Annotated in this window: 232 protein-coding genes, 3 tRNA genes and 1 other RNA gene (2 of these 236 only partly in view); 104 read left to right on the top strand and 132 right to left on the bottom strand. The window is 61.3% G+C overall.

The genetic code is table 11. The features are described from left to right. Both TR36_RS04015 and TR36_RS04010 read left to right on the top strand, forming a co-directional pair. Positions 1-78 carry the end of an accessory factor UbiK family protein gene (locus TR36_RS04015; RefSeq protein WP_045387018.1) on the top strand. It extends 213 nt beyond the left edge of the window, so the window shows 78 of its 291 coding nt (coding positions 214-291); its start codon lies off the left edge, out of view; the stop codon is at positions 76-78. After that, complete coding sequence (locus TR36_RS04010) at positions 75-518, top strand: NUDIX hydrolase (RefSeq protein WP_045387021.1); 444 nt, start codon at positions 75-77, stop codon at positions 516-518. The genes TR36_RS04015 and TR36_RS04010 overlap by 4 nt, the downstream gene beginning before the upstream one ends. Here the strand turns inward: TR36_RS04010 and TR36_RS04005 are convergent. The 4 genes from TR36_RS04005 to TR36_RS03990 form a co-directional block, all read right to left on the bottom strand. Further along, positions 488-1,204: a hypothetical protein gene (locus tag TR36_RS04005; protein ID WP_062762427.1), complete on the bottom strand. Its 717-nt coding sequence runs from the start codon at positions 1,202-1,204 to the stop codon at positions 488-490. The two genes, TR36_RS04010 and TR36_RS04005, sit on opposite strands and share 31 nt — an antisense overlap. Positions 1,205-1,257: 53 nt before the next feature. Then, positions 1,258-1,719 (bottom strand): lytic transglycosylase domain-containing protein, encoded by a 462-nt coding sequence (locus tag TR36_RS04000; protein WP_045387026.1) that lies wholly within the window; start codon positions 1,717-1,719, stop codon positions 1,258-1,260. A 162-nt stretch (positions 1,720-1,881) separates the two neighbouring features. Beyond that, positions 1,882-3,519 carry a chaperonin GroEL gene (groL, locus tag TR36_RS03995; RefSeq protein WP_045387029.1) on the bottom strand — a complete coding sequence of 546 codons (1,638 nt, stop codon included), beginning with the start codon at positions 3,517-3,519 and terminating at the stop codon, positions 1,882-1,884. A gap of 47 nt (positions 3,520-3,566) precedes the next feature. Further along, a complete protein-coding gene (locus TR36_RS03990) occupies positions 3,567-3,854 on the bottom strand; it encodes a co-chaperone GroES (RefSeq protein ID WP_062762425.1) in 288 nt (95 codons plus the stop codon). A 162-nt stretch (positions 3,855-4,016) separates the two neighbouring features. On the opposite strand from TR36_RS03990, the gene TR36_RS03985 reads away from it, so the two are divergent. The 7 genes from TR36_RS03985 (at position 4,017) to TR36_RS03955 (ending at position 10,598) form a co-directional block, all read left to right on the top strand. Continuing rightward, positions 4,017-4,994 carry a TraB/GumN family protein gene (locus tag TR36_RS03985; protein WP_045387034.1) on the top strand — a complete coding sequence of 326 codons (978 nt, stop codon included), beginning with the start codon at positions 4,017-4,019 and terminating at the stop codon, positions 4,992-4,994. A 198-nt stretch (positions 4,995-5,192) separates the two neighbouring features. Further along, complete coding sequence (locus TR36_RS03980) at positions 5,193-6,110, top strand: manganese-dependent inorganic pyrophosphatase (protein WP_045388659.1); 918 nt, start codon at positions 5,193-5,195, stop codon at positions 6,108-6,110. Then, on the top strand, positions 6,110-7,000 hold the full coding sequence (locus TR36_RS03975) for a TIGR01459 family HAD-type hydrolase (RefSeq protein WP_045387036.1): 891 nt from the start codon (positions 6,110-6,112) through the stop codon (positions 6,998-7,000). Before TR36_RS03980 ends, TR36_RS03975 begins: the two co-directional genes overlap by 1 nt. A gap of 63 nt (positions 7,001-7,063) precedes the next feature. Then, a complete protein-coding gene (locus tag TR36_RS03970) occupies positions 7,064-7,987 on the top strand; it encodes a bifunctional riboflavin kinase/FAD synthetase (RefSeq protein ID WP_045387038.1) in 924 nt (307 codons plus the stop codon). Between the two features lie 30 nt (positions 7,988-8,017). Further along, positions 8,018-8,461 (top strand): YcgN family cysteine cluster protein, encoded by a 444-nt coding sequence (locus tag TR36_RS03965; RefSeq protein WP_062762423.1) that lies wholly within the window; start codon positions 8,018-8,020, stop codon positions 8,459-8,461. A 1-nt stretch (position 8,462) separates the two neighbouring features. Continuing rightward, a complete protein-coding gene (locus tag TR36_RS03960; protein WP_062762421.1) occupies positions 8,463-9,485 on the top strand; it encodes a low specificity L-threonine aldolase in 1,023 nt (340 codons plus the stop codon). Positions 9,486-9,581: 96 nt separating this feature from the next. Further along, positions 9,582-10,598, top strand: a complete 1,017-nt coding sequence (locus TR36_RS03955) for a ribose-phosphate pyrophosphokinase (protein ID WP_045387044.1) — start codon at positions 9,582-9,584, stop codon at positions 10,596-10,598. 2 nt (positions 10,599-10,600) lie between these two features. Here the strand turns inward: TR36_RS03955 and TR36_RS03950 are convergent, their stop codons facing one another. From TR36_RS03950 to TR36_RS03920, 7 genes are all read right to left on the bottom strand, one after another. Continuing rightward, a complete protein-coding gene (locus tag TR36_RS03950) occupies positions 10,601-10,870 on the bottom strand; it encodes an H-type lectin domain-containing protein (protein ID WP_370553311.1) in 270 nt (89 codons plus the stop codon). Between the two features lie 189 nt (positions 10,871-11,059). Beyond that, entirely contained in the window at positions 11,060-11,458 is a 399-nt protein-coding gene (locus TR36_RS03945) for a F0F1 ATP synthase subunit epsilon (protein ID WP_045387050.1), read from the bottom strand. 9 nt (positions 11,459-11,467) lie between these two features. Further along, positions 11,468-12,895 (bottom strand): F0F1 ATP synthase subunit beta, encoded by a 1,428-nt coding sequence (atpD, locus tag TR36_RS03940; protein ID WP_045387053.1) that lies wholly within the window; start codon positions 12,893-12,895, stop codon positions 11,468-11,470. Between the two features lie 19 nt (positions 12,896-12,914). Then, positions 12,915-13,790 carry a F0F1 ATP synthase subunit gamma gene (locus TR36_RS03935; RefSeq protein ID WP_045387056.1) on the bottom strand — a complete coding sequence of 292 codons (876 nt, stop codon included), beginning with the start codon at positions 13,788-13,790 and terminating at the stop codon, positions 12,915-12,917. A 22-nt stretch (positions 13,791-13,812) separates the two neighbouring features. Further along, positions 13,813-15,351 carry a F0F1 ATP synthase subunit alpha gene (atpA, locus tag TR36_RS03930; RefSeq protein ID WP_045387059.1) on the bottom strand — a complete coding sequence of 513 codons (1,539 nt, stop codon included), beginning with the start codon at positions 15,349-15,351 and terminating at the stop codon, positions 13,813-13,815. Beyond that, positions 15,351-15,911: a F0F1 ATP synthase subunit delta gene (locus TR36_RS03925; RefSeq protein WP_045387062.1), complete on the bottom strand. Its 561-nt coding sequence runs from the start codon at positions 15,909-15,911 to the stop codon at positions 15,351-15,353. The genes atpA and TR36_RS03925 overlap by 1 nt, the downstream gene beginning before the upstream one ends. 193 nt (positions 15,912-16,104) lie before the next feature. Then, positions 16,105-16,875 carry a hypothetical protein gene (locus TR36_RS03920; protein ID WP_062762419.1) on the bottom strand — a complete coding sequence of 257 codons (771 nt, stop codon included), beginning with the start codon at positions 16,873-16,875 and terminating at the stop codon, positions 16,105-16,107. Between the two features lie 63 nt (positions 16,876-16,938). Between TR36_RS03920 and gloB the strand changes: the two genes are divergently transcribed. Together gloB and clpA are read left to right on the top strand one after the other, a co-directional pair. Further along, a complete protein-coding gene (gene gloB / locus TR36_RS03915; RefSeq protein ID WP_045387067.1) occupies positions 16,939-17,706 on the top strand; it encodes a hydroxyacylglutathione hydrolase in 768 nt (255 codons plus the stop codon). Positions 17,707-17,872: 166 nt separating this feature from the next. Next, positions 17,873-20,191 (top strand): ATP-dependent Clp protease ATP-binding subunit ClpA, encoded by a 2,319-nt coding sequence (gene clpA / locus TR36_RS03910; RefSeq protein WP_045387069.1) that lies wholly within the window; start codon positions 17,873-17,875, stop codon positions 20,189-20,191. A gap of 127 nt (positions 20,192-20,318) precedes the next feature. Here clpA and TR36_RS03905 read toward each other — a convergent pair whose 3' ends face one another. After that, complete coding sequence (locus tag TR36_RS03905) at positions 20,319-21,260, bottom strand: DUF2125 domain-containing protein (protein ID WP_052362417.1); 942 nt, start codon at positions 21,258-21,260, stop codon at positions 20,319-20,321. A 64-nt stretch (positions 21,261-21,324) separates the two neighbouring features. Here TR36_RS03905 and TR36_RS03900 point away from each other — a divergent pair, with 64 nt between their 5' ends. From TR36_RS03900 to TR36_RS03890, 3 genes are all read left to right on the top strand, one after another. Beyond that, positions 21,325-21,849, top strand: coding sequence for a gamma-glutamylcyclotransferase (locus TR36_RS03900; RefSeq protein WP_045387074.1), 525 nt, complete (start codon positions 21,325-21,327; stop codon positions 21,847-21,849). Positions 21,850-21,916: 67 nt separating this feature from the next. After that, positions 21,917-23,119: a biopolymer transporter ExbB gene (locus TR36_RS03895; RefSeq protein ID WP_237763505.1), complete on the top strand. Its 1,203-nt coding sequence runs from the start codon at positions 21,917-21,919 to the stop codon at positions 23,117-23,119. Continuing rightward, entirely contained in the window at positions 23,119-24,663 is a 1,545-nt protein-coding gene (locus TR36_RS03890) for a peptidoglycan -binding protein (RefSeq protein ID WP_045387075.1), read from the top strand. The genes TR36_RS03895 and TR36_RS03890 overlap by 1 nt, the downstream gene beginning before the upstream one ends. Here TR36_RS03890 and TR36_RS03885 read toward each other — a convergent pair. The 10 genes from TR36_RS03885 to TR36_RS03840 form a co-directional block, all read right to left on the bottom strand. Beyond that, positions 24,660-25,334 carry an extensin family protein gene (locus tag TR36_RS03885; protein ID WP_052362419.1) on the bottom strand — a complete coding sequence of 225 codons (675 nt, stop codon included), beginning with the start codon at positions 25,332-25,334 and terminating at the stop codon, positions 24,660-24,662. The genes TR36_RS03890 and TR36_RS03885 overlap by 4 nt on opposite strands. 3 nt (positions 25,335-25,337) lie before the next feature. After that, a complete protein-coding gene (locus TR36_RS03880) occupies positions 25,338-26,255 on the bottom strand; it encodes a prephenate/arogenate dehydrogenase family protein (RefSeq protein WP_045387076.1) in 918 nt (305 codons plus the stop codon). Further along, positions 26,252-27,337, bottom strand: a complete 1,086-nt coding sequence (hisC, locus tag TR36_RS03875; protein WP_045387077.1) for a histidinol-phosphate transaminase — start codon at positions 27,335-27,337, stop codon at positions 26,252-26,254. The genes TR36_RS03880 and hisC overlap by 4 nt, the downstream gene beginning before the upstream one ends. Before the next feature lie 166 nt (positions 27,338-27,503). Continuing rightward, positions 27,504-28,124: a 30S ribosomal protein S4 gene (gene rpsD / locus TR36_RS03870; RefSeq protein WP_045387079.1), complete on the bottom strand. Its 621-nt coding sequence runs from the start codon at positions 28,122-28,124 to the stop codon at positions 27,504-27,506. A 140-nt stretch (positions 28,125-28,264) separates the two neighbouring features. After that, on the bottom strand, positions 28,265-29,440 hold the full coding sequence (locus TR36_RS03865; protein WP_045387081.1) for an MFS transporter: 1,176 nt from the start codon (positions 29,438-29,440) through the stop codon (positions 28,265-28,267). Positions 29,441-29,503: 63 nt separating this feature from the next. Continuing rightward, entirely contained in the window at positions 29,504-30,343 is an 840-nt protein-coding gene (locus TR36_RS03860) for a dipeptide ABC transporter ATP-binding protein (RefSeq protein WP_045387083.1), read from the bottom strand. After that, positions 30,340-31,191 (bottom strand): ABC transporter ATP-binding protein, encoded by an 852-nt coding sequence (locus TR36_RS03855; protein WP_082714826.1) that lies wholly within the window; start codon positions 31,189-31,191, stop codon positions 30,340-30,342. Before TR36_RS03855 ends, TR36_RS03860 begins: the two co-directional genes overlap by 4 nt. Positions 31,192-31,194: 3 nt before the next feature. Further along, positions 31,195-32,088, bottom strand: coding sequence for an ABC transporter permease subunit (locus TR36_RS03850; protein ID WP_045387085.1), 894 nt, complete (start codon positions 32,086-32,088; stop codon positions 31,195-31,197). Positions 32,089-32,095: 7 nt separating this feature from the next. Further along, positions 32,096-33,103, bottom strand: coding sequence for an ABC transporter permease subunit (locus TR36_RS03845; protein ID WP_045387087.1), 1,008 nt, complete (start codon positions 33,101-33,103; stop codon positions 32,096-32,098). Between the two features lie 74 nt (positions 33,104-33,177). Beyond that, positions 33,178-34,776, bottom strand: coding sequence for an ABC transporter substrate-binding protein (locus TR36_RS03840; protein ID WP_045387090.1), 1,599 nt, complete (start codon positions 34,774-34,776; stop codon positions 33,178-33,180). A gap of 211 nt (positions 34,777-34,987) precedes the next feature. Between TR36_RS03840 and TR36_RS03835 the strand changes: the two genes are divergently transcribed. Beyond that, positions 34,988-35,401 (top strand): DUF1489 family protein, encoded by a 414-nt coding sequence (locus TR36_RS03835; protein ID WP_045388671.1) that lies wholly within the window; start codon positions 34,988-34,990, stop codon positions 35,399-35,401. On the opposite strand, the gene hisG is transcribed toward TR36_RS03835, so the two are convergent. Genes hisG through hisS form a run of 3 tightly spaced genes read right to left on the bottom strand, consistent with a single transcriptional unit; the run spans position 35,398 to position 38,677 of the window. After that, positions 35,398-36,114 (bottom strand): ATP phosphoribosyltransferase, encoded by a 717-nt coding sequence (gene hisG, locus TR36_RS03830; RefSeq protein WP_045387092.1) that lies wholly within the window; start codon positions 36,112-36,114, stop codon positions 35,398-35,400. The genes TR36_RS03835 and hisG overlap by 4 nt on opposite strands. After that, positions 36,111-37,196, bottom strand: coding sequence for an ATP phosphoribosyltransferase regulatory subunit (locus tag TR36_RS03825; RefSeq protein WP_045387094.1), 1,086 nt, complete (start codon positions 37,194-37,196; stop codon positions 36,111-36,113). Before TR36_RS03825 ends, hisG begins: the two co-directional genes overlap by 4 nt. After that, a complete protein-coding gene (hisS, locus tag TR36_RS03820; protein ID WP_045387097.1) occupies positions 37,193-38,677 on the bottom strand; it encodes a histidine--tRNA ligase in 1,485 nt (494 codons plus the stop codon). The genes TR36_RS03825 and hisS overlap by 4 nt, the downstream gene beginning before the upstream one ends. A 78-nt stretch (positions 38,678-38,755) precedes the next feature. Between hisS and TR36_RS03815 the strand changes: the two genes are divergently transcribed. Both TR36_RS03815 and TR36_RS03810 read left to right on the top strand, forming a co-directional pair. Beyond that, positions 38,756-38,959 (top strand): SlyX family protein, encoded by a 204-nt coding sequence (locus tag TR36_RS03815; protein WP_045387100.1) that lies wholly within the window; start codon positions 38,756-38,758, stop codon positions 38,957-38,959. A gap of 49 nt (positions 38,960-39,008) precedes the next feature. Then, the gene (locus TR36_RS03810) at positions 39,009-40,067 is read left to right on the top strand and encodes an AbrB family transcriptional regulator (RefSeq protein ID WP_192841309.1); all 1,059 of its coding nucleotides are present in this window, start codon (positions 39,009-39,011) and stop codon (positions 40,065-40,067) included. On the opposite strand, the gene dnaE is transcribed toward TR36_RS03810, so the two are convergent. Continuing rightward, positions 40,064-43,555, bottom strand: coding sequence for a DNA polymerase III subunit alpha (gene dnaE, locus TR36_RS03805; protein ID WP_062762483.1), 3,492 nt, complete (start codon positions 43,553-43,555; stop codon positions 40,064-40,066). The two genes, TR36_RS03810 and dnaE, sit on opposite strands and share 4 nt — an antisense overlap. Before the next feature lie 104 nt (positions 43,556-43,659). Here dnaE and TR36_RS03800 point away from each other — a divergent pair, with 104 nt between their 5' ends. Next, positions 43,660-44,436 carry a GH25 family lysozyme gene (locus TR36_RS03800; RefSeq protein WP_045387106.1) on the top strand — a complete coding sequence of 259 codons (777 nt, stop codon included), beginning with the start codon at positions 43,660-43,662 and terminating at the stop codon, positions 44,434-44,436. 45 nt (positions 44,437-44,481) lie between these two features. On the opposite strand, the gene TR36_RS03795 is transcribed toward TR36_RS03800, so the two are convergent. The 3 genes from TR36_RS03795 to TR36_RS03785 are packed head-to-tail and all read right to left on the bottom strand — an operon-like array spanning position 44,482 to position 46,464. Continuing rightward, positions 44,482-45,273, bottom strand: coding sequence for a metal ABC transporter permease (locus TR36_RS03795; RefSeq protein ID WP_045387109.1), 792 nt, complete (start codon positions 45,271-45,273; stop codon positions 44,482-44,484). Next, positions 45,266-45,988 carry a metal ABC transporter ATP-binding protein gene (locus tag TR36_RS03790; RefSeq protein ID WP_062762481.1) on the bottom strand — a complete coding sequence of 241 codons (723 nt, stop codon included), beginning with the start codon at positions 45,986-45,988 and terminating at the stop codon, positions 45,266-45,268. The genes TR36_RS03795 and TR36_RS03790 overlap by 8 nt, the downstream gene beginning before the upstream one ends. After that, a complete protein-coding gene (locus TR36_RS03785; RefSeq protein ID WP_045387115.1) occupies positions 45,985-46,464 on the bottom strand; it encodes a Fur family transcriptional regulator in 480 nt (159 codons plus the stop codon). The genes TR36_RS03790 and TR36_RS03785 overlap by 4 nt, the downstream gene beginning before the upstream one ends. Before the next feature lie 66 nt (positions 46,465-46,530). Between TR36_RS03785 and TR36_RS03780 the strand changes: the two genes are divergently transcribed. The 3 genes from TR36_RS03780 to TR36_RS03770 all read left to right on the top strand — a co-directional run bounded on the left by TR36_RS03780 (position 46,531) and on the right by TR36_RS03770 (position 49,286). Then, positions 46,531-47,502 (top strand): zinc ABC transporter substrate-binding protein, encoded by a 972-nt coding sequence (locus TR36_RS03780; protein WP_045387118.1) that lies wholly within the window; start codon positions 46,531-46,533, stop codon positions 47,500-47,502. 66 nt (positions 47,503-47,568) lie between these two features. After that, positions 47,569-48,486 (top strand): diacylglycerol kinase family protein, encoded by a 918-nt coding sequence (locus tag TR36_RS03775; protein ID WP_045387121.1) that lies wholly within the window; start codon positions 47,569-47,571, stop codon positions 48,484-48,486. Next, positions 48,483-49,286: a metallophosphoesterase gene (locus TR36_RS03770; protein ID WP_045387124.1), complete on the top strand. Its 804-nt coding sequence runs from the start codon at positions 48,483-48,485 to the stop codon at positions 49,284-49,286. The genes TR36_RS03775 and TR36_RS03770 overlap by 4 nt, the downstream gene beginning before the upstream one ends. Here the strand turns inward: TR36_RS03770 and TR36_RS03765 are convergent. Both TR36_RS03765 and TR36_RS03760 read right to left on the bottom strand, forming a co-directional pair. Next, positions 49,283-50,251 carry a type I glyceraldehyde-3-phosphate dehydrogenase gene (locus tag TR36_RS03765; RefSeq protein WP_045387126.1) on the bottom strand — a complete coding sequence of 323 codons (969 nt, stop codon included), beginning with the start codon at positions 50,249-50,251 and terminating at the stop codon, positions 49,283-49,285. The two genes, TR36_RS03770 and TR36_RS03765, sit on opposite strands and share 4 nt — an antisense overlap. Positions 50,252-50,308: 57 nt before the next feature. Next, positions 50,309-51,097 (bottom strand): tellurite resistance TerB family protein, encoded by a 789-nt coding sequence (locus tag TR36_RS03760; RefSeq protein WP_045388676.1) that lies wholly within the window; start codon positions 51,095-51,097, stop codon positions 50,309-50,311. 177 nt (positions 51,098-51,274) lie between these two features. Between TR36_RS03760 and TR36_RS16320 the strand changes: the two genes are divergently transcribed. Both TR36_RS16320 and hemP read left to right on the top strand, forming a co-directional pair. After that, positions 51,275-51,403, top strand: coding sequence for a hypothetical protein (locus TR36_RS16320; protein WP_255357338.1), 129 nt, complete (start codon positions 51,275-51,277; stop codon positions 51,401-51,403). Between the two features lie 2 nt (positions 51,404-51,405). Beyond that, entirely contained in the window at positions 51,406-51,567 is a 162-nt protein-coding gene (hemP, locus tag TR36_RS14740) for a hemin uptake protein HemP (RefSeq protein WP_067397895.1), read from the top strand. A 36-nt stretch (positions 51,568-51,603) separates the two neighbouring features. On the opposite strand, the gene gshB is transcribed toward hemP, so the two are convergent. From gshB to rsmI, 3 genes are read right to left on the bottom strand one after another with little or no spacing between them, the layout of a single operon-like run. After that, positions 51,604-52,536 carry a glutathione synthase gene (gene gshB, locus TR36_RS03755; protein ID WP_045387128.1) on the bottom strand — a complete coding sequence of 311 codons (933 nt, stop codon included), beginning with the start codon at positions 52,534-52,536 and terminating at the stop codon, positions 51,604-51,606. A 54-nt stretch (positions 52,537-52,590) separates the two neighbouring features. Then, on the bottom strand, positions 52,591-52,920 hold the full coding sequence (locus TR36_RS03750) for a YraN family protein (protein WP_045387130.1): 330 nt from the start codon (positions 52,918-52,920) through the stop codon (positions 52,591-52,593). Then, a complete protein-coding gene (gene rsmI, locus TR36_RS03745) occupies positions 52,917-53,762 on the bottom strand; it encodes a 16S rRNA (cytidine(1402)-2'-O)-methyltransferase (protein ID WP_045387132.1) in 846 nt (281 codons plus the stop codon). The genes TR36_RS03750 and rsmI overlap by 4 nt, the downstream gene beginning before the upstream one ends. Positions 53,763-53,850: 88 nt before the next feature. Between rsmI and TR36_RS03740 the strand changes: the two genes are divergently transcribed. The 3 genes from TR36_RS03740 to murJ are packed head-to-tail and all read left to right on the top strand — an operon-like array spanning position 53,851 to position 59,301. Further along, complete coding sequence (locus tag TR36_RS03740; protein ID WP_045387135.1) at positions 53,851-55,020, top strand: penicillin-binding protein activator; 1,170 nt, start codon at positions 53,851-53,853, stop codon at positions 55,018-55,020. Further along, the gene (locus tag TR36_RS03735) at positions 54,977-57,763 is read left to right on the top strand and encodes a [protein-PII] uridylyltransferase (protein ID WP_062762417.1); all 2,787 of its coding nucleotides are present in this window, start codon (positions 54,977-54,979) and stop codon (positions 57,761-57,763) included. Before TR36_RS03740 ends, TR36_RS03735 begins: the two co-directional genes overlap by 44 nt. Then, the gene (gene murJ, locus TR36_RS03730) at positions 57,760-59,301 is read left to right on the top strand and encodes a murein biosynthesis integral membrane protein MurJ (protein ID WP_062762415.1); all 1,542 of its coding nucleotides are present in this window, start codon (positions 57,760-57,762) and stop codon (positions 59,299-59,301) included. The genes TR36_RS03735 and murJ overlap by 4 nt, the downstream gene beginning before the upstream one ends. Here the strand turns inward: murJ and TR36_RS03725 are convergent. After that, the gene (locus TR36_RS03725) at positions 59,292-59,969 is read right to left on the bottom strand and encodes a rhomboid family intramembrane serine protease (protein ID WP_045387138.1); all 678 of its coding nucleotides are present in this window, start codon (positions 59,967-59,969) and stop codon (positions 59,292-59,294) included. The genes murJ and TR36_RS03725 overlap by 10 nt on opposite strands. Before the next feature lie 73 nt (positions 59,970-60,042). Here TR36_RS03725 and trpS point away from each other — a divergent pair, with 73 nt between their 5' ends. The 13 genes from trpS (at position 60,043) to TR36_RS03660 (ending at position 71,592) form a co-directional block, all read left to right on the top strand. Beyond that, positions 60,043-61,086 carry a tryptophan--tRNA ligase gene (trpS, locus tag TR36_RS03720; protein ID WP_045387141.1) on the top strand — a complete coding sequence of 348 codons (1,044 nt, stop codon included), beginning with the start codon at positions 60,043-60,045 and terminating at the stop codon, positions 61,084-61,086. A gap of 1 nt (position 61,087) precedes the next feature. Then, complete coding sequence (locus TR36_RS03715; RefSeq protein WP_045387144.1) at positions 61,088-62,143, top strand: hypothetical protein; 1,056 nt, start codon at positions 61,088-61,090, stop codon at positions 62,141-62,143. A 217-nt stretch (positions 62,144-62,360) separates the two neighbouring features. Further along, the gene (locus TR36_RS03710) at positions 62,361-62,816 is read left to right on the top strand and encodes a universal stress protein (RefSeq protein ID WP_062762413.1); all 456 of its coding nucleotides are present in this window, start codon (positions 62,361-62,363) and stop codon (positions 62,814-62,816) included. Between the two features lie 68 nt (positions 62,817-62,884). Then, entirely contained in the window at positions 62,885-63,445 is a 561-nt protein-coding gene (locus TR36_RS03705; protein ID WP_062762411.1) for a NifU family protein, read from the top strand. Then, positions 63,435-64,016 (top strand): tRNA (adenosine(37)-N6)-threonylcarbamoyltransferase complex dimerization subunit type 1 TsaB, encoded by a 582-nt coding sequence (tsaB, locus tag TR36_RS03700; RefSeq protein ID WP_062762409.1) that lies wholly within the window; start codon positions 63,435-63,437, stop codon positions 64,014-64,016. Before TR36_RS03705 ends, tsaB begins: the two co-directional genes overlap by 11 nt. Then, positions 64,006-64,413 carry a GNAT family N-acetyltransferase gene (locus tag TR36_RS03695; protein WP_062762407.1) on the top strand — a complete coding sequence of 136 codons (408 nt, stop codon included), beginning with the start codon at positions 64,006-64,008 and terminating at the stop codon, positions 64,411-64,413. The genes tsaB and TR36_RS03695 overlap by 11 nt, the downstream gene beginning before the upstream one ends. A gap of 56 nt (positions 64,414-64,469) precedes the next feature. Beyond that, positions 64,470-65,465: a BMP family protein gene (locus tag TR36_RS03690; RefSeq protein ID WP_045388680.1), complete on the top strand. Its 996-nt coding sequence runs from the start codon at positions 64,470-64,472 to the stop codon at positions 65,463-65,465. Further along, a complete protein-coding gene (locus TR36_RS03685; RefSeq protein ID WP_045387158.1) occupies positions 65,465-67,000 on the top strand; it encodes an ABC transporter ATP-binding protein in 1,536 nt (511 codons plus the stop codon). The genes TR36_RS03690 and TR36_RS03685 overlap by 1 nt, the downstream gene beginning before the upstream one ends. Beyond that, positions 67,000-68,079 (top strand): ABC transporter permease, encoded by a 1,080-nt coding sequence (locus tag TR36_RS03680; protein ID WP_045387161.1) that lies wholly within the window; start codon positions 67,000-67,002, stop codon positions 68,077-68,079. Before TR36_RS03685 ends, TR36_RS03680 begins: the two co-directional genes overlap by 1 nt. Then, positions 68,079-69,047 (top strand): ABC transporter permease, encoded by a 969-nt coding sequence (locus TR36_RS03675; protein WP_045387164.1) that lies wholly within the window; start codon positions 68,079-68,081, stop codon positions 69,045-69,047. Before TR36_RS03680 ends, TR36_RS03675 begins: the two co-directional genes overlap by 1 nt. Before the next feature lie 2 nt (positions 69,048-69,049). Next, complete coding sequence (locus TR36_RS03670; protein WP_045387167.1) at positions 69,050-69,847, top strand: purine-nucleoside phosphorylase; 798 nt, start codon at positions 69,050-69,052, stop codon at positions 69,845-69,847. A 66-nt stretch (positions 69,848-69,913) separates the two neighbouring features. Beyond that, positions 69,914-70,834 (top strand): sulfite exporter TauE/SafE family protein, encoded by a 921-nt coding sequence (locus tag TR36_RS03665; RefSeq protein ID WP_062762404.1) that lies wholly within the window; start codon positions 69,914-69,916, stop codon positions 70,832-70,834. Next, complete coding sequence (locus tag TR36_RS03660; RefSeq protein WP_045387173.1) at positions 70,831-71,592, top strand: TIGR02186 family protein; 762 nt, start codon at positions 70,831-70,833, stop codon at positions 71,590-71,592. The genes TR36_RS03665 and TR36_RS03660 overlap by 4 nt, the downstream gene beginning before the upstream one ends. Here the strand turns inward: TR36_RS03660 and trpA are convergent. Then, positions 71,589-72,380, bottom strand: coding sequence for a tryptophan synthase subunit alpha (gene trpA, locus TR36_RS03655; RefSeq protein ID WP_045387175.1), 792 nt, complete (start codon positions 72,378-72,380; stop codon positions 71,589-71,591). The genes TR36_RS03660 and trpA overlap by 4 nt on opposite strands. A 138-nt stretch (positions 72,381-72,518) precedes the next feature. On the opposite strand from trpA, the gene ychF reads away from it, so the two are divergent. Together ychF and pdeM are read left to right on the top strand one after the other, a co-directional pair. After that, entirely contained in the window at positions 72,519-73,607 is a 1,089-nt protein-coding gene (ychF, locus tag TR36_RS03650; RefSeq protein ID WP_045387178.1) for a redox-regulated ATPase YchF, read from the top strand. Between the two features lie 3 nt (positions 73,608-73,610). After that, on the top strand, positions 73,611-74,285 hold the full coding sequence (gene pdeM / locus TR36_RS03645) for a ligase-associated DNA damage response endonuclease PdeM (RefSeq protein WP_045387181.1): 675 nt from the start codon (positions 73,611-73,613) through the stop codon (positions 74,283-74,285). A gap of 4 nt (positions 74,286-74,289) precedes the next feature. Here pdeM and folD read toward each other — a convergent pair whose 3' ends face one another. The 16 genes from folD to ruvC form a co-directional block, all read right to left on the bottom strand. Further along, the gene (gene folD, locus TR36_RS03640) at positions 74,290-75,177 is read right to left on the bottom strand and encodes a bifunctional methylenetetrahydrofolate dehydrogenase/methenyltetrahydrofolate cyclohydrolase FolD (RefSeq protein ID WP_045387184.1); all 888 of its coding nucleotides are present in this window, start codon (positions 75,175-75,177) and stop codon (positions 74,290-74,292) included. A 65-nt stretch (positions 75,178-75,242) separates the two neighbouring features. Further along, entirely contained in the window at positions 75,243-75,800 is a 558-nt protein-coding gene (locus TR36_RS03635) for a CHAP domain-containing protein (protein ID WP_082714824.1), read from the bottom strand. Between the two features lie 226 nt (positions 75,801-76,026). Continuing rightward, the gene (ftsH, locus tag TR36_RS03630; RefSeq protein ID WP_062762478.1) at positions 76,027-77,925 is read right to left on the bottom strand and encodes an ATP-dependent zinc metalloprotease FtsH; all 1,899 of its coding nucleotides are present in this window, start codon (positions 77,923-77,925) and stop codon (positions 76,027-76,029) included. A 67-nt stretch (positions 77,926-77,992) separates the two neighbouring features. Then, a complete protein-coding gene (tilS, locus tag TR36_RS03625; RefSeq protein ID WP_045387186.1) occupies positions 77,993-79,183 on the bottom strand; it encodes a tRNA lysidine(34) synthetase TilS in 1,191 nt (396 codons plus the stop codon). Then, the gene (gene ybgF, locus TR36_RS03620) at positions 79,183-79,998 is read right to left on the bottom strand and encodes a tol-pal system protein YbgF (RefSeq protein ID WP_045387189.1); all 816 of its coding nucleotides are present in this window, start codon (positions 79,996-79,998) and stop codon (positions 79,183-79,185) included. Before ybgF ends, tilS begins: the two co-directional genes overlap by 1 nt. Before the next feature lie 3 nt (positions 79,999-80,001). Continuing rightward, entirely contained in the window at positions 80,002-80,553 is a 552-nt protein-coding gene (gene pal / locus TR36_RS03615; RefSeq protein ID WP_045387192.1) for a peptidoglycan-associated lipoprotein Pal, read from the bottom strand. 73 nt (positions 80,554-80,626) lie between these two features. Next, positions 80,627-81,943 carry a Tol-Pal system beta propeller repeat protein TolB gene (tolB, locus tag TR36_RS03610; protein WP_045387195.1) on the bottom strand — a complete coding sequence of 439 codons (1,317 nt, stop codon included), beginning with the start codon at positions 81,941-81,943 and terminating at the stop codon, positions 80,627-80,629. A gap of 55 nt (positions 81,944-81,998) precedes the next feature. Continuing rightward, a complete protein-coding gene (locus TR36_RS03605) occupies positions 81,999-83,291 on the bottom strand; it encodes a hypothetical protein (RefSeq protein ID WP_062762401.1) in 1,293 nt (430 codons plus the stop codon). A gap of 13 nt (positions 83,292-83,304) precedes the next feature. Next, positions 83,305-83,775 (bottom strand): protein TolR, encoded by a 471-nt coding sequence (gene tolR, locus TR36_RS03600; protein WP_045387200.1) that lies wholly within the window; start codon positions 83,773-83,775, stop codon positions 83,305-83,307. Between the two features lie 3 nt (positions 83,776-83,778). Next, positions 83,779-84,474: a protein TolQ gene (gene tolQ, locus TR36_RS03595; protein ID WP_045387203.1), complete on the bottom strand. Its 696-nt coding sequence runs from the start codon at positions 84,472-84,474 to the stop codon at positions 83,779-83,781. Positions 84,475-84,562: 88 nt separating this feature from the next. After that, positions 84,563-84,952 carry a YbgC/FadM family acyl-CoA thioesterase gene (locus tag TR36_RS03590; RefSeq protein WP_045387206.1) on the bottom strand — a complete coding sequence of 130 codons (390 nt, stop codon included), beginning with the start codon at positions 84,950-84,952 and terminating at the stop codon, positions 84,563-84,565. Continuing rightward, entirely contained in the window at positions 84,949-85,512 is a 564-nt protein-coding gene (locus TR36_RS03585; protein ID WP_045387209.1) for a hypothetical protein, read from the bottom strand. Before TR36_RS03585 ends, TR36_RS03590 begins: the two co-directional genes overlap by 4 nt. Continuing rightward, positions 85,509-86,528 carry a Holliday junction branch migration DNA helicase RuvB gene (gene ruvB / locus TR36_RS03580; RefSeq protein ID WP_045387213.1) on the bottom strand — a complete coding sequence of 340 codons (1,020 nt, stop codon included), beginning with the start codon at positions 86,526-86,528 and terminating at the stop codon, positions 85,509-85,511. Before ruvB ends, TR36_RS03585 begins: the two co-directional genes overlap by 4 nt. A gap of 42 nt (positions 86,529-86,570) precedes the next feature. Further along, complete coding sequence (gene htpX, locus TR36_RS03575; RefSeq protein WP_045387216.1) at positions 86,571-87,452, bottom strand: zinc metalloprotease HtpX; 882 nt, start codon at positions 87,450-87,452, stop codon at positions 86,571-86,573. Positions 87,453-87,506: 54 nt separating this feature from the next. Continuing rightward, a complete protein-coding gene (ruvA, locus tag TR36_RS03570; RefSeq protein WP_045387219.1) occupies positions 87,507-88,178 on the bottom strand; it encodes a Holliday junction branch migration protein RuvA in 672 nt (223 codons plus the stop codon). Then, positions 88,175-88,681 carry a crossover junction endodeoxyribonuclease RuvC gene (ruvC, locus tag TR36_RS03565; protein ID WP_062762399.1) on the bottom strand — a complete coding sequence of 169 codons (507 nt, stop codon included), beginning with the start codon at positions 88,679-88,681 and terminating at the stop codon, positions 88,175-88,177. The genes ruvA and ruvC overlap by 4 nt, the downstream gene beginning before the upstream one ends. 244 nt (positions 88,682-88,925) lie before the next feature. On the opposite strand from ruvC, the gene TR36_RS03560 reads away from it, so the two are divergent. Beyond that, a complete protein-coding gene (locus TR36_RS03560; RefSeq protein ID WP_045387225.1) occupies positions 88,926-89,111 on the top strand; it encodes a DUF1127 domain-containing protein in 186 nt (61 codons plus the stop codon). A gap of 64 nt (positions 89,112-89,175) precedes the next feature. Here the strand turns inward: TR36_RS03560 and TR36_RS03555 are convergent, their stop codons facing one another. Beyond that, positions 89,176-90,045, bottom strand: a complete 870-nt coding sequence (locus TR36_RS03555; RefSeq protein ID WP_045387228.1) for a 50S ribosomal protein L11 methyltransferase — start codon at positions 90,043-90,045, stop codon at positions 89,176-89,178. Continuing rightward, complete coding sequence (gene fsa / locus TR36_RS03550; RefSeq protein WP_045387231.1) at positions 90,045-90,698, bottom strand: fructose-6-phosphate aldolase; 654 nt, start codon at positions 90,696-90,698, stop codon at positions 90,045-90,047. The genes TR36_RS03555 and fsa overlap by 1 nt, the downstream gene beginning before the upstream one ends. A gap of 90 nt (positions 90,699-90,788) precedes the next feature. Between fsa and TR36_RS03545 the strand changes: the two genes are divergently transcribed. The 3 genes from TR36_RS03545 (at position 90,789) to TR36_RS03535 (ending at position 95,071) form a co-directional block, all read left to right on the top strand. Beyond that, on the top strand, positions 90,789-92,978 hold the full coding sequence (locus TR36_RS03545; protein ID WP_062762397.1) for a primosomal protein N': 2,190 nt from the start codon (positions 90,789-90,791) through the stop codon (positions 92,976-92,978). A gap of 45 nt (positions 92,979-93,023) precedes the next feature. Beyond that, on the top strand, positions 93,024-93,656 hold the full coding sequence (gene msrA, locus TR36_RS03540; RefSeq protein WP_045387237.1) for a peptide-methionine (S)-S-oxide reductase MsrA: 633 nt from the start codon (positions 93,024-93,026) through the stop codon (positions 93,654-93,656). A 113-nt stretch (positions 93,657-93,769) separates the two neighbouring features. Further along, positions 93,770-95,071, top strand: coding sequence for an MFS transporter (locus TR36_RS03535; protein WP_045387240.1), 1,302 nt, complete (start codon positions 93,770-93,772; stop codon positions 95,069-95,071). Positions 95,072-95,108: 37 nt separating this feature from the next. Here the strand turns inward: TR36_RS03535 and TR36_RS03530 are convergent, their stop codons facing one another. Beyond that, entirely contained in the window at positions 95,109-95,864 is a 756-nt protein-coding gene (locus TR36_RS03530; protein WP_045387243.1) for a DUF1013 domain-containing protein, read from the bottom strand. Positions 95,865-95,986: 122 nt separating this feature from the next. Here TR36_RS03530 and TR36_RS03525 point away from each other — a divergent pair, with 122 nt between their 5' ends. Beyond that, a complete protein-coding gene (locus TR36_RS03525) occupies positions 95,987-96,574 on the top strand; it encodes a ribonuclease T2 (protein WP_045387246.1) in 588 nt (195 codons plus the stop codon). Here the strand turns inward: TR36_RS03525 and TR36_RS03520 are convergent. Beyond that, entirely contained in the window at positions 96,571-97,557 is a 987-nt protein-coding gene (locus TR36_RS03520) for an NAD(P)H-quinone oxidoreductase (protein WP_045388684.1), read from the bottom strand. The genes TR36_RS03525 and TR36_RS03520 overlap by 4 nt on opposite strands. An 8-nt stretch (positions 97,558-97,565) precedes the next feature. Beyond that, entirely contained in the window at positions 97,566-98,219 is a 654-nt protein-coding gene (locus tag TR36_RS03515) for a COQ9 family protein (RefSeq protein WP_045387249.1), read from the bottom strand. A gap of 103 nt (positions 98,220-98,322) precedes the next feature. Here TR36_RS03515 and rpsU point away from each other — a divergent pair, with 103 nt between their 5' ends. Then, positions 98,323-98,529 (top strand): 30S ribosomal protein S21, encoded by a 207-nt coding sequence (gene rpsU / locus TR36_RS14840; protein ID WP_082714822.1) that lies wholly within the window; start codon positions 98,323-98,325, stop codon positions 98,527-98,529. Positions 98,530-98,600: 71 nt separating this feature from the next. Here the strand turns inward: rpsU and TR36_RS03505 are convergent, their stop codons facing one another. The 4 genes from TR36_RS03505 to TR36_RS03490 form a co-directional block, all read right to left on the bottom strand. Then, on the bottom strand, positions 98,601-99,059 hold the full coding sequence (locus TR36_RS03505; protein ID WP_045387253.1) for an Lrp/AsnC family transcriptional regulator: 459 nt from the start codon (positions 99,057-99,059) through the stop codon (positions 98,601-98,603). 18 nt (positions 99,060-99,077) lie between these two features. Then, positions 99,078-99,518, bottom strand: a complete 441-nt coding sequence (gene mscL, locus TR36_RS03500) for a large conductance mechanosensitive channel protein MscL (protein ID WP_045388686.1) — start codon at positions 99,516-99,518, stop codon at positions 99,078-99,080. Positions 99,519-99,589: 71 nt separating this feature from the next. After that, positions 99,590-102,082 (bottom strand): ABC transporter permease, encoded by a 2,493-nt coding sequence (locus TR36_RS03495; protein ID WP_045387255.1) that lies wholly within the window; start codon positions 102,080-102,082, stop codon positions 99,590-99,592. After that, entirely contained in the window at positions 102,079-102,744 is a 666-nt protein-coding gene (locus tag TR36_RS03490; RefSeq protein WP_045387256.1) for an ABC transporter ATP-binding protein, read from the bottom strand. The genes TR36_RS03495 and TR36_RS03490 overlap by 4 nt, the downstream gene beginning before the upstream one ends. A 91-nt stretch (positions 102,745-102,835) precedes the next feature. Between TR36_RS03490 and TR36_RS03485 the strand changes: the two genes are divergently transcribed. The 5 genes from TR36_RS03485 to efeO (TR36_RS03465) all read left to right on the top strand — a co-directional run bounded on the left by TR36_RS03485 (position 102,836) and on the right by efeO (TR36_RS03465) (position 108,021). Continuing rightward, entirely contained in the window at positions 102,836-103,411 is a 576-nt protein-coding gene (locus tag TR36_RS03485) for an arylesterase (protein WP_237763504.1), read from the top strand. Between the two features lie 533 nt (positions 103,412-103,944). Further along, on the top strand, positions 103,945-104,775 hold the full coding sequence (gene efeU, locus TR36_RS03480; RefSeq protein WP_062762395.1) for an iron uptake transporter permease EfeU: 831 nt from the start codon (positions 103,945-103,947) through the stop codon (positions 104,773-104,775). Further along, a complete protein-coding gene (gene efeO / locus TR36_RS03475) occupies positions 104,768-105,904 on the top strand; it encodes an iron uptake system protein EfeO (protein ID WP_045387260.1) in 1,137 nt (378 codons plus the stop codon). Before efeU ends, efeO (TR36_RS03475) begins: the two co-directional genes overlap by 8 nt. Position 105,905: 1 nt before the next feature. After that, a complete protein-coding gene (efeB, locus tag TR36_RS03470) occupies positions 105,906-107,156 on the top strand; it encodes an iron uptake transporter deferrochelatase/peroxidase subunit (RefSeq protein ID WP_062762393.1) in 1,251 nt (416 codons plus the stop codon). A 46-nt stretch (positions 107,157-107,202) separates the two neighbouring features. After that, entirely contained in the window at positions 107,203-108,021 is an 819-nt protein-coding gene (gene efeO / locus TR36_RS03465) for an iron uptake system protein EfeO (protein ID WP_045387264.1), read from the top strand. 48 nt (positions 108,022-108,069) lie between these two features. Here the strand turns inward: efeO (TR36_RS03465) and TR36_RS03460 are convergent, their stop codons facing one another. Beyond that, positions 108,070-109,188, bottom strand: a complete 1,119-nt coding sequence (locus tag TR36_RS03460; RefSeq protein WP_045387266.1) for an NAD(P)-dependent alcohol dehydrogenase — start codon at positions 109,186-109,188, stop codon at positions 108,070-108,072. 224 nt (positions 109,189-109,412) lie between these two features. Between TR36_RS03460 and TR36_RS03455 the strand changes: the two genes are divergently transcribed. Further along, positions 109,413-111,194, top strand: a complete 1,782-nt coding sequence (locus tag TR36_RS03455) for an SLC13 family permease (protein ID WP_062762391.1) — start codon at positions 109,413-109,415, stop codon at positions 111,192-111,194. A gap of 17 nt (positions 111,195-111,211) precedes the next feature. Here TR36_RS03455 and TR36_RS03450 read toward each other — a convergent pair whose 3' ends face one another. From TR36_RS03450 to TR36_RS03410, 9 genes are all read right to left on the bottom strand, one after another. Continuing rightward, the gene (locus tag TR36_RS03450) at positions 111,212-112,189 is read right to left on the bottom strand and encodes a formylglycine-generating enzyme family protein (protein WP_062762389.1); all 978 of its coding nucleotides are present in this window, start codon (positions 112,187-112,189) and stop codon (positions 111,212-111,214) included. Between the two features lie 35 nt (positions 112,190-112,224). Continuing rightward, on the bottom strand, positions 112,225-113,475 hold the full coding sequence (locus TR36_RS03445) for a BatD family protein (RefSeq protein ID WP_062762387.1): 1,251 nt from the start codon (positions 113,473-113,475) through the stop codon (positions 112,225-112,227). Further along, complete coding sequence (locus TR36_RS03440; RefSeq protein ID WP_062762385.1) at positions 113,472-114,971, bottom strand: VWA domain-containing protein; 1,500 nt, start codon at positions 114,969-114,971, stop codon at positions 113,472-113,474. The genes TR36_RS03445 and TR36_RS03440 overlap by 4 nt, the downstream gene beginning before the upstream one ends. A gap of 1 nt (position 114,972) precedes the next feature. Next, positions 114,973-115,947: a VWA domain-containing protein gene (locus tag TR36_RS03435; protein ID WP_045387275.1), complete on the bottom strand. Its 975-nt coding sequence runs from the start codon at positions 115,945-115,947 to the stop codon at positions 114,973-114,975. Further along, on the bottom strand, positions 115,940-116,452 hold the full coding sequence (locus TR36_RS03430; protein WP_052362427.1) for a DUF4381 domain-containing protein: 513 nt from the start codon (positions 116,450-116,452) through the stop codon (positions 115,940-115,942). Before TR36_RS03430 ends, TR36_RS03435 begins: the two co-directional genes overlap by 8 nt. After that, a complete protein-coding gene (locus TR36_RS03425; protein ID WP_237763503.1) occupies positions 116,449-117,426 on the bottom strand; it encodes a DUF58 domain-containing protein in 978 nt (325 codons plus the stop codon). Before TR36_RS03425 ends, TR36_RS03430 begins: the two co-directional genes overlap by 4 nt. Next, complete coding sequence (locus tag TR36_RS03420) at positions 117,423-118,412, bottom strand: HAD family phosphatase (protein WP_082714820.1); 990 nt, start codon at positions 118,410-118,412, stop codon at positions 117,423-117,425. The genes TR36_RS03425 and TR36_RS03420 overlap by 4 nt, the downstream gene beginning before the upstream one ends. Before the next feature lie 9 nt (positions 118,413-118,421). Beyond that, a complete protein-coding gene (locus TR36_RS03415; protein WP_062762383.1) occupies positions 118,422-119,411 on the bottom strand; it encodes a MoxR family ATPase in 990 nt (329 codons plus the stop codon). Between the two features lie 66 nt (positions 119,412-119,477). Further along, entirely contained in the window at positions 119,478-121,043 is a 1,566-nt protein-coding gene (locus TR36_RS03410; protein ID WP_045387282.1) for an arylsulfatase, read from the bottom strand. A gap of 907 nt (positions 121,044-121,950) precedes the next feature. On the opposite strand from TR36_RS03410, the gene TR36_RS03405 reads away from it, so the two are divergent. Beyond that, positions 121,951-122,655 carry an aspartate/glutamate racemase family protein gene (locus tag TR36_RS03405; protein ID WP_192841308.1) on the top strand — a complete coding sequence of 235 codons (705 nt, stop codon included), beginning with the start codon at positions 121,951-121,953 and terminating at the stop codon, positions 122,653-122,655. Between the two features lie 80 nt (positions 122,656-122,735). Here TR36_RS03405 and TR36_RS03400 read toward each other — a convergent pair whose 3' ends face one another. The 3 genes from TR36_RS03400 to denD are packed head-to-tail and all read right to left on the bottom strand — an operon-like array spanning position 122,736 to position 126,384. Continuing rightward, complete coding sequence (locus tag TR36_RS03400) at positions 122,736-124,517, bottom strand: IlvD/Edd family dehydratase (protein WP_045387287.1); 1,782 nt, start codon at positions 124,515-124,517, stop codon at positions 122,736-122,738. After that, positions 124,514-125,404, bottom strand: coding sequence for an NAD(P)-dependent oxidoreductase (locus TR36_RS03395; RefSeq protein ID WP_045387289.1), 891 nt, complete (start codon positions 125,402-125,404; stop codon positions 124,514-124,516). Before TR36_RS03395 ends, TR36_RS03400 begins: the two co-directional genes overlap by 4 nt. Further along, a complete protein-coding gene (gene denD, locus TR36_RS03390; protein WP_045387292.1) occupies positions 125,401-126,384 on the bottom strand; it encodes a D-erythronate dehydrogenase in 984 nt (327 codons plus the stop codon). The genes TR36_RS03395 and denD overlap by 4 nt, the downstream gene beginning before the upstream one ends. 101 nt (positions 126,385-126,485) lie before the next feature. On the opposite strand from denD, the gene TR36_RS03385 reads away from it, so the two are divergent. From TR36_RS03385 to TR36_RS03345, 9 genes are all read left to right on the top strand, one after another. Next, positions 126,486-127,925, top strand: coding sequence for an FAD-binding oxidoreductase (locus TR36_RS03385; RefSeq protein WP_202814358.1), 1,440 nt, complete (start codon positions 126,486-126,488; stop codon positions 127,923-127,925). A 31-nt stretch (positions 127,926-127,956) separates the two neighbouring features. After that, positions 127,957-128,673 carry a FadR/GntR family transcriptional regulator gene (locus tag TR36_RS03380; RefSeq protein WP_045387295.1) on the top strand — a complete coding sequence of 239 codons (717 nt, stop codon included), beginning with the start codon at positions 127,957-127,959 and terminating at the stop codon, positions 128,671-128,673. Positions 128,674-128,804: 131 nt separating this feature from the next. Beyond that, positions 128,805-129,971 (top strand): fumarylacetoacetate hydrolase family protein, encoded by a 1,167-nt coding sequence (locus TR36_RS03375; protein WP_045387298.1) that lies wholly within the window; start codon positions 128,805-128,807, stop codon positions 129,969-129,971. A 1-nt stretch (position 129,972) separates the two neighbouring features. Next, the gene (locus TR36_RS03370; RefSeq protein ID WP_045387302.1) at positions 129,973-130,512 is read left to right on the top strand and encodes a TRAP transporter small permease; all 540 of its coding nucleotides are present in this window, start codon (positions 129,973-129,975) and stop codon (positions 130,510-130,512) included. Further along, on the top strand, positions 130,509-131,786 hold the full coding sequence (locus tag TR36_RS03365; RefSeq protein WP_062762380.1) for a TRAP transporter large permease: 1,278 nt from the start codon (positions 130,509-130,511) through the stop codon (positions 131,784-131,786). Before TR36_RS03370 ends, TR36_RS03365 begins: the two co-directional genes overlap by 4 nt. A gap of 24 nt (positions 131,787-131,810) precedes the next feature. After that, the gene (locus tag TR36_RS03360) at positions 131,811-132,818 is read left to right on the top strand and encodes a TRAP transporter substrate-binding protein (protein ID WP_045387308.1); all 1,008 of its coding nucleotides are present in this window, start codon (positions 131,811-131,813) and stop codon (positions 132,816-132,818) included. A gap of 148 nt (positions 132,819-132,966) precedes the next feature. Further along, positions 132,967-133,515 carry a L,D-transpeptidase gene (locus TR36_RS03355; protein WP_045387316.1) on the top strand — a complete coding sequence of 183 codons (549 nt, stop codon included), beginning with the start codon at positions 132,967-132,969 and terminating at the stop codon, positions 133,513-133,515. Between the two features lie 7 nt (positions 133,516-133,522). Then, on the top strand, positions 133,523-134,182 hold the full coding sequence (locus tag TR36_RS03350) for a response regulator (RefSeq protein ID WP_045387319.1): 660 nt from the start codon (positions 133,523-133,525) through the stop codon (positions 134,180-134,182). Next, positions 134,179-135,498: a sensor histidine kinase gene (locus tag TR36_RS03345; protein WP_045387325.1), complete on the top strand. Its 1,320-nt coding sequence runs from the start codon at positions 134,179-134,181 to the stop codon at positions 135,496-135,498. The genes TR36_RS03350 and TR36_RS03345 overlap by 4 nt, the downstream gene beginning before the upstream one ends. Positions 135,499-135,597: 99 nt before the next feature. Here TR36_RS03345 and TR36_RS03340 read toward each other — a convergent pair whose 3' ends face one another. Together TR36_RS03340 and TR36_RS03335 are read right to left on the bottom strand one after the other, a co-directional pair. Beyond that, positions 135,598-140,148: a polysaccharide pyruvyl transferase family protein gene (locus tag TR36_RS03340; protein ID WP_062762378.1), complete on the bottom strand. Its 4,551-nt coding sequence runs from the start codon at positions 140,146-140,148 to the stop codon at positions 135,598-135,600. Between the two features lie 452 nt (positions 140,149-140,600). Then, a tRNA-Ser gene (locus tag TR36_RS03335) sits at positions 140,601-140,690 on the bottom strand. A 371-nt stretch (positions 140,691-141,061) separates the two neighbouring features. Between TR36_RS03335 and TR36_RS03330 the strand changes: the two genes are divergently transcribed. Then, positions 141,062-143,428: a glucose/quinate/shikimate family membrane-bound PQQ-dependent dehydrogenase gene (locus TR36_RS03330; protein ID WP_062762376.1), complete on the top strand. Its 2,367-nt coding sequence runs from the start codon at positions 141,062-141,064 to the stop codon at positions 143,426-143,428. Positions 143,429-143,476: 48 nt separating this feature from the next. Here the strand turns inward: TR36_RS03330 and TR36_RS16315 are convergent, their stop codons facing one another. Further along, positions 143,477-143,605 (bottom strand): hypothetical protein, encoded by a 129-nt coding sequence (locus TR36_RS16315; RefSeq protein WP_255357336.1) that lies wholly within the window; start codon positions 143,603-143,605, stop codon positions 143,477-143,479. 83 nt (positions 143,606-143,688) lie between these two features. Continuing rightward, positions 143,689-144,189, bottom strand: coding sequence for a sigma-70 family RNA polymerase sigma factor (locus TR36_RS03325; RefSeq protein WP_045387331.1), 501 nt, complete (start codon positions 144,187-144,189; stop codon positions 143,689-143,691). A gap of 101 nt (positions 144,190-144,290) precedes the next feature. On the opposite strand from TR36_RS03325, the gene TR36_RS15705 reads away from it, so the two are divergent. The 3 genes from TR36_RS15705 (at position 144,291) to TR36_RS03315 (ending at position 145,475) form a co-directional block, all read left to right on the top strand. Further along, positions 144,291-144,452 carry a hypothetical protein gene (locus TR36_RS15705; RefSeq protein ID WP_192841307.1) on the top strand — a complete coding sequence of 54 codons (162 nt, stop codon included), beginning with the start codon at positions 144,291-144,293 and terminating at the stop codon, positions 144,450-144,452. A gap of 126 nt (positions 144,453-144,578) precedes the next feature. Continuing rightward, positions 144,579-145,082 carry a YbjN domain-containing protein gene (locus tag TR36_RS03320; RefSeq protein WP_045387334.1) on the top strand — a complete coding sequence of 168 codons (504 nt, stop codon included), beginning with the start codon at positions 144,579-144,581 and terminating at the stop codon, positions 145,080-145,082. 60 nt (positions 145,083-145,142) lie between these two features. Continuing rightward, on the top strand, positions 145,143-145,475 hold the full coding sequence (locus TR36_RS03315; protein ID WP_153010476.1) for a tRNA-binding protein: 333 nt from the start codon (positions 145,143-145,145) through the stop codon (positions 145,473-145,475). 3 nt (positions 145,476-145,478) lie between these two features. On the opposite strand, the gene TR36_RS03310 is transcribed toward TR36_RS03315, so the two are convergent. After that, complete coding sequence (locus TR36_RS03310; RefSeq protein ID WP_045387339.1) at positions 145,479-145,850, bottom strand: MerR family transcriptional regulator; 372 nt, start codon at positions 145,848-145,850, stop codon at positions 145,479-145,481. 87 nt (positions 145,851-145,937) lie between these two features. Here TR36_RS03310 and TR36_RS03305 point away from each other — a divergent pair, with 87 nt between their 5' ends. The 5 genes from TR36_RS03305 (at position 145,938) to TR36_RS03285 (ending at position 148,711) form a co-directional block, all read left to right on the top strand. Beyond that, the gene (locus tag TR36_RS03305; RefSeq protein ID WP_370553292.1) at positions 145,938-146,375 is read left to right on the top strand and encodes a PaaI family thioesterase; all 438 of its coding nucleotides are present in this window, start codon (positions 145,938-145,940) and stop codon (positions 146,373-146,375) included. Then, complete coding sequence (locus tag TR36_RS03300) at positions 146,372-146,842, top strand: PaaI family thioesterase (RefSeq protein ID WP_045387342.1); 471 nt, start codon at positions 146,372-146,374, stop codon at positions 146,840-146,842. Before TR36_RS03305 ends, TR36_RS03300 begins: the two co-directional genes overlap by 4 nt. A gap of 97 nt (positions 146,843-146,939) precedes the next feature. Next, positions 146,940-147,560 carry a 50S ribosomal protein L25/general stress protein Ctc gene (locus TR36_RS03295; RefSeq protein WP_045387345.1) on the top strand — a complete coding sequence of 207 codons (621 nt, stop codon included), beginning with the start codon at positions 146,940-146,942 and terminating at the stop codon, positions 147,558-147,560. A 108-nt stretch (positions 147,561-147,668) separates the two neighbouring features. Next, the gene (gene pth, locus TR36_RS03290) at positions 147,669-148,349 is read left to right on the top strand and encodes an aminoacyl-tRNA hydrolase (protein WP_062762374.1); all 681 of its coding nucleotides are present in this window, start codon (positions 147,669-147,671) and stop codon (positions 148,347-148,349) included. After that, a complete protein-coding gene (locus TR36_RS03285; RefSeq protein WP_045387350.1) occupies positions 148,346-148,711 on the top strand; it encodes a DUF2237 family protein in 366 nt (121 codons plus the stop codon). Before pth ends, TR36_RS03285 begins: the two co-directional genes overlap by 4 nt. Before the next feature lie 39 nt (positions 148,712-148,750). Here the strand turns inward: TR36_RS03285 and trpB are convergent, their stop codons facing one another. The 13 genes from trpB to ffh form a co-directional block, all read right to left on the bottom strand. Beyond that, positions 148,751-149,983 (bottom strand): tryptophan synthase subunit beta, encoded by a 1,233-nt coding sequence (gene trpB / locus TR36_RS03280; protein ID WP_062762372.1) that lies wholly within the window; start codon positions 149,981-149,983, stop codon positions 148,751-148,753. 56 nt (positions 149,984-150,039) lie between these two features. After that, positions 150,040-150,702, bottom strand: coding sequence for a phosphoribosylanthranilate isomerase (locus TR36_RS03275; protein WP_045387356.1), 663 nt, complete (start codon positions 150,700-150,702; stop codon positions 150,040-150,042). Continuing rightward, the gene (locus TR36_RS03270) at positions 150,703-151,065 is read right to left on the bottom strand and encodes a lipopolysaccharide assembly protein LapA domain-containing protein (RefSeq protein WP_052362431.1); all 363 of its coding nucleotides are present in this window, start codon (positions 151,063-151,065) and stop codon (positions 150,703-150,705) included. It abuts the gene before it with no gap. Further along, positions 151,055-151,336 (bottom strand): integration host factor subunit beta, encoded by a 282-nt coding sequence (gene ihfB, locus TR36_RS03265; RefSeq protein ID WP_045387358.1) that lies wholly within the window; start codon positions 151,334-151,336, stop codon positions 151,055-151,057. Before ihfB ends, TR36_RS03270 begins: the two co-directional genes overlap by 11 nt. Before the next feature lie 127 nt (positions 151,337-151,463). Continuing rightward, positions 151,464-153,143 carry a 30S ribosomal protein S1 gene (rpsA, locus tag TR36_RS03260; protein ID WP_045387360.1) on the bottom strand — a complete coding sequence of 560 codons (1,680 nt, stop codon included), beginning with the start codon at positions 153,141-153,143 and terminating at the stop codon, positions 151,464-151,466. A 96-nt stretch (positions 153,144-153,239) separates the two neighbouring features. Continuing rightward, the gene (locus TR36_RS03255; protein ID WP_045387364.1) at positions 153,240-153,845 is read right to left on the bottom strand and encodes a d(CMP) kinase; all 606 of its coding nucleotides are present in this window, start codon (positions 153,843-153,845) and stop codon (positions 153,240-153,242) included. Beyond that, a complete protein-coding gene (aroA, locus tag TR36_RS03250) occupies positions 153,842-155,176 on the bottom strand; it encodes a 3-phosphoshikimate 1-carboxyvinyltransferase (RefSeq protein WP_045387367.1) in 1,335 nt (444 codons plus the stop codon). The genes TR36_RS03255 and aroA overlap by 4 nt, the downstream gene beginning before the upstream one ends. A 13-nt stretch (positions 155,177-155,189) precedes the next feature. Further along, positions 155,190-155,876, bottom strand: a complete 687-nt coding sequence (locus tag TR36_RS03245) for a tRNA (guanosine(46)-N(7))-methyltransferase TrmB (RefSeq protein ID WP_045387370.1) — start codon at positions 155,874-155,876, stop codon at positions 155,190-155,192. Next, the gene (gene rimM, locus TR36_RS03240; protein WP_045387373.1) at positions 155,873-156,373 is read right to left on the bottom strand and encodes a ribosome maturation factor RimM; all 501 of its coding nucleotides are present in this window, start codon (positions 156,371-156,373) and stop codon (positions 155,873-155,875) included. Before rimM ends, TR36_RS03245 begins: the two co-directional genes overlap by 4 nt. Positions 156,374-156,411: 38 nt before the next feature. Continuing rightward, entirely contained in the window at positions 156,412-156,777 is a 366-nt protein-coding gene (gene rpsP / locus TR36_RS03235) for a 30S ribosomal protein S16 (RefSeq protein WP_045387375.1), read from the bottom strand. Between the two features lie 37 nt (positions 156,778-156,814). Beyond that, positions 156,815-157,111, bottom strand: a complete 297-nt coding sequence (locus tag TR36_RS03230) for a chorismate mutase (RefSeq protein ID WP_045387377.1) — start codon at positions 157,109-157,111, stop codon at positions 156,815-156,817. Then, positions 157,108-157,641: a GNAT family N-acetyltransferase gene (locus tag TR36_RS03225; protein WP_045387380.1), complete on the bottom strand. Its 534-nt coding sequence runs from the start codon at positions 157,639-157,641 to the stop codon at positions 157,108-157,110. The genes TR36_RS03230 and TR36_RS03225 overlap by 4 nt, the downstream gene beginning before the upstream one ends. Next, positions 157,638-159,125, bottom strand: a complete 1,488-nt coding sequence (gene ffh, locus TR36_RS03220; protein ID WP_045387382.1) for a signal recognition particle protein — start codon at positions 159,123-159,125, stop codon at positions 157,638-157,640. Before ffh ends, TR36_RS03225 begins: the two co-directional genes overlap by 4 nt. Positions 159,126-159,377: 252 nt before the next feature. Between ffh and TR36_RS03215 the strand changes: the two genes are divergently transcribed. Continuing rightward, complete coding sequence (locus TR36_RS03215) at positions 159,378-160,265, top strand: LysR family transcriptional regulator (RefSeq protein ID WP_045387385.1); 888 nt, start codon at positions 159,378-159,380, stop codon at positions 160,263-160,265. A 63-nt stretch (positions 160,266-160,328) separates the two neighbouring features. Continuing rightward, complete coding sequence (locus TR36_RS03210) at positions 160,329-160,997, top strand: exopolysaccharide biosynthesis protein (RefSeq protein ID WP_045387388.1); 669 nt, start codon at positions 160,329-160,331, stop codon at positions 160,995-160,997. Positions 160,998-161,009: 12 nt separating this feature from the next. On the opposite strand, the gene recR is transcribed toward TR36_RS03210, so the two are convergent. From recR to TR36_RS03190, 4 genes are all read right to left on the bottom strand, one after another. Further along, positions 161,010-161,606 carry a recombination mediator RecR gene (gene recR, locus TR36_RS03205; protein ID WP_045387391.1) on the bottom strand — a complete coding sequence of 199 codons (597 nt, stop codon included), beginning with the start codon at positions 161,604-161,606 and terminating at the stop codon, positions 161,010-161,012. Between the two features lies 1 nt (position 161,607). Continuing rightward, positions 161,608-161,949 carry a YbaB/EbfC family nucleoid-associated protein gene (locus TR36_RS03200; RefSeq protein ID WP_045387394.1) on the bottom strand — a complete coding sequence of 114 codons (342 nt, stop codon included), beginning with the start codon at positions 161,947-161,949 and terminating at the stop codon, positions 161,608-161,610. Beyond that, on the bottom strand, positions 161,950-163,644 hold the full coding sequence (locus TR36_RS03195) for a DNA polymerase III subunit gamma/tau (RefSeq protein ID WP_045387396.1): 1,695 nt from the start codon (positions 163,642-163,644) through the stop codon (positions 161,950-161,952). 183 nt (positions 163,645-163,827) lie between these two features. Continuing rightward, positions 163,828-164,169 (bottom strand): zinc ribbon domain-containing protein YjdM, encoded by a 342-nt coding sequence (locus tag TR36_RS03190; RefSeq protein WP_045387399.1) that lies wholly within the window; start codon positions 164,167-164,169, stop codon positions 163,828-163,830. A gap of 119 nt (positions 164,170-164,288) precedes the next feature. On the opposite strand from TR36_RS03190, the gene TR36_RS03185 reads away from it, so the two are divergent. Continuing rightward, positions 164,289-165,509 (top strand): GTP-binding protein, encoded by a 1,221-nt coding sequence (locus TR36_RS03185; RefSeq protein WP_045387401.1) that lies wholly within the window; start codon positions 164,289-164,291, stop codon positions 165,507-165,509. Next, positions 165,509-165,781, top strand: coding sequence for a DUF6525 family protein (locus tag TR36_RS03180; protein ID WP_045388702.1), 273 nt, complete (start codon positions 165,509-165,511; stop codon positions 165,779-165,781). Before TR36_RS03185 ends, TR36_RS03180 begins: the two co-directional genes overlap by 1 nt. Before the next feature lie 47 nt (positions 165,782-165,828). Here TR36_RS03180 and TR36_RS03175 read toward each other — a convergent pair whose 3' ends face one another. Next, the gene (locus TR36_RS03175) at positions 165,829-166,257 is read right to left on the bottom strand and encodes an organic hydroperoxide resistance protein (RefSeq protein WP_045387404.1); all 429 of its coding nucleotides are present in this window, start codon (positions 166,255-166,257) and stop codon (positions 165,829-165,831) included. A 105-nt stretch (positions 166,258-166,362) separates the two neighbouring features. Between TR36_RS03175 and TR36_RS03170 the strand changes: the two genes are divergently transcribed. Both TR36_RS03170 and TR36_RS03165 read left to right on the top strand, forming a co-directional pair. Continuing rightward, a complete protein-coding gene (locus tag TR36_RS03170; RefSeq protein ID WP_045387405.1) occupies positions 166,363-166,833 on the top strand; it encodes a MarR family winged helix-turn-helix transcriptional regulator in 471 nt (156 codons plus the stop codon). Positions 166,834-166,945: 112 nt separating this feature from the next. Next, positions 166,946-167,161, top strand: coding sequence for a hypothetical protein (locus TR36_RS03165; protein WP_045387407.1), 216 nt, complete (start codon positions 166,946-166,948; stop codon positions 167,159-167,161). Between the two features lie 83 nt (positions 167,162-167,244). Here TR36_RS03165 and ffs read toward each other — a convergent pair. Continuing rightward, positions 167,245-167,343: signal recognition particle sRNA small type (ffs, locus tag TR36_RS03160), an RNA gene on the bottom strand. A gap of 159 nt (positions 167,344-167,502) precedes the next feature. Between ffs and nudC the strand changes: the two genes are divergently transcribed. From nudC to TR36_RS03145, 3 genes are all read left to right on the top strand, one after another. Then, positions 167,503-168,366: an NAD(+) diphosphatase gene (gene nudC / locus TR36_RS03155; protein WP_045387409.1), complete on the top strand. Its 864-nt coding sequence runs from the start codon at positions 167,503-167,505 to the stop codon at positions 168,364-168,366. Between the two features lie 36 nt (positions 168,367-168,402). Beyond that, positions 168,403-168,879, top strand: a complete 477-nt coding sequence (locus TR36_RS03150) for an SRPBCC family protein (protein WP_045387412.1) — start codon at positions 168,403-168,405, stop codon at positions 168,877-168,879. Between the two features lie 59 nt (positions 168,880-168,938). Further along, a tRNA-Met gene (locus tag TR36_RS03145) sits at positions 168,939-169,015 on the top strand. Between the two features lie 61 nt (positions 169,016-169,076). On the opposite strand, the gene TR36_RS03140 is transcribed toward TR36_RS03145, so the two are convergent. Then, the gene (locus TR36_RS03140) at positions 169,077-170,798 is read right to left on the bottom strand and encodes a DUF563 domain-containing protein (protein WP_062762369.1); all 1,722 of its coding nucleotides are present in this window, start codon (positions 170,796-170,798) and stop codon (positions 169,077-169,079) included. A gap of 109 nt (positions 170,799-170,907) precedes the next feature. Between TR36_RS03140 and TR36_RS03135 the strand changes: the two genes are divergently transcribed. After that, complete coding sequence (locus TR36_RS03135) at positions 170,908-171,570, top strand: epoxyqueuosine reductase QueH (RefSeq protein WP_192841306.1); 663 nt, start codon at positions 170,908-170,910, stop codon at positions 171,568-171,570. A 78-nt stretch (positions 171,571-171,648) separates the two neighbouring features. Here TR36_RS03135 and efp read toward each other — a convergent pair whose 3' ends face one another. Further along, complete coding sequence (gene efp / locus TR36_RS03130) at positions 171,649-172,215, bottom strand: elongation factor P (RefSeq protein WP_045387418.1); 567 nt, start codon at positions 172,213-172,215, stop codon at positions 171,649-171,651. Positions 172,216-172,316: 101 nt separating this feature from the next. Here efp and epmA point away from each other — a divergent pair, with 101 nt between their 5' ends. After that, entirely contained in the window at positions 172,317-173,348 is a 1,032-nt protein-coding gene (gene epmA / locus TR36_RS03125) for an EF-P lysine aminoacylase EpmA (RefSeq protein ID WP_045387419.1), read from the top strand. On the opposite strand, the gene TR36_RS03120 is transcribed toward epmA, so the two are convergent. Both TR36_RS03120 and irrA read right to left on the bottom strand, forming a co-directional pair. Continuing rightward, positions 173,345-174,157, bottom strand: coding sequence for a transglutaminase family protein (locus tag TR36_RS03120; protein ID WP_045387420.1), 813 nt, complete (start codon positions 174,155-174,157; stop codon positions 173,345-173,347). The genes epmA and TR36_RS03120 overlap by 4 nt on opposite strands. A gap of 53 nt (positions 174,158-174,210) precedes the next feature. After that, the gene (irrA, locus tag TR36_RS03115; RefSeq protein WP_045387421.1) at positions 174,211-174,627 is read right to left on the bottom strand and encodes an iron response transcriptional regulator IrrA; all 417 of its coding nucleotides are present in this window, start codon (positions 174,625-174,627) and stop codon (positions 174,211-174,213) included. Positions 174,628-174,755: 128 nt separating this feature from the next. On the opposite strand from irrA, the gene fabA reads away from it, so the two are divergent. The 3 genes from fabA to TR36_RS03100 are packed head-to-tail and all read left to right on the top strand — an operon-like array spanning position 174,756 to position 177,322. Then, on the top strand, positions 174,756-175,265 hold the full coding sequence (fabA, locus tag TR36_RS03110) for a bifunctional 3-hydroxydecanoyl-ACP dehydratase/trans-2-decenoyl-ACP isomerase (protein WP_045388708.1): 510 nt from the start codon (positions 174,756-174,758) through the stop codon (positions 175,263-175,265). Between the two features lie 23 nt (positions 175,266-175,288). Further along, positions 175,289-176,515, top strand: coding sequence for a beta-ketoacyl-ACP synthase I (fabB, locus tag TR36_RS03105; protein WP_045387423.1), 1,227 nt, complete (start codon positions 175,289-175,291; stop codon positions 176,513-176,515). Positions 176,516-176,524: 9 nt separating this feature from the next. Beyond that, positions 176,525-177,322 (top strand): enoyl-ACP reductase, encoded by a 798-nt coding sequence (locus TR36_RS03100; protein ID WP_045387425.1) that lies wholly within the window; start codon positions 176,525-176,527, stop codon positions 177,320-177,322. A 150-nt stretch (positions 177,323-177,472) separates the two neighbouring features. On the opposite strand, the gene TR36_RS03095 is transcribed toward TR36_RS03100, so the two are convergent. Beyond that, positions 177,473-177,546, bottom strand: a tRNA-Gly gene (locus TR36_RS03095). Positions 177,547-177,624: 78 nt separating this feature from the next. Next, on the bottom strand, positions 177,625-179,184 hold the full coding sequence (locus TR36_RS03090; RefSeq protein WP_045387427.1) for a bifunctional UDP-sugar hydrolase/5'-nucleotidase: 1,560 nt from the start codon (positions 179,182-179,184) through the stop codon (positions 177,625-177,627). Between the two features lie 107 nt (positions 179,185-179,291). Between TR36_RS03090 and TR36_RS03085 the strand changes: the two genes are divergently transcribed. Together TR36_RS03085 and TR36_RS03080 are read left to right on the top strand one after the other, a co-directional pair. After that, complete coding sequence (locus TR36_RS03085; RefSeq protein ID WP_045387429.1) at positions 179,292-179,630, top strand: DUF952 domain-containing protein; 339 nt, start codon at positions 179,292-179,294, stop codon at positions 179,628-179,630. Continuing rightward, a complete protein-coding gene (locus tag TR36_RS03080) occupies positions 179,627-180,685 on the top strand; it encodes a quinone-dependent dihydroorotate dehydrogenase (RefSeq protein ID WP_045387430.1) in 1,059 nt (352 codons plus the stop codon). The genes TR36_RS03085 and TR36_RS03080 overlap by 4 nt, the downstream gene beginning before the upstream one ends. Here the strand turns inward: TR36_RS03080 and TR36_RS03075 are convergent. The 11 genes from TR36_RS03075 to mdh all read right to left on the bottom strand — a co-directional run bounded on the left by TR36_RS03075 (position 180,682) and on the right by mdh (position 194,027). After that, the gene (locus TR36_RS03075; protein ID WP_045387431.1) at positions 180,682-180,918 is read right to left on the bottom strand and encodes an Lrp/AsnC ligand binding domain-containing protein; all 237 of its coding nucleotides are present in this window, start codon (positions 180,916-180,918) and stop codon (positions 180,682-180,684) included. The two genes, TR36_RS03080 and TR36_RS03075, sit on opposite strands and share 4 nt — an antisense overlap. Then, complete coding sequence (locus TR36_RS03070; protein ID WP_045387433.1) at positions 180,915-182,453, bottom strand: ATP-dependent RecD-like DNA helicase; 1,539 nt, start codon at positions 182,451-182,453, stop codon at positions 180,915-180,917. The genes TR36_RS03075 and TR36_RS03070 overlap by 4 nt, the downstream gene beginning before the upstream one ends. Positions 182,454-182,599: 146 nt before the next feature. Next, positions 182,600-183,952 (bottom strand): 1-acyl-sn-glycerol-3-phosphate acyltransferase, encoded by a 1,353-nt coding sequence (locus TR36_RS03065; protein WP_045387435.1) that lies wholly within the window; start codon positions 183,950-183,952, stop codon positions 182,600-182,602. A 108-nt stretch (positions 183,953-184,060) separates the two neighbouring features. After that, positions 184,061-185,449 carry a dihydrolipoyl dehydrogenase gene (lpdA, locus tag TR36_RS03060; RefSeq protein WP_062762367.1) on the bottom strand — a complete coding sequence of 463 codons (1,389 nt, stop codon included), beginning with the start codon at positions 185,447-185,449 and terminating at the stop codon, positions 184,061-184,063. Between the two features lie 20 nt (positions 185,450-185,469). Beyond that, on the bottom strand, positions 185,470-185,859 hold the full coding sequence (locus tag TR36_RS03055; protein ID WP_062762365.1) for an MAPEG family protein: 390 nt from the start codon (positions 185,857-185,859) through the stop codon (positions 185,470-185,472). Positions 185,860-185,862: 3 nt separating this feature from the next. Further along, positions 185,863-186,105 (bottom strand): hypothetical protein, encoded by a 243-nt coding sequence (locus TR36_RS03050; protein WP_045387437.1) that lies wholly within the window; start codon positions 186,103-186,105, stop codon positions 185,863-185,865. A 67-nt stretch (positions 186,106-186,172) separates the two neighbouring features. Further along, positions 186,173-187,684, bottom strand: a complete 1,512-nt coding sequence (gene odhB / locus TR36_RS03045; protein ID WP_045387441.1) for a 2-oxoglutarate dehydrogenase complex dihydrolipoyllysine-residue succinyltransferase — start codon at positions 187,682-187,684, stop codon at positions 186,173-186,175. A gap of 1 nt (position 187,685) precedes the next feature. Continuing rightward, on the bottom strand, positions 187,686-190,658 hold the full coding sequence (locus tag TR36_RS03040) for a 2-oxoglutarate dehydrogenase E1 component (protein ID WP_062762363.1): 2,973 nt from the start codon (positions 190,656-190,658) through the stop codon (positions 187,686-187,688). Between the two features lie 61 nt (positions 190,659-190,719). Further along, the gene (sucD, locus tag TR36_RS03035; RefSeq protein WP_045387446.1) at positions 190,720-191,607 is read right to left on the bottom strand and encodes a succinate--CoA ligase subunit alpha; all 888 of its coding nucleotides are present in this window, start codon (positions 191,605-191,607) and stop codon (positions 190,720-190,722) included. Positions 191,608-191,610: 3 nt separating this feature from the next. After that, positions 191,611-192,804, bottom strand: coding sequence for an ADP-forming succinate--CoA ligase subunit beta (gene sucC, locus TR36_RS03030; protein WP_062762361.1), 1,194 nt, complete (start codon positions 192,802-192,804; stop codon positions 191,611-191,613). A 260-nt stretch (positions 192,805-193,064) separates the two neighbouring features. Further along, positions 193,065-194,027, bottom strand: coding sequence for a malate dehydrogenase (mdh, locus tag TR36_RS03025; protein WP_045387452.1), 963 nt, complete (start codon positions 194,025-194,027; stop codon positions 193,065-193,067). A 194-nt stretch (positions 194,028-194,221) separates the two neighbouring features. On the opposite strand from mdh, the gene TR36_RS03020 reads away from it, so the two are divergent. The 8 genes from TR36_RS03020 to TR36_RS02985 all read left to right on the top strand — a co-directional run bounded on the left by TR36_RS03020 (position 194,222) and on the right by TR36_RS02985 (position 199,427). After that, complete coding sequence (locus TR36_RS03020) at positions 194,222-195,055, top strand: CoA ester lyase (RefSeq protein ID WP_062762359.1); 834 nt, start codon at positions 194,222-194,224, stop codon at positions 195,053-195,055. Positions 195,056-195,064: 9 nt separating this feature from the next. Continuing rightward, a complete protein-coding gene (locus tag TR36_RS03015) occupies positions 195,065-195,268 on the top strand; it encodes a DUF1737 domain-containing protein (protein WP_045387457.1) in 204 nt (67 codons plus the stop codon). A 183-nt stretch (positions 195,269-195,451) separates the two neighbouring features. Then, complete coding sequence (sdhC, locus tag TR36_RS03010; protein WP_045387459.1) at positions 195,452-195,835, top strand: succinate dehydrogenase, cytochrome b556 subunit; 384 nt, start codon at positions 195,452-195,454, stop codon at positions 195,833-195,835. A 12-nt stretch (positions 195,836-195,847) separates the two neighbouring features. After that, entirely contained in the window at positions 195,848-196,219 is a 372-nt protein-coding gene (gene sdhD / locus TR36_RS03005) for a succinate dehydrogenase, hydrophobic membrane anchor protein (protein WP_045387461.1), read from the top strand. Between the two features lie 10 nt (positions 196,220-196,229). Next, positions 196,230-198,032: a succinate dehydrogenase flavoprotein subunit gene (gene sdhA, locus TR36_RS03000; protein ID WP_045387462.1), complete on the top strand. Its 1,803-nt coding sequence runs from the start codon at positions 196,230-196,232 to the stop codon at positions 198,030-198,032. Further along, positions 198,032-198,355, top strand: coding sequence for a hypothetical protein (locus TR36_RS02995; protein ID WP_045387463.1), 324 nt, complete (start codon positions 198,032-198,034; stop codon positions 198,353-198,355). The genes sdhA and TR36_RS02995 overlap by 1 nt, the downstream gene beginning before the upstream one ends. A gap of 20 nt (positions 198,356-198,375) precedes the next feature. Continuing rightward, on the top strand, positions 198,376-198,645 hold the full coding sequence (locus TR36_RS02990; protein WP_237763502.1) for a hypothetical protein: 270 nt from the start codon (positions 198,376-198,378) through the stop codon (positions 198,643-198,645). A gap of 2 nt (positions 198,646-198,647) precedes the next feature. After that, positions 198,648-199,427, top strand: a complete 780-nt coding sequence (locus tag TR36_RS02985; RefSeq protein WP_045387469.1) for a succinate dehydrogenase iron-sulfur subunit — start codon at positions 198,648-198,650, stop codon at positions 199,425-199,427. A gap of 192 nt (positions 199,428-199,619) precedes the next feature. Here TR36_RS02985 and TR36_RS02980 read toward each other — a convergent pair whose 3' ends face one another. Together TR36_RS02980 and hemC are read right to left on the bottom strand one after the other, a co-directional pair. After that, complete coding sequence (locus tag TR36_RS02980) at positions 199,620-200,048, bottom strand: OsmC family protein (protein WP_045387471.1); 429 nt, start codon at positions 200,046-200,048, stop codon at positions 199,620-199,622. Between the two features lie 53 nt (positions 200,049-200,101). Further along, entirely contained in the window at positions 200,102-201,040 is a 939-nt protein-coding gene (gene hemC, locus TR36_RS02975; protein ID WP_045387473.1) for a hydroxymethylbilane synthase, read from the bottom strand. Positions 201,041-201,133: 93 nt separating this feature from the next. On the opposite strand from hemC, the gene hemE reads away from it, so the two are divergent. Next, positions 201,134-202,159: a uroporphyrinogen decarboxylase gene (gene hemE / locus TR36_RS02970; RefSeq protein ID WP_062762357.1), complete on the top strand. Its 1,026-nt coding sequence runs from the start codon at positions 201,134-201,136 to the stop codon at positions 202,157-202,159. 41 nt (positions 202,160-202,200) lie between these two features. Here hemE and glpK read toward each other — a convergent pair whose 3' ends face one another. Then, a complete protein-coding gene (gene glpK / locus TR36_RS02965) occupies positions 202,201-203,655 on the bottom strand; it encodes a glycerol kinase GlpK (protein ID WP_045387477.1) in 1,455 nt (484 codons plus the stop codon). Then, a complete protein-coding gene (gene glpD / locus TR36_RS02960) occupies positions 203,652-205,187 on the bottom strand; it encodes a glycerol-3-phosphate dehydrogenase (protein ID WP_045387479.1) in 1,536 nt (511 codons plus the stop codon). The genes glpK and glpD overlap by 4 nt, the downstream gene beginning before the upstream one ends. Positions 205,188-205,284: 97 nt before the next feature. On the opposite strand from glpD, the gene TR36_RS02955 reads away from it, so the two are divergent. Both TR36_RS02955 and TR36_RS02950 read left to right on the top strand, forming a co-directional pair. Next, a complete protein-coding gene (locus TR36_RS02955) occupies positions 205,285-205,680 on the top strand; it encodes a metallopeptidase family protein (protein WP_153010473.1) in 396 nt (131 codons plus the stop codon). Between the two features lie 37 nt (positions 205,681-205,717). Beyond that, on the top strand, positions 205,718-206,647 hold the full coding sequence (locus TR36_RS02950) for an MBL fold metallo-hydrolase (protein WP_045387485.1): 930 nt from the start codon (positions 205,718-205,720) through the stop codon (positions 206,645-206,647). Here TR36_RS02950 and TR36_RS02945 read toward each other — a convergent pair whose 3' ends face one another. Both TR36_RS02945 and TR36_RS16010 read right to left on the bottom strand, forming a co-directional pair. Then, positions 206,648-207,637 (bottom strand): YcjF family protein, encoded by a 990-nt coding sequence (locus tag TR36_RS02945; protein WP_062762355.1) that lies wholly within the window; start codon positions 207,635-207,637, stop codon positions 206,648-206,650. Further along, positions 207,634-209,040 (bottom strand): YcjX family protein, encoded by a 1,407-nt coding sequence (locus tag TR36_RS16010; RefSeq protein ID WP_045387492.1) that lies wholly within the window; start codon positions 209,038-209,040, stop codon positions 207,634-207,636. Before TR36_RS16010 ends, TR36_RS02945 begins: the two co-directional genes overlap by 4 nt. Before the next feature lie 83 nt (positions 209,041-209,123). Between TR36_RS16010 and truA the strand changes: the two genes are divergently transcribed. After that, on the top strand, positions 209,124-209,897 hold the full coding sequence (gene truA, locus TR36_RS02935; protein ID WP_062762353.1) for a tRNA pseudouridine(38-40) synthase TruA: 774 nt from the start codon (positions 209,124-209,126) through the stop codon (positions 209,895-209,897). Here truA and TR36_RS02930 read toward each other — a convergent pair. The 4 genes from TR36_RS02930 to TR36_RS02915 all read right to left on the bottom strand — a co-directional run bounded on the left by TR36_RS02930 (position 209,887) and on the right by TR36_RS02915 (position 214,944). Next, positions 209,887-211,695: an MFS transporter gene (locus TR36_RS02930; RefSeq protein WP_237763501.1), complete on the bottom strand. Its 1,809-nt coding sequence runs from the start codon at positions 211,693-211,695 to the stop codon at positions 209,887-209,889. The genes truA and TR36_RS02930 overlap by 11 nt on opposite strands. A 182-nt stretch (positions 211,696-211,877) precedes the next feature. Continuing rightward, positions 211,878-213,839, bottom strand: coding sequence for an acetate--CoA ligase (acs, locus tag TR36_RS02925; protein ID WP_045387498.1), 1,962 nt, complete (start codon positions 213,837-213,839; stop codon positions 211,878-211,880). Positions 213,840-213,941: 102 nt separating this feature from the next. Then, the gene (locus TR36_RS02920; RefSeq protein ID WP_045387500.1) at positions 213,942-214,643 is read right to left on the bottom strand and encodes an HAD family hydrolase; all 702 of its coding nucleotides are present in this window, start codon (positions 214,641-214,643) and stop codon (positions 213,942-213,944) included. Position 214,644: 1 nt separating this feature from the next. Continuing rightward, on the bottom strand, positions 214,645-214,944 hold the full coding sequence (locus tag TR36_RS02915; RefSeq protein WP_045387502.1) for a DUF3572 domain-containing protein: 300 nt from the start codon (positions 214,942-214,944) through the stop codon (positions 214,645-214,647). A gap of 116 nt (positions 214,945-215,060) precedes the next feature. Between TR36_RS02915 and TR36_RS02910 the strand changes: the two genes are divergently transcribed. After that, positions 215,061-216,407: a diguanylate cyclase gene (locus TR36_RS02910; protein WP_045387505.1), complete on the top strand. Its 1,347-nt coding sequence runs from the start codon at positions 215,061-215,063 to the stop codon at positions 216,405-216,407. A gap of 23 nt (positions 216,408-216,430) precedes the next feature. On the opposite strand, the gene TR36_RS02905 is transcribed toward TR36_RS02910, so the two are convergent. From TR36_RS02905 to TR36_RS02880, 6 genes are all read right to left on the bottom strand, one after another. Then, a complete protein-coding gene (locus TR36_RS02905; RefSeq protein ID WP_062762350.1) occupies positions 216,431-216,898 on the bottom strand; it encodes a periplasmic heavy metal sensor in 468 nt (155 codons plus the stop codon). After that, positions 216,895-217,230, bottom strand: coding sequence for a hypothetical protein (locus TR36_RS02900; protein ID WP_045387508.1), 336 nt, complete (start codon positions 217,228-217,230; stop codon positions 216,895-216,897). Before TR36_RS02900 ends, TR36_RS02905 begins: the two co-directional genes overlap by 4 nt. A 2-nt stretch (positions 217,231-217,232) precedes the next feature. Next, positions 217,233-217,820: an RNA polymerase sigma factor gene (locus TR36_RS02895; protein WP_045387511.1), complete on the bottom strand. Its 588-nt coding sequence runs from the start codon at positions 217,818-217,820 to the stop codon at positions 217,233-217,235. Positions 217,821-217,878: 58 nt separating this feature from the next. Further along, positions 217,879-218,403: an EF-hand domain-containing protein gene (locus tag TR36_RS02890; RefSeq protein ID WP_052362439.1), complete on the bottom strand. Its 525-nt coding sequence runs from the start codon at positions 218,401-218,403 to the stop codon at positions 217,879-217,881. Between the two features lie 84 nt (positions 218,404-218,487). Continuing rightward, entirely contained in the window at positions 218,488-218,991 is a 504-nt protein-coding gene (locus TR36_RS02885; RefSeq protein ID WP_237763500.1) for a lipocalin family protein, read from the bottom strand. Continuing rightward, positions 218,973-220,010: an aldo/keto reductase gene (locus TR36_RS02880; RefSeq protein ID WP_062762347.1), complete on the bottom strand. Its 1,038-nt coding sequence runs from the start codon at positions 220,008-220,010 to the stop codon at positions 218,973-218,975. The genes TR36_RS02885 and TR36_RS02880 overlap by 19 nt, the downstream gene beginning before the upstream one ends. A 117-nt stretch (positions 220,011-220,127) precedes the next feature. Between TR36_RS02880 and metG the strand changes: the two genes are divergently transcribed. Beyond that, positions 220,128-221,846: a methionine--tRNA ligase gene (gene metG, locus TR36_RS02875; protein WP_045387516.1), complete on the top strand. Its 1,719-nt coding sequence runs from the start codon at positions 220,128-220,130 to the stop codon at positions 221,844-221,846. Here metG and TR36_RS02870 read toward each other — a convergent pair whose 3' ends face one another. Then, entirely contained in the window at positions 221,847-224,348 is a 2,502-nt protein-coding gene (locus tag TR36_RS02870; RefSeq protein ID WP_045387519.1) for a cation:proton antiporter, read from the bottom strand. 221 nt (positions 224,349-224,569) lie between these two features. Here TR36_RS02870 and TR36_RS02865 point away from each other — a divergent pair, with 221 nt between their 5' ends. Next, the gene (locus TR36_RS02865; protein WP_045387522.1) at positions 224,570-225,580 is read left to right on the top strand and encodes a putative zinc-binding metallopeptidase; all 1,011 of its coding nucleotides are present in this window, start codon (positions 224,570-224,572) and stop codon (positions 225,578-225,580) included. Positions 225,581-225,654: 74 nt separating this feature from the next. Continuing rightward, positions 225,655-227,507, top strand: partial view of a mechanosensitive ion channel domain-containing protein gene (locus TR36_RS02860; RefSeq protein ID WP_062762344.1) — the 5' portion only. The gene runs 367 nt beyond the window's last position; 1,853 of the gene's 2,220 nt are visible here — the first part of the coding sequence; the start codon lies at positions 225,655-225,657; its stop codon lies off the right edge, out of view.

Genomic DNA, 227,507 nt, shown 5'->3' with positions numbered 1-227,507 from the left:
CGGCTGGACGCGCTGGAAGGCAAATCGGACAAGAAACCTGTCATGCCGAACGTGGCCCCCGAACCACCGCTGGCATGAACAGCCCGCGCCTTGCGGTCCGCGCATTGATCCTTGATGCGCAGAACCGTTTGTTGCTGGTCAATGCCTGGCCCGAGGGGCAGTCGGATCTATGGACAGCCCCGGGTGGCGGAGTTGAAAAACACTCCTCCCTACCTGCCAATCTTATTCGTGAAGTGTACGAGGAAACGGGGCTGACCATCTCGGTCGATGACCCTGTTCTGGTCAATGAATTCCACGACCCCGACGGTACATTCCATCAGGTGGATATCTATTTCCGCTGCCATATCACCAGTGGCAACATCACCGCCGACTGGCAGGATCCCGAGGGCATTGTCACCGCCCGGCGTTGGGTTACCCAAGACGAAATGGCAACCCTCCGGGTGAAACCCGACAGCCTTGCACAGGCGGCATGGGGAAGTGGAATGATCTATGATCCGCTGGAGCCGATCATCCGTTGAAGCCCTGCAACGCCGGCAACAGATAGAATGACCGCCATCAATGCCTGCGGTTCGGAATACGCGCCCCATATCCCCGCCAGCCCGGTCAGCCCGGCCAGAAGCAGCACCCCCCGATACGCGGCACGGTGAAGCCCCCATATCCCGAATGAAAAACATCCAGCTGCTGTCAGTGCCAGCAGCTGGGCCTGACCACGCAACGGATCGCTGCCGAAAAATGCGGGGGTCGAGATAAGGGCGGCAATCACGCTTTGGGCGGCCAATGCCTCGGCAGGATCCCCTCGGCGGATGAACAGCATATGCGCCGCCGCCCCGGCCCCTGCGATAACCGCCAAGGGCGCGATGCCGATCAGTACCGTGCCAATACCACCCGGAATCAGCGCCAGCAGCGAGCGCAATCCCCGCCTGTTTCCCAAGGTATATTCTGCAACGCAATAAAATATCCCTGCGCCCATGATCACCGAGGGCAGGATCTGCGCGACGGAATGCTGGGCCAAAGCGATCATGCCTGCGTGCATGGCCACCGCCAACCCCGCCGCCCCCAGGACCGTTGGCCAGCGGCACCGCCGCAGAATCACACCCAGTGTCGCCGCCCTGCCCCGTTTGTGCCGTACCATCACGGTCAACGCCATCATCCCCGCCATTGCCACTAGGACGCTGGCGGCAATAACCGTTGGATTGCCGGACATGAGGCACAGGGCCGCAAAGCCTCCTGCCAATACAGAAATCGGGATGACGGGTATCAGGAGCGCAGGCCCGTCTCGACCAGCAGCCCCTGACGTTTGGCCTCGTAATAATAACCTTGGCTGTACCACTGCACGGCACGATCCTCACTGCCGTTGGAAACCAGCCACGCCCCGCGCAGATATTTCATTGCGTACCGCAGGTTGGTATCGGCATCCAGCAGCTGGCCTGCATCCCCCTTGAACCCCATCGTGCGGGCGGTCGGCGGTGCGATCTGCATCAGGCCATAATAAGTACCATTGCGGGCTGCCGGGTTATAGGTGCTTTCGCGCTTTACCACACGATGCGCCAGACTGCGGGGCACCCCGTAGAGGTCGGCATATTTGTCGACCATCTGCGCCACTTCGGCCCGTCCGGCTGGCACCTGAATGTCGGGCGTGGCGCGCCGCGAAACTTCGCTTGGCCCACCACAAGCCGCAAGGGTCAGCATAACGATCAGGCCAAGGGCGATGCGCCGCATCTTCACGTCCGTATTTTGTTGCCGTTGGGAAAAGTGCTACTTGCTGTAGCGACCTGCGGGCAAGCTCTGCATTTCCCTGTCAACCCGCATGCGCGGAAACTCGCGCAAAATGAAAAAGGGCGCCCCGAAGGACGCCCCCTGTTTCCGTATGGAAACGGCTGATTACATCATGCCGCCCATGCCGCCCATGTCGGGCATGCCACCGCCGGCCGGAGCTTTCGGCTCGGGCTTGTCGGCGATCATCGCCTCGGTGGTGATCAGCAGCGAAGCAACCGAAGCCGCATCTTCCAGCGCAGTCCGGACAACCTTGGCCGGATCGATCACGCCGAACGAGAACATGTCGCCATATTCTTCGGTCTGTGCGTTGAAGCCGAACTTCAGGTCGTTCGATTCACGGATCTTGCCCGCAACGACCGAACCGTCAACACCGGCGTTCTGCGCGATCTGGCGCAGCGGTGCTTCCAGTGCGCGGCGCACGATGGCGATACCCGCGTTCTGGTCGGAGTTGGCACCTGCGACGCCTTCCAGCGACTTGCCAGCCTGGATCAGCGCAACGCCACCACCGACGACAACGCCTTCTTGAACAGCAGCGCGGGTTGCGTTCAGTGCGTCATCAACGCGGTCCTTGCGCTCTTTCACTTCGACTTCGGTCATGCCGCCGACGCGGATCACTGCAACGCCGCCAGCCAGTTTGGCCACACGCTCTTGCAGTTTCTCTTTGTCGTAGTCCGAAGTTGTTTCTTCGATCTGCGTACGGATCTGTGCAACGCGTGCCGAGATCTCAGCCTTGTCGCCAGCACCGTCGACGATCGTCGTGGTGTCTTTGGTGATCGAGACTTTCTTGGCCGAACCGAGCATGTCGATCGTGACATTCTCCAGCTTCATGCCCAGATCTTCCGAAATCACCTGGCCGCCCGTCAGGATTGCAAGATCCTGCAGCATTGCCTTGCGACGGTCACCGAAGCCCGGTGCCTTGACAGCCGCGATTTTCAGGCCACCGCGCAGTTTGTTCACAACCAGCGTTGCAAGCGCTTCGCCTTCAACATCTTCGGAGATGATGATCAGCGGCTTCTGCGACTGGATGACCGACTCCAGCAAAGGAACCATCGGCTGCAGCGACGAGAGTTTTTTCTCGTGCAGCAGGATCAGCGCGTCTTCCATCTCGGCAATCATCTTGTCGGGATTGGTGACGAAGTAGGGCGAGAGGTAGCCGCGGTCGAACTGCATGCCTTCGACAACTTCGGTTTCTGTTTCCAGACCCTTGTTCTCTTCGACGGTGATAACACCCTCGTTGCCGACCTTCTGCATCGCATCCGCGATCTGGCGGCCGATTTCAGCTTCGCCGTTCGCCGAGATGGTACCGACCTGGGCAACTTCTGCCGTGTCGTTCACCGGACGGGCTGCCGCCTTGATCGCTGCTACGACTTTTGCCGTTGCAAGGTCGATCCCGCGCTTCAGATCCATCGGGTTCATGCCAGCAGCAACAGCCTTCAGGCCGTCCTTGATGATGGCTTGTGCCAGAACTGTGGCGGTGGTTGTACCGTCGCCGGCCTCGTCATTGGTGCGGGAAGCGACTTCCTTCACCATCTGTGCGCCCATGTTCTCGAAACGGTCGGAGAGTTCGATCTCCTTGGCAACCGATACACCGTCCTTGGTGATACGCGGTGCGCCGAAAGATTTCTCGATCACGACGTTCCGGCCTTTGGGGCCGAGCGTTACTTTGACAGCATCTGCGAGGATGTTTACGCCGCGCAGCATGCGGTCGCGGGCATCGGTGTCGAACTTGACGTCCTTGGCCATTGGATTGCTCCTAATCAGTCTAATTGCGTTTCAGAAAAGGCGACGGTTCAGGAAATGATCCCGAGGATGTCGCTTTCCTTCATGATGAGCAGCTCTTTGCCGTCCAGCGTAACCTCGGTGCCCGACCATTTGCCGAACAGGATACGGTCACCAGCCTTGACGGTCGGTGCGATCAACTCGCCAGAATCCTTGCGTGCACCTTCACCCACGGAAACGATTTCGCCTTCTGCGGGCTTTTCCTTGGCGGTATCCGGGATGATCAGGCCACCCTTGGTTTTTTCTTCGCCTTCGATGCGACGGACCAGAACACGGTCATGCAGCGGTTTGAATGCCATCTGAGAACACTCCCTCAGGTTTCCGGTTAAAAACTTTTGGCACTCACCCACCGGGAGTGCCAACAGCAGCAGAGGTATGCAGAGCACACAACTCTGTCAACGGGGCAAATTCTAAATTTTATTCTCTTGGCGGATGAAATTTCCCATGCAAGGGTTACCCCCATGATACGCACTCTGACCGCCCTGTTCGTGCTGTTTGCAAGTCCCGTTGTCGCCCAGTGCAGCGGACACAACCTGATCAATGCGATGTCCGCCTCGGAACGTCATGCGTTGCGCCAGCAGGCAGATTCCCACCCCCACGCCCGTGGCCTTCTGTTCCGCGCCACCCGCGGGGATGAAGATGTCGTCCTGATGGGCACCTATCATCTTGATGATCCGCGCATGGACGCACTGGCCGCAAGGGTCGCCCCCATGATGGACAACGCCAGCACGCTTCTGGTCGAGGCCGGCCCCAAGGAACAGGCCGCCCTTGAAAAGCACTTCATGGACGACCCCTCTTCGCTGCTGGTCAGCGACGGGCCGACACTGCCCGAACGGCTGACCCCCAGCGAACGCGCGCAGTTCCGGGCGGCGATGGCAGCACGGGGCATTCCCCCACGGCTCGCAAACCGTTATCGCCCCTGGTATGTCGCCATGCTTCTGGGGATGCCGCCCTGTTCGATGGGCAAGGAACAGACCGCTGGCCTGGACCAGCGGCTCATGGATATCGCAACCGAACGGCATGTCCCGATCCGCGCATTGGAACCATGGCAGACCGCGCTGGATATCTCGGCGGATCTGCCCGAGCAGGAGCAGGTCACATCCGTCCGGATGTCCCTGCCGATGGAAAAGCAGGCCGATGATGCCGCCATCACCTTGGCCGACAGTTATTTCAATTCCGAACCCCGCCTGATATGGGAGTTCATGCAGCAAAGCACGCCCGCCCTGCCCGGACAGACCACGGCAGACGTGCATGCCGAATTCGCGAAAACCGAAAAGACCCTCCTGATCGACCGGAACAAGGCATGGATTCCGGTGATCGAGAATGCCTGCAAGGATGGCCCCGTCGTGGCCGCCTTCGGGGCCCTGCACCTCTCGGGAGATCAGGGCGTACTGGCCCTGCTAGAACGTGAGGGCTTCACGATATCCCGGCTGGACTGATCGGCCCCGAACCTGAAAGGCCGGCCCCGACACAGGGTCGGCCTTTTGCGTATTTAGCCGCCGACCGTCATGCACCGGATATATGCGCCCTGCATAACGATCCCCAGAACAAGGCATGGCAATTGTCAGGCGTCGCGTGACAAGGGGCGGGCCGCGCCCTATAACCGCGACAACCATATACGCTTGGGGAATACAAAGATGATCAAGGTTTTCGGCCACAAATCGCCCGATACCGACTGCACCGCATCGGCCATTATCTGGGCATGGTACCAGTCAGAAATGCGCGGCCAGCCCGCCAAGCCCTATGTTCTGGGTGAGCCGAACACCGAGGCGCTGTTTGTCCTGAACCACTGGGAACAGCCGAAACCCGAGCTTCTGACCTCGCTGGAGGCGGATGACGAGGTCATCATCGTCGATACCAACAATCCGGCAGAACTGCCCGACAATATCAACGACGCGAATATCCTGTCGATTATCGACCACCACATGCTGGTGGGCGGGCTGAAAACCAGGACGCCGATCGATATTACCATTCGCCCGCTGGCCTGCACCGCCACGCTGATGTTCGATCTGATGGGGGCCGCAACGGAACGCGCGCCCCGCCATATCAAGGGGCTGATCCTGTCCTGCATCCTGTCGGACACGCTGGCCTTCCGCAGCCCGACCACAACCCCCCACGACCGGGCCGTGGCCGAAGATCTGGCTCGCGAACTGCGAATCGATATGGCTGCCTATGCCGATGAGATGTTCGCCGCCAAATCCGATGTCTCGGCATTTTCCGACAAGGAACTGCTGAAGATGGACAGCAAGGAATACACCGTCGGCGAAACGGCGCTGCGGGTCTCGGTTCTGGAAACCACCAGCCCCGCACCGCTTCTGGCCCGCAAGCAGGCTTTGGTCGATGCGATGCCCGCCGTGGCCGCCGCGGACGGCGCCCATCAGGTTCTGCTGTTCATCATCGATATCGTCAGGGAAGAGGCAATCCTGCTGGTCCCGAACGATCTGGTCAAAACCATTGCCGAAAAGAGCTTTGGCGTTACCGTCACCGGCGATACCGTGGTGCTGCCCGGCGTCATGAGCCGCAAGAAACAGATCATTCCGGCATTGGCAATCTGATGGCCCGGATCGTCAATTCACTGGCAGAACTGCCCCAGTACCGCGCGTTGCTCTGCGATATCTGGGGTTGCGTGCACAACGGCCTTGCGGCCTTTCCCGAGGCTGTCGCCGCCCTGCAGGCCTATCGCGCCAAGGGTGGACGTGTGATCCTTGTCACCAACTCCCCTCGCCCGGCCTCGGGCGTTGTGGCCCAACTGGCACCGCTGGGTGTGCCACGGGATGCATGGGACGATATTGTCACGTCGGGCGATGCCGCACAGTTCGCTATGCTGAACGGCGCGGTCGGCCGTCGCGTGTACCACATCGGCGCCTCCAAAGACGCCACGTTCTTCGAGGAGCTGACGGGCGATCTGGCCGATCTGGCAGCCAGGGTCGAACCGATCACCCGCGTGCCGCTGGATCAGGCCGAAGGTATCGTCTGCACCGGCCTGTTCGACGAGATGTCCGAGACCCCTGACGATTACAGCGAAATTCTGGCCGAGGCCCATGCCCGCGGGCTGAAGCTGCTGTGTGCCAACCCCGACATCGAGGTGGATATCGGTGACAGGCGCGAATTCTGCGCCGGAGCCATCGCGCAGGCCTATGACCGGATGGGCGGCACCAGCCTGTATTTCGGCAAGCCGCACAATCCGATCTATGCGCTGGCACGCCACCGTCTGGCGGCACTGGACGCCTCCATCGGCAATGATGAAACGCTGTGCATCGGGGATGGAATTCTTACCGACGTGCAGGGTGGCGTGAACGAAGGGATCGCTTCCCTGTTCATCACCTCCGGTCTGGCGGCGTCACATTTCGGCGATGACACCGCGAATCCGGATGCTGACCTGCTGGACCGCTGGCTGATCGAACAGTCGCTGAATCCGACCTATGCGATCGGCAATCTGCGCTGAGCCTTGCAACCTGTGCCCCCCTGCGCGATAGGGGGGCATCCCAAGGCAAGGGGCGCACGCGCGATGAAGATCTACCGGCATTGGACTGACCTGCCCGCCACGGCGCGCGGCGCATCGGTCGCCATGGGCAATTTTGACGGGCTGCATCTGGGCCATCGTGCCGTGATCGACCTTGCCCGAAGGGATGCCCCCTTGGGCCTTGTGACGTTCGAGCCGCATCCCCGCCAGTATTTCAAGCCTGCGACAGCCCCCTTCCGCCTGATGAATGCCGAAGCGCGTGCGAACCGCCTAGCAAAAATGGGCGTGGACCATCTGTATGAACTGCCTTTTGACGCCGCACTTGCAGGGCTCGGAGCCGAGGATTTTGCCCGCCGCGTTCTGGCCGAAGGGCTGGGAATCCGTCATGTCGTGGTGGGCCGTGATTTCCGTTTCGGACATAACCGCACCGGCGATGCCGGACTTCTGACGGATCTGGGCCGAAATCTCGGGTTCGAGGTGACGGTGGCCGATCTGGTGGATCTGGATGGGGACAACATCTCCTCTACCGCGATCCGCAGGGCATTGAGCGAGGGCGACCCGCGGCATGCGGCTGCCATGCTGGGCCATTGGCACCGGATTGAAGGGGAAGTGTTGCACGGTGAAAAACGCGGCCGTGAACTTGGCTATCCCACAGCCAACATGATGCTGGACAGCCTGCACCTACCGAAGTTCGGCGTATATGCCGCCCAGGTGGACGTGCTGACCGGCCCCGACAAGGGAACCTACGGCGGGGCTGCAAGCCTGGGTATCCGGCCCATGTTCGATGGAGAGGTTCCCAATCTGGAAACCTTTCTGTTCGATTTCAGCGGCAATCTTTACGGGCAGCATCTATCGGTGGCCTTGATCGAATATCTGCGCCCCGAGTTGAAATTCGATGGCCTGCCTGCTTTGATTGACCAGATGGATGCCGACTGCACCCGCGCCCGTTCCATCCTTGCCGCCGTTTGATCCCTGCCCCCAACCCGTCTGGAGCCGATGATGCGTGACCGCTTCTGGGAAACCGTTCCCCTGAACAGTATGACGCCCAAGGAATGGGAGGCGCTATGTGATGGCTGCGGGAAATGCTGCCTGAACAAGATCGAGTTCGAGGATACGAACGAGGTCGCCTTTACACGTCTTGCCTGCAAGCTGCTGGACGGTGAAACCTGCTTCTGTTCAAAATACGAAACACGGCGCGATTATGTGCCCGACTGTGTTCAGCTGACACCGCAAAAGCTGCCCGAGATTGCCTACTGGCTGCCAAGGACCTGCGCCTACCGCCGCCTGCACGAAGACAAGCCGTTGCCCGACTGGCACTATCTTCTGACGGGGGATCGCCAGTCGATCCATGATGCGGGCGCATCGGTCCAGGGGTGGACGGTGCCCGAATTCAAGGTGCCCGAAGAAGACTGGGAAGACTATCTGATCGAGGAGACGCCGTAACATGTACTTTGCTTCCGATAATGCCTCACCCGTTCCTGCCGAGGTGCTGGAGGCGCTTGCACGCGCCAATGACGGCCCGCAGATGCCCTATGGCCATGACACCATCATGGACGGCGTCCGCGCCCGCCTGCGCGAGGTGTTCGAGGCACCGGGGGCGGCCGTCTATCTGGTGGCCACGGGCACGGCGGCGAACTCCCTGTCCCTGGCCATGCTGTGCCCGCCATGGGGTGCCGCATTCTGCCATACGACCGCCCATGTACAGGTTGACGAATGCAACGCACCAGAGGCGTTCATGAACGGGGGCAAACTGCTGCAGGTCCAAGGGGCCGATGGGCGGATGGACCCCGCCGCTCTTGCGGACATGCTGCAGCGCCTTGTGCCGGCATCGGTGCACAACGCCCAACCTTCGGCGTTGACGCTGACCAATACTACCGAACTGGGCACCGTCTACACGCCGGACCAGATTGCGGCGTTGACCGGCCCCGCCAAGGCCGCAGGGCTGGGTACGCATCTGGACGGCGCCCGTTTCGCGAATGCGCTGGTCACCACGGGTGCGACGCCGGCCGAGATGACGTGGAAGGCGGGGATCGACATCCTGTCCTTTGGCGGCACCAAGAACGGGTTGATGGGTGTAGAGGCCGTGATCCTGTTCGACCCCGCCCGCGCCAAGGAATTCGAATTGCGGCGCAAACGCTCTGCCCATCTGTTTTCCAAGCATCGCTACCTTTCCGCGCAAATGGAGGCCTATCTGGAGGGGGATTTGTGGCTGCGTCTTGCCAGGCAGGCAAATGCGGCCGCCGCGCGCCTGTCCGCAGGGATTGCACAGATTCCGGGGGGCCGCGTGATGCACCCGACCGAAGCCAATATGGTCTTTGCCGAATTCCCGGAGGCTGGCCACACCCGTGCCCGCGCGGCGGGTGCTGCCTATTACCCGCATGAAACGGCACTCGGGGCGCGGCTGGTCACCTCATGGAATACAACCGACGCGGATGTGAACAGGTTTCTGGGCCTCATTCACGGATAGATTTTACGAAATCGTCACGATATGGGCTTCCGGCGTTTGCGCCGGAGGCTCGGGGTGCTATGCGGTGCATGTCGATTCCGCTGCCAAGGATAGCCCATGCCCGCCATGACCGAGCCTAAACTGATTGCCGGTAACGCAAACCTGCCTCTCGCAAAATCGATCGCACGCCGAATGTCGGTGCATCGCGGCTCGGCTGTCAGCCTTGTCGATGCGCGGGTCGAACGGTTCAACGATCAGGAAATCTTCGTCGAGGTTTATGAAAACGTACGTGGGGAGGATATGTTCATTATCCAGCCCACATCGAACCCTGCCAATGACAACCTGATGGAGCTGCTGATCATCGCCGACGCGCTCCGCCGCTCTTCTGCGGACCGTGTTACGGCCGTGATCCCCTATTTCGGCTATGCCCGGCAGGATCGCCGGTCAAAGGCGCGCACGCCGATTTCCGCGAAGCTGGTGGCAAACCTGCTGGTTGAGGCAGGGATCGATCGCATCCTGACACTGGACCTGCACGCCGCCCAGATTCAGGGGTTCTTCGATATTCCGGTCGACAATCTGTATTCCGCGCCGGTTTTCGCGCTGGATATCGAGCATACGTTCCGCAACCAGATGTCGGACGTCATGATCATCTCGCCGGATGTCGGCGGCGTTGCCCGCGCGCGTGAGATCGCAAAACGCATCAATGCGCCCCTGGCCATCGTGGACAAGCGCCGCGAGAAAGCTGGCGAAATCGCCGAGATGACGGTGATCGGTGATGTCGCAGGCAAGACCTGTATCATCGTGGACGATATCTGCGATACGGCCGGCACGCTTTGCAAGGCTGCCGAAGTGCTGATGGAAAACGGTGCGACCGAGGTTCACGCCTATATCACCCACGGTGTACTTTCTGGTCCTGCGGTAGAGCGTGTTTCGAAATCGGTCATGAAATCGCTGGTCATCACCGATTCCATCGAACCGACACAGGCCGTGAAGGATTGCTCCAATATCCGTATCGTGCCGACCGCACCGATGTTCGCGCAGGCCATCCTGAACACCTGGAACGGCACCTCGGTATCATCCCTGTTCGAAACGGATACCCTGGTTCCGATATATGAGGGGCTGTATAACCGCTAAGGTTATTCGACGTCCCAATCGTCATCAGAAACAACCGCGCCGATGGCAGTCCAATCGGCGCGGATACGCGCAACACGCGTGTCGGACCACGTGCGGAACACCAGATCGAAGCCCCGTTTGGTAACATTTTCCGCCATGATATCGCCGCGCGCAGGCGTATCCGGGCCCATATCCCACATAGAGATTGAAACCATCATCGAAGGTGGTTCGCGAAACTGGTCATCGAACACAATGGCATGGCGCCGTTCTCGTGGGCCATTCCCCGTCCACATGTCACCACCATCAGCAAAGTCGGAGAAAAGGACCTTTGTTCCCTGAGCAATAGCGATCGATGAGGCAGAGCGTATGTATATCATTCCAGATGCGCATTTTTAGAGGTGTTACAAAGGTATAACATGCGCTTTGGCATTAAAAAGGCCCCAGAACAAATCCGGGGCCTATTTAACTGATTTATCGCAAGATTAGTGACCGGCTGCAGCCCGAAGCGCAATCATGTCATTGACCTTCTTGTCGGCAGCGGCCCGATCTTCGGGAAGTGCTACTTCTGCAAGGCTTTCTGCTTCGGCAACCAGCTCGTCGAAGATGGTCTTGGTCGTATCTTCTACCGGGATCGCATATTCGGCCAGAACCGAAAGCGACGGACCTGCCGTTTCGGCAAAGCCGCCTGTTACCGCAAAGTTCAGATGACCTGTCGGTCCGACAACCCTCAGAATGCCGGGCCGCAGGCTGGTGACCAGGGGCATATGCCCCGCCATCACCGTCATGTCACCCTCGGTCCCCGGGATCTGAACCTCGGTTGCAGGAACGGAAGCAAGCTTCCGTTCCGGGGTCACAAGATCAAATTGGAGGGTATCGGCCATGATACCCCCTTACGCTGCTGATTTCGCGAGACGCTCGGCCTTGGCCTTCACCTCATTGATGCCGCCAACCATGTAGAATGCGGCTTCCGGCAAGTGGTCGTATTCACCGGCAACAACAGCCTTGAACGACGAGATCGTGTCAGCCAAGGCAACCTGCTTACCGTCGGCGCCGGTAAAGATCTTCGCAACGTCGAACGGCTGCGACAGGAAGCGCTGGATCTTGCGCGCACGGGTCACGGTCAGTTTGTCTTCTTCCGACAATTCGTCCATGCCCAGAATCGCGATGATGTCCTGAAGCGATTTGTAGCGTTGCAGGATACCCTGAACGTCACGTGCAACCTGATAGTGCTCTTCGCCAACGATGGTCGGATCCATCAGGCGCGAGGTCGAATCCAGCGGATCGACCGCAGGATAGATCCCAAGCTCGGAGATGGCGCGCGACAGCGTGGTCGTTGCATCAAGGTGGGCAAAGGACGTGGCAGGCGCAGGGTCGGTCAAGTCATCGGCAGGAACGTAGATCGCCTGAACGGAGGTGATCGACCCCTTCTTCGTCGAGGTAATACGCTCTTGCAGCTGCCCCATGTCGGTTGCCAGCGTCGGCTGATAGCCCACGGCTGACGGGATCCTGCCCAACAGCGCTGAAACCTCGGAACCGGCCTGGGTAAAGCGGAAGATGTTGTCGACGAAGAACAGAACGTCCGAACCCGAGGTGTCACGGAACTGCTCGGCCAGCGTCAGACCGGTCAGCGCGATACGTGCGCGGGCACCCGGAGGCTCGTTCATCTGGCCGTACACCAGAGCAACCTTGGATTCTGCCAGATTGTCAGGCTTGATAACGCCGGATTCAATCATCTCGTGGTACAGATCGTTCCCTTCACGGGTCCGCTCCCCGACACCCGCAAATACGGAATAGCCCGAGTGCACTTTGGCGATGTTGTTGATCAGTTCCATGATCAGAACCGTCTTGCCCACACCGGCGCCACCGAACAGACCGATTTTACCGCCCTTGGCATAGGGTGCCAGCAGGTCGATGACCTTGATGCCGGTGACCAGCACTTCGGAGGACGTGGATTGCTGCTCGAACGTCGGAGCGGGCTGGTGGATCGAACGCGTTTCAACCGCGTCAACCGGGCCGGCTTCGTCGATCGGCTCACCGATGACGTTGAGGATGCGGCCCAGGGTAGCATCCCCGACCGGTACGGTGATCGGTGCGCCCATGTCGTGAACAATCGCGCCGCGGACCAGACCTTCGGTCGAATCCATGGCAATCGCCCGAACGGTGTTCTCGCCAAGATGCTGTGCTGTTTCCATCACCAGCTTCTTGCCGTTGTTGTCCGTGGTCAGCGCGTTGAGGATCGCGGGCATTTCGCCCTCGAACTGCACGTCCACGACGGCGCCGATGACTTGGGTCACCTTGCCTTTTGCTGTTTGTGCCATGTCGTATCTCCGTTCGGGATCAGAGCGCCTCGGCGCCCGAGATGATTTCGATAAGCTCTTTGGTGATCGCGGCCTGACGCGTCCGGTTGTATTCGATCGTCAGGTCGTTGATCATCTCGCCCGCGTTGCGGGTCGCGTTGTCCATAGCACTCATCCGTGCGCCCTGTTCGGACGCGGCATTTTCCAGAAGCGCGGCAAAGATCTGCGTCGCAACTCCACGCGGCAACAGGTCGGCAAGAATGCCTTCCTCTGACGGTTCGTAATCGTAATCGTTCCGCTCTGTACCGGCCTCGGGGGCCTCGAACACCGCAGGAATGATCTGCTGTGTGGTCGGGACCTGGTTGATGACCGAAACGAAACGCGAATAGAACAGCGTCGCCACATCGAACTCGCCGTCGTCAAAGCGCGAAAGAACCTCACGCGCGATGGTCTGCGCGTTGGTATATCCCAGCTTCTTGACCGAAGACAGATCGACATGACCCACGAAGTTCTGCTCGTAATCACGACGCAGTTGTTCGCGGCCCTTCTTGCCGACCGTCAGAATTTTCACAGTCTTGCCTTGGGCCAGCAGCTCCTGTGCCCGGATGCGTGCGCGCCGGACGATAGAGCTGTTGAACCCGCCGCAAAGGCCGCGTTCCGCCGTCATCACCACCAACAGATGCACCGCATCGCGGCCTGTGCCGGACAAAAGGCGCGGTGCGTCTGCCGACCCCTGAACGGATGTCGCAAGCCCGGCCATGACCGAGTTCATCCGCTCTGCATAGGGGCGTGCAGCCTCCGCCGCATCCTGCGCGCGGCGCAGTTTTGCGGCAGCGACCATCTGCATCGCCTTCGTGATCTTCCGCGTGTTCTTCACGCTTCCGATCCGGTTTTTCAGGTCCTTAAGGCTGGGCATATGTTACCTCCCTGCCCCGCCCTCAGGCGAAGTCTTTGGCGAAAACGTCAAGCGCGGCGCGGATCTTCTCTTCCAGCTCACCCTTGACCTTGCGGTCGTTGTTGGTGATGTCGGCAAGAAGGTCCTTCTTGTCGCTGCGCAGGAATGCGAGCAGACCGGCCTCGAAACGAGTGACATCCTTGACGGCCACCTTGTCGAGATAGCCCTTGATCCCCGCGAAGATGACGCAGACGATTTCCGCGTTTGTCAGCGGCGAGTACTGCGGTTGCTTCATCAGCTCGGTCAGGCGGGCACCGCGGTTCAGAAGCTGCTGCGTTGCCGCATCAAGGTCCGAACCGAACTGCGCGAAGGCAGCCATTTCACGGTACTGCGCCAGCTCCAACTTCATCGAGCCTGCAACCGACTTCATCGCATCGGTCTGTGCGGACGAACCCACACGCGACACGGACAGGCCGGTGTTCACCGCCGGACGGATGCCCTGATAGAACAGCTCCGTCTCAAGGAAGATCTGACCATCGGTGATCGAGATCACGTTGGTCGGAATGAACGCCGAAACGTCACCGCCCTGGGTTTCGATGATCGGCAGCGCCGTAAGGGAGCCCGAACCGAAATCCTCGTTCAGCTTGGCCGAACGCTCCAGCAGGCGGGAGTGAAGGTAGAAAACGTCTCCCGGATAGGCTTCACGGCCCGGCGGACGGCGCAGCAACAGCGACATCTGACGGTATGCAACAGCCTGCTTCGACAGATCATCATAGACGATCAGCGCATGGCGGCCGTTATCGCGGAAGAATTCTGCCATTGCCGTTGCGGCATAGGGCGCAAGGTATTGCATCGGCGCAGGATCCGAAGCCGTCGCAGCGATGACCATCGAATAGGCCATGGCGCCGGTTTCTTCCAGCTTTTTCACCAGCTGGGCAACGGTCGAACGCTTCTGGCCGATCGCGACATAGACGCAATACAGCTTCTTGCCTTCATCGTCGCCAGCGGCTTCGTTGTAGGATTTCTGGTTCAGGATCGTGTCGAGCGCGATCGCGGTCTTGCCTGTCTGACGGTCACCGATGATCAGTTCGCGTTGGCCGCGGCCAACGGGGATCATCGCATCAACGGATTTGATACCCGTTGCCATCGGCTCGTGCACACCCTTACGCGGAATGATGCCCGGCGCCTTCACGTCGGCAACACGACGCTCGGTTGTCTCGATCGGACCCTTGCCGTCCAGCGGGTTGCCGAGCGCATCGACCACACGGCCCAGAAGCGCGTTCCCGACCGGCACGTCCACGATGGATTTCGTGCGCTTGACGGTATCGCCCTCTTTGATGCCACGGTCATCACCGAAGATCACGACACCGACGTTGTCGATCTCGAGGTTCAGCGCCATGCCGCGCACGCCGCCGGGGAATTCGACCATTTCGCCGGCTTGGATCGCGTCCAGTCCGTGCACACGGGCAATCCCGTCGCCGACCGACAATACGCGGCCAACTTCCGCAACTTCGGCATCCTGGCCAAAGTTCTTGATCTGCTCTTTAAGGATCGCAGAGATCTCAGCAGCCTGGATTGCCATTATCCAACCTCTTTCATGGTATTCTGGAGAGACGCGAGCTTCGAGCGGATCGAGGTATCGATCATGGTCGAGCCGAGCTTTACAACGAGACCGCCGATGAGTGTTTCATCGACAGCGGTTTTCAGTATTACTTGCTTGCCGGCCTTCGCCTTCAGCGTTTCCGCCAGACGGGTTGCCTGTGCAGGGGTCAGCGGCGTGGCCGAGGTTACCTCGGCCAGAACTTCGCCACGATCCTCGGAAATCATCAGACGCAGCCGTGCGATCACACGCGGCAATGCGAACAGGCGCCGCTTCTGGGCCATGATGCGCAGGGTATGCGCCGTCAGGTCCGTCAGGCCCATCGCCTTTGCCACACCCGCGATACCGGCTTCCTGCTCTGCCCGTGTATAGACGGGCGAGGTCAGCAGGTTGCGCAGGTCGGCACTGCTTTCCAGCGCGCCCTCAAGCGCGTCAATGTCGGATTCAAGCGCAGGGATCGCGGATGCGTCCTTGGCCAGTTCGAACACGGCTGTCGCGTAGCGCACTGCGATACCGGAGGAAATCGAGGCTGGTTCAGACACTTCAACCCTTTCGATGCTTGGCCATGTCGCACAAAAACGATGCCATGGCGGCCGTTCATTTATACAATAGTTATGTATATCAATTCGGCGTTCGTTTAGCAGAGCAAATCCATTGCCGCAACTGTGAAGCCGCAGTTAACGCGCAATTATGGCTGCATCTTTCCCGACAAAACCTCTATCGCGGCAATATGTCTCACCGCAGGTTCCGGCAATATCGGGGGCTTGGCAGGGCTGCGGGCTGGGTCGCCCCTTCCAGCGCGCGCAGCGGTCGACGGACCGCTGCCTTGAGGCCGGGCTTGCGCGGCGCATAGACCTGCTTTGACACTTCCACGATCACGACGCCCCCCGCAAACCAAGGGGCAAGCCTGCGCCCCGCACTCTCGATGATGCCGGATGTGCGCAACCAGAACCGGCGATGGGACGGCGGGGCAAACAGGGCGGGCACTGCCCGCTCCGGCACGAAGGAATGGCGGCGCAGTTGCGCTTCCAGCTGGTTCGCCGAATAGGGGCGGCCGAACCCGAAGGGCGTGCGTTCGGTCCGTGCCCATAACCCCGAACGGTTCGGCACGATGAACAGCGCCCTTCCCCCCGGCCCCAGCACACGCCAGCATTCGTCCAGTACGTCGGCCTGATTGTCCGACGGCTCCAACCCGTGCAGGACCACGAGCTTGTCCACCATTCCGGTTTCCAGCGGCCAGGCCCCCTCTTCGGTCAGAACGGATACGTTCTCCATGCCGGCGGGCCATGGCATCACGCCCTGCGGCCCCGGCATCAGCCCGATGACCCGCCGCGCCTCGGCCAGATAGGGGCGCAGCAGCGGCACGGCAAAGCCGAAGCCAGCAACGGTCTGCCCCTTGGCCTCGGGCCATATCTCCACGACCTTGTCCCGGATGGCACGCTGCGCCACACGCCCCAATTGCGTGCGGTAGTAGAAATTTCGCAGGTCCAGAACGTCTAGATACATTTCACCGGGATCATTATGTCACATATTGTCGTTGAAGCTTAGGTTCAGCCGGAGAGAAAAGCCATGCCCCTAGAATTGATCACCATTCCCTGCCTTCGCGACAACTATGCTTTCCTCGTCCGCAATACCGAAACCAAGGAAACGGTTTGCATCGATGTGCCAGAGGCTAACCCCATCATCGCGGTGCTGTCGGCACGGGAATGGGCGCTGTCGCATATCCTGCTGACCCATCACCACAACGACCATATCGACGGGCTTCCGAAGCTGCAGGCGGCAACCGGGGCAAAGGTGATCGGCGCGGCTGCCGATGAATTGCGCCTGCCGGCACTGGATCTGGCCGTGGCCGATGGCGATGTGTTCGAGGTCTGCCACACGCCTGTACGCGTGATCGACGTGCCCGGCCATACCGTCGGCCATATCGCGTTCCATATGCCCGATGCCGGTTACGTCTTTACCGGCGACAGCCTGATGGCCGGGGGCTGCGGGCGCCTGTTCGAGGGGACGCCGACCCAGATGTGGAACAGCCTGACACGCCTGTCGGCCCTGCCGCATGAAACCAGGGTGGCATCGGGGCATGAATACACACAATCGAACCTCCGCTTTGCGCTGACCCTTGAACCGGAAAACGAAGCGCTTATCTCGCGTATCGAGGAAACCGATAAGGCACGCCGTGAGAGCCGCCCCACCGTTCCCTCCACCCTTGCCGAAGAATTGGCCACCAACCCGTTCCTGCGCGCCGGATTGCCCGCGTTGAAGGCCGCCGTCGGATTGCCCGATGCGCCCGATGCCGAGGTTTTCGCCGAACTCCGCGCACGGAAGGACAATTTCTAAGCCGGGTTGCAACAGGCGTTCACATTTTGTCGCAGAAACACGCGAAATGTTCACGCTGTCGGATTCGCACTTGAAGCGCGGGACAAAGTTCCGATCTTCTATAAGGTGAGGCAACGGTCGTATGCGCCCCCAGCGTGTCCGACCCGCAAGACAGGAGCAGCACACCGTGCCATCGTTCTCAAACACCCTCGAACAAGCCATCCATGGCGCCTTGGCGCTTGCGAATGCCCGCCGCCATGAACTGGCAACGCTGGAACATCTGCTTCTGGCGCTGCTGGATGAACCGGACGCATCGCGCGTCATGAAGGCATGCTCCGTCGATACGGAAGAACTGCGCAAGACGCTGGTCGAATTCATCGATGACGATCTGTCGACCTTGGTCACCACGGTCGAAGGCTCCGAAGCGGTACCGACCGCTGCATTCCAGCGCGTGATCCAGCGCGCGGCGATCCATGTGCAATCCTCGGGACGGACCGAGGTGACGGGCGCGAACGTGCTGGTCGCGATCTTTGCCGAGCGCGAATCGAATGCCGCCTACTTCCTGCAAGAGCAGGACATGACCCGCTATGACGCCGTGAACTTCATTGCACATGGCGTGGCCAAGGATCCGGCCTATGGCGAACAACGCGATCTTTCGGGCTCGGATGATGACCACCACGAGACGCCAAAGGCCGAAGCTGGCGAATCAAAGGAATCCGCACTGTCGAAATACTGCGTAGATCTGAACGTAAAGGCCCGCAAGGGGGACGTGGATCCGCTGATCGGCCGCGATGCCGAAGTGGAACGCTGCATCCAGGTTCTGTGCCGCCGCCGCAAGAACAACCCGCTGCTGGTGGGTGATCCCGGTGTGGGCAAAACCGCGATTGCCGAGGGCCTTGCCTGGAAGATCATCAATGGTCAGGTTCCAGATATCCTTGCGCCGGCAACCATCTATTCCCTCGACATGGGGGCGCTTCTGGCCGGAACCCGTTACCGCGGTGATTTCGAGGAACGCCTGAAGGCCGTCGTCAAGGAAATGGAAGATCATCCGAACGCGGTACTGTTCATTGATGAAATCCACACGGTGATCGGTGCGGGTGCCACATCCGGCGGTGCTATGGATGCCTCCAACCTGCTGAAACCGGCCCTGGCCGGGGGCAAGCTGCGGACCATGGGCTCCACAACCTACAAGGAGTTCCGTCAGCATTTCGAAAAGGACCGCGCCCTTGCCCGCCGGTTCCAGAAGATCGATGTGAACGAGCCGTCGCTGCCGGATGCCATCAAGATCCTGATGGGTCTGAAGCCGCATTTCGAAGGCCACCACGATATCCGCTATACCAATGACGCCATCAAGACGGCCGTCGAACTGGCATCGCGGTATATCAATGATCGCAAACTGCCGGATTCGGCGATCGACGTGATCGATGAAGCCGGTGCTGCCCAGCATCTGGTGGCCGAATCCAAACGCCGCAAAACCATTGGCGTGAAGGAAATCGAAACGGTCGTGGCGAAGATTGCCCGGATCCCGCCGAAAAACGTCTCCAAGGACGATGCCGAGGTGCTGCGCGATCTGGAGCCGTCGCTGAAGCGTGTGGTTTTCGGTCAGGACAATGCGATCACGGCCCTGTCGTCTGCCATCAAGCTGGCCCGTGCCGGCCTGCGGGAACCGGAAAAGCCGATCGGCAACTATCTGTTCGCCGGCCCGACCGGTGTGGGCAAGACAGAGGTGGCCAAACAGCTTGCCAGCACCCTAGGCGTGGAGCTTCTGCGCTTCGACATGTCGGAATACATGGAGAAGCATGCGGTATCGCGGCTGATCGGTGCCCCTCCGGGCTATGTCGGCTTCGATCAGGGCGGCATGTTGACGGATGGCGTGGACCAGCATCCACATTGCGTTCTGCTGCTGGACGAAATGGAAAAGGCACACCCCGATGTGTACAACATCCTGTTGCAGGTGATGGACCACGGCAAGCTGACCGACCACAACGGTCGTCAGGTGGATTTTCGTAACGTGATCCTGATCATGACCTCCAACGCAGGCGCGTCGGACATGCAGAAGGCGGCAATCGGCTTTGGCCGTGACAAGCGTGAGGGCGAGGATACCGCTGCCATCGAACGGATTTTCACGCCGGAATTCCGGAACCGTCTGGATGCGATCATCTCGTTCGCTCCCCTGCCCAAGGATACGATCCTGCAGGTGGTGGAGAAGTTCGTCCTGCAGCTTGAGGCGCAGCTTATCGATCGCAACGTCCATATCGAACTGTCGCCCGAGGCGGCCCAATGGCTGGGTGACAAGGGCTATGATGACCGGATGGGGGCGCGCCCTCTTGGCCGTGTCATTCAGGAACACGTCAAAAAGCCGCTGGCCGAAGAACTTCTGTTCGGCAGGCTGACCAAGGGCGGCGTCGTGCGGGTTGTTGTCAAGGACGATAAGATCGAGCTGGAGATCGAGGAGCTGAAGGGCCGCATCGCCAATCAGCGCCCGCCCCTGCTGACCGCCGAATAAGGAAAAGAAAAGGCCCCCGCTCGGGGGCCTTTTTATATTAGCCGTCGTGCTGATCGCGTCCGGTATCTGCTCTCGTCCGGCATATGGCCACCATGGCTTCCTACCCCGGACATATGGGCCCAAAGCCTCAACGCATGCGAGGTGCCGCCCCCAGCGGGAAGGGGCCAAATCGTACCACACCACCCGACAGGGTCAGGGGCAGCTCTACCGTATCCCCACCACCGGACATCAGGCGCAGTCCACCCTCCAGCGTGTCGGCCTGATGCGCCTCGATCAGGCCCGCATTCCGCGCGACCTCTAGGGCGGCGGCCCATCCTGTCAGTTGCAGCGTAACATCCCCCGCAGCAAACCCGCGACCGTCGGAAACAACCGTGCCCGAAGCCTTGACCGCAAAACCGTCAAACTGCAGCCGGGCCTCGCGCAGCAGAATCGTATCTATGCCCACGCCAACGGCATCCGGCAGGTCATCCAGCTGCTCTGCCAGCGTCACATCGGCATCCACATCCAGTGTGCCGCCTGTCAGGTCCAACGGGGCCACATTCAACCCCATGCCGGTGCCGTTCATGGTCACATGGTGCAGGCGGCCATTGCCGCCATCGCTTTCATATCGCAGGGAGTCCGCAGTCAGCGCACCTGCGGCCATCTCGGCCCGCAGCGGTCCGCTTTGTGCCAGAAGGTGCCGGGGTGCCAGATCGAAGCCCAGATCGATGCGCCCCGTCATGTCTTCTGCACTAAGGTCGATCTGGCCCGTCGGCGTTTCGATCACCTGCTTTTCGGGCAAGGCCACGTTCACCTGCAGCGGCCACCAGCTGGGCATCGCCACAGTCGGACCGTTTGCCTGCCAGCCATACCCGCTGTCCGGATCAAGGATGGCCACCTGACCGGCGCTTCCCCGGAATTCTGTCGGGAAACCGCTGACCGTCAGGTCCTGCGCCTCGGCCACCCGCCCCTCCTGCTGCTGGGCAGTCAGCCACCGCTGCACCCCGCGCTCGAATAGATGGGCACCGGCAAACCAGTAGCCACAGAACAGCACGGCCAAAACGACGATGATCCGGATCAGAACCCGCATTGAAATTGCTCCCTCGCAACGATAGCCCGAATGCATACCCCCGACGGGATGGAAGGGCCAGCAGATGACAGAACGGATGTGGGTCTTCGGCTATGGCTCGCTGATATGGGCCCCCTGCTTCGAGGTGGAGCGGCAGGTGACTGCACGGCTGGACGGGTGGCAACGCAGTTTCTGCATGGCCTCTTGGCATTATCGCGGAACGCGGGAACATCCCGGGTTGGTGCTGGCACTGGATCATGCCCCGGACGCGTTCTGCCGGGGCGTGGCGTTTCTGGTGGCCAAGGGGCAAGAGGCTGCCGCCCTGGCCGCGCTGCGCGAACGGGAGCTTATTTCCGACGCCTATGTGGAAATACAGGTTCCATTGACCGACCCGCAGGTAATGGCCGTGACCTATGTGATTTCCCCCGCACATCCCCAATATTGCCGGATGCCCATCGAACAGCAGGCCGATGCGATTGCCCATGCCACAGGCACCCGTGGCCCGAATCGCGATTACCTGTTCGCAACCGTCGCACATCTGGACAATCTGGGCATTCCAGATGCCGATTTGCATGATCTGGCGCACCGAGTGCGCCAACGGCTTTCTTGATGGTTGGCAGATCGTCGCACCATGCCTATCGTGAACCCGAATAACCGAGAGAACAGGCCCCCTTCCCGTGGAAAAATCCCTTACTGCCCTCCGCCCCGGCCCGATCATCCGTCCCGGCAAAGTATTCACCCAACCGTTGCGCCAGCTTTTGGTTATGGCTGTCATTACCCTGCTGGTGGTTCTGGGCGCAGCCCTGACCGCTCCGCATCTTCTGCCGTTGTTTCTGGCCAAGAAGTGGTTGAACGGATTCATCACGCTGGTTTTCGTGATCGGGGTGGGTACCTGTTTTGCCAGCGTGGTGCGGTTGATGCAGTCCATCACGTGGATCGAGGCATTCGTGCAGCGCAAAGGGGTACAGGCCGAACCGCCTGCAATGCTGCTGCCGCTGGCCACCTTGCTGCAATCGCGTTCGGCCAGCAGCCGCATCTCGGCCAGCTCGTCGCGGTCTATCCTCGATTCCGTAGGCTCTCGTCTGGATGAATCCCGTGAGATCAGCCATTATCTGGGCAGTCTGCTGATCTTTCTGGGTCTTCTGGGGACATTCTACGGACTGGCGACAACGGTTCCTGCACTTGTGGAAACGATTCGCAGTCTGGCCCCGACGGATGGGGCACCAACCAATGGCGCCGATGTTCTGGGTCAGTTGATGACCGGCCTGCAAAACCAGCTTGGCGGCATGGGAACGGCGTTCTCCTCCTCGCTTCTGGGGCTGGCCGGTTCTTTGGCCGTGGGCCTTCTTGCCCTTTTTGCCTCCCACTCCCAGACACGGTTCCATCAGGAGCTGGAAGAATGGCTGTCCTCGATCACCCGCCTTGGTTTTGCGGATGGCGAAGATGCCAGCGTGGCCGGCGTGCTGGACCAGATGAGCGCGCAGATGGACGAGATACAGGAGTTGTTCGCGCAATCCGAAGCAGGACGCCGCGCCAGCGATGACCGTTCCATCCAGCTGACCGAAGCCATTGGCGGGCTGTTGAAACGGATGGAGGCGCAGGATAGCGCGCATACCCATATGGCCGACCAGCAAACCGCCGCCCTTGCCCGCATCGCCGAAGGCCAGGCCCGTATGGCCGATGCCATGGAAATCTCTGCGGCCAAGGATGCGCCCCATGCCGATGCGGAATATCGCGCGCGGCTGCGTTCCATCGATACGCATCTGCTGCGGATGATGGAGGATATGTCCGTGGGCCGGCAGGAAAGCATCGCAGAGCTGCGCAGCGATCTGGCACAGCTGACCGATACGCTCCGTCTGGCTGCCAAAGGGGAAATCTGATGGCGCTGTCGCGTCGCCGCCCGCGCGAATCGCAGATCTGGCCCGGCTTCGTCGATGCCATGACGGCGCTGCTGCTGGTCCTGATGTTCGTGCTGACGATCTTTCTGGTGATCCAGTCCGTCCTGCGGGATACCATCTCCAGCCAGGGGTCGGAGCTGGACAGGTTGAGCGATGAGGTCGCAACGTTGTCCAACAACCTCGGCATGGAACAGGCCCGCTCCGAGGATCTGCAAAAGGCGCTGGGAGCTGCCACCAAGGCGCGGGACAGGCAGGCGGAACTCGCCGCGACCCTGACCGCACAGCTGGACGAATCCACGCAGAAGGTCGCCAGCTTCGAAGAGCAGGTCGCCTCTCTGATCGCATCGCGTCAGCAGCTTCAGGCCCGGACCGATGATCTGACGGCAGCCCGCGATCAGGCCCTGTCGCAGACAGAGGCGCTGAACCTTGCCCTTGCGGCCGCCCGTTCCGAAATCGATGCAAGTGCCGAACAGGCACGCCTTGATGCCGCCCGCCGCGAAGCGATCGAGGCGATGGTTGCCGATCTGCGCGCCCGCGCCGAACAGAGCGAGGCCAGCGTTGCCGCAGCGCAGACCGCCCTGACCGAGGCCGAACAACAGAAAATCGTGGACAGCGCCGCAGCACAGGCCCTGCATGATCGTCTGCGCGACTCCGAAGCCGAACTGACGGCGATGAGCCTGAACCTTGAGGAACAGCGCAGACGCGCCGAAGAAACGCTGACCCTTCTGGCTGCGGCTGAAACAGATGCGGCGCAAACGGCGGACGAACACGCGGACCTGCTTGTCACGGCAGAACGGGCGCTGGCAGCAGAGCGCAGCAAATCCACCGCGGCCGAGCGGCAGACCGCGGTCCTGAACCAGCAAGTTGCAGCCCTTCGCGCACAGCTTTCGGCATTGCAACAGGCCCTGAACCTGACCGAGACCGCCGGCAGCACCCAAGAGGCGAAGATCGACGATCTGGGCAACCAGCTGAACGTGGCCCTGGCCCGGGCAGCAGAAGAACAGCGCAAACGCGCCGAACTGGAAGAGGCCGAACGCCGCCGCCTGTCCTCGGAGGCAGAGCAGCTTGAGCGCTACCGGTCCGAATTCTTCGGCAAGCTGCGCCAGATTCTGGCCGATCGGGATGGTGTCCGGATCGTAGGGGACCGATTCGTCTTCTCATCCGAGGTGCTGTTCAATATCGGCTCGGCGGACCTGTCGGACGAGGGGCGTCGCCAGATTGCGGATGTGGCCGTTACCCTGCGCGATATCTCGGATCAGATCCCCGATGATCTGGACTGGATCCTGCGCGTGGACGGGCACACGGATGACATTCCCCTGTCCGGTAACGGGCAGTTCCGCGACAACTGGGAGCTGAGTCAGGCGCGCGCCCTATCGGTAGTACGTTACATGCAGGACAGTCTGGGCTTTCCGCCGAACCGGCTGGCCCCCACCGGTTTCGGGCAATACAGACCCGTGGCCGAGGGGGAAACAGCAGAGGCACGGGCACAGAACCGCCGGATCGAGTTGAAACTGACCGAACGCTAACGGCAATAAGGGGTGCGGCGGTTCGAGGGCATGTCGAAATGCATGTGATCCTCATGGTAGCCGTCGGACCCGGGGCCAAGGGTCGTCCCGAAAATCCCGCAGCCCTGTTCGTAGCTGCGGGCCATCAGACGCCCCAACGGACCCCGGTTCCAATCCTGCGCGACGGTGATCTGACCACCGTCAGCAAAACGCAGGCCGCGAATGTCGATTGCCCGCCCCTTGCCATGTTCGCTGATTTTGGCACCGGCCACCCGGTTCCGGCCCCGGCATTCATAGGCACCGGCAATATCCATCTGGCGGACACTGCCGGAAAACAGGGGCTGCAGCACCTGTGTCACCCATGTGTTCAACGCAACCGCGACCGAGCAATCTACCGTTGCCGAACTGGAAAGCTGCACACCTGAAACAGCACGCAGCTGTATCGGGTCCGAAATGCCGCACCCGGCCACCGATGCATGCACCGGCGCGATCCGTTCGCCCACCAGCCCCGCCACACCGCAAAGGCCGCCACCGCGCGCGGGTGGCTTGACGGCAGAGCCTGCTTTTGCAGCGCCCCCTTCAGGAATGGCAATCTGCGGCCGCGGTTCCGGACGGCTGGAGGGTTCAGGCGCATCGGCCCAAGCGGGTGCCGTCAGAATGCAAAGCGTGGCCCAGAACACCACACATCGCATAAGTTACCGCGCCTCGCCGCCGGACCGGCCAAAGTCAGGCGCTGCGGTGTCCTGCTTTGCCTCTACGATACTGCGCCGGATGGCACGCGTCCGTGTGAAATAATCGTGCAGCAGTGGCCCGTCTTCGGTCCTGATTGCCCGCTGAAGGGCGAATAGTTCTTCGGAAAACCGGCCGAGGATATCCAGTACCGCATCCTTGTTCGTAAGGAACACATCGCGCCACATCGTCGGATCACTGGAGGCGATCCGTGTGAAATCGCGGAACCCCGATGCGGAATACTTGATGATTTCGCTGTCCGAAACGCGGCGCACATGCTCGGCCACGCCGACCATGGTATAGGCAATCAGGTGCGGTGTGTGGGAAACAACTGCCATGACCACATCATGATGCGCGGCATCCATGGCATCGACATTGGCGCCCATCCCTTCCCACAACGTGCGAAGGCGCTGCAGGGCGGCAGGGTCCACACCGTCATCGATCAACAGGCACCAGCGGTTCCGGAACAGCGTGGCAAAGCCGGATCTGGGGCCGGAATATTCCGTCCCGGCCAAAGGGTGGCCCGGAATGAAATGCACACCTTCGGGCAGATGCGGGCCGACGGCAGCGATGACTGCCTGCTTGACCGATCCTGTATCCGTAACCGTTGCGCCCGCAGCCAGATGCGGGGCCATTTCAGCGGCAACGGCGGCCATAGCCCCTACCGGAACCGCCAGAACCACCAGATCGGCGCCTGACACAGCCTCGGCCAGTGTGTCGCATACCTCTGTACAGAAGCCGACATCCCGCGCCTCTTCCCGCACGGAGGCATCAATATCGAAGCCACGAACCTCCTGCGCCAGGCCTGCCGCCCGGATCGCATGGCCCATCGATGATGCGATCAGCCCCAGCCCGATAAGGGCCACGCGCTCATAGACCATCAACGCAGGCCCTTGAACTGGGCGATGGCATGGGCAACGCGACGGCTCGACGCCTCATCCCCGATGGTGATGCGCAGGCAGTGCGGAAGCTTGTAGCTGGTGACGCGGCGCACGATCAGCCCCTGGCTTTGCAGGAAAGTATCACAGGCAGCAGCCTCATCGGCATCGGCAAAACGCGCCAGAATGAAATTGGCCATCGAGGTATCGGAAGGCACCCCGATTTCGGCAAGCGCCTCGGCCAGCCACACGCGCCAGCGCGCATTTTCCTGCCGGCATTTCTGCACCCACTCCTGATCGCGCACGGCAGCCTCGGCCACCTCCTGTTGGGTGGTGGACAGGTTGAACGGGCCGCGGATGCGGTTCAGCACATCGATGATCGCCTTCGGGCCATAGCCCCACCCCACGCGCAAACCGCCCAGGCCGTAGATTTTGGAGAAGGTCCGGGTCATCACCACATTCGACCGCGCCTCGACCAGATTCAACCCGGCGTCGAACCCCTGAACATATTCCGCATAGGCACCATCCAGCACCAGAATGGCCTGGGGGGGCAGATTGGCCGCAAGACGCGCCACTTCGGCGCCCGAAATCATCGTGCCTGTCGGATTGTTCGGATTGGCGATGAAAACCAGCCTGGTCTTTTCGGTGCAGGCCGCCAGCAGGGCATCGACATCTGCCGTCCGTTCCCGCTCAGACACCTCGACCGGCGTGGCGCCAACCGCCAAGGCCGAAATGCGGTACATCAGAAAGCCATGCTCGGTGAACAGAACCTCATCCCCCGGTCCGGCATAGGCCTGACACAGGAAGGTAATGATTTCATCCGAACCCACACCGCAGATCACGCGGCCCGCATCCAGCCCGTGCACCTCGGCAATGGCCTGACGCAAGGAAGCGTGGTCGGTTCCGGGATATCGGTGAAGGGTGTGAACGCTGCGCAAAAAGGCTTCTTTCGCCTTTTCCGAAGGCCCCGCGGGGTTTTCATTCGATGAAAGCTTCAGCGCATTTGTCACCCCGGCCACATGACTTTTGCCACCCTCGTAAAGGGCAATGTCAAGAATTCCGGGTTGGGGTACGATGGCGTCGGTCATGATCCTGTCCTCTGGTCCTCGGGTTCTAGCGGTGCCCCGCCCCCGTTGCCAGAAGAAATCACGGATGGCAGTCCCACTACCGCATGGCTGCGACCCTAAGGCCGCACATTAAAAAAGCCGCCGCGGAGATCCGCAGCGGCTTCCAATACAAAACCTGAACGCAGGATCAGTTCTGAGCGTAGAATTCGACGACCAGATTCGGTTCCATGACAACAGCATACGGCACATCGGACAGGCCCGGAGTGCGCGTGAAGGTTGCCGTCATCTTGGAGTGGTCAACCTCGATGTAGTCAGGAACATCGCGCTCGGCCAGAGCAACAGCTTCAAGAACGATAGCCAGTTGCTTGGAGGATTGCTTGACCTCGACAACGTCGCCTTCGCGAACGCGGTACGAACCGATGTTCACGCGCTTGCCGTTGACCAGAACGTGGCCGTGGTTCACGAACTGACGTGCAGCGAATACGGTCGGTACGAATTTCGCACGGTAAACGATCGTATCCAGACGACGCTCCAGAAGGCCGATGAGGGCTTCGCTGGTGTCGCCTTTTACACGCTCGGCTTCAGCGAAGATGCGGCGGAATTGCTTTTCCGTCAGATCGCCATAGTAGCCTTTGAGCTTTTGTTTCGCGCGCAGCTGGATACCGAAGTCCGACAGCTTGTTCTTGCGACGCTGGCCGTGCTGGCCCGGGCCGTATTCACGCTTGTTCACCGGGGACTTCGGACGGCCCCAGATGTTTTCGCCCATACGGCGGTCAAGTTTGTACTTGGCAGAGGTGCGTTTGGTCACCGCTGATCTCCTTGCAATGAAGGGCGTTGTCCTTTCCCCTTGCGGGGCGACAGGTCATCCCCTTGCGGGGGCCACCAACACCAATGAAAAACCCGACGCTACCGCCGGATCGCGCGCTTATACAGGCAGGACACCCGGTGTCAACAGGTGCGTGGCGCCGGAACCCGCAGCAGGCCGATCGTGGCGCAGACCAGTGCGGCCAGAATCACCAGCCCGTACACATAGGCCACATTCAGAAGCCCGATGACCGGCACCGCCATTCCTGCCAGCACGGCCGGTGCCGCAAAGCAGAAATAGCTGATCGCAAAGAATGTGGACAGCATCGCGGCACGCTCGTGCCCTTGGGCAAGCGGCAGCAGCAACCGCATGATGGCAGAAAAGACCAGCCCCTGCCCTGCGCCTGCGATAATCGTGCCTAGAAACAGCAGCGGCGCATACCCTGCCTGCACTCCTGCCAGCGTCAGGGGAATGCCCGCAATCAGCCCCATTGTCCCGAAAATCATCATCCGCGCGGCGGGCCGTTTGCGGCCGACCATCACGGCGACCCCGGCACTGCCCATCAGCATGCAGACCAGAACACCCGTCACGAATTCGGAATCGGTGTTCAGCGCCTTATGCAGAATGGTCGGCATAAGCGACATGTACAGCCCGGCCAGCGCCCACCCCGACAAGACCGCAGGGATCAGGCGATAGAACTGCCTGCGGGCATGGTGCGGCACCCCCAGGCTGGGAATCAGCGATGCCAAGGCCCCAGGATGGCGCGGCGTCGTCTCCGGCATCGCCCATAGGGCAACCAGCGCCAGAAAAGTCAGCGCCCCCACGAAGGCGTAGGGCAGCATCATGGGCAAAGGGGCCCATGTCACCAGACTGGCAGTACAAAGCGCCCCGATCGACATGCCGATGAACGGCACGACCGAATTGAGAACCGGCCCCCGTTCGTGATCGGAATCGACGATGGTTGCGCCACAGGTCGGCACCGCCACCCCCATGGCCATCCCCTGCACGAAACGGGCAACCAACAGGCTCTCGTAGCTTTCGGATGTCAGGAATAGCACCAGCGCCGCAAGATTGCCCATCAGCGCCCCCGCGATCACCGGCTTGCGCCCAAGATGGTTCGACAATCGCCCCAGCGTCAGCAGGGTGAACAGAAGCGCCACGATATAGATTGCGAAGATCAGCGTGATCTGGAACGGCGCCAGATCAAAGGCCCGCTGGTACACAGGATAAAGCGGCGTCGGAATGGACGCGCCAAGGGCAAATATGATTGCCGTCAGCGTCGCATACACCGTCATCACCTGCAGACTGGCAGGACGCATGGCAGAACCTCTCGGACAAGATAGGTAAGTGTCTATGTCCGAGAGGGGGCCATGACAAGCCGCCTAGGCGGCACTGCCGATCCCTGCGGCGCGTCGGCGTGCCACACGGGCGCGGATCGCCTCGATATCCGTGACGGGCGTCGCACTGAACAGCTTTTGCGTATAGGCGTGCTGGGGGGCATCGAACACCGCATCGCGGGTGCCGTATTCAACAACCTCACCCTTGAACATGACCATCACCTCATCCGCGATATAGCGGACGACCGAAAGGTCGTGGCTGATGAACACATAGGTCAGGTTGAATTCATCCTGAAGATCGGCCAGCAGGTTCAGCACCTGCGCCTGCACCGACAGATCCAGCGCCGAAACAGGTTCGTCCAGCACCAGCAGGCGCGGATTCACCATCAATGCCCGCGCAATTGCCAGCCGTTGCCGCTGCCCCCCCGAGAACATGTGGGGATAGCGGTTGAAATGCTCGGGCATCAGGCCGACGCGGGTCAGCATGGCCATGGCCTTTTCACGCCGGAGCTTGGCATTGTCCTTCGTGTTCAGAACCAGCGGCTCCATCAGCATGTCGCCGACCTTCTGGCGCGGGTTCAGGCTGCCGTAGGGATTCTGGAACACGATCTGGACCTTGCGGCGCAATTCGGCGTTCATTCCAGCCAGATTGACGGCTTCCCCGTCGATCAGCAGCTCTCCGGCCGTGGCCGGATCGATCAGCGTCAGAATACGGGCCAGCGTGGATTTTCCGCAGCCGGATTCGCCTACGATGGCCAGCGTCTTGCCTTGCTCCACGCGGAACGAGACGTCGTTCAATGCCCGCACGGCGCTGTCCTTGCGAAGGAAACCGCCCGCAACGGGGTAATCGCGAACGATATGGCGTGCCTCGAGAACTGCGGTCATAGCGGCCCCTCCTGCAATGTGGCGGGATCAAGGAAATCGGAAACCGTGGACAGACGATCCCCCGTGGCGTGTTCGGGCAAGGCCGAGAGCAACGCCTTGGTATAGGGATGCGACGGTGCCTCGAACAGGGTCAGGACGTCCGCCTGCTCCATCATCCGGCCCTTGTATTTGACGATGACGCGGTCGGCGGTTTCGGCCACGACGCCCATATCATGGGTGATCATGATCATCCCCATGCCGGTATCTTCCTGCAACGTCATCAGCAGATCGAGGATCTGCTTCTGGATCGTGACATCCAGCGCCGTTGTCGGTTCGTCCGCGATCAGCAGTCTGGGTTTGCACGCGATGGCAATGGCGATCATCACCCGCTGGCACTGCCCGCCCGACATCTGGTGCGGATAGGAGGACAGGCGTTTTTCAGGATCGGGAATGCCGACAGCGCTGAACAGTTCGATCGCGCGCTTGCGCCGCTCATTCCGGCCCAGACCCAGATGGGCGCGCAGCACCTCCTCGATCTGGTAGCCCACGGTGAAACACGGGTTCAACGAGGCGATCGGTTCCTGGAAGATCATGGAGATCTCCCGCCCGACGATGGAGCGACGCTCCTTGTCCGACATGGTCAGCAGATCACGACCCTGAAATTGCAGCACATCGGCGGTGACCTTCGCGCTTTTGGGCAGGAGGCCCATTGCGGCCAGCATCGACACCGATTTGCCGGAACCGGATTCACCGACGATTGCCAGCACTTCGCGTTCATGCACGGTCAGGTCCAACCCCTTGACCGCGTGAAACGGGCCGGAGGATGTGTCGAAGCTGACGTTGAGGTTTCGGATTTCCAGAAGGGCCATGGCTCAGCTCCGCTTCAGTTTCGGGTCAAGCGCATCACGCAGACCGTCGCCGACAAGGTTGATCGCAAGGACCGTGATCAGGATGGCCAGACCGGGGAAGGTCACGACCCACCACGCGCTGAGAATGAATTCCCGTGCCTCGGCCAGCATGGTGCCCCATTCCGGCAAAGGCGGCTGTGCCCCCATGCCCAGAAAGCCGAGCGCTGCTGCGTCCAGAACCGCCGATGAAAACGACAGGGTTCCCTGCACGATCAGCGGTGCCAGACAGTTCGGCAGGATCGTGCGGACCATCAGACGGATGCGCCCTGCCCCGGCAACACGGGCCGCCATGACATATTCACGTTCCTTTTCCGCCATCACGGCGGCGCGGGTCAGACGGGCGAAATGCGGTTGCAGCACGATCGCGATGGCGATCATCGCGTTCATCAGACCCGGCCCAAGGATGGCAACCATCACCAGCGCCAGAAGCAGTGACGGAAAGGCAAGGATCACATCCATCACACGCATGATCACGGTATCGACCCATCCGCCAAAGAATCCGGACACGAGGCCAAGGATAATCCCGCCGGTCACGGCAATGGTCACCACGACCGCACCGATGATCAGCGACTGACGCGCACCGAAAATCAGGCGTGACAGCAGATCACGGCCCACCGCATCGGTGCCAAGCAGGAACTGCGAACTGCCGCCTTCCTGCCACGAAGGTGGCGTCAGCAAGAAATCCCGATACTGCTGGATCGGGTCATGCGGCGCCAACAGCGGCGCGAAAACCGCAGTCAGCAGCAAGAGGACGAAAATGCCGAGGCCAATGACGGCCCCGCGGTTTTCGGAAAAATAGAACCAGAACTCCCGCAGCGCGCGGCCCCGTTCGGATTGGGTATCGGATGATGTGGTCATGCGAGCCTCACGAATGCCGGATGCGCGGGTTGATGATGCCGTACAGCAGATCGACGATCAGGTTCACGATCATGACGACCGCTGCGATCAGCAACAGACCGCCCTGAACCGACGGGTAATCACGGCGGGAAATGGAATCGATCATCCATTTGCCCACGCCGGGCCAGGAAAAGATCGTTTCGGTCAGGATGGCACCCGCCATCATCACACCGATCTGCAGACCGATGGTTGTGATGACAGGGATCATCGCGTTCCGCAGGGCGTGGACCCCGACGACGCGCCAGGCCGACATGCCTTTGGCACGGGCGGTGCGGACATAATCCTCGGACAGCACCTCCAGCATGGCAGACCGCGACTGGCGGGCAATAACGGCCATGGGGATGGTCGCCAGAACGATGGAAGGCAGGATCAGGTGGCTGACCGCCGAGGTGAACGCCCCCTTCTGCCCCGACATGAGAGAGTCGATCAGCATGAAGCCCGTACCGTTCCGGAAGAAATACAAAAGGTCGATCCGGCCGGAAACCGGCGTCCAGCCCAGAATTCCCGAGAACAGGATGATCAGCAGCAGGCCCCACCAGAAGATCGGCATGGAATAGCCCACCAGGGCGGCGCCCATGGAAACCTGATCAAAGGCACTGCCCCGCTTGATCGCGGCAAAGATACCCAGCGGAATGCCGATCAGCGTGGCCAGAATGATGGCGCAAACCGACAGTTCCACCGTGGCGGGGAACAGCGTCAGAAACTCTCCCAGCACAGGACGGCGGGTTGCCAGCGATGTACCGAAATCACCCTGGAACAGCCCTCCGATAAAGTCGAGGTATTGCACCACCAGGGGGCGGTCGAACCCGAGTTGTGCCGAAAGCTGCGCGTGCCGTTCGGGAGAGATCCCCCGCTCGCCGGCCATCAGCAGCACCGGATCACCCGGCAACAGCCGGACAAACCCGAAGGCAACGATAGTAATCCCGATAAAGGTCGGGATCAGATAGGCCAACTTGCCCAAAAGAAATCTGATCATCGAAGTCCCGAAACGTTAGAGGCGCGCCGGAAGGGATTTCTCCCTCCCGACGCGCCGGTGTCCGTCTTAGCCGATTACTCGGCGATATCGACGCCCTCAAAGCTGTGGCGGCCAAGCGGGTTCATAACATAGCCCGTCACATCTTTCGACATGGGCATGAACACGTTGGAGTGTGCCAGCGTCGCCCAGGGGTTCTGCTCCTTGAAGATGACCTGAGCCTCTTCGTACAGGCGCGTACGCTCTGCCTGATCGGTCGTGACCTTGGCCTGCTGGATCAGCGCATCGAAATCCTCGTTGCACCATTGCGCGCGGTTGGATCCACCGTCACCGGTTGCGGCACAGCCCAGAAGAACGGCAAGGAAGTTGTCCGGATCGCCATTATCCCCGGTCCAGCCCAGAATAACGGCCCCCTTGCGCTCCGGGTCGGTGGAGCGTTTGAGGTATTCACCCCACTCGTAGGACACGATCGAGACGTTCACACCGACCTGTGCAAAATCCGACTGGATCAGCTCGGCCACGCGGCGCGCGTTCGGCATGTAGGGGCGCTGCACCGGCATTGCCCAGACTTCCATATCGAGGTTCTCTACGCCGGCATCCGCCAGCATCTGCTTGGCCTTTTCCGGATCGTAGGCATTATCCTCGACCGCGTCGTTATAGCTCCACATGGTCGGGGGCAGCGGGTTCTTTGCAACAACGCCCGTGCCCTGGAACACGGCATCCACGATGGCCTGCTTGTTCATGGCCATGTTCAGCGCGGTCCGCACCTCGGGGTTATCGAAAGGTGCCTGCGTCGTATTGTATGCCAGATAGGCAACGTTCAGGCCCGGCTGTTCCATGACGGTCAGATTGTCATTGGATTTCAGCGCCTCGATATCGGCAGGGGCCGGATAGGGCATGATCTGGCATTCGCCCGCTTCCAGACGCTGGCGACGGACTGCCGGATCGGGGGTGATCGCAAAGATCAGATCGTCGATCTTCTGCACACCCTTGAAATAGTCGGGGTTTGACTGGTAGCGGATCACGGCATCGGGCTGGTAGGCGATGAACTGGTAGGGACCGGTGCCGACAGGCTCGCTGTTCAGCGCGGCCATGTTGCCCTCGGCCTCCAGCTTGTCCATATATTCCTTGGACATGATGGATGCGAAGGGCATCGCGAGGTTTGCAAGGAAAGGAGCCTCGGGACGGGTCAGGACGAATTTGACCGTCAGATCGTCAACCTTCTGGATTTCCTTGATCAGCGTGGGCATTTCCATGGCGCTGTAATATTCATAGGTCACGCCGGGCAGATAGCTGGCCCACGGGCTTTCCGGATCACCCTGACGCAGGAACGATGCGATCACGTCATCGGCATTCATTTCACGGCTGGGGGTGAAGTAATCCGTCGTGTGGAACTTGATGCCCGAACGCAGGTGGAACGTGTATTCCAGGCCGTCTTCGGAAACATCCCAGCTTTCAGCAAGGCCGGGTTCTACATTCGTGGTACCGGGGGCAAATTCCACCAGACCGTTGAACATGGCATCGCTCGAGGCATCCATCGTGGTGCCGGATGTCGTCGTTGCGACATCGAACCCCTCGGGGGAGCCTTCGGAGCAGTAAACCAGCGTTTTGGCGTGCGCGCCAGCGGCAGCCATGACCGCAAGGGTCGAGACGGCCAGAAGTTGGGCGAATTTCATGAATTACCTCCGGTTGGTGCGCGGACCATTGGTTGGCCCCTTCGCAAACATATCCTCGCCCTCGAATGATTTTCGCATGACGCGGATCACGCAAGTGCGATTACCCGCCACAAAGCCAGCACACAACCGTTTTTGCAAGGACCATGCGCATTGCGCCCATATTCCCTTGCGACGGATGGACGCGGCGGTGGTGGCGACTTATCTATGCGGTATGACCTTGCATCTTGTAAAACTCTGTGTCGGCGCCGAAAAACCGGAGGATCTGATCCTGCGGCAGCAAACCTACTGGAACGGTGCGCCGCGCCACATAACCCGCATGTGGCCCAAGCGGGAGGCCGAACTGCTGGACGGCGGTTCCATCTACTGGATTTTCAAGGGATTGGTTCTGGCCCGACAACGCCTGATCGGGCTGGAGGAAACCACGGGCGACGACGGGATCCGCCGATGCGCCCTGGTGCTGGACCCTGCTGTTGTGCAGACCGAGGCCCAGCCCCGCCGCGCCTTTCAGGGCTGGCGGTATCTTGCCCCGGCAGATGCGCCGGCGGACGTCCCCGCGGGCCGCGACCACGAAGAGCCGCTGCCCGCGGATCTGGCCCGCGCCCTGTCGGAAATGGGCCTGCGTTAATGCCGGTGGATCAGATCGGGCATCGCCAGCCCCAACTGGCCCAGTAGGGTCCGCAGCACCGGAAGTCCTGCATCCCAATCGCTGTTCCGTGCGGCATAAAGCGTGGCCTGCGACCGGTGGATCACGGCATCCTCCAGCACCTTCAGGTGGTTGGCCCGCAACGTCTCTCCGGTAGAGGTGATATCGGCGATCGCCTCGGCGGTCAGGTTGCGGATGGTGCCCTCGGTCGCCCCCTGACTGTCCACCAACTGGTAATCCGCCACGCCGTTCGCGGTCAGGTAATCGCGCACCAGACGGTGATATTTCGTGGCGATGCGCAGACGGAACCCGTGCGTGCGCCGAAAGGCCGAGGCCGCAGCGTCCAGATCGTCCAGAGTATCCACATCCACCCAGCAGGACGGAACGGCCAGGATCAGATCGGCATGACCGAACCGCAGGGGTGCCACTTCAGCCACCTGCATCGACCAATCCGCCAGCTTGTCCCGTACCAGATCCGATCCGGTAACGCCCAGGTGGATGCGTCCTGCCGACAGCTCTCGCGGAATCTCACCGGCGGACAGCAGCACCATCTGGATGCCCTCGATCCCGTCCACCGCGCCGGAATATTCGCGCTCGTTGCCCGTGCGGCGCATCTGCACACCGCGGGCACCGAACCAGTCGAATGTCTTTTCCATCAGCCGCCCTTTGGACGGCACACCGATCTTTAGGGTCATGCGGCACCTTTCAGCTGGGCCACCAGATGCGGGCGGATCATGCCACCCACGGCCGGAATGGAACGCCCCTGCCCCAGAACCTGCGTCAGCGCATCATATCGCCCACCTGCAGCAATAGAGGGCAACGACAGATCGCTTGAATGGAACTCGAACACAAAGCCGTCGTAATATTCCAGTGTTGAACGGCCATGGCCCATCTCGAACGGAAGGGTGCTGACATCGATCCCCCGCGCCGCCATCGCGGACAGGCGGTCGGCAAACCTCTCCACCGCGGCGGAAATGGCAGGCATGTCCACGGCCATGTCGCGCAGCCGCTCCAGAGCCACCGGCGAGGGCGCCGTCAACGACAGCAGATCATCCAGCAATTCGGCCTGCCGGGCCGGAATGGGGGGCGTATCGGCATCCTCGGCGAGGGCATGGATGCGGGCCGCAATCTCGGAGGCGGAACGCATTCCGATATGCGGGCCGGTTTTTGGCAGTTTGCCTTCGTCCAGCGCCTTCAGCAGACGCAGCCGCGCCGGATGCGGGGCCACGCGACCGGCATAACGATCCAGAAGATGGCGGAACCTGCGCGGACGCCAGACGTGGCGCAGCAGGGCCGCAATACGGGTCGGGGTGGTATCCAGCGCCCGTACCGCCGCCATCAGGATCCCGATATCGCCCGTTGTCGGGTTCAGCGACAGGGGTGCCAGCAGGTCGGAAATCAGCGCGAACACCTCGGCATCCGCCTGTTCAGGGGAGGCACGGTCGAAAACCTCGAACCCGACCTGAAAATATTCGGAGGCGCGGGGGGTCAGGCTGTCCTGCTTTCGGAACACCTCCCCCATGTAGGCATAGCGCGCAGGGTCCGCGCCATCCGCCATATGGGCCTGCACCACCGGAACGGTGAAATCGGGGCGCAGCATCATCTCACCGCGCAGGGGATCCTGCGTGGTATAGGCACGGGCACGGATATCCTCGCCGTAAAGGTCCAGAAGGGCTTCGGCCGGCAGCAGGATATCCGCCTCGACCGGAACACCTCCGGCCGCCTGAAACGCGGCAAAGATCGCTTCGGCCTCAAGGCGAACAGCGGCTTTGGTCATCCCAGCATCTTTCTGACTTCGGCAACCAGATCACCGCGCGGAATCTCGACCTGCGCGGGGCGGGCCTTCCATTCCTCAAGGCTGGCGCCTTCGGCGATCCGTGCCCCGAGGATCAGATCCTTCAGAACCACGGTTCCCTTGGCGCATTCATCCCCGCCCTGGATGACGGCGATGGGCGATGCACGTTTGTCCGCGTATTTCAGCTGGTTTCCGAAGTTCTTCGGATTGCCCAGGTAAACTTCGGCACGGATGCCCGCATTCCGCAAATCGGCGGCCATCCCCATATAGTCGGCCATGCGGTCACGATCCATCACGGTCACGATCACGGGGCCGGCCGCATCGCCGCCCATCCGGCCCTTCGCCCTCAACGCGGCCAGCAGACGGTCAACCCCGATGGAAACACCGGTGGCCGGCACGGCCTGTCCCGTAAAGCGCTTGACCAGATCGTCATATCGCCCGCCGCCCGCAACCGATCCGAACTGCCGCTTCGCCCCTTTTTCATCAAGGATCTCGAATGTCAGTTCCGCCTCGAACACGGGGCCGGTGTAATAGCCAAGACCGCGCACAACCGAAGGATCAACCTCGATCCGGTCGGCGGCATATCCCTGACGGTCCAGGATCTCCGCGATCGTTTCCAGCTCCTGCACACCCTCCAGCCCGGTGGCCGAGGTTCCGACCAGCTCTCGCAGGCGCAGGGCGGTTTCGCCGCCGGTGGCACGCTTGGCGGCCATGAAGCCCATCACGATCTCGGCCTGCTCGGTCGCCAGACCGGCGCCCTTCGTCACATCGCCCGATGCATCCTTGCGCCCCTCGCCCAGCAGGGCACGCACGCCAGCCTCTCCCAGACGGTCCAGCTTGTCGATCGCGCGCAGGACGATCCCGCGCTCTTCGACAAAGCGGGACTGATCCGCGGCATCATAAAGGCCCGCAGCCTCCATCACGCCGTTCAGAACCTTGCGGTTGTTCACGCGCACGATGTAATCGCCGCGCGGAATGCCCACGGTTTCGAGCGAATCCGACAGCATCGCGCAAATCTCGGCATCCGCCGCCACCGAAGGCGCGCCAACCGTATCCGCATCGCATTGATAGAACTGGCGGAACCGACCGGGGCCCGGCTTTTCGTTGCGCCACACCGGCCCCATCGCATAGCGGCGGTAAGGACTGGGCAGATCGTTGCGGAACTGCGCCGCCACACGGGCCAAGGGCGCCGTCAGATCATAGCGCAGCGCCAGCCACTGGTCATCCTCATCCTGCCAGCCGAACACACCTTCATTCGGGCGGTCCACATCGGGAAGGAATTTGCCCAATGCCTCCACCGTCTCGACGGCGCTGGTTTCCAGCGGATCGAAGCCGTAACGATGATACACCTCGGCAATCGCATGGAGCATGTCCTTGCGTTCGGTCACATCCGTGCCGAAATAATCGCGGAAGCCTTTGGGAGTTTCCGCACGCGGACGGCGGGGTGACTTGTCCTTGGCCATGGTCGGACCCTTCGCTATTCTACGGCCAAGGCAATATCGGAAGGGCGCGGTCACGACAAGCCGCGCAAAGGGGGCGACGTGGACAGGATTGACCGTGCAGAAGAAGAAATCGCACATTTGCGCAAAACGGTAGACGAGATGTCCGAGATCGTGGCCCGTCAGAGCCTGGAGATCGACCGGCTGTCGCGCCGCGTCGGACTGCTGATGGAACGAGAGGCAGAACGCCAGACAGACATGGGCGGAACCGTCCCTCTGGCCGATCAGCGCCCGCCGCACTGGTAAATCGCAGATCGCGCCTTGTCTTTGCAGATGCAGGATGCTTCCTGTCCTGATGCAGATGTTCACACGGATTGACTGGCCCGCAGTGGGCATCACCCTGACCTTGGGCGCGATCGGCGGGGGCATCGCCTATGCCATCGGCCTGCCCATCGCCCTGCTTCTGGGATCGTTGCTGGCCGTGGGCGGTGCCGCCGCACTGGGGCTGCGCCCCTTGGGACGGCGCATCCAGGTGCCGCCCGTTTTGCGCATCATCTTCATTCCCGTTGTAGGCGTGGCCATCGGCGCGAATTTCACGCCCGAGGTGGCACGCCAGATGGTGAACTGGTGGCCCAGCCTGCTGGCCCTGTGCCTGTACATCCCCGTGGTCCATGCCATCGGCTATTTCTTCTATCGCCGGTTTGGCCCGCTGGATGCGAAAACCGCCTATTTCGGGGCCGTTCCCGCCGGAATGGTCGAATGCGTGATGCTGGGCGAAGAGGTCGGTGCCGATGTGAAGATGCTGGTCTTGCTGCAATTCCTGCGGTTGATCCTGACGATCCTGCTGGTGCCCGTGGCCTTTGCATTGCTGACAGATATCCATGTGGGCCCAGCCGTGCGCCTTGGAGGGCATGGCGGGATGGGCCCGGCCGATCTGTTCATTCTGGGGGCTGCGGCAATATCGGGGGCCTGGATCGCAAAACGTCTGCGGTTTCCGGCGGCAGTCATGACGGGACCGATCCTGATGTCGGCATTGGTGCATGCCACGGGCCTGACCAGCGCCGTGCCCCCCGTATGGGCGGTTTCGGTGACGCAGGTGATCGTGGGATGCATGCTGGGCGCGCGGTTCTCGGGCCTGCCGATGGGCCATATCGGCATGGCCATACGGCTCACGATTGTGAACGTCCTGTTCGGCCTCGGGGTGGCCTTTGTGTTTACCCGCGCGCTGGCGCATGTCATCGACCAGCCACCAGCCGCCATCTTTCTGGCCTTTGCCCCCGGCGGGGTGACAGAGATGAGCCTTATCGCCCTCTCTATTCAGCTGAGCGTGGTCTATGTCACCGCGCATCACGTCATGCGGATCGTGATGGGCATCCTGATCGCCCGCACCTTCGCCAAGCGGATATTGGGCTAAAGATCCTCCACCATCACGACACCCTGCATCGCCTTGATCGCGCCCTTGATCTGCGGTGTCACCGGATAACGGGCTGGCAATGCCAGATCGATCTCGCGGCCCTCGGGGTCCGTCACGCAGAACCGGATTTCCCCGCCCCCCCGCGCGTTGGACGCAAGCCGTGAAAACAGGGCCGCGACAGAGGCTGCGGCCTCTCCGCGTTCCAGGTGGATGCGGAAACCGCCGCCCCCCGCTTCGGCCGCGACCGAATCGATCGGTTGCGCGGCACGGGCCAGCAGCTTCAGCGTGTCGCCTTCCAGATTGGCCTCTACCGTCAGCACCACGTTCTTGCCCGGTTCCAGCAGATCGCGCGCCTGCTCCAGCGTGTCCGAGAATACCGTAACCTCGTAAAGGCCCGTCGGGTCCGATAGCTGGACAAAGGCGAAACGGTTGCCCTTGGCAGATTTGCGTTCCTGTTTCGATGACACCGATCCCGCCAGCTTGGCCACCTTGGGCCCGCCCTCGGCCGCGGCAGCAAGTTCGGTCAGCGTCATGACATTTTTCCGGCGCAGCGGGGCCATATAGTCATCCAGAGGATGGCCCGACAGATAGAAGCCGATGGCTAGATGCTCCTCGGTTAAACGCTCCACCGGCAACCAGTCATCCCGGCTGCCGATGCGGGGTTCCGGCAGGTCCTCTCCCGCTTCGCCGAACAGGGACACCTGCGCCGAGGCGCGCGCCTCATGCACCGCAGCGGAATAGGCGACCAACCCCTCAAGCGCGTCAAAAACCCGCGCACGGTTGGAATCCAGAAGATCGAAGGCCCCGGCGCGGGCCAGCATTTCCATGGGCCGCTTGCCCACCCGCTTCAGGTCGACCCGCCGCGCCAGATCGAACAGCGTGGCAAACGGGCGATCCCCCCGCCCTGCCACGATCATCTTCATCGCCTCGACCCCGACGTTCTTCAGCGCGCCAAGGCCGTATACCAGCTTGCCCTCCCTGACACTGAACGTGGCCATGGACCGGTTGATACAGGGCGGGACCGTTTCGATGCCCAGCTTGTCCACTTCACGCTTGTAAACGGCCAGCTTGTCGGTCAGGTCGATATCGCAATTCATGACGCCTGCCATGAATTCCACAGGGTGGTTCGCCTTCAGCCAGCCGGTCTGGTAGCTGACCACGGCATAGGCCGCAGCGTGCGATTTGTTGAACCCGTAGTTGGCGAATTTTTCCAGAAGGTCGAAAACCTCCCCGGCCTTTTTCGCATCGATATTATGGGTATCGGCCGCGCCCTTGATGAACTTCGGACGCTCCTTGGCCATCTCCTCGGCAATCTTTTTCCCCATCGCGCGGCGCAACAGGTCGGCCCCGCCCAAGGAATAGCCGCCCATGACCTGCGCGATCTGCATCACCTGTTCCTGATAGACGATGATGCCCTGTGTCTCGGCCAGAATATGATCGATGGTCGGATGGATGGATTCCAGATCGCGGACGCCGTTCTTGACCTCGCAATAGGTGGGGATGTTCTCCATCGGGCCCGGGCGGTACAGGGCCACCAGCGCCACGATATCCTCGATGCAGGTCGGCTTCATGCGGCGCAGCGCATCCATCATGCCGCTGGATTCCACCTGGAACACCGCCACGGTCTTGGCTGCGGCATAAAGCCGGTAGGTCGCCTCGTCATCCAGCGGGATATGCCCGATGTCATTCTCCGTGCCCGGCTCCGGGGTATAGAGAACCCGGCCATCCGCCGCCTCATGCAACTGCCGCCCGCCCGCGCGGATCAGGTCGATCGCATTCTGGATCACCGTCAGGGTCTTCAGACCCAGAAAGTCGAATTTGACAAGGCCCGCAGCCTCGACCCACTTCATGTTGAACTGGGTCGCCGGCATGTCGGACCGCGGATCCTGATAAAGCGGGACCAGCGCATCCAGGGGACGATCGCCGATCACCACACCGGCCGCGTGGGTAGAGGCGTTCCGGAGCAGCCCCTCCACCTGCTGGCCGTAATCCAGAAGGCGCTTGACCACCTCTTCCTTGGCGGCCTCACGCAGACGCGGCTCATCCGCCAGCGCCTTGGAGATGGAGACAGGTTTTACCCCCTCCAGCGGAATCAGCTTTGATAGCCTGTCCACCTGCCCATAGGAAATCTGCAGAACCCGCCCTACATCGCGCACCGCCGCCTTGGACAAGAGCGCGCCGAAGGTGATGATCTGGCCCACCTTGTCACGGCCGTATTTGCCCTGGACATAGCGGATCACCTCTTCCCGGCGGTCCATGCAGAAGTCGATATCGAAATCCGGCATCGAAACCCGTTCGGGGTTCAGGAACCGTTCGAACAGCAAGGCATAGCGCAGCGGATCAAGATCGGTGATGGTCAGCGCATAGGCAACCAGCGACCCCGCACCCGAACCGCGCCCCGGACCCACCGGAATATTCTGCCCTTTGGCCCATTTGATGAAATCGGCAACAATCAGGAAATAGCCGGGAAACCCCATCTTTTCGATGATGCCCAGCTCGAAATCCAGCCGTGCGTGGTATTCCTCTACCGTGGTCGCATGGGGAATGACGGCCAGCCGCCGGTCCAGACCCGCACGGGCCTGACGGCGCAGTTCCTCCACCTCGTCCTCGGCAAAGCGGGGCAGGATGGGCGGGCGCTTGGCCACCTTGAAGGCACAGCGCCGCGCGATCTCCACGGTACTGGCCAGAGCCTCCGGCAGGTCGGCGAACAGCGCGCACATCTCGGCTTCGGATTTGAAATAGTGCTGCGGCGTCAAGCGGCGGCGGGGCTGTTGCTGATCGACATAGGCCCCTTCGGCAATACAGATCAGCGCATCATGCGCCTCATACATGGAGGCCTTGGGAAAATAGACGTCATTTGTCGCCACCAGCGGCAAATCCATCGCATAGGCCATTTCGACGTGGCCCCGTTCTGTCAGGGCCTCGGCCTCGGGCAGGCGTCCGCCCTCACCCGGATGGCGCTGCAATTCGACATACAGGCGATCACCGAAGATATCGGCCATGCGGCGCAGCAATGCCTCGGCCTTTGGCCGCTGGCCTGCGCGCATCAGCCGCCCCAGTGGGCCGTCAGGCCCGCCCGTCAGCGCAATAAGCCCCGCGCCGTGATTTGCCAGATCCTCCATCGTGATCTGCGGCAGCTGCCCGCCCTTGTCGACATAAAGACAAGAGGACAGCTTCATAAGGTTCATATAGCCGTCTTCGTTCTGTGCCAGCAGAACGACGGGGGCGGCAGGACGTGGCTTTTCGCCCGGCTGTGCCGGATCGTAATCCAGTGACACCTGACAGCCGACAATCGGTTGCACCCCTGCCCCCGAGGCCAGTACCGAAAATTCCAGCGCCCCGAACATGTTGTTCGTATCGGTCACGGCAATGGCAGGAATGGATGCCTCTTCGCATAGCTTGATCAGCTTTTTGACCGGCACTGCCCCTTCCAGAAGCGAATGCTCGGTATGGACGCGAAGATGGATGAAGCGGACTGGATTCGACATGTGACCAACATATGCCACACAGCGCCCCGCGACAATCGCGCGGGGGTGACGGGCGCGTGATTTCACGGCAACAAGGGGCGACATGATTCGCCACAGGACATCGCATGCGCTCCATACGTCTACTAAGCCTGCTGCTGGTTGCCCTTCTGGCCGCTTGTGGTGCCCGCGAACCCGACAGCGTTCAGGGAATTCCGACGCAATTCGGTGATGCCGCACCCTACGCCTGGCGTGGCCGCAATGTTCCCGCCGCCTATGCCGTGCATGGTGTGGACGTTGCCCGCTATCAGACGCACATCGATTGGGCCACGGCACGCGCCTATGGAATCAGGTTCGCCTTCATCAAGGCAACCGAGGGCGGCGATTACCTTGATCCGATGTTCATCACCAACCGCAACGCAGCCCGCGCCGCGGGGGTGCCCGTGGGTGCCTATCACTATTATTATTTCTGCCGCACACCAGAAGAGCAGGCTGCGTGGTTCATCGCCAATGCACCCCGCCATTCGGGCGATCTGCCGCCCGTTCTGGATATGGAATGGACCCCGACATCGCGCACCTGCCGAATCCGCCCCTCACCAGCCGAGGTGCGCCGTCAGGCCGAAGTGTTCCTGTCGATCTTGGAACAGCATTACGGCCAGCGCCCCGTGGTCTATTCCACCGTGGACTTCTTCCGCGACAACAGCATGTGGCAGGTCCGGGCCGATTTCTGGCTGCGCTCGGTCGCCGGCCACCCGTCCGAGGTTCATCCGGGCCATGACTGGGACTTCTGGCAATATACCGGCACGGGACTTGTTCCGGGCGTCGAGGGCCGCGTGGATCTGAATGCCTTTCGCGGAAACGAGCAGGACTGGCTGAGATGGCTGAACCTGCGCCGTCAGCGGTAATCAAGGATCAACGGGCCGGGGGAAACCTTCGGCCCGTCTCCATGTTCAGGCCCGGCGCAAGCGCCCGACCATGATCGCCAGCAAAAACAACGCGGCCGAGGCCGATACGATGGCAGGCCCTGCGGGAACATCCCAGGTCAAAGATGACCACAGCCCTGTCAGAACCGCCCCTGCCCCCATCAGCGTTGCCCAGACCACCATGGTTTCGGGCGATCGCGCCAAGGGGCGCGCCGCAGCGGCAGGAATGATCAGCAGTGCGGAAATCAGCAGTGCCCCCACGATCTTGAGGGACAAGGCCACCACCACGGCCAGCGCCACGGTCAGGATCAGCGTTTCGCGCGCCGGCCTCTCTCCGGCGGCAGTGGCCAGATCGGCATTGACGCTCGACAGCAGCAGCCTGTTCCACCGCCATGCGATCAGCGCCACCACCAGCAGGGCACCGCCCCAGATGAACAGCAGGTCCATCCGTGATACCGCCAGAATATCCCCGAACAGAAAGCTTTGCAGATCCACCCGCACCCCGTGGACAAAGCTGATTGCCACCAGCCCTGCGGCCAACGCGGAATGCGCAAGAACCCCCAGAACCGTGTCCGCGGCCCAACCCCGCCCCGTCAGCGCGGCAACGGTCAGGGCCATCGCCCCCGCAACCAGCAGCGATCCCAGCCCGATGGGCAATCCTGACGCCAGCGCCAGCGCCACGCCCAGAATGGCCGCATGCCCCGTGGCATCCCCGAAATAGGCCATTCGACGCCACACGACAAAAACGCCCAACGGTCCCGTAGCCAGCGACACGCCAATCCCCGCCAAGGCGGCACGCACCAGAAAGTCGTCAAGCATGGTCACATCCGTCGTGATTATGATGGTGGCGGTACAGGGCAAGGGCTCCTTGGGTCCCCTCGCCGAACAGCGCACGGTATTCGGGGGCGTTGGATACCACGGCAGGTGCCCCTTCGCAGCAGACATGACCGTTCAGGCAGACCACCCTGTCAGATGCCGCCATGACCACATGCAGATCATGACTGACCATCAGCACTGCGGCACCGGTTTCGGTCCGCACTTCCTGCAGCAGCCGGTAGAAGGCCGCTTCGCCCGGTTGATCCAGCCCTTGGGTCGGCTCATCCATCAGAATGGCCTGCGGGGCCTCCAGCAAGGCGCGCGCCAGAAGCACCCGCTGCATCTGCCCGCCCGACAGGCCGGCCAGCGGACGACGCTCGAACCCCGCCAGATCGACCCGCGCCAGCGCGGCAGCGGTGGCGGCGCGCCCCCTCGATTTCGGCAGGGCCAGAAATCGGGCCACATTCAGCGGCAGCGTGGCATCCAGTGCCAGCCGTTGCGGAATATATCCGATCCGCAGCCCCTTTGCCCGCGTTACCAGCCCCCGATCCGGCCGCAGCGCGCCCAGCAACGTGCGCAGCAACGTGGATTTACCCGATCCGTTCGGACCGACGATCGTCACGATTTCCCCCGCGCCGAGGGTCAGATCGACACCTCGGAGCACGGATTGGGTCCCCAGTTTCAACCAGAGATCCCGCGCCTCTATCAATGCCGTCATGCTGCCACGCGGCATTGAGGGCAAAGGCCCAGTGCTTCGATATTGCTGCGTTCGATAACGAACCCAAGATCCTCAGCCGCCGCATCCAATGCGGCACGCACGCTTTGCGCCGGGCTTTCGGCAACGGCATTGCATTTACTGCAGATCAGGAACGCGGGGGCATGCGCCTCTCCCGGATGCATGCAGGCGGCAAAGGCGTTCAACCTGCGGATACGATGGGCCAGACCGTTTTCTACCAGAAACTCCAGTGCACGATAGGCAACAGGCGGCTGTTGCCCGAACCCCTCGGCCGACAGGCGCTGCAGAACCTCATACGCGCCCAGCGCGCGGTGTTCTTCCAGAAGGATTTCCAATGTGCGGCGACGGACAGGAGTCAAGCGCAGGCCTTCGCGCTGGGCAACAACCTCGGCCCGCGCGATACCATCCCCTGTGCAATGGTCGTGGTTATGATCGGCAAAGGCGAGCGTCTCGGCCATGAAGTCCTCTTGACGTGTTATGTTATTACATATAACCCCTCACCGCAAATTAGGAAAGGTCTTGAGATGCGTTATACCATATCGTTATTGCTGGCGAGCCTCGCAACGCCCGCTCTGGCCGCTCCGTCGGTGGTAACGGATATAGCACCTGTCACATCGCTGGTGTCGCAGGTCATGGGAACAACAGGCAAACCGACAGGACTGCTGCCTGCCGGGGCGGATCCGCACCATTTCCAGATGCGCCCGTCACAGGCCGGTGCCTTGCAGGATGCGGATCTGGTTATCTGGCTGGGGCCGGAAATGACGCCTTGGCTGACAGGTCCGCTAGAGGCTGCGAACCCCGACGCGATGCTGCGCCTGCTGAACACCTCGGGCCTCCATCTGCTGAGCTATGCAGATGATGACCATGACGATCACGACGATCACGGCCATGATGACCACGGCGAACATGATCACGAGGGGCATGACCATGAAGGTCATGACCACGCCGATCATGACGAAGATGAACATCACCATGAAGGGACCGACCCCCACGCATGGTTGAACCCCGAAAATGCGGTTCTATGGCTGGATGCGATTGCGACCGAGCTGTCGGAAATCGACCCTGAAAACGCGGAAACCTATCGTGCAAACGCAAATGCCGCGATTGCAGCCACCAAAGAGCTGGATGAGAAACTGGCCGCCCAACTGGCCCCTGTGGCCGATCAACCGATCGTGCTGTTCCACGATGCCTACAACTATCTGGCCGATCACTACGGGCTGAATGTTGCAGGGGCAATTTCGGCCGGGGATGCTTCGTCCCCCTCGGCGGCGCGTCTGGCCGAAATCCGGGCCTCTGCCGGTCCGGCCACCTGCATCTTCCCTGAAAAGCAGCACGATCCGAAGCTGGCGCAACAGATGGCCGATGATGCGGGTGTCCACCTCGGCGGCGCATTGGATCCGGAAGGAACCAGCCTGACGCAAGACGCAGATCTTTACGCCACAATGATGCAGGATCTGGTAGATACCCTGACCGACTGCATGACCCGGAAGGATTGAACCATGAGGGGCGGGAACCACATCCCGCCCCTTCTGCGTTGACGGGTGACGTTACTGGAGACCGCAATGCCCGTTGATCCCGCCTCGATCTGTGTGATCGCCAACCCGCATTCAGGGCGCAACAGCCGTGATGCCGAAGCAATCGACACGGCCATGCAGGTTTTCGGCACGGCCACGCTGCGCCGCTGGAAGATGGGCGAGGATCTGGCGCAAACCGTCAAGGAGGCGGTTGCCGACGGATTTACGACGATTGTTGCAGCGGGTGGTGACGGAACGATTATGGGCGTGGCGAATGCCCTTGCGGGAACCGATGCGAACCTTGCCGTTCTGCCGCTTGGAACCTTCAACTATTATGCCAGAGGCCTCAGACTGCCTCAGGAACCGGACGCCGCAGCACGTGCCATCCTGAACGGTCATCCCCACCGTATTGCCGTTGGAACAGTGAACGGACAGGTATTCCTGAACAACGCCAGTCTGGGCATCTATCCCTCCATCCTGAAGCAGCGTGAATCGGTCTATGCGCGTTATGGCCGTTGGCGGCTGGCCGCGCATTGGTCCGTGCTGAAAACATTCATGCGGTACCGGAAACCGTGGAACGTGACCCTCCGGACCCCCACGGAAACGCGGGTGCTGAATACACCGCTGATCTTCGTTGCGCGATCGGCCTATCAGCTGGAACGGTTCGGCCTGCCCGGCGGTGAAGAAATCTCGAATGATGATCTGGTGCTGTTCGTGGCACATGCCGAAGGGCGGCGGGCATTGCTGAAGCTGACGTGGCGGTTGCTGTTCCGCGGCGTAAAGCTGGGACGGGACGTTGATCTGATCCATACCGGTCATGCCACCATCTCCACCCCCAAGAACCAGCTTCTGGTGGCTTATGACGGTGAGAAGTCCCGTATGGAAACACCTCTCGATTTTCGGATCATGCCGGATGCCCTGTCGATCATCCTGCCGGATGAGGCAGACACGGTGGATACCCCATGAGGCGCATCGTCCATCTGTCCGACCTCCATTTCGGCCGAACTTCCCCTGCCCTGCTGGAACCGTTGATCCAGCAGACCAACCGGCTGAAGCCGGATCTTTGCGTCATTTCGGGGGATTTCACGCAACGCGCCCGGCATAGCCAGTTCCGAGAGGCAGCGGCATTCATAAAGCGTATCGATGCTAAGGTTCTGACTGTCCCCGGAAACCATGACACCCCTTTGGACAACCTGTTCGTCCGTATGATCCGCCCGTGGAGCAGGTATCGAAAATACATCAACCAGGATCTGGAAACCACGTATCAGGATGACCGGATGGTTGTTGCAGGAGTGAATACTGCAAACCCCTGGGTGCATCAGGCAGGCCGTTTCTCGGACGAGGATCTGCAGAGGGTCTGCGGGATTTTCGCCGACGCGGGGGACAGGGCAAGGGTCGTGGTAATGCACCATCCGCCCGAACATCTGGAAGGATCGGACAAGACGCTGATGAAGGGGGCCGCCGCCGCCCTGAGGGGGCTGGCCGAATGCGGTGCCGACGTGGTTCTATGCGGGCATATCCATCGCACCCATATCAGCCCCTTTACCACCGCGCCGGGCCTTTTGTTCGTGCAAGCGGGCACCGGGCTGTCCAATCGCCTGCGAAACGAGGAGAACAGCTTCAACGTGCTGGATGTCAGCCGTCCCGAAATTGCAGTTCAGGCCATTTCAGCCGGGGCCGATGGCAAATTCGCGGTAACGGCCAATGTCCGGTTCCGCCGCGCCCCCGAAGGGTGGCTGAAGCTGGAAGAGCCCCTGCCGACCTAAAGCCGTGTTGCCATATCCAGCATCCGGTTGGAAAAGCCCCATTCGTTATCGTACCAGCCGAACACCCGCAGCATTCCTTGCGGTGTGACCCGTGTTTCGGGACAGGCCATGATGATGCTTTCCCCCCGCGCCCGCAGATCGGAGCTGACCAATGGCCTGTCGGTTGCCCCGATAACCCCGCCTGCCGTGCGAAACACCGAATTCACAGCCTCTGCAGATATGGGCCGTTCGGTCATGACAGCCAGATCCACCGCTGACACCGAGGCGACGGGCACCCTGACTGCCGACCCCAGCACCCGCCCGGCCAGATGGGGCAACACCTCATCCACCAATCGCTGCGCCGAGGTTGTGGTCGGTACCATCGACAGGGCCGCTGCACGAGAGCGCGCAAAATCGGCAGCAGGGGCATCCACCGTCGGCTGGCTGCCGGTATAGCAGTGGATCGTTGTCATCGTACCGGTCACAATCCTCCAATGCCGGTCCAGCAGATCCATCAGGGGGGCTACGGCATTTGTGGTGCAGGAGGCATTGGAGATGATGCGATGCCCGGCATGAACCGCAGAATCGTTCGCCCCCAGTACGACCGTGATATCCGCCGCCGCCAAAGGGCCGGAAATCAGCACGCGGCCTGCCCCCGCAGCCAGGCCCCGTTCCGCAATATCGCGCGCATTTGCATGGCCCGTGCATTCCAGCACCAGATCGACACCCCGCAGATCCAAAGTGGAGAGATCATGCGTACGATGCAGGGGAAACGCGTGGCCATCGACCACCAGCGCCCCCGCCTCCAGCTTTACCGTTCCGGGCCAAGGGCCGAACACGCTGTCATATTCAAACAGATATGCGCACATTTCCGGCGTGGCGATATCATTGATTCCGACAATCGTGATGCCGGGCCAGCCACCCTTTGCCCATGCACGCAGAACCGAGCGGCCTATCCGGCCAAATCCGTTTAGAAACACGCGCATCGTACCCTCCGGTCTGCTGCCTGTCTGTCGAAGCAGAAAACGGAGGGCGCGGCAAGGTCAGGAAAGAGACGCGACGCGCGCGTGCAGATGGCTGACCAGCTCCGGCTCCATCTTCATCCGCGCGGCCAGCATGGCCAGATAGCCTTTTTCAGCGGGGCCTTCGGGATCGACCACCAACAGGGATGCCGCGTAGATCTCGGCTGCTTCTTCGGGGGTGGAGGCCAGACCCGCGACATGCCCCACATCCAGCGGTTTGTTCAATTCCGACGCGATCAGCTCTTCGGCTTCGGCATCCAGCCCGATCAGACCCAGTTGCTCGGTAATCTGTGCCCGTTCGGTATCCGTGATATGCCCGTCGGCCTTGGCCGCCGACACCATGGCCTGTACCAGACGTGTCGCCAGATCATCGGCTGCGTCCTCGTTGTCGGGCATGAAGGGCGTTCCCTCGGGGGCTGGCAGTTCGGCTGCAGGTGCTGCCTGCGAAACCTCGGCCGGTTTGCCAGCCTGCCAATCCTGCCATGCGCGATAGGCCAGCGCACCGATGACTGCCGTACCACCCATCCGCAGGGCGCTTCCGGCCATCTTGCGGGTGCCCTTGCTGCCCAGAAGCAGGGCCAGAAGGCCACCGCCTGCCGCAACCTTCGTCATGCCGGACTGTTTGCCCAGCATCTCCCGCGCCTGTCCGGCCAACTGACCCAAACCACCGGATTGTCCGCCACCCAGCAAACCGCCCAGACCGCCCGAACCCGATTGTCCGCCGCCCAGCAAACCACCAAGGCCCCCGGCACTGCCAGTATTGCCCATTCCACCCAACAGCCCGTCCAGCAACGATTTTGCGTTCTTCATAGCGTCCTCCATTCACAGGTCCCTTCCGATATGGGGTGTGCCTGGCCCGAACCAAACGCGACGAAACGCCGCTTTTATTTCCGAGTAAAAGAATAAGGCTTTACACAACCGACCTTTTCACTCAACTTTAGGGCATAGAGTTGAGCAACCAACCGATTCCTTTCCTGCGGGTGTCCCATGTATGAAAATCACGCCGATACTCGCCAAACCCCCGATCCGGGGCCGTGGGATATGCTGCGCCAGTTTCTGGCAGGTATTGCCCCGGGCTTCGGGTTTTCTGCCCTTATCGACAGAATGGAGCGTTAAGCATGAATGCCATGACCGATATTTCCGCCTTTATCGACAACAGCATGCCGGTACATGATGCCAACCACCTGACGGATGGCGGCAATCAGGCGCGGATCGTGCTCAACGGCCAGATCTACAGCCTACGGATCACCCGCGCTGGCAAACTGATCCTGACGAAATAAAAAAAGCCCGCCAGACCGGCGGGCTTTTTCATAGGTTCAGGCCTTGGCCTCTATCGCATCCCAGATAAGGCCGGCCCCGTTGGTGCCATCAAATCGCTCCAGCTCCTGCAGGCCGGTGGGCGATGTCACGTTGATCTCGGTCAGCCAGTCACCGATCACGTCGATACCCACGAACAGCTGTCCCTTTTCCCGCAGGGTCGGGCCGATTGCCGCGCAGATCTCGCGATCCCGTGCGGTCAGCTCCACCTTCTCGGCGCGTCCGCCCACATGCATGTTCGACCGTGTCTCGCCTTCCTGCGGAACGCGGTTGATCGCGCCGATCGGTTCCCCGTTTACCAGAATGACCCGCTTGTCCCCCTTGGAAACCGCAGGCAGGAATTTCTGGACGATCAGGGGCTCCCTGCTCATGCCCGTGAACATTTCATGCAGGGACGAAAGATTGCGATCATTCGCATCCAGGCGGAATACTCCCGCCCCGCCGTTGCCATAAAGCGGCTTCAGGATGATGTCGCCATGGCGTGCCTTGAACTCGCGGATCGTTGCCAGATCCCGGGCAATCATCGTGGGCGGCGTCAGTTCGGGGAACGTCAGTACCAGCAGCTTTTCGGGATAGTTGCGCACCCAGAACGGATTGTTCACCACCTGCACGCTGGGGGGCAGCATGTCCAGCAGGTGGGTGGATGTGATGTAGCCCATATCGAACGGCGGGTCCTGACGCAGCCAGACCACGTCGAAATCCGCCAGATTGACGACCACGGTTTCCCCAAGGGTAACGTGGTTGCCCTTTTCACGCCGCAGCGTCATCCATTGGCCGCGCGCCGTGATCCGGCCCTCGTCAAAGGCCAGATGCTCGGGGTGGTAATGGAACAGCTCATGCCCCCGCTCCTGCGCCTCAAGCGCGATGCGGAACGTGCTGTCCCCGTCTATGTTGACTGACCCGATAGGGTCCATCTGGAAGGCGACTTTCATCGTCAACTCCTGTTGTGTGGCCCTATCTGTGGCCGAAACGCGGGGCGGTTGCAATCAGCCAAGGACGTTGGAAATCACCTCGACCCGCCCCTCCGGATCAACCAACGCAACGTCAAACCTGCAATCGGTGCGCTGGCCCATCGGCTCATCCGCCAGAAACGCCAGCGCAGAGGCGCGTATCCGCGCGATCTGGGCAGGCCGGAGGGCGTGGGCCGCCCGTTTTCCGGCCTTTACCTCCACGAATATCACCGTGGCCCCGTCCCGCAGGATCAGATCGATTTCCCCCGCAGGCCCACGCCAGCGTTGGGCCGCCACCGGCAGGGCATAGTGGCGAATGACAATTCCCTCGGCCGCCAGCCCCGCATGGTAGTTCGCGGCGGTCATGTCAGGCGCAGCGCCATCTGGTACACGTCACGCTTTGGCAGGCCCAGACGTGCCGCCACCGCGGCAGAGGCATCCTTGACCGAAGCGGTCTGCAGCGCGGCCCGCAAGGCGGCCTCGATATCCTCCTCGGCGGGCGCCTCGACCACGCCCCGATCCACCAGCACCACAATTTCACCCTTCACCTCCCGCGCGGCATAGGTTTCGGCCAATGCGGGCAAGGTGTCGCGGGTGATCTCCTCGAACCGTTTCGTCAGCTCGCGGCACACCACCGCATCACGATCGCCGTAAACCTCGGCCATATCCACAAGACAGGCCGCCAGACGGCGGGGCGATTCGTAAAATATCAGCGTGGCCTGCACGCCGGCCACCTCGCGCAGGGCCTTCTGGCGCGCGGCCCGTGTGGCGGGCAGAAACCCCGCAAACAGGAACCGGTCCGACGGCAAGCCGGCCACCGTCAGTGCGGCAATGACCGCCGACGGGCCGGGGGCCGTATGCACCGCGATCCCTTCGGCGATCACCGCACGCGACAGCTGGAATCCGGGATCGGAGACAAGCGGCGTGCCCGCCTCCGAGGCATAGGCCACGCTTTTCCCCTCGGCCAGAACCCGGATCAGACGCCCGCCCACCTGCGCCTCGTTATGGTCGTGGCAGGCAATGATCTGACGGTTGTTCAGCGGAATGCCGTGAATTTCCATCAGGTGCCGCAGGGTGCGCGTATCCTCTGCCGCCAGAACATCCGCGTCCCGCAGAATATCCAGCGCGCGCAACGTGATGTCACGCGCTGCCCCGATGGGGGTGGCCACAAAATACAGGCCGGGGGCCAATGCCACGCCGTCCGCCATCAAGATATCCTTCCGCTCATTGCCATGTGTCCGCAGAAACCGTAGTCTCTCACGTAAAGTTGTGTCCCCGAAATGAGGAACGTACCGAATGTTGTCTGTTTTCAGCCGCGCCCGCAAGATGGCGGGCCAGACCCTTCTGGCTCTCTCCGCTCTGGCCTTGGCCGCTTGCGAACCTCTGAGTACCGCCGGAACGTCTTCGGTCAGCCGCAACCAGCCGGTGCAGGTGGCCCTGCTCGTCCCGTCAGGCTCGGGCCGCGCCAGCGATGAGGATCTGGCCAAGGCGCTGGAAAACGCCGCCCGCCTGGCAATCCGTGACCTGGGTCAAAGCCAGATCGAACTGCGGGTCTATCCGACGTCCGGCCAGGCCTCGGTGGCAGCGCAGCAGGCCTCCCGTGCCGTATCCGAAGGGGCCGCCGTCATCCTTGGCCCGCTTTATGCCGCCGAGGCGAATGCGGTGGGCCATGCCGTCGCACCGCAGAGCATCAGCGTTCTGGCATTTTCCAACAACACCTCCATTGCCGGCGGCAATGTGTTTGTTCTGGGCCAGACATTCGAGAATACGGCGCGCCGTCTGGCAGGCTATGCCGCCTCGCATGATGCGGGCCGCATGGCAATCGTCTATGACCGTAATGCCGCAGGCGAGGCTGGCCGTGCCGCCATTGCCGCCGGTGCACAGCAGGCAGGCGTGGCTGTCGTGGCGCAAGAGGGATATGACTTCTCGCAGAACGGCATCCGCAATGCCGCCGGTGGCATCGCCGAGCGGGCGCAGGCCGCAAACGCCAATTCGGTCTTCCTGACAGCGGATTCGGCAGGCGCGCTGCCCATGATCAGCCAGTCCCTGCGCGATGAGGGCCTGTCCCCCGACATGGTGCAATTCATCGGTCTGACGCGTTGGGATATCCCGACACAGACGCAATCCCTGCCGGGCGTTCAGGGGGGCTGGTTCGCCCAGCCCGATCCGAATGCATGGGGCCAATACGTCAGCCGTTACACCCAGGCCTACAGCGCCGCCCCGCATCCGATCTCCGGTCTGGCCTATGACGGCATCGCGGCCATCGGTGCCTTGGTCAAGGCAGGCCGCCCGATCAATGCATCCACATTGACCCAGGGCTCCGGCTTTGCCGGCACCAGCGGCGCGTTCCGCCTGCTCAGCAACGGGACCAATGAACGTGCGCTTGCCATCTCGCAAATCTCCAACAACCAGGTGCGTGTGATTGACCCTGCCCCAACCAGCTTCCGCGGTGGTTTCGGCTTCTGAGCCGGACACAGGAACCATCCTTTCCAACCCGTCGGCCCTTCCGGGGGTCGACGATCTTCTGACGGCGATCGAGGCTGAGCTGACGCCGGATATGGACCCGCGCGCCATACGTGATGTCGCAGTCCGGCATCTGTCCGCCACCCGCACCGGCACCGAGGCAAAGCTGGCGGCGGCATTTGCCGACCACCCCCGACACGCCCGCGCGCTGATCACCGGACAGGCCCATCTGACCGATGCACTGGTCGTGACGGCATTCCGTCTGGCACAGCGCCACGTCGGCCCGCGGGATGCGACATTGCATCTGGGCCTGCTGGCAGTCGGTGGATATGGCCGTGCCGAAATGGCCCCCCATTCCGATGTGGACCTGCTGTTCCTGACCCCGCCCCGCAGTACCGATCAGGACCGTGCCGTGATCGAGGCCACGCTTTATATCCTGTGGGATCTGAAGTTGAAGGTCGGCCATTCCACCCGCAATATCCGCGATTGTCTGAACATGGCACGCGAGGATATCACCATCCGCACGGCCCTGCTGGAGCGTCGCTACCTGACCGGCAACGAGGCCTTGGCCGACGAGTTGTCCGAACGCCTGTGGACAGAGTTGTTCCGACGGTCCGGCCCGGAATTCATCGAGGCAAAGCTGGCGGAACGCGCCGCCCGCCACCTGCGCCAGGGCGGCCAGCGCTATGTGCTGGAGCCGAATGTGAAGGAAGGTAAAGGCGGACTGCGGGACCTGCAGACCCTGTACTGGATCGGGAAATACCTGCACCGTGTTCCCCGTGCCGAAGGGCTGGTTGCCGCAGATCTGTTTACCCGCGAAGAGTACAACCTCTTCCGCGCCGCCGAAGACTTTCTCTGGACCGTGCGGTCGCATCTGCATTACGCGGCCGGTCGCGCGGTGGACCAGCTGACATTCGACATGCAGGTAGAGGTGGCCCACCGTATGGGCTACGAGGATCTGCCCGGCCGCCGCGCGGTCGAACGGTTCATGCAGGATTATTTCCGTCAGGCCACCCGCGTCGGAGAGCTGACAAGCGTCTTTCTTGCGGAACTCGAGGCGCGCCATGCCAAGCGTGAACCCGCACTGATCGGCCTTATCCGCCGACGCCGGACAGTGCGCCCGGAATGGCGACTGAACTTCGGCCGCATCGAACCGCGCGATCCCGCGGCCTTTCTGGCCGACAAACGCAATATCCTGCGCATCTTCGAAGAGGTTCTGCGTACCGGATACATGATGCACCCCGACACCCTGCGACTGATCGCGGCGAACCTGCCGATGATCGAGGACGGCATGGCGCAGGACCGTGAGGCGCACCGGATATTCCTCGATATCCTGCTGAAATACGGCAACCCCGAACGCATCTTGCGTTCCATGAACGAACTGGGGGTTCTGGGCGCGTTCATCCCGGAATTCGGGCGCATTGTGGCGATGATGCAGTTCAACGTGTACCACCATTACACGGTGGACGAGCATACGATCCAATGCATCTCTACCCTGGCCCAGATGGAGGGCGGGGAATGGGCGGATGACCTGCCCTTTGCCATCAGCACATTGGGCGACAGTGCATCGCGACGCATTCTGTATGTTGCGCTGCTGCTGCACGACATCGGCAAGGGCCGCCCCGAGGACCATTCGATCCTGGGGGCCCAGATCGCCCGGCGCGTTGCCCCGCGTCTAGGCCTCTCTGCCGAGGAATCGGAAACGGTCGAATGGCTGGTGCGCCATCACCTCCTGATGTCCGACGTGGCGCAAAAGCGCGACATCTCGGACCCGCGGACCGTGGCGGATTTCGCCAAGGCCGTGAAATCGCGGCGGCGGCTGGATCTGCTGACCGTCATCACCACCTGCGACATCATCGGCGTCGGCCCCGGCACATGGAATAACTGGAAGGCGCAGCTTTTGCGCCAGCTCTACCGTGATACCGAAACGGCGCTGGAGGGTGGGCTTGAAACCCTGAACCGCCAGCACCGTGAGGGTGAAGCCCGCCGTGCCCTGCGTACCGCGTTGAAGGATTGGGACCCGAAGGCCCTGCGCACCGAGATGTCGCGCCATTACCCCCCCTACTGGCAGGGATTGCCGACCGAGGCGCAGATCACCTTTGCCCACCTGCTGCGCGATCTGGGCGATGATGAAATCCGGATCGATCTGGATGCCGAGCCGGACCGCGCCGCCACCCGCGCCTGTTTTGCGCTGGCAGACCATCCGGGCATCTTCTCCCGCCTTGCCGGTGCGCTTGCATTGGCCGGGGCAAATATCGTCGATGCCCGCACCTATACATCGAAGGACGGCTATGCCACGGCGGCCTTCTGGATACAGGACGGGGACGGCGCCCCCTACGACATGGCCCGCCTGCCCCGCCTGCGGCTGCTGATCGAGCGTATCCTGAAGGGGGAGGTCGTGGCACGGGAGGCCTTTGCCGATCGCGACAAGGTGAAGAAGCGCGACAGTGCTTTCCGCTTTCCCACGCATGTCGTTTTCGACAATGACGGATCCGAGATCTACACGATCATCGAGGTCGACACCCGCGACCGCCCGGGCCTGCTGCATGACCTGACGCGGACGCTGGCTGCCGATAACGTCTATATTGCCTCGGCCCAGATCGCGACCTATGGCGCGCAGGTCGTCGATACCTTCTATGTGAAAGATATGTTCGGCTTGAAACTGCATAACCGATCCCGCCGAGAGAGCCTTGAGGCCAAATTGCGCCAAGCCATGAAAGATGGCGTCAAAAGGGCCGGCAGATGAGCCGCAGCCTTGTGCGCGGCTTTCTGACCGTGGGTGGATGGACGTTCGGGTCGCGTTTGGCGGGCTTTGTACGTGATGTGATGATGGCCGCCTATCTGGGCGCGGGGCCGGTGGCAGAGGCGTTCCTTGTCGCGTTCTCCCTGCCCAATATGTTCCGCCGGTTCTTTGCCGAGGGCGCGTTCAACATGGCCTTCGTGCCGATGTTCGCCAAGAAGGTGGAGGCCAACGAGGATCCGCAGCGTTTTGCCCGCGATGCCTTCAACGGATTGGGCAGCGTGCTTCTGGCAGTCACGCTGATCGGTACGATCGCGATGCCGGGGCTGGTATGGCTGATGGCCTCGGGCTTCGTCGGAGATGAACGCTTCGGGCTGGCTGTGGAATACGGGCGGATCGGTTTTGTCTATATCCTGTTCATCTCGCTGGTCGCCCTGATCTCCGGTGTGCTGAACACGCATGGCAGGTTCACCGAGGCGACGCTTGTCCCGGTCATGATGAACCTGATTTTCATCGCCGCCATGCTGCTGGCCGATCGCGCCGGATGGGACATGGGCCTGACACTGGCATGGACCGTGCCGGTAACCGGCGTGGCCCAATTCGCATTCACATGGTGGGCCGCACGGCGTGCCGGATACACGTTCATCCCCGGACGCCCCCGGATGACACCGGAACTTAAACGGTTGCTGATCATCGCCGGCCCCGCCGTTCTGGCAGGGGGCGTGGTGCAGGTAAACCTGCTGGTTGGCCGTCAGGTGGCCAGCTTTACCGAAGGGGCCGTGGGCTGGCTGTCCTATGCCGACCGCCTGTACCAATTACCTCTGGGCGTGGTGGGGATTGCCATCGGAACGGTACTGCTGCCCGAACTGTCGCGCCGCCTGCGGGCGGGCGACGCCGAGGGCGGGCGCGCCAGTTTCAACCGCGGAATGGAATTTGCCGCATTGCTGACCCTGCCTGCCGCCGTGGCATTGGTCGTCCTGGCCTTGCCGTTGACATCGGTTCTGTACCAGCGCGGGCAGTTCAGCCCGCAGGATGCGCAAAATACGGCGATGGTGCTGGCAGCCTATGGATTGGGGCTACCGGCCTTCGTTCTGCACAAACTGTTCCAGCCCCTGTATTACGCCCGCGAAGATACCCGTAGCCCCTTCCGCTTCGCTGTCTGGTCCATGGTGGTGAACGTGGGCTTTGCCGTCGGCATGATGCCCGTCATGGGGTTCATGGCGGCAGCCCTTGCCACGACCGTTTCCGGCTGGGTCATGTTTGCCCAGCTGTGGTGGGGGGCCCGCGGAATGGGTGAGGCCGTTCGTGCCGATACCCGCCTGCGCCAGCGTCTGCCACGCATCATCCTGGCCTCCGGCATCATGGGGGGGGTGCTTTGGGGCGCGGCGCGCCTGCTGGCCACGCCCCTGGCCACCGAGGGGCTTCGCTATGCCGCACTGGCGCTGCTGGTGGCCCTTGGCATCATCAGCTATTTCGGGGCCGCGTTCATTCTGGGGGCCTTCCGGCCCACCGACATGAAATCCGCCCTGCGTCGTCAGCGCTGACGCAACCGCGCCAGAACCCGTGCCGTCCCGCCGGGGCTGACGACAAAGGATACCAGGAAGCCCGTTGCAAAACCGGCCAGATCACCGACCCATTGCAGCCCCGTACCGAACAGGGCTGCAAACAACAGTTGCACCCCCAGCAGCACCCCGATCAGGGAAAACGCGCGATATTGCGACCCCGATCCCGCCAGCCGCACCCAAAGCAGAAATGTGAATGCGCCGATCAGCCCGTAGACGGCTGGATACGCCCCGATCAACGGTGCCTGCACATTCGGCAGCGCGCCATAAACCACTGCCCCGACAACGGCGGACAGAAAGAAGACCACCAGTACTGCCCAGGGGCGGAAGACCTCCCCCACCATCTTGCCCAGCGCCAGCAGGATCACGACCGCAAAGATGGCCTGGGTAAAGGAGCCCTGCACAAAGGGATAGGTCACGAACCGCATCAACTGTTCGGGCGGCCAATCGCTATTGGCCCACATCGCCTGCAGGATCTGCGGAAAAAACGAATAGGATTCCAGCGCCGACAAACGCCAGCCAATCGCGGCCGCATTTCCCGATAGCCCCGATTGGCCCAGCGCGAACACCACTTCCAGTGCGATGATCGGCAGTGCCAGCAGCCACACCACCCAAGGTAGCGGATTGATCGGATTGGTATGCTGTTCCATTGCTGGCCCCTTGCCTTGTGTATCCCCCGAGCGTTAAGCCGAAAGCCTGATTATTTCCAGACGGAGTTACATCATGGCCGAGCCGGTCCAAACGCCTCAGGCTTTTCCCACGCGCATCTTCTCGGGCATCCAACCCTCGGGGAGCCTCACGCTGGGCAATTACCTGGGCGCCCTGAAACGCTTTGCACAAAAGCAGAACGAAGGGATCGAGACGCTCTATTGCCTTGTCGATCTGCACGCGATCACCGTGTGGCAGGATCCGGCGGTCCTGCGCCAGCAGACCCGCGAGGCCGCAGCCGCCTTCATCGCCTCGGGCGTCGATCCGAAACGGTCGATATTGTACAACCAGAGCCAGGTCCAGGCGCATTCACAGCTGGCATGGGTGCTGAACTGCGTGGCCCGGGTCGGCTGGATGTACCGGATGACCCAGTTCAAGGACAAGGCCGGCAGCAATGCCGAGAACTCCTCCCTGGGTCTGCTGGCCTATCCGGCGTTAATGGCCGCCGATATTCTGGCGTTCAAGGCAACGCATGTCCCGGTAGGTGAGGATCAGCGTCAGCATATCGAACTGACACGCGATATCGCGGCCAAGTTCAACCATGATTACGGCGTGAACTTCTTCCCCATCACCGAGCCCCTGATCGAAGGCGTGGCGACCAAGGTCATGTCGCTGCGGGACGGCACCAAGAAGATGTCGAAGTCCGACCCGTCGGATCAAAGCCGGATCAATATGACCGATACCGCCGATGCGATCGCCAAAAAGATCCGCAAGGCCAAGACGGACCCCGAACCCCTGCCCGAAACGGTCGAGGGGCTGGACGGACGGCCGGACGCGAAGAACCTCGTGAACATCTACGCCGCGCTGGCGGATATGACGCAGGCACAGGTTCTGGCACAATATGCCGGCGCACAGTTCGGCACGTTCAAACCGGCACTGGCAGATCTTGCGGTGGCCAAGCTTGGCCCGATCACGGCGGAAATGAACCGCCTGATGGCCGAGCCTGACGAGATTGATGCCATCCTTGGCCGTGGTGCCGAACGCGCCGATGCCATCGCAACCCCGATCCTGAACGACGTCTATGACATCGTGGGCATGATCCGGTCACGTCAGGTCTGACATGATCCGAAAACTGGCAAAAGCGGGACTGACGGCACTGCTCGCAGTCTCGCTTCTGCTGACGGTCTGGACGGGTATCCGCATCGCGCGGGATCCGTCCCTGCGCCCCGTGATCGATCGCAGCCGCGAGGAGATCGTGGCCGCACTTGACCGCGCGATGGCCACCGAGGCCACCCCTGCGCGCATTTCCGAGCGGCTGACGGTTCTGCTGGCCGAAACACCCCGCAATTGGGTGGCCATCGATGCCGTGTTGCAGGTGGCCGAAGAACGCGGCCTGCCCTATGACACCGAGGCGATCACCAAGGCCCGCAATACCGATTTCAACCTGACAGCCCGTGCCGTGCAATGCGCAAGCTGTGCATGGGATGTCCGCAACTGCCGCCTGTCGGCAGAACTGATGTGCCAGGCCCCTGTAGCATTGACCAGCCTTGGCGATATTGCGGGGCTGACACGGGGGGCCCTGGCCTATGCCACGGGCGATGACGTGGATGCGCTGGAGGTCGGGCTTTCTGCCGTCGGGCTGGGGGCCACCGTTCTGATCGTGGCCTCGGGCGGTACGACGCTGGGATTGAAGGCAGGCGCATCGGTAGTGAAAACGGCGCGCGGAATGCGGCTTTTGTCGCCACGTCTGACCGCCACACTGACCCGCGCCACCCGTGAAGGCATTGACTGGGCCGCCCTTCCGGCCGTGCGCGGGACTGATGATCTGGCCCATGTCCTGCGCCCTGCGGTCCTCGGTCCGGTAACCGATACCGCGCGCGCTCTGGGCCGGATGGAAGGGGCGCTGCCCACAACACAGACACTGCACATGGTGCGCTATGTCGACGATGCCACCGATGCCCGCCGTCTGGCCAACGGGGCCGAAGCGATGGGCCCCCGCACGGTGGGCCGCATGGAGGTGCTGGGCAAGGGGCGCTTTCTGCGGGCCACTGCCCGCCTGACCAATGCCGCCGCAGGGTTGCTGGCCGGTTTCGCCGGCATGATCCTTGCATTGGCGGGCATGGCTGCGCATCTGGGCCAGACGATTGCCCTCAGGCTGCTGCGCCGATTGGCATAAGGCCGTCATATCCCTGTCGCGCAGATCATGGTATCCTGCCTGCGGGGCCGCGAAAATCCGTGCCCGCATATGCCTCCGGGTCCTGCATCCCCCCAGGTCAACACGGCCCGGAGGCCACCTTGCCCTTTGCGGGCGATGATGGTCTAACAGGCGGCCTTGGCCGAAAAGCTTGCCTTCGTGGCGATTTTCACCATCATCACCGTCAGGAGGGGCCATCATGCGCAAGTTTCTTGTCGTTCTGGACGACAGCCGCGAATGTCTGAATGCCATGCGCTATACCGCGTACCGTGCGGCACATACGGGTGCGGGCATCGTGGTGCTGGCCGTTATCTCGCAGGATGAACTGCAGCACTTCATGGGCGTGGCCGATGTGATGCGTGCCGAGGCGCGGGAACGGATAGAGGCACATTTCGAGGTCTTTGCCAAATGGATGCGGGACAAGCAGGGCGTGGATCCGCAGCTGATCGTGCGTGAGGGTGATGCCGGCCAGGAAATCCTGAACCTCGTGGCCGAGGATCCGCAGATCGGCATACTCGTTCTGGGCGCAAGCATCGAAAAGGGTGGCCCCGGCCCGCTGGTCACCCATATGACGCGCAATGCAGGGACATTGCCCATTCCGGTCACGATCGTTCCGGGGGATATGTCCAAGGAGCGCCTCGAGGCGATAACCTAGAATCGTTCCAGAAACTTGACAGCGCGCGCCTGCGGGCGCATATCGGCATCCAGATTGGAGACTTTGCCATGTTCATCCAGACCGAATCGACCCCGAACCCCGCCACGCTCAAATTCCTGCCGGGACAGACCGTTCTGGATATGGGCACAGCCGATTTCCCCTCGGCCGAGGCTGCGACCTCTTCGCCACTTGCACAACGCATCTTTGCCACGGGCGGCGTGGCCGGCGTGTTCTTCGGCCATGACTTCGTGACCGTCACCAAGGCCGAGGATCGCGATTGGGCCCATGTGAAAGCTGCCGTTCTGGGCGCGATCATGGAGCATTATCAGTCCGGGGCACCCGTGATCGAGGGTGAGCGGGCCGCCTCTGCTCATGCCGAGCATACGGGCGAGGATGGCGACATCGTCACCCAGATCAAGGAACTGCTGGATACCCGCGTCCGCCCGGCAGTGGCGCAGGATGGCGGTGACATCACGTTTCACGGCTTTGATCGCGGCATCGTGTATCTGCACATGCAGGGGGCCTGCGCCGGGTGCCCCTCTTCCACGCTGACCCTGAAAATGGGGATCGAGAACCTGCTGCGGCACTACATCCCCGAGGTATTGGAGGTGCGTCCGGTTGCGGCCTGATGCGCTGATATTGGCCTTTGACACATCGGCCGCGCATTGCGCGGCCGCTTTGCTGTCAGGCGGAACCATCCTCGCCCAGATCGAGGAGCCTATGGCAAAGGGCCAGGCCGAACGGCTTATGCCCCTGCTGGAAGACGTGCTGGCAACCGCCGGCAAGACGTGGCGTGACCTTGATGCGCTTGCCGTCGGAACCGGCCCCGGCAATTTTACCGGTGTGCGGATTTCGGTGGCCGCAGCCCGCGGGCTTGCCCTTGGCCTCGGGATACCGGCTATCGGCGTCACCACGCTGGAGGCAAAGGCCCACGGATTGCCGCATCCGCTGGTCGTGGCCGAGGATGCACGCCGTGACGCCTTCTATGTCCAGACGTTCGGCCCCGACAGCCCTGCCCGCCTGTCGGATACCATTCCCGAAGGGCCGCGCCCTGCCCCACTCTATCCGATTGCCGAAGGGATTGCCCGGGTTGCCGCAACACGGACCCCCGATGGATCCCGTCCTTCGCCCTTCTATCTGCGGGGGGCCGATGCTGCCCCCTCTTCCGATCCCGGTCCGGTGATGCTGGATGTGGGATGATCTTGCGGCCATCCACGCGTTTGCATTCCATAGCCCCCCACCCTGGTCAGCGGCCGAGCTGGAGGGGGCCGCCACCGCTCCGGGGGGATTTCTGCTGCGTGAGGGTGGCGGCTTTCTAATCGGCCGCGCCATCGCCGGAGAGGCGGAGCTTCTGACCCTTGCCACCCATCCCGCCCATCGGCGGCAAGGCATTGCCTCACGTCTGGTCGATGCATTCCTGACACGCGCGTCGGCAGTGGCCGATACCGCTTTTCTGGAGGTGGCTGCCGATAATTCAGGCGCTATACGTCTTTACGATGCCGCAGGGTTTGCCAATGTAGGGGTTCGCCGCCGTTATTACGGGCCGATCGATGCTTTGGTCATGCGCCGCGCACTTGTGACGCGGGATCACGGTTGACGCCTTTACGGCTTCGTCACAAACAGGATAAAAAAACACGTCCAACGGGAGAGACGATTGTGACCATCAAACCATTGCTTGCTGCCGCTGTTACCCTGACGCTATCCGCCACTGCCACACTGGCAGATCCGGCCCTGATCTTCGATCTGGGCGGGAAATTCGATAAATCCTTCAATGAGGCCGCGAACGAGGGCGCCTTGCGTTGGAAGGCCGAAACGGGCGGCAACTATCGCGAAATCGAGATGCAGTCCGAGGCACAGCGGGAACAGGCCCTGCGCCGTCTTGCCCAAGCAGGATCGAACCCGATTGTCATGACCGGCTTCTCCTTTGCCGATGTCCTGACACAGGTTGCGCCCGAGTTCCCCGATACACGATTCGTGATCATCGATGCGATTGTTGACCAGCCGAACGTGCGTTCGATCGTCTTCTCCGAAGAGGAAGGGTCATATCTGGCCGGTATCATGGCGGCGATGTCTTCCAAAACCGACACCGTCGGCTTTATCGGCGGCATGGACATTCCGCTCATCCGCAAGTTCGGCTGCGGCTTTGCCCAAGGCGTGATCGCCACGAAACCGGATGCGAAGATGCTGATCAGCTGGACAGGCTCCACCCCTGCCGCATGGAACGATCCCGTGCGCGGCGGCGAACTGGCCCGTGCCCAGATCAGCCAAGGCGCCGACGTGATCTATGCCGCAGCAGGCGGCACCGGCATCGGCATCCTGCAGACTGCAGCGGACGAAGGCATCCTGTCGGTCGGTGTGGACAGCAACCAGAACGCCCTTCACCCCGGTTCGGTCCTGACCTCCATGGTCAAACGCGTTGATGTCGCCGTCGAAGAGGCGTTCAACGAAGGTGCCGACATGACCGGAGGCGTCGAGGTTCTGGGCGTTGCCAACAAAGGCGTCGTTGTTGCGATGGATGAAAACAACAGCAGCCTCGTAACACCGGAAATGCAGGCCGCCGTCGAGGAAGCGACGCAAAAGCTCGCATCAGGTGAAATCGTGTCGCATGACTATATGTCGGATGACAGCTGCCCGATCGCCGGCTTCTGATGGCAGGGCCTGTTTCGTCCGCCCCCGCAATCGAACTGCGGGGGATATCCAAGCGTTTCGGCACGGTACAGGCCAATCGCGATATCTGTGTCACGGTTCCCCGTGGCACAATTCACGGCATCATCGGTGAAAACGGGGCCGGCAAATCGACATTGATGTCGATCCTTTACGGCTTCTACCGCGCGGATGAGGGCGAGATCCTGATCGGCGGACGCGAGACGCATATTCCCGACAGCCAGGCCGCCATCCGCGCGGGCATCGGCATGGTTTTCCAGCATTTCAAGCTGGTACAGAACTTCACCGTTCTGGAAAATATTGTATTGGGGGCCGAAGATGGCCCGCGTCTGTCCACATCGCTCAGCAAGGCGCGCCGCATCCTGATCGATCTGTCACGGGATTACGGCCTCGAGGTCGATCCCGATGCCCTGATCGAGGATCTGTCCGTCGGCCACCAGCAGCGCGTGGAAATCCTGAAAGCACTGTATCGTCAGGCCGAAATCCTCATTCTGGATGAACCGACGGGCGTATTGACACCGCCCGAGGCCGATCACCTGTTCCGTATCCTGCGCGGATTGCGCGATCAGGGCAAAACCGTGATCCTTATCACGCATAAGCTGCGTGAGATCATGGCGATCACCGACAACGTCTCGGTCATGCGGCGTGGCGAGATGGTGGGAACCGTCGCCACGGCCAACACGACCCCCGCCGATCTTGCCGAGCGCATGGTGGGCCGCAAGGTGCTTCTGCGCGTAGACAAGGCCCCCGCCACCCCCGGTGAAACCATCCTCGAAATCCGCGACCTGCGCATGACCGAGGATGGCATCGAACGCTTGAAGGGCATCAACCTGACCCTGCGGCGCGGAGAGATCATGGGCCTTGCCGGTGTGGCAGGAAACGGCCAATCCGAACTGCTGGCCATTCTGGGCGGCATCGCCCGGGGGACCGGTTCCATCAGGATGAAGGGCCGCGAGCTGGATCTGACCGGCCGTGAGGATGGGCAGGACCGCCGCGCCCAGGGCATCGCCCATGTGCCCGAGGACCGACAGCACCTAGGCGTGATCATGGATTTTGCGGCCTGGGAAAACGTGGCCTTCGGCTATCACCATGATGCCGCATACCGGCGCGGGGTGTTTTCCGACAATGCGGCCCTGCGCGCGGATACAAACGCCAAGATGGAACGCTTCGACGTTCGCCCCCCGAACCCCGATCTGGCGATCAAACATTTCTCGGGCGGGAACCAGCAGAAGATCATCGTCGCGCGCGAGATGGAGCGGGTGCCGGACCTTTTGCTGATCGGCCAGCCCACGCGCGGTGTCGATATCGGGGCAATCGAATTCATTCACAAACAGATCGTCGCCTTGCGCGATCGGGGAGCGGCCGTGCTTCTGGTGTCCGTGGAACTGGATGAGGTGATGTCCCTTTCGGACCGCGTCGCCGTCATGTTCGACGGGCACATCATGGGCACACGCGATGCCGCAACCACAAACGAACGCGAGCTTGGCCTGATGATGGCTGGCGTGACGGAGACTGCGTAATGCGTCCAATCCCTCGTTGGGCCGATCTGGTCCTGGTTCCGCTTGTGTCGCTGTTGCTGGCGGCCGTCTGCGCCACCCTTGTCATCCTCGCGATCGGCCAGAACCCGATGGAGGCGCTGGAAACCATGGTCGCCGGTGCCCTCGGCTCGGCCTATGGCTGGGGCTATACGTTGTATTATGCGACCAGCTTCATCTTTACCGGCCTTGCCGTCACCATGGCGTTCCATGCGGGCCTGTTCAACATCGGCGGCGAAGGTCAGGCCCAGCTTGGCGGCCTTGGCATCGCCCTCATGCTGCTGTTCGTTCCCTTTCCGCATTGGTCGATCGCCTTGCTGGCCGCCACGGTGGCCGCAGCCGTGTTCGGTGCCATCTGGGGGGCAATTCCCGGCTGGTTGCAGGCAAAACGGGGCAGCCATGTCGTGATCACCACGATCATGTTCAACTACATCGCCTATGCCCTGATCGTGTGGATTCTGGTGGATGTGCTGCGCCCCGCCGGACAGGCAGAGCCTGCGACAGCCCGTTTCGCTGTGGGAATTCCGGCATTGTCGGACGTGCCGGGCCTCAGCTCCATCTTCACGCAGGCGGTGCCCGTGAACATCTCCCTGTTCATGGCCCTGATCGCCTGTGTTGCGGTCTGGGCACTGCTGTGGCGCACCCCCCTGGGGTACGAGATCCGCGCCTTTGGCAAATCCGAACCCGCCGCACGCTATGCCGGTATCCGGCCTGTACGGACCGTGATGATCGCCATGGCCCTGTCGGGTGCCCTGGCTGGAATGATGTCCATCAACAACGTGATGGGTGACAGCGGCCGGTTGCTGCAGAATTCGTCCGAAGGGGCGGGCTTTATCGGGATCGCAGTGGCGCTGATGGGGCGGAACCATCCGTTCGGGGTCGTTCTCTCGGCATTGCTGTTCGGATTTCTTTATCAGGGCGGCGCTGAAATCGGATTGTGGACCTCTATTCCGATCGATCTGCGGGTCGTGGTGCAGGGTCTGGTGATCCTGTTCACCGGTGCGCTTGATCATATGGTGCGCCAGATGCTGTCGGTGCTGTTCAGCAGACGGAAGGTGGCGTGATGGATTACACTACATTTCTGCAGATCCTCGATTCCACCCTGCGGCTGGCTACCCCCCTGCTGCTCGCCTGCCTTGCGGGGCTGTTCTCCGAACGGGCCGGTGTCTTCGACATCGGGCTGGAGGGCAAGATGCTGGTCGCTGCCATGTCTTCGGGTGCGGTCGCCTATCTGACCGGGTCGGCATGGCTTGGGCTGGCGGCGGGCGTGGCCACATCCCTGCTGTGGGCTGCGGTCCATGGCATTGCGGCCATCACATTCCGTGGCAACCAGCTGATTTCCGGCGTCGCGCTGAACTTCCTTGCCTCGGGAATGACCGTGCTGGTGGCTCAGGCCGCATTCGGTCAGGGGGGGCGCACCCCTGCCCTTTCGGGGGCCGCCCGCTTTGGCGAACTGACGCTGCCCTTTGCGGAAATGCTGCGGCCCGTACCTGTTCTGGGCCCGTTTTACGCCGAGGTCATGTCGGGACACTCCATCCTCGTGTATCTGGCGCTGGCTATGGTTCCCGCAACGTGGTGGGTCCTGATGCGGACACGCTTCGGGCTGCGGCTGCGGGCTGTGGGTGAAAACCCTGCTGCCGTGGATACGGCGGGCATTTCGGTGACACGCATGCGCTTTGCCGCAGTTGCGATCACCGGTATCCTTTGCGGTATTGCCGGTGCCTATATGGCCACGGCACTTCAGGCAGGCTTTGGCCGCGAAATGACCGCCGGGCGCGGTTATATCGCCCTCGCCGCCCTCATATTTGCGAAATGGCGTCCATGGGGTGCGCTTTGGGCCACTTTGCTGTTCGGCTTTTTCCAGGCACTTGCGTTCCGGCCCGATGTTGTAACGGCCGTTACCCATGTGGACATTCCCGTGCCCGCGCTGGAGGCGTTGCCCTATATCCTGACCGTCCTTGTCCTGGCCGGATTTGTCGGCAAGGCGATCCCTCCCCGCGCTGGCGGCGAACCCTATGTAAAAGAGCGTTGAGCATGACCGCAGAAACCGTTGCCGCCCATATCCGTGAACGTGCGGGTGATGCGCCGATCCAGATCGGTCTGGTTCTCGGCTCCGGACTTGGCCATCTGGCGGATGAGGTTCGGGGCGTTGCCATTCCTTATGCCGAACTGGAGGGGTTTCCCCATGCCGGTGTCTCCGGCCACTCTCCCAAGCTGGTGATCGGAGAGCTGGAGGGCGTGCGCGTGGCCGTTTTCGGCGGTCGGGCGCATTATTACGAAGCCGGAAACCCCGCAGCGATGCGCTTCCCTCTGGAGGTGCTGCGGGCACTCGGGGTGGAACAGCTGCTGCTGACCAATGCCGCAGGATCGCTGCGTGCCGATCTGCCGCCGGGGTCGATCATGCTGCTGTCGGACCATATCAATTTCACCGGTCTGAACCCGCTGATCGGCGAACAGTCAGAGGCTCGTTTTGTCGGGATGTCCGACGCCCATAACCCCGATCTGCATGCCCGCCTGAAAGCGGCAGCCAAGGCTGCGGATGTGGAGATGCCCGAAGGCGTCTATGCATGGTTCTCTGGCCCCAGCTTTGAAACACCGGCCGAAATCAGGGCGGCCCGCGTTCTGGGGGCCGATGCCGTCGGCATGTCCACGGTACCGGAAATCATCCTGTCGCGTTTTCTAGGCCTGAAAGTGGCCGCCATTTCCGTGATCACCAACATGGGGGCCGGACTGTCGGATGAAACGCTCAGTCATGATCACACCAAGACGATGGCCCCCATCGGTGCGGCGAAGCTGGAACGCACCCTGCGTGAAATGCTGCGCGCATTGTAAGGATGATTGACAATGGGCTACGATGACATGAGAGCTTGCCTTAGCCCCCCTCTGTCAGCGTAGCCCATGCAAATCTACCTCCCCATAGCCGAAATATCGGTCAATGCCCTGCTTTTGCTGGGTCTTGGCGGCATAGTCGGCTTCATGTCGGGGATGTTCGGCGTGGGAGGCGGGTTCCTGATCACACCCTTGCTGTTCTTCATCGGCATTCCGCCCGCCGTGGCTGTGGCCACCGGTGCCAATCAGGTGGTTGCCTCATCGGTGTCGGGGGTGCTGGCGCAACTGAAGCGCAAGGCCGTCGATCTCCGAATGGGCCTGGTGCTTCAGGCCGGGGGGCTGGTCGGATCGGGCCTGGGCATCTGGGTGTTCAAGATCCTCTCGGCCCTTGGTCAGGTCGATCTGTTCGTCCAGCTTTCCTATGTGCTGTTTCTGGGCGTGATCGGTGCGCTGATGCTGAAGGAAAGTCTCGGCGCCCTGCGCCGGGTCCACAAGGGCAATGCGCAGGTCCGTCGTGCCCATACCCATACATGGGTCCACAAGCTGCCGTTCAAGATGAAGTTTCGCGCGTCGGGCTTGTACATTTCGGTGCTGCCGCCATTGGCAATTGGTGCGGGCGTCGGATTCATGTCTGCCATCATGGGCGTGGGCGGTGGCTTCATCATGGTTCCGGCCATGATCTACCTACTGGGAATGCCGACAAAGGTCGTGGTCGGCACATCGCTGTTCCAGATCATCTTCGTTTCGGCCTTCACCACCTTGCTGCATGCCATGACCAGCGGCACCGTGGACGTGATGCTGGCCCTGCTCCTGATCATCGGCGGCGTCATCGGGGCGCAGCTGGGGGCGCGCGTCGGGGTCCGTCTTCGGGCGGAACAACTGCGTATCCTGCTGGCATTGATGGTGCTGGCAGTCAGCCTGAAGGTATGTGCCGATCTGGTCCTTACCCCGTCCGAGCCGTTCAACCTGACGGTGGAGAGCACCGAATGATCCGCGCGCTCGCCCTTCTGTTTGCCATGGCCCTTCCTGCCGCCGCGCAGGACGAAAGCATCGTGCTGGGGCTGTCGCAATATTCGGTCACGATCACCACGAATTACGTCGGGTCCGAAATTCTGGTGTATGGCGCTGTCAAACGGGAATCCCCCGCCCCCGCCGGTGGACCGCTGGAGGTGATCGTGGCCGTCGAAGGGCCGCATACGCCTGTCGTGGTCCGCCGCAAGGACCGGACATTCGGCATATGGATCAATAATGAATCGGTTCGCATCGACAGCGCGCCCAGCTTCTATGCCGTTGCCACCACCGGCCCCCTTGCCGATATCCTGAACCAGACGGATGATCTGCGCCACCGTATCACCATCCAGCAGGCGATCCGGTCGGTCGGGATCAGTGCCGAAACCGACGATCCGCAAAGTTTTATCGATGCGCTGCTGCGGATCCGTGAGAAATCGGGGAAATTCCGTATCAACGAAGGCGCCGTACGGCTGGATCAATCCACCCTGTTCCGCACCGATGTGGCGCTGCCTGCCAATCTGGTCGAAGGGCAATACCGCGTCCGCATTTTCCTGACACGTGACGGTCAGGTTCTGGATGTGCTGGAGCGCAGCATTGATGTCCGCAAGGCGGGGCTGGAGAGGTTTCTCTACACCCTCTCTCGCGAACAGTCGCTGTTGTATGGTCTGCTGGCGCTCGCCCTGGCTGTGCTGGCCGGTTGGAGCGCCTCATTCATCTTTGCGCGGCTGCGGCGTTAACCGCGGTGCGCGCCGCCGGCCAGATCGGCAATGCTGGCCAGAATTTCCGGTACAGGACGACCTTCACCGATCAGCTTGACGATGGCCGAACCGACGACACAGCCATCCGCGATGCTGGCAATGCCCTGCGCGCCTTCGGCTGTCGTGATCCCGAACCCGACGATGACCGGCAGATCGGTTGCCGCCTTGATTCGTGCAACCTCGGGCGCGACATCTGCCGGTTGTGGCGCAGCCGCCCCCGTGATTCCGGTGATCGACACGTAATAGACAAAGCCCGAAGTGTTCTGCAGCACGCGCGGCAGCCGTGCCGCATCCGTGGTCGGCGTTGCCAGGCGGATGAAATTCATTCCCGCCGCCTGCGCCGGAATGCACAGTTCGGCATCTTCCTCGGGAGGCAGATCAACGATGATCAGCCCGTCGATACCCGCAGCAACCGCCTGCTCCAGAAACTTGTCCACGCCGCGTGAATAAACGGGGTTGTAATACCCCATCAGCACGATCGGGGTCGTGCTGTCCCCTTCGCGGAACCGGCGCGCAATTTCCAGCGTCCGGTCAAGCGTTTGCCCGCCATTCAGCGCGCGCTGACCTGCCAGCTGGATCGTGCCGCCATCGGCCATCGGATCGGTGAAGGGCATTCCCAGTTCGATGATATCCACACCCGCACCCGGCATGCCCTGCATGATTTCCAGCGTCGTTTCGGAATTCGGATCACCTGCCATGAGATAGGCGACGAATGCCTTTTTACCATCGGCTTTCAGGGCGGCGAATTTGGCGTCGATACGGGTCATGGCGTCCTCTGGTGATGCCCTACTTCATTGGCGGATGGATGGCAGAAAAGCAATGCCGGATACCCTGCTTGCGTTGCGTGCCTTGCGTGGCGGACGAATGCGGCCTATTTGAAGCGCCAGATAGCAAAGGGGATAATGATGGGTTTTCGCATGGGTATCGTCGGCTTGCCGAATGTGGGCAAATCGACCCTGTTCAACGCGCTGACCCGCACGGCAGCGGCGCAGGCGGCCAACTTCCCCTTCTGCACGATCGAGCCGAACGTCGGTGAGGTGGCTGTACCGGATTCACGTCTGGACGTGCTGGCAGGAATTGCCGGATCGAAGCAGATCATCCCCACACGCATGACGTTCGTGGACATCGCCGGCCTGGTGCGCGGCGCCTCCAAGGGTGAAGGGCTGGGCAACCAGTTTCTGGCCAACATCCGGGAATGCGACGCCGTGGCCCATGTGCTTCGCTGCTTCGAGGATGGCGACATCACCCATGTCGAAGGCCGGATCGATCCTGTCGCGGATGCCGAGACGATCGAAACCGAGCTGATGCTTGCAGACCTTGAATCGATCGAACGCCGTCTGGCGCGCAAGACCAAAAATGCCGACAAGGACGCCGCCGATATGGAGCGGTTGATGAAGATGGCGCAGGCTGCCCTGAACGATGGCAAGCCTGCACGCAGCCTGACCATCGCCGAGGATGATGCGAAGGCATGGCGGATGCTCCAGCTGCTGACAGCCAAGCCCGTGCTCTATGTCTGCAACGTCGAGGAATCCTGCGCATCCGAGGGCAACAGCCAATCCGCGCGCGTAGCTGAAATGGCAGCTCGTCAGGGTGCGGGAACCGTCATCATCTCGGCCAAGATCGAAGAAGAGATCAGCCAGCTCTCGGCGGATGAAGCCGAGATGTTCCTTGGCGAAATGGGCCTGACCGAGGCTGGCCTCGACCGGCTGATCCGCGCAGGGTACGAGCTGCTCGGCCTCCAGACCTATTTCACCGTAGGTCCCAAAGAGGCGCGTGCCTGGACGATCCAGAAGGGCATGCTTGCCCCGCAAGCCGCTGGCGTGATCCACGGGGACTTTGAAAAAGGCTTTATCCGTGCCGAAACCGTTGCCTATGGTGACTATGTTGCCGGCAAGGGTGAGGCTGGCGCCAAGGAGGCGGGCAAATTCCGCGTCGAAGGCAAAAGCTACGAAGTGAAGGATGGCGATGTCCTGCACTTCCTGTTCAACGGCTGATCATTGACTGAAGGCTTTGCCTTCACTCTTGGCGGGGCTGCATTGCTGGCCCTGCCTTCTGGTGCGCTTTGGTGGGCCGCACAGCGGACCCTGATCGTGGCCGATCTACATTTCGGCAAAGCCGAACGGTTGGCCCGCCGTGGCGGCGCCCTTCTTCCCCCCTATGAAAGCCGCGATACCCTGCTGCGGCTGGATACAGACATCAGCAAGATGGATGCGCTGACGGTGATCTGCCTCGGAGACAGCTTTGATGATGCCGAGGCGGTTCTGGGTCCGGATGAACTGTCATGGCTGACGCGTCTCATGGCGGGCCGGACTTGGATCTGGATTGCGGGCAATCACGATCCGGCCCCGTTGGATGTGGGCGGAACGCATCTGGCCCAGATGGAGATCGAAGGGCTTGCGCTGCGCCATATCGCAACCGGCATCGGCACCGAGGTTTCGGGGCATTACCACCCCAAGGCAAAACTGGCAGGCACGGCACGCCCGGCATTTCTGATCGACGGGCGGCATGTGATCATGCCGGCCTATGGAACCTACACCGGCGGGCTTTGGTGCACAGACCCCGCCCTGTTGCCCCTGATGGGGCCGGATGCGCTGGCCGTATTGACCGGCCAACGCACAATCGTCGTTCCTGTTCATACCAAAACCGCGTTGCCCCGAAAGCGACGGGCCTGAAAGGTCAGGGCGTCAGCCCCTCCGGCTCCGCAAGGCCATTGGCGCGGCAGCAGGCCGTGACCGTATTCGCCAGTAGGCAGGCAATGGTCATGGGGCCGACGCCACCCGGCACCGGTGTGATGGCTCCGGCAACCGCTGCCGCGCTTGCAAATTCCACGTCCCCCATAAGCCGCTTCTTGCCGTCACGCTCTATCCGGTTGATCCCGACGTCGATGACGGTGGCACCGGGCTTGATCCAGTCACCAGTAACCATTTCGGGACGCCCGACGGCCGCGACCAGAATATCCGCAGTCCGGCACAGGGCAGGCAGATCCTTGGTGCGCGAATGGGCGATGGTGACTGTGCAGCTGTCATTCAGCAACAATTGCGCCATCGGCTTGCCCACAATGTTGGAGCGGCCCAGCACCACGGCATGAAGCCCCGAAAGGCTGCCATGATGATCGCGCAACATCATCAACGACCCCAAGGGGGTGCAGGGAACCATGGCCTTCTGGCCTGTCCCCAGCAGCCCGACGTTCAGAATGTGGAAACCGTCAACGTCCTTTGCCGGATCAAGGGCATTGATGACCTTGGCCGAATCCATATGGGCAGGAAGCGGCAGTTGGACCAGAATGCCGTGAACCTTGTCATCCTGATTGAGCTGATCGATCAGCGCCAGCAGATCCGCTTCGGATGTCGTATCAGGCAGGCGATGCTCGAACCCCTCCATCCCGACTTCGCGCGTCATCTTGCCCTTGCTGGTGACATAGACATCCGACGCGGGATCGTTTCCGACCAGAACCACCGCAAGGCCGGGCACGATCCCCTTTTCCTTCAGCATGGCGACATGGGTTGTAACCTGAGCGCGCACCTGCGCGGCAAAAGCCTTTCCGTCGATGATCGTGGCCGTCATAGATTTCCCCTATTGCCGTGATGCCCCGTCATAGCGGGCGGGTACCACAAGGGTCAATCACGGCATCAGTTGCTGGCCAGAACCTCGGTTGCCGGGCGGTAGATGAAACCATAGGCAGGGTTCACGCGGCCAAAATTGTCATCATTGTATTCCACACGAACCTGCGACCAGTCATTCGCCTCGGATACGTCACGAACAGCATCTACGGTGATCTTGTTGCGTGTCCAGTTCGCCTGAACCACCTTGATGGTCCGCGCATCGATGACCTCGGACACGACGGCAACATGGCCCATGGGCATCGCGCTGGAACTGCGGAAGTTCAACACGGCGCCCCGGATCGGCACCTGGCCACGGGGATAGCGGTCCGCAGCCTGCCCCCACCACGTGGATGCGTTTCCACGGATATCGACGCCCGACACCGCCCGCGCAAAGGGAACGCACCAGATACGGCGCAGATGACCTACTTCGGCCGTGGCACGGCGGGTGGCTTGCTGGATATCGGCGGGGGATACATTGGCGACGACGACGGTGCGGCTGTTCGCTTCGGCATGGGCCTCATTTGTCGCACCTGTTGCAATAACGCAAATTGCCGCAAGTGCGCTAAACCAGCCCGATACCTTCATCCGTCCGTCCCCACGTTGTTGCTTGCGGACAAACTCTATTGAAAGTGATTTTCAGGCAATGTTGCGAAATCGCAACAAGCGGATCCTTGCCGGTTCCATATGATGCGATGGAACAAATTATGAATTGCGGTTTTGCAATGGCGGAAAAGCCGGTCCGGCCTGTGATGCCATGAAAAACGCCGGCCTTTCGGCCGACGTCATAATCTTGTTTGTCAGGCAGCAGGCGTTATGCCGAAGGCTCTGCCAGCCCCTCACCCGTTGTCCGCGGGCGTGTCTTCGGAATGGCCGCAATAGAGCCGGTTCCGGATGAACGATCGTTGTCGTCTTCCTCGTCAATCGGCTCACCGGCAATGACCTTGCGAATCTGGTTCCCGGTCAGGGTTTCATATTCAAGCAGGCCCTTTGCCAGACGCTCAAATCCTTCGGCCTGTTCGTTCAGGATGCGGACGGCGGTCTCATATCCTTCATCGATCAGACGTTTCACCTCGGCCTCGATCATGTTCTTTGTATCGGCCGATACCGAGAAGCCACCCGTTTGCCCCTGATAGCCCTGATGCGCCTCGGCGTAGTCGATGTTGCCAATGGCATCCGACATTCCCCAACGCATCACCATGGCCCGTGCAAGCGCGCTTGCCTGTTGGATATCGCCCGCAGGGCCCGAGGAAACGCCCTCTTCGCCATACTTCATGATTTCGGCGGCCTTACCTGCCATCGTCATGGCAATCTTCTGCTTGCTTTCATCCTTGAAGATTTGCAGCCGGTCCATTTCCGGAAGGCTGACAACCATCCCCAAGGCACCCCCACGCGGAATGATCGTAGCCTTGTAGACCGGATCACATTTCGGCAGCGCCATCCCGACGATCGCATGGCCTGCCTCGTGATAGGCAACCTTTTCCTTCTGGTCAGGCGTCAGCACCATGGAGCGGCGCTCGGCCCCCATCATGACCTTGTCCTTGGCATTCTCGAAATCGTCCATCGACACGAACCGGCGACCGATCCGTGCCGCCATCAGGGCAGCCTCGTTCACCAGGTTCATCAGGTCGGCACCCGAAAAGCCGGGCGTGCCGCGGGCGATCAGACGCAGATCGACGTTCGGACCCAAAGGAACCTTGCGCGCATGTACGGTCAGGATCTTTTCCCGGCCCTTGATGTCGGGGTTCGGCACCTGGATCTGGCGGTCGAACCGGCCCGGACGCAGCAGCGCAGGGTCCAGCACATCCTTGCGGTTGGTTGCGGCGACGATGATCACACCTTCGTTCGCCTCAAAGCCGTCCATCTCGACCAGCAGCTGGTTCAGCGTCTGCTCGCGTTCATCATTACCGCCGCCGATCCCCACACCACGGGCGCGGCCCACGGCGTCGATCTCGTCGATGAAAACGATACAGGGCGCGTTCTTCTTGGCCTGTTCGAACATGTCACGGACACGGCTGGCCCCTACACCCACAAACATTTCCACGAAATCCGAACCAGAGATGGTGAAGAACGGAACGCCCGCTTCCCCCGCAATCGCCCGTGCCAGAAGCGTCTTACCCGTTCCCGGAGGGCCGACCAGCAGCGCCCCCTTGGGGATCTTGCCGCCAAGACGGCTGAATTTCTGCGGGTTCCGCAGGAATTCCACGATCTCTTCCAGCTCTTCCTTGGCCTCATCAATACCGGCCACATCGTCGAATGTGACACGGCCATGCTTTTCGGTCAGCAACTTGGCCCGCGATTTGCCAAAGCCCATCGCCCCCCCTTTGCCGCCGCCCTGCATGCGGTTCATGAAGAAGATCCAGATGCCGATCAGCACGATGAATGGCAGCCAGAGCGAGATGAGCGACAGGAACCCGGATTGTTCCTGCGGCTCGGCACGAACCTCCACGTTCTTGTCGATAAGACGGTCCGTGACGTTCTCACCCTGCGGCTTGATCGCCACATACTGGTTTCCGTCGTTGCCGCGGAAGGTGATGCGTTCACCATCCAGCGTGACCGATGCCACCTGATCGCTGTCCACGCGCTCGATAAAGTCCGAAAACGAGATCGAGCGTGCGGCATTGCCGGCGCTTCCACCGCTGAACAGGTTAAAGAGTGCCAGCACCAGGAGGAACAGGACCACCCAAAAGGCAATGTTGCGCGCGTTCCCCAAAGTCTTCTCTCCCGATTTGGTGCCGCCCAAAAGCGTTGCGGGTAAGATAAGCATTCGGGCGGTGGGTTCAATGCGATAAAGGCATCATCGGCCAAGCCGCCCGTGTTGCACGCCATTCCCCGGTGTTTTTTACCAGCGGGGCAGCGATCAGCACCCCCTTGGCCCACACCGAGGGAGAGGCGATCAGGCTGGCCCGGGGCAATCCTGCCGCGCGCCAATCCGCGCACTGCCGCAGCCCTTCGGCCCCAAGTGCGCGGACCATGCTGCCTGAGGGCGCATCACCCTGCACCTGCCAGCCATCCCATACCTGCCCCACCGGAACGCAGATATCCCGAACGGCCTGCCATTCACGATAGAGCCGCAGCTCCGTCTCCTGCGCCACCATGCCGCATCCCTGCAACTGGGCGCGCTGCCCTGCCAATGCCTGATCGATTGCCCGCCGCAAGGCGGCACCACGAGGGGCATACCCCGCCCCGCGCAGCCAGAGAATCGCCTCGCAGACCAGCCGCCGCAGAATTTCGGGATCAAGGCCCGCCGTGCGGATAAGAATATCACCACCTTCCACCCGCGACCGGTCATGGGCCGCTTGGCGCGTGGCCATATCCAGTGCGCGGCGGGCTTCGGCCAGATGGCCTGCAACATCCGCCAGCCGTGCCGGTGTCAGGCCCAATGGCAGATCGGCCATCGCCGCGCGCGTACGGGCACGTTCGTATTTCGGATCAAAGTTCGACGGATCTTCGGCCCAGCCGATCCGGCGGGCCTTCAATATATCCCGCAACTCCTCCCGCCCCATATCCAACAGGGGGCGATGCCATGCGATTCCATGTTCAGTCCAGCGGGCGCGCATGGCTGACAGGCCATCCAGCCCCGCCCCGCGCGCAAGCCGCATCAGGAATGTCTCGGCCACATCATCGCGGGTATGCCCGAGGGCGACATCGGCGATGCCGTTCTGCCGGGCCCATCCGGCGATCAGCGCCCTGCGCCCGCGCCGCGCGGCGTCCGACAGATTGCCGGTGCCGTCCCACCGCCATGTCAGCGTGCTATGCGGGATCCCCCGATGTGCACAAAAGCGTGCCACATCCTCGGCTTCGGTCGCAGCCTCGGGGCGCAACCCGTGCTCTACGGTGACGACGCGGCACGTCAGCCCCGCCTCTATCGCCATCACCAGCAAGGCCATCGAATCGCCGCCGCCAGAAACGGCAAGGCCCAGAACCGGCGGTACCGGTCCCAGGCCTTCAAGAAACCGCACTTGTGGCATCAGTTGCAGCGCAGCCCCTGCGCCGTGGTCTGTGCCTCTGCCGCAGCAGGGGCGGATGCGAAACGGTTCGACACCTCGGCCAGGGTGATGCAGGCATCCTGCGTTTTCCCCAGATCCCCCAGACGTTGTCCGACACGCAACAGCGCATCCGCGGCCCGTGGCCCGTCCGGATCACCCGAGAAGGCGTCCAGATAGGACCGCGCAGCATCTGCCGTCTGTCCCAGTTTCGTCAGGGCCTCACCGCGCAGATACAGCGCTTCATAGGTCAGTTGCCCGCCCGTGTAGGTCGTGGCAAAGGCCTCAAGCTGGTCCGCGGCGGCACGAAAGTCACCCTGACCGAGCACCCCCTTGGCCCGGTCAAAATCTGCTTGCTCTTGCACGGCAAGCTGCGTGCTACCGGCCGAAGCAGCCGGTGCGGGGGATGTGGCAGGTGCCGAAGATGCACTTTGCCCCAGCGGAGTGGTTGGAGGCAGGGCGCCGATATCGCCGCCCTCCAGTTCGGTTACACGGAATTGCAGATCGCCCAGACGGTTCGTGCCGTCGGTCGCGATCCGGTTCACCCGCATTTCCACCTCTTCGGTGCGGGCAGTCAGGCGCTGGATGGCGGATTCGATCGAATCCAGCCGTTGTAGCGCCGATCCACCGGCTGCACCGCTGCTGATCGCACCGGTGGAAACCAGTTCGTTCTTCAGGCTGTTGAACTGTCCTTCAAGCTGCGACAGCTCGGCCTGGATATCGGCCAGCGACTGCGCCCGATCCTGCGCGAACGCAGAAGCGGGCAACAATGCCAGCGTCAGGACCAAAGCCAGACGCATGGATCAGGACCCCGCGCCGGACTGCAGAACCGTGACCGCACGGCGGTTCTGGGCATAGCACGATTCAGCCGAACAGGTTTCTGCCGGGCGTTCCTTGCCATAGGATACGGTGCGGATCCGGCTGGGGGTTACGCCCTGCGAGATCAGGAAGTCCTGTGCCGAGGATGCACGGCGGGCACCAAGGGCAAGGTTGTAGTCGCGCGTGCCTTTCTCGTCGGCATGGCCCTCAACGATCACAGCGTATTGCGGATGCGCGTTCAGCCATTGCGCCTGCCCCTGCAGGATCTGGCGACCTTCGTCCGAAACGGTGGATTGGTCATAGGCGAACAGGATGCGATCCCCCAGCGTCTGCTGGAAATATGCGACCGAGTTCGGGTCGCTTGCGCTGCCCAAGGCCGATGTACCTACGCCGCCCGCGCCATAGCCGCCAGCACCACCGGCGCCGCCATTGGCGCCATAAGCGTTTGCACCACCCGCACCAAAGCGGTTGGGGTTGTTACAGGCCGCAAGGCCAAGCACCGCGACCAACATGAGGGCCTTGGGGAGAAAGGTCATCGACACGTCCTTTAATTACATTCTGGGCGAAGGATAGCAGGTTTCACCGCTCCGGCAAACGGAGCGATGAGGATTATGGAAGAAGCGGCGACCATGCCGGGTCGGATGCGGCCCCCGGTGTCGGCACACGTTTCAGGTTGCGCCCCGAAATATCCACCGAATAGAGCGCCGCGGCACCATCGGCCCCCGCGCTTTCACGGGTGAACATCAGCACACGGCCGTTCGGTGCCCATGTCGGCCCCTCATCAAGGAAGGAGGAGGTCAGCAGACGCTCCTCGCTGCCATCGGTACGCATGACGCCGATGTGGAAACGGCCCTCGGACTGTTTGGTAAAGGCGATCAGATCTCCGCGCGGCGACCAGACCGGCGTATTGTAGCGCCCGTCCCCTGCCGAGATCCGGCGCGCCTCTCCGCCATTCGCAGACATCACGTAGATCTGCGATGTTCCCGACCGGTCACTTTCGAAAGTGATCTGCGAGCCGTCGGGGGAAAAGCTGGGGCCGGTTTCGATCGAAGGCGAATTCGTCAGCTGGCGCCGCTGGCCGGATTGCGTATCGAGTGTATAAAGATCCGAGTTGCCACCCTGTTCCAGGCTGAAGACCACCGTGCGCCCATTGGGTGAAAAGCGCGGTGCGAAGGTCATCGTGCCGGGCTGCTGATCCAGCGAACGTGTCTGCAGGTTTGCCGCATTCATCACGTTGATGCGCGGAAAGCCCGAGGCATAGGAGGTGAACAGGATCTGGTTGCCCTGCGGCGAGAAGCGGGGGGCCAGCACCAGCGCCGAGGCATCCGTCAGGTACTGCACATTCGCGCCATCATAATCCATGATTGCAAGACGTTTCTGACGCGCAGCCTTCGATCCGCTTTCGGCCACAAAGGCCACGCGGCTGTCAAAATACGGGCCTTCGCCCGTGATCCGGCTATAGACGGCATCGGCCACCTTATGCGCCATGCGGCGCCACGTATCCGCCGTGCCGGTGAATTGCAGCCCGTCACCCAACGGCTGTCCTGCAAATACGTCGAACAGACGGAACTTGACGGTCACCTGATTGCCCGACGTGGTGACGGCGCCGGTGATCAGTGCCTGCGCGTTGATCGCCTTCCAGTCGTTGAAGGCGACCGGCGCATCGAAACTGGAAACCTGGCTGATGTAGGCCGAAGACGGGATCTCACGGAATAGGCCGGTGCCCGAAAGGTCCGCGGCCACAAGGCGTGTGATATCGTTGGCCACCTTGCTGCCACCGGAAAAGGCCGGAACGGCAAAGGGCAAGGGTTCGATCACACCTTCGGTGATTTCAATCCGCAAAGGTCCGTTTTGGGCCATTGCGGCACCGCCCGTCAGGGAAAGCGCAATCGCAAGGGCCGTAGCGAGGGGTCTGAACAAGGTCATGCTGATCCTCAGGCGTTTCGTTTCCGAACAGAGTATAGGGCCGCCAGAGCGCGCGTCACTTCACGCGCATATTGGCAGGGTTGAACACGATCTCGATTTCTTTCCATTGCTCGTACTTTTCGGGCGGCAAGGGAAAGCCCGATGCGCCGCAACGGATGATGGCACGGCGGGCCGCTTCGAATGCCTGTTGCGCACCTGCAGCCGTACCGCCACTGGAATCCACCATTTTCAGCGATGCGGACACCGGTTTTCCATCCTGTGTCACATCAAAGCCTACGGTGACCGTGCTTTGCAGCGCTTCGGTCGACAGGGACCCGACGTTCCAGCAGGCCTGAACGGCAACACGCAGCGAATCCTTTTCACCCGATGTCATCGGGGGGCCGGACGGGGCGGCATTGCGCGTGGGCGTCGTGGAACTGCCGCTGCCCAAGGCCTCGGCCAGCGCATCGTTGACCGAACTGCTTGTGCTTGGCGTTTCGGTGCGCGCAGGGGCCGGTGTTGCGGGTTTCGCCGGGGTAGCGGGTTTGGATGTCTGCGCCGGAGTGGATTGGGCAGGCTTCGTTTCCGCCTGCGCCGGTTTCTCGGCAGGCGTGGTTTGAGTCGGCGTTGCGGCCTCGGTCGGGGCTGCGGCACGTTGTGGCCGGTCACGGGGGCGCGGGCTGCCAGCAGGCGCAAGATTTGCCTGTGGCGAAGGCTCGGGCACAACCTCGCTGGCCGCTTCGCGCGGGGCCTGCTGCGGTTGCGGCGGTGTCGGCTCGGCCTGACGTTCCGCCGGCGCTTCGGTCACGGACTCTTGCGGGGTTTCGGCCACTTCGGCGGCAGGCGGCGGGGCCTCTGCCGGGGTGGGCGCAACGCGCGGGGCCTGCCGCGGACGCGGGCTGGAATCGGGCGAAAGTGTCGGCTGCTCTACCGGTGCGGGGGGAAGCACGGCCTGCGGGGCTGCACTCTCTGGCACAGGCGTAGCCGCAACTTCGGGGGCTGCAGGGGCCGGCGTCGGACGCGGCGCAGGCGTAACGGGCGCAGGCTCCGGTTCGGGCTGCGGGGCGGGCTCGGGTGTCGGTTCGGCCACAGCCTCCGGCTCCGGCTCGGGTTCCGGCGCAGGCTCGGGTGTCGGCGCGGGCGCCGGACGGCTTGGCGGCACGATCGAAGATGCGGGGGCGGCATCCGGCTCTGCCTTGGATGTCGCCTCGCTTTGAGAGACAAGCTCGCTGAACTCGGCTTCGGACATGATCGACACTTCCGCCACGGCGGGTGACGGAGGAGGCGCGCTGCTAAAGAAGTCGCCGATAAGCAACCACAGAATGAACAGCGCGTGGCCGATGCCAGAAATGATGTAGCCCGCTCTCATGAACGAGGTGCCCTCAGTTGCCTGCGCCAAAGGTCGGCCCATTGCTGTCGGTTACAAGACCGATGCTGTTAAAGCCGGCGGCGTTCAGCGCGCCCATGATCTGGGCCACACGCTCATAGGGAACGGCCCCGTCGGCGCGCAGGAATATCTTGCGATTCTCGCGCTCGGCCGCGATGGCGGTCAGGCGGGGAATCAACTCGTTTTCCAGAACCTCGCTGGTCTGGATCATCAGGCGGTTGTCGGAAGTGACGGTGATCGCCAGCGGCTCCTCCTGCTCGGTCGGCAGGGCGGTGGCTGCCGTTTCGGGCAGCTGCACCGGCACGCCCACGGTCAGAAGCGGCGCCGCCACCATGAACACGATCAGAAGCACCAGCATCACGTCCACGAATGGCGTGATGTTGATTTCGGCCATAGCGGCCCCGCCACGACGGCGGCGTCCACGACGCCCCGACCCGCCTGCCTTGCGCATCACCCCACCGGCCATGGATCAGGCGTCCAGCTGGCGCGAGAGGATGGTGGAGAATTCGTCGGCAAATGCCTCGTAGCCGCCGACGATCCTGTCGCTGTCGGCTGTCAGCTTGTTGTAGAAGATAACGGCCGGGATGGCGGCAACAAGGCCAATACCCGTTGCCAGCAGTGCCTCGGCAATACCCGGAGCCACGGTGGCAAGGTTCGTGTTCTGGCTGATCGCGATCTGCTGGAAGGCATGCATGATGCCCCAGACCGTGCCGAACAGGCCGATGAAGGGCGCGGTGGCCCCTACGGTCGCCAGAAACGACAAGCGGGAATTGAGCGTTTCCGCTTCCTTGGTGATTGCCACATCCATGGAGCGGTCGATGCGCGATTGGGCTCCCGCAATCAGTTTGCCATCCTGGCGGTGGCTGCGGCGCCATTCCATCATTCCGGCAGCAAAGATCTTCTCGGAGGCGCCATCAGGCTGCGATCCGGTCTTGTCGAACAGCTCGTCCAGCGGCTCACCGGACCAGAACGCCCGGTCGAAGATAGAGGCTTCGCGGCGCGCCAGTTTGAAGGCGATGTGTTTTTGAACGATGATCGCCCAAGACCAGAACGACATGACGATCAGCATGATCATCACGACTTTCACTGTCAGGGTTGCACGTGCGAAAAGCGCGAGCATGGAGAAATCGATCTCCTGCGCCGCGGCAAGGGTGTCAGTATCCATTATGCCTGCTCGTCCAGATGGGGCCGTTTTGGCCTCTTACTTGCGATTCTATCTAATATGCAAAGGGATTGCTAACACGAACTCGTCATCAGGCGGAAGGCTGCACGTTCATTCCCGGCGGCAATCTCACGGGCCGTCCCTTGGGCCCCAATGCGGCCAACGTGACCCGGGCGCGAAACAGGCATGTTCCGGCGCATTCCACCTGCTGCATCAGCGTGACACGGGCCGTCGTGATTGCCTCCGGCAGGGTGGATACCAGCAGATGGTCCCCCAGCCGCGCAGGCCGCAGGAAATCCGCCTCGATACGTGTAACGGCAAAGACAATACCCTGTTCGCGCAGGCTATTCTGATCAATTCCCAGCCCTTCGACCCATTCGCTCCGTGCGCGTTCGATGAATTTCAGGTAGTTGGCATGGTACACGATGCCGCCCAGATCGGTATCCTCGTACCAGACGCGGGTCTGAAACCGATGGCTCATAACCGCGCGGCCAGCCGGAAGGCATGCGCCGCATCATCGGCGCGGGCGGGCAGAACAGGGTCATAGGCGGCACGTATCAGACCCGCCATTTCGTCGGCTGCAAGCACGGGTTCACCGGCAAAGGTCAGCATCAGACGGGCCGCCTGATCCAGCATCAGGGCCTGCGGGTCGATTTCCGCATCACCGATTTTCAGAAATACGACCGCAAGCCGAATCGCACCCGCTTCGTCAAAGCGGAAAAGGCGCGCCACCCCTGCCCCTTCGGCGGCACGCGCCGCAGCGAATGCAGGCAGATCCGGGATCAGATGGTCAAGGTTCGGAACGCCCGCCACCTCCTGCCAGTCAGCAAAGAAGAACAGGATGGCATTCGCCCCCAGTTCGGGGTCATGTTCGGCCATGCGATGCCCGGCAGTGGCAACCATTGCCTCTATCGCCCCCTTGACCAGCCCCAGCGTTTCCTCGGCCACGCCAAACACAACCGGCACAATCGGACGGCCCCAGCGGGCAAAACGATAGGTGGTGCCATGGGTGAACAGGGCTTCAACGCGTTCGGGTGTCATTCGAATAGATCCGTCTGGGTTCGTGGGGGGGCAAGGCCGATGTGGCGCCATGCCTTCTGCGCCAGCATCCGCCCGCGCGGTGTACGCTGGATCAGGCCTTGTTGCAGCAGATAAGGTTCGATCACCTCCTCTACCGCATCACGGGATTCGGACAGGGCAGCGGCGATGGTTTCGATCCCGACAGGCCCCCCGCCGTAATTTTCGGCCAACAGCAGAAGGTACCGGCGGTCGGCACCATCCAGCCCGAGGTCATCAACCCCCAGCCGGGACAGGGCGCTATCGGCGATCTCGCGGTTCAGGCGGCCATCGCCTTCGACCAGTGCGAAATCAACGACCCGCCGCAGCAGGCGCCCGGCAATCCGTGGCGTTCCCCGCGCCCTGCGTGCAATCTCGCGCGTGCCGTCAGGATCGGATTCCACCCCCAGCAGGCGGGCCCCGCGGGTGACAATCAGATCCAGTTCCTCGGTGGTATAGAACTGCAATCGTGTAGGGATGCCGAACCGGTCCCGCAGCGGCGTTGTCAACAGACCCAGACGTGTGGTCGCCCCCACTAGGGTAAAGGGCTGCAATTCGATCCGCACGGTCCGGGCGGCAGGCCCCTCACCGATCACCAGATCCAGCGCGAAATCCTCCAGCGCCGGATAAAGCACCTCTTCCACCACGGGGGACAGGCGGTGGATCTCGTCGATGAACAGGACATCGCGCGGTTCTAGATTGGTCAGGATGGCGGCCAGATCGCCGGGCTTTGCCAGCACCGGCCCCGACGTCATACGAAAGCCTACGCCCAGTTCCCGTGCCATGATCTGCGCCAGCGTGGTTTTCCCAAGCCCGGGCGGGCCGTGGAACAACGTATGATCCATCGCTTCGCCGCGCATCCTGGCCGATTGGATAAAGACGCGGAGGTTCGCCCGTGCCTCTGCCTGCCCGATGAATTCATCCAGACCCTGCGGGCGCAAGGCACGGTCATTGTCTTCGGGCAACCGCTCGGGGCGGAGTGTGGGATCAGGCTCGCTCATGGCGGAACAATCGCGGAACGGGCCGCCCGCCGCAAGCCCCGATCAGCCCCACGGACCGCTGCGCCGGGGAACCGGCTGCACCACCGGCTTTTCCGCCCCAGCCATTGCCCGAAGGGCTGCAATCCGGTTCGCTGTTTTCGGGTGGGTCGAGAACAGCTTGTCATGCGCAAAGGCATGCAGGGGGTTGATGATGAACATATGCGCGGTCGCGGGATTACGCTCGGCTGCCGGATTGTCGATCCGCTGTGCAAAGCTCTCAATCTTCTGGAGGGCGCTGGCCAGCCAAAGGGGATTGCGGCAAATCTCGGCCCCCATCTTGTCCGCTTCGTATTCGCGAGACCGCGAGATCGCCATCTGCACCAACCCTGCAGCCATGGGGGCAAGGATCATCAGGGCAATCGTGCCGATGATGCCGCCCTGACGATCCCGCCCCCCGAAGAACAGGGCGAAGTTCGCCAGCATCGAAATCGCCCCGGCGAAGGTGGCGGTGATCGTCATCGTCAGCGTATCACGGTTCTTCACATGCGCCAGTTCATGGGCCATGACGCCTGCCAGTTCTTCGCGGGTCAGCCGTTGCAGCAGGCCCGTGGTGGCAGCCACGGCGGCGTTTTCCGGGTTCCGTCCCGTGGCAAAGGCATTGGGTTGATCGGTTTCGATGATGAACACCTTGGGCATCGGCAGATCGGCGTTTTGCGCCAGCCCTGCCACCATGCGGTAGAAATCCGGCGCGCTCTGTTCATCCACCTGCTTGGCGTTATGCATCCGCAAAACGGCCTTGTCCGAATTCCAGTAGCTGTAGGCATTCATCGCCACGGCAATGGCCAGCGCAATCATCATGCCGCCACGGCCGCCCAGCAGCGCCCCCAGCCCCAGAAACAACGCCGTCATCACTGCCATCAGAATGGCGGTCTTGGCAAAACCCATCGAACCCTCCGTCATTGCCTGAATGATATGGGCAAAGGGCCGCAGCCCCGCAAGTCAGTCCTTGGGGGCAAGACGCCGCAGGGACAGGCGGATCAGCGTTGCGGCATCGGCCTCGGGATCATCCGCCGCCGATTGTGCGACAGCCGCCGCCGCATCACCGGGGCCGTAACCCAGATTGGCCAGCGCCGACATCGCATCTGCGGTATGCGCGGCGGCGGTGGGCGGTGGTGGCGCGCTGCGGCGCTTGGCGGGGGCGGCAGGTGTCGGGGCCGCATCCTCCAGCACATCGTTGTCGTCATGCAGGGGGGTGCCCATTGCCATGACGGCGGGCGCCTTTGTCTTCAGTTCCATCACCACGCGCTGTGCGATCTTTGGCCCCACACCGGGCGCCGCCTGAATGGAGCGTGCATCCCCCAGCGCAATGGCCCTTGATACGCCATCCGCCCCCAGGACTCCCAGAATGGCCATGGATGCCCGTGCACCGACCCCCTGTACCGTCATCAGCAGGCGATGCCATTCCTTTTCCTGCAAGGTAGGAAAGCCATAAAGCTGCAGCAGATCCTCCCGCACCAGCATATCGGTATAAAGAGCGGCGGCCCCGCCCGGCCCTGGCAAACCCGCCAGAGTCCGCTCCGAGACATAGACGATATAGCCGACACCCTTCACATCGATCAGCACATGATCGGTTGCGCGATAGTCCAGCCGCCCTGCGATACGTCCGATCATGATGCTGCCTTTGCCAATGCTGCCTGAAGTTTTCCGGCGCTTTGTGCGTGATGCGCATGGCAGATGGCAACGGCAAGTGCATCGGCCGCATCCGGTCCCGCGATCGTTACCCCCGGAAGCTGCAGGCGGACCATATGGTCGATCTGCTGTTTGGCGGCATGGCCGACGCCCACCACCGTTTTCTTGACTGCGTTCGGGGCATATTCCCCCACGTCCAGCCCTGCCTGTGCCGGCACAAGCAGCGCGATCCCCCGCGCCTGCCCCAGCTTCAGGGTACCCGCGGCATCCTTGTTTACAAACGTATGCTCCACCGCTGCGGTATCGGGTGCGTATTGCGCCAGAACCGCCGTCAATTGTGCATGAAGCTGGCAAAGCCGTTGCGCCAGCTCACTGCCGACGGAATGGCAGACGCCGTTGGCCACATGGGTGATACGCGTGCCATTCACGTCGATGATCCCCCACCCCATATTGCGCAGGCCCGGATCAATTCCCATCACGCGCATAGCAGGCTCCTGTATCTGGTTCATCCGGCGATAGCACGAAGCGCGAACATCTGTCACCCGCAAAGCTATGGCACGGTCGGGCCATGCAGCAGAGGAATGTAACATCCATGCGGCAACAGCCATGCGATGCGTGCATCACAGCATTGCGGATTCCCCGAGTTGTCGTTCACAAGCTGCCCGCTTATTTCACTCCCATGCAGCAAGGGTGCTGCGTAATTAAGCCGTTTGAAAAAGGAACTTCACCATGGCTGCCTTTGAGTCGACCCAACGGGCGCCGATCAGCGCCATTTCTACGCCGCGTATTCCTGCTCTTTTTCAAGTTGTACGTGACTGGAACGATGCCCGCTTGACGCGCCGCGCTTTGAACAAGCTGTCGGACCGCGAGCTGGACGATATCGGCCTTTGCCGCGCTGACATCGCCAAGATCTGACGCCCCACACAGCGTCGGAGATCAGGACAGGCCGCCCGGGAAATCCGGGGCGGCCTTTGTCTTTTTAACGGGTCAGCGTCAGCGCCGACCATTCCCCGAGATCTTCACGATGGGCCAGCCTGAAGCCCTGCGCCTCATAGGCCTCGATGATCGATTCCGCCTGAACGACCAGCAGCCCGGACAGGATGACCGTACCGCCGGGGGCCGCATGGCGCGCCATGTCGGGGGCCAGTTCCAGCAACGGTCCCTTCAGGATATTCGCGAAAATCAGATCGAAGGGCGCCGCAGCCTGCAGATCGGGGTTGGCGAAACCGGCCGCCTCGTAGCAGGCCACCCGACCTTCCAGATTGTTGATGGACACATTGGCCTTGGCCACGTCCACCGCAACCTCGTCGATGTCGGAGGCGATGACGCGGGCATCCGGAAGCTCGTGCGCCGCCGCCATTGCCAGAACTGCCGTACCACAACCGATATCCGCCACATTGGCATAGGTTGCACCGCTGTCCAGCAGACGGTCCAGCGCCCGCAGGCAGCCCAGCGTCGTCCCGTGATGGCCGGTACCGAAGGCAACCGTCGCCTCGATCTGCAAGGCAACCCGACCTTCGGGTACCTTGTCGATGTCATGGCTGCCGAACACGAAGAAGCGGCCGGCTTCAACCGGGGCCAATTCGCGACGGACCTTTGCCACCCAATCGATCTCGGGCAGTTCGGACAATGCGAAGGGGGCGGCGCCGAAGGCCGTCCGCAGCAATTCCAGCGTCACCTCATCCGGTTCTTCCAGAAAATAGGCGCCCACCTCCCATAAACCGGAATCGTCCTCGATCTCGAAGACGCCCACACCTGTGGGTTCCGGCTCCATCCGCTCTATCGCTTCGGCTAATGCCTCGGCGGCGTCGCCGCCGGGCAATGTTGTCAGCGCGGTATACGTCGGCATCAGACGATCTTCTGACCGGTTTTGGCCCAGTCGGACATGAACTGCTCCAGCCCCTTGTCGGTCAGCGGGTGGTTGGCCAACCCTTTGATGACAGCGGGCGGTGCCGTGATGACATCGGCACCGATCAGCGCGCATTGCGAGACGTGGTTGGCCGTACGGATGGATGCCGCCAGGATCTGCGTCTTGAAATCGTAGTTGTCGTAGATCGTGCGGATGTCCTGGATCAGGTCCAGACCTTCAAGGTTCATGTCATCCAGACGGCCGATGAAGGGCGAAATGAACGTGGCACCGGCCTTTGCCGCCAGCAGCGCCTGATTCGCCGAGAAACACAGCGTGACGTTGACCATCAGACCGTTATCCGACAGCACCTTGCAGGTTTTCAGGCCGGCATGGGTCAATGGCACCTTGACGGTGATGTTCGGTGCGATTTCCGCCAGCTTGCGGCCCTCGGCGATCATTTCGTCGGCTGTCAGCGCCACGACTTCGGCCGAAACGGGGCCCGAAACGATCTCGCAGATCTCTTTGGTGACTTCCAGAATATTGCGGCCGGACTTGAGGATCAGCGACGGGTTGGTGGTAACACCATCCACCATGCCAAGATCGTTCAGTTCGGAAATGGCCGCGACATCGGCTGTGTCGACAAAAAATTTCATAAGCTCTGCTCCCCGGGACATGCGGCGTGGGTTTCCCACGCGGTCCCGTCTGTGATAGCGCAAAGCCAATCGGGGTGAAAGGGCGCAGGCTTGTCGCAAAGGTTCATCGAAGGCGATCTGGTCGGCGTTCTGACGACCGAGCCCCTGGGCCGCCCACTGGATTATCGCGCCCCCGAGGGGGGCTGCGTAGAGGGGGATCTGGTCGAGGTTCCCCTGGGGCCCCGCCGTGTGATCGGCTGTGTCTGGGGGCCGGGCGCGGGCGGGTTCGATCCGGCGCGCATCCGCAAGGTGAACCGCGTGCTGGATGCCACGCCCCTGCGTGACGAGATGCGGATCTTCCTGACCCGTGTGGCGGATTACACGCTGACGCCGCTTCCCCTCATGCTGCGCCTGGCAACCCGCGCGCCCGATCTGGGGGCCGGCCCCGCCACCCGCCGGGTCCTGCGCGCAACAGGCCGCGAACCGACCCGAGAAACCGAGGCGCGTCTGCGTGTCATGGATGTGCTGGATGCATTCGACGGCGCAGCGGTTACAGCCTCCGAACTTTCCGCCGAGGCGGGGGTGTCATCCGCCGTCATCAAGGGGCTGGTCAAGGCAGGTGTTCTGGCCGAAGAGGATGCGCCTCGCGATCTGCCCTATCCGCGGCTGAACCCCGCCCTGCCCGGCAAACCCCTGTCCGAGGATCAGGCGGCAGCCGCCGCTGCAATGTCTGCGGCGGTCGCATCCGGCGAATACGGCACGACGCTGCTGAAGGGGGTGACCGGATCGGGCAAGACCGAGGTCTATCTTGAGGCGGTGGCCGAAACCCTGCGGCACGACAGGCAGGCGCTGGTCCTGCTGCCGGAAATCGCCCTGACGGCGGGGTTCATCGACCGGGTGGAGGCGCGTTTCGGCGCCCGCCCCGCCGAATGGCATTCGGGTGTTACCGCGACCGAGCGACGGCGGCTCTGGCGCATGATCGGCCAGGGCGATGCGCAACTGGTCGTGGGTGCGCGTTCGGCCCTGTTCCTTCCCTTTCGCGATCTGGGCCTGATCGTCGTGGATGAGGAACATGACACCTCCTACAAGCAGGAAGAGGGCGTCTATTACAACGCGCGTGACATGGCGGTGCTGCGCGCCTCCATCGCGGGGGCGCAGGTGGTGCTGGCCTCGGCCACCCCCGCGCTGGAAACATGGGTCAATGCCGATACAGGCAAATACAGGCGGCTGGACCTGACCGCCCGCTTCGGGGCCGCCGAACTGCCCCAGATGCGCGCATTGGACCTGCGAGAAGAACGCCTGCCCGCCAACCGGTGGATCTCCTCCCAGCTGGCAGAGGCCGTGGAGCAGCGTATCAAGGCCAAGGAGCAATCGCTGCTGTTCCTTAACCGGCGCGGTTATGCCCCTGTTACCATCTGCCGGGCTTGCGGGCATCAGGTGGGCTGCAATGACTGTGACGCGCGGATGGTCGAGCACCGCTTTCTGAAGCAGCTGCAATGCCACCAATGCGGGGCCACGCGCCCCATTCCCCATGCCTGTCCGGCCTGCGGAGTCGAGGGGCGGATGGCCCCCGTTGGCCCCGGCGTGGAACGGCTGGCCGAAGAGGTCGCCGAACGGTTTCCCGATGCGCGGGTCTCGGTTCTGTCCTCCGATCTGTTCGGCACGGCCCGCGCCCTGAAGGAATCGATCGAGACCATTGCCGCAGGCGGGGCCGACATCATCATCGGCACGCAGATCGTGGCCAAGGGGCACAACTTTCCGCTGCTGACGCTGGTCGGGGTAATCGATGCGGATCTGGGGCTGCAAGGCTCGGACCTGCGCGCCGCCGAACGGACATTCCAGCTGATGCGGCAGGTGGCGGGGCGCGCGGGGCGGGCCGAAAAACCGGGCCTTGCCCTGCTGCAAACCCACCAACCCGAACATCCGGTCATCCGCGCCATCCTGACCGGCGACGAAGAGGAATTCTGGCGCGCCGAGGCTGCCGAGCGTCGCATGGCCGGCTCCCCGCCCTATGGGCGGATGGCGGGGATCATCCTCTCCTCTCCGGATCCGGCGCGGGTCTTCGATGTGGCGGCCGAACTGGCGCGGCGCGATGAACCGCTGCGCCGCATCGGGGCGCAGATATGGGGGCCGGCCCCTGCCCCGATCGCCCGTGTGCGGGGCAGGCACCGCGTGCGCCTGCTGATCAAGGCGGACCGAACCGCCCCGCTGCAACCCGCCCTTGCGGAATGGGCTGCCCAGATAAAGCTGCCTGCCAATATGCGCCTTGCCATCGACATCGATCCGCAATCCTTCCTTTGATGCGGCGCACTCCCTATATCTGGGGCAAGTCAAAGGAGCCTTTTCATGCTGTTCGAAAAATCAACCTCCATGGTCGCCGCTGCCGATGCGCTTCCGGGCCGCCCCGAGCCGCTTCCTACCGCCGAAAACCATTTCCTGTCGGGCATTCCGCTCAAATCTCCCGTTCCCGAAGGGATGGAACAGGCAATGTTCGGCATGGGCTGTTTCTGGGGTGTGGAACGCGTGTTCTGGAAGATCCCCGGCGTCTGGCTGACAATGGTCGGCTATGCGGCGGGCTTCACGCCGAACCCCACCTATGCCGAAACCTGTACCCAGAAAACCGGCCATAACGAAGTGGTCCGCGTGATCTACGATCCCAAGGTCGTCAGCTATGCCGACCTGCTCAAGGCATTCTGGGAGGGCCATGACCCGACCCAGGGCATGCGCCAGGGCAATGACACCGGCACCACCTATCGTTCCGGCATCTATACCTACAACGAGGCCCAACGCAAAGCGGCCGAGGAAACCAGAGCCAGCTACGAAGCCGGATTGGGCGAGGCCGGATACGGCAAGGTCACGACCGAGATCCTGCCCGCCCCCACCTTCTATTATGCCGAAGAGGAACATCAGCAGTATCTGGCCAAGAACCCCGGCGGATACTGCAGCATGAAAGGCACGGGCGTGACCTGCGCGATCTGAACAAGGGGGGCCTTCGGGCCTCCCTTTTTTCATACGGGCCTTCCAATAGAACTATCTTTTCTTCGGCAGTCTTCTATCAACCCTGCCATCACGTATGAAACGGGGGATGTGTGATGACGGTTGACGAGGTGTTGAGCGCGGGGGGCGCAGGGCGCTTTCAGCGCCGGTTGTTCGGAATATTCGGGCTGGTCTGGACGGCCGATGCCATGCAGGTCATCGCGGTCGGGTTCGCCGCAGCCTCCATGGCCGCCACATTCGGACTGACCATTCCGCAGGCATTGCAGACGGGGACGTTCTTCTTTCTCGGGATGTTCCTCGGTGCCCTGATCTTCGGGCGGCTGGCGGACCGGATCGGCCGCCGCAAGGTGCTGCTTGTGACGGTGGCCATGGATGCGGTCTTCGGGTTGCTTTCGGTCTTTGCCCCATCGTTCGGGATCCTGCTGGTGCTGCGATTCCTGACCGGCATGGCCGTGGGCGGAACGCTTCCGGTGGATTATGCGATGATGGCCGAATTCCTGCCCCCGAAGAACCGTGGGCGCTGGCTGGTCGGGCTGGAGGGGTTCTGGGCAGTCGGCACCGTTATCGTCGCTCTGGTCGCATGGGGGGCAACGCTGATGGGGGCCACCGAAGCGTGGCGATGGATTTTCGGTGTTGCTGCCCTTCCCGCCCTGATCGGGATCTGGCTGCGCTTCTGGATTCCGGAATCGCCGATGTATCTGCTGAAAAAGGGGCGTGAGCCGGAGGCGCGGGCCGTTCTGTCGCAGGTACTGGCGGTCAATGGCGCATCGCCGATGCCTGCCCAGACCCGTCTGTCCCTGCCGCCCGCAGGCCCTGCCCGCCTGTTCGGGCCAGAGCTGCGCAGCCTGACGCTGGCTGTGGGCGCGCTGTGGTTTCTGGTGTCCGTTGCCTATTACGGTGTGTTCGTCTGGGTGCCGGGCAAGCTGGTTGCCGAAGGTTTCGGCTTTATCCGCGGCTACGGATTTCTGGTGATCGTGGCACTGGCCCAGTTGCCCGGCTATGCGTTGGCCGCCTGGGGCGTTGACCGCTGGGGCCGCAGATCCACGCTGATCGGCTTTCTGCTGCTGTCGGCCGCGGGGTGCGCCCTCTTTACCATCGCCACGAGCGGCGCATTGGTCGCCACGTCGCTGCTGGTCATGAGCTTTGCCCTTCTGGGCACATGGGGCGCACTTTATGCCTTTACCCCCGAACTTTACCCCACCCACCTGCGCGGAACGGGAATGGGGGGCGCAGGGGCGATGGCACGCCTGGGTGGGCTATGCGCGCCCTCTCTGGTCGGGCTACTGGTTGCACAAAGCTTTGCACTGGCGATCGGCGCCTTTGCAGGGCTGCTGCTTCTGGCCGCCCTTGCCGCCTACAGCATCCGCGTCGAAACGCGCGACGCCAGCATCGCCTGAACGGAAAAGGCCCGGGGCATCGCTCCGGGCCTTTGTCTTAGTGGTTGTCGTCCTCATCTTCGTCGTCGACCGCATCCTTCGGTGTATTGAAGAAGCTTTCGGCATCGGAGAAGTCTGTCTTATCCTCTTCTTCCTCGACCGGCACATCGGACTTGCCGAAGATGTCCAGATCGGCGTTGAAGCGCGGCTCTTCGTCGTCGCGGTCCAGCGATTGCTCGGTCGAAACCAGCTTGCGACGTTCGTCATCCGTCATCACGCCGCCCTCGGCCAGCTTTTTGCGCGCAGCCTGCTGAACGATCATGTCCAGCTCTGTCTGGCGGCAAAGGCCCAGGGCAACCGGATCGATCGGCGTCATGGAGGCGATGTTCCAGTGCGTCCGTTCCCGGATGGACAGGATGGTCGGCTTGGTCGTGCCCACCAGTTTCGAAATCTGTGCATCGGTCAGTTCCGGATGGAATTTGACCAGCCACAAGATCGCGTTCGGGCGGTCCTGACGTTTGGACAGGGGGGTATAGCGCGGGCCGCGACGTTTGTCCTCGCCCTGCGCTGCCGCATTGAACTTCAGCTTCATGCGATACATCGGGCTGGCTTGCGCCTTGTCGATTTCGGCCGCATCCAGCTGGTTGTTCGCAACGGGGTCAAACCCCTTGACGCCGGCGGCAACGTCGCCGTCCGCAATGCCCTGCACTTCCAGCTCGTGCATGCCGCAGAAATCTGCGATCTGTTTGAAGGACAGGGTGGTGTTATCGACCAGCCAGACCGCAGTGGCTTTCGCCATCAATGGCTTCGTCATCGGCATGCTCCTTTACACATCTCTCCCGTGCCGTGAAAACGGCTGCGGGCGGGCCCGCGACAGTTCGTTTTCGGGAATTCGCCGGATATATAAGTGAAGCAGGGGCAGAGGGGAAGAGTGAAATGCGTCTTATCGGGTTGCTGATTTTGCTGGCATGGCCGGCCTACGGACAGACATTCGACCATTATGTGCTGGCCCTGTCATGGTCCCCCACATGGTGCGAGGAGAATGACGCACCGCAATGTGACCAGAAGCAGCATTTCGTCGTGCATGGGTTGTGGCCGCAAAACGATCAGGGTTGGCCCGAATGGTGCGACCGGCAGGGCCCGGACCCCTCCCGCGCCGACAGCCGGGCCATGGGCGACATCATGGACCCGGATCTGGCATGGTACCAATGGCGCAAACATGGCCGGTGCAGCGGCCTGTCAGGCCTGGCCTATTACGAAACGATGCGGGAGGCGTTCGAGGGGCTGACCATTCCGCCCGTGCTGGATGCCATCCGCGAGGACGTCACCCTGCCCGCCAGCGTGGTCGAAGACGCCTTCATCGATGCCAACCCGCGCATGACGCCCGAGGGCATCACCGTGACATGCGATGCGGGCCGGATAGACGAGGTCCGCATCTGCCTGACAAAGGATCTGCAACCCCGCCCCTGCGGCAGTGATGCCCCGCGGGATTGCCGGGGCAGCGCATTGATGCCCGCGCCCTAATCCCCGGGCATCCGCAGGACCATTTTCCCGATATGGCCGGAGCTTTCCATCCGTGTGTGTGCGGCGGCGGCATCGTCCATATCGAACACCCCGTCCATCACCGGCCGCAAATGCCCCGAGGTGACCATGGGCCAGACGTGGCGGATCAACTCATCGGCGATCCTGGCCTTGGCCACATCGGACTGCGGGCGCAGCGTCGATCCGGTCAGTGTCAGCCTGCGGGTCATCATTTCGGTGAAATTGACCTCGGCCTTTGGCGATTCGAGGAACGCGATCTGGACCAGCCGCCCGTCATTCGCCAGCGCCTTGATGTTCCGCTGCAGATAACTGCCCCCGACCATATCGAGAATCAGATCGGCGCCTCCGGCGGCCTTCAGCACCGCCACGAAATCACTGTCGCGATAATTGATTGCCTCGGCCCCCAGCTCGGCACAGGCGTCGCATTTCTCGGCCGAGCCTGCCGTGGCGAACACCCTTGCCCCCAGGGCCGTGGCAATCTGGATCGCCGTAGTGCCGATACCCGAAGATCCGCCATGGACAAGAAACTTCTCGCCTCCCCGCAGGTTTCCCCGCATCACGACGTTGGACCAGACGGTAAAGCAGGTTTCCGGCAGGCAGGCCGCCTCTTCCATCGTAACGCCCTCGGGAACGGGCAGCGCGTGGGATTCATGCGTGACGGCATGCGTGGCATAACCGCCCCCGGGCAGAAGGGCGCAAACCGCATCTCCAACCTGCCAGCGTGTAACGCCGGGGCCCACGGCGGCAACATGCCCCGAGCATTCCAGCCCCAGCAATGGCGAGGCACCGGGCGGTGCCGGATAGGCCCCTGCCCGCTGAAGCGCATCGGGGCGGTTCACACCAGCATAGGCCACACGGATCAGGATCTGGCCATGCCCCGGAACGGGTGTGGGAACATAATCGATCTTCAGCACTCCCGGCCCGCCCGGCTCGGAAAAGGCAACGGCGCGCATCAGTTCGGGCATATCGGTGCTCATGAGGTTTTTCCCGGCATATCATGGGGTTTGGGGGCGCGGATCAGGGACAGCGGCGACAGGGCCGCCTTGACCAGCGGGTTGTCCTTGTATCGCGCCTTCAGCTTTTCGATCTGCATCACACCGGCGATCCGGCGATCCAGGAAATCCCAGGTGGCCTTGTGATCCACGCTGTCGTCGCCCAGCCAGAACAGGACGGTGGCGCCGTATACACCCGCCAGGGTGGCACGCTTCGTGTACCAGTTCACATCCTCCGATGTGTCTCCCAGAATCTTCCAGATCGTATCGGCGGTGCCCCAGATGGCCCGCGCCCCGTCAGCGGCATGCTGCGGCAGCGCGAACAGGGTGGATCCACGGCGGACCGCTTCACGGTCCGCAGCCTCCAGCCGCATGCGGATCAATGCGGCCACCCGCGCCGAGATGCTGCCCGGAAGCTGCGAGGCGGCCGCCCTGTCGCGCATCATCGCATCCCCGCGCAGATGGTAGGCCATGGCCAGATCGACCGCACCGCGCGGATACAGGGCACGGCCCAGCCCCGGATCCACCCCGGCATCGGCAATGGCCGACCGCAGCGTGGTTTCAGACCAGCCGTCAAAGGCGACGTGCTGCACTGCCGCATCCAGAATAGCGTCTTTTGCGTTCGTAGCGTCCATTCGGTTCTCTCCCTTTCGGTAGACAGGGGACATATAGGCTGTTATAGCGCGCGGGCCTGCACTCTATCGTGCAATCTTAACTTAGGAAGGTGGTGACAACCACATGCAGGTCAGCGTTCGTGATAACAACGTCGAACAGGCCCTTCGGGCTCTGAAGAAAAAGCTTCAGCGTGAAGGCGTTTTTCGTGAAATGAAGCTTAAGCAACATTTCGAGAAGCCGTCCGTCAAACGCGCTCGTGAGCAAGCCGAAGCAGTCCGCCGTGCGCGGAAACTCGCTCGGAAAAAAGCACAGCGTGAGGGTAACCTCTAAGACGTTAACGATGCTTGGGCGTGCAAACGCCACCGTTGAACCCCCTTGGCATAGCCTTGGGGGTTTTTCATTCAGACGGGTATCGCCGTCGTCCGGAACACGGTTTTCAGCGCAAAGGATGAATGCATCTGCGCCACACCCGGCAGACGCGCCAGATGCTGGCGGTGGATGCGGGCAAAATCCTCGGTATCCTGGGCCACGACCTTCAGCAGATAATCGGCATTTCCCGCCATCAGGTGGCATTCCAGCACATCGGGAATACGCTGCACCGCGGCCTCGAATGCGGCCAGCACCTCATCCGCCTGCCCCGAGAGGGTGATTTCCACGAATACGACGGTGGGGCGTTCCATCTTGCGCGCATCCAGCAGCGCGACATAGCCGGCTATATAGCCATCCGCCTCCAGCCGCTGCACGCGCCTGTGACAGGCGGAGGCCGAGAGGTTCACACGTTCGGCCAGATCGGAATTGCTGATACGGCCCTGCTGTTGCAGGGCCGCAAGGATACGGCGGTCAGTTGCGTCAAGCTTCATATGGACTGGATACCAAGCTCAGACGGTCGGCTTCTGGGCAAGCAGATCACGGATTTGCACCAGCAGCTCTTCCTGCGTCGGACCGGCCGGAGCATTCGGCACGACTTCATCCTTCGTGATGGCCGCATCCTTCACCTTGTTCACGCCCTTTACGATCATGAACACGACAAAGGCGATGATCAGGAAGTTGATGCAGGCCATGATGAAGCTGCCATAGGCAAAGATGGCCGCGCCGGAATCACGCGCCTGATCAAGGCTGGCATTGGCCGCCACATCGCCGGACATGACCCAGTAGAGATTGGTGAAATCGATTCCACCGACGATAAGCCCGATGATCGGGTTGATCAGATCCTTGACGATCGAATTGACGATGGCGGTAAACGCGGCACCGATGATGATCCCGACGGCAAGGTCGATGACATTGCCACGGGCAATGAAGGTCTTGAATTCTTTGAACATGGATACCCCTTCCGGATGCGTGGTCATCACACTATGCCGCATTCGTGATCAATGACGAGGGGAAATCTGCATCACCTTTCGCGCAAAACCTGTGCAGGGCGGGTTGCAAGGGGTCGCCAGAGGAACAACGCCCCCGCCACGACGCTGGCAAGAATTCCGCCAAGAATGATGCCCAAGGCAGGCCCCACAGCCACGGAATAGGGCGCCTCCATCACGAACCGCATCACACCCCAGCCCGCAGCCATGCCTGCCGCCGCTGCCACGACCCCCGCTGCGGCCCCTGTCAGGACAGTACGCGCGGCAAAGGTAGCCAGTACCCAGGCCCGCGAGGCGCCCAGCACCTTCAGGATCGCGGCCTCACGCAGCCGCGCAGCCTCGGCAGAGGCGGCGGCCCCGACCAGGACGGCCAGCCCCGCCACCAGCGTGATGGCCGCCGCCGCCCGGGTGGCAGTACCCACAGCCGTCAGGATTTCGATCACGCGCTGGATCGCATCGGCAATACGGATGGCTGTGACATTCGGGAAATCCCGCGCCAGCCCGTTCAGCATATCGGCATCATCCTCGCCAGAGCGGATGGTGGCGATGGTCGTATGCGGTGCCCCTGCCAAGGCCGAAGGGTTGAAAACCATCACGAACCCGAGGCCCGCATCCGAGAAATCGACGTCACGCAGGCTGGTAATCTCGGCCTCGATATCCCGGCCCAATACGTTGACGGTAATCCGGTCGCCAAGGCCGATATGCATCTCGCCGGCGGCCTCGGCCGAAAAGCTGACCTGCGGCGTACCTGAATAATCCTCGGGCCAGATAGCGCCCTTGACCACGGTCTCATCGAAGGAATTGGCATAGGTAATGCCGCGGTCCCCCCGCAGCACCCAATGATCACCGGCCACCTCACGCGCGGGGCGGCCATTGATCTTCGTCAGCACGGCACGCAGCATCGGGGCGGATTTCACCTCGGTCACGCCAGGGGCGGCATTCAACCTTTGCAGCACAGGATCTACCTGATCCGTCTGGATATCGACAAAGAAATATGACGGTGCCCGCGTGGGCAAATCCCGGTCGATCGCCTGACGCAGGTTCGCATCCACCTGCCCCACCGCCGCCAGCACCGCAAGGCCCAGCCCGATGGAAACCAGTGCCGTCCGCAACCCCCCTCCCTGCGCCACGGCCCCGAAGGTCACACGCAGCAGGGGCCAGCGCGGAACGACGCGGGATACCCCGGCGGCAATGCGCTGCAGAAGCCATGCCGCCCCCAGAAGCAACAGCATGGTTCCCGCGATCCCGCCCGCCATCGACAGGGTCAGCATCCAGTTGCCGGTAAAGAGCACGGCAGCCCCGACCAGCATCGCGGCCAGCACGACCAGCCCCACGGCAAAACCGCGCGGCACCTGCCCCGCGCCCCCGCGATAAAGCGACGCCGCCCGCAGGTCCGCCACCCGCGCCAGGGGCCACAGGGTGAACAGGGCCGCCACCAGCGCGCCATAAACGGCCGCCTGCATCAAGGGTACGGGATAGACCCCGAACGATACCGGAAACGGCAAGGATGACGTGATCCATCCAGCCAGAATGTTCGGTATTCCGGCCCCTAGCACCAGCCCGATCACGATACCGGAAAGGGACAGCACGGCCACCTGAATGGCCGATGCCCCGAGGATCACACCTCCGGTTGCCCCCAGCACCCGCAGCGTGGCCAAAGTGGATGTGCGCCGCGCAACCCATGTGGCCGTTGCCGCATAGATGCCGATGCCGCCAACCGCCAATCCGGCAAGGCCCATCAACGTCAGAAAAGCCGACATCTGCTCCACGAAACGGGCAGTGGAACCGGAAGGACGGCGTTCGTCGCGCCAGCGCATTCCTTCATCGGAGAATGTACGGATCGCCTCTGCCTTCAGCGCGGTCAGATTGGCATCGGGCGGCAGGTCCAGCCGGTATTCGCTGTCGAATACCGTCCCGGGGGCAAGGAAGCCCTGCGATTGCAGCGCCTCCATGCTGACGATCGTGCGCGGCGACCACGAAAACCCCGCAACCGAGGCATCCGGCTCGCGCACCAGCAGTGCCGAGAGGCGGAACGGCTTGCCCGCCAGCGTAACGGTATCACCCGGGCTGACCCCCAGCCGGGAGGCGAGCGAGGGCTCCATGATGGCCCCTGCCCTGCCGTCCACCACGGCCAGCGCCTCCTCTACGGAAATGGCCGGCTCCAGTACGGCTGCCCCGACCATGGGCCAGAGAGTGTCCACCCCGCGAATTTCCGTCAGCGTGGACACATCCGGCCCACCGGCCATCGACCGTATTTCGACGGTTTCGGACACCCGGTCGGCGATGCGGGACATGAACGCCCGCTCGTCCTCGGATGCAAGGCGGTAGGTAAAGCCCATCTCGGCCTCACCCCCCAGAATTTCGGCACCTTGGGCCGCCAGCCCGCCTTCGATCGCGGACCGAACCGTTCCGATTGCGGCAATTGCCGCAACCCCCAGCGTCAGGCACAGAAGAAAGATGCGGAAACCGGCAATACCGCCGCGCATTTCACGGGCTGCAATCCGCAGGGCAAGGCGCGCGGGAGTCATGCCACGATCCGCCCGTCGGCCAGACGCAGCACACGGTCGCAGCGTTCGGCAAGCTCGGGAGAATGCGTCACCATCACAAGCGTGGCCCCCTGATCGCGCAGACCGAACAAGAGATCCATGATCCTTGCCCCCGTGGTACTGTCGAGGTTCCCGGTCGGTTCATCCGCCAGAAGGATTGCAGGGCGCGGCGCCCACGCGCGGGCCAGTGCCACACGCTGCTGTTCGCCGCCCGACATCTGTGAGGGGTAATGGCCCAACCGGTGGCCAAGGCCGACGGCCTCCAGTTCGGCCGCGGCACGCTCCAGCGCATCACCCTGCCCTGCCAGCTCCAGCGCCAGTGCCACGTTTTCCTGTGCGGTCATCGTGGGGATCAGGTGGAAAGACTGGAACACCACCCCCATATTCCCCCTACGGAAACGGGCAAGGCCATCTTCGTTCATTGCGGATAGATCCTGCCCCAAGGCCCGAACCGTACCGCTGGTCGCCCGCTCCAGACCACCCAGAAGCATGAGAAGTGAGGATTTTCCCGAGCCTGACGGACCGACAAGCCCCAATGTCTCCCCCCGCTTTACCTCAAGGCTCACACCCTTCAGGATCGTCACCATTCCTGCCGAACCACCCAGAACCAGCGACGTGTCATTTACCTCAAGGACTGTTTGCATGCCTCACCTTTTCCGCCGTCTCCGGAGTTCTAATCCTGCTTCCCGCCTGCGCAACATCGCTGCGGCGATTTGTCTGGTCATGGTGCCGGCGATGGCCCCCGCACAGACCATCGTGGCATTGGGCGATAGCCTGACCCAAGGCTACGGGCTGCCCGCCGAGGACGGCTTTGTACCGACGCTCATGCATTGGTTGGCAGAAAACGGCCATGACGTGAACATTGTCAATGCCGGCGTCTCGGGCGATACAACCGCAGGGGGGCTGGCGCGAACCGATTGGTCGCTGGAGCCGGGCACCGATGCCGTGATCGTGAACCTTGGCGGCAATGATCTGCTGCGCGGACTGGACCCAGCCCAGACCCGCGCCAATCTTGATGGAATTCTGGACAAGATCGATGCAAAGGGCCTGCCCGTGCTGCTGATAGGCCTGCATTCTCCGGTCAATTTCGGGGCCGATTACCAAGCTGCTTTCAATGCGATCTATCCCGATCTGGCGCAGGAACATGATGCCCTGCTGTTGCCCGATTATTTTACGCCGCTGGTTCGTGACGGGCGTCTGGACCCGGCCCTGATGCAGGCGGATGGCATCCACCCCAATGCGACGGGTGTGAAACGCGCGGTCGAGGAGGTCGGCCCCGCCGTTCTGAAGTTGCTGGAACAGATCAACTAGGCACGAAGCACGCGTCACCAGTCCGATCCACATGGGCGGCATTGCAAAACCGGACGCGCGGCAGAAAATGCCGCGCGGATAGGTGCCGTTCACCCTGTGCATCACGCAAGTACACCATGCGTTCATCACCGGGTCATCGTACCGCGGCCTTCATGGCTGCCTGAACTTCCGGGCCCCGCAAGGGCTTCGATCTTCCACGCCGGAAAGCCCCTATCGGGTCTTGAACATCCCGCAATGGATTCCCTTGAACTTGGAGGCCCGACACAAAAATTGGGCCCCCGATGCTACAGATGCCCCTACAACCGCCAAAAAACTTTTAACCACTTCTTAACGTTTAATCCGTGTAAACCCCCAAGAAGTTGACGATATTAGTCGGATATAGGGCCCATCACGACCAGTTGACTATTTGAATCAGGATTGACAGCTCCGGCCCGCCATGCTTCCAGATGCGGCCATTGACGAATGCAAGCCTGTATCGCTGTGGCACATTGCCGCCGCCAAGCAGGGAAGCCACCCGACCGGAGGAAGCAATCTTGCTGGCACCATTCCTGATCATGCTGCGCGAGGGGCTGGAAGCGGCCCTGATCGTCGGCATCATCGCAAGCTACCTTCGATTGACGGGGCGGCGCGGCTGGTTGCCCGCCGTCTGGATCGGAATCTTTCTGGCTGTGGCAACGGCGTTGTTTGCCGGAGCGGCGCTGCAATTGTTCAGCGCGGGCTTTCCCCAGAAGATGCAAGAGCTGTTCGAGGCCATCATCGGCTTTATCGCGGTGATCGTATTGGTGGGCATGGTCTTCTGGATGCGCCGCGCGGCATCCGATCTGCGGGGCCAGATCCACGGCTCGATAGAGGCGGCGCTGTCCGGCAGCGGCGGCACGTGGGGTTTGATTGCGATGGTCTATTTGGCCGTTGCCCGCGAAGGACTGGAGTCAGTATTTTTCCTGCTGGCCATGGTTCAGCAAAGCCCCGATGCGCAGGCCCCACTGGGGGCGCTTTTGGGCGTCGCCATCGCGGCAGCGGTTGGCTGGGCGATATATGCGGGCGCGCTGCGGATCAACCTGCGCCGGTTCTTCTACTGGACGGGGGTGTTCATCCTGTTCGTTGCAGCGGGCCTGCTGTCCGGTTCCGTCGGCGCGTTGCACGAGGCAGGTCTGTGGAACCATCTGCAGACACCCATCTATGATCTGGGCGGCATTCTGCCCGAAAGCGGGCCAGTCGGCACGGTCCTCTCGGGCATTTTCGGGTACCGCGAGGCCCCGAGTGTGGGTGAGGCGCTGGTCTATGTCATCTTCCTCGTGGGGTCTCTGGCCCTGTTCCTCCGCCCTGCCAACCGCACCCCTGCCCCCGAGGTAAGCCATGTCTGATCCGTCCCGCCGCATGCTGTATGTCGCGATTGCCGCATCGGGCGCCCTTGCCGCCGCAGGCTTCGCGGCCTTTGCCATCGCGACCAGCCGCACCGCTGACAACACGACCGACGCGGACCGCAGCGTGACCGTCACCGCCGAGACCTGCCAGCCGAACGCAATAGAGGTCCCCGGTGGTCTTCGCACGTTCGAGATCATCAATACGTCGGACCGGCCGATCGAATGGGAAATCCTTGACGGTGTGATGGTGGTGGCCGAGCGCGAGAATATCGCACCGGGCTTTCGCCAGACCATGAAGGTACGGCTGACGCCGGGCACCTATGCGATGACCTGCGGATTGCTGTCGAACCCGCGCGGCACATTGACCGTATTGCCATCCGAGGAAGCTGCGGCGGCAGCGGGCAACGTGACATTGCGCAGTTTCCTAGGCCCGCTGTCCGAATACCGGGTCTATCTGTCCATGCAGGGGGCGGCCGCGATCAAGGCGGCCGAGACGTTGCGCGATGCGATTGCCGCCGGTGATATCGACGCCGCCCGCGCCGCGTGGCAGGCTGCCCGCGCACCCTATCGCCGGATAGAGCCGCTGGCGTTCCGCCTTTCGGATCTGGCCAATACCATCGACCCGCAGGCCGCATTCCTGGAACTGCGCGAAGATGATCCCGCATTCACCGGCTTTCACCGCATCGAATATGCGCTGTTCGACCAGAACAGCCTCGAAGGCCTGCAACCTGTGGCGGACCGCCTTGTGGCGGACCTGACAACCCTGCGTGCAAGGCTGCACGAGGTGGACATGACGCCGGACCTGCTGATGGCCCTGCCCGCGGATATGTCACGGATGCTGGCTGAAAGCCGTATTCCCAATGGCGAAGACACTTATGCCGCAACCGACGCCGCCGATCTGCAGGCAAGCCTGGATGGGGTCGAAAAACTGACAGGGCTTTTGACCCCGCTAACCGATCCTGTGGATGCCCCCCTGGCCGCAGACATCCGGCAGGCCACCGACAAGGCCCGTGCGGAACTGGACAGTGATGCGCCCTTTGACGCCGAGGCCCGCGCACGGCTCGCGCCGGTCTTTGCCGGCCTGGCCGAGACATTGGGCAAGCTGCCCGCAACGATCGGAGTGGATTGAGATGAACCTTCCCCGCCGCCATCTGATGATTGGCCTTGCTGGGCTGGCCGGCACCGCCGCCACCTATGCCCGCGCCGAAACGCCCCTGACCAGCGATGCGCCCAAGGGCCATGTGGATACCGCCGTCCAGCGTGTGCCGTTCTACGGCCCCCATCAGGCCGGTGTGACCACCCCCCGCCCCGAGGCCGGGATCATGGCGGCATTCGATGTGGTGGTCCGCGATGTGGACGGGCTGGAAGACATGCTGCGGCGGCTGACCGAGCGGGGCGCGACGCTGACCGCGGGCGGGCCGGTGCCGGAACGTGATCCGAACCTGCCCCCGGCCGACTCTGGCATTCTGGGCGATAACATCACGCCCGACAACCTGACCATGACGGTCAGCCTTGGCGCATCGCTGTTCGACAAGCTGGAAGGGCTGGACCGGCTGCGCCCGCGCCAATTGCAGCGCATGGTCGAATTCCCGAATGACGCGCTGGTGCCCGCCAACTGCCACGGAGATCTGTCGATCCAGTTCAGCGCCAACCTGCCCGATACGGCAATGCACGCCCTGCGGGATATCGTAAAGAACATGTCCGACGCGCTGGTGCTGCGCTGGATGCAGGAGGGGAATGTCCCCCCCGTTCTGCCCGCAGCCGATGGCACCACACCAAGCGCGCGCAATTTCCTGGGGTTTCGTGATGGTTCGGCCAACCCGGATTCCAACGATGCAGACCTGATGCGCAACGTTGTCTGGGTGCAGGACGGGGCCGAGCCCGCATGGGCCACGGGCGGCACCTATCAGGTTGTGCGCGTGATCCGCAATTTCGTGGAACGCTGGGATCGCGCACGGCTGTCCGAACAGGAGGCCATCATCGGGCGGCGCAAGATGTCCGGCGCCCCGTTGGACCAGCCGGATGCCAATGAACATACCGTTCCGGATTATACCGCAGGCGACCATACACCGATGGACGCGCATATCCGCATGGCCAACCCGCGCGGGCCGGATGCCGACAAGCATCTGATCCTGCGCCGTCCCTTCAACTATTCCAACGGCATCGCCAGCAATGGCCAGCTGGATCAGGGCCTTCTGTTCATCTGCTATCAGGCGGACATGGAGCTGGGGTTCCTGACGGTTCAGAACCGGCTGAACGGCGAGCCGCTGGAAGAATACATCAAACCGGTGGGGGGAGGATACTTCTTTACCCTGCCGGGTGTCGCCAACGCCGGGGATTATCTCGGTTCGGCCCTCATCATGGCAGCCAGGCAATCGTAGCGCCCAGCCGATCTGACCTGACACTTCCACGAAAGGAAAGCCCCCTATGTTCTCATTGAAACCGACCGCCTTTGCCGTCAGCATCACCATGCTGGCCGGAGCACCCGTTCTGGCTGCCGACCCTTCTCTTGATCTGGTCGCACCGCTGGCCGACTACAAAATCTATGTGGCGGAAAATACGGCACAACTCGTGGCCGATACCGATGCCTTTGTCGAGGCGATCAAGTCGGGTGATCTGGAAACGGCGAAGGCCCTCTATGCCCCGACCCGCACCAGCTACGAAAAGGTGGAGCCGATTGCCGAGCTGTTCTCCGACCTTGACGTGACCATCGACGCCCGCGCCGATGATTACGAACATGCCGAGGCCGATCCGAACTTCACCGGCTTTCACCGTATCGAATACGCCCTGTGGGTCGAGGATGATACTGCTGCAGCCGTCCCATTCGCCGAGCGTCTGATGGCTGATGTGACCGATCTGGATGCGCGCATCAACGCATTGACCTTTCCGCCGGATGTTGTGGTCGCCGGCGCTGCGACCCTGATGGAAGAGGTTGCTGCAACCAAGATTTCCGGTGAGGAAGACCGCTACAGCGGTACAGACCTGTGGGATTTCGAAGCGAACTTTGCCGGCGCCAAGAAGATCTACGCCCTGCTGCGCCCGCTGATCACGGATGATGCCGCCTTTATCGAAAAAACCGACGGAAACTTTGACGAGGTTGACGAGGTGCTGGCGAAATACCGTGAAGGCGAAGGTTTCAAGCATTACGAGGCGCTGACCGATGACGACCGCGCGTTTCTGTCGTCGCGCGTCAACACACTCGCCGAGGACCTGTCGATGCTGCCCGGCAAACTGGGCCTGAGCTGAAGGGTTGCGCGGGCAAGGACATTCCTGCCCGCGCGGTTCCGTTCCGGATCAGGCCGGAACGACATCCCCACGGTCGGGGGCTGCGATTTCAATCGAATTGTCCCTGGCCGACTGGTCATCCACCAATGATTTCATGTCGATGACATGGCGGTAGCGCGGGTTGCCGTTCCGCAGTTCGTCAAAGACGGTTTCAATCGCCTGCATCTCGACCACCTCGATTTCGGGGCGGATGCCATGTTCGGCGCACAGGTCCAGAACCTCCTGCGTATCGGCGATCCCGCCGAACAGCGATCCGACGATACCCACACGGTTGAAGATCAACGGGCCACTGGCGACATCGTCAAAGCCGTTGATATTGCCAACCAGAACCAGCATGGAATTCGCCTTCATCAGCCCGACATAAGGGTTGATGTCATGCTTCACCGGAATGGTCGAAATCATCATGTCCAGCGAAAAGGCAGCGGCCTTCATGGCTTCGTCATCGGAAGTGACCAGCACATCATCGGCGCCCAGCTTCAGGATCTCGTCCCGTTTGTCGGCACTGCGGGTCAGGGCCACGACCCGTGCGCCCATAGCCTTGCCGATCTGGATCGCGATATGGCCCAGCCCGCCGATGCCCGCCACGCCAAGCGTCTGGCCCGGTTTCAGCCCGAAATGCTTCATCGGTTGATAGGTGGTGATACCGGCGCAAAGGATCGGTGCAGCCGCATCATTCGGCAACGCATCGGGAATGCGCAGCACGAATTCTTCCCGCACAATCATCGCGGTGGAATACCCACCGTATGAATTCGTGCCATCGGGTTTCTTGTTGCCGTTGTAGGTCAGCGTGCAGCTTTTCGGCCCTTGGCAATATTGCTCATCGCCCGCCTTGCAGGACTCACATTCCTGGCAAGAGTTGACCATGCATCCCACGCCGACCCGGTCACCGACCGCGAATTTCGTGACGCCCGCCCCGATTTCCGAAACGACGCCCGTCACCTCATGGCCGGGAACGCAGGGGTAATTCGTGTTGCCCCAATCGTTATCGACCTGATGCAGGTCGGAATGGCAGATCCCGCAGTGCGTGATGTCGATTGCGACTTCACCTGCCTTCAGGTCCGCGCGATCGAACCGCACGGGAACAAAGGGGGTTCCATGGGATGGAACAGCATATCCGTAAACTTGCATCGGTATTTCCAGTTCGTTTTCATTGGCGCAGCCCTGCCGCGCGTCGGTGGTAAATAGGATGCCCTTTGCGCGTCACAACCACCTGCCCGCCGGCAACGTGGCGTCGCCTGACGAATGCGCCGGAACAAACTTCGACGCTGCGGCTTGTCGCTTTGCAACAATCCTGCTTCGCGGTGCGATTATGGGGGTGCGCGTCGTGAACAATATCGGGAATGCCCTGCGTAATGAGTGAACTCGTCGGATCGAATGCCCCTTATCTGGCGCTTGCCATTCTGGTGCTCCTGTTCATCGCCTTTGCGATCGAGGCCTATCCCCCGGATGTAACGGCCGCCGGGGCTGCGGCCCTGTACATCGTATTCGGTCTGGTTCCCCAGGCCGATATCATGGAGGTCTTTTCCAACTCGGCGCCGATCACGATCGGGGCGATGTTCGTCGTTTCGGGGGCGCTGGTCAGAACCGGCGTGCTGGACGCCCTGGCCAAGGCGATCATCGCGCGGGCCCGTCACAGGCCGGTGCTGGCCGTGCTGACATTTCTGGTGGCAACGGTTGCCGGCTCTGCCTTCATGAACAATACGCCCGTGGTACTGGTGCTTATTCCGGTGGTGATCCGGCTGGCCGCCAGCCTTGATCTTGCCCCTACCCGCCTGCTGATCCCGTTGTCCTACATGGCCATTCTGGGGGGCACCTGCACGTTGATCGGCACATCGACGAACATCCTTGTGGACGGTATCGCGACCGAGAACGGGCTGGAGCCTTTTTCCATCTTTGAAATTGCCCCCGTGGGGCTGATCACGGCAGCCGTCGGGGCGGCATCCCTGCTGCTGCTCAGCCGTTGGCTGTTGCCCGACCGCGCAGCGGATAACGAAGCCGCCGACAGTGATGAAACCAGCTTCCTGTCCGAAGTGACGGTGCTCAGCACCTATCCTGTCGTCGGCAGCCCACTGGACAAATCGGCGGATTTCCGGAGGGATGGCGTGCGCCTGACCGGGCTGCGGCGCAGCGGAACGATCCTGCGCAATCTGGAAGATGTCGTGCTGCAGACCGGCGATGTTCTGATCGTTGTGACAACGACATCCGAGCTGCTGACCCTTGCTGCCCAGAAAGGGCTGAGCGTGGGGCTACGACGCCGCTTCGATCTGCCCCCCGACGCCGAACTGAAAGTGGCCGAGGCAATCGTGACGCCGAACCGCTACAACGTCGGACGCAAGATCTCGGAACTGTCGCTGGGGCGGAATGCCGGTGTACGTGTGATGGGGGTTTTCCGGCATGGGCATGTCGCAGGGGCGGATCTGTCAAGCGTCCGGCTGCGTCCGGCAGACAAGCTGCTGCTGGAGGCGACGCCCGACGGGTTCCGCGCCTTGGGCGAAACGGGCGATGTGGTGTCGATCAGCCAGCCCGGAGGGCGCGCCTATCGCCGCCGCCAGGCACCGATCGCGCTTCTGGCCCTTGCAGGGATCGTGGTACTGGCCGCGTTCAACATCATGCCCATCGGTATCTTGGCACTGGTGGCCGTGGCCGCCATTCTGGTGCTGCGCTGCATCGACAATGACGAGGCGTGGCAGTCCATTGATGGATCCATCCTTGTATTGATCTTTGCAATGCTGATCATCGGCGCGGGGTTGGAACATACGGGCGCTGTAGAGCTGATCGTGCAAGCCCTGACCCCGCTGCTGACAGGGCTGCCGCCCTTTGCCACGCTTCTGGCGGTATATGCCATCGCCTCCATCCTGACCGAGATCGTGACGAACAACGCGGTGGCCGTGGTCTTCACGCCCATCGTCATATCCCTTGCGGCACAGCTGGGGGTCGATCCACGGCCCTTCGTCGTTGCGGTGATGGTGGCGGCCAGCGCCAGCTTTGCCACCCCGATCGGATATCAAACGAACACGCTGGTATATCTAGCCGGAAATTACCGGTTCATCGATTTTGTAAAGATCGGCATTCCGATGAACTTCATCGCCGGGATCACATCCACCCTAGCGATCAGCTACTTCTTTCCGATGTAGGTTTACGGCCCTGTCGTTCAGACGGGGCCGGGCGCCCGCACCACGCAGCGAAAGCTGAGATGGCTGGTGGAGGTATCGATATCCTCGGCATGGCGCGCCGCGGGGCGATACCGGCGGCAATAGTTGGGGGCGCAAAGATGCGATCCGCCCTTGATCACGCGGCGCGGAATGGAGGCAGAGGGATTGCGCGGATCATAGCTCTCCTCAACCGGGGCGCCACGCGGGTTCTGTGGAATGCAGCATGCCTTCGGCGCGTCAGCCGGGTGCGTGCTGGAAAACCAGTCCCCCGTCCATTCCCAGCAATTGCCGATCATGTCATGTATGCCATAGGCATTGGGCGGAAAGGCATCGACTGGCGATGTCCGCTCATATCCATCGAGGGCAAGGTTCTCGACCGGGAAGTTGCCCTGCCATGTATTGGCCATCTGCTTACCATCGGGAAACAGTTCATCCCCCCATGCATATTCGGCACCGTCAAGTCCGGCGCGGGCCGCGAATTCCCATTCGGCCTCGGTCGGAAGCTCCTTTCCGGCCCATGTGGCATAGGCCAATGCGTCAGAATAGGCGACATGCACGACAGGGTGGTCATCAAGGCCATGGATATTGCTGGCCTTGCCATAGGGGTGGCGCCAATCGGCCCCCTTCAGGAAATTCCACCACTGGCTCCAATCCCGCAGATTGGTAATGCCTTCCTGCGGGCGGAACACCAGTGATCCGGCATAAAGCATTTCGGGCAAGGCATTCGGATAATGCTTCGGGTTCGGTTTCTTTTCAGCATAGGTGACATGGCCTGTCGCCTTTACGAAGCGTTTGAACTGCGCATTCGTGACAGGCGTCGTGTCGATCCAGAAGCCGTCAACCTTCACGCGATGGGACGGAGCCTCCTCGGGGTAATGATCGTCGGACCCCATGCGGAACGTTCCACCCGGCACCCATGTCATATTGCGCAGCGCACGTTCGGTCTTGCGGTCAAGAGATGCGGCTTGGACGGACATCGTAATCTCCTTGCAGTCGTTCATCATCCGCAGACCTACCAGGGATTCAACGGGGGCAATTGGCTGCGGGCCGCATGCGGGCGACGTTTCAAATCCTGTCGGGCGGATGCGAGTGCGGCCATGATATTGGCTTTGACAGAGGCTGACAATGGCTGTCCCCCGTCCCGGCCCCATTGCATCCGGTCGGCCCGGAGCAGCGCCGCCTGCAAGGATACCGGAGCTTCGGCCATGCCGAAGGTGGCGAGCCAGGGTGTCAAAGCCGCACGCATTTCGATCATGCGCCCCGCACGGGCATGGGCGCGCAATCTGCGGAACAGAACGGGTTCGGACATTGCTCTGCGGGCAACTGCCTGTTTCAACCGGGGCATTGCCCGCCACGCGACAACGGCCAGAAGCCCCAATGCGGCCAAAGCCCAGGGCAAAACTTGTGCCATGCGGCTGGTCTGCCCTTCGGGCCGCCATCCCGGCGGGGTCTGTACGGAAAATGTGACCGGATCCACCGTATCGGTTTCGATACTGGCGGTCGTGCTGTTCCACCATGACAGGCGGATGGCCGGCAGCATAAAATCACCGGGCTGCTCTATCACATAGGTTACGGCGTCAATGCGGGTGGCAACAGGCGGCTCACCGCGCTGGCCCGCAGCATCCGCCAGCGAGGGTTCCTTGGGGTAGGCACGCAGGCCTTCGGGGGCTGTCACGCCCAGAATCTGCGGCAGCAGCATGGCCTGACTGCCTTCCGCTGTTATCGTCAGCGTCCGGGTCACCGCATCGCCGATCGCGGGGGTATCACCCAGCCCGTCGATGCTGTCCTCGATGTGGATATCGCTGGCCAATACGAAGGGTTGCAGGCTTTCGCCGCCCGCCGGCAGATCAGAGGAGAACTCTATCTCGGGAATTTCGACCGTCGCCTCGACGGGGGCGTTGGTATCCGGATCGGCATAGGACAATGACAAGGGCTGCGCAGGCAGACGGAAATCAGCCGCGCGCTGCGGTGTAATTTCGTAGACGCGTGAAATCACCGTCCAGCTGACACCGTCTATGCGCCGCGATGCCGGACGGGCGGTATTGGCCGCAGGCCGCGTAATCGCATCCGCGATCTGCATATCGGGCCAGTCGGGTGTGCTGAGCAGATAATTCGGCGACAGCAGGCTGATGCGGAGCTGCATCTGCTGCCCCACCAGCAATGTGCCTTCTGGTTCAAGCGTCACCTCGATCCGAGGTTCCAGCGTCTGGGCAAAACCGGGGGCGGCAAGGACGATTGCCGCGGCGCAAAGCAGATGCCTCATTCCACACCCTCCGAATTCGCGGCATTTTCCACCAGGAACCGGCTTTTGAGGAAGTCTGCGGGTTTGGTCTGCACCTGTTCCATCCACTGGGCCGCGGCATCTTCGGATAGCCCCGTCTCTTCGGTGATCTGGGTGGTCTGCCCCTGATTGCCGGCCTGATCCTCGACCGTATCATCGGGAGCGTTGTCGGCGTTGTCGATCTGCTCTTTGTCGCCTTGGCGGGCATCCGTCAGATAGGCGATGATGCGCCGCGCCAGATCCAGATTTTCCTGTGCTTCGGCATCCAGCGGGTCCAGCGTCAGCGCTGCGGAAAAGGCGTTCACCGCCCCCTGATAATCGCGCCCCCGGATCAGGGCCACACCACGGTTGAACTGCGCGTCGCGGGTCTGCACCGGTTCCAGCAATGCAGCCGCCTCCATATATTGCCCATCCCGCATCATGGCGACAGCCTGCCACTGCGGATCGGCAAACAGGGTGGCCGCCTGTCCGAAATCCCGCTCTGCATAGGCGCGGCTTCCCTGCTGGTCAGGCGTCCAGAACAGATCCGCCAAGGGGCCTGCATCGGCGCGCGGAGGAATCGCCATCACCCCCAAAAGCAGCATCCAGTAAAGCGTCGTGCCGCGCCGGAACCATAACAGGATCAGCAAAGTCGCTGGAATTGCCAGTATCCAGCCATCATCCTGCATCTTGCCCGAGAGCCCCGCCGCCCGCGCCAGACTGGAGGAAATGGCATGGTTGACTGCACGCAGATCGCCTGAATCGACGGTGGTATCAACCGTCCGGATATCCGCCGCACTGGCCCAACGGTTCACCTCGGATCCGCCACCGTCGGGGGCCACGATCAGGGCAACGCGCGCCGCCCCCCCGGTGGGGAACCTGTCGATGTCATCAGGATCGATGCCATCGGTTATGAACAGGACCGATCCGGGATTTTCCTCATCCGCAATAAGGGTTTCTGCCAGTTTCATCGCCTCTGACGGGCGCTGTCCGGCCCGTGGCATGATGCCCGGCTCCAGCGCTTCCAGAAACGGCAGCAGAACCGTAGGGTCCTCGGTCGGGGGCATGACCAGATGGGCACTGCCGGAATAGGCAATCAATCCAATACGTCCCCCTGCCCGCAGGTCGATCAGATCCCGTATCTTCTGCTTGCCGCGCTCCAGCCGCGAAGGGGCAATATCGGGATTCTCCATCCCCGCCGACACGTCGAGTGCGATCACCAGCGGGGCGGTCTCCTGAAGAAACGGCGAGGGTGCCGGGCGGAAGGCGGGACCGGCAACGCCGACCACCATCAGACCCGCAGCACCCAGCACCAGCAGTGCGGCATAGGATCGCTGCGTCTGGCGGCTGCCGATCGTCAGCGCTGCCAGCAAGTGCGGCGCAATCTGGGGAAACCCGATCTGTCGGGCCATGGTGCGACGGCGCAGCAACCACCACAGAACAGCCAGAAGCGGCAATGCCAGAAGCCATAGCGGGCGCAGGAAGGTAAAATCCGCCATTTCAGGCCCCTTTCCTGCCCGTCAGCAGCAGACCGCCATATCCGACAATCACCAGAACCACGAAGGCCCCGGCCAGCCAGTGCCCGACCGGCAAGCGCGGCCGCCAGGAAATGGCCTTCCCCTCGACCGGATGCATGGTATCGATCCGGTCATAGATCGCCCCGAGCCCCTCGGCATCCTCGGCGCGGTTGAAGGTGCCGCCGGCTGCGTCGGCTATTTCCTGAAGGGTGGCCGTATCGACCCTGTTCTGGTCGCTCTCGGCCTCCGGATCCCCGACGGCTACGGTATGGACGGTCACCCCGTTCTGCGCCGCGATATTTGCCGCCTTGGAGGGAGCCATCTGTGAGGATGTATCCGAGCCGTCGGAGAGCAGGATCATCACCCTCTCTTCGATGTCGCTGGCGGAAAAGGACTGGATGGCCAGCCCCATCGCATCCCCGAGCGCAGTGTTCTGCCCTGCCATTCCGGGCTGCAATGTTTCCAGCAGGCCACGGGCGGCTTCGGTATCGCGGGTGAACGGCACCAGCACATAGGCCGCCGAGCCGAAGACGATCAGGCCGATCCGGTCATCCTGCCGCGCCTCTATGAAACCGTCCAGAACCTGCTTGACGCCATCCATCCGCGAGGTGCGCACCTGATCCGGCCCCATGAAATCTGCCGTGGACATGGAACCGGAGATATCGACGGCGAGCATGATATCCCGCGCCGCCTCGGTCCGGGTAACAGGGTCACCCAAAACAACGGGGCGGGCGATGACGCTCACCGCCAGAACCCACAGAAGGGCCACGACGATGATCTGCCCCCACCGCCGCGTGGGGACCACGGCCCCTTCGCCCCGGTGCAGGCCATCACTGATCCGGTCGAAAAACGGCAGGCGGACGGCCTGCACCGTTTCCCTGCGAGCTGGCAGCAGCCAGAGCACCAGCAGCGGGAGCGGCAATGCCAGAAAGGCCAGAGGGGCATCGAATTCAAGCATGGTGATGTGTGATCCAGTGATGGGCAAGATCACGCAGTCGCGCCCCGTCGAATGTGACGCCGCCAGCACGATAGGGGGCATCCGTCAGGGCGGGCGCGCAGGCCGTGAACCCGTTTTCCAGCGGTGTATCGGCACGCTCGTCCAGATATCTGGCCCAATCGGCACCCGTCAGCGAGGCTACCTCGGCACGGGGATAGACGGCCAGCGCGGTCCGCCGCAAAAGCCTGTCCAGCTCGGGCAAGGCGGCAGGATTTCCCCGGGTCAGATCGGGTGCGATCCGTGCCAGCAGGGCCAGAGCCTCGCGCCGGTAGGCATTGGCACGGCGATGTCTGGTCCAACGCCAGAACAGAAGGGCAAGCGCCAGCAGTATGATACCCCCCAGAACAAACCACGCCGGCGTTTCAGGAGTCATGGAAACGGCATCCGGCTCTCGCAGTCCATGAAGCTGCGACAGGAGGGAAACGAGGCTTTCCTCGCTGGCGGGGGGCGCATCTTCGGGGTTCATCTGACCGCTCGGGACTGGCTGCGGATGCCCGGCATATTCGCACCGAACAACCGCAGGATCTGGGGCAAGGTCTGTTCGCCCGCGCTGATGGGCAGGATTGCGGCATCCAGCTGGTCCTGCCACGCGATCAGCCTGCGCAGGCGCCCTCCCCCGCTATCGTCAAGGTTCTGCTGCACCCGGCGGTTTGCGAAATCCAGTTCCACCTGCAGACGACCGTCGCCGACCACCAGCCGACCGGTTGCAGGCACCTCGTGGGACAGCGGATCATGGACCAGCCCCAGCACCAGGTCATTGCTGCGGGACATTGCCGACAGATGCCTGAACGTGTCGTCGTCAGCGCCGTCAAAATCGGACAGCACGATCACCAGCCAGTCATGGGTCACGATCCGCGAGGCCTTCAGCAATGCCTCGTTCAACCGCGTGGCAGCGTCCGGCACAACGGGCGCATCGGCGGAAAGGGCCATATTCCCGTCGGCCAGCAGCGACAGCAGCCGAAGCGTGGTATTCCGGCTGCGCGTGGGCCGCACATCGGTAATGCCGGTGTCGCTGATAACCAGCCCGCCGACCCTGTCCCCCGCGTCGCGGATGCGCCACGCGGCCAAGGCGGCAATCTCGGCCGCCGTCACCGATTTCATGTTCAGCCGGGTCCCGAAGAACATGGTCTGGCGCTGGTCTACGATGATCAGCGCGGGGCGGTCCCGTTCCTCACGCGTGACGCGGACATGCGGAGCCCCGGTACGAGCGGTCACGCGCCAATCCATGCTGCGGGGATCATCTCCGGGCAGGTAACCGCGGATTTCGTCGAATTCCATTCCCCGCCCGCGCATACGCGAGGCGCGCCGACCGGACAGGATGCTGCCCACAGGCTGACGGGGCAAAAAGTCGAAGCCTTTTGCCTTGGCCTCCAATGCAGCCAGATGGGACAGGCCGACACGAATGCGGCTGTCCTGTGCTTCTGGCTGCGGCGCCGTCACTGCGGGTCCGCGTTCACGCGCGCCCAATCTGCGGCCATATCGATGATGACCCAGCCGTTCTTTGGCGCGTCGTCCAGGGCACGGTCCAGCTTGCCGGCCTGGCTGTCGCGGTCGTAGGCGTATTCCCGCACGGCATCGGTATGATGGACGATCACCCCCAGGCTCGGACCATCGCCGCTGGTGGTGTATTCCAGCATTTCGTAATCACCATCGGAATTGCCAAAGGCCATGACCGGGCGTTTGCCGATATGGCGGCTGATTCCCACGGGTTTGCCCACCTTGTCATCCAGAAAGAACAGTTCGGGTGTACGCACCAGTTGCGGCTTGCCATCAATGACCTGATATTCCTTGCCGATCTGCGACCCGACCACCTGCTGCGGAGGAATGCCATAGACGTCTTCTGTCATCGGGCGCATGAAGTCGATCCCGCCGCCCGAGACGATCCATGTCTGGAATCCGTTGTCGCGCAGATACTCCAGCACCTCGATCATCGGCTCGAACGTCATTTCGGTGAACGGGCGGCCGCTATCGGGGTGACGGGCCGTGGTAAACCATTCGGTCACCGCCGCCGTGAATTCCTCGTCGGTGCTGCCGGCATGTGTGACGGCGACCAGCTTCATCAACCCTTCCTCGCCGGTTGCGGCAACGGCGGCCATGTCACCATCCAGAACGCCCTTGAACGGTTGTTCATCGGCCCATTCGGGATGATCGGGTGCCATTTCCCTGACGCGATCGAATATGAACAGCGCCTGGAAATATGTCGGATATTCGGACCACAACGTCCCGTCGTTATCGAACACGGCAATCCTGTCCTCGGGGGCGACATATCCTTCGTCCCCTTCGGTAGTGGCCGCCGTGACGAAATCGACAATGGCCTGCCTGGAGGCCGTATCGTTCCACGAGGGCAAATCCTGGGCCAATGCAGCAGTCGATGTCAGCATCGCTGCGGCGAGGCCAAGGCCGGTTACAAATCCGCGGGATTTCATCGTCATCTCCTAGGCAACGGAAACCAGTTTCATAAGGTCGGCAATAATCTCGTCGGCGGTGCGACCCGTGCCATGCGCCTCGTAGCTGAGCGCAAGACGATGGCGCAGCACGTCCGGGGCGATGGCCTGCACGTTGGCCGGCGATACGAAATCCTGCCCCTGCAGCCAGGCATGGACGCGGGCACATCGATCCAGTGCGATACCACCCCGGGGGCTGGCGCCCAGTTCGATCAGACGCCCCAGTTCTTCGGAAACGGCGGCAGGGTTGCGCGTCGCATTGATGATATCGATGATATAACTCTCGATCCCCTCGGCCACATGGATTGCGGCAATCTCGGCCCGCGCGGCGGCAACCACCGACAGGGGAATTGCCTCGGCCTGCTGCGTCGAATGACGCGCGGGGGTGCCGGATACGGATGCAAGCTCTTCATTCCGGACCATGCGCAGAACGCCGCGCTCATCGGCGGGGGCTGGATATTCCACAAGGATCTTCATCAGGAAACGGTCGGTCTGTGCCTCGGGCAAGGCGTAAGTGCCTTCCTGTTCCACGGGGTTCTGCGTTGCCAGCACCATGAAGGGGGACGGAAGGGCATGACTGTTGCTGCCAACAGTGACCTGCCGTTCCTCCATCGCCTCCAGCAGTGCGGCCTGAACCTTCGCAGGGGCACGGTTGATTTCGTCGGCCAAAAGGATGTTGCCGAAAACGGGGCCAGGCTGGAACCGGAACTCTCCTGCACCATCCTTGGAATAATAGACGTCGGACCCTGTTACATCAGAGGGCAACAGATCCGGTGTAAACTGGATACGGGTGAAATCTGCGGCAAGCGCCTTGGCCATCGCCTTGACGGCGCGGGTCTTGGCAAGGCCGGGCAGCCCTTCGATCAGCACATGGCCATCTGCCAGAAGGCCGATCACCATTCGCTCCACAACACGTTCCTGACCGATCACGGAGGCATTCATTGCAGTCTGCAAAGCTTGGATGTCGTCACGGATCGTCATTCGGATACCTGCCGGTCATATGCACGCAAAGGATCGGGGGCGTCGCCGCCCCCGAAACGGGTCAGATCACTGACCGGCCATGCTGTTGAATTGCGCGTTCAGCTCTTCCTGGATCTGGTCGATCGAGAAGCTGTCCGGGCGCTGTGCAGGCGGGAATTCCTCGAATGTTGCAAGGAATTCGCCGGCCATGGCCTGTGCTGGTGCCAGCAGATAGACGTGGTCCATCAGCCAGTCATAGTAGGTGTTCGACGTGATATCGGCACGCTCATAGGGGTCGGCACGCAGGTCGAACAGTTTGGGCACACGCAGTTTGGTGAAGGGTTCGGCCCAGATGTTCAGGGTGCCGACTTCACGCTGCTCCTGGAAGACAACCTTCCAGTTCTCAAACCGCAGAGCGACCATTTCACCGTCGTCGTTGAAGTAGAAGAACTCGTGACGGGCGCCTTCATCAGCTTCACCGGTCAGGTAGGGAAGCTGGTTGTAGCCATCGAGGTGGTTCTTGTACTCGGCACCGTCGATCGTCGTTCCCTCAAGGAGACGTTCCTTGATGTCGGTATCACCTGCGGCAGCCATCAGGGTCGGCAGCCAGTCAAGACCGGAGAACATGTCGTTCGCGACAGAATCCGGCTCGATGTGGCCCGGCCAGCGGATCATGGCAGGAACGCGGAACGCACCTTCCCAGTTCGTGTTCTTTTCCGAACGGAACGGCGTAGTTCCTGCATCGGGCCATGTGTTCTGGTGCGGACCGTTATCGGTCGTGTAGATGACGATCGTGTTGTCGGCGATGCCCATCTCGTCCAGCGAGGCGAGGATTTCACCAACCATGTTGTCATGCTCGATCATGCCGTCGGCATATTCGGTCAGGGCGGTCAGGCCCGGCTCGCTCCGGTGCTCGTCACGCACGTGGGTGCGGAAGTGCATGCGCGTTGCGTTCATCCATGTGAAGAACGGCGTACCGGCTTCGTGCTGACGCTCCATGAAGTCGATTGCGGCGGCGGAAGTTTCGTCGTCGATCGTTTCCATGCGCTTTTTGGTAAGCGGGCCGGTATCTTCGATTTCGCCATCAGCCGTGGATTTGATGACACCGCGGGGGCCGAAACGCTCGGCGAATTCCGGGTCTGTCGGGTAGTTGAAGTTTTCCGGCTCTTCCTCGGCGTTCAGGTGATAGAGGTTGCCGAAGAATTCGTCGAAGCCATGCGCGGTCGGCAGGAATTCGTCCCGATCGCCCAGGTGGTTCTTACCGAATTGGCCAGTGGCATAGCCCTGATCCTTCAGCGCCGATGCAAGGGTCACATCCGAAGCCTGCAGACCGGCATTCGCACCCGGCAGACCAACCTTGGACATACCTGTCCGCAGCGTGCTCTGACCTGTCAGGAACGTCGAACGGCCCGCAGTACAGCTTTGCTCGGCATAATAATCGGTAAAGATCATGCCTTCATTGGCAATACTGTCGATATTCGGGGTCGTATAACCCATCAGACCTTTCGTATAAGCCGAAATGTTTCCCTGACCGATATCATCCCCGAAAATCACGAGGATGTTCGGCTTGGCAGAGTTCTCCTGATCTTGCGCATACACAAAACCGCTTGTGCATACCGTCAGGGCCGCTGCCAACCCTAGTTTCTTGATCATCACAATCTCCCGAATATTCGCGCGCCCAATAAGGGCCCGGGCGTTTCTTGGGCGTAGGAACCAATTGCTTGGCCATTAATCAGGTTAACGCCCAAAAACCTGATTCACCGCATCACACAGAACATCACGTGCCAGTGAACATTGCATGACAAGAAAACATTCGTAAAGATTGTTTCAATTATTTTCGGACTCCATTGTCGTAGTAGAGGCTTGGAAACTTCGCGTAGAAAACGGCAGCCCTCTAAACCATAAGTTGCATGAAACTGGCTATTTTCTACTTGGTCTCTAGCCTTCTGCGACACTAGCCCAAGGCCGAAACAGGCAAATTTGCGGCAATATGACGCACCAGATCCTGCCGGAGGATGAAATCACGAGAAAGAGATATTATGTTATTGTATAAATAAAATATTCATTAAAATTCAATACAAAGCGTTCATCTGCATCATTAATTTGATCGGCAGTACGAAAGTTATTTCAACGCAACATATGAAAATTTCCACTCAAGAATTGGCTTTTTATTCTTGAATTATTGCCAAAAGTTCGGGCTACATTACAATTCGCTGCTAATTCAGTCCGAACAGACTCACCTGTCGGGGGGGCCAAATTTCCCCTTTGACCAATTATGTTTGCCGCAGCCGTCTCCTCGGGCAACGCCACAAATCGTCACACAAAAATCTGTCTGACAGATTTATTGGGGCCTTTCGGTGGCAGCGCATCCCAAGGGGGAAATGACGTTCCATGTCTATGGCCCCCCCTGATTGACACCGCGGGCACCACGACTTGCAACGCTCCAGCCTTGGCTGCTCAATATACGCTTTTTGCTAACTTTTCGCCTGAAGGACTGTGCATTGCTGGCCGATCGCGTCAAAGATGCAATCGACACAACATAGATCGGAGGACATTTTTGATGCAACGTATCGGAATTCTCGGCGGTATGGGCCCCGAGGCAACGATCCTTGTCATGCAAAAGTTGCTGGCCAGTGTAGCGGCCAAAGATGACGGCGATCATATTCCGCTGCTGGTGGACCAGAACACGCAAATCCCTTCGCGGATTGCGCATCTGCTGGAAGGTAGCAATGTCAATCCCGGCCCGGTAATCGGCGACATGGCCCGCCGCCTGGTCGCCGGCGGGGCGGTAGCTCTGGCCATTCCATGCAATACCGCGCATCATTACGCCAATTACATCAAGGACAGCGTATCGGTCCCGCTACTGGACATGATCGAACTGGCCGCAGCACACGCGGCAACCCTAGCCGGGCCCGAAGGGGTTGTGGGCATTCTCGGATCCCCTGTGCTGCGCAAGGTCGGGCTGTTCGAACCGGCGCTGGCGCGCCATGGACTGACAGCCATCTATGCCGAGGATGAAGAGGCAACGCTGACGGCGATCCGCCAGTTGAAATCAAAAGGCCCGCAGCCCGAGGCACGCCACCTTCTGAATGAGGCATCCAAGGCACTGCTGGCACGGGGCGCCGTGGTTCAGCTTATTGCCTGCACCGAATTTTCATTGATCCCCGATGCAGTCTCGCCCGACGCGACGGCATTCGACACGCTGGACCGGCTGGTTCTGGCAATCGTGGAACAGGCAACTTCGGATGAGTGCCCCCGAGCCTGACCCAAGGCCGCAATATAAGGATAACAGAAAATGCCCGCCCGTCACATGTCGACGGGCGGGCATTTTCTTGACAGGACCGATCAGTGGTTGTGGCGCGGCAGGGTTGCGCTGATGCGCTGGAACTCCTCGGCGCCATCAATGGTTGCCCCGTCCACCATCTGCGTGACGGTATCGCGGTACATCTTTTGCCATGGCGTTGCCGAGGCCGGTACGGGAGGCAGGCCATCAGCCTTGCGCCGCGTGATCTCCGCCTCATCCACCAGCATATCACAGGTTCCGTTCACCAGATCGATCCGGATTGTATCGCCGGTCCGCAGCCATGCCAGGCCACCCCCTGCAGCACTTTCGGGTGAGGCATTCAGGATCGAGGGGCTGTCGGCTGTGCCGGACTGGCGCCCGTCACCGATCGTGGGCAGGCTGCGAATGCCGCGCTGGATCAGGCGATCCGGCGGCTGCATGTTCACCACCTCGGCCGATCCCGGCCAGCCAAGCGAGCCCGCCCCGCGGATCACCAGAATGGACCGCTCATCAATGTCCAGCGCGGGATCGTTGATGCGGTTGTGGTAATCCGTGGAGCCGTCAAAGACAAAGGCGGTTCCTTCGAACACATCCTTGCGGCCCGGCTCGGACAGATAGCGGGCACGGAACTCTTCGGAGATGACGCTAGTCTTCATGATGGCGAAGTCGAACAGGTTGCCTCGCAGCACCATGAAACCGGCGCGTTCCATCATCGGCGCGTTGAACGGCTTGATCACCTCGCGGTCCGTGCTTTCGCGCCCTGCCAGATTTTCCTCCATCGTCTTGCCCGTCACGGTGTGGCACCCGGGCTCCAGACGACCGGCCTGCATCAGTTCCCACATGATGGCGGGCACGCCCCCGGCACGGTGGAAACGCTCTCCCAGATAGGCACCGGCGGGCTGCACGTTGGCCAGCAGTGGAATATCGTAGCCATGGTTCTGCCAATCCTCGGCCCGCAGGTCCGCACCCGCATGCTTTGCCATGGCCATCAGGTGCGGCTGGGCATTGGTCGATCCGCCGATGGCCGAATTCATGCGAATGGCATTCAGGAAAGCGGCCCGTGTCAGGATATGCGACGGGCGGATATCCTCGCGCACCAGCTCTACCGCGCGGACACCGGTGCGATAGGCCATCTGGCCACGCTCACGATAGGCGGCGGGGATGGCGGCACAGCCGGTCAGCGACATTCCCAAGGCCTCGGCGATGGCATTCATCGTCGAGGCGGTGCCCATCGTATTGCAGTGTCCAATGGAGGGCGCGGAATCGAGTGCGGTTTCCAGAAACTGTTCCCGCGTGATCTCACCCGCGGCATATTTGCGGCGCGATTGCCAGATGACCGTACCGGACCCAACCAAGGACCCCTCGTGCCAACCGTCCAGCATCGGCCCGCCCGACAAGACGATGGCAGGCAGATCGACCGTGGCCGCAGCCATCAGCGCCGAGGGCGTCGTCTTGTCACACCCCGTGGTCAGCACGACACCGTCAAACGGATAGCCATAGAGAAGTTCCACCAACCCCATATAGGCAAGGTTCCGGTCAAGGGCCGCTGTGGGACGTTTGCAATTCTCGAACAGCGGGTGCGACGGAAACTCTATCGGAATGCCGCCAGCATCCCGGATGCCGTCGCGAACCCGTTTTGCCAGATCCAGGTGATGCCGGTTGCAGGGGTTCAGATCGCTGCCCGATTGCGCGATACCGATGATCGGCTTGCCCGAACGCAACTCTTCGGGGGTGGTGCCGTAGTTCATGAACCGCTCTAGGTACAGGGCGGTCATATCGGCATGATCGGGATTGTCGAACCAGTCCTGTGAACGCAGGCGGCGGGGTTGGTCGGACGTGCTCATCGGTCTTCCTTGCTCTGAAACGCGGGGTTGTTTGCCTCGATATGCAAAAGCAGTCCGCTATGATCCGTGTCGCCATGTCCAGAGGCGACAAAATCCGCGAATGCGGACCGGATGCCATCCGTCAGCGGCAACGCCAGTCCTGAAGTCTGCGCCAGTTCGATCACGGCATCCAGATCCTTCAGTTGCAGACGTGATGGCCCACCGGGTGTGAAGTCACGATCTACCATCCGCGCGCCATGCAGATCGAGGATCCTGCTTTCGGCAAACCCACCGCGAATGGCTTCACGGAATTTCGCGCGGTCAGCCCCTCCGGCAGATACGAGTACCATTGCCTCGGCCACCGCGCCGATCGTGATCGCCACAATCTGCTGGTTGGCCAGTTTGCATACCTGCCCCGTTCCCGACGGGCCGACACGGGTCAACCGGCCCAAGGATGCCATGACAGGGGCAATCCCGTCTATGACCGCCCCGGAACCGCCGGCCATAAGGGCCAGAGTTCCCTCCTCGGCCCCTTTCACACCGCCAGAGACAGGGCAATCCACGGCGGCAATTCCCATCGATTCCAGTCGTGCGGCATTTTCACGGGCGATATGCGGCGCGATGGAAGAGGTATCGACACATACCGCCCCCGCCAGCATGGCATCCGCAACACCCTGGCCGAACAATACATCCCGAACCGCCAGACCGTCCGACAACATGGTGAAAACGATTTCTGCATTTCCCACGGCAGCGGCAGGATCGGCCACGGCCGTCGCCCCCGTAATTGCAGCAGCCTTGTCCGGTGAGCGATTCCAAACCGTGACCTGATGGCCGGCGTCAACCAGCCGTCGCGCCATAGGTGCCCCCATAAGCCCCGTCCCCAGAAAGGCGATCCGTTTACCGGTCATAGGGAACCTCCCAATTCGTCCTCGATATGGGCCTGAATTATGGCATCAAAGCTGTCTTCGGCCACAAAGCCCAACGCACGGGCGCGCGTTGCCTCAAAACCTGGTGCCCAGCCTTCGCACATCAAGGTGATGGCGGGATCAGGCTCGCGGCGAATCAGGGCAACGGCCTTATCCCCCGCCACGCGACGCAGCGCCTCGATCTGCTCTCCGACAGTGGCGCTCAGCCCCGGCATGGACAGGTTCCGGCGCGGGCCGACCTGATCCAGATCCATGGTCGCCGCATGGATCATGAAGCCCACACCCGACCGGGGGGACGTATGCCAATGGCGGATATCGTCCGGCACCGGAAGGACGGCGGTCTGGCCGATCAGCGGCTCACGCAGGATGTTGGAAAAGAAGCCGGAGGCCGCCTTATTCGGTTTGCCGGGGCGGATGCAGATGGTAGGCAGGCGAATGCCGATGCCATCCATGAAACCGCGACGGGTATAATCAGACAGCAGAAGCTCGCATATGGCCTTCTGGGTGCCATAGCTGGTCAGGGGCGTACTGTGGAAATCATCCGGAATCGGGAACGGCAGCGGCGCGCCGACAACCGCGATGGATGATGCAAAGACCATGCGCGGGAAATACCCGTCTGCTGCATGTGCCATCCGAATCGCATCGAACAGCATGCGGGTGCCATCAAGGTTGATACGGTATCCCTTGTCGAAGTCGGCCTCGGCCTCACCCGACACGATCGCGGCAAAATGGAAAATGATATCCGGCCGCCCCTCCACCAGCTGCGCGGCTGTATCACCGATGGACATATCTGCGGCCAGGCAGGTGGTCTTGCCGGCAAATCCTGCAGGAACCTCCGGCTGGATAACATCAACCAATGTGAATTCGGTGATCGGGCTGCCCTTCAGTCCCCCGTCTTCCATCAGCCGCTGGATCAGTTTCTTGCCCATCATACCGGCTGCGCCGATGATCAGAATGTGCATTTGGTACTCCTCCCCCAAAGATCACGTTTCGTATTCTCCCTGAGGTGGTATAGTATGGTTGTCTGACGACCTGTAAACCCCAAGTTACGGAAAACCTTCTGATGATTGAAATGGACAAGACGGCGCAAACCGGTGACATGTCTCCAGCAGCGCAACTGGTCGAGATGCTGGGCCCGGATCTCGTGCTGACGGGAGAGGCGACATTGCCCTATTGCCGCGACTGGCATGGCGATGTGCAGACCGGTGCAATTGCAGTGCTTCGTCCGCGATCGACACCCGAGGTGCAGGCCTGCGTGAAGGCCGCCGCCGCACTGCGGCTGGGCGTGGTGCCACAGGGTGGCAATACGGGTCTTGTCCTCGGGGCTGTTCCGGAATCATCGGGTGCGCAGGTGGTCATCACGCTGGAGAGGATGACGCAGGTCCGCACGCTGGATGTCGACAACTTTTCGGCCGTGGTCGAGGCGGGCGTCGTGCTGGAGCAGTTCAAGGAAACGGTTGCCAAGGCCGGACTGTTCTTTCCGCTCACCCTTGGCGCGCAGGGCAGCTGTCGAATCGGGGGCAATGTGGCGACGAACGCAGGCGGCGTGAATGTCCTGCGGTACGGCATGACACGCGATCTGGTTCTGGGTCTGGAGGTGGTCCTGCCCGATGGCAGCCTTTTTGAGGGGCTGTCGCTTCTGCGCAAGGACAACCGGGGAATCGATCTGAAGCAGATGTTCATCGGTGCAGAGGGGACATTGGGAATCATCACCGCCGTATCGGTCAAACTTCTGCCTGCCCCCGATCAGGTGGCAACGGCGCTGATCGCATTGCCGAAACTGGCCGACGCGATCGATCTTTATCGCCGCGCGCGGCGCGAATGCTGTGATCTGATGTCCGCGTTCGAATTCATGCCTCCGCTGGCCATGGTCCTGGCCAAGGAGGCGATGCCCGATCTGCAGATTCCGCTGACCGGATACCCGGCCTATGCGTTGATCGAGATTTCAGGCTCCGGGCTGGTCGATATTGACGCGCTGATGGAGCGTTTTCTGGAAACGGCGTTTGAAAGCGGGCTGGCCCTTGATGGCGTGGTGGCGCAATCCCATGCGCAGGCAAAGAACCTTTGGGATATCCGCGAAGGGATGAACCTGGGCCAGGCCGAGCGCGGCCGGCACATGCGTAGCGACATATCCGTGCCGCTGTCCCGTCTGGCAGAATTCGTAACCGAGGCCGAAGCCGCCCTGACTGCTGAAATGCCCGGCTGTGTCTGCGTGTCCTATGGCCATATTGGCGACGGCAACGTCCATCTGAACGTAATGCCCGACTACAGCCTGGGCGAAGACCAGATCGATCCGCAGATCAGCATGGCCAAGAAGATCATGAATGCGGTCTTGGACCGCTATGACGGCTCCATCAGTGCCGAACATGGAATTGGCCGATTGAAGAAGGAGGATTTCGAAGCACGCCTGCCCGACGTTCATCGTGCCCTTCTGACATCCATCAAACGCGCTGTGGATCCCCACCTGATCATGAATCCGGGATGCCAGATCGACCTGCCCTGACCCGTCTTGCGTATGCCCGAGGAGCATCCCGATGAACGTCGACTATACACAGATTGCCCGCACCGAACATCTGCCGACACGGATTGCGGCCCAGTTCACCCAGCAGATCCAGAAGGGTTTGCTGAAGGCGGGTGACAAGCTGCCCACCGAACATGAACTGTCGAAGAATTTTGGCGTCAGCCGTACCGTCATCCGTGAGGCGATCGCGCAACTGCGCAACGAAGGCATGATCGAGACGCGCCAAGGTGTTGGGGCCTTTGTGATCGAGCGTTCGGCCCGCCACATCCGGCTGGATGACAGCACCGACATGGACAAGGAGGCATTTCGCCACCTGTTCCAGCTTCGCCTGCCGCTGGAGATCGAGGCGGCAGGGCTGGCGGCACAGAATCGCACGCCCGAACACATCCGGCAGCTTGACGATGCGCTGGCCCGCATGGCTGCGGCTGGCAAGGAAGCCCCCGATGGAATGCTTGCCGATCTGGATTTCCACCGCACAATCGCGGTGGCCACAGGCAACGATTATTTTGTGCAATTCCTTGGCGCGATCTCGGACAGGGTCATGCACACGATCGTGACCTCTCGCAAACGGATCAAGTTGACAGAGCTGATCGAGGTTGTCGCAACCGAGCATACGGCCTTGCGGGACGCCATTGCAGCGGGCGATGCGGCCCAGGCACGCGAGGCGATGCGCGTACATATGGCCGGTTCGGCCAAACGGGTGGCGCTGGATTTCGAGTTCTATCCCTGAGGCAATGGCGGATTCCTGAATATTCTGGTGGACAGCCTCTCCATCCTCGGCTTACCATCATGTTATATTGTTGTCTGACATCTACGGGCAACGCGACGCTGGAGGGCGTCGTTACATTAGGGAGGAGCAAGGTGGCAGTACAGCAACCTTTGACCGCATCCGCGCTTTTGCCGCAGGATGCGGATCGTGCGACGCTATTGGGTCGTGTCTGGTCGAACGCGGCGGGTGGGCCCTGCCCCGTTCTGATCCGCGCTGGCCGTGTTCTTGATCTGAGCAATGTCTCGGCCACGATGTCGGGCCTGCTGGAGCGGCCCGATCTGGCCGATGCCCTGCAGGCGGCGGATACGGTCGATCTGGGACCGCTGGATGCGTTTCTGGACAAGACGGCAGGACATCTGCTGGCCCCCGTCGATCTGCAATCCATCAAGGCCGCAGGTGTGACCTTTGCCGAGAGCATGCTGGAGCGGGTGATCGAGGAGCAGGCGCGCGGTGACAGCACCCGTGCCCAAGAGATCCGCGCCCGCCTGACCCCGATCGTCGGAGAGAACCTGCGCGATGTGCAGGCCGGCTCCGATCAGGCCAAACGGATCAAGAAACTGCTTCAGGAAATGGGCATGTGGTCGCAATACCTTGAGGTGGGCATCGGTCCTGACGCCGAGGTATTCACCAAGGCACAGCCGATGTCCTCCATGGGCTGCGGTGATACCGTAGGCATCCACCCCATTTCCGACTGGAACAACCCCGAACCGGAGGTGGTGCTGGTCATCAGGTCCGATGGTACCGTATTGGGCGCCACCTTGGGCAATGACGTGAACCTGCGCGATGTGGAGGGGCGTTCGGCCCTGCTGCTGGGCAAGGCCAAGGACAACAACGCCTCTTGTGCCATCGGGCCATTCATCCGCCTGTTCGATAACGCCTTTACCCAGGCCGATCTGGACCGCGCGATCGTCACCCTGCGGGTAGAGGGCGAGGACGGTTTCGTCATGACGGGTGAAAGCGCGATGGAAGCGATCAGCCGCGCACCCGTCGATCTGGTGGGCCAGATGCTGAACCGGTCCCATCAGTATCCGGACGGCGTGGTGCTGTTTCTGGGAACGATGTTCGCCCCGGTCAAGGATCGCCACGGTGCCGGACAGGGGTTTACCCATGATATCGGGGACCGCGTCGAGATTGCCTCACCCCGCCTCGGTACCCTGATCAACTGGGTCGACCGGACGGATAAATGTCCCGAATGGCAGTTCGGCACACGCGCCCTTTTCCAGAACCTGATCGGACGTGGTCTGGGCGAAAGGATCTGACATGGCACGATTTGTGCGGATCTTCTTCGATATTCTCGACATCATGCTGGCAGTGCTGATCAGCACCATGGCCATCATGGTCTTTGTGAATGTCATCATGCGCTATACCATGAATTCGGGTATCGCCATTTCCGACGAGCTTTCCCGCTTTGCCTTTGTCTGGCTGACATTCATCGGCGCGGTAGTGGCGCATCACCATCACCTGCACATGGGAATGGAAACGCTGGTCGCCCGCTTTGGCCGGCGCGGACGGATGATCCTGATGGGGGCGTCCGATGCGGTTATCCTGGGCGGGGCCATCGTACTGACCGTCGGCACATGGAAACAGCTGCCGATCAACGCCAGCATGAATGCGGCGGTGTCGGGCATTTCGATGGCCTGGGTCTACGGCATTGGGATCTTCACAGGCGTAGGCATCGCGATCATCACTGCGGAACGTCTGATCCGACTGTTCACGGGCCGTATCACCGACGAGGAGATCCGCCGGTTCGGTGGCGAGATGACGCTGGCCGATGAACATACAGGGGGGCCGATATCATGACCCTTCTGGTCTTCATCGTCTCGCTGCTCGGCTCCATGTCGATCGGGGTACCTGTCGCCTTCGCGCTCATCTTCTGCGGTGTGACGCTCATGTCCTATATGGGCATGTTCAATACGCAGATCATCGCACAGAACATGCTGGTCGGCGCAGATACATTCACCCTGCTGGCCATTCCGTTCTTCATTCTGGCCGGAGAGCTGATGAATGCAGGCGGCCTGTCCAAGCGCATCATCGAATTCGCAATCACCTGTGTGGGCCACATCCGCGGCGGGCTGGGGCTGGTGGCGATCATAGCGGCCATCATCATGGCCTCGATCTCCGGGTCGGCGGCAGCGGATACGGCGGCACTGGCCGCCATCCTGATCCCGATGATGGCAAAGGCCGGTTATAACCTGCCACGATCGGCCGGTCTGATCGCGGCGGGCGGCGTGATTGCCCCCGTTATTCCGCCGTCCATGGCATTCATCATCTTCGGGGTGGCGGCAAATGTGTCCATCTCAGCGCTGTTCATGGCCGGGATCGTACCGGGTGTGATGATGGCGATCGCATTGGTCATCACCTGGCTGATCGTGGCGCGGAACGACAAGGTCGATACCCTGCCCCGTTCAAGCTGGGCGGAATGCGGCAAGGCATCCGGTCGGGCGGTATGGGCCCTGGGAATGCCGGTCATCATTCTGGGTGGCATCAAGCTGGGTGTCGTCACCCCGACCGAGGCTGCGGTCATTGCGGCGTTCTACGCGCTGTTTGTCGGAATGGTCGTGTACCGCGAACTGAAGATCCGGGATCTGCCGCGCGTGCTGATCGCGGCCGGGCGTACCACGGCCACCATCATGTTTCTGGTCTGCGCGGCGCTTGTTTCCGCATGGCTCATTACCGCTGCGAACATTCCCGCCGAGATTACGGGATACATCGCACCCCTGATCGACAGCCCCCGTCTGTTGATGCTGGTGATCATGGTTCTGATCCTTGTCGTCGGCACGGCCCTGGATCTGACACCGACCATCCTGATCCTGACCCCTGTCCTGATGCCCATCATCAAGCAGGCAGGGATAGACCCCGTCTATTTCGGCGTGATGTTCATCATGAACTGCTGCATCGGCCTGCTGACACCACCGGTCGGCGTCGTGCTGAACGTGGTCAGCGGCGTGGGACGCGTTCCATTGGGCAAGGTGATCGGCGGCGTCTGGCCGTTTCTGCTGGCACAGGTCGCGATCCTGCTGCTGCTGATCATGTTCCCGTCCATCGTGACTGTCCCCGCCAACTGGTTCTACTGATTTCAAAATAGGGAGGAGACTATTATGAAAACGAAACTCAAGGCGGCCCTCTGCTTTACGGCCATCATGACCGCGGCGGCCCCGGCCTTCGCTGACTTCCAGAACCGCACATTCCGTGTCTCGAACGGCGTGACGGCGGATCACCCCGTAAGCGTCGGGATGGAGGCCATGCAGGTGTGCCTGGATGAAAAGACCGGCGGCAAGATGACCATGCAGGGATTCTTCGGCGGCGCGCTTGGCGGCGATCTGCAGGCAACGCAGGCGGTGCGCAGCGGATTGCAGGAGGCGGTGATCACATCATCCTCACCCCTCGTCGGAATGCTGCCGGCACTTGGCGTGTTCGATCTGCCATTCCTGTTCCGCACCCCCGAAGAAGCCTATGCAGTGATGGACGGCCCCTTCGGCGACATGCTGAGCGAGAAGCTGGATGCGATCGGCCTCGTGAACCTCGGATACTGGGAAAACGGGTTCCGCAACATGTCGAACTCCGAACGTCCGATCAAGACGTGGGAGGATTTCGAGGGGATGAAGATCCGCGTCATGCAGAACAACATCTTCCTTGATACCTTCAAGAACTTTGGCGCGAATGCGACGCCCATGTCCTTCGGCGAGGTGTTCTCGGCGTTGGAGACGAAGGCGATCGATGCGCAGGAAAACCCCTATGTCACCATCGACACGTCCAAGTTCTACGAGGTGCAATCCTACCTCAGCGAGACGAACCATGCCTATACGCCCTTTTTGTTCCTATACTCCAAGGCCATCTTCAACAGCTATTCGGATGAGGAGCAGCAGGCCCTGCGGGACTGCGCAAATGTCGGGCGCGATCTGGAACGGACAACGATCCAGGATCTGAACAGGCAGTCGCTGGAAAAAATGGAAGAGGCCGGCCTGCAGTTCAATACCATCACGCCCGAAGCCCAGGCCGAGATGCTGGAAAAATCGCAGGTGGTCTACGAAAAGCACAAGGCCGAAATCGGTGCCGATGTGGTCGATCAGGTGCAGAACACACTGGCCGACCTGCGCGGCAACTGAACCGCCCCGATTATCGTCGAGGACCCGGTCCGGCGCATATCCATGCGCCGGATCTTTTCATATGTCTTGCTGACGGGGTCCAGGCTTCCTTCAGGCTGGCTTAAGGTTCATGGGGGAATCGGGGTAAAATTGACAAAGAGGCCTCTTCATGACCCTTCCACGCCGCACCCTTCTGTTGACAGCGTTGGCAGCCCCCGCATTGCTGGCCACCCCCCTGCGCGCGCAGGTGCCGTCAACCCGAAGCAATATCTCCAGTTTTGCGATGCAAGATTGGCGCGACCATTTCGATTCCATCGGCAAGGGGGTAATCCTTGCCGATCTGACATCCCGCGCGGTGCACTACTGGGCACCCGATGGAACATACCGCCTTTATCCCAGCTCCATCCCCTTGACCGAGGAGCTGACACGCCGCGGCTATACCGAAATCGTGCGGAAACGGGTCGATCCGGATTGGCGGCCGACGGCGGACATGCTGCGCCGCGATCCGTCCCTGCCCGCCTATGTACCGCCAGGCCCGGAATGCCCGCTCGGAACCCGGGCGATGTATCTGTCATGGCCCGCCTATATCATCCACGGCACCCACGATACGCGCAAGATCGGCCGCCCTTCGTCCTCGGGCTGCGTAGGGCTTTACAACGAGCATGTAGAAGAGCTTTTTACCATGGCACAGGTCGGCACCAAGGTCCGGCTGTTCTGAGGATGCCATGCGGCTGCTGATCGTTGAGGATGACCCCATTCTGCAGGACGGGCTAAGCGTGGGGCTTGGCCTGTCCGGATTCACATCCGAAGCGGTGGAAACGCTGGCCGATGCCCGCCATGCGCTGGCTGCCGGCGGGTTCGACGGGGTTGTGCTGGACGTGATGCTGCCGGACGGCTCGGGCCTTGATCTACTGGCGGAATGGCGCGCACAGGGCATGACATTGCCCGTGCTGGTGCTGACCGCGCGCGATCAGGTCACGGAACGGATTGCCGGACTGGATCGGGGCGCGGATGACTACCTTGGAAAGCCTTTCGATCTGGAAGAACTTTCGGCACGCCTGCGCGCGATCCTGCGCCGTGCCGAAGGCCGGGCAGCGCCGGTTCTGGATTGGAACGGACTCAGCCTTGATCCGGCGCGCATGACGGGCAACCACAAGGGCACGAACCTGCGCTTTTCACATCGTGAGTTCACGCTGCTTCATGCCCTGATGGAACGGCCCGGGGTAATCCTGCCCAAATCCGCATTGGAAGAGCGGCTGTATGGCTGGCAGGAAGATATCGAAAGCAACACCGTTGAGGTGCATATCCACAAGCTGCGGGTAAAACTCGGGTCCGATTTTATCGAAACGGTGCGTGGCGTCGGGTATCGGCTGGCTACCGCATGATTTCGTTACGCCTGCGCATGTTCCTTCTGCTGCTTGCCGCGACCTGTGTGATCTGGGTGTCGGGGTTCGCATGGATACACCATTCCACGACCGCCAAGATGGACCATGTGCTGGACGCCCGTCTGGCCGAAGCGGCCCGCATGGTATCATCGCTGATTTCCGATCAGCGGATCGACGTGGAACATGCTGTTTCCATGGCTACGCAACCTAACCCTGCCGACGGCTATTCCCGGCAGCTTTCCTGCCAGATATGGCGGCTGGATGGCGCGCGTATCGCAGGTTCGGCCGATGCGCCCCAGCTTCAGCTGGCGCAGGATGACGGCTTCGGGACCAATGTCGTCGATGGAACGGCATGGCGCGTCTATTCCATCGTGAATGCCGAACGCGGAGTCCGTGTGATGGTCGGAGACAGCATTGCCCTGCGCAACGGCCTGATCTCGGATGTGACGCGCGGGCTGATCCTGCCATCGCTGGCAATCCTGCCTATTCTGGCGGGGTTGATCTGGCTGGGGCTCAGTCAGGGATTACGGCCCCTGCACCGTCTGGCTGGCGATCTTTCGGCGCGGAATGCCGATGATCTGCGCCCGCTGAACCGCCCCCTTCCCCCCGAGCTGTCCCCTATCCGCAGTGCGATGAACGATCTGTTCATCCGGGTAGAGGAGGCACGGGAACGCGAAAGGACATTCACGGCCTTTGCCGCGCATGAATTGAAGACACCGCTGGCAGGATTGAAAACCCAATCGCAAATCGCCCTTCGTGGCAATGATGCGCAGCGGGCCCGTGCATTGGCCCAGATAGAGCAAAGCGTCGCAAGGTCTGACCGCCTTGTGCGCCAACTGCTGGACATGATGGCTGTCGATGCCCGCCAAGCGGGTACGGACTGTGCGGCGCTCTCCGCGATCGTGCAGGACTGTGTGGACGCAACGGCGATGCTTGCCACGGATATGGAGGTGACGGTAGAGGTGGGCGATATTCCCGCAATCCGCCAGGACCGTCTGCTTCTGGGTGCAGCCCTGCGAAACCTGCTTGAAAACGCGGTCCATGCCTCCCCCAAGGGCGGCACCGTAACGATAAACGCCGGTCCGCATTGGATCGAGGTGGAGGATACCGGAACAGGCATCAACCCTGATGACCGCGCGCGGATCACCGAACGCTTCTATCGCGGTTCACACCCGAAACCGGGCGGAAGCGGTCTGGGGCTTTCAATCGCAAACGCGGCCATGGAGCGGCTGGGTGGGCGGTTGACACTGCGCCCGGCCAAAGGCGGCGGCGAACGTGCCATTCTGGATTGGGGCCAACCTGCAGCCCGCCGCTGATCCGCAAACATATGACCCGGCGATGCGCCCGAACCCGATACGGGCATCGCAGGGTGAACCTGCCCCCCGCGCAAGCAAAATATTTCTGGTCCAGCAGGCCTATTGCCTGATCTGCGTCGGTCCACCCGGCAAAATACGGGCAAGGAAATTGATATCGACCTCTCCGCTTGCAAGCCTGTTTTTCACCCAGATGATCATGGGGCGAATGGCTGCAATCTGCTCATCCACCACGGTCCGCTTTGCAGGCGCCTCAAGAGCCTGCATGACCGCGCTTTGCACCTTGTCCGATTGCTTGCGCGAATTTGTTACCGCCGACAGAAGGCGCAGCGTAGGACGCATGCGGCGCATGAACCGCCTGTTGTCATCCTGTTCTTTCCAGATGGTCAGGCTCCGCCCGCGCGACCGTTCGCGAAGGATCTGCACCAGCATTTCGGCAATGGAGCTTTCGGCCTGAATGCGGGGGCGGACAAAGGGAATCGCCTTATCGTCCGCCATATCTTGCATCACCATGCGGAATTTGACTGCCTTCTGCTTGTGATTGAAACCGCCGCTTTGCGTTCTGGCGGCAATATCGTTGGAAACCACCTTGGCCTCCAGCTCTCCGGTCTGGATGCCGTTCAGGATGATATTATCCGCAAGCCGCGTCCGGGTGATGATTACGCTGTTGCCCATTCCGTCCTGCTTGTATTCCGGCAGCCAGGCATCGCCCAAGGAAATATCGGCCAGTTCGGTCATGACATCGGTGCAGAAATCGCAGGCTTTGGATTTGAACAGTCCGGTTCCCCACATGTCCCCCAACTTCTGCATGCGGACACGGTGTTCTTCCCCGCGCAGATCCTTTGCCGCGAATATATAATCGCTCGACAGGCTTTTAGGGTTCTTCACGCGGTATTCGGCATCGGTATAGCCATCCCGGATGCCGGTGCTTTGCGCCAGAAAATCGGTATAGAAATGGCTTTTCAGCCCACCACAGATGATACCGGCAAGAAACGGGATCTTTTCTTTCAGTTCCGGATGGTAATGCTGCTTCAGCCGGATCGCCTTCAGAAAACAGGCCACGCCGGAAACCGCCACGCGGCCTTCGATGTTTTCAATCATGGAAAACAGATGTTCCATCGTGACCGGAAAATACCGTGTCTTCGACATGGTTTTCACATCTTCGGTCTTCTGGAAGGCCCGGTAGGCGTAATAGCCATCCGGGGTTTTGCGCACCACGAACAGCCAGTCCACAACCCCCTTTTCCAGCAGCTTGTCGAACACATAGGTTGCAATTCCCCCCGAAGAGGATGTGGGCCTGAATGCCTTGCTGTATCCGACATATGTGCCAAGAAACCGCCCCAACCGTGCATCCGTCCGGTCCGCCTCGGGCAGAAAGATCTCGGCCAGCGCATCTTCGTCCTGAACGGCCTTTTCGGGGGCAGGATTGAAGGGGCAGACACGGATGGCATTGTCGGGAATGGCCTTGCCTGTGGCCCGAGGTTCCAGAAAACCGTTTTTCGTCCAGCCCATCTTGAGCGCGCCATCCGCCTCGGACACGCAAACACCGCAGCCCGTGCACTGGACATTCAGCGGATGCTTTTCCTCAGTCATGGTGGCCGCAGCGGGCGCGGCATGCGTTGCAGCGGTCGCAGGTGTGGGCAACGCACCGGTGTTGCGCACCTCGGGCGCCGGGATGGATGCAGGGCTGCTTTTCCGGCCTCCACCGCCCCCATCGCCGCCGGGCTGGTCGGACAGCGCATCCACCAGGAACCTGACCGATTTTTCGCGCAGTGCCGCAAGGCGTTGGTTGACCGCGGGCCAGTCGATCGGAAGCAGCAGCCGATCGACATCCACCTCGTCCGATTTCACCACGATCCGGTCTTCCAGACCGACAGCCTTCAACAACGACTTGAAGCGGGCAAGGCCCCGTTCGGCATTGCCATAGGCCACAAAAGGCCGGTTGAAGATGATGGAAAATGCCACGCCGTGGAACGAATCCGTGACCACATAGGCGGCGTTGCGGAAGGCAGCCAGCCACCCTTCGACAGATTTGTCCCCGCCTTTCGACTTCAACGGATCGGCCGATTCAAAAGGCAGTCCGCTGGTTGTTACAGGATCGATCGACAGCGTTTCCGAAATGCGGTTGATGACATCCAGCTTGTCGGGGGTCGCATCCAGCACATAGGTTAGCAGATGATTGCCTGCTGCTGTTCTCTGCTCTTCGGACAACAGCTCGGCGTAATCATCCCGCGTCAGCAGCATGGTCGGGTCCAGAACATGCTGTGCCTCGACCCCGAACATTTCCCTGCACATATCGACGGCACAATCCTCACGGACTGCAACAGCGTCGAAAGATTGCAGCAGCGGCGTTGCCATGGCCTTTTCCGAGCGACTGTATTCGTCATGCTCGCTGCCAAAAGATGCCGCGTAGGAAATCCGTTTTACAGGGCGCTTTGTCCCTTCAAGGAAATTCAGGAAGAAGTCGCTTAAAATATCGCGGGAATATTTGGGGCGCCAAACCTGGTCGCTTCCGACAATAACCGCGTCCAGTTCATATCGGTCGATATGCCTGTTCATCGCAAAGCTCGAATAGAACTGGCGGGAAATAGGCGTCATATGCTCTTCGACAAAAACGCGGTTCGGAACGTTCTTGCCCAATCCGATATTGGACGAATAAAGCGGAATTGCCGCATCCAGTGCCAGATCCTCGGGGGTCTTGCTCGGTTCCGCCTTGCTGTTACGCCGGTTCAGCAAAACAGGGCGGTGACCAAGCCCCCTGAGGGTTTTCATCAGGGCGAATGCCTGAAGATTGCCGCCGTAGTTGCGGTTCATCGGCAGGGTCATGATGCCGATCTGCTTGGATGCCGAAGAGGCAGGCGACACCGGTTCCGAGATATCCAGAGCCGGGGCTTCGGATGGCAGGGGCGCAACCGCAGCAGGTGCTACCGCCATTTCCTTCTGAAGAGCCGGGGGTGGAACCACCTGCGACAGATCCAGATCCAGCGTCTCACGCAACAGCTTGGCCACCAGCGGACCGGATGGGCCACTGTCCTCGATATCCTCCAGCTTGGACATCAGATCGTCCGGCCGGTCGATGTTCAGAAGAATGGCGCGGGGGTTTGCCTCTACGAATTCCCGCAGCTTCAGCCGCGGATCCTCGACCTTCCCTGCCGCGATCAGCGCCTCGACTTCGGCAGCGGTCTCGGTGCCGTTGAAAACCTCGCGAAGTGCGGGCTTTCCGTTCTGCGATTGCAAAACATATTTTGCCTTGGTCTTTGCGATATAGCCCGGGTAATCGGCCAGCAGGTTCTCATCATCACGCGTCACCACGACCAGATGCTCTTCGTCTAGCGGCCAGTCGTCCTTCGCGTTGGTAACCGTATAATTGTAGAACCACCGGATCAGAAGGCTCGCCTCCTTGTCCTCGTCCGCCTGCGTTCGCTTCATGGCTTCGATCAGGTTGGTGATGGGACGGGCCCCGAACTTCTTCTCGGGCAGGAACATCACCTTGTCCTGCGGTGCCTTCTTCGACATCCGCCACGCAACACCCGACCCTATGGCCGTGCCGGCATCGGTGATAGTCAGTAGCGTGGAATGGGGCACATCCCCGTCGATCAGTTTATCCGTCTTGACCACCGGTGACATCTGCTTGACCAGCTCACGGGACCGCAGAGCATCCTCCTCGGTCAGTTCGCCACTCGTGCTTTTCTTCAGAATGCCGCGAAGGGTCTGAACATCCGGGTTCGCGAGAATATTCTCAAGCTTCGCAAAGCGGTTCGCCACGGATCTGCGGTGCAACTCGGCCAGAACAGGGTCCGCAAACAGACGGTCGCGCTCCTCCACAAAGCCTGACACGTTGTCGGCGACCACCAGATCGGACACATCATTATAGTCGGCGTTGCGCCAGTAATCGATTCCATGGCGGCTCGAATTCATCAGGCCATCACCACGAAAGATTTTCAGCAGATATTCATCAAGGCTCTTGATCATGAAGTGCGCGACTTCGGCCAGATCACGATGGATCGTCTGCCGACCGCCATTCCACGTCAGACCCACAGGATCTAACGGCTGCCCGCCCGCATCGATCCATGACGAATTCGCAGGGGATTCAACAGGCTTTCCCCCTTTCATCAGGGGCTTCGGGAAATGGATCGCCAATCGCAGATTGTCCGAGTTGCGGAACAGCGTCTTGACCCCGACCTTGGGCCTGGCAGAGGCATCCATCGACTGCGTGAACCGCTCGATTACCGGGCGATCCTGAAATTCAGCATTATGCGACGATCCGAACATCCGCCACGGAATGACCATCATGTCGCTCGACTTGTCCTGCATCACGTCAAGCAGGACATCCAGCGTATGCGGGGCGCGCTTCACTACCAGAAACTCGTCCGCGTCCAGAACCATGACGAAATCGGCCGACTTCACCTCGGGTGTCGTATTCGCGATTTTCAACGCACGCGAATGGGGTTTGGCCCCCACCGGAACCTCGTTCTCATAATACGAAATCGCCCCCATCTCATGCAGCCGCAAAAGCATCTCATGGGTGCCGTCGGTACAGTCATTGGCCAGCAGGACGACCTTGTCGAACCCCAGCGCCCGATGGTAGGCCACCCATTCGATCACATAGGGTGCTTCGTCTTTCATTGAGGTGACGACGGTCGATATAGACATGGAAGTCCCACTCTTACAGTTTCATGCGATAAACAGACAGATTTCGGTCGAAATAACGACTTACACCGATCATCTGCCTCTGAAGTCTGACAGAAATCACACCAGAAAATAGAGTTACGGCATACATCGTCGGGCGGTACACTTCCACGTTATACACGCCCCCCACACTTCGCAAGAAGCCTAACCAAATCCAGAAACTAACCCTTTTTCCAGCATTCGCCGCAGGATCTGCTGCGTAGAAAAGCAGCGTGGACCTTATGGATCGGACAACTGAAAAAGTTTCACCAGGCAATACATTGTTGAAATGATTATTGCCGGGTTATTGCCAATTTTTAATACGGGCTTTGCGACGGCAATATAACGGCACATCAAATTGGCGAAAGTGCGTTACTGAATTTAGGCATACGATCAGCCCGCCGCAACAGAATGTATCGGCAATCTCAAAAGTAAGGTGGCGGAGACGAAGGGATTCGAACCCTCGAGACCCTTCCGGGCCTGCACCCTTAGCAGGGGTGTGCCTTCGACCACTCGGCCACATCTCCGCAGACGCGTATATTGCCCGCGCCACAAAGTGACAAGTGCTTTTCGACAAACAGGGGCAATCGGGCGCCGCTCCCTGCAATGTCGGTTTCGGGCACGGGTCAGCATCATCTGCCGGACCCGGAAAATGATCGGGTTGGCTACAAAGCTCCGCCTCATGATCCTGTTACATAGGGGTCGGATGCCTATCAGGTATCCGCACCATACCCGATCACTGCATGACAATGCGTCATTTCCACCCAAGAAAATCCCCTCCGATGTCAGAAATTTTCGTCGCGGGGTGTGTTTGGGGGATAATTGCGATAAATTTTGATCAAGAAGTTATCACATGAGGGAACCACATACCCTCGGGAACCGAAAAAGGGGCAGCGACGTGATTGCATTCACCGTACTCATATTCGGATTGGCGGCACTCGCGCTGACGATCCTCGGCGCGTGGCTTGCGCTGTTAGGCGGCTCTCCCGCTTATCTGATTCTGGCGCTCGCATTCTGGCTGACGACATATCTTCTGGCAAAGCGGCGCGCGTCCGCCCTGACCGTATTTGCCCTGACCATAATAGGCTGGCTGATATTTGCGGTCTCACAGGTCGGGTTCTTCTGGTGGGGACTGGTGCCCTATGGCGGCATCGTCGTGTTGCTGGGCATCTGGCTGTGGCTGCCGTTCGTTCGCAATCGTCTATGGACCTATGGGCTGGCGCAATCCGATACCCCCAACCGCACACCGGGCCTGCCGATCGCCCTTTCGGTTCTGGTGGCCGTTGTGGTGGCTGTCTATTCGATGTTCCAAGACCCTCACGATGTTGCTGGCAATCTCCCGACCCAGATCGTCAACGAGGCCCCGTCAACCGGAAACAGCATTCCCGATGGCGAATGGCATCAATACGGCCGCACCAATTTCGGACAACGCTGGTCTCCGCTGGCTGAAATCACCCCCGCGAACATTAAGGATCTGACAGAGGCCTGGCGCTATCAGACAGGGGATGTGAAGCTTCCGAACGACGTGGGTGAAACCACCTACCAGGTGACACCGCTGAAGGTCGGCAACAAGCTCTACATCTGCACCCCGCACAACCTTGCCATCGCACTGGACGCAAAAACCGGTGAAGAAATCTGGCGCTATAACGCGCAGTCGGGCATGAACCCCGATCGCCAGCACCAGACCTGCCGCGGCGTAACCTATTGGGACACGCGGAGCCAGCAACCCGAACCACCGGCACAGACGGCTGATACCGCCTGCATCACCCGCGTGTACATGCCGACGGCGGATGCGCGCCTGATCGCGCTTGATGCCGAAACGGGGGAGGTTTGCACCAGCTTTGCCGACAACGGGACGCTGCACCTTGAACGGGGAATGCCCTACAACCCCGCAGGCTATTACTACTCCACCTCCCCGCCCAGCGCGGTCGACGGCAAGCTGATCATCGGCGGCGCGGTCAATGACAACTTCTCGATCTTTTCCCCTTCGGGCGTGATCCGCGCGTTCGACATCAACACCGGGGAATTGCTCTGGAACTGGGACAGCGGCAATCCGGAGGAAACGGCGCCGATCAACATCGATCAAGGCGAAACCTATACCGCCAATTCGCCCAACAGCTGGTCCGTCTTCTCGGTCGATGAGGAACGAGGGCTGATCTACATTCCCCTGGGCAACCAGGTGCCTGACCAACTGGGCATGGGCCGCTCCGACGCGGTAGAAGAGCATTCGTCCTCTATCGTGGCCCTTGATATCAATGACGGGCAGAAACGCTGGGTTTTCCAGACTGTCCATCATGATCTGTGGGACATGGATGTTCCGGCCCAGCCCGTTCTGGTGGATCTGACAATTGACGGGGCGAGTGTTCCCGCATTGGTCGGCCCCACCAAACAGGGCGATATCTATGTGCTGAACCGGGAAACGGGCGAACCCATCCTGCCCGTGACAGAACAGCCTGCACCCGGTGGCACGATCCCCGAGGATTTCTCCGCTCCGACGCAGCCCGTATCAGCGCTGAGCTTCAATCCCGAGCCCCTGCGTGAATCCGACATGTGGGGCATGTCGATCTTTGACCAGCTGATGTGCCGGATCGAATTCAACCGGTTGAACTACGAAGGTCGCTACACTCCGCCTTCGCTGAATGGATCGCTGATCTATCCGGGGAACTTCGGTGTGTTCAACTGGGGTTCGATCGCAGTGGACCCGGAACGTCAGGTGATGTTCGGTATGCCCACCTATCTGGCCTTTACCTCGCGGCTGGTGCCACGCGCCGACATTCCGCCCAAGGATGCCGGTGCCACGGCCAGCGAACAGGGCCTGAACCGCAACGACGGCGCCCCCTACGGTGTCGTCATGGGACCGTTCCTCAGCAAGCTTGGAATTCCCTGTCAGGCGCCACCTTGGGGCTATGTTGCAGGGGCCGATGTCACCACGGGTGATATCGCATGGAAGCACAAGAACGGCACCGTACGCGACATGACCCCCCTTCCCCTCCCCTTCGAGCTGGGGGTGCCGGGTATCGGCGGGCCGATGATCACCAAGGGGGGCGTTGCCTTTCTCGGGGCGGCGGTGGACGATTACCTGCGCGGATACGATCTGACCACGGGCGAGGTTCTGTGGAAGGCACGGCTTCCGGCAGGCGGACAATCGACCCCCATGACCTATGAACAGGACGGTCGCCAGTATGTCCTGATCGTGGCGGGTGGCCATGGTTCTGTCGGCACCAAACCGGGCGATTACGTGATCGCCTACACCCTGCCCCAATAAGAAAAAGGGCGCCCGTCGGGGCGCCCTTTTTTCATCCGGTCCGGCAGATCAGCCGATCCAGGCAAGAACCACGCCGGCCAGAACCGCAACCACGGCAATCAGGCAGATATAGGGTACACTCATACGATCGGGGCATTCCCCTTCGGCGCGATATTGATGGTCTGGTCGTGACAGCATGGTATCCTCTCCCTTATGCCTGCTGGTCCTGCGGCGCTTCGTTGTGTTGGATTGTCTCTCTTCCGACATGTCCGCTCATCGTTTCATAGCGCATCAACGCCCAGATCCTCGATCACCATCTGACGCGCACGGTTAACACGACTTTTAACAGTGCCGACTGCGCAGTCACAGATCGTCGCGGCCGTCTCGTAACTTTCCCCCAACATCACCACCAGGATCAGCATTTCCCGGTAGCGCGACGGCAGACGTTCCACGGCGGCCATCAGCTCTTGCCCCCGAATATACCATTCCTGATCGCCTGCGGATACAGGTATCACCGAAACGCAGTCATCTCCGGCGGTGCTTTCACGCGCGCGCACCTTTGCCGCAGTAAAAAAGGTGTTCCGCATGATGGTGAAAAGCCACGCACGTAGTTGTGTTCCTTGCTGAAACTTATCGGTATTGCCAAGCGCCTTGACCAATGTGTCCTGCACAAGATCATCTGCATCTGTGGCATTTTTGCAAAGCGCACGCGCATAAGCACGCAAGGGGGGAATTAGGGTCAGGACATCAGGAACGATGGCATCATCGCCGCGATTATTCATGCCATCCCCCCTTCACTGTCGGTTGATACAGGTCCAACTCAGGGTTTATGCTTTGGTTCCCGCCCGGCGCGGATCGAATGGAATAATCGGGGATCGGACCAATGCAGACCACGGATATCGCCCTGAACACGGTCGATGACGATCTTGAAGCAATTGGAGAGCGGATTCTGGCAACGATTGCGCAGGAAACCGTACCGGACGAAATTCTGAGTCTTACCGAGCGGTTACAAGAGTTATTGACATTTGCGTCCACAGGCGGATGATTTTTATCCCCAAGAGATTCGCATTCCATCGCGTTTTGCGGATTCACATATGCCATCCCCAAATCTAGTATGATTCGCACACGTCCACCGCATCCTCGTGGTGGCGTAATCCTGAAGGGGCGTTTCATGTCGATGCTGGACACCAACTTGGTCGATGCCGACCTCCACCCGATCGATGCGGTGGAAAGTGTGGCACAAGCCAAGGACTGGTCGTTCGACCGGCTGAATGACGACCGCATCGCCCTGACCGTTACCGGCCTGTGGCGTACCTATTCCCTGACCCTTGCGTGGTCTGCCGCAGATGAAACGCTGCGTCTGATCTGCACGTTCGAAATGGACCCGCCAAAGGCCCGGCGGGGCATGCTGTATGATCTGCTGAACCGCGTGAATGACAGCGTCTGGTGCGGCTGCTTCTCGTATTGGACAGAACAGAAAATGATGGTCTGGCGGTACGGGTTGCTGCTGTCCGGCGGTCAGACCGTAGGGCCGGAACAGATCGAGCGGCTGATGCATGACGCGGTTTCCGCGGCCGAGCGTTTCTACCCCGCGTTCCAACTGGTCGCTTGGGGCAACACGCCCCCCGCACAGGCGATCCATATCGCCATTGCCGAAACCTATGGGCGCGCCTGACGATATTCTTTGCAGCCTGACGGATGCCCGCCTGACCAACCACGACGGGGATATATGCAGATGATTACCTATGATGAATTTGCCGCGGTCGATATCCGGGTGGGACGCATCACGCGGGCCGAACCCTATCCTGAGGCCCGCAAGCCGGCGCTGAAGCTCTGGATTGATTTCGGGGCGGAGATCGGGGAAAAGCGGTCCTCTGCCCAGCTTGTCGCGCATTATACGGCAGATGCGTTAGTCGGCCGTCAGGTTCTGGCCGTGGTCAACTTTCCACCCCGGCAGATCGGCAAGGTCATGTCGGAGGTGCTTGTTCTGGGGGTGCCGGATGCCAAGGGGGATGTGGTTCTGGTCGGCCCCGATCAAGTCGTACCAGCCGGTGCGCGGTTATTCTGATCGCTATTCGGCGTTTTTCGATATAGATGCCGCGCGCAGTTCGCGCAGATCCGCAATTGCAATATCCAGAAGCGCGCGCTGGTTCTCCAACTCCTCCAGCTTGCGATCTGCCAGTTTCACCAGACTTTTCTTCTGCTCTTCATCGCCCTGCTGGGCCGATGTGATCAACCATTGACGGATTTCCTCCAAGGAAAAGCCGAACCGCTTGCCCCGCAGGATCACCTCCATGCGCCGCACCTCGGCATCACCGTAAAATCGCATCCGGCCTTCTTTATGCGGAACGAGCAATTCGATGTATTCGTAGTATCGCAATGTGCGCGGGGTTACCTGAAATTTGGCACACATCTCTTTGAAGTTAAGCATAGGCTCGCCCATAAACGCATCCGACCAAGTAATATAGCATGCAACGCGCGATCAGCAATTCAGCTTGCTGCGGTTTCGACAGGAGCATAAACTTTGCTGATGGACCTCTCGAACCGCTCCAAAGAATTCGTCGCCGCCATTCCACATTGCGCAGCGCTCGGCATCCATGTGGTGGATACGGCAAATGCCGCCGTCACGCTGGGCTTGCCCTATGATGTGCGCCTGGTGGGTGATCCGGCAACAGGCGTTATTGCAGGCGGCGCCGTATCCGTCCTGATGGATACGGCCGCAGGGGCCGCCGTCATGGCCCATCCCGACGCCCACGGCCTGACTGCCACGATCGATCTGCGGATCGACTACATGCGCTCCGCCACGCCCGGCCAGCGCATCATTGCCCGGGCAGAATGCCATCATGTCACGACCCATGTCGCCTTTGTCCGCGCTTTTGCCTACGATGAGGATGAAACCCGCCCTGTCGCCATCGCCAATGGGACATTCACAGTCATCCGTGCGCAGCCATCCGGGACAGAAGCATGATGTATGAACCTGTCGAGGTTATCCGCGCACGGCGCGACGCCGCATTGGCCGATCTGGTGCGCAGCGTCCCCTATCTGAACGTGCTGGGCATCAAATTCGACCGGCGCGGAGACGAGTTGACCGCGATCCTGCCCTTTGCCCCATCGCTTATCGGTGTTCCAACCCCGCCCGCCATCCATGGTGGCGCTACGGCGGCATTTCTGGAAAGCGCAGCCCTGATAGAGCTGGCATGGTCCAGCAGCTGGGCCAGAATCGAGGCGGGAGAGGAGATGCCCCGCCTGCCCCGTACCATCAACCTGACCGTGGATTACCTGCGCCCCGGCCTTCCCCGGGATGCCTATGCACGCGCGCGGATCAACCGCTTCGGTCGCCGTTATGCCAGTGTCCACGTGGAGGCATGGCAGGATAACCGCGCCCGCCTGTTCGCGCAGGCCACAGGCCATTTCCTGATGCCCGAAGGCGCCTGAAAAAACCTTTCCTTTTTCTGGTATATCCAGTATACGCGCGCCTTCGACCCCGCTCACCCTTGGAGGACGGGGCGTTTCATATATGGAGAATTTACCAATGGCAAAAGAGATCCCAGATCTTCAGGCCGTGGTGCGGACGGGGACAGGCAAGGGGGCCGCTCGTCAAGCACGCCGTGAGGGCTATGTGCCCGGCATCGTTTATGGAGACGGTAAAGAGCCGCTTTCCATCAACATGAACTACAACTACCTGTTGAAGAAGCTGAAGCAGGGCCGGTTCCTGTCCACGCTGTTCAACCTGAAAGTTGAAGGCGAAGACGACGTTCGCGTCATCTGCCGTGGCGTTCAGCGCAACGTGGTCAAGGATCTTCCGACCCACGTCGATTTCATGCGTTTGCGTCGCACCAGCCGCATCAAACTGTTCATCCACGTTGACTTCGAAAACCACGATGCAGCACCCGGCCTGAAAAAAGGCGGCACGCTGGTTGTCGTGCGTAACGAAGTTGAACTGGAAGTTCTGGCTTCGGACATCCCTGATCACCTGACGGTCGACCTGACCGGCAAACAGATCGGCGACGTGATCCACATCCAGGACATCGAACTGCCCAAAGGCGTGAAGCCGGTCATCGACCGCAACTTCGTCGTTGCCAACATCTCGGCTCCGTCGGGCCTGCGCTCGGAAGAGAATGCAGAAGAAGGTGAAGACGCAGCAGAGGCATAAGCCTTTCGCACTTCATGAAAGGGCGCGCGGGTTCCGCGCGCCCTTTTGCATGGCGCGGTTGCGCCCGCCCCGCCAGCCCTGATACATTCGCCCCAAACGGAGGCGCGGATGAAACTGATGGTCGGTCTGGGAAACCCGGGCGCGAAATATGCCGCAAACCGGCACAATATCGGCTTCATGGCCGTAGAACGGATTGCCGAGGATCACGGATTTTCGCCGTGGCGAAAAGGCTTTCAAGGGCAGGTCAGCGAAGGCCGCCTGGGCTCCGAGAAAGTGGCCCTGCTGAAGCCGGACACCTTCATGAACCTGTCCGGCCAATCCGTTGGTGAGGCCATGCGCTTCTGGAAGATGGCGCCGGCAGATGTCATCGTCTTTCATGACGAGTTGGATCTGGCCCCCGGCAAGCTGCGCCTCAAAACGGGTGGCGGGCATGCAGGCCACAACGGCTTGCGATCGATCCATGCGCATATCGGTGAGGAATATGACCGCGTCCGGATGGGAATAGGCCACCCGGGGCACAAGGATCGTGTGGCGGGATATGTGCTGTCCGATTTCGCCAAGGCCGAGGCCGATTGGCTGGATGATGTCCTGCGCGGCATTTCCGACGGCGCGAGATCACTTGCCGCAGGTGAAGGTGCAAAGTTCCTGAATGCCGTCGCGCTGCGTGTCTCGCCTTCCCGTCCCTCTACCGGCACGGGAAGGCCTGCAAACCCGCCCCCCACCGCCACACCGGCCCCTGCCGAAGATACACGCACCCCGATGCAGAAACTGATGGAGCGGTTCAAATGATGGAACCATCGCGCAACGTCCTTGGCGGCCCGCTGAAAACATGTTCGCTTGATCCGGTCACAGGGTTCTACCGCAACGGCTGCTGTGACACCGGCCCGTCGGATGTGGGCCGCCATACCGTCTGCGCCATCATGACGGCAGAGTTTCTGGCCCTGTCTCGCTATCTGGGAAATGACCTGACCACACCGCGGCCCGAGTATGGTTTTACGGGGTTGAAACCGGGTGATCAGTGGTGCCTTTGCGCAGCGCGTTTTCTGCAGGCACATGAAGAAGGGGCAGCGCCGAAGGTGCATCTTGAGGCAACCCATCTGAACACCTTGTCAGTGGTTACCCTGGATATTCTGAAACAATACGCCGTATAAGACAAAGCCCCGATCCTGTTGAAGGATCGGGGCTTTTCATCAGATTTTCATATCGAACCCGAGGTGTTTGGCCACGGTGAAGATATCCTTGTCCCCCCGACCACACATGTTCATCACGATGATATGGTCCTCGGGCAGATCAGGTGCGATCTTCATCACATGGGCCAAGGCATGGCTCGGCTCCAGCGCGGGAATGATCCCCTCCATCGCACAGCACAGCTGGAAGGCCTCAAGCGCTTCCTTATCGGTGATGGATACGTATTCCGCGCGCTTGGTTTCATGCAGCCAGGCATGCTCGGGGCCGATGCCCGGATAATCCAGACCGGCCGAGATGGAGAACCCTTCCAAAATCTGGCCGTCATCATCCTGCAGCAGGTAGGTACGATTGCCGTGCAGCACCCCGGGGCGGCCGCCGGTCAGGCTGGCACTGTGCTGCATCGTCTCGTCAACACCCTTGCCACCCGCTTCGACGCCGATGATCCGCACCGAAGGGTCATCAAGGAACGGATGGAACAGCCCCATCGCATTCGATCCACCGCCGATTGCAGCGATTACGGTATCAGGCAGACGTCCCTCACCTTCCTGCTGGGCCAACTGCCAGCGAACCTCCTTGCCGATGATCGACTGGAAATCCCGGACCATTGCCGGATAGGGGTGCGGACCGGCTACTGTGCCGATGCAATAGAAGGTATCGCGTACGTTGGTAACCCAGTCCCGCAGCGCGTCGTTCATCGCGTCCTTCAGCGTCCCGCGACCCGAGGTGACCGGAACCACCTCTGCGCCCAGAAGACGCATGCGGAAAACGTTGGGGGCCTGCCGCTCCACATCATGTGCGCCCATATAGACCACACACTTCAGGCCGAACTTGGCGCAAACAGTTGCCGTGGCCACACCATGCTGGCCGGCACCAGTTTCTGCGATGATGCGCGTCTTGCCCATACGACGGGCAAGAATGATCTGCCCCAGCACGTTGTTGATCTTATGCGCGCCAGTATGGTTCAGTTCGTCCCGCTTCAGATAGATCTTGGCACCGCCCAGATGCTTCGTCAGACGATCCGCGTAATACAACGGCGATGGGCGACCGACATAATGCGTCCAGAGATCGTCCATTTCCGCCCAGAATTCGGGATCGGTCTTGGCGAATTCATACCGCTCCTGCAATTCAAGGATCAGGGGCATCAGCGTTTCCGATACAAAGCGGCCGCCGAAAATACCGAAGCGTCCCTGTTCATCGGGGGCGTTCATGAAGCTGTTGATGCCGTTCTCGGCCATGCCGCGTCTCCTGCTGGGGTCGGTTCGGGATATACCCGTTGGCGCGCGCGGTAAAGTCAGCGCAGCCTTGGTATTGGCGGTGCCATTGCCGCACGGGCAAAGGCCGCGATCTTGCCATGATCCTTGATGCCCCGGACAGATTCCACCCCCGAGGATACATCGACCTGACGGGCATTGGTCAGCCGGATCGCTTCGGCCACGTTTTCCGCCGAGAGGCCGCCTGCCAGCATCCACGGCTTCAACCAGCGCCGCTGTGCGACCAGCCGCCAATCGAATGAAAGACCGTTGCCGCCGGGCAGATCGGCGTTCTTCGGCGGCTTGGCATCGATCAACAGCTGATCGGCGACAAGGCTCATTTCCATAAGGCCGGCCAGATCCCCTTCGTCGGCCACGCCGATTGCCTTCATGACAGGCAAACCGAAACGGGCACGGATTTCGGCAACCCGCTCCGGAGTTTCGGAACCATGCAGCTGCAGCATGTCCAAAGGCACCTCGGCCACCAAGGCATCCAGATCATCATCACTTGCATCGACAACAAGGGCAACCTTGGCCAGCCCGACGGGTGCCGCCAATGCCACGTCCCGCGCCGTCTGCAAATCCAGATTCCGTGGCGATGGCGGATAGAACACCAGCCCAGCGTAATGCGCCCCCGCCTTGGCGACAACCAGCATGTCCTCGGGCGTTTTCAGCCCGCAGATCTTGACACGTATGGCCGACATTCAGCCCGCCTTACGATCCAGAAGTGCCAGAATTTCGTCCTTTGGCGGGTCTTTCCGCAAAGTCGCAAGCTCGGCATGTAGCTTCTGGTTCTCACGCTGGCTTTCGATGGCCGTTGCACGGATCCGGTGTTCGCGCAGGAACTCCCAGATGAAACCGATCAGCAGGCCAAGCGCGGCGGCCACCAGAATGACAAGGAACAACGGCAGTTGCAGCGACCAGTCCCACCCCAGAAATGATCCGACGCTTTGCGGCAGCAGGCTGATCGTCACCATACCACGGTTGGCAATGGCAACGCCCAACAGGATCAGAGCCAGAATAACCAGAACGACAATGCGAACGGCCCGCATGACCTTAGCGCCCATTCAAACGATCCCTCAGCAGTTTCCCCGTCTTGAAGAACGGGACATTCTTGTCGTCAACCTTGACCGCCTCACCCGTGCGCGGGTTACGGCCCGTACGGGCATCCCGCGCCTTGACGGAAAATGCGCCGAAACCGCGCAGTTCCACACGATCCCCGCGCGACAGCGCCTCGGTGATTTCGTCAAAGACGGTATGGACGATCCGCTCCACATGACGCTGTGTCAAATGCGGATTCTCTTCAGCAATCTTCTGGATCAGCTCTGATCGGATCATGTCCCCCCCGGTCTCTTAAAGGGTTGCGTGTATTTTCGGATATAGGGCAGTTTACCCGAGAAAACAAACATCAATGCAAAAAGGCCCCGTGCGACTGCACGGGGCCTTTTCAACAATTCAGGATCGCTTAGCTACGGTCTTTGAGAGCCGCGCCGAGGATGTCGCCCAAGGACGCACCGGAATCCGACGAGCCATACTGCTCTACGGCTTCTTTCTCTTCCGCGATCTCGCGGGCCTTGATCGACAGACCCAGACGACGGGTTTTGCTGTCCACGTTCGTTACGCGGGCATCAACCTTGTCACCAACCTGGAAACGCTCGGGGCGCTGGTCGGCACGGTCACGGGCCAGATCCGAACGACGGATGAAGGCTTTCATCTGGTTGTACTCAACCTCGATGCCGCCATCTTCGATCGCAGTCACTTCACAAGTCACGATCGAACCGCGCTTCACGCCGTCAACCGCATCGGAGAAGGTGTCTTCGCCCAGAGCTTTGACCGAGAGCGAGATACGCTCTTTCTCGACGTCCACTTCGGTGACAGCGGCCTGAACCACGTCGCCCTTGCGGTAGTTCTGGATCGCATCTTCGCCGCGCTGGTCCCACGACAGGTCGGACAGGTGAACCATGCCGTCGATGTCGTTGTCGAGGCCAACGAACAGACCGAATTCGGTGATGTTCTTGACTTCGCCCTCGATGGCCGTGCCAACGGGGTGGGTTTCAGCAAATACTTCCCACGGGTTGCGCATGGTCTGCTTCAGACCCAGCGAAACACGACGCTTGGAGCTGTCGATTTCCAGAACCATCACGTCAACCTCTTGCGAGGTGGAGACGATCTTGCCGGGGTGTACGTTCTTCTTGGTCCAGCTCATTTCCGAAACGTGGACAAGACCTTCGACACCGGCTTCCAGCTCTACGAATGCGCCGTAATCGGTGATGTTGGTTACGCGGCCCTTGTGGACCGAACCCAGCGGGTACTGGATCTCGACAGCGTCCCACGGATCCGACTGCAGCTGCTTCATGCCGAGGCTGATGCGGTGCGTGTCCTTGTTGATCTTGATGACCTGAACCTTGACCGTTTCACCGATCGCAAGGATCTCGGACGGGTGGTTCACACGACGCCAAGCCATGTCGGTCACGTGCAGCAGGCCGTCTACGCCGCCCAGATCAACGAACGCACCGTATTCGGTGATGTTCTTGACCACGCCGTCAACAGTCTGGCCTTCGTGCAGCGCCGAGATGACTTCGGCACGCTGTTCGGCGCGCGACTCTTCAAGGATGGCACGACGCGATACAACGATGTTGCCGCGACGACGGTCCATTTTCAGGATCTGGAACGGCTGCTTCAGACCCATCAGCGGGCCGGCATCACGCACGGGGCGCACGTCAACCTGCGAACCCGGCAGGAACGCAACAGCGCCGCCCAGATCGACAGTGAAGCCGCCTTTGACGCGACCAAAGATCGCACCATCGACGCGAGCTTCCGAAGCGTATGCTTTTTCCAGACGGTCCCACGCTTCTTCACGGCGGGCTTTCTCACGGCTGATGACAGCCTCGCCACGCGCGTTTTCAACGCGGTCCAGATAAACCTCGACTTCGTCGCCGACATTGATGTCGGGCGTTTCGCCGGGGTTTGCGAATTCTTTAAGATCAACGCGGCCTTCCATCTTGTAGCCGACGTCGATGATGGCCTGCCCCGCTTCAATAGCGATGACCTTGCCTTTGACAACCGAACCTTCGTCCGGGGTGTCGATCTCGAAGCTTTCCTTCAGAAGGGCTTCAAATTCGTCCATAGTAGCTTTAGCGCACATGCGTAAACAGTTTCCTTTACATTTTTATACGGGCCAGGTGGTTGTCTCCACCGGTCTTTTCGACAGGGCCGCGCGGAATATGCAAAGGGTCGCGGCTTACGCCCGACCCTCATCCATCCTCGTGCGGACGGCTCTTGCGGCCCTCTCGACTGCGGCGGCTATACTCAATTCCGTCGTGTCAATCAAGAGTGCATCGGCCGCTGCCACCATCGGGGCGGTGGCCCGCTCGGCATCACGCCGGTCACGCTCGATCACCTGCGCCAGCACATCCGCCGCATCGCCCCCCACTTCCAGCCAGCGACGGTGGGCGCGCACCTCGGCGCTTGCGGTTACGAACAGCTTCACCTCCGCCTCGGGGCAGATCACCGTGCCGATATCGCGACCATCCAGAACGGCCCCTCCATCGACGCGGGCAAAACGGCGCTGGAATTCCACCAGCGCGGCACGCACCTCGGGCATGACCGCCACACGGCTTGCGCCTTCCCCGGCCTGAAGGCTGCGCAGATCATCGCGTGCCATGTCGGCGGGCTGCAATGTTATTGCCGCCTCGACCGGATCGGCGCCTTCGGCTACCTTTGCCCCGACAGCGCGATAGATCAGCCCGGTATCAAGATGCCGAAAGCCGAATTGCGCCGCGAGCGTCCGCGCGATCGTTCCCTTGCCCGCAGCCGCCGGCCCGTCGATGGCAACGGTAAAGATCATGCGAACCGCGCGCCCAGATCGCCCATCAGCCGTGTGAAAATCGGAAACGACGTGGAAATGGCCGTGCCGTCATCCACCGTCACCGGGGACTTTGCAGCCATGCCCAACACCATGAAGCTCATGGCGATGCGGTGGTCCAGATGCACGGCAACCGTCGCGCCGCCGGGCACATCCCCCGCCATGCCATGAACGATCAGCGTATCCTCGTCTTCCTCGATCCGCACGCCACAGGCTTCCAGCCCCCGCGCCATGGCATCGATCCGGTCGCTTTCCTTGACCCGCAGTTCCTTGACACCGCGCATGACGGTCCGCCCCTGGGCAAAGGCTGCGACAGCGGCCAGAACCGGATACTCATCGATCATGGACGAGGCCCGCTCCGGTGGAACCTCGATACCCTTCAGCGCCGAGAAACGGACCCGCAGATCGGCCACAGGCTCGCCACCCTCTTCACACGGATTTTCGAACGTGATGTCGGCCCCCATCTCCACCAATGTCGGATATAGACCGTTGCGCGTCGGGTTCTGGCTGACACCCGGCACCAGAATATCGGACCCCTCCACGATCAGCGCAGCGCAGACCGGAAATGCGGCCGAACTGGGATCGCGGGGCACCGCCACCACCTGAGGGCGCAGTTCCGGCTGGCCTGTCAGGGTGATGACATTGCCCTCGGAGGTGCGCTCCACATGGATCTGGGCGCCAAAGCCTGCCAGCATCCGTTCCGAATGGTCGCGTGTCGCCTCACGCTCGATCACGACGGTCTCGCCCGGTGCATTCAGACCAGCCAACAGGACAGCGGATTTCACCTGCGCCGAAGGCATCGGCGTGGTGTATCGCACGGCAACAGGGTCGGCAGCACCGACGACGGTCATCGGCAGGCGCCCGCCCTTGCGGCCATAGGCCTGCGTGCCGAACAGCGACAGCGGGTCCGTTACCCGCGCCATCGGACGCTTGCGCAGGCTGGCATCCCCCGTAAAGGTTGCCGTCATGGCCGATGTCGCCATGGCCCCCATGATCAGCCGCACGCTCGTGCCCGAATTGCCGCAGTCGATCACCTGCTCCGGCTCCCGGAACCCGCCGACGCCCACACCGTGAACCGACCATGCACCGGCCCCGTGCTGCGTCACCTCTGCACCGAACGCCCGCATCGCGGCGGCTGTATCCAGCACATCCTGCCCTTCAAGCAGACCCGTGATCCGGGTTTCACCCACGGCCATCGCCCCGAGGATCAGGGAGCGGTGGCTGATGGATTTATCGCCCGGCACCTCGGCCACGCCCTTCAGCGGGCCAGAGCGGTGGGCTGTAAGGGGCTGAGGCGTTCCATGGCCGGACATCGGGGGTATCTCCTTAACGGCGGAATGTGACGTAATGCGGGGAGCGGCCCTCTCGCAGGGCCTTCTGTTCGTAACGGGTCGAATACCAGTCTTCCCACGGATCGGGGCCTTCGGCCACCAGCGTAAAGCCGGCCGCAGGACCTTCTTCCAGCGTCTGCCGGATATAATCCGGAATATCCGAGGCCACGCGGAATTCGGCACCTGGGGCCATGGCCCGATACAGGGGCTGAAGGTGATCGGGCGTGACAAAGCGGCGGCGATGGTGTCGCGCCTTGGGCCACGGATCGGGATAATTCAGGAACGCCTTGGCGATGCTACCCTCGGGCAGCACGTCCATCAGGTCGCGCGCATCGCCGGGATGGATGGCGACATTCGTCACGCCCGCTGCACGGATCTTTCCCAGCAGCATGGCGATGCCGTTCACAAAGGGCTCGCATCCGATGATCCCGACCTCGGGGTAGCGGGCGGCCATGGCCACCATATGCTCACCCCCGCCGAAACCGACCTCCAGCCAGACCGGCCGCCCGTCAAAATGCGCAGCAGGGTCGATCAGCTTGCGTTCGGGGTTATCGGCCACCGTTACATCCGGCAGGCTCAGCGGGCCCAGATCCTCGGCCAGATAGCCTTTCTGGCTGCTCCGCAATGTCTTGCCATGAACGCGGCCGTAGAAATTCCGGCGTTCGGTGCGTTGTTCGCTCATTCGGACGCCTCCGGCGGGTCGGCCACAATACGGCCAGCGGCCAGATCAACAGTCGGGATGACGGCCTGGGTAAAAGGCAGCAGCACGCTTTCCCCCGCACCCTGAACTTCGAGCAGATCATCCGCCCCGTAGTTGTGCACGGCACTGACGCGGCCCAACAGGACGCCTCCGGTATCGCGCACTTCCAGTCCGATCAGATCGGAGTGGTAATATTCGTCATCGGCAGGGGCGGGCAGCTTGTCACGGTCAACATACAGCCGGGTACCCCGCAGGGCATCGGCCGCGTCCTTGTCCGTCACGCCCGAGAGGCGCGCGCCAAGGCCGCCAGCCACAGGCCGCGTCAATGTGATACGAAAACTGCGTCCATCCTCGGTACCAAGCGGGCCGTAATCGGCAATCGCTTCGGGCACGGCGCAGAAGCTTTTCAGCCGCACCTCTCCCCGAACACCGAACGCGCCGGAAATAGCGCCTACGCAGATCCTGTCAGCCATCGCCATTCCCCCATGAAGGAAGGGGGCCTAAGCCCCCCGCCCGATCACTCTTCTGCAGCAGCTTCGGCAGGTGCAGCGTTACGGGCAGCTTTTTTCGCAGCCAGATCGGTTGCCTTCTTGCCGGGAACAGCGGCTTTCGGGTTGTTGCGAACCGTCTTTTCCTTCAGGCCGGCTGCTTCCAGAAAGCGTGCAACGCGGTCGGTCGGCTGTGCGCCTTTTTCCATCCAGTATTTTACACGCTCGACATTCATTACAACGCGGTTTTCGCTGTCTTTGGCCAGCAGCGGGTTGTAGGTGCCCAGCTTTTCAAGAAAGCGGCCGTCGCGGGGCATACGCGAGTCGGTTGCTACGATTGCATAGTGCGGGCGCTTTTTCGAACCACCGCGGGCAAGACGGATTTTCATGGACATTAGGAAGTCTCCTTGGGTATGGCAGACCGCGATGCGGTCATTTCTGGTGTTGTTCGTGATGCCTGATCACTTCGGCAATGACGAAGTTCAGGAATTTCTTGGCGAACTCGGGATCGAGATCGGCCTCGCGGCTCAACCACTCCAGTCGTTCGATCTGGCTCGCCTCGCGTGAGGGGTCGGCGGGCGGCAGGTTGTATTCCGCCTTCAGCCGGCCAACGGCCTGCGTCTGCTTGAACCGTTCGGCCAGTGTGTACACAAGGATCGCGTCAAGCCGGTCAATGCTTTCGCGGTGATCCTTCAACAGCGCCTGCGCGCGGGCAGCAGAATCGGTCATGCAAGGCCCTTAGGTTTGGGGTGACGGTAAACATGGCTGACATCGCCCACGTCGGGCATCTTCGCATCGGGGTCCCGTACGGCCCCGAGCCGGACGGCCAGGGCGGCCGAGGCGGTGTTTTCCGGCGCGATATAGCTGACCGCGGTGGACCAGCCCAGATTGCCCCAGACGTGGGACAGGACGGCGCGCGCCGCTTCGGATGCATATCCCTGCCCTTCATGCTCTGCTGACCACAGCGACCAGCCGACCTCGCGTTCGGGCCAGCCTTCAGGGAACCACGGACCAGCCATGCCAAGCGGCGTGCCGCCATGCTTTTCCGTCAGGACAAACATCCCGAAACCCCGCATGGCCCAATGGCCGATGCTGTGCCCGAATGCCCGCCATGCCCGGTCACGCGCCAGCGGTCCGCCCATATGGCGGGACCGATCCGTCGCGTAGAACTCTGCAAACAGCGCATAATCCGTGGGCACAGGGGCCCGCAGGACAAGGCGTTCCGTCTCCAGAACCGGTGTGGCGGTCAGCGAGATCATTTCTTCTTCATCATCCCCGACAGACCGGCAGGAAGGGTCATTCCGCGTGGCATGCCACCGAAACCGGCAGGCATCTGGCTTTTCATCGCCTTGGCCGCGGCTTCAAGCTGCGCAGGGTCCATGGTGGACGGATCAGGTGTCTTCCCGCCGACCATGTTCTTCAGCGCCTGCTTCATGGCGCCGCCCTTGCCCATCTTCTTCATCATGTCGGCCATCTGGCGATGCTGCTTCAGAAGCTTGTTAAGATCGGACACATCCAGCCCGGCACCGGCCGCGATCCGCTTCTTGCGGCTGGCTTGCAGAAGATCCGGGTTCGCGCGTTCACGCTTGGTCATGGAATTGATCAGGGCAATCTGCCGACGCAGCATCTTGTCATCCATGCCGGCGGCTTCGGCTGCCTTCTGCATCTTGCCCATGCCCGGAAGCATGCCCATGACGCCCTGCATGCCGCCCATCTTCAGCATCTGTTCAAGCTGCCCCTTCAGGTCGTTCATGTTGAACAACCCCTTGGAGAAACGGCGCGCCATGCGCTCTGCCTGTTCGGCCTCGAAGGTCTCGCGTGCCTTTTCCACAAGGGCGACGATATCGCCCATGCCGAGGATCCGCCCTGCAACCCGCTCGGGGTCGAAGGTTTCCAGCGCGTCCATCTTCTCGCCAAGGCCGACAAATCGGATCGGCTTGCCCGTCACATGGCGCATGGACAGGGCTGCACCGCCACGACCATCACCATCCATGCGTGTCAGCACGACACCGGAAATGCCGACCTGCCCGTCGAACTGGGTGGCCACGTTCACCGCGTCCTGCCCTGTCAGGCCATCGACCACCAGCAGCGTTTCCCGCGGCTGCGCGATATCGCGGACCGCCTGAACCTCGGACATCAGCACTTCGTCGATGTGCAGACGACCCGCGGTGTCGAAGATGACGACATCATAGCCGCCCATCGCACCCTGGGTCTTTGCCCGCTTCGCGATCTGGATTGCGCTCTCGCCCTTGACGATGGGCAGGCTGTCAACACCGACCTGGGTGGCCAGAATGGCCAATTGCTCCATCGCGGCGGGACGGTTGGTATCCAGAGAGGCCAGCAGGATCCGCTTGCCCTCACGGTCCTTGAGCCGCTTGGCCAGCTTGGCCGTTGTCGTGGTCTTACCCGACCCCTGCAGACCTACCATCAGGATAGAGGCCGGCGGATTGTCGATCTTCAGCGCATCCGCAGGGCCTTCACCCTGCAGCACTGAAATCAGCTCGTCATGGACGATCTTGACAACCTGCTGACCCGGCGTGACAGAGCGGGTGACATGCTGGCCGGCCGCCTTGGCCTGCACACGCTTGGTAAATTCCCGCGCAACCGGCAGCGAGACATCCGCCTCCAGCAGGGCGGTACGCACCTCGCGCAGCGCGGTGGCGACGTCTTCATCGGTCAGCGCGCCCTGACGGGTCAGCCGATCAAAGACCCCACCCAGCCGTTCCGAAAGATTCTCGAACATGGGCATTCCTTTCATCTGCCTGCCCCGGCATGGGCCGGGAACGCTCCAAAGACCAACGTCACCCACGGGCGCAACGCGCTGGTGGATGGCGATCCCCACCTCATGCGGGGACCGGAGTCATATCGAACTCCGGAAAACTGGGGTTTGGCCTACCCCTTTCACACCCCCGAGTCAAGCCACGCCACGCTCCCTTGTGTCGGGGGCCTGCAACGCTATCCTAAAGGCGAATGCACAACAGAGGGTGCAAACCGGATGGGGCTGGAGAATTGGGACGAGGTGCGCACAGCCTTTCAGGTTGCGCGGATGGGCACCGTGTCCGGCGCCGCAGAGGCGCTTGGCGTCCATCATGCCACCGTCATACGCCACATCGATTCTTTGGAGAAACGGCTGGGAACACGGCTGTTCCAGCGCCATGCCCGCGGCTACACCCCGACAGAGGCCGGACGCGACCTGCTGACCGTGGCGCAGACCACGGATGACCAGTTCAACCAGCTGGCCAGCCGCATCACCGGTCAGGGAGAAGAGGTCTGCGGCGAGCTGGTGGTCACCTCCATCTCCGGGATCGCCGATCTGCTCATGCCTGTCCTGACCAGCTTCCAGCACGAACATGCCGCCCTAACCGTGCGCTACCTGTCCGACAGCCGCATTTTCCGGCTGGATTACGGCGAGGCCCATGTGGCGGTCCGCGCGGGTGGCCCCCCCGAGGAGCCCGACAATGTGGTCCAGCCCCTGACAAAACTGCGCAGCGGGCTTTATGCCGCGCGCAGCTATGTAGAGCGCTATGGCATGCCCGACGGCATCCGCGATGCCCACAAGCACCGGTTCGTCACCGCCGAAGGCCCTGCGGCGCGTGCAGTCTTCCACCGGTGGATGCGCGACAACGTACCCGGCGAATCGATGCGGGTAATGGCATCCGAAGGTCTGGCAATGCAGACGGCGGTCCTGTCCGGGGCCGGCATCGGTTTTCTGCCCCTGTATCGCGCCGCTGGCATACCCGATCTGATAGAGGTTCTGCCCCCCGCCCCCGAATGGGAGGCCGTATTATGGCTGGTTACCCACGTCGATCTGCACCGCACGCTGAAGGTCAGCTCCTTTCTGACGCACCTGAAGCAGGCGGCGAAAGACTGGCCGGATATGTAACCCCCCATTGCACCCCGCCCTGCATGTCGCCACATTGATCGCGTACTGCATTCAGGAAACGACATGATCCCCGACGACACAGACCGTCCAGAGACTGACCTTCCCGATGAGTCAGAACGCCCCCGCAAACCCACACGCCGCCGTTTGTCCGAGGTTCTGGAAAGCATTGCCCACGATCCGGAACGCCAGCGCATTTCCATCTCGGATCTGGTGCAGGCGATGGACGGGCGGGCCTTCGGCGCCCTGCTGCTGATTTTCGCCCTGCCCAATGTGCTGCCGACCCCGCCCGGAACATCGGGCATTCTGGGGCTTCCGCTGATCTTTCTGGCGGCGCAGCTGATGATGGGGCGCGCGCCGTGGCTGCCCGCCTTCATCGCCACACGGTCGATGGAGCGGACGGCCTTCGCCACCCTGGTCGGCAAGATGACTCCGATCCTGGGGCGGGCAGAGCGGCTGCTGGTGCCCCGCCTGACATTCATGGTCAGCTCTACCGCCGAGCGGTTTCTGGGGGCGGCCCTTCTGATCCTAGCAATCGTTCTGGCAATGCCGATCCCCTTGGGCAACATGCTGCCCGCCTTTGCCATGACGCTCATCTCGCTTGGCATGCTGGAGCGGGACGGGCTGTGGGTCATGATCGGACTGGCACTGGGCGTGCTGTCGCTGGTGGTTGTCTGGGGGGTTATCTGGGCAATGATTGCGGCTGCGGTCTTCCTGATCCACAACGCATTCTAGGGCTGCCCTACCCTAGATCTGGCGCCGCGCCCGCAGCGCGGCCCCGATCGTTCCATCATCCAGATAATCCAGCTCTCCCCCCACAGGAACGCCTTGCGCAAGGGTGGTGATGCGGACACTGTCCCCCAGTACATCGGCAATGTAATGCGCGGTTGTCTGACCATCGACGGTGGCATTCAACGCCAGAATGACTTCGGTCAGGCTTTCGGCCTCCACGCGGTCCACCAGTCGCGGGATCCGCAATTCATCCGGGCCGATCGCATCCAATGCGGATAACGTCCCCCCCAGCACATGGTAGCGCCCGCGAAACACGCCGCCGCGTTCCATCGCCCAAAGGTCGGCAACATCTTCCACCACGCAAACCTCACCCGTGGCGCGGCGTTCGTCGCGGCAGATAGAGCAGACATCGCTGTCACCTATATTGCCACAGATCAGGCAATCGCGCGCATTCAGCGCCACTTCGGCCATGACCTGCGCCAGCGGGGCCATCACCTGCCCCCGCTTTTTCAGCATCAACAAGACAGCGCGACGGGCCGACCGCGGCCCGAACCCGGGCAACCGGGCCATGAGCTCTATCAGCCGGTCGATATTCCCGGGCGCATCCGCCATATCAGAAAGGCAGCTTCATGCCGGCCGGCAGGCCCAGGCCTTCGGTAATCTTGGCCATTTCCGCCTGATGGCGCTCAGCCGCCGCGCGCTGTGCTTCCTTGATCGCGGCAAGGATAAGATCCTCCACCACTTCCTTTTCCGAGGCGACAAAGATCGACGGATCGATATCCAGCCCCGTCAGATCCCCTTTGGCCGTGCAGCGCGCCTTGACCAGGCCCGCGCCGGATTCGCCTGTCACGACTATGCGCCCCAGTTCTTCCTGCATTTCGGCCATCTTGCCTTGCAGATCCTGTGCCTGCTTCATCATCTTGGACATATCGCCCAAACCATTCAAACCGAACATTCATTCCTCCTCAAAAGGGTCCCATTCATCTTCAACTTCCGGCAGCGCCTCGGCGGCGGCATCGGCCAGCGGCGCACGGATCTCGGCAATCTCGGCATCGGGAAAGGCCGCCAGAATCGCCTGCACGATGGGCAGGTTCCGGGCCACAGCGCGGGCGCTATCCTCGGCTGCAGCCTGTGCCTCGGCAATCGTGGGGGCGCCATTCCCGTTGGAAACGGTGATGACCCAGCGTTGCCCTGTCCAGGATTGCAGCCGCTGGCCAAGCCGTTGCGCCAGATCGGGCGGGGCCTGCGGGCCGGGCTCGAACTCGATCCGCCCCGGTTGGTAGGCAACCAGCTTCAGCCCTGTCTCCACCTCGGTCAGCAGGCGCATATCCCGCTTGTCACGCAGTATGGCCACCACACCCTCGAACGTGGCGGGAAGCGTGCTGGCGATGGCAACGGCTCCCCCAGCCACACGGGCCATCTGGCCACCGCCGCCGCCCCCGGCCGGCGCGGCAGCCCCGCGGGCCGGCGCATGGGTCGGCTGCGGCAGGGACTGGATACGGCGCAACAGCGCCTCGGGGTCCGGCAGGTCGGCGACATGGGTCAACCTGATGATCGCCATTTCGGCCGCCATCATCGCATTCGGGGCCAAAGCCACTTCTTCCAGCGCCTTCAGCAACATTTGCCATGCGCGGGTCAGAACCCGCATCGGCAGCCGTTCGGACATTTCCAGCCCCCGCACACGTTCGTCCGGGGTGGTCGTCGGATCCTCGGCAGCCTCGGGTGTGACTTTGATGACCGAGATCCAATGCGTCACCTCGGCGATATCGCGCAATACGGCCATGGGATCGGCGCCATCGGCATATTGCGCCGACAGTTCGGCCAGCGCACCGGCGGCATTGCCGGTCATGATCAGGTCGAACAGGTCCAGCACCCGCCCACGATCCGCAAGACCCAGCATGGCCCGCACCTGATCCGCAGTCGTCTCCCCCGCTCCCGGAGAAATGGCCTGGTCCAGCAAGCTTGTCGCATCGCGGGCCGAACCTTCGGCCGCACGGGCGATCAGCGACAGCGCATCCTCGGCAATCTCGGCCCCTTCGGCGGTGGCGATACGGCGCAAAAGGGCCATCATCACCTCGGGTTCGATCCGTTTCAGGTCGAACCTCTGGCAACGGGACAGAACCGTCACCGGGACCTTGCGGATCTCGGTCGTGGCAAAGATGAATTTCACATGCGCAGGAGGCTCTTCCAGCGTTTTCAGCAGTGCGTTGAACGCACTGGTGGACAGCATGTGGACTTCGTCGATGATATAGATCTTGTAGCGGGCCGAGGCCGCGCGATAACGCACGGAATCCGTCAGATCCCGCATCGCATCAACGCCGGTATGGCTGGCCGCATCCATCTCCAGAACGTCGACATGACGCCCCTCGGAAATGGCGCGGCACGCTTCGCAGACACCGCATGGATCAGTGGTCGGGCCACCTTTGCCGTCCGGGCCGGTACAGTTCAGACCCTTGGCAATGATCCGCGCCGTGGTGGTTTTTCCCGTGCCGCGAATGCCCGTCATGATGAAGGCATGGGCGATCCGGTCCGCTGCAAACGCATTCTTCAGCGTGCGGACCATCGCCTCCTGCCCGACAAGATCGGCAAAGGTTTCGGGGCGGTATTTGCGGGCCAAGACCTGATAGGCGGCCGCAGGGGCGTCATTCATCGTATAGTCCCGCGTTCGGATGGATTACAAACTAAGCAGCGGGAGCGGTTTCGTCCACCCGATGAACGAAACCTTTGTATCATTCCACACGCTATCCGGGATGGTCAGCTTCGATCCGCCGGTCTCGTTCAGGGATGGCAGCGTGGTCACGGCAGCTCCACCTGACAATCTGCGCAGGGCCGTTCAATCCGAGACTTTTTTCACGAACTGGGATTTCAGCCCCATCTGGCCGATTCCAGGGATCTTGCAATCGATGTCATGGTCCCCGTCCACCAGACGGATGTTGCGCACCTTGGTGCCCACCTTCACGACCGAGGATGATCCCTTGATCTTCAGATCCTTGATCACGGTAACCGTATCGCCATCGTGCAGCGTATTGCCCACACTGTCACGCACGCCGTCCTCGGCGCCTTCCGGATCGCCTGCCCGCCATTCATGGCCGCATTCCGGACAGGTCAAAAGGGCATCTACCTGATAGCTGTAGATGGAGGCGCATTCGGGGCATGGGGGCAAGGTGTCATTCATCCCATGGCTATATCCGCGCCACGGATGGCACGCCACATATTCCGCACCGGCATGGGGGCAGCTTGCCCTTTTTCAACTTGGCGGATAAACGTTATGTTATAACGTAATGGAATCACACCATGTCAAAGACACTCCCGTCCGGTCGCCGCCTCCCCGTTACCGTTCTGTCCGGTTTTCTTGGCGCAGGCAAAACCACCCTGCTGAACCACATCCTGAACAATCGCGAAGGCCGGCGTGTGGCGGTCATCGTGAATGACATGTCAGAAGTGAACATCGACGCCGACCTGATCCGGGAGGGATCCGAACTATCCCGCTCCGAAGAAACACTGGTGGAGATGACCAACGGCTGCATCTGCTGCACCCTGCGCGATGACCTGCTGATCGAGGTGCGGCGGCTGGCTGCCGAAGGTCGCTTCGATTACCTGCTGATCGAAAGCACCGGCATTGCCGAACCCCTGCCCGTTGCGGCCACCTTCGATTTTCGCGATGCCGATGGCCAGAGCCTGTCGGATGTGGCCCGACTGGATACGATGGTTACCGTCGTGGATGCCGCGAATCTGACGCGTGATTTCTCCAGCCATGATTTCCTCTCGGATCGTGGTGAGACGTCGGGTGACGAGGATGAGCGGACCCTTGTGAACCTGCTGACCGACCAGATGGAATTTGCGGATGTGATCGTCCTGAACAAGGTGACAGCCGCTGGCCCCCTGCGGCTGGATCAGGCGCACAAGATCGTGCGCGCCCTGAACCCCGACGCCCGCATCATCGAAACAGATTACAGCGTGGTGGGCGCCGGTGCGATTTTCGACACAGGCCTGTTCGACTTTGACCGTGCCCATGAACACCCCCTATGGGCCAAGGAGCTGTACGGTTTTGAAAACCACATGCCCGAGACCGAGGAGTACGGAATTTCCTCCTTCGTCTATCGCGCACGCCGCCCCTTTCACCCTGCCAGAATACACGGGGTCCTGAATGGCCCCCTTGATGGTGTCATCCGCGCCAAGGGCCACATGTGGATTGCCAGCCGACCGAACTGGGCCGTGGAATTCAGCCTTGCGGGCGCGATTTCCACGATCAAACCCCTGGGCGGCTGGTGGGCCAGTGTTCCGCGCGCGCGTTGGCCCACCCATCCCGATGCCCTGGCCGAGGTGGGTCAGGTCTGGCAGGACCCATGGGGCGACCGCCGGCAGGAACTGGTGTTCATCGGTGCCGGAATGGACCGGAATGCGATTGTGGCCGATCTGGATGCGGCGCTGGTCGAAGCGGATGACTTCACTCCCGCAGCTTGGGCCGGCTTGCCTGATCCCTTCCCCGCATGGGGCCGGAAACAGGTGGCATGATGCGGCGCAATACCGTCACATCCCTGAAGCGGCGCACGGTTTCGCCCATGGCAGGCTATGACAGGCTACCGTCGGAACTGCGGGGCTGGTTGCGGAATGCCGCCCTGCCCTGGAGCGCCCCTTCGGCGCTGCGCCTGTGGAACAAGGCGCTGGCCGAGCGGAACTGCACGCACCACGCACAGGCATGCCTTTGCGCTGCCGAGGCGCGGATGCTGGCCCGGGATGCCCCTGCGATATGGGGCAAATCCTATCCCCTGGAACATCGGGCGTAACCAGAAAAGGTCAGGGCCGCAAATGCCGCCCTGACCCGAACAGATTGTCAGGCGATTACCGTTTCAACCGCGATATTTCCGCTCGTGGCGTTCGAATACGGACAAACGAAATGCCCACGCTCCACGATCGTTTCCACCACGGCACGATCAAGGCCGGGCATATCCACTTTCAGCTGCACCGTCAGTCCGAAACCGCCACCAGACCGCGGGCCGATACCGACCTGCGCATCCACCGTGGCGCTTTCCGGCACATCGCCCAGCTTCTCGTTCTGCGCGGCAAACCGCATCGCACTCAGGAAGCAAGCGGCATAGCCAAGGGCGAATAATTCTTCCGGGTTATGACCGGCGCCCGATCCCCCCAATTCCTTGGGGCTGGTCATGGTCAGCGTCAGCATTCCCGTTTTCAAGGTGGCAATTCCGTTCCGCCCACCGCCGGTCGCGCGGGCTTCGGTCAGATACTTCGGATCTACGGACATAGTATTTCCTTTGTGTGCGATTTAAACTTGCACGACCATTTATATGTCGAGCTCGTTTATGTCAATCTCTTGCCAATATATCGCGAACGATTTAAATCGGGTCATATGACACTCTCCCCTTCAGACATGGTCTGCTTCAGCCTTTATTCTGCTGCAAATGCCATGCAGCAGGCCTATCGTCCGCTACTGGAGGATCTGGGGCTGACCTACCCGCAATATCTCGTCCTCTGCACGATCTGGACGGCCAGAAACCCGCTGACGGTCAAGGGTATCGGCCAACAGGTACATCTGGACTCGAGCACGCTGACCCCGCTTTTGAAACGGCTTGAGGCAAGCGGGCTGGTGATACGCACCCGCGACCCGGAGGATGAGCGGCAGGTCCGCATCACCCTGACAGAGGCAGGCCATGCCCTGCGGGATCGCACGGCACATATTCCTGCCTGCATGCTTGAAAAAACCGGGCTGGATATCGATACGCTGGTTCAGCTTCAAACCCAGATCTCGGCACTGGCGGCCAGATTGCGCAACCCCACCGATACTGCCCCCGCCAAACCGCCACGCGCTGCAAACATCTGATTCCCCCTGCCCCGACAGGCATTCCGTGGACTGCAAAAAATCCTGAAAGCAGCGCCGGAACTGACGGTGTGTTCCGTTAAAGCGGATATCCTCTCAGTCATTGGAGATAGGCATGTTCCAGAAATTACTGAAGACATTGGCAACTGTTGCCGTGCTTTCCATTCCTGCGGCGTCATTTGCGCAGGCATTCCCCGCACCGGCACCCGTACCGCACGCCCCGGCACCCGTTGCCGGCCCCGCAGGCCCTGCCGGTCCGGGCCTTGGGATCATTGCCGCAACGGCCGCAGCGGTTCTGGTTGTTGCGGGCCTGTTCGTACCGCATCATTGAACCGGGACAGGCCATGGCGCTTGCGGGCGGCGTGGCCTGTGCATCCAGCCAACAGCAGCAAAGCGTTTTCAGCAATTTGGGAAAGGTGAGAAGCTGGACATCGACCCAGGCGTTACTCGTTACGGCTGCTTCCTTCCGGACCTGACCGATTTGGCGAGGCGCATGCCCGCGCCAACTTCTCGACGCCCCCTATAACGATGACCGCCAAGCGGTGCAAGCCACACTGCTGCAAGTTATCCCGCATCACCCAGAAGATCCGTCGCCCCATCCGCAGGTTGATCCCCCTTGCCCCCCTTACCAAGGGGTGGGATCAAGATGCGAATGGAATTGGAGGCGAAAGAATGCAGCATCTTATGGCGTTCGGAGATTCGGACCTCGACAGGGCGGCCCACCGACGCAGCAACGAGCAGGTACGGCAGGTCTTGCCCCTGCATCAGGGGCGCATTCTGGCGGCCGATGGGCGGCTGGCCCTGCGGGAGGCTGATGACCCGCTGCTGGCAAATGCGGGTTCGCCCATCTTTCTGGGCCTGCACGATGGCCGCGCCGTTCATGCGCGCGCAATCACAGGGGACGAGCCCACCCTGCCTGCAGGCACCGAATTCGCCGAACTCCGCGCAATGATGACGACCCTTTCCGCCGCCGAGGGGGAAATGGCCGCCACGGCACGCGCGTTGCTGAACTGGCATGCCTCGCACAAGTTTTGCGCAGCCTGCGGCAACGCATCACAGATGACGGATGGCGGATGGCGGCGCACCTGCCCCGAATGCGGAACACATCATTTCCCCCGGACAGACCCCGTGGTGATCATGCTGATCCTGCGCGGAAACGAGGCGCTCATCGGCCGCTCACCGGCGTGGCGCGAAGGGTTCTATTCATGCCTTGCAGGCTTCGTCGAACCCGGCGAGACGCTGGAGGCCGCCGTTCGACGCGAAGTACTTGAGGAAACCGCGATTCCCGTCGGCAAGGTACGCTACCTGCAAAGCCAGCCCTGGCCCTTCCCTTCGTCCCTGATGATGGGGTGCGTGGGATATGCGACCGCGGGCGAAATTACCGTTGACCCTGTCGAGATCGCACATGCATTCTGGATCAGCCGGGAACAGGCAATGGCCGCGATTGCCGGGCATCTGCCGAATATCGAAATGCCGGCACAAGGAACCATTGCCCGCGATCTTATCATGCGCTGGATTGCAGACGATCTGGAATAACGGCAAACCTGCCCCTACACCTAACGCGGAGCGAAAATGAAATTCACGAGCAAAGGCGACATGATTGCGCCGCCCTCTTTCGTGTTTGCGAAAATGTCCGATTTTGAAGGCTGGGAAGCGGCTGTGCGCAAGCGCAACACCACCGTGACCCGCAGCCCTGGCCCGATTGATGTCGGCACTGTCTGGGATACCCGCTTCCGTTTGCGGGGTCGGGTGCGCGACATGAAGGTAACGCTTGTGGATGTGCAGCCCGAACGGCAGATTCATCTGACCATTGCAGACCCCTCGCTTAACGTGGACATCCTGCTGGATCTGGTGGCCCTGGCGGGTGACAAATCACGTCTGGTCACCACGATCGAATTGCAGCCCCGCAATCTGACTGCCCGATTGCTGATCCAGTCCCTGCGTCTTGCCCGCGCCAAGATACAGGGACAGCTGGACCAACGCATCCACCGTTTTGCCGCCGATACGACAGAACAATACCGTGTCATGCGCCAGGCAGGTGTCGTGTAAGAAAAATGTAAAAAGGTGCTTGACCTTACCCGGCACCTTAACTAATTGTCCGCCCCGATGGCGGAGTAGCTCAGCTGGTTAGAGCGGAGGAATCATAATCCTTAGGTCGGGGGTTCAAATCCCTCCTCCGCTACCATCACCCCGAACAGGGGTAATGGTAGCACCATCAAAAAGTCCGAATTTCAGACATTGCCGGATCAGGTGTCGTCCCGACCCTCGTCCCAGTCCGGCGCCTCCTCTGCCTCGGGCAGCGGAATTTCGAATGACCATCCTTTTTCATTGAACAGCTTTTCCGCCTTGCGGGGCGCGCGCAGCAGGAACAGGGCGGCCGCCTCGATCATCAGGCGGCGATCGTCCTGCGCATGGGCCGCATTCAGGGTCCGCGTCAGCAATGGCACACGACCGGGGGCCAGAACCAGGGCCCGCCGCAAATGCTCCAGCGCGCCGATCTTGTCACCGCTGTCAGAGGCCACGTTTGCGCGCCATACATGGAAATCGGCCTCGTGGGATATCACCGCAGCATGAACATCCAGCGCCGCTGACAGTGCAGCCGTCTCGCGTGCATCGTTCAGGACCCGGCAGGCCTCCAGTGCCTGCTGTGCCGGCGCCGGATCCAGCACCGATGCGATATGCGATGCAATCACATCCGCCTCAAAGGACGACAGCACAACCCCGCGGTGCCCATCCTCACTGATAACCGGAACGACATCGGGGTTCGGGAAATCATGATCGGCAAACACATGCAGGTATCGCGCCCCTGCTGCGATGGCGATCGGATTGAAATCGCCAAACCGTTTTCGCAGGGTTTGCAGGTTCGACAGTTCAACCACCAGACAGCCCTCAGGAACATAGAGCATGTTCGTGGTCCCGGCCCCGTGCAGCAACACCACAGCCTCGGCCTCGGCAACCATACGGGCCTGCTCGGCCACGGTATGATCCTCGAATGCCACGACTTCGAAGCCCATGTCCTTCAGCCGTGCCTCCAGCAGATCCCCCCCCACCATGTTCCGCTGGCGCCCCGAACGACGCACAACGAACAGACGGCGGCTTGGCGGCGCGGGCTGCAATACAGCCAACGCGCGTTGCCGTAGATCGCCCAAGGGCTGTTCATAGCTGTTGATCGAGGCGAGCCGCAGATTGCCAGTGGTGAAACGCCGCTTTACCGGCACGTCGGACACGTCCTGGATGGAGGGGATCAGTGCATCACGGCACTGGTAATACATGATGCGTGTATCCAGACCGATCAAGGCTCTGCCGAAATCCACCGTGTCGCCAGTAATTTCAACACGGTCCACAAGCTCGGGAAACCACGCTTTGACGGCATCCATGACAAAGTCGGACACTTTCCGGTTCGGACCCGCAATCAGGACACGCCCTGTCAGCCCGTAGCGTTCGACCAGCGTCAGATGCGGCAGCGTTTCTTTGGTAAAATGATAGAAGTTATAAAAGTTGCGGGTTTCGATCACGAAATCAAGCTGGCGATAATCTTCGTTGAACAGTGGAAGGGGCCTACGGTTCTCGAACGATTTTTCTGCAAGATGGGCCACCAATGCGGCGTCTGACGCTTTGCCGTTTTTCTGTCCGGCATAGCTGTTCCGCATCCGCCACCCGCCTTCGGAATTCATGAAATACTTATCACCGATCGTCAGCAGCCGGTGCCGGAGCGCCAGATCCTCGGCCACGGCCAGCACGGTTGGAAAAACGACCCCCTTCTTCCATCTGCTGCGGGCATGTCGCTCCATGATGTCGGTAATCTGCACCCGGTGTTCGAAGTTCGATGCCAAGGCAAGGGCCTCTATCCTCACCGGCGGAACCACTCCGATCTTCAGGTTTTCCAGCTGCACCAGTGACAAGCCCGGATCCAGCCCGGGAATAAAGAAATCGTCGGGCCGGGCCTGAGCAAGTGCGGGCAGCGTCATATACGGAACCTTGGGGCTGATACGATTCCACTGTTGCCCTGCAATGACCGTCTGTAAACCCGCTTTGCCACCTCTTTTCCCTGTGGCGGGGATTTGGTACACTCGAATCATGGATTTTGAACGCCCCAAACTCACCCCCCCCGATGGAGAGACGAAAGTCCTTCTGCATTCCTGCTGCGCGCCCTGCTCGGGTGAGGTGATGGAGGCGATGACCGCGTCGGGCATCGATTACACCATCTTCTTCTACAACCCGAATATCCATCCCAAGAAGGAGTATGCCCTTCGCAAGGATGAGAACATCCGCTTTGCGGAAAAGCACAACATTCCGTTCATCGACGCCGATTACGACGCCGATAACTGGTTTGCCCGCGCCAAGGGCATGGAGTGGGAGCCGGAGCGCGGTATCCGCTGTACCATGTGTTTCGACATGCGGTTCGAGCGGACCGCCCTCTATGCCTACGAAAACGGTTTTCCGGTCATCACATCATCCTTGGGAATCTCGCGCTGGAAGAATATGGCGCAGATCAACGATTGCGGTGTCCGCGCGGCCGAACCCTATGACGGTGTGAAATATTGGGAATTCAACTGGCGCAAGGGCGGCGGCTCTTCCCGCATGATCGACATTTCCAAACGCGAAGAATTCTACATGCAGGAATACTGCGGCTGCATCTATTCGCTGCGGGACACGAATGATTTCCGCATTTCGCGCGGTCGTGAAAAGATCAAGATCGGCACGATGTACTATTCCGAGGACAAGAACGCCGAAGAATAGGCATTGCGACCGGACCCGAAAGCAAACGGCCCGCCCTTTTCAGGACGGGCCGTTTTCACATGCGGTGCTATGCGCCGATCAATCCTTGGCGCGCTCCACATAGGTGTTGTCGGCGGTATTGATCACGATACGTGTGCCCGCACCGATATGCGGCGGAACCATGACGCGCAGACCGTTGGTGCACATCGCAGGCTTGTAGGACGACGATGCCGTCTGGCCCTTCACGACCGGCTCGGTTTCATCGATCTCCACGGTGACGCGCATCGGCAGTTCCAGCGCGATGGCCACGCCCTCATAGGTACGCAGGTAAACCTTAATACCCTCTTTCAGGAATACCTTGTCATCACCGACGACTTCCTCGGAAACGGCCAGCTGTTCGTAGGTTTCAGGCTCCATGAAATGGTAACCTTCGGCGTCGTCATAAAGGAAGTCATACTCGCGCTCATCCACGACGGCCTTTTCCACCATCTCGGTTGTGCGCCAGCGTTCGGACACCTTCACACCATCGGAAATGCGGCGCATGTCGACCGAGGTGGTCGGCGTGCCCTTGCCGGGGTGAAAGTTCTCGGCCTTGAGAACCACATAGAGCTTGCTGTCCATTTCGACGACATTGCCCTTACGAAGCGAAGATGCGATGACTTTCACGCGTGATGTCCTTATGAAGCGGCCCTAGTTGACCGGATTTGCCGCGTGATCTAACGCATTACCCGCCCAATCGGAAGCCCTCACGCCCAAAGGCCGCATTAATGACCGACACGCCTTGGTGGGATGCCCGCCGCCATGCCGACCGCCGCCCTGCCCTGATCGCCCGCAATCGCATCCAGCGCGCCCTGCAAGGCTGGCTGGACAGCGAAGGCTTCATCGAGGTGGATCCGGCTATCGCGCAGGTCAGCCCGGGAAACGAGGCGCATCTGCACGCGTTTTCTACATATGCCATCGGCAATGACGGCCATGCCACGCAGGTGCATCTGCACACATCCCCCGAATTCGCGATGAAAAAGCTGCTGGCTGCCGGAGAGACGCGGATAGCGGCCTTTACCCATGTTTTCCGCAACCGTGAACGTGGCCCCCTGCACAGCCCTGAATTCACGATGCTGGAATGGTACCGCGTGGGGCAGGATTACCCCGTACTCATGCAGGATTGCGCCATGATGCTGGGGCTTGCGGCACGGGCGGCCGGCACGGACATGCTGCGGTTCCGCAATGCCGAATGTGACCCGTTCGCCCCCCCCGAGCGCATCAGCGTTGCCGAGGCCTTTGATCGATATGCCTCGGTCGATCTATTGCGGACAATCAATCCCAACGGAACCACCGACGCCGCCGCCCTTGCCGCACAGACAGATGATGTGCGCTTTGCGGCGGATGATACATGGTCCGATATGGTCGCACGCATCCTGGGGCAAAAGGTAGAGCCGCATCTGGGCCACGGACGTGCCACGATTCTGGATCGCTATCCCGCCCCCGAAGCCGCCCTTGCCCGCCGCGCCGCCGATCCGCGAGAAGCCGAACGGTTCGAGCTTTACGCCTGCGGTGTGGAGCTGGCCAACGGTTTCGGAGAACTAACGGACCCCGTAGAGCAGCGCATCAGATTCAAGGCCGAAATGGCCGAAAAGCTGCGCGTCTACGGCGAGACATATCCGCTGGACGAAGATTTCCTTGCTGCCTTGCACCACATGCCACCTGCAAGCGGTATCGCATTGGGCTTTGACCGTTTGGTCATGCTGGCAACGGCAGCACCGCATATCGATGCGGTCTTATGGACCCCGCCGGGATATTAATCCGGCTGGGCCTCCTCTTCACAGACCACGGTAAAATTCAGCAGTTCATGCGTACCGAAGCTGTGGAGCATGGCCACATCCGCCGCATCCCGGCCGATCGCGATATTGATCCGGCCAATACGGGGCGTGTTATGCCGGGCATCAAAGGCATACCATTTCCCACCCAGATACACCTCGAACCACGCCGAGAAATCCATCGCACCGGCGTAGGGAACACCGATATCGCCCAGATACCCGTTCACATACCGCGCCGGGATCGACATGGCGCGGCACAGGGCAACCGCTGTATGCGCAAAATCACGGCACACCCCGTAACCATCGTCGATTGCACCTTGCGCCGTGCGGGTGGCCGAGGCGCGCTGGTAATCGAATGTGATCGCGCCATGTACATAATCGCAGATCGCCTGTACGCGGGCATACCCGGGCGGCAGATGGCCGAATGCCTCCCACGCAAAGGGCATCAGGGAATCGCTTTCGCAATATCGGCTTGGCAGCAGAAACTGCAGCACATCATCCGGCAGATCGGAAATCGGCACCTCTTCCGCATCGGCAGGAACGGGTTCATGTCGGCCCGTGTCATGGATCAACCCGTCACAACGGATACGGGTCTCTCCCTCGGGGGCGGTGAAGCGCAGACAGAGATTGCCGAAGCTGTCCCTGAACTCGCTTGCGGTTACCCCCTCGGACAGTTCGATGATTTCGTCCTGAACCAGATCGTCCTGTCGCTCGGTCCGCAGGGCCATCCGGGTAACGAAATGGGTGGGCTGTTCACACCCGACAGAGATATCGTAACCGAATCTGATCCGCATTGCGCCCGCTCCGTAAGGTTAGGGGGCTAACGCAGAGGGGAATGAATGGTTCCCTATTCGCGGCGCAGACGGATCACCACATCGACACGGCTGATTGTCGCCCCTTCGGGGGCATCCGGCAGGCGGGAAATCACCAGTTCATCCGCCGGCGCATCCGTCAGCGCCGATGAATCTTCCCAGAAGAAATGCGGATGGTCTTCTATCCGGGTGTCGAAATAGCTTTTGGCACCATCCACAATCACCTCTTGCATCAGGCCCGCATCGCAGAATGCGCGCAGGGTGTTGTAAACCGTTGCAAGACTTACCTTTTCTCCGGCTTCGGTGCAGGATGCGAACAACGTTTCCGCCGTCACATGCCTGTCCTTGCCATCACCGACCAGCAAGGTTGCCAGTGCCACGCGTTGGCGTGTCGGGCGAAGATTGCCCCGATCCAGCCATTTAGTTCCGCGTTCAATTGCCGTCTGGGTCATTGGTGCGCCACCTCTCATCCCCCTGCTATACTTCGGGTCGGCAGTGGGTTTCAAACGGAAATCCCCACGCACTTGCCACCCCTTCCGCTGCGGTGATAAAGGATGTCCGAGTTTTTATGGGGAGCCTGATGGCGGAATATCCGACGAGTTTCGACAAGGAAGCACTTTTGGCATGCGCACGGGGAGAGCTGTTCGGCCCTGGCAATGCCCAGCTTCCCGAACCGCCAATGCTGATGATGGACCGCATCACCGAGGTATCTTCGGACGGCGGGGCCCACGGCAAGGGATATATCGTTGCCGAATTCGACATTTCGCCAGATCTGTGGTTCTTCGGATGCCATTTTCCCGGCAACCCCATCATGCCCGGCTGTCTGGGACTGGACGGACTGTGGCAGCTGACCGGGTTCAATCTGGGCTGGCGTGGCTGGCAAGGGCGCGGATACGCCCTTGGCGTAGGTGAGGTGAAGCTGACCGGAATGGTCCGCCCCGACCGCAAGATGCTGCGCTACCATGTGGATTTCACCAAAGCCGTTCAGACACGGCGCCTGACGATGGGCGTGGCCGACGGCCGCGTCGAAGCGGATGGCGAAGTGATCTATCAGGTCAAGGACATGAAGGTCGCTCTTTCCGAGAGCTGACCCGAACTGGAAGGAAAACGCCTATGCGACGCGTCGTCATCACCGGTTACGGTATCGTATCGCCCATCGGCAACAACGCAGATGAGGTCGAAGCCTCTTTGCGGGCAGGCCGTTCCGGCATCATCTTCTCGCCGGAATATGCCGAGCACGGCTTTCGCAGCCAGGTGCACGGCATGCCGCAGATCGTGCTGGAAGATCATATCGACAAGCGCGACCTGCGCTTCATGGGGGCCGGTGCCGCCTACAACTTCATTGCCATGGAACAGGCGATCAAACATGCGGGGCTGGAACCGCATGAGGTGTCGCATGATCGCACGGGGCTTGTCATGGGGTCCGGCGGCCCATCCACCGCGAACTTCTTTCAGGCCCACAAGACGGTCATCGAAAAAGGCGCACCCAAGCGCATGGGGCCGTTCATGGTCACACGCTGCATGTCGTCCACGAACTCCGCCTGCCTTGCCACCCCGTTCAAGATCCGGGGCGTGAACTATTCCATCACCTCCGCATGTTCCACCTCGGCGCATTGCATCGGCAACGGTGTGGAACAGATCCAGATGGGCAAGCAGGACATCGTATTCGCCGGGGGCGGCGAAGAGCTGGACTGGACCCTGTCCTGCCTGTTCGACGCGATGGGAGCCATGTCGTCAAAATACAACGACGCGCCGGAAACCGCATCGCGCCCCTATGATGCGACACGGGACGGCTTTGTCATCGCCGGTGGCGGTGGTGTCGTGGTGCTGGAAGAGCTGGAGCACGCACTTGCGCGGGGCGCCAAGATCTACGCCGAAGTCACCGGCTATGGCGCGACCTCGGACGGCTACGACATGGTCGCCCCATCGGGTGAAGGCGGTGAGCGTTCGATGCGGGTGGCCCTGGCAACCCTGCCCGAAGGCCGCAGCGTGGATTACATCAACAGCCACGGCACCTCTACCGGCGTGGGCGATCTGACCGAGATCAAGGCGATCCGTCGTGTCTTCGGTGAAGGCGCCACACCGCCTGTCACCTCGACGAAATCCCTGACCGGCCACTCGCTCGGCGCGACCGGCGTTCATGAGGCGATCTATTCGCTTCTGATGATGAACGGCGATTTCATCGCGGCTTCGGCCAATGTCACCACACCGGATCCCGAACTGCACGACGGTGAGGTGGTGACAACCCTGCGCGAAGGCGTAAAAATCGATTCTGTCCTGTCCAACAGCTTCGGCTTCGGCGGCACGAATGCCACGCTTGTCATGAGCAAATATCTATAGGAACAGCCAATGGCCGAGCTTTTGAAGGGGAAACGTGGGGTTGTGATGGGGGTCGCGAATGACCGCTCCATCGCATGGGGCATCGCGAAAGCCATGGCAGCAGAAGGTGCCGAACTGGCCTTCACCTATCAAGGTGAAGCCTTTGGCAAACGTCTTGCCCCCCTTGCCGCAACGGTGGACTCCACGATCCTGCTGGATGTCGATGTGACCAATGACGACAGCATGGATGCTGCCTTCGCCAAGCTGAAGGATGAATGGGGCCAGATCGATTTTCTGGTCCACGCCATCGCGTTTTCCGACAAGTCGGAACTGGCGGGGCGCTTCACCAATACCACGCGCAGCAACTTCCAGAACTCGCTCAATATCTCGTGCTACAGCTTTATTGATGTGGCCAAGCGCGCATCGGAACTGATGCCCGAGGGCGGCACCCTGATCACCCTGACCTATCAGGGTTCCAATGCGGTCACCCCCTTCTACAATGTGATGGGTGTGGCCAAGGCTGCGCTGGAATCGGCCGTACGCTATCTGGCAAATGACCTTGGTCCGCAGAAAATCCGCGTCAATGCGATTTCGCCCGGCCCGATGAAGACGCTGGCCGGTGCGGCCATTTCAGGTGCCCGCGCCACCTTCCGCCATACCGAGCACAACGCCCCCATGCGTTCCAATGCGACACTCGAATCCATCGGCGGAACAGCGGTCTATCTGGCTTCGGATTACGGAAACATGACGTCGGGTGAGATCATCCGCGTTGATGGCGGGTATCACGTGCTGGGCATGCCGCAGCCTGATCACCTGCACAACCACTGAACCAAACACCGGAGCGTGCCCCATTGGGGCGCGTTCCCGCCCTGATCACCGGCAAAATGCCGCGAATCATCCAGCCCCCACATACAGACATGAAAAATCCTGCCGAGCGCGTTCATATGGCACTGATCGATCAATGATATCTGGGTATTTTGGAGCGGGCGGCGGGAATCGAACCCGCGTCTTTAGCTTGGAAGGCTAAGGTCTTACCATTACACAACGCCCGCGCTGAAGGTGTCTATAACGGCTTCGATCGGCCGGTGCAACCCTTTGCGGGAGGGGGCGCGAACGCCCCCGCCACATTATTATTTAAAGGTGATGCGACCGTCGGTTGTCGGTGTGTAGGGTTGATGCTCACCCAGATAATCCGCCACCACTTCGGCCAGATCCGGGCCGTAGTCATAGGCATTCTTGGCATCCACCAGCATGGAGAATCCGTCGCCGCCATTGCGGACATAGTTGTTCGATACGGCCATGTATTCCGCATCCATGTCCACCGGCTCCCCCCCCACGAGGATGTCGCTAATACGCTCGCCCACAGGCGCGTTGGTATCGATCGTATAGCTCATGCCCGCAACTTGGGTGAAGCGACCGCCGCCTTCGGCAATCTGGCTTGCGCCATTTTCCAGCGCGGCTGCCAGTTGCGCCCCCGTGATCTGGAAGGTCGACAGCGTATTCAGGAATGGCAGAACCGTCAGCACTTCGCCCATCGTTACCGGGCCCTGATCGATAGAGGCCCGCAAGCCGCCGCCGTTCACCAGCGAGATCTGCACCCCCTGATCCGCGACACGGGCCAATTGCGCCTCGGCAACCAGATCACCCATGCTACATTCCCGGAAACGGCAGATATCGCGATCGCCTTCGATCGGGGCCGTGGCCTCGCCTACCACCTGCTCACGGATTTCCTGCAGCGGTTCGGCCAGCTTGGCAATACGGGCCTTCGCATCGGCATCCTCGGCCACGCTTGCATCCAGCAGGCGCGGTGCCCCTTTGGCCGTGATGACATTGCCATCGTCATCAAAGGTGACCGTCAGCTCACCCAGATATTTGGTATAGGATTCCGCCGTGACGATCGGTACGGAATTGACCACGGTCGGATATGGACCCGCTGCTTTTTCATCCGTGTTGGACAGCAGCGTGTGGCTATGCCCCCCGACGATCACATCGATTCCATGCGTATTGTCGGCAATCTGCTGATCGACCACATATCCCGAGTGGGACAGCAGGATGATCTTGTTGATTCCCTGCTCCGTCATTGCATCGACCTGCGCCTGAACGACCGGAATCGGCGCTTCAAAGGTCACATTCGGACCGGGGCTGGCTAGTTCGCCATTGTCCTGCGGGGTCAGCCCGATGATCCCGATCTTTTCCCCGGCCACGGTAACAACCGTGTTGGCCAGGATTTTATCGCCCAGCGAGGGTTCCTTGCTGTCATCCATATTGGCTGCCAGCAACGGCACGTTGATTTCATCGGCCAGCGCTGCCAGCTCGGACGGGCCATCATCGAACTCGTGGTTGCCCACGGCCATCGCGTCGTATCCTAGCAGGTCAAGAAACCCGCCAGCCGCCTCATGCTTGTAGCGGGTGTAGAACAGCGTGCCCTGAAACCAGTCACCCGCATCCAGCAGCAAGGTATTTTCATGTGCTGCGCGGCCCTGCTGAACAGCGGTGACCAGACGGGCCACACCGCCAAAGCATTTTCCTGCGGCATCATCTTCGGCCCCACAGGTCGACCCTGAGGAGGTGATCGGCTCGAACCGGTCATGCACGTCGTTCGTATGCAGGATGGTCATGGTAAAGTCGGCATGGGCCGTACCCGCGCTCAGGGCCAGAGCGGCGGCAGTCATTATCAGGCTGGTTCGCATCAAAGAATCCTCGATTAACGATGACAGAACAGTGTGGTGTAGAATCGTGGCTGTCAAAGCAAGATAGGCGGGATTGACCGGCGTAAAAAATGGGCGCAAGACGCGATATGCTTATTTACAAGATCTTCCGCCGCGCCGAATGGGATGCGCTTTGTGTTGCCAGACAGACGAATGGCGCACCGATTGATATTGCCGACGGCTATATCCATATGTCGACCGCGCAACAGGTTGCGGAAACGGCTGCAAAACATTTTTCAGGCCAGAGCGATCTGGTGCTCGTTGCGCTTAATGATCAGGCACTTGGTGAGGATTTGCGGTGGGAGCCGTCCCGCGGCGGCGCTCTGTTTCCGCATCTGTACCGGCCGATGCGCATCACCGATGTCGTATGGGACAAATCCCTGCCCCTTGGCAGTTCCGGCCACATCTTCCCCGAGGGCATCATATGACAATCGAACGCTGGGGCCTTGCCGCATTGCACCGGATGGACCCGGAGCGCGCGCATTCGATATCGCTTGCCGTGCTTCGGTCCGGCGTCATGCCGATGCCCGGCGTGGTCACGTCATCACGTCTGGCAGGCACACTTGCAGGCCTGTCATTGCCCAACCCCGTCGGGCTGGCTGCCGGTTATGACAAGAACGCGGTGGCCCTGGCCCCGCTGATGCGCTCCGGTTTCGGATTTCTGGAGGTGGGGGCCGCAACCCCCGAGGCACAGGCAGGAAACCCCAAGCCGCGCCTCTTCCGGCTGACAGCGGATCAGGCCGTGATCAACCGCTTCGGTTTCAATAACGAAGGTGCCTGTGCCATCAGCGCCCGTCTTGCCATGCGCCCCAAGGGGCCGGTCCCCGTTGGCCTGAATCTTGGCGCGAACAAGACCAGCAGCGACCGTGCCGCCGATTTTGCCGCCGTTCTGGCAAGCTGCGGGCCCCACGTCGATTTCGCCACGGTGAATGTATCCTCTCCCAATACCGAACGCCTGCGCGATCTGCAGGGCCGCGCGGCGCTGACAGCCCTTCTGGCCGGTGTGATGGAGGTGCGGGGCAATCTGGCACGGCCTGTGCCCGTATTCCTAAAAATCGCCCCCGATCTGAATGATGACGAATTGGCAGAGATTGCCGAAGTCGCCATTGCCTCCGGTATCGCGGCAATCATCACCACGAACACCACCCTCTCGCGTGAGGGGCTGACCGACCCGGCCAAGGATCAGGCGGGCGGAATGTCGGGGGCGCCCCTGTTCGAACGCTCCACCCGGGTGCTGGCACGCATGTCACAGGCCACGGATGGCCGGATACCGTTGATCGGGGTCGGCGGCGTTTCGACACCTGAACAGGCCTATGCCAAAATCCGCGCGGGTGCCTCTGCCGTCCAGCTCTATTCGGCAATGGTGTACCAAGGTATCTCACTGGCCTCCCGCATTGCACGGGGGCTGGATAGCCTGCTGGAGCGGGACGGCCATGCGAATGTGGCGGATGCGGTGGCGACGGACCGGGGGGCCTGGCTCTAGAACGCCTTGAAGGTCATCGTCGTAAGGGTGCGCTGGATATGCGGCACATCGAACAGCTGTTCGGCCAGATAATGGCCCACATCGACATCATCGGGCACATATAGCTTGGCCATCAGGTCCCACTCTCCGGATGTGGAATAAAGCTCCGAGACCACTTCGCGGTCATAGATTGCATCGGCAACCTCATAGGTCTTGCCGGGGGTGCAACGGATCTGGACGAACACACAATTCACGGGGTGCTTCCTTCGGTCGGGTTCAGTTTCAGCCGCGGGGCGGGTCGGGGCAAATCATCGGTGCCCAGCACTTCACTGGGGCGGGCCAGACGGTTGCGGACAACCCATAACAACCGGCGTTCGGCGCGCGTGATGGCAACATAGGCCAGCCGTTTCCACAAGGGCAGCCCCGCCTCCATCCGTCCGGCCTGTGCCGCGGCATACAGATCGGGGGCGAACACCTGCACGCGATCCCATTGCGACCCCTGCGCCTTGTGGATGGTAACGGCCGCTCCGTGCAGAAACGTGGCCCCCATCCGTGCGGCAGAGGGAATGAAGGGTTCATCCTCATCCGGCTTTTCAATCTTGATGATCGAGGCAGCCGAAATCTGCGGGTCCTCGGCCCCCACCACATGCAGCCGGGCAAAGCCGTCACGCGTGCCCGGACCCAGATAGATCACCTGCGCGCCTTTTATCAGCCCGCGCGCTTCCAGATCTATGCGCTTCTTGCGATGCTTCAGCGGCAGCTCGATCCCATCGCAGACAAGCGGCTCTCCGGGCAGCAGGGCATCATCCGGCGCGCCATGGGCCGCACGAAATGCCGTGATCAACCGGATACGGGTCGCATTGCGCCAGACCAGAACGGGGGAGCGTGCCATCAGATCGCTATCCACCCGCTGCGCCATCACCACCCGATCGTCCCTGGCTGCGGCTTCTTCCATCAGACGCTCGAACCGGTAGAAATCCACCTCGGGGTCCGCCAGCGCATGGGCCAGATCGAGAATCGGGTTATCCTGCGACTGACGGTGCACACGGCTCAGGATCAGCTGACGCGTGGCCCCCAAACGCTCGAACACCATCTGGCCGGATTGACCGACGGGGGCCAATTGCGCCGGATCCCCGAACAGCACAAGCGTAGGAAAGATTTCCCTCAGATCATCGAACTGACGTTCATCCAGCATAGAGGATTCGTCGATGAAGCCCACATCAAGTGGCTCCTCCCGTCGCTTCCAACCCCGGATGAAATCGGAACCACGCAGCCCTGCCGCAGCCAATGCCCCCGGAATGGAGGGCACATTGTCATAAAAAGCCTTCGCACGATCCAGCGCGATCTCGGTCATCCCCTCGACGTCCACCGGTCGCTTGCCATTGCCGGCAAGCCATTCGGCAATGGCCTCGTAATGCGGATCATACAGCGGTGTATAGAGAATGCGGTGAATGGTTGTTGCCGGAACACCCCGCATCCGCAGCACCGAGGCCGCCTTGTTGGTCGGCGCAAGTATCGCGAGCGTACGGCGGTCTTTGCGTTTCTTGCCTTCCCAATCGCCCGATACGATATCCACGCCCGCATTCTGCATGGCCTTGGTCAGTTCCGCCAACAAGAGGGTCTTGCCTGAACCCGCCTTTCCTATCACGGCCAGAACGGTCGATTTCCCCTCGGTTGCGGGCTGATGGTTGCCATCGGCCAGATCAACGCCCATTCCCGAAAGCTGTTCGGCAAGACGATCCCAGGCCTCGGCCTGATCTTCGGAAAATGTGAGTGCGGGCACGTTCATGGGCGAACCATATCCGCCCCGCGCCGTCAGCGCCAGTTCACCACACGTCAGGTTGTGATGCTATTTCTGTTTCCGGCACACGGGGGGCAAAAGCATTCCAATACGGCCCGCATTGCGGGTGGATCAAAAGCCCCGCGCAGGCCCCGTCATTCGGCGGCCCGATGCTCCAGCCGTTGCAGCACGGCCGAGCCATAGAATTGCAGGATTGCCAGCCTGCGCGGTGCCACAACCAATTGCCCGGATTTCTCGTACAGGATTTCCCGAGAGATCAAGGAGCGCAGCCCCTCCTCCACAGCCGCCTCCACGCCCCCCTCGGGCAGCATGAGTGTGGCGCCAACGGCCTCAAGCCGCTGCGCCAGCGCCATGACCCCAGGCAACAGATCGGGCCGCGCCAAACCCTCAGGGCCAATCGCAGCAGCAACCAGTGGGACGGGCAGGATCGGCACAGCACAGGCCACCTTCTCCATCAGGTTCCGGGCGAAGGCCTCGGGCTGGTCATTCGCGGTATTTGCACGCCACTCCCGCAGGGAAATCGGCGGCCCGAACGCCACCCCTGCCGTGCCGTAGCCAGAAAAACGCCCCCGTAACAGACGCAGCAGCGTCCTCCCTGCAATTGCAAAGGGATGAACGCGAAAACGCCCGGCCCCGCTTCCTGCAGCCGTCAATGTACGGTCTTCCAACACCCGGTCATAGCCGATGCCAACAGGAACGAACACGATGTCCCGTTCCATATTGCGCGCGCCGGCCATCATGTAGCTCAGCAACCCGATGCGCGGCGCGCCAATACGACCATCAACGCTCAGCCCCCCTTCGGGAAAGAACGCCTGCGTCACACCAGCCGCCGCCGACATCTGCACATAACGGGCCAGCACCTTGCGATACAGCGGACTAAGCGAGCGACGCCGGATAAAGAACGCACCCATTGCCCGGATCAGCGCCGAGAGCGGCCATATCCTTGCCCATTCCCCCACCGCATAGGACAAGGCAGAGCGTTCGGCCACCAGCCATGTGACCAAAACATAATCCATGTTGGACCGGTGGTTCATGACGAATACCACCGTCGCCTCCCGATCCACATCCGCCGCCATCGGTGCCGAAATGCGGACGCGGTAAAAGGCCTTTGAAAACTGTCGTGCAATGCGAGTGGCAATCCCGAAATACAAAATGGCGGAAAAACCGGGGACGATCTCGCGCGCATAGGATTTCACGCGCTCGAACACCACATCCTCTCGCGTACCCGTAGTGCGGACATGTTCGGCCACGGCCGCGCTGATTTCGGGATCATGGGCCAGTTTCAGGATCATGTCCTGCCGTCGCATCATCTTGAACGGGGCAATCGGCCGCTCCAGCCGCTGATTCAGATGCGCCACCATCCGCTCCATCCGACGGCGCAGATACCACCGGGCCGAGGGTACCAGAATCCTGTCCAGTGTCGCGATGGCCGCGAAAATCAGCACTAGCGACAATAACCAAAGAGGAAGTTCAACGGTCTCGGTCATGCCCTGAACCCTAGCAATTGTCCTGCCCTGCGGCGACTATGAAGCAGATGCCGGATATAAAAAAGGCGCGCGGTTTTGCCGCGCGCCTTTTATGTCGCAATCGTCGCCTCAGGCGTGGATGGCGCCGTCGCCACAAGCCAGCGCAGCCTCACGCACGGCCTCGGAATAGGTCGGGTGCGCGTGGCATGTCAGGGCCAGGTCCTGTGCGGATGCGCCGAATTCCATCGCAACGCAAACCTCGTGGATCAGATCGCCAGCGCCCGGCCCGATGATGTGGCAGCCCAGGATACGATCCGTTTCCTTGTCAGCCAGAATTTTCACAAACCCTTCGGCCTGGAATACGGCCTTGGCACGGGCATTCCCCATGAACGGGAATTTCCCGACCTTGTAGGCACGCCCCTCTTCCTTCAGCATTTCCTCGGTCTGGCCAACCGAGGCAACTTCCGGTGTGGTATAGACCACGCCCGGGATGACACCGTAATTCACGTGGCCATGCTTGCCTGCCAGAATCTCGGCAACGGCCATCCCTTCGTCTTCAGCCTTATGGGCCAGCATCGGCCCCGGAATTGCGTCTCCGATGGCGTAGATCCCTTTGGCGGCGGTCTGGAAGTGGTCATCGACCTTGACCATGCCGCGTGGCAGCATTTCCACGCCCAGGGCTTCAAGACCCAGACCTTCGGTATAGGGCTTGCGGCCGGTTGCCACCAGAACGGTGTCGGCGGTGATCGACGCTTCGGAACCATCCTTGTTCAGTTTATAGGTAACGGTCGCCTTGCCGTCCTTTACCTCGGTGCCCTGCACTGCGGCGCCCATCACAAACTCCAGACCCTGCTTCGACAGGATCTTGTGGAATGTCTTGACCGTGTCACCGTCGATGCCCGGCAGGATCTTGTCCAGATATTCGACAACCGTGACCTTGGCCCCCAGACGGGAATAGACCGAACCCATTTCAAGGCCAATCACGCCCGCACCGATAACGACCATGCTTTCCGGAATCTTCTCCAGCGCCAAGGCACCTGTCGACGTGACAACCGTCTTCTCATCGACCTCGACGCCCTTCAGGCTGGCAGGAACCGAACCCGTCGCGATCACGATGTTCTTGGCCTCATGGATCTCGTCGCCGACCTTGACCTTGCCTGCTTCGGGGATGGAGCCCCAGCCCTTCAACCATGTGACCTTGTTCTTCTTGAAGAGGAATTCGATGCCCTTGGTGTTCCCGTCGACAACATCCTGCTTGTACGCCTGCATCTTGGACCAATCGACCGTCGGGTTTGCCCCCATCAGGCCCATTTTCTCGAAGTTCTCATGTACTTCGTGCAGGTGGTGCGTGGAATTCAGCAATGCCTTGGAGGGGATGCAGCCCACGTTCAGGCACGTTCCACCCAGGGTGTCGCGGCCTTCGACAACGCCCACCTTCAGGCCAAGCTGCGCACAATGGATCGCGCAGACATAGCCGCCCGGTCCGGCACCGATCACGATCACATCAAAACTGGCCATGGAGATACTCCTTCAGAATGTCAGAAAAGGGCCGCGAGAAACAACAGGATTGTCGGCAAGAGGCCAAGTATGAAAAAGACCGAACGCCAAGGCACCCAGCCGAAATAATATGCCGGCACGTATGCGATCCGTGCCAGAAGATAAACCCACGCACAGACTGCCGTCAGCCAGAACGTGCTTTGCGTCAGGATAACAGCAAATACCGCAACCGCGAACAACACGTAATTATCCAGATGGTTGCGGAGTGCGCGCTGCATCCGTTCGGTCAGATCGGAATAACGGGGTTCGCTGTCACGGGGGCTGACATTGTACTCATGCCCCATATCCCTGTCTTGCAGGCGGGACGTGAAAAACAATTGGCCGACATAGAGGAATGCCGCAAGGCACAGGACGATGATTTCGCTCTGCATCGGTTATACCGTCTTCAGGAAAGTTGCGGTCATCGTGCCGCCAAACGAAGTTTCCTTGGCAATCCACGCCTTGGCATTGTCCGGATTATGAACATCCATCAGTGCAAAGACGCGGCCCGGCGTATCCACGCCCCGCCATATCTGCAATTGCGTCATTCCGGCGTTGGACCGGTTCTCCGCATCCCCGTCCCATTGGGACTTCCATCCGTCATAATCGGTCGTATCGATCTGAAGAAGCAAATGCATGGCGTGCCTTTCCCTGTATCAGGGCGCGCGATTGGCGCGCCCTTCAGGGGTTAACCGCAAAGCGGCCTTACAGGTCCATCAAAAGACGGCGCGGATCTTCCAGAGCTTCCTTGACGCGGACAAGGAAGGTTACCGCACCCTTGCCGTCAACGATGCGGTGATCATAGCTGAGCGCGAGGTACATCATCGGACGGATGACGATCTGCCCTTTGACGACTACCGGACGTTCCTGGATCTTGTGCATGCCCAGAATACCCGACTGCGGCGGGTTCAGAATGGGCGAGGACATCAGCGAGCCATAGACACCACCGTTGGAGATGGTGAACGAGCCGCCCTGCATGTCGGCCATCGACAGCTTGCCGTCGCGTGCGCGCAGACCCAGCTCCGAGATCTTTTTCTCGATATCGGCAAAGCCCATCTGATCGGCGTCGCGAACAACCGGAACAACCAGACCCGTCGGCGTACCGACGGCCACGCCCATGTGGACGTAGTTCTTGTAGATTACATCGGTGCCATCAATTTCGGCGTTGACGTCCGGCACTTCTTTCAGTGCGTGGCAGCATGCCTTCACGAAGAACGACATGAAGCCCAGCTTCGTCTTGTGCTTCTTCTCGAAGACTTCCTTGTATTCCGAACGAAGTGCCATGATCGCCGACATGTCCACCTCGTTATAGGTGGTCAGCATAGCAGCGGTGTTCTGCGCTTCTTTCAGGCGGCGTGCGATGGTCTGACGCAGACGTGTCATCTTCACGCGCTCTTCGCGCCCTGCATCGCTGGCTGGCGAAGCCGCACGCGGCGCGGCAGCAGGCGCAGCCTTGGGGGCTGTCATCGCCTTCAGGACATCATCCTTCATGATACGGCCATCACGACCGGAACCCTGAACCTGATCACGGCTGACACCGGATTCGGCCATGGCCTTCTTGGCCGAAGGGGCATCCTCAACGTCCTTGCCCGTAGCGGCTGCGGCTTTCGGTGCTTCGGCCGGGGCCTGAGCGGGTGCTGCAACCGATCCACCTTCACCAGCGGTGATGACAGCCAGTTTGGCGCCAGCAGGAACAGTGTCGCCTTCGTTCGCAAGGATTTCGCCCAGAACTCCAGCGGCAGGTGCAGGAACCTCGACCGAAACCTTGTCGGTTTCCAGCTCGCACAGCATTTCGTCCTGCGCCACAGTATCACCGGGCTTCTTGAACCAGGTGGCGACAGTCGCCTCCGAGACGCTCTCGCCCAGGGCGGGGACCATCACATCGACCATTTTACTCTCTCCAGAGGCGGCAGGCTTGCCGGCAGTTTCCGTCTTTTTCGCAGGCTCTTCGCCTTCGGCTTTCTTGGCAGGCTTCGCGTCACCTTCGCCGATCTGGGCCAGAAGCGCATTCACGCCAACCGTTTCCCCCTCGGCCGCAACGATTTCCTGCAGCGTTCCCGCTGCAGGGGCCGGCACTTCAACCGTGACCTTGTCGGTCTCCAGCTCGCACAGCATTTCGTCCATGGCGACACTGTCGCCAACTTTCTTGAACCAAGTGGCTACAGTCGCCTCTGAGACGCTTTCACCCAATGTCGGAACACGTACTTCGGTCGCCATATCAGCCCCCTACCGTCAAAGCTTCGTTAACAAGCGTCGTCTGCTCGGTCTTGTGGCGCGAAGCCAGACCGGTTGCCGGCGATGCCGATGCAGCGCGTCCTGCATAAACGGCGCGTTTGTGTTTCGCCCCGATCGCAGTCAACACTGTTTCGATATTTGGCTCGACGAATGTCCAGCCACCCATGTTTTTAGGCTCTTCCTGACACCAGACAATCTCGGCGTTCTTGAAACGCTCCAATTCCTTGGTCAGCGCGATTGCCGGGAACGGGTACAGCTGCTCCATGCGCAGCAGATAAACGTCATCGGCATTGCGGGCGTCCCGCTCGGCCAGCAGATCGAAATAGACCTTGCCCGACGAGATGACGACGCGCTTGATTTCCGAATCCGGCTTCAGCTTCAGCTCCGAACGGCCGCTTTCCGCATCATCCCAAAGGACGCGGTGGAATGTCGATCCATCGGTGAAATCGGCCGCATCGGACACGCACATCGGGTGCCGCAACAGCGATTTCGGCGTCATCAGCACCAGCGGCTTACGGAAGTCGCGGTGAAGCTGGCGGCGCAGGATGTGGAAGTAGTTCGCAGGCGTGGAGACGTTGGCAACGATCCAGTTGTCATTCGCGCTCATCTGCAGGAACCGCTCCAACCGGGCGGAGGAGTGCTCCGGCCCCTGCCCTTCGTAGCCGTGCGGCAGCAGCATCGTCAGGCCCGACATCCGCAGCCATTTCGATTCACCCGAGTTGATGAACTGGTCGAACATGATCTGTGCGCCGTTGGCGAAATCGCCGAACTGGGCTTCCCAAAGGACAAGCGCATTCGGTTCTGCCAGCGAATAGCCATATTCAAAGCCCAGAACCGCATATTCCGACAGCATGGAGTCGATCACGTCGTAACGCGACTGTCCTTCACGGATGTGGTTCAGCGGATAGTAACGATCTTCGGTGTTTTGCTCGACAAAGGCCGAGTGGCGTTGGCTGAACGTCCCACGGGTCGAATCCTGCCCCGACAGACGAACAGGATAGCCGTCAACCGTCAAAGAACCGAATGCCAGCGCCTCACCGGTCGCCCAGTCAAAGCCCTTACCCGTTTCGAACATCTTCTTCTTGGCTTCAAGCAGACGGGCAACCGTCTTGTGAACCTCGAAGCCCTCCGGAACCTTGGTCAGCGCATTGCCGATTTCGGTCATCAGTTCGGCCGAGATACCTGTCTGCCCCGGCTGGTACTTTTCACCCTCACGGTCAAGGTGCTTCCAGCGACCGTCCAGCCAGTCGGCCTTGTTCGGTTTGAAATCCTTGGCCGATTCGAACTCGGTGTTCAGCATCGACTGGAACTGGGCCTTCATGTCCTCGATCTCCCCTTCGGGGATCAGACCATCGGCAACCAAGCGGTCGGTATAAAGCTGAAGGGTCGTCTTCTGCTTGCGGATCTTCTGGTACATCGCCGGATTCGTGAACATCGGTTCATCGCCTTCGTTATGCCCGAAGCGACGGTAGCAGAAGATGTCCAGAACAACGTCCTTGTGGAACTTCTGGCGGAATTCGATCGCAACCTTGGCCGCGTGGACGACAGCCTCCGGATCATCCCCGTTCACGTGGAAGATCGGCGCCTCGACCATCAGCGCGATGTCGGTCGGATAGGGGGACGAACGGCTGAACGAAGGTGCCGTTGTAAACCCGATCTGGTTGTTCACCACGATATGGATCGTACCACCTGTACGGTGCCCGCGCAGCCCGGACAGTCCGAAGCATTCCGCCACAACGCCCTGACCTGCGAAGGCAGCATCGCCGTGCAGCAGAACCGGCAGAACAGCCATCCGCTTTTCGGTATCGTGATACTGATCCTGCTTCGCCCGGACCTTGCCCAGAACGACAGGGTTTACAGCCTCGAGGTGCGACGGGTTCGCCGTCAGCGACAGGTGGACCGAGTTGTCATCGAATGCGCGATCAGCCGAGGCACCAAGGTGGTACTTCACATCGCCCGAACCGTCCACGTCATCCGGTTTGAAGCTTCCGCCCTGGAATTCGTTGAAGATCGCGCGATACGGCTTCTGCATCACGTTTGCCAGAACCGACAGACGCCCACGGTGGGGCATGCCGATAACGACTTCTTTCACGCCCAGCTGACCACCACGTTTTATGATCTGTTCCATCGCCGGAATAAGGCTTTCGCCCCCATCCAGACCGAAACGCTTGGTGCCCATGTATTTGACATGGAGGAACTTCTCGAAGCCTTCAGCCTCGACCAGCTTGTTCAGAATGGCCCGGCGGCCTTCGCGTGTGAACGCGATTTCCTTGCCGTAGCCCTCAATACGCTCTTTCAGCCATGCCGATTGCTCGGTGTCCGAAATATGCATGTATTGCAGGGCGAAGGTGCCGCAATAGGTGCGTTTGACCAGATCTGTGATCTGGCGGATGCTGGCAACCTGCAGACCCAATACGTTGTCGATGAAGATCGGGCGATCCATATCGGCTTCGGTGAACCCGTATGTTTTGGGGTCCAGCTCGGGGTGGTGCGAGGTGGTTGTGTCACGCATTCCAAGCGGATCAAGATCGGCGGCCAGATGCCCACGGATCCGGTAAGCACGGATCAACATGATGGCGCGGATCGAATCCAGTACGGCTTGCTGGAGTTGCGCATCAGAAATACCGACGCCTGCAGCGGCAGCCTTGCCCGAAATCTTTTTCGCGGCAGCTTTTGCATCGGCAGCGGGCAACATGGCCCATTCACCGGTCAGCGCGCTTGTCAGTTCGTCCAGCGGCTGCGGCGGCCAGTCGTTGCGCGCCCAGCTTGGGCCTGCGGCAGCACGAGTGGCGTCATTGGCATCTTCGCCAAGTGCCTTGAAGAACTCGGCCCATTGTTCATCGACATTGCTCGGATCGGCGACATAGCTCGCCTGAAGCTGGTCGATATAGTCCGCGTTGGCGCCGTCCATGAAATCGGAGGCGTGAAATTGATCGTTAGGGCTATGTTCCGTCATGGATGCACCTGACACAAAGAATAGGGTTTGCGCCGCCCGAACGGGGCGGCGCAGGACTTGGTTACGCGCGACCGAGGGCCTTCATGACCGCCTCACCCAGATGGGCAGGGCTATCGGCCACGACAATGCCGGCCTCTTTCATCGCGTTGATCTTCGACTCGGCGTCGCCTTTGCCGCCGGCAACGATCGCGCCGGCGTGGCCCATGCGGCGTCCGGGAGGAGCCGTGCGGCCCGCGATGAAGCCCGCAGTCGGCTTCCAGCGGCCTTTCTGGCGCTGGTCTGCCAGGAATTGCGCTGCTTCTTCCTCGGCCGAACCACCGATCTCACCGATCATGATCATGGCTTCGGTTTCCGGGTCCGACAGGAACATGTCCAGCACTTCGAGGTGCTCGGTTCCCTTGATCGGGTCGCCGCCGATGCCGACAGCGGTCGACTGGCCAAGGCCAAGATCCGACGTCTGTTTCACGGCTTCATACGTCAATGTACCCGAACGCGAGACAACACCGATCGAACCACGCTTGTGGATGTGGCCCGGCATGATGCCGATCTTGCAAGCGTCGGGCGTGATGACGCCCGGGCAGTTCGGCCCGATCAGACGCGAGTTCGAATTCAGGATCGCGCGCTTCACCTTCATCATGTCGAGAACCGGAATGCCCTCGGTGATGCAGATGATCAGCTCGATGTTGGCATCGATCGCTTCAAGGATGGAATCCGCTGCGAAGGGCGGCGGCACGTAGATGACCGATGCATTTGCACCTGTCTTGGAAACAGCGTCATGCACAGAGTCGAACACCGGCAGGCCAAGATGCTCTTGTCCGCCTTTGCCCGGCGTTACACCACCGACCATTTTCGTGCCGTATGCAATCGCTTGCTCGGTGTGGAACGTGCCCTGCGAGCCGGTGAGGCCCTGACAGATGACTTTGGTATTTTCGTTGACGAGAACGGCCATGGATTATCCCTTCACCGCTTTAACAATTTTCTGGGCGGCATCGGAAAGATTGTCGCCCGCAATGACGTTCATGCCGGAGTTGGCAATGATTTCCTTGCCCTTCTCCACATTGGTGCCTTCCAGCCGCACGACCAGCGGAACCTGCAGGCCGACTTCCTTAACGGCAGCCAGAACACCCTCCGCGATCACGTCGCAGCGCATGATGCCACCAAAGATATTCACGAGGATGCCCTTAACATTGGGGTCCGATGTGATGATCTTGAAGGCTTCGGTCACCTTTTCCTTGGTCGCACCGCCACCAACGTCCAGGAAGTTCGCAGGCTCGGCACCATACAGTTTGATGATGTCCATCGTGGCCATCGCCAGACCTGCACCGTTCACCATACAGCCGATTTCGCCGTCCAGCGCGATGTAGTTCAGATCGAACTTCGACGCGGCCAGCTCTTTGGAATCTTCCTCGGTTTCGTCGCGCAGGGCGGCGATGTCGGGATGGCGGTACATGGCGTTGCCGTCGAACGAGACCTTCGCATCCAGAACCTTGATCTTGCCTTCGGGCGTCACGATCAGCGGGTTGATCTCCAGCATCTCCATGTCCTTCTCAAGGAAGGCCTTGTAGAGGATCTTGGTGAGCGCGACGCACTGCTTGACCAGCGCACCTTCGAGACCGAGCGCGAAGGCAACCTTGCGGCCGTGGAAGTCGGACAGACCCGAAGCCGGATCAACCGAGAAGCTGATGATTTTTTCAGGGGTCGATGCTGCGACTTCCTCGATGTCCATCCCGCCCTCGGTGGAAGCAACGAAGGAAACGCGGCTCGTGACGCGGTCTACCAGCAGTGCGAGGTACAGTTCACGCTCGATGTCGGAACCGTCTTCGATGTAGATGCGGTTGACCTGCTTGCCTGCTGGACCCGTCTGGTGCGTAACCAGCGTGCGGCCGAGCATCTGCTTTGCAAGCTCTTCGGCTTCTTCAACCGATTTCGCAAGGCGGACACCGCCCTTTTCGCCGGCGGACGCTTCTTTGAACGTCCCTTTACCGCGACCACCTGCGTGGATCTGCGATTTGACGACCCAAAGCGGCCCGCCCAATTCGCCTGCGGCTGTCTTGGCTTCGTCTGCTTTCAGAACGATCCGACCTTCCGAGACGGGCGCGCCATACTCCCGCAGAAGCGCCTTGGCCTGGTATTCATGAATGTTCATGGCATTGTCCCATGCTGGTTATTTTGTAGGTGGATGACACGGTTCGCAAAGAGCCGAAACGGGTTTCTATGCGAATGCGCAAAGTTTGGCGCAAAAAATCGGTTTTGTGATCACGCGTTTCGCCACTGTGATCACAGGCTCAATCGACTAGGTCAGTGGCGCTGTCTGATACGCATATAGCCCGCAATGACCCCGAGTCGAAACTGTTTGCGCAAACAAGAAGGGCGTGGCCCGCGCCACGCCCCTATCGATCTGGCGCGTCAGGCGAGCGTCCCGTCGATTGCCTTGCAGGCCTCGACCAAACCCTTCACGGCTTCGACGGATTTGTCGAACATCGCCTGCTCTTCACCGACCAGTTTGATATCGACGATCCGTTCGATGCCGTCCTTGCCGATGATGGTCGGAACGCCGACATACATGCCGTTCAGGCCGAAGGCACCGTCAACATAGGCCGCGCAGGGCAGCAGGCGCTTCTGGTCCTTCAGATAGGCCTCGGCCATCTCGATCGCCGAAGTGGCAGGCGCATAGAAGGCCGATCCGGTCTTCAGCAGCCCGACGATCTCGGCGCCACCGTCACGGGTCCGCTGAACGATCGCGTCCAGTTTTTCCTGTGTGGTCCAGCCCATTTCGACCAGATCGGGCAACGGAATGCCGGCAACGGTCGAATAGCGGGTCAGTGGCACCATCGTATCCCCGTGGCCGCCCAGCACAAAGGCCGTGACATCGCGCATCGAGACGTTGAACTCCAGGCTCAGGAAATGGCGGAACCGGGCGGAATCCAGAACGCCGGCCATCCCGACAACCTTGTTGTGCGGCAGGCCGGAGAATTCGCGCAATGCCCAGACCATCGCATCCAGCGGGTTGGTGATACAGATGACAAAGGCATTCGGCGCGTGGGCCTTGATCCCCTCACCAACCGATTTCATGACCTTCAGGTTGATGCCCAGCAGATCGTCACGGCTCATGCCCGGTTTGCGTGCAACGCCGGCCGTTACGATGCAAACGTCCGCATCCGCGATATCTTCGTAGCTGTTGGCACCCTTGAGGTTGGCATCGAAGCCTTCTGCCGGACCGGACTGTGCAATATCCAGCGCCTTGCCTTGCGGTGTACCTTCAGCAATGTCGAATAGAACAATGTCGCCCAGCTCTTTGATCGCAGCAAGATGGGCAAGCGTTCCGCCGATCTGTCCCGCACCGATCAATGCAATCTTGGGTCTAGCCATGGAATGTCTCCGGGTCCGTTGTGGATTGTGACGCTGGATTGCGTAGCTCCTGCCGTCCCACTACGCAAGGGTGCAGGCATTCCGGCCCCTTTGGCGGTCGCCAATCTGGTAGCCAGACGCCATTGTCACGCAAGACCTTGCGATAGTCCGGTAAAAATGTTCCCGTCTGCGGAACAGCCAAGCAAGGTTCCGATATGCCCGTCCGGCCACTCCGCTCGATTCTCTATATCCCCGCGTCGAACCCGCGCGCATTGGAAAAAGCGCGGACATTACCCTGCGACGGGATAATCTTCGATCTTGAGGATGCAGTCAGCCCGACCGGCAAGGATACCGCCCGCGACACGCTGGTCCCTGCCCTGCGCGATACGGATTACGGCCACCGGCTTTGTCTGGTGCGGATCAATCCCCCCGATACCTCGGATGGCAAGGCCGATCTGGCGGCGCTTGCAATGCTACCGATCGATGGAATCCTCCTTCCCAAGGTCTCCACCCCGGAAGATCTGGAAGTGGAGCCCCCCCACCCCCTATGGATCATGATAGAAACGGCAAAGGCCGTCCTCAACGCTGCCGCACTGGCCGCGCACCCGCGTGTAGCGGGGCTGGTCATGGGCACCAACGATCTTCAGCGCGAACTGATGATCAGGGACAGGCCCGATCGGCTGGGTCTTCTGCATGCATTGGGGCAGACGATCCTGGCGGCACGTGCAGCGGGTAAACCGGTACTCGACGGCGTCCACACCGCATATCGCGACATTGCCGGCCTGCAGGCGGAATGCGAACAGGGGCGTGATCTGGGATTTGACGGCAAAACGCTTATCCATCCCGCCCAGCTGGACGTGGCCAATACGGTCTTCTCCCCCACGATCCATGATGTTGAACGGGCCCGCGCCGAAATTGCCGCCCACGCCGAGGCCACGGCCCGCGGTGAGGGCATTGCCGTCCACGACGGACGGATCGTAGAAAACCTGCATGTGGCAATTGCCCAACGCACGATCGCACTGGCCGAAGCCATTGCACGCAATTCCTGAGGAGAAGACATGAAAATCTATCGCCTGCTGACCGAAGACGACACATCCGCATTCTGCCACAAGGTCACCGATGCGCTGAACAAGGGATGGGAGCTTTATGGCAGCCCCACCTATGCTTTCGATGCTGCCAAAGGTGTCATGCGGTGCGGTCAGGCGGTGACCAAGGATGCGCCGGGAACCTATACGCCCGACATCAAACTCGGCGCCCAATGACGTGATCACAGGCGCGATCCTTGTGATCACACATGATGTTTTTCTGCCGCAATGCCGTGAAAACGGGCGTTTGGGGCTGTGCTCGGCGTGACTTTCGAGTAGACTGATTTATGACAGAACTGCGAAAACAAGCCAGCCCGCCCCAAGAATATGCGGGTCCGCTAGCAAGACAAAGGGTTCGACATGGCTGAAGCGAAACGGGTGGCGCGCCCTCTTTCACCCCACCTCCAGATTTATCGTCCGCAAATCACCTCCATCACATCCATCCTGACGCGAATCACCGGCAATGCCATGGTCGTGGCAGTCGTGATGATTGTCTGGTGGCTGCTGGCGGCGGCAACGGGCCCCGAGGCCTATGCGACCGCGAACGGGTTCATCACCTCGTGGTTCGGTGATCTGGTCATGACACTCTCCGTATTGGGAATGTGGTATCACCTTCTGGCCGGCGTGCGTCACCTGATCTGGGATGCGGGCTACGGCCTCGAAATTGAAACCGCCGAGAAGCTGGGCATCGCATGCCTTGCCGGATCGGTGGTTCTGACGCTCATCACAATTGTCGTGCTGTAAGGGGGATTATCCATGCGGTACCTGACCGATTACAAACGTGTGGCCGGCCTCGGCTCGGCCCATTCCGGCGCACATCATCATTGGCAGATGCAGGTCTCTTCGGCGGCCCTGCTGATCCTGATCCCGCTGTTCATCTTTACCTTCGGGGCAGCACTCGGATCGGATTACGAAAGCGCCGTAATCTACTACTCGCGCCCCTTTCCCGCCGTCGTTGCCGGGCTGACACTGGTTGTCGGGCTGTTGCACTTCAAGAACGGCGCACAGGTAATGCTCGAAGACTACTCGAAGGGACATGTCCGTCAGGGGCTGATCCTACTGGTCACGGCCTTCAGCTATGTCTGCATGGGCCTTGGCATCTTCGCGCTGGTCAAACTCGCGCTCTGAGGAAACACAAATGGCTTCTTACGAATACGAGACGCATGAATACGACGTCGTGGTAGTGGGGGCTGGCGGCGCCGGTTTGCGCGCCACGCTCGGCATGGCCGAACAGGGCTTGCGCACCGCCTGCGTCACCAAGGTTTTCCCGACCCGCTCGCACACTGTTGCGGCGCAGGGTGGCATTGCTGCCAGCCTGTCGAACATGGGCCCCGACAACTGGCAGTGGCACATGTACGACACCGTGAAGGGGTCGGACTGGCTGGGCGACACGGACGCGATGGAATACCTCGCCCGTGAAGCGCCCAAGGCCGTTTACGAGCTGGAGCATTACGGCGTTCCGTTCAGCCGCACCGAGGAAGGCAAGATCTACCAGCGCCCCTTCGGTGGCCACACCACCGAATTCGGTGAAGGCCCTCCCGTCCAGCGTACCTGCGCTGCAGCCGACCGGACAGGCCACGCCATCCTGCACACGCTCTATGGCCAGTCGCTGAAGAACAACGCCGAATTCTACATCGAGTATTTCGCGCTCGACCTGATCATCACCGACGGCAAATGCACAGGTGTGGTTGCGTGGAAACTGGATGACGGCACGATGCATGTCTTCACCGCCAAGATGGTGGTGCTGGCAACGGGCGGTTACGGCCGTGCCTATTTCAGTGCGACTTCGGCCCATACCTGCACCGGCGACGGTGGCGGCATGGTGGCCCGCGCAGGGCTACCGCTGCAGGATATGGAATTCGTGCAATTCCACCCGACCGGCATCTATGGTTCGGGCTGCCTGATTACCGAAGGTGCACGCGGCGAAGGCGGTTACCTGACCAACTCCGAAGGGGAGCGGTTCATGGAACGCTACGCCCCGACCTACAAGGATCTGGCGTCACGCGATGTGGTTTCCCGCTGCATGACGATGGAAATCCGCGAAGGCCGTGGCGTGGGTGAGAACAAGGATCACATCCATCTCCACCTCAACCACCTCCCACCGGAAACGTTGCACGAACGCCTTCCGGGGATTTCTGAATCCGCACGAATCTTTGCCGGTGTCGACCTGACGAAAGAACCGATTCCGGTTCTGCCGACGGTTCACTACAACATGGGTGGCATTCCGACCAACTATTGGGGCGAAGTGTTGAACCCGACTGCGGAAAACCCGAATGCAACCTATCCCGGCCTGATGGCTGTGGGCGAAGCAGGTTGCGCGTCGGTTCACGGTGCGAACCGTCTCGGGTCGAACTCGCTGATCGATCTGGTCGTATTCGGCCGCGCTGCAGCCATCAAGGCTGCCGAGGTCGTCAATCCCGCCGAACGGAACGCCCCTGTGAACACGGCCGCCGTGGATGCGATCTTTGATCGTTTCGACAGCTTCCGGAACGCGAACGGCTCCACACCGACCGCCGACCTGCGGCTGGAGATGCAGCGTGCGATGCAGGCGGATGCGGCCGTATTCCGGACCGACAAGACGCTGGCCGAAGGCGTCGAGAAGATGAAGGCGATCGCCGCCAAGATGTCAGACATCAAGGTGACTGACCGTAGCCTGGTGTGGAACTCGGACCTGATGGAAACGCTCGAACTGGCGAACCTGATGCCGAACGCGCTTGCAACCATCGTCGGTGCCGAGGCGCGCAAGGAATCCCGCGGCGCCCATGCGCATGAGGATTATCCCGATCGCGACGACGAGAACTGGCGCAAGCACTCGCTGGCATGGATCGAGGGCAACGATGTCCGCCTGGATTATCGTCCGGTACACCTCGACCCGCTGACCGCGCTTGAAGACGGCGGAATCGATCTGAAGAAGATCGCGCCCAAGGCACGGGTGTATTGATGCGCAACGCGGCCCTTATCACGTTTCTGGCCCTGCTCACGGCCTGCACCTCGGTGCAGGACAGTGTAGCACGGCGGGCTGCGCGGTCGGTCGTGAATCCGGTCGTGGCGCAGTACATGCCCTCGGGGCAGGCGACTGCGGCCACGGACTGCATCATCAACAATGCCAACGCAGGTGAGCTGTCTGCGCTGTCCCGTGATATCGGCACACGCGCCGGCACATCGACGGTACAGACCGTCATGGGCATCATCGCCCGCCCTGCCACGACCCAGTGCCTTGTCAGCCAGGGGCTGCCGACCACGCCGGCGGGGTCGGGTTATTGATGCGCCGCGCGGGGGTTCTCATGTTGACGCTGGCGGCCTGCGGGCCTGTCAGCCGTGAACAGGCCGAGGCCTCCTGCTTCAAACGTGCGGAGCTGGCGCTCCATCCCCGCGGCTATGTCGAGCTTGGTCTCGGCTCGGGCGGGACGACTTATACCGGGGTGGAGATCAATGCCTCCTCGGACTACATCATGGGACGCGATCCTTCGGCTGTCTATCAGTCCTGCGTCTATCAGAAATCGGGCGAAATGCCTGCCCGTCCGTTATACGACCGCCCTGACTGGAGGGGATGATCATGGTTCAGTTTACACTTCCGAAGAACTCGAAGATCCGCACCGGGAAAACCTGGCCCAAGCCTGCGGGCGCGAAAAATCTGCGCAAATTCCAGATTTATCGCTGGAGCCCCGATGACGGGGAAAACCCGCGGGTGGATACCTATTTCCTTGATATGGACAAATGCGGACCGATGGTTCTGGATGCCCTTATCAAGATCAAGAACGAGGTCGATCCGACCCTGACCTTCCGCCGTTCCTGCCGTGAGGGGATCTGCGGATCCTGCGCGATGAATATTGGCGGGATCAACACCCTCGCCTGCATCTACGGTCTGGACGAGGTGAAGGGTGACGTGAAGATCTATCCGCTGCCGCACATGCAGGTGGTCAAGGATCTGATTCCCGACCTGACGAATTTCTATGCACAGCATGCCTCGATCATGCCGTGGCTGGAAACCAAGACCAACCGCCCGGCAAAAGAGTGGCGCCAGTCGATTGACGACCGCAAGAAGCTGGATGGTCTGTATGAATGCGTGATGTGCGCCTCTTGCTCTACTGCCTGCCCCAGCTACTGGTGGAACCAGGATCGGTACCTCGGGCCGGCAGCCCTGCTGCACGCCTACCGCTGGATCATCGACAGCCGTGACGAGGCCACCGGTGAGCGTCTGGACGAGCTGGAAGACCCCTTCAAGCTGTACCGCTGCCACACCATCATGAACTGCGCCAAGACGTGCCCCAAAGGGTTGAACCCCGCAAAGGCCATCTCGGAAATCAAGAAGATGATGGTCGAGCGTGTAGTCTGATAATCAGCCCCTGCCTTGGCGGGGGCTTTTTTTTCTACCCCATCGTCGGTATGAAACACCCAGACGCCCCGGATAGTTTTCAGCCCTGCGGCGTTGCCCCCTGCTGTAAAATGCAATGCCATGGGCAATCGTTCACAACAGGCAACATCATAATAAACAAGGCGCCGCTGTAAACAGCGGCGCCTTTCAGCATCAGGCCAGAGTTGCCTGCAGCGTGATTTCGGTATTCAGCAGCTTGGAAATCGGACAACCGGCCTTGGCGTCGGCTGCGAGCTTCTGGAATGTCGCATCATCCATGCCCTCTACAGTCGCCGTCAATGTCAGCGCGGATCTGGTAACGGCAAACCCGCCGTCCTTCTGGTCCAGATCGACGGCTGCCGTTGTCTCAAGGCTCTGCGCCTTGTGACCCGCCTCTTCCAGCATCTTCGAAAGCGCCATGGTGAAGCAGGACGCATGCGCCGCCGCGATCAGCTCTTCGGGGTTGGAGCCTTTGACGCCTTCGAATCGGGTCGCGAAACCATAGGGCTGGTCAGTCAGCGCCCCGCTTTCGGTGGAGATGTGCCCTTTGCCGTCTTTGATCCCACCGGACCATTTGGCCGAACCTTTTTTTGTGGTCGTCATCATCTTCTCCTGAGATTGGACATAATCCTCACCTAGGGTCCGATGCAGGGGTTTCAACGCTCGTCAAAAAAGTGTGGTCCGGCCTTGGCCAATAGTTCGCGGGCAAGATCGACCCCCAGGTCCGCTCCCTGATCGACGTGCCCTTCACGTTCGCCGCTTATGACCTCGGATCCATCGGGGCGCAGGATTTCTCCGCGCAACCGCAGGTGTGATCCGTCAATATCCGCAAGGGCGGCGATCGGCGTCTCGCAGGAACCGTCCAGCGTGGCAAGAAATGCCCGCTCGGGAATCATCTGCTGTTCGGTTGCCCCGTCATGAATGGCCGCAAGCATCCCTGCAATACGGGCATCGTCCGTGCGTCGTTCTATTCCGATCGCCCCCTGCGCCACAGCGGGCAGCATTTCATCAGGCGAAATCGGGGTCTGGCCTACCTGCATCTCCAGCCTGTTCAGACCGGCCATTGCCAGAAATGTGGCACTTGCCACACCCTCCTCCAGCTTGCGCATCCGGGTTTGCAGATTCCCCCTGAACTCCACAACCTGCAGATCAGGCCGGCGTGCCAGAAGCTGCGCACGACGACGCAGGCTGGATGTGCCGACAACGGCCGCCTGCGGCAGGTCCGCAATTCCGCGCGGGCCCAAAGCCACAAAGGCGTCCCGCACATCCTCGCGCGGCAGCCAGGTATCCAGCACCAGCCCTGCAGGTTGCAGGACCGGCATATCCTTCATCGAATGCACCGCGATATCGATGGTGCCGGCAAGCAGCGCCTCCTCGATTTCCTTGGTGAACAACCCCTTGCCCCCCAGTTCGCGCAGCGCGCGATCCTGCACACGGTCCCCCGTGGTCTTGATGGGCACGATCGCAAAGCAATCCTGCGACAGGTTGTGGGCGGCAGCCAGGCGGTCACGCGTTTCATGTGCCTGCGCAAGGGCAAGCAGTGAACCACGGGTTCCGATGTTCAAGGGGCGGTCGGGTGTGGGCATCTGGGTCATACCTGCTGGTGTAGCGCCCCCTGCGCGGGCTGACAATCACTTGACTCCGCCCGCCTGCCCCACGACATGGGCAATAACCGAAGGGAGAGCGATATGACCGACAAAGCCATTCTGCGCGCATTGCGAGGCGAAGTCCTGCCCACCCCGCCCGCGTGGATGATGCGGCAGGCCGGGCGCTATTTGCCGGAATACCGCGCAACACGGGCACAGGCGGGGGATTTCCTGTCGCTCTGCTACAACCCGGATCTGGCAGCCGAGGTGACATTGCAGCCGATCCGGCGGTACGGTTTCGATGCGGCGATCATGTTTGCCGACATCCTTCTCGTGCCTCAGGCACTCGGTCTCGATCTGTCCTTCGTGGCGGGTGAAGGCCCGCGTCTGTCTACGGTAACGGATGCCGCAGGTGTGGCCAATCTGCGGCCCGTATCGGACATCCATGAAACGCTGTCGCCCATTTATGAAACCCTGCGCATCCTGACGACGGAGCTGCCCTCGGAAACCACCCTGATCGGCTTTGCCGGCGCCCCCTGGACGGTGGCAAGCTATATGGTGGCAGGACGTGGCACACCGGACCAGGGCCCTGCACACAAGCTCAAGAATACGGACCGCGCGGCCTTCCAGGCGTTGATGGATCGGATCACGGAGGCGACCATCGAATACATGTCCGCCCAGATCGTGGCCGGCGCCGAGGTGGTAAAGCTGTTCGACAGCTGGGCCGGATCGCTGAAAGGTGCCGATTTTGACGATTTCGCGCTTGAACCCGCACGGGTCATCATCGCGGAACTGAAACGCCGCCATCCCGACACCCCCGTCATCGCCTTCCCGCGCGAGGCCGGAGATCGATACATCGGTTTTGCCGAAGCAACCGGCGCAGACTGCGTTGCCATCGACAATTCGGTATCACCGGAATGGGCTGCGGAACACGTGCAGAAATCCGGCTGCGTACAGGGCAATCTGGCGCCGCATCATCTGGTGAACCCTGCCGAACTGGAAAATGAAACACGCCGCGTGGTTCAGGCATTTTCGGGCGGACCGCATATCTTCAATCTTGGCCACGGCATCACACCGGACGCAGATCCGGATAACGTGCACCGGATGCTGGCAGCCATTCGCGGCTAACGGAAAAGGCCACGCGAAAATTCTCGCGTGGCCCCATAGCGCTATACAGAGATTGTGGCTTTCACCGCGCGCGTCCACAGGGCGTAACGATGATCCCGCTCCTCATCCTTCATGGTTGGATCAAAGCGGCGCTCCAGCGCCCAGCCCTTGGCGAAATCATCCATTCCGCCACATATTCCCGCCTTCATCCCGGCAAGCCATGCCACGCCCAGCGCAGTTGTCTCGGTCACCTCCGGTCGATCAACCGGGGCTCCGATGATATTGGCAAGAAACTGCATTGCAGGGTCCGAATTGGCCATGCCCCCATCAACCCGCAGCACATCCGGCGTACCGCTCCAGTCTGCCCGCATGGATTCCAACAGATCACGCGTCTGGAAGCCAACACTTTGCAGGGCGGCACGGGCCAATTCGGCCGGTCCGGTGTTCCGCGTCAGGCCGAAGATGGCCCCCCGGCTGTCAGGCTTCCACCATGGCGCCCCAAGCCCGGTAAAGGCCGGGACCAGTACGATCTCCTGTTCCGGGTCCGCCCGCCCGGCAAGTTCCTGTGTGGAAGGCGCATCCTCGATCACCCCCAGACCATCGCGCAGCCATTGCACGACAGCGCCGGCAACAAAGATCGACCCTTCCAAGGCATAGGTTGTCTTGCCATCCAGACGGTAGGCAATGGTGGTCAGCAGGCGATGCGCGCTGTCCACCCGCTCTTCTCCCGTGTTCAGCAGGGCAAAACACCCCGTCCCATAGGTGGATTTTATCATGCCGGGCCGAAAGCAGGCCTGCCCCAGCGTCGCTGCCTGCTGGTCGCCCGCCACCCCGAGAATCGGCACCTCGTATCCCAGAATATCGGTAGTGCCGAATTCCGCTGCGTTATCCAGAACCTCGGGCAGAATCTGCATCGGGATATCAAGCATCGCGCAGATATCCGCGTCCCATTCCCCCTTGGAAATATTGTAGAGCATCGTCCGGCAGGCATTCGTTACATCGGTCACATGCGTGCCACCGGTCAGCTTCCAGATCAGGAAACTGTCCACGGTACCAAAAGCCAGTTCGCCTTTTTCCGCACGGGCGCGGGCATCAGGAACCTCGTCCAGCAGCCATTTCAGCTTGGTCGCAGAGAAATACGGGTCGATCAACAGACCGGTGGCCTTGGTGATCGCCTCTTCACGGCCATCCTCACGCAGGGAATCGCAGTACCGCGCCGTACGGCGGTCCTGCCAGACGATGGCATTCGCCACGGCCTCACCCGTTTTCCGGTCCCAGAGAACAACGGTTTCGCGCTGGTTGGTAATACCGATGGCGGCAATCCGGTGGTCCTTGGCCGCCTCGGTCATCACCGCCCGCGTGCTTTCCCAAAGATCGCTCGGGACATGCTCCACCCAGCCCGAACGCGGGAAATGCTGCGGAAACTCCCGTTGTGCCTTGGTCAGCGGCCGCAACTTCTCGTCAAAAACTATGGCCCGCGTAGAGGTTGTGCCCTGGTCGATTGCAAGAAGTGTCATACGGCGCCCTTCATCCAGTTATCGATTTCCGTACGCTGCGCCTCATCCAGCCGCAGCCCCAGCTTGGAACGTCGCCAGACCACATCCTCGGCGGTACGGGCATATTCATGACCCATCAGCCAGCGGATCTCGGCCTCGGTCAGGGTCGCGCCAAAATCACGCCCCAGATCGGCGGCAGTCGTCGCCTCTCCCAGAACCTGCCATGCTTCGGTCCCATAGGCCCGGATCAGACGCGCCGCCCAGACATCTGTCAGGAACGGATAGCGTTCCCGAAGGGCAGCCCGCAACTTCGGCACCTCGTCATGCCCGAAATCACCGCCGGGCAGGGCCACGCGTGCCGTCCACGGCCCTGTGGCCTTGGGAAAAAACGGTGTCAGCTTGGCCAGCGCGCCCTCTGCCAGTTTGCGATACGTCGTGATCTTGCCACCGAACACACTCAGGATCGGCGGACCATCGGCATTCACGCTCAGGACATATTCACGCGTGGCCGACTGGGCGGCCTGTGCACCATCATCATAAAGCGGGCGCACACCGGAATAGGTCCACACCACCTGATCCCGCGTTACCGGTTTCTTGAAGTACTTGGAGACGAAGGCACAGAGATAATCCTGCTCCTCCGGTGTGCAGACGGGCTTGGACGGATCACCATGATGGTCCTGATCCGTTGTCCCGATCAGGGTGAAATCCTGTTCATAGGGGATGGCAAATACGATGCGCCCGTCTTCGCCCTGAAAGAAGTACGCCCGGTCATGGTCATAAAGCTTGGGCACCACGATATGGCTTCCCCGAACCAGCCGGATGCCTTCGCGGGTGGCCACCTGCGCCGTGTCCTTGACGATCTTTTCCACCCAGGGGCCACCGGCGTTGACCAGCGCACGGGCGTGGAACGTGCCGTCCGATGTTTCCACCCGCCACAGATCCCCCTCGCGCCGCGCCGAGATGACTTCGGTACGGGTCATGATCCGGGCGCCCCGCTGCTCGGCATCGCGGGCATTCAGCACCACCAGCCGCGCATCCTCTACCCAGCAGTCGGAATATTCATAGGCCAGATGGAATTTCGGATTCAGAACCGAACCGGCCACATCCTTTTCCAGATCCAGCTTCTTCGTTGCGGGCAGGATTTTGCGACCACCCAGATGATCGTAGAAAAACAGACCCATGCGGATCATCCACGCCGGGCGCTGCCCCTTCATCCATGGCATGACCCGTGCCAACAGGCGTGAAGCGGGCGTTTCGCTTTCGAAACGCATGTCCTGATGCCACGGCAGCACGAACCGCATGGGCCAGCTGATATGCGGCATTGCCACCAGCAGGGTTTCGCGTTCGCGCAGCGCCTCCCGGACAAGGTGGATATCGAAATATTCCAGATAGCGCAGGCCGCCATGGAACAATTTGGTCGAAGCGGATGATGTTGCCTGCGCCAAATCGCCGCGCTCGGCCAGGACGACCGATAGGCCGCGCCCTGCCGCATCGCGGGCAATCCCCGTGCCGTTCACGCCGCCGCCGATGATGAAGATATCCGTCGGTTCCATGCCGTTCCCTTGTGATGTCTTACATTCCAGCTAAACCCTTCCCTGCGTTGCGACAAGCGTTTGAACAGCGTTCGGATGTGGCGGTATGATGGGGCCCATGGATCACATCGCACCCGACCTTGCTACATTAGAAAAGCTTGCTTACCAGACAGTTGCCGACCTGCCGCAGCCCTGGCAGGGCGCAGCCGCGACCATTGTCCTGATCGTGGAGGATTTTCCGGACGAGGCGCTGATGGCGGAAATGGACATCCATGATTCGTTTGCGCTGACGGGTCTGTACGAAGGAATTCCCCTGACGCAGAAGTCGGTGATGGACCAGCCGATGGGCCCCGATGTCATCCGGTTGTTCCGACGTCCGATCCTAGATGAATGGTGCGACCGCGGGAACGTCACTTTACGTGAACTGGTCAGCCATATCATGGTGCATGAACTTGCCCACCACTTCGGTTGGTCCGATGATGATATCGCAGCTATAGACCCGTGGTGGGAATGACCTAATTGTGCATGGAACCTTCAACCGGAGATCAACGATGACAATGACCCGCCGTATGGCACTGGCCTCGGGTGCAGCGCTGCCGCTGGCCACACTCGCCCCTCTTGCTGCCTCCGCACAAACCGCCCCGGCGGCAGAAGACACACCGCGTCTGTCCCATCGCATCGAATTCGGAAATATGACGATCAATGTCCTGCTGGGCGGCGAAGGCGCAGGCACCGAACCGCAGAAGACATTCGGCCTGAATGCATCGGCGGAGGATTTCAACGAGCTGTCCGAAGAGAACTTCATCCCCGCCGACCGGTCGTTCAACAACTACGCCCCCGTTGTGATCGAGGTCGGGGACGAGGTCATCCTGTTCGATACAAGCGTCAATCCGGACAGCATTCTGGCAGCCCTTGCCTCGGCCGGCATCGCGCCCGATGCGATCACCACGCTGGTCATCACCCATATGCACGGTGACCATATCGGCGGCATGTCGGCGGATGGAACGCTGACCTTTCCCAATGCCAAGCTGGTGACAGGCCAGGTGGAAATGGATTACTGGGCACAATCCGGCAATGAGACCTTCGAGTCGAAAGTGCGCCCGTTCATGGATGACTTCCGCCTGATTTCAGGCGATGACGAGGTGGTTCCGGGCATCAAGGCCATCGAGGCATTCGGCCATACACCCGGCATGCTGATGTTCATGCTGACCAATGATGAGGGCAACACCCTTCTGGTGGCGGCCGACATGACCAACCATTACGTCTGGTCCCTGGCCCGTCCGGAATGGGAAGTCCGCTTCGACATGGACAAGCCGACTGCAATTGCCACCCGCCAGAAGGTACTTGCGATGCTCTCGGAAGAGAAGATTCCGTTCATCGGCTACCACATGCCCTTCCCCTCTGTCGGCTATGTCGCAGAAACCGAAGACGGGTTCCGTTTCGTACCGGCCACCTACCAGTTCAAACTGGCTGCAAGCTGATCATTGGCGGGGGGCCTCGGCCTCCCGCTCCCACAATCCGGTCAGTGCGCGCGACAGAAGGTTCGGAATTTTGGGCCGCGGCGCGGTATAGAATGCCATCGGTCGGCTCAGTTCCATTGCCGCCACGCCGATCCGGGCGGTTAGCGCCGCGTTGATCATCCCTTCGCCAAAACGGCGCGACACGCGCGACAACAGCCCGCCCCCAGCCACGGAATGCACCAGATCGTCCGTGACGGCCAAGGCACCGGTTGCCACCAGATAGGAAAATACCCGCGTCATCAGCTTCAGGCTGCCCACATGGCCTGCACTCCCGCCATAGATCTCGGCAATGCGCCGCACCATTCGCAGGTTGGCGAAAAGCGCGGTTGCCACATCGGCCAGCGCAAGGGGAATGAGGGCCGTGGCCACGGCCACCTGCCGTGCTGCGCGCTCGATCTCCCGTCGGGCCTGATCATCCAGTGGCACCAGCAGTTCGGTTTCCGTCATGTCCAGCAGTGCATCGGCGTCAAAGGTCTCGTCCTGCCGCTCCCGCAGTCGGGCCAGCGACCATTTGAGCTCCGGGCGCGTGGCATAAAGCCCCTCGATTCCCTTGACCGTGTGGCGGGCCTGCTTGACGTCCGCCGCCTCCCGCGCCTTTTCGGCCGCCACACGCAGATGATCCAACCGCCCCAGCCGCAGATAGGCCAACGCCTCCCGCCCCGCCAACAGAAGGGCCGCCAGCACCGCAAGCGAGATCAGGGTAAAGCCGATCAAGCCTAGCACCGTGTTCCGGTCCAGAAGCGTGGTTACGAAATCATAGGCCGCCACCGACAGCACGAAACTTCCCGCAGCACCGAATGCCCACAAAGAGAATCGCCACAACCGCGACCGTGGCTTGGCCCCTGCCCGCACGGCCATGTGCAGCGCCCCTTCTTCGGGCAGGTCAGGGACGGCGGGGGCTGCGGCGGGGTCGGCGGCCTCGGTCCAGTCAACAACAAGCGGCTTTTTCACAGGCGATCTCCGATCAGGAACTGTGCGGCACGATCCAGACGGATATGCGGCGGCCCTTCCCCCGGGCGCAGGTTCACGCGGGATGGTGCAAATCCCATCAATGCAAAATCCGCGTCCAGCCATTTTTCGGCCCCGTCCCGGGCCGGGGACAGCAGGCGTGCCGGATCCGAGGGCAATTCCCCCGGATACATCGCCACCTGACGGCCATCGGCCAGACGGCCCCGAACGGCCTCCACGCTTTCGCCGTGGCGGCTTACGGTTTCTTCTACCGTGGCCCGCAGGCTGGCCAGTGACATCGCCTCGGTCCGCGCGCCGGCAAAGGCGGCACGATCACGGGCATCACGCAGCAGCGCCTCCATGATGGATGTCAGGCTGCCATGCTGGGTGTGATGCAGATGGTCGGCCTTTGTTGCGGCAAACAGGATACGTTCCACCCGCTTGCCCATCAGGATCTGCGACAGGAAACTGTTCGCCCCCGGACGGAAGGCGGTCAGGATATCGGCCATCGTCCGACGCAGATCCTCCAGCGCCTGCGGGCCGGAGTGGATTGCCCCCAAGGCATCCACCAGCACCACCTGCCTGTCGATCCGGCTGAAGTGGTTACGAAAGAACGGGCGGACGACCTTGTCCTTATATGCCTCGTACCGCCGGGCCATCTCGTGCCACAGGCTGCCACGCGGCGCAGCTGACGGCCTTGGCATCGGGGCGAATGTCAGCACCGGCGATCCGGCCAGATCACCGGGCAACAGGAACCGCCCCGGCGTGCAGTCGGAATACCCGTCCTCGCGCGCGGTGTTCAGATAATCGGTAAAACTGGCGGCAAGCGCCTGTGCGCGCGGCTCATCCAAGGGCAGGGATCCATCCTCGGCCCGGGCCGTCGCCAGAAAATCACGTGCCTGCGGGCGCTTGGCGATACGGGCAAAGGTGGCATCGGACCATTCCTCGTAGCTCCGCTCCAGCAGGGCAAGATCCAGCAGCCATTCCCCGGGATAGTCGATGATGTCCAGATGCACGGTCTGCATGCCCTGCAGGCCGGAAAACAGCCCCGTCGGACGCACGCGGAACGATAGCCGCAATTCGGATATATGGCGGGTGGAGGCAGGCCAGCGCGGGTCATCCCCCGTCATGGCAGCGAGGTGCTGCTCGTATTCGAAGCGGGGCAGCGTCATATCCGGCTGCGGCTGCAAAAAGACGCTCTCGATCCGGTCATTGGCCTTCAGCTGGGGCATTCGTGCCCGGTCCAGCAGGTTGGCCACCAGCCCCGTGATGAACACGGTCTTGCCCGCGCGCGAAAGACCCGTAACCCCCAGCCGGATGACAGGATCGGAAAAAAGCCCGCCTACGCTGGCAACGGTGCCTTCCACGCGGCGGGTCATGGTATCGGTCAGGGTTGATAGGGCCACGCCATCCTCCGGCAATCTTTGTTGAATGTAGGGCAGATCGCCGCCCTTGTGTAGGGCGCGGCAACGGTGCTACCTCCGCAATCATGCCCAGATATGCGCTGAAAGTTGATTATCACGGCGGGCCGTTCTGCGGCTGGCAAAGGCAGGCCGACGGGCAGGCATCGGTTCAGGCTGCGATCGAGGCGGCCTTGGCACGGTTGGAACCCGGTCCCCATACCATTGCCGCCGCAGGCCGTACCGATGCGGGGGTCCATGCTACAGGCCAGGTCGCGCATTGCGATCTGCCGCGCGAATGGGATCCGTTCAAGCTGGCAGGCGCGCTGAACCACCACCTGAAGCCGGCGCCTGTCGCCATCACCGCCTGCGCGCGCGTGGCCGACGATTTCCATGCAAGGTTTTCGGCGCAGGAACGGCAGTACCTGTTCCGCCTGCAGGCCCGACGCGCCCCCCTTACCCACGATCGCGGGCTGGTCTGGCGTGTTGCGCATCCCCTGTCACTGGATGCCCTGCGTGCGGGGGCCGCACATCTGGTGGGCCATCATGATTTCACGACATTCCGGTCAACGATGTGCCAGGCCGCCTCTCCGGTCAAAACACTGGACGAGATTCTGGTGTCGGAGGTCCCTATCGAAGGTGGGGCGGAATTCCGCTTTACCCTCCGGGCGCGCAGCTTCCTGCATAATCAGGTCCGCTCCATCGTCGGGACATTGGAACGTGTGGGCGCTGGCAGCTGGCAGCCCGACCGTGTTGCCGAGGCATTGGCCGCAAGAAACCGGGCCGCTTGTGGCCCGGTCTGCCCGCCGGACGGGCTGTATCTGACCGGCGTCGGATATCCCGACGATCCGTTCAGCGCTTAACGGGTTGGTCGTCGTCGGCAAAGATATCCTTCTTATGCGTTCCGCCGGGTACAAACAGCGTCCCGATCACGACCGTCATGACCGCCACCACGATCGCATACCACAGACCCGCATAGATATTGCCGGTTTGTGCCGAAATCGCAAAGGCTGTTGCAGGCAGCAGCCCCCCGAACCATCCGTTGCCGATATGATAGGGCAGCGACAGGCCCGAATAGCGGATGCGTGTTGGAAACAGCTCTACCAGCATTGCGGCAATCGGCCCGTACACCATCGTGACCAGCAGGATCAGATAGGTCAGGATCACGACCAGCGTCAGCTTCTGCGGGGTGAAGATATCGAAGAAATGTTCGGCCTTGGCGATGCTGCCGTTCTGCGCCGCATTGGTGGGATAGCCGGCATCCGTCAGTGCCGTTGCAAGCGCTGCCTCAAAGCGTGCCTTTTCTGCCGCCAGCTCCGGACCTGCCAGGGCCGAGGCATCATAGGACGGTATCACCGAATCCCCGACATGGACCGTGGCTGGCCCCACAGCCGCCCCATCGGCGGATGTATAATTGACCGATGCCTTGGCGAGCGCAGCCTTGGCGATATCGCAGGATGAGGTGAATTTCACCGTACCCGTCGGGTTGAACTGGAACGAGCAATCATCCGGCACATGCGTGACCACAACCGGTACTTGCTGCGCTGCGTAGAGTGCGGGGTTCGCGATATGCGTAATCCCCTTGAACACCGGGAAATATGTAAGCGCCGCCAAAAGGCAGCCTGTCAGAATGATGGGCTTGCGGCCGATCCGGTCCGACAATCCGCCAAAGAACAGGAACCCACCGGTACCCAAGATCAGGGCCCATGCGATGAACACATTGGCGCTGAAGCTGTCGATCTTTACCACGTTCTGCACAAAGAACAGCGCGTAGAACTGCCCCGAGTACCAAACTACGGCCTGCCCGGCAGTCAGGCCCAGAAGGGCGATCAGGGCAATGCGACCGTTTTTCCAGTTGCCGAACGCCTCGCGCATCGGGGCCTTGGAAGCACGGCCCTCGCTTTTCATCTTCTTGAAGGCGGGCGATTCCTCCATCTGCAGACGGATATAAAGCGATATTGCCAGCAGAACCGAAGAACCAAGGAACGGAATACGCCATCCCCATGCGTTGAACGCCGAGATCATCTGCGGTGTGCCATCTGCCAGCAGAACAGGATTACCGGCCAGATCCAGCAGCGGCTGCGAGGGGTAATTTCCGTTCACATAGCTCTGCACCAGTAGAATCACGATCAGCGACAGCAGCAGACCCAAGGTGGCTGTTGTCTGGATAAACGCCGTATAATAGCCGCGACGGTTGCGCGGGGCATGTTCGGCCACATAGACCGCAGCCCCGCCATATTCTCCGCCCAAGGCCAAGCCCTGAAGCATGCGCAGCGCGATCAGGATGATCGGGGCCACGATCCCCCAGCTGGTATAGCCGGGCAGCAGACCCACCAGAAAGGTGGAGAACCCCATGATCAGGATCGTGATGAGGAAGGTATATTTACGCCCGACCAGATCACCGATCGATCCGAACACAAGCGCACCGAAAGGCCGCACCAGAAACCCGGCGGCAAAGGCCAGCAGCGCAAACACATTGCGCGTGGCTTCGGGAAAGGCGGTGAAAAATTGCGCGCCGATAATCGCGGCCAGCGAGCCATAGAGATAGAAATCATACCATTCGAAGATGGTCCCCGCAGAAGAGGCAAGGATGACCTTCTTCTCCTCTCGGGTCATGGGACGGGATCGCGCATGATCCTGCTGGTCAGCCATGTTTACCATGTTATTCAACCTCCCTGTTACAGGACGCAGACCAACGGGGAAGCCCGTGTGGCCACGTCCGGATCCCTCGTTGATATCGGGCCACATGGTGTGGCCTCCTCCTTCATCGGCCGCAGCCCTCCCAAGCCGCAAAACCGATGCCCTTGCGCGCGCCACCGGGGCGGCGCGCGTGACCGCAATTCCTACGCGTCGGCGCGGTTCTTGCGATGTTCGATCAGGTCATCCACCACAGCCGGATCGGCCAGCGTGGAGGTATCCCCCAAAGCCCCGAAATCATCCTCGGCGATCTTGCGCAGAATACGGCGCATAATCTTGCCTGAACGGGTCTTTGGCAGGCCCGGCGCCCATTGCAGATGATCGGGCGTGGCAATCGGGCCGATTTCACGGCGCACCCAGGCCCGCAGATCATCCAGCAGTTTGTCCGACGGGGTGACGTTGTTCATCAGGGTGACATAGGCATAGATCCCCTGCCCCTTGATATCATGGGGAAAGCCGACAACCGCCGCCTCGGCCACATCGGGATGGGCCACCAGCGCGGATTCAACTTCGGCTGTGCCCATGCGGTGGCCGGACACGTTCAGCACATCATCGACGCGGCCCGTGATCCAGTAATCCCCGTCGGCATCCCTGCGGCATCCGTCACCGGTGAAATAATACCCTTTGTACTGGCTGAAATAGGCATCCTCGAACCGTTCATGATCCCCCCAGAGGGTGCGCATCTGGCCCGGCCAGCTATCGGCAATCGCCAGAACGCCCTCGGTCTCTCCCTCCAGTTCCACCCCCGTGGTCGGATCCAGCACGACGGGCTTCACCCCGAAAAACGGCTTGGTGGCAGAACCGGGTTTGGTGGCGGTGGCACCGGGCAGCGGGGTCAGCATATGGCCGCCCGTTTCGGTCTGCCAGAACGTATCGACGATCGGGCACTTGCCTTTGCCGATATGGGTATTGAACCATGACCATGCCTCGGGGTTGATCGGTTCCCCGACCGTTCCCAGCACCTTCAGGGTGGAGAGATCGTATTTCGCGGGCCATTCCTCTCCTTGCCCGACCAGGGCGCGGATGGCCGTGGGCGCGGTATAGAACTGGGTCACCTTGTGCTTCTGCACCACATCCCAGAACCGTCCGGCATCGGGATAGGTTGGCGTACCCTCGAACATCAGCGTCGTTGCGCCATTCACCAGGGGGCCGTAAACGATATAGCTATGCCCCGTGACCCAGCCGACATCGGCGGTACACCAGTAGATATCCCCCTCGTGGTAATCGAAAACCAACCGGTGCGTCATTGCGGAATACAGCAGGTAACCGCCGGTCGTATGCACCACGCCCTTGGGGCGCCCGGTAGAACCGGAGGTATAGAGAATGAACAGCGGATCCTCGGCCCCCATCGGGCGCGGCGGGCATTCGGGCGCGACGGTGGCCATCATCGCCTTTACGTCCACGTCACGACCCTCGATCCAGGTGATCTGGTCCCCCGTGTGCTTGACCACCAGGCAGCGCACCTTTTCCGAACAGCGCAACAAGGCGGCGTCGGTGTTTGATTTCAACGCCGTTCGTTTGCCGCCCCGCGGGGCCGTATCTGCGGTGATGACCAGTTTGGCTCCGCAATCATTGATGCGGTTGGCAAGGCTGTCGGGAGAGAACCCCGCAAAAACCACCGAATGGATGGCCCCGATCCGCGCGCAGGCCAGCATCGCATAGGCGGCCTCGGGAATCATGGGCAGATAGATCACCACACGGTCGCCCCGCATGATCCCCTGGCTCAGCAGCACATTGGCAAAACGGTTCACCTTTTCCGAAAGTTCGGCATAGGTGATGTGCAACGCAGGGGCGGCCGGATCATCCGGCTCCCAGATGATGGCGGTCTGCGCGGCGCGGGCTGGAAGATGCCGGTCGATACAATTGACGGAGGCATTCAATACGCCATCCTCGAACCAGCGGATATTGACCTGACCATGGGTCTGATCGGTGTTCTTCACCTTGGTGAACGGGGTAATCCAGTCAAGGCTCCGGCCCTCATGCCCCCAGAAACCGTCAGGGTCGGTAATCGATTGGGTATAAAGCCGCGTATAGTCATCGGCATCGATCAACGCATGGGCCACGAAATCCTTGGCGGGCGGAAAAACGGCCCGGCTATGGTCCGACATAGAAAGCTCCTTCCTATAACGCCGCACCGCAAGGCTCCCCCACCTCGCAGCGCAGCTTATCATATAACCTAATGCAGTTATTTCGTTCTGACGATATAAATCTTATGCATCCGGAGACTGTAATTTTTCGATCCATTCCGGCAAGGCGCCGATGTCCGTCAGAACCGCATCCGCCAGCGGCTGAAGGTCTGCACGCATGGCAGGCCCTGTCAGGACACCCACCGAAATCATGCCTGCCGCGCGGGCGGCGGCCAGATCATGGGTACTATCGCCAACCATGATGACCTCGGCAGGGTCAAACCCCGTATGCCGGCAGAAGGCATGAAGCTGCCCTGCCGCAGGTTTCCCCCCGAAACCGCTGTCCGATCCGGCCACAAAGGCGAAATGATCGGCAATGCCATGCGTTTCCAGATGAACGCGGGCAGGCTGCTCGGAATCGTTCGTGGCCACTCCCAGAACAAGGCCCCTTTCGCGCAATCTGTCTAACAATGGCAGAAGTGGTACGGCAGGTACCATCGGCGCACGAGCGGCCTCTTCGTTCATGCAGGCAACCAGATCGGCCCGCGTCCATTCGGGCAGATGCGCGATCAGCACATCGGTGATGTCATCCGGCGTTCCGGCAATGACAGGGCTATCGGAGGCGAAACGGGCCGTGGCAGGATCATAGCCGATCACCCGTGCCAGATGGGCCTGCACGGCAGAATCAGGGCTGAGCGTGGCCAGAAACCCCGCTGCCCATACCCCCCAGCTCTGGTGGAAATCGAACAGTGTCCCGTCCTTGTCGAAGATGATTCCCCGAATCATTTCATGTCCAATGCGGCAGGTTGCCGCCCGGCAGAACCGCCCGGGCCTGCATCGGTTCGGTATAGGCACGGCGGTTATTATCGCAGAATGCGATCACCCGCTCATCCTCGGACAGCAGGAAATCCAGCACGGCCCCCAGAAAGCTGGGATCGGCCGCCGCGTCGCGCAGGCTGTCCACGCCTGCCCCTGTCTGGGCCATGAAATCGGGGAGTAATTCGGGCTGCCCCGCAAGCCACATGAGCGCTTCGAGGGCAAGTGCTTCGGCACTCTCGATCGAGGGGAGAGGAGTTTGTGATGTCATGCTTAATAACGTCCAAGTGAGGGGGCAGATGCAAGAGAAGGATGAGCAGAAATGATTTCTTAACCAATTTCCGGCCAAGGTAATAACGATAAGGCAACATCCAACAGGGGGCGATCATGAACGGACGTATTCTAGTCATCGACCCGGTTGCCAGCAGCCGCACCTGCACGAACCTGCGCCTGATCGCCAGCTGTTATGTTCCGATGCTGGTCGAACGGGTGGAGGATGCACTACCCGCCGCACGGCAAGAAAAGCTGGGTGCCATCCTGATAGACACCCCCGATCCGGTTGAAGATCTACGCACCCTGCGCAGGGATCCGCGTCTGCGCGACATTCCCACGATCGTCCTTTCCGCCGGGACGGACCCGTCCCTTCGCATCACGGTACTGAAGGCCGGTGCGATCGATTATATGCAGAAACCCGTTGATGATGCCCTGTTGGCCGCACGCCTGCGGGCAATCTTGCGCCAGAATGCCGCCGCAGACGAGGCGGGCCCCGCCCCGTCGGGCCTGGCCGAGGATGCACCGGCATTCGAACGTCCGGGGTGCGTGGCGCTGATCGGAAATCCGTCCGATTGCGTTTCGCGCCTGCGTGCCGACCTGCGGGACCATATCCGCGATACGATCTGCGTCATGTCGCGTGAAGAGGTCCTGAGCGATTCCGAGAATTCCCCCGATGTCTATGTCATCGATGCCGATCTGGGCGGTCTTGGTGGCGGCCTTCGGTTGATGTCCGACCTGCGGTCACGCGCCGCGACCCGCCATGCGCATGTCTGTATCGTCGGGCATGCCCTGCGTCCCGATGCGGCGGCCATGGCATGGGATCTGGGCGCGGATGAGGTTGTGACCACACCATTGGCCCCGGATGAACTGGCCTTGCGCCTTGGCACGATGATGCAGGGCAAACGGGCAATGGATGGCCGCCGCGCCTCTGTGGCGCAGGGGCTGCGCATGGCCATGGTCGATCCCCTGACCGGATTGCACAACCGCCGCTTTGCCATGCCCCGCCTGCAGACGATGGCGCAGGCCGATCTCGCCATTCTGCTGATCGATCTTGACCGTTTCAAATCGGTGAATGACCGCTGGGGCCATGCCGCGGGCGATGTCGTCCTTTCCGAAGTCGCCGCACGCCTTGCTGCACAATTGCGCCCCGGCGATCTGGTGGCACGGATCGGCGGTGAGGAATTTCTGATCGCCCTGCCCGACATGAAACTGGCTGCTGCCCTGGACATTGCCGAGCGGCTGTGCCGCGAGGTGGCTGGAACGCCGGTCACGATCCCTTCGGGAGAGGATTTGTGCGTGACGATCTCCATCGGCCTTGCCACACGCGGACGCATGGGGACCGAGCCTGTAATGGATACCGTGGACCGCGCCGATCACGCCCTGCTGCAATCAAAGGCAGCGGGGCGCAACCAGGTTACGGTCGGATCGGCCGCGCCGGAATGGGCGGCCCGCTCGGCCTGAGGCCGCCCTGCCTCGGGGCGGGATCAACGACGGGGGGGCGGCGCCGGCTGTTTCCGTCCAGCCTCCAACCGGTCGGCAAAGTCCGCACGTTCTTCGGGGGTCATGGCCGCCAGCCGTTCCGACAGCAGTCGCTGGCCCTGCCCCATGATCCAGGCACCCCGCGCCTGCTGCCGTGCAAATATCTTGTCGATGGCTGCCGCATCATAAGGTTCCGTACGCAGGATCGCCGAGATCTGCTCCATCTCTTTCTGCATATCCGTCATCGCCGTCCGCAATTCCGGCTTCTGCGCCCGGAACGCGTTGCGGATTGCGCGTCGGTCATCAACGCTCAGCGCGGCATCAAAGGGGCCAAAGACGAAACTGCGCTCCCCGTCACGCCGCGGCGGATCCCGGAGCACCGCCCCTGCCACAATACCAGCCACTGCCAGGTTAAGGGCGACCGATACAGCAAGCGCGATACGAAGGGTGCGGGAATGCAGTCGGAGTATCATTGTGTCTCGTCCGTTAGAAAATCATAGGTCGGAATTACCTCGACCGAAGTGACGGCCCAATAAGCGGCCGTAACGCGGGAAACCGTGTCCGGTTGGGAAAACCCGACCCACACACCGGCAATCGCTGCACTGGCCATGCCGGCAGATGCCCCGGATACCCCCAGCAACCAGCCAAGGAACCGCCAGGGCGATCGCACAGGCGCCGGAGGGGCCGTGACAGGTCGGGCCATATTGTCTTCGGCATCGGCCATAATACGCGCCAGCAGATCCGGGGACGGCTCGGAAGGCGTGCGTCGCGCTTCGGCAAAAAGATCGTTCAGATCGGTATGCATTATCAGCCCTCCTCGAATCCCAATTGCTGTCGCTGGCCTGAAAGAAGCGCGGCCAAGGCCCGCTTCCCCCGCGCGGTCAGACTTTCGACCGCTTCAACACCGATATCCATGATACCAGCAATCTCGTCATTCCCCAGCCCTTCGATATGGCGCAGTACCACAGCCTGGCGCTGGCGCTCAGGCAAACCGGCAAGGGCGGCATCCAGCGCGCGCATCCTGTCGCCCGCCATCATCGCCTGCTCCACCGATGGTGCTGCGTCCTCTATCTCGGGCGCATCATCCAGGGTAACCGATTTACGCCGCTTGCGCAGCCGGTCGGTACACAGGTTCGCAGTGACACGGTACAGCCAGGTTGTCAGCTTGGCCTCTCCCTGCCGCCACTCGGGCGCCATGCGCCACAAACGGACCATGGCCTCCTGCGCGACATCCTCGGCCTCGGCCCTGTCGGACAGCACGCGGGCGGCAAATCCCAGCACACGTGGTGTCAATCGCAACGTCAACGCCCGAGCTGCCGCCTTGTCCCCATTCGCATAGAGAATCAGCAGCGCATCATCCGTCACGTCCGTCATCTGGTCCAATGGCATAAGCATACGCCGCTGTAATGCATCTGCCCGCCGCAGTCACGAGGACCACGGCGGGCAACACGCCTTAGTTATCGCCCTCGGGTGCAGGACCACGATGCTGACGCATCATGTCATGGGCCTTGCTCAACTCCTCGCGGCTCAACGATCCGTCCTGATCGGTATCCAGGCGCTTCATCATCCGCGCATCCGGGCCTTCGGGCGGGGTCGCCAGCTCTGTCACCGACAGAAGTCCGTCACCGTCCGTATCCAGCTGTTCGACCATTCTCTCGGCACGATGCTTGGCACGCTCCATCTGGCGTTCCGCATCGGCATTGGCCAGTTCGTCCACGCTCAGCTTGCCGTCGTTATTGGCATCCAGTTTCGCGGCACGGTCAGCACGCAGCGCATTCAGTTCGTCCTGCGTCACGGCGCCGTCACCGTTGGTGTCCAACTGGTCAAAGTCGGGCATCATCATCGGACGGTGACCGGCGCCTTCTTTTTGCGCATGCGGGGGGCGCGGCTGGCCTTCGGGGGCCTCTTGGGCAAACGCTGTCGACAGCCCTGCTGCCGTGATCGCGGCAAGAGTCAGTCCGGTCAGAAATTTCGTCATGGTATTACTCCTGTTTGGGGCAGTTGTAACCGCCTTCCGAAAGAGTAAACGCGCGCCCCCCGCCGTTCCGTCGCAAAAAATCGGCTACCAGCTGCGAAACCGCGCTAAGTCATAGCTATTCCAGTCAAAAATTTCCCGCGCAGCCTTCAGCCGGTCCGGCGGGATTCCCCCTGTCCGGTCCAGTACAAAGCCGAAATTTCCCGATGGCGTGCCGATGGCCATGCTCCGCCGGTCATAATCGATCCACAGGATCCACCAGGGTTCGGCCGCGCCCGCAGGCTGCAGCCGCGCAGGGCCCGTTACAGCATAGGTCCCCGCAAACTCCCGCTCTGCTCCATCAAGGCACAACTGCCCCTTGACCGCCCCGGGGCTGAATGTCAGCGATCCCGGCACACAGTCCGCGCCAAAGCCCCCGACCTGCTTCCACGTTCCCGCCAGATCGGCAGTATCGAATGTGGCGTTGGACCAGATGGGGGCGGTTCGATCGCGAAACACCGACGGTTCGGGCGGTGCGGGTGCGCGGGCGCAGGACGCCAGCGCAACAACGGCCACCAATGCGGCGCGGCGCATCAGAAGGGTGCCGGCCAAGCGCGATGCGCCTGATCGATTTCGGCCAGAACCTCGTCCGACAGGGTCACGTTGACCGACGTCAGCGCCGTTTTCAGCTGATTGAGGTTGGTGGCCCCGATGATCGGCACGCAGGGGAACGGACGCGAGCGATAGAAGGCAAGTGCCATCTGCGACGGATCCAGCCCATGGGTTTTCGCGATGCCCAGATAGCCTGCGACCGCTTCGAACACGAAGGGAGAGATCCGCCCCCCCAATTCGGCACTGCGTTCGCGGCGCGATCCCGCAGGTACGACATCGCCCGCGTATTTTCCGGTCAGCAGTCCGGTTGCCAAGGGCGAATACCCCAGCAGAGGCATGTTTTCCATGGCCGCAAATTCTGCCCAGTCGGTATCGAAATGGCGGCACAGCAACGAATATTCGTTCTGTACGGTCATCATGCGTGGCAGATTGTTGGCCTCGGCCATCCGCAACCAGCCGGCAGCCCCCCAGACGCTATCATTGGACAGGCCGAAATGGCGCACCTTGCCGGCATCCCGAAGCCGACCGGCCTCTTCCAGGATCGCCATCATGTCCGCCTCGACCGCCGCCTTGTCCGAACGCGGTTCAAATCCCCAGTTCTTGCGGAAGTGGTAGGTGCCGCGGTTCGGCCAGTGCATCTGGTACAGATCGATATAATCCGTGCCCAGACGGCGCAGGGAATCGTCCACCGCCTGACGCATCCGTTCAGGGCTGATCGGCGCCCCTTCGGCCGCCACGCTGCCCGCGCCCGAAACCTTCGTCGCGATGATCATCCTGTCTCGGCCACCCTTTGCCGCCAGCCATGACCCGATGATCGCCTCGGTGTGCCCCACCGTTTCGGGCAGGGCCGGCGCCACGGGATACATCTCGGCGGTATCGAGAAAGTTCACGCCGTGGTCCAGCGCCATCGCGATCTGTTCATGCCCTTCGCTCTCGGTGTTCTGGGACCCCCAGGTCATTGTTCCGAGGCAAAGTTCCGACACCGACAATCCGGTGTGCCCAAGAGGTATCTGTTTCATGTCCGGCCTTTCCTGTTCGAAGCGAACCCTAGCCTTTGGTGACCGATTGGCAAGCCTGCTTGAGGCTTGGCGCATCAACCGCTACACCCACGTTCAAACCCGATAAAAGGCGCTGGCATGGCACGCTATCTGATCACCTCCGCACTTCCCTACATCAACGGGATCAAGCATCTGGGCAATCTGGTGGGAAGCCAGCTGCCCGCAGACCTGATTGCACGTTATCTGCGCGGACGCGGCCATGAGGTCCTGTTCCTTTGCGCCACTGATGAACATGGCACCCCGGCAGAGCTGGCGGCGGCCAAGGCAGGCAAGCCCGTGGCCGACTATTGCGCCGAAATGCACGAGGTGCAGGCCGGAATCGCCCGCGGCTTCGGTTTGTCGTTCGATCATTTCGGCCGGTCCTCCAGCGTGCAGAACCGCGCGTTGACCCAGCATTTCGCCGGCGTTCTGGCCGATAACGGCTACATTCAGGAAGTGTCCGAAAAGCAGGTCTATTCCATTGATGACGGACGTTTCCTGCCCGACCGCTACATCGAAGGCACCTGCCCGAACTGCGGCTATGACAAGGCGCGCGGCGATCAATGCGAGAACTGCACCAAGCAGCTGGACCCGACCGATCTGATCGATCCGCGTTCCGCCATCTCCGGGTCCACCCGTCTTGAGGTTCGTGAAACCAAACACCTCTATCTTCGCCAATCCGCGCTCAAGGGACAGATTGCCGACTGGATCGCCTCCAAGACGGATTGGCCCGTCCTGACCACCTCCATCGCCAAGAAATGGCTGACCGACGGCGACGGCCTGCAGGATCGCGGCATCACCCGCGATCTGAACTGGGGCGTGCCCGTCAAAAAGGGTGAGGCGGACTGGCCCGGAATGGAGGGCAAGGTCTTCTACGTCTGGTTCGACGCGCCCGTGGAATACATCGCCTGTGCAGCCGAATGGGCCGAAGCCAACGGCAAGACCGAGGCCGAGTGGGAGCGCTGGTGGCGTACCGACAAGGGCGCCGGGGATGTGACCTACCTGCAGTTCATGGGCAAGGACAACGTCCCCTTCCATACCCTGTCGTTCCCCGCCACGCTGATGGGGGCCGCAGAACCGTGGAAGATGGTCGATTACATCAAATCGTTCAACTATCTGAACTATGATGGCGGGCAGTTCTCCACCTCGCAGGGGCGCGGGATCTTCATGGATCAGGCGCTGTCGATCCTGCCGTCGGATTACTGGCGCTGGTGGCTGCTGTCGCATGCACCGGAATCCTCGGATGCCGAATTCACCTGGGACAACTTCCAGGGGTCGGTGAACAAGGATCTGGCGGATGTGCTGGGCAACCTTGTCAGCCGTGTCACCAAGTTCTGCCGCGCGAAATTCGGTGAGGTTGTTCCGGAAGGCGGTTCCTACGGCCCGCGTGAACAGGAGCTGATTGCCGAGCTGACCACCCGCCTGCGGGCCTATGAAGGCCACATGCAGGCGATGGAGGTCCGCAAATCAGCCAATGAACTGCGCGCGATCTGGGTGGCAGGCAATGAATACCTGCAATCGGCCGCCCCCTGGACCGTAATCAAGACCGATCCGGAACAGGCACAGGCCATGGTCCGCCTCGCGCTGAACCTGATCCGCCTTTATGCCGTCATTTCCCGCCCGTTCATTCCCGATGCGGCGCAGGCAATGATGACAGCCATGGGTTCGGATGACTGGGCATGGCCCGAGGATGTGGCGGCGGCGCTCGCCACCCTGCCCGCCGGACACGCTTTCAGCGTGCCGGAGGTTCTGTTCACCAAGATCACGGATGAAAACAGCGCCGACTGGCAGGCGCAGTTCTCGGGTATCCGGAGCTGATCAGGGGGTCAGGGGTGGCAGCAGGTCCATATCCAGCTCCACCCCGCGCGCCCGCGCACTTTCGACAACCGCATCCTGCAGTTTACGGTTCTTGGCCAGCAAATCGCGGAATTTCTGCTCGTCCAGCGCCAGAAACGTGGAATAGGCGATGGATGTAACCTGCGCCTGACGTGACCGTTTCATCAGCATTGACAGCTGGCCGAACATATCGCCCCGCCCCAGACGGCGCTTTTCCCCCGCAATGTCGGACTCCACCGCGCCCGATGCGATGAAGAACACCCGGCGCGGCGGATCGCCCCGGCGCACCATGATCTCTCCCGGCCCGGCATAAAGCGTGACCATCGCGCGGGTCAGCGCCTTGCGCTGTTCCTCGTCCATGGCGGAAAACAGCGGGAACTGGCGGACCAGCTCATGTTTATGGACGGCCAGATCCAGCTTTGGCCGCACCTCTGTCTTCAGCCGTTGGCGTTTGATGGCCGCAACCAGCGTCATATGCAGCTCTGGCCCGATCAGCCCGTCATCCAGCAGGGTCTGGTACTGGCGTTCTTCCATCCGCAGCGTGGTACGGCGGATATACCGACGCTCCATCTCCTCGGTATAGAAAGGGTATTGCAGGTGGAGGCTTTCCAGCGCCCGTTCCGTTTCTTCCTCGCGGCGTTTCAGCAGCTCGTGCAGCAGCTCTGCCACGCGGCGGCCATACATGCGCCGCACCTTCTGGTCGATATACTGGTGAAGATGGCGCAGCATCGTCCGCTGGTTCAGCAGAATGTCGAACCGATCCGCGATCAGATTTGCCAAGGGGGCAGAAATCCGCAGACGGTTATGCAGCAGGACAGCGGCCCGCGCCACGCGCCCTGCCCCCAGGTTGCGCCGCGCCGCAAGGCGATATCCGTCCCGCCCGTGCTGCCGTGTCCGTTCGATCAGATAGTCCGATTCCGCCAGCATCCGCTCTACCAATCGCGAGGCGATCAGCTGTTCGCGGAAGGATTCGAGAATCTCCTCACGTTCCCGCACGGCAAGGGCCACAAGCCCCAGCGTAATCCGCTCCCGGTCCGGAATCTCCTCGGTATCCTCGGCACGCTGCACGGCCTTTTCCAGCCGCTCTCCGAACCGTTTGGCCTCGGACCGCACGATTTCACGCGACAGTTCATATTCCCGGATAGAGCCTGCAACCTCTTCGCGCACGTTCTGCAGCGCCACCGCGATCACCTGGTTGGACAGCGCCATATCAAGGGGCGACAACCGCGCAAGGCCAAGCCGGCGGATCACACGGCGCAGCGTCGTCCCCTGCACCAGCAGGGTGAACAGAACATAACCCGTGGCCAGAATACCGATCTCGCGCTTGATGTTGGCGGGAACTAGCACGTTTTCCGTTACGGCAAGCGCCAGCGCCAGTGTCACGGCCCCGCGCAAGCCCCCCCAAAGGATTGCCGCACGGTACGGAGGCTCTACCCGTGGCGACAGCCTCATCCGGCTCAGAAGGGGAAGCGCCCCCCAGAGGATTGCCGCCCGAGAGGCGGTTGCAGCCAGTGCCACGATGGCCACCAGAAAAATATCATGCAGCCGCACATCGGCCATCAGACGGGGGATCAGCAGCGCCGCCAGAACGAAGATCAATGCGCCGGACCAATGGGCCAGCAGCCCCCACAATTCCCGCAGCTGGCTCCATGCAGCGGGGGACAGACGGGACGGGCCGGACACGTTGACGATCAGCCCCGCGCCCACCACGGCCACCACACCCGAAACATTCACCTCTTCGGCAAAAAGATAGGTCAGATACGGCAGGGCAACACTGACCGAAATTTGCGCCAATGGATGCGCGGGAATGATGCGCATCCCCTCGACCGCCACGCGCCCGATGATCAGGCCGACCATCAGCCCCCCCGCCATCAGCCACGGGAATGTGCCAAGACCCGACAGATAGGTGGGGTTCGGAACGCCCGCCATCACATAGGTCAGGAAAAAGCTGAACAATGCGATAGCCGCGGCATCGTTCAGAAGGCTTTCCCCCTCCACGATCCGCATCAGCCGCTGCGGCGCCGCCACGTTGCGAAAGATGCTGACCACCGCCGAAGGGTCGGTCGTGGATACGATGGACCCCAAAAGCAGGCATCCCACCAGCGGCATCGCGCTGAACGGCTGCAGGGCAAAGCCGATCATCAGCGTTGCCGCCACGACCGCGGCCACGGCCATGACGATGATGGGCACCCAGTCGTCGGCCATACGCCGGACATTCAGCCCCAAAGATACCTCGAACAGCAGCGTCGGCAGAAAAACCGTCAAGAAGACGGATGACTTGATCGGCAGCGTCAACGCCTCGCGCAGTTCGGGGCCCAGTCCGGCATCCGATTGCTGCAACCAGATTCCGACCGAACCGAGCGTGGCCCCGACCAGCGCCAGAACCACCGAATAAGGCAGGCGCAACCGCGTCGCCAATGGCTCCGACAGGGCAATGACAATGAACAGAAGCGCAGTGACGCCGACGAGAACCGAGATATCCATGAAGCGGCTTTAACCTGTCCCATTCACGACACAAACTAACATTGCTGTAACAGCGCGGGTCGCCGCCATTTCCGGCGGAAATCCCCTTTCACGGTTACGTGAGTGCGTGGTATCACTGCACGCAACAGCACCGACCTCACAACAGATATTGCGCCGTCTTTCAAGGAAGCTGGAACCATGTGTGGAATTTACCGTTGGGTGATTGAACCGCAGGGGGTAAAATGAAGCTGTTCTCCTGTCCCGCCTGCCATCAGCAGACATTTTTCCGCAATACCGTATGCCTGAACTGCCAGACCGCGCTGGTCTATGATCCCTCCATTATGGAGATGCGCTCGCTGGACGAAGACCTGACGCCCTGTGCGAACCGGGAAATGATTGCCTGCAACTGGCAGGCCGGAAACGGCGCCCTGTGCGAAAGCTGCGCCGCGACAACCATGATCCCGGACCTGACGATCGAGGGGAATCTGGCCCGCTGGATGCGGATCGAAACGGAAAAGCGCAATCTCTACTACCGGCTGCATGCCTTGGGCCTGCCCCGTGTTTCAAAATCCGGAAAGCGGCTGCACTTCAAGTTCATGGGGGACCGGTTGGCCGAGGATGGCACCGTGGCCGAAATGGTCCTGACCGGACATATGGACGGCGAGATCACGTTGAACATCGCCGAAGCCGACGATGATGTGCGCGAGGCGCATCGCGTGGCCATGCATGAACCCTACCGGACACTCCTAGGACACCTGCGGCACGAGGTCGGGCATTTCTACTGGGAGCTGCTGGTCCGCGAGGAAGGTCGCGAAGAGGAATGTGCCACCTATTTCGGAGATGCCCGCCAGCCGTATGGTGCCGCCCTCCAGCGCCATTATGCCGATGGCCCGCCCGAGGATTGGGCGCTGTCCTATATCTCGCCCTATGCCACGGCCCACCCGTGGGAGGATTGGGCCGAAACTTGGGCGCATCTTCTGCATATCATCGCGGGCCTGGATACGGCGCGCCATAACGGCATCGACCCTTCCGGCACAGGCTTTGGCAATGCCAACCACCTGCCCGATGCGGAAACACTGGTGGCCGCCTGGCTGCCATTGGCCTCGGCCATGAATGCCATGAACCGCTCCATGGGGCTGAACGATTTCTACCCTTTCGCGCTTCCACAGCCGGTTCAGCGGAAAATGGACTATATGCTCCATTTGATCCGTAATCATGCGACCTTGCATCAGGCAGTTCTTGCCGGGGCTTGAATTCGGCGCATGTTCTAGGCCATCACGGCCCCAGCACCCGTGACCACCTGAAACGATGCAGGACGCAACAGGACATGTCTTTTCGCACCCTAATCGCCGCGCTGGCACTTATGCTGTTGCCCTTGGCATCAGTCGCACAGACCGAATCTGCTACCAGCACAGCAACGACCGTAACTTCGGATGAGGCAGTCCAGAGCCTGCTCGACGTCCTGCAGGACGATACCGCACGCGCCGCCCTGATCGAGAAACTGCAGGCCGATCAGGCCAGTCAGGGCGATCAGGCCGCAGATGACCAGACTGCGCTGGAACAGCCCGCCTTCGCGCAGCGCGTGGCGCAGAGTTCGGTCAAGTTCATCAGCAATTTCGTCAAGGAAATGGGCCGTGTCAGCCAAGAGCTGATCCAGAGCGTCGGTGTTCTGGGGAACCTGCTGGTCAACGGTGAATTCCGCGGCGAGGCCCTGCAGCTCATGTTGACGATCGTGACCACGATCATGATCAGCATAGCCCTGCAACGGGGTTCCAACTATATCGCGGGACGCAATTCACCGCCGCCCACGGCAGGATTCTGGCGACGCGTCCGGGCCACGCTTCTGGTGACCGTGCTGCGGCTGGTCGCCATCGCGGTGGCTTGGGTGGCGGGATACCTGCTGGCGAACTTCCTGTTCTCGGGTGACGATGACATGCTCTCGGCGCAGAGTCTGTATCTGAATGCCTTTCTTGTGTTCGGGGTTATCCGGGTTCTTCTGCGGGCCATCAACAGCCCCAATGCGGATCTGGAGCCGACACTCAGCGTGCTGGCGCCGGGTGCCCAGGAAATCGTCTACCGCCAGCAAATTCTTGTGGCGGGTGTGGCAATTCAGGGCTTCCTGTTCGTGCTGCCGCTGGTTCAGGACTGGCTCGGCTTTACCGCGATGCGGCCCATGCGGACATTGATCGCCTCGGTTGCAGCCATTCTGGCGATCATTGCCGTACGGCGCATATCGGTTGTGCTCGACCTGGCCCGCGGGGATCGCTGGACAGGCGAGAGCAATGCGGGATCGGCCGTGGCAAACGGCGCCCAACGGGCATGGCGGTCCATCTGGCCCGTTCTGGCACTGGCCTATATCGGCTATTCCTGGTTCATCGCCATCAGCCGTCCGGGTCTGATCGAAACCGTCGTTCTGCGGGGCACGATCTTCACCTTTGCCGCACTGGCAATCCTGATGGTGGGAATGCGGCTTCTGCGCTCCGTCAGCATGATCCATATCCGCCTGCCCGATCTGCTGCTGGCGTTTTCGCCAGCCCTGACCAAGCGGGTGAATACGGTCGTGATGATGATGGCATGGCTGGCGGCCAGCTTCCTCATCCTGTTCTCCATCGTTCTGGCGTTTTCCGGTTGGGGCTGGCTGGATACCGATCTTCTGACGAACGCCACGGCACAAATGGTATTCTGGCGTCTGATCTCGGCCCTGCTGATGGCGCTGATCGCGGCGGTCATCTGGGCCGTGGTGGATGGCTGGATCGATTACCGCCTGTCCCACGGGATTGGCGGGGCCGAGCCGACCAACCGCACGCTGACCCTTCTGGCCCTGTTCCGGAATGCCTTCACGATCACGCTCATCATTCTGGCAACGATGATCACCCTGTCGCAGATCGGGATCAACATCGCGCCGCTGATCGCCGGTGCCGGTGTCATCGGTCTGGCAGTGGGCTTCGGCGCACAGAAACTGGTGCAGGACGTCATCACCGGCGTCTTCATCCAGCTGGAAAACGCGGTCAACGTGGGCGATGTCGTGACAGTTGCGGCCGTTACCGGCGGTGTGGAAAAGGTCAGCATCCGGACTGTCCGCATCCGTTCATTGGACGGGGCGGTGCATATTGTCCCCTTCTCCTCAGTCGATACAGTCACCAACCTGACGCGCGACTTTGGTGTGCATGTCTGCGAGGT

It is taken from the genome of Falsirhodobacter sp. alg1 (assembly GCF_000739715.2).
GTDB lineage: Bacteria > Pseudomonadota > Alphaproteobacteria > Rhodobacterales > Rhodobacteraceae > Falsirhodobacter.
This window is presented reverse-complemented; position numbering and strand designations above follow the sequence as displayed.

Coding starts and splice junctions, on each gene's coding strand:
- TR36_RS04010 (WP_045387021.1), top strand. CDS start 75: ATGAACAGCCCGCGCCTTGCGGTCCGCGCATTGATCCTTGATGCGCAG.
- TR36_RS04005 (WP_062762427.1), bottom strand. CDS start 1,204: ATGTCCGGCAATCCAACGGTTATTGCCGCCAGCGTCCTAGTGGCAATG.
- TR36_RS04000 (WP_045387026.1), bottom strand. CDS start 1,719: ATGCGGCGCATCGCCCTTGGCCTGATCGTTATGCTGACCCTTGCGGCT.
- groL (WP_045387029.1), bottom strand. CDS start 3,519: ATGGCCAAGGACGTCAAGTTCGACACCGATGCCCGCGACCGCATGCTG.
- TR36_RS03990 (WP_062762425.1), bottom strand. CDS start 3,854: ATGGCATTCAAACCGCTGCATGACCGTGTTCTGGTCCGTCGCATCGAA.
- TR36_RS03985 (WP_045387034.1), top strand. CDS start 4,017: ATGATACGCACTCTGACCGCCCTGTTCGTGCTGTTTGCAAGTCCCGTT.
- TR36_RS03980 (WP_045388659.1), top strand. CDS start 5,193: ATGATCAAGGTTTTCGGCCACAAATCGCCCGATACCGACTGCACCGCA.
- TR36_RS03975 (WP_045387036.1), top strand. CDS start 6,110: ATGGCCCGGATCGTCAATTCACTGGCAGAACTGCCCCAGTACCGCGCG.
- TR36_RS03970 (WP_045387038.1), top strand. CDS start 7,064: ATGAAGATCTACCGGCATTGGACTGACCTGCCCGCCACGGCGCGCGGC.
- TR36_RS03965 (WP_062762423.1), top strand. CDS start 8,018: ATGCGTGACCGCTTCTGGGAAACCGTTCCCCTGAACAGTATGACGCCC.
- TR36_RS03960 (WP_062762421.1), top strand. CDS start 8,463: ATGTACTTTGCTTCCGATAATGCCTCACCCGTTCCTGCCGAGGTGCTG.
- TR36_RS03955 (WP_045387044.1), top strand. CDS start 9,582: ATGCCCGCCATGACCGAGCCTAAACTGATTGCCGGTAACGCAAACCTG.
- TR36_RS03950 (WP_370553311.1), bottom strand. CDS start 10,870: ATGTGGACGGGGAATGGCCCACGAGAACGGCGCCATGCCATTGTGTTC.
- TR36_RS03945 (WP_045387050.1), bottom strand. CDS start 11,458: ATGGCCGATACCCTCCAATTTGATCTTGTGACCCCGGAACGGAAGCTT.
- atpD (WP_045387053.1), bottom strand. CDS start 12,895: ATGGCACAAACAGCAAAAGGCAAGGTGACCCAAGTCATCGGCGCCGTC.
- TR36_RS03935 (WP_045387056.1), bottom strand. CDS start 13,790: ATGCCCAGCCTTAAGGACCTGAAAAACCGGATCGGAAGCGTGAAGAAC.
- atpA (WP_045387059.1), bottom strand. CDS start 15,351: ATGGCAATCCAGGCTGCTGAGATCTCTGCGATCCTTAAAGAGCAGATC.
- TR36_RS03920 (WP_062762419.1), bottom strand. CDS start 16,875: ATGTATCTAGACGTTCTGGACCTGCGAAATTTCTACTACCGCACGCAA.
- gloB (WP_045387067.1), top strand. CDS start 16,939: ATGCCCCTAGAATTGATCACCATTCCCTGCCTTCGCGACAACTATGCT.
- TR36_RS03905 (WP_052362417.1), bottom strand. CDS start 21,260: ATGCGGGTTCTGATCCGGATCATCGTCGTTTTGGCCGTGCTGTTCTGT.
- TR36_RS03900 (WP_045387074.1), top strand. CDS start 21,325: ATGACAGAACGGATGTGGGTCTTCGGCTATGGCTCGCTGATATGGGCC.
- TR36_RS03890 (WP_045387075.1), top strand. CDS start 23,119: ATGGCGCTGTCGCGTCGCCGCCCGCGCGAATCGCAGATCTGGCCCGGC.
- TR36_RS03885 (WP_052362419.1), bottom strand. CDS start 25,334: ATGCGATGTGTGGTGTTCTGGGCCACGCTTTGCATTCTGACGGCACCC.
- hisC (WP_045387077.1), bottom strand. CDS start 27,337: ATGACCGACGCCATCGTACCCCAACCCGGAATTCTTGACATTGCCCTT.
- TR36_RS03865 (WP_045387081.1), bottom strand. CDS start 29,440: ATGCGTCCTGCCAGTCTGCAGGTGATGACGGTGTATGCGACGCTGACG.
- TR36_RS03860 (WP_045387083.1), bottom strand. CDS start 30,343: ATGACCGCAGTTCTCGAGGCACGCCATATCGTTCGCGATTACCCCGTT.
- TR36_RS03855 (WP_082714826.1), bottom strand. CDS start 31,191: ATGGCCCTTCTGGAAATCCGAAACCTCAACGTCAGCTTCGACACATCC.
- TR36_RS03850 (WP_045387085.1), bottom strand. CDS start 32,088: ATGACCACATCATCCGATACCCAATCCGAACGGGGCCGCGCGCTGCGG.
- TR36_RS03845 (WP_045387087.1), bottom strand. CDS start 33,103: ATGATCAGATTTCTTTTGGGCAAGTTGGCCTATCTGATCCCGACCTTT.
- TR36_RS03840 (WP_045387090.1), bottom strand. CDS start 34,776: ATGAAATTCGCCCAACTTCTGGCCGTCTCGACCCTTGCGGTCATGGCT.
- TR36_RS03835 (WP_045388671.1), top strand. CDS start 34,988: ATGACCTTGCATCTTGTAAAACTCTGTGTCGGCGCCGAAAAACCGGAG.
- hisG (WP_045387092.1), bottom strand. CDS start 36,114: ATGACCCTAAAGATCGGTGTGCCGTCCAAAGGGCGGCTGATGGAAAAG.
- TR36_RS03825 (WP_045387094.1), bottom strand. CDS start 37,196: ATGACCAAAGCCGCTGTTCGCCTTGAGGCCGAAGCGATCTTTGCCGCG.
- hisS (WP_045387097.1), bottom strand. CDS start 38,677: ATGGCCAAGGACAAGTCACCCCGCCGTCCGCGTGCGGAAACTCCCAAA.
- TR36_RS03810 (WP_192841309.1), top strand. CDS start 39,009: ATGCAGATGTTCACACGGATTGACTGGCCCGCAGTGGGCATCACCCTG.
- dnaE (WP_062762483.1), bottom strand. CDS start 43,555: ATGTCGAATCCAGTCCGCTTCATCCATCTTCGCGTCCATACCGAGCAT.
- TR36_RS03800 (WP_045387106.1), top strand. CDS start 43,660: ATGCGCTCCATACGTCTACTAAGCCTGCTGCTGGTTGCCCTTCTGGCC.
- TR36_RS03795 (WP_045387109.1), bottom strand. CDS start 45,273: ATGCTTGACGACTTTCTGGTGCGTGCCGCCTTGGCGGGGATTGGCGTG.
- TR36_RS03790 (WP_062762481.1), bottom strand. CDS start 45,988: ATGACGGCATTGATAGAGGCGCGGGATCTCTGGTTGAAACTGGGGACC.
- TR36_RS03785 (WP_045387115.1), bottom strand. CDS start 46,464: ATGGCCGAGACGCTCGCCTTTGCCGATCATAACCACGACCATTGCACA.
- TR36_RS03780 (WP_045387118.1), top strand. CDS start 46,531: ATGCGTTATACCATATCGTTATTGCTGGCGAGCCTCGCAACGCCCGCT.
- TR36_RS03775 (WP_045387121.1), top strand. CDS start 47,569: ATGCCCGTTGATCCCGCCTCGATCTGTGTGATCGCCAACCCGCATTCA.
- TR36_RS03770 (WP_045387124.1), top strand. CDS start 48,483: ATGAGGCGCATCGTCCATCTGTCCGACCTCCATTTCGGCCGAACTTCC.
- TR36_RS03765 (WP_045387126.1), bottom strand. CDS start 50,251: ATGCGCGTGTTTCTAAACGGATTTGGCCGGATAGGCCGCTCGGTTCTG.
- TR36_RS03760 (WP_045388676.1), bottom strand. CDS start 51,097: ATGAAGAACGCAAAATCGTTGCTGGACGGGCTGTTGGGTGGAATGGGC.
- TR36_RS16320 (WP_255357338.1), top strand. CDS start 51,275: ATGTATGAAAATCACGCCGATACTCGCCAAACCCCCGATCCGGGGCCG.
- hemP (WP_067397895.1), top strand. CDS start 51,406: ATGAATGCCATGACCGATATTTCCGCCTTTATCGACAACAGCATGCCG.
- gshB (WP_045387128.1), bottom strand. CDS start 52,536: ATGAAAGTCGCCTTCCAGATGGACCCTATCGGGTCAGTCAACATAGAC.
- TR36_RS03750 (WP_045387130.1), bottom strand. CDS start 52,920: ATGACCGCCGCGAACTACCATGCGGGGCTGGCGGCCGAGGGAATTGTC.
- rsmI (WP_045387132.1), bottom strand. CDS start 53,762: ATGGCGGACGGCGTGGCATTGGCCCCCGGCCTGTATTTTGTGGCCACC.
- TR36_RS03740 (WP_045387135.1), top strand. CDS start 53,851: ATGTTGTCTGTTTTCAGCCGCGCCCGCAAGATGGCGGGCCAGACCCTT.
- murJ (WP_062762415.1), top strand. CDS start 57,760: ATGAGCCGCAGCCTTGTGCGCGGCTTTCTGACCGTGGGTGGATGGACG.
- TR36_RS03725 (WP_045387138.1), bottom strand. CDS start 59,969: ATGGAACAGCATACCAATCCGATCAATCCGCTACCTTGGGTGGTGTGG.
- trpS (WP_045387141.1), top strand. CDS start 60,043: ATGGCCGAGCCGGTCCAAACGCCTCAGGCTTTTCCCACGCGCATCTTC.
- TR36_RS03715 (WP_045387144.1), top strand. CDS start 61,088: ATGATCCGAAAACTGGCAAAAGCGGGACTGACGGCACTGCTCGCAGTC.
- TR36_RS03710 (WP_062762413.1), top strand. CDS start 62,361: ATGCGCAAGTTTCTTGTCGTTCTGGACGACAGCCGCGAATGTCTGAAT.
- TR36_RS03705 (WP_062762411.1), top strand. CDS start 62,885: ATGTTCATCCAGACCGAATCGACCCCGAACCCCGCCACGCTCAAATTC.
- TR36_RS03695 (WP_062762407.1), top strand. CDS start 64,006: ATGTGGGATGATCTTGCGGCCATCCACGCGTTTGCATTCCATAGCCCC.
- TR36_RS03685 (WP_045387158.1), top strand. CDS start 65,465: ATGGCAGGGCCTGTTTCGTCCGCCCCCGCAATCGAACTGCGGGGGATA.
- TR36_RS03680 (WP_045387161.1), top strand. CDS start 67,000: ATGCGTCCAATCCCTCGTTGGGCCGATCTGGTCCTGGTTCCGCTTGTG.
- TR36_RS03675 (WP_045387164.1), top strand. CDS start 68,079: ATGGATTACACTACATTTCTGCAGATCCTCGATTCCACCCTGCGGCTG.
- TR36_RS03670 (WP_045387167.1), top strand. CDS start 69,050: ATGACCGCAGAAACCGTTGCCGCCCATATCCGTGAACGTGCGGGTGAT.
- TR36_RS03665 (WP_062762404.1), top strand. CDS start 69,914: ATGCAAATCTACCTCCCCATAGCCGAAATATCGGTCAATGCCCTGCTT.
- TR36_RS03660 (WP_045387173.1), top strand. CDS start 70,831: ATGATCCGCGCGCTCGCCCTTCTGTTTGCCATGGCCCTTCCTGCCGCC.
- trpA (WP_045387175.1), bottom strand. CDS start 72,380: ATGACCCGTATCGACGCCAAATTCGCCGCCCTGAAAGCCGATGGTAAA.
- ychF (WP_045387178.1), top strand. CDS start 72,519: ATGGGTTTTCGCATGGGTATCGTCGGCTTGCCGAATGTGGGCAAATCG.
- folD (WP_045387184.1), bottom strand. CDS start 75,177: ATGACGGCCACGATCATCGACGGAAAGGCTTTTGCCGCGCAGGTGCGC.
- TR36_RS03635 (WP_082714824.1), bottom strand. CDS start 75,800: ATGAAGGTATCGGGCTGGTTTAGCGCACTTGCGGCAATTTGCGTTATT.
- tilS (WP_045387186.1), bottom strand. CDS start 79,183: ATGCCACAAGTGCGGTTTCTTGAAGGCCTGGGACCGGTACCGCCGGTT.
- ybgF (WP_045387189.1), bottom strand. CDS start 79,998: ATGCGTCTGGCTTTGGTCCTGACGCTGGCATTGTTGCCCGCTTCTGCG.
- pal (WP_045387192.1), bottom strand. CDS start 80,553: ATGACCTTTCTCCCCAAGGCCCTCATGTTGGTCGCGGTGCTTGGCCTT.
- tolB (WP_045387195.1), bottom strand. CDS start 81,943: ATGACCTTGTTCAGACCCCTCGCTACGGCCCTTGCGATTGCGCTTTCC.
- TR36_RS03605 (WP_062762401.1), bottom strand. CDS start 83,291: ATGAGAGCGGGCTACATCATTTCTGGCATCGGCCACGCGCTGTTCATT.
- tolR (WP_045387200.1), bottom strand. CDS start 83,775: ATGGCCGGTGGGGTGATGCGCAAGGCAGGCGGGTCGGGGCGTCGTGGA.
- tolQ (WP_045387203.1), bottom strand. CDS start 84,474: ATGGATACTGACACCCTTGCCGCGGCGCAGGAGATCGATTTCTCCATG.
- TR36_RS03590 (WP_045387206.1), bottom strand. CDS start 84,952: ATGAGCCATCGGTTTCAGACCCGCGTCTGGTACGAGGATACCGATCTG.
- TR36_RS03585 (WP_045387209.1), bottom strand. CDS start 85,512: ATGACACCCGAACGCGTTGAAGCCCTGTTCACCCATGGCACCACCTAT.
- ruvB (WP_045387213.1), bottom strand. CDS start 86,528: ATGAGCGAGCCTGATCCCACACTCCGCCCCGAGCGGTTGCCCGAAGAC.
- htpX (WP_045387216.1), bottom strand. CDS start 87,452: ATGGGTTTTGCCAAGACCGCCATTCTGATGGCAGTGATGACGGCGTTG.
- ruvA (WP_045387219.1), bottom strand. CDS start 88,178: ATGATCGGACGTATCGCAGGGCGGCTGGACTATCGCGCAACCGATCAT.
- ruvC (WP_062762399.1), bottom strand. CDS start 88,681: ATGCGCGTGATGGGAATTGATCCGGGCCTGCGCAATATGGGGTGGGGG.
- TR36_RS03560 (WP_045387225.1), top strand. CDS start 88,926: ATGGCTGCCTTTGAGTCGACCCAACGGGCGCCGATCAGCGCCATTTCT.
- TR36_RS03555 (WP_045387228.1), bottom strand. CDS start 90,045: ATGCCGACGTATACCGCGCTGACAACATTGCCCGGCGGCGACGCCGCC.
- fsa (WP_045387231.1), bottom strand. CDS start 90,698: ATGAAATTTTTTGTCGACACAGCCGATGTCGCGGCCATTTCCGAACTG.
- msrA (WP_045387237.1), top strand. CDS start 93,024: ATGCTGTTCGAAAAATCAACCTCCATGGTCGCCGCTGCCGATGCGCTT.
- TR36_RS03535 (WP_045387240.1), top strand. CDS start 93,770: ATGACGGTTGACGAGGTGTTGAGCGCGGGGGGCGCAGGGCGCTTTCAG.
- TR36_RS03530 (WP_045387243.1), bottom strand. CDS start 95,864: ATGACGAAGCCATTGATGGCGAAAGCCACTGCGGTCTGGCTGGTCGAT.
- TR36_RS03525 (WP_045387246.1), top strand. CDS start 95,987: ATGCGTCTTATCGGGTTGCTGATTTTGCTGGCATGGCCGGCCTACGGA.
- TR36_RS03520 (WP_045388684.1), bottom strand. CDS start 97,557: ATGCCCGAACTGATGCGCGCCGTTGCCTTTTCCGAGCCGGGCGGGCCG.
- TR36_RS03515 (WP_045387249.1), bottom strand. CDS start 98,219: ATGGACGCTACGAACGCAAAAGACGCTATTCTGGATGCGGCAGTGCAG.
- rpsU (WP_082714822.1), top strand. CDS start 98,323: ATGCAGGTCAGCGTTCGTGATAACAACGTCGAACAGGCCCTTCGGGCT.
- TR36_RS03505 (WP_045387253.1), bottom strand. CDS start 99,059: ATGAAGCTTGACGCAACTGACCGCCGTATCCTTGCGGCCCTGCAACAG.
- mscL (WP_045388686.1), bottom strand. CDS start 99,518: ATGTTCAAAGAATTCAAGACCTTCATTGCCCGTGGCAATGTCATCGAC.
- TR36_RS03495 (WP_045387255.1), bottom strand. CDS start 102,082: ATGACTCCCGCGCGCCTTGCCCTGCGGATTGCAGCCCGTGAAATGCGC.
- TR36_RS03490 (WP_045387256.1), bottom strand. CDS start 102,744: ATGCAAACAGTCCTTGAGGTAAATGACACGTCGCTGGTTCTGGGTGGT.
- TR36_RS03485 (WP_237763504.1), top strand. CDS start 102,836: ATGGCCCCCGCACAGACCATCGTGGCATTGGGCGATAGCCTGACCCAA.
- efeO (WP_045387260.1), top strand. CDS start 104,768: ATGTCTGATCCGTCCCGCCGCATGCTGTATGTCGCGATTGCCGCATCG.
- efeB (WP_062762393.1), top strand. CDS start 105,906: ATGAACCTTCCCCGCCGCCATCTGATGATTGGCCTTGCTGGGCTGGCC.
- efeO (WP_045387264.1), top strand. CDS start 107,203: ATGTTCTCATTGAAACCGACCGCCTTTGCCGTCAGCATCACCATGCTG.
- TR36_RS03460 (WP_045387266.1), bottom strand. CDS start 109,188: ATGCAAGTTTACGGATATGCTGTTCCATCCCATGGAACCCCCTTTGTT.
- TR36_RS03455 (WP_062762391.1), top strand. CDS start 109,413: ATGAGTGAACTCGTCGGATCGAATGCCCCTTATCTGGCGCTTGCCATT.
- TR36_RS03450 (WP_062762389.1), bottom strand. CDS start 112,189: ATGTCCGTCCAAGCCGCATCTCTTGACCGCAAGACCGAACGTGCGCTG.
- TR36_RS03445 (WP_062762387.1), bottom strand. CDS start 113,475: ATGAGGCATCTGCTTTGCGCCGCGGCAATCGTCCTTGCCGCCCCCGGT.
- TR36_RS03440 (WP_062762385.1), bottom strand. CDS start 114,971: ATGGCGGATTTTACCTTCCTGCGCCCGCTATGGCTTCTGGCATTGCCG.
- TR36_RS03435 (WP_045387275.1), bottom strand. CDS start 115,947: ATGCTTGAATTCGATGCCCCTCTGGCCTTTCTGGCATTGCCGCTCCCG.
- TR36_RS03430 (WP_052362427.1), bottom strand. CDS start 116,452: ATGAACCCCGAAGATGCGCCCCCCGCCAGCGAGGAAAGCCTCGTTTCC.
- TR36_RS03420 (WP_082714820.1), bottom strand. CDS start 118,412: ATGAAATCCCGCGGATTTGTAACCGGCCTTGGCCTCGCCGCAGCGATG.
- TR36_RS03415 (WP_062762383.1), bottom strand. CDS start 119,411: ATGACGATCCGTGACGACATCCAAGCTTTGCAGACTGCAATGAATGCC.
- TR36_RS03410 (WP_045387282.1), bottom strand. CDS start 121,043: ATGATCAAGAAACTAGGGTTGGCAGCGGCCCTGACGGTATGCACAAGC.
- TR36_RS03405 (WP_192841308.1), top strand. CDS start 121,951: ATGCAACGTATCGGAATTCTCGGCGGTATGGGCCCCGAGGCAACGATC.
- TR36_RS03400 (WP_045387287.1), bottom strand. CDS start 124,517: ATGAGCACGTCCGACCAACCCCGCCGCCTGCGTTCACAGGACTGGTTC.
- TR36_RS03395 (WP_045387289.1), bottom strand. CDS start 125,404: ATGACCGGTAAACGGATCGCCTTTCTGGGGACGGGGCTTATGGGGGCA.
- denD (WP_045387292.1), bottom strand. CDS start 126,384: ATGCACATTCTGATCATCGGCGCAGCCGGTATGATGGGCAAGAAACTG.
- TR36_RS03385 (WP_202814358.1), top strand. CDS start 126,486: ATGATTGAAATGGACAAGACGGCGCAAACCGGTGACATGTCTCCAGCA.
- TR36_RS03380 (WP_045387295.1), top strand. CDS start 127,957: ATGAACGTCGACTATACACAGATTGCCCGCACCGAACATCTGCCGACA.
- TR36_RS03370 (WP_045387302.1), top strand. CDS start 129,973: ATGGCACGATTTGTGCGGATCTTCTTCGATATTCTCGACATCATGCTG.
- TR36_RS03365 (WP_062762380.1), top strand. CDS start 130,509: ATGACCCTTCTGGTCTTCATCGTCTCGCTGCTCGGCTCCATGTCGATC.
- TR36_RS03360 (WP_045387308.1), top strand. CDS start 131,811: ATGAAAACGAAACTCAAGGCGGCCCTCTGCTTTACGGCCATCATGACC.
- TR36_RS03355 (WP_045387316.1), top strand. CDS start 132,967: ATGACCCTTCCACGCCGCACCCTTCTGTTGACAGCGTTGGCAGCCCCC.
- TR36_RS03350 (WP_045387319.1), top strand. CDS start 133,523: ATGCGGCTGCTGATCGTTGAGGATGACCCCATTCTGCAGGACGGGCTA.
- TR36_RS03345 (WP_045387325.1), top strand. CDS start 134,179: ATGATTTCGTTACGCCTGCGCATGTTCCTTCTGCTGCTTGCCGCGACC.
- TR36_RS03340 (WP_062762378.1), bottom strand. CDS start 140,148: ATGTCTATATCGACCGTCGTCACCTCAATGAAAGACGAAGCACCCTAT.
- TR36_RS16315 (WP_255357336.1), bottom strand. CDS start 143,605: ATGCTGTCACGACCAGACCATCAATATCGCGCCGAAGGGGAATGCCCC.
- TR36_RS03325 (WP_045387331.1), bottom strand. CDS start 144,189: ATGAATAATCGCGGCGATGATGCCATCGTTCCTGATGTCCTGACCCTA.
- TR36_RS15705 (WP_192841307.1), top strand. CDS start 144,291: ATGCAGACCACGGATATCGCCCTGAACACGGTCGATGACGATCTTGAA.
- TR36_RS03320 (WP_045387334.1), top strand. CDS start 144,579: ATGTCGATGCTGGACACCAACTTGGTCGATGCCGACCTCCACCCGATC.
- TR36_RS03315 (WP_153010476.1), top strand. CDS start 145,143: ATGATTACCTATGATGAATTTGCCGCGGTCGATATCCGGGTGGGACGC.
- TR36_RS03310 (WP_045387339.1), bottom strand. CDS start 145,850: ATGGGCGAGCCTATGCTTAACTTCAAAGAGATGTGTGCCAAATTTCAG.
- TR36_RS03305 (WP_370553292.1), top strand. CDS start 145,938: ATGGACCTCTCGAACCGCTCCAAAGAATTCGTCGCCGCCATTCCACAT.
- TR36_RS03300 (WP_045387342.1), top strand. CDS start 146,372: ATGATGTATGAACCTGTCGAGGTTATCCGCGCACGGCGCGACGCCGCA.
- TR36_RS03295 (WP_045387345.1), top strand. CDS start 146,940: ATGGCAAAAGAGATCCCAGATCTTCAGGCCGTGGTGCGGACGGGGACA.
- pth (WP_062762374.1), top strand. CDS start 147,669: ATGAAACTGATGGTCGGTCTGGGAAACCCGGGCGCGAAATATGCCGCA.
- TR36_RS03285 (WP_045387350.1), top strand. CDS start 148,346: ATGATGGAACCATCGCGCAACGTCCTTGGCGGCCCGCTGAAAACATGT.
- trpB (WP_062762372.1), bottom strand. CDS start 149,983: ATGGCCGAGAACGGCATCAACAGCTTCATGAACGCCCCCGATGAACAG.
- TR36_RS03275 (WP_045387356.1), bottom strand. CDS start 150,702: ATGTCGGCCATACGTGTCAAGATCTGCGGGCTGAAAACGCCCGAGGAC.
- TR36_RS03270 (WP_052362431.1), bottom strand. CDS start 151,065: ATGGGCGCTAAGGTCATGCGGGCCGTTCGCATTGTCGTTCTGGTTATT.
- ihfB (WP_045387358.1), bottom strand. CDS start 151,336: ATGATCCGATCAGAGCTGATCCAGAAGATTGCTGAAGAGAATCCGCAT.
- rpsA (WP_045387360.1), bottom strand. CDS start 153,143: ATGTGCGCTAAAGCTACTATGGACGAATTTGAAGCCCTTCTGAAGGAA.
- TR36_RS03255 (WP_045387364.1), bottom strand. CDS start 153,845: ATGATCTTTACCGTTGCCATCGACGGGCCGGCGGCTGCGGGCAAGGGA.
- aroA (WP_045387367.1), bottom strand. CDS start 155,176: ATGTCCGGCCATGGAACGCCTCAGCCCCTTACAGCCCACCGCTCTGGC.
- TR36_RS03245 (WP_045387370.1), bottom strand. CDS start 155,876: ATGAGCGAACAACGCACCGAACGCCGGAATTTCTACGGCCGCGTTCAT.
- rimM (WP_045387373.1), bottom strand. CDS start 156,373: ATGGCGATGGCTGACAGGATCTGCGTAGGCGCTATTTCCGGCGCGTTC.
- rpsP (WP_045387375.1), bottom strand. CDS start 156,777: ATGTCCATGAAAATCCGTCTTGCCCGCGGTGGTTCGAAAAAGCGCCCG.
- TR36_RS03230 (WP_045387377.1), bottom strand. CDS start 157,111: ATGACCGATTCTGCTGCCCGCGCGCAGGCGCTGTTGAAGGATCACCGC.
- TR36_RS03225 (WP_045387380.1), bottom strand. CDS start 157,641: ATGATCTCGCTGACCGCCACACCGGTTCTGGAGACGGAACGCCTTGTC.
- ffh (WP_045387382.1), bottom strand. CDS start 159,125: ATGTTCGAGAATCTTTCGGAACGGCTGGGTGGGGTCTTTGATCGGCTG.
- TR36_RS03215 (WP_045387385.1), top strand. CDS start 159,378: ATGGGGCTGGAGAATTGGGACGAGGTGCGCACAGCCTTTCAGGTTGCG.
- TR36_RS03210 (WP_045387388.1), top strand. CDS start 160,329: ATGATCCCCGACGACACAGACCGTCCAGAGACTGACCTTCCCGATGAG.
- recR (WP_045387391.1), bottom strand. CDS start 161,606: ATGGCGGATGCGCCCGGGAATATCGACCGGCTGATAGAGCTCATGGCC.
- TR36_RS03200 (WP_045387394.1), bottom strand. CDS start 161,949: ATGTTCGGTTTGAATGGTTTGGGCGATATGTCCAAGATGATGAAGCAG.
- TR36_RS03195 (WP_045387396.1), bottom strand. CDS start 163,644: ATGAATGACGCCCCTGCGGCCGCCTATCAGGTCTTGGCCCGCAAATAC.
- TR36_RS03190 (WP_045387399.1), bottom strand. CDS start 164,169: ATGAATGACACCTTGCCCCCATGCCCCGAATGCGCCTCCATCTACAGC.
- TR36_RS03185 (WP_045387401.1), top strand. CDS start 164,289: ATGTCAAAGACACTCCCGTCCGGTCGCCGCCTCCCCGTTACCGTTCTG.
- TR36_RS03180 (WP_045388702.1), top strand. CDS start 165,509: ATGCGGCGCAATACCGTCACATCCCTGAAGCGGCGCACGGTTTCGCCC.
- TR36_RS03175 (WP_045387404.1), bottom strand. CDS start 166,257: ATGTCCGTAGATCCGAAGTATCTGACCGAAGCCCGCGCGACCGGCGGT.
- TR36_RS03170 (WP_045387405.1), top strand. CDS start 166,363: ATGACACTCTCCCCTTCAGACATGGTCTGCTTCAGCCTTTATTCTGCT.
- TR36_RS03165 (WP_045387407.1), top strand. CDS start 166,946: ATGTTCCAGAAATTACTGAAGACATTGGCAACTGTTGCCGTGCTTTCC.
- nudC (WP_045387409.1), top strand. CDS start 167,503: ATGCAGCATCTTATGGCGTTCGGAGATTCGGACCTCGACAGGGCGGCC.
- TR36_RS03150 (WP_045387412.1), top strand. CDS start 168,403: ATGAAATTCACGAGCAAAGGCGACATGATTGCGCCGCCCTCTTTCGTG.
- TR36_RS03140 (WP_062762369.1), bottom strand. CDS start 170,798: ATGACGCTGCCCGCACTTGCTCAGGCCCGGCCCGACGATTTCTTTATT.
- TR36_RS03135 (WP_192841306.1), top strand. CDS start 170,908: ATGGATTTTGAACGCCCCAAACTCACCCCCCCCGATGGAGAGACGAAA.
- epmA (WP_045387419.1), top strand. CDS start 172,317: ATGACCGACACGCCTTGGTGGGATGCCCGCCGCCATGCCGACCGCCGC.
- TR36_RS03120 (WP_045387420.1), bottom strand. CDS start 174,157: ATGCGGATCAGATTCGGTTACGATATCTCTGTCGGGTGTGAACAGCCC.
- irrA (WP_045387421.1), bottom strand. CDS start 174,627: ATGACCCAGACGGCAATTGAACGCGGAACTAAATGGCTGGATCGGGGC.
- fabA (WP_045388708.1), top strand. CDS start 174,756: ATGGCGGAATATCCGACGAGTTTCGACAAGGAAGCACTTTTGGCATGC.
- fabB (WP_045387423.1), top strand. CDS start 175,289: ATGCGACGCGTCGTCATCACCGGTTACGGTATCGTATCGCCCATCGGC.
- TR36_RS03100 (WP_045387425.1), top strand. CDS start 176,525: ATGGCCGAGCTTTTGAAGGGGAAACGTGGGGTTGTGATGGGGGTCGCG.
- TR36_RS03090 (WP_045387427.1), bottom strand. CDS start 179,184: ATGCGAACCAGCCTGATAATGACTGCCGCCGCTCTGGCCCTGAGCGCG.
- TR36_RS03085 (WP_045387429.1), top strand. CDS start 179,292: ATGCTTATTTACAAGATCTTCCGCCGCGCCGAATGGGATGCGCTTTGT.
- TR36_RS03080 (WP_045387430.1), top strand. CDS start 179,627: ATGACAATCGAACGCTGGGGCCTTGCCGCATTGCACCGGATGGACCCG.
- TR36_RS03070 (WP_045387433.1), bottom strand. CDS start 182,453: ATGAACGTGCCCGCACTCACATTTTCCGAAGATCAGGCCGAGGCCTGG.
- TR36_RS03065 (WP_045387435.1), bottom strand. CDS start 183,952: ATGACCGAGACCGTTGAACTTCCTCTTTGGTTATTGTCGCTAGTGCTG.
- lpdA (WP_062762367.1), bottom strand. CDS start 185,449: ATGGCCAGTTTTGATGTGATCGTGATCGGTGCCGGACCGGGCGGCTAT.
- TR36_RS03055 (WP_062762365.1), bottom strand. CDS start 185,859: ATGCAGAGCGAAATCATCGTCCTGTGCCTTGCGGCATTCCTCTATGTC.
- TR36_RS03050 (WP_045387437.1), bottom strand. CDS start 186,105: ATGCATTTGCTTCTTCAGATCGATACGACCGATTATGACGGATGGAAG.
- odhB (WP_045387441.1), bottom strand. CDS start 187,684: ATGGCGACCGAAGTACGTGTTCCGACATTGGGTGAAAGCGTCTCAGAG.
- TR36_RS03040 (WP_062762363.1), bottom strand. CDS start 190,658: ATGACGGAACATAGCCCTAACGATCAATTTCACGCCTCCGATTTCATG.
- sucD (WP_045387446.1), bottom strand. CDS start 191,607: ATGGCCGTTCTCGTCAACGAAAATACCAAAGTCATCTGTCAGGGCCTC.
- sucC (WP_062762361.1), bottom strand. CDS start 192,804: ATGAACATTCATGAATACCAGGCCAAGGCGCTTCTGCGGGAGTATGGC.
- mdh (WP_045387452.1), bottom strand. CDS start 194,027: ATGGCTAGACCCAAGATTGCATTGATCGGTGCGGGACAGATCGGCGGA.
- TR36_RS03020 (WP_062762359.1), top strand. CDS start 194,222: ATGCCCGTCCGGCCACTCCGCTCGATTCTCTATATCCCCGCGTCGAAC.
- TR36_RS03015 (WP_045387457.1), top strand. CDS start 195,065: ATGAAAATCTATCGCCTGCTGACCGAAGACGACACATCCGCATTCTGC.
- sdhC (WP_045387459.1), top strand. CDS start 195,452: ATGGCTGAAGCGAAACGGGTGGCGCGCCCTCTTTCACCCCACCTCCAG.
- sdhD (WP_045387461.1), top strand. CDS start 195,848: ATGCGGTACCTGACCGATTACAAACGTGTGGCCGGCCTCGGCTCGGCC.
- sdhA (WP_045387462.1), top strand. CDS start 196,230: ATGGCTTCTTACGAATACGAGACGCATGAATACGACGTCGTGGTAGTG.
- TR36_RS02995 (WP_045387463.1), top strand. CDS start 198,032: ATGCGCAACGCGGCCCTTATCACGTTTCTGGCCCTGCTCACGGCCTGC.
- TR36_RS02990 (WP_237763502.1), top strand. CDS start 198,376: ATGTTGACGCTGGCGGCCTGCGGGCCTGTCAGCCGTGAACAGGCCGAG.
- TR36_RS02985 (WP_045387469.1), top strand. CDS start 198,648: ATGGTTCAGTTTACACTTCCGAAGAACTCGAAGATCCGCACCGGGAAA.
- TR36_RS02980 (WP_045387471.1), bottom strand. CDS start 200,048: ATGACGACCACAAAAAAAGGTTCGGCCAAATGGTCCGGTGGGATCAAA.
- hemC (WP_045387473.1), bottom strand. CDS start 201,040: ATGACCCAGATGCCCACACCCGACCGCCCCTTGAACATCGGAACCCGT.
- hemE (WP_062762357.1), top strand. CDS start 201,134: ATGACCGACAAAGCCATTCTGCGCGCATTGCGAGGCGAAGTCCTGCCC.
- glpK (WP_045387477.1), bottom strand. CDS start 203,655: ATGACACTTCTTGCAATCGACCAGGGCACAACCTCTACGCGGGCCATA.
- glpD (WP_045387479.1), bottom strand. CDS start 205,187: ATGGAACCGACGGATATCTTCATCATCGGCGGCGGCGTGAACGGCACG.
- TR36_RS02955 (WP_153010473.1), top strand. CDS start 205,285: ATGGATCACATCGCACCCGACCTTGCTACATTAGAAAAGCTTGCTTAC.
- TR36_RS02950 (WP_045387485.1), top strand. CDS start 205,718: ATGACAATGACCCGCCGTATGGCACTGGCCTCGGGTGCAGCGCTGCCG.
- truA (WP_062762353.1), top strand. CDS start 209,124: ATGCCCAGATATGCGCTGAAAGTTGATTATCACGGCGGGCCGTTCTGC.
- TR36_RS02930 (WP_237763501.1), bottom strand. CDS start 211,695: ATGGTAAACATGGCTGACCAGCAGGATCATGCGCGATCCCGTCCCATG.
- acs (WP_045387498.1), bottom strand. CDS start 213,839: ATGTCGGACCATAGCCGGGCCGTTTTTCCGCCCGCCAAGGATTTCGTG.
- TR36_RS02920 (WP_045387500.1), bottom strand. CDS start 214,643: ATGATTCGGGGAATCATCTTCGACAAGGACGGGACACTGTTCGATTTC.
- TR36_RS02915 (WP_045387502.1), bottom strand. CDS start 214,944: ATGACATCACAAACTCCTCTCCCCTCGATCGAGAGTGCCGAAGCACTT.
- TR36_RS02910 (WP_045387505.1), top strand. CDS start 215,061: ATGAACGGACGTATTCTAGTCATCGACCCGGTTGCCAGCAGCCGCACC.
- TR36_RS02905 (WP_062762350.1), bottom strand. CDS start 216,898: ATGATACTCCGACTGCATTCCCGCACCCTTCGTATCGCGCTTGCTGTA.
- TR36_RS02900 (WP_045387508.1), bottom strand. CDS start 217,230: ATGCATACCGATCTGAACGATCTTTTTGCCGAAGCGCGACGCACGCCT.
- TR36_RS02895 (WP_045387511.1), bottom strand. CDS start 217,820: ATGCTTATGCCATTGGACCAGATGACGGACGTGACGGATGATGCGCTG.
- TR36_RS02890 (WP_052362439.1), bottom strand. CDS start 218,403: ATGACGAAATTTCTGACCGGACTGACTCTTGCCGCGATCACGGCAGCA.
- TR36_RS02880 (WP_062762347.1), bottom strand. CDS start 220,010: ATGAAACAGATACCTCTTGGGCACACCGGATTGTCGGTGTCGGAACTT.
- metG (WP_045387516.1), top strand. CDS start 220,128: ATGGCACGCTATCTGATCACCTCCGCACTTCCCTACATCAACGGGATC.
- TR36_RS02870 (WP_045387519.1), bottom strand. CDS start 224,348: ATGGATATCTCGGTTCTCGTCGGCGTCACTGCGCTTCTGTTCATTGTC.
- TR36_RS02865 (WP_045387522.1), top strand. CDS start 224,570: ATGAAGCTGTTCTCCTGTCCCGCCTGCCATCAGCAGACATTTTTCCGC.